Genomic DNA, 192,070 nt, shown 5'->3' with positions numbered 1-192,070 from the left:
ACCAATCAGGGCAGTAATGTTAGTGTTGATTACAGACATGTGAGTGCTCCTCGAAATTTAACTGGCCTTGTGGCCTACTTAGCGGCACTTGCGTCGCCGTTATTATAGTTAACGGCAGCCCCACCGACTTCTTTAGAAAAAATGTTCTTTTTTTATGTAAATTACTGTAACTTTTCAACTACTGTCTCAACGACCATCTCAGCCGCGTTATTAATTACTTTTCTGCATATTACCCAGCATGTCGAACTGCTGTGATAGATAGCTGCTCATAGAGTTCATTTGGGCGATCAAGCCATCCAATTGACCAAACTGCTTACGGTAACGCTCTGTGCTTCGCTCGATACTAGCCTCCATACGAAGCTTACGCTCGTCCAGGCTATCAACCCGCTGCTCAGCACTAGTCACAGAGCTTTGAATGATGCCGTTTTCTGCCGTAATGCCTTCAAGCGTGGCGTTTAAGCGCCCAGCAAAGCCGCCTTCATCTGTTTCGCCCGCAAAGAACGCAGATAGCCCCTCTGGGTTGTTGGCAACTGCATCGTCCAACTTATCCTCATCGACTTTTAATCGCCCTTTCTCATCAATGGCAATACCCAGTTGAGAAAGCCGTGAAATATCACCAGTGCCGAGGTTGTCTGTGATATCCCTGCGTAGGCGGTCTTCAATGGTACGCACGGTGCGGTCGCCCACCAGCTCACCAGATATCTCACCTTCCCCATTGTATGCGGTCATTCGACCAACGGTGGATTTCATTTCATTATAGTTTTTAACGAACTCGTCAATGGCTTCTCTCAGCGACGCATCATCACGCTCAATCACCAGTGTAACGGGGTCTCCAGAGGCCTCTGTGAGGTCAAGCGTTACGCCTTGAATTGCCTCTTCAACACGGTTGGTTTTACTGGTGATAGCAATGCCATTAACGTTTAGCTCAGCGTCCTGACCTGAACGCTGGGTGGCTGCATCCATGGTCAGCGACGCTAAGCCTGAGAAGCCTTCCAGTGAAGCATCTTGGCCCGTCTCTTTTGAGCTCAGCGCTAAGCGGTACCCAGTGCCATCATTAACGATAGAAGCAGTGACACCAGACTCTTTATCTGCATTGATCTGGTCACGAACATCCGCCAGCGTACTGCCCGCTGAAATAGCAACGTCGTAGCTTGTTTGTGTTCCGCCAGCACCAAAGTTAAGCGTAAGCGTCGCATCGGCCGCTGTTAGCTCTTGGTCTAGCGCTACGCTGTTAGAAGCCGCGCTGCCTGAGCGGGCCAGTTGGGTAACGGTCACTTCATAGCGCCCGGCATTAGCGGTTTCGCCTGCGGTCGCCAATACGCCATCGCCCGTCACGGTGCTTTTTTGCTGCTTAAACGTAGAGGCCTCATTCAGCGCAGCAATAGAGGTTTGCACCCTATCCATTGCTGACTCAAGGCGCCCATAGGCAGAAATCTTGGTTTGCTGAGCACTTTTCTGCTCTAGAATAGGCACAAGCTTTTGCTGTTCGGCCGCTTTTAGCTGATCCACCAAACCTGCTAGATCCAGCCCAGAGCCCACACCAAGTGCAGTTATCGAAGCCATGACTCAGTTCCTTATAAGTGGTAGAAAAAGGTATCTAAGTTCTTTATCGGCTGCACAGGAACAAACTTTAGAGATGGCGCCTTTTTTAAGCTGTTTTTAAGCCTTTGCAGACAAAAAAATGCCCAACACATTGTGCTGAGCATCTTGTAAGCTATTAATTTAGCTAGCTTAACTTTGGCTTTGCTGTCCCAACACGGCAAACTGCTGGGTCAGATAAGCACTGGTTGAGTTCATTTGCGCTACCATGCTGTCCATCGCTTGAAACTGTGTGCGATAACGCTCAACGGTTTGCTCGATACGGCTTTCCGTTGTTGCATAACGGTCTTCTAACGAAGCAAAGCGCCTTTCAGACGAATCAACGGCACTTTCAAGGCGGCCACCTGTTCCCACCAAGCTTTCAAGCGATGAGGCAATTTGCCCTGCCATGCCACCCTCTTCGCTATCGCCTGCGAAAAAATTGGCTAGCTGATCCGGCTGAGTAGCAACAATGCTATCTAACTTATCTTCATCAATCTCCAGCTTGCCGTCTACTTGAAGCGAAATACCTATATCCGACAACACGCTAAAGCCATCGCCGCCGACAACACTGCTAATTGTTTGACGAAGCTCTCGTTCAACCGCACGGGTCGCAGCATCGGCGTTCAACCCCGCCGCCTGCCCAGTCTCTTCGTCAAACGCTGTCAAACTGGTGATGGTGTCCTTGAGCGCGTTGAAGTCATCGACAAAGGCCGTGATCTGCTCTCGAATAGCCTCATCATCTTGCTCAACACTGACTGTGCTTGTCGCACCCGCCTCAGATAAGTTCAGGGTAATACCTTGAATAGCGCCTTCCACTTGATTGGATGGGCTAACGATATCGATACCATTGACGTTAAACTCTGCATCCAGGCCCGTTTGAACTACCTGGGCATCAGTCGTTTGTACATCGCCCGCAAGAATGTCTGAAAAGTTTGTGCTTTCAATACTCGCGTCCGCACCCGTTTCCGTCGAATTTACTGCAAGACGATATCCTTCACCGTCGTTGATAATAGAGGCGCTTAAGCGGCCATCACTCTGTTGATTGATAGCATCTCGCATATCTTCAAGGGAACTGCCATCGGCAATGGTAATGGGATCCATAGCTCCGTCAGCAAGAGTAAAGGTTAATGACTGCTCCCCACTCACTATGCTTTCATCTGCTGTTTCCAAACGCTCTGTTACTAGACTACTGGCTGTAGCTAACTGGCCGACCTGTACTTCGTACTGACCTGGCTGGGCCTCATTGCTGCTAACAGCGCCAACAGCACTGCCTTCTACATTGGTTGTCAGGCTCTCGAATGACGACCCGTCATTGAGGGCTTCTGCAGAATCTTGAAACTGCTCAAGCGCGCTTTGCAACTTACCGTAGGCAGATATTTTCGTATCTTCAGATTGGAGCTGTTGCGCAATGGGCTCAAGCTTTGCTTGTTCTGCCGTTTTTAATTGTTCCAGCAAGCCATTCAGATCCAAGCCAGAACCGATGCCTAGTGATGTGATAGCAGCCATAAACCAATGCCTTTTTTGAATACATGTTGCTACGCTTGCTGCTTCCAATAGCCGTTTATCTGCGAAGCCCTGCGTAACACTATTTTTAATGCAGCTTTTTAAAAGTATCGACCAAGTGAATCAGAACTTGAATATTAGCCTCTTTTTTTCGTACTAATACGTATTTTCAAGTAACAAAAGGTAATTCACCCAGCAGTTAATCAGAAAATCATAATAACAGATTCATCCTTAATTGCTCTTTCGCCCTACCCCTATGTACCGCAAACCCGCCTCTTCAACTGCGCTTGGCGTGTACAAATTACGCCCATCAATAACGACTTTTTCTGCCAGTTGATCGGCCAACCAAGCGAAATCAACGCTGCGAAACTCTTTCCATTCGGTGCAGATGACCAGCGCATCGGCGCCTTTGACTGCCTGAATGCGGTCACCGGCGAGCATTAAGTCATCCCGTTCGCCATAGATACGGCGGCATTCCGCCATGGCTTCGGGATCAAAGGCTTGCACCTTAGCACCCGCTTGCCAAAGCGCTTCCATCAACGTGCGGCTTGGGGCTTCACGCATATCGTCGGTGTTGGGCTTGAAGGCCAGACCCCACACGGCAATGCTCTTGCCACTTAGATTGCCTAAGTTATCTTGCAGTTTTGTGAACAGCGTTTGCTTTTGGCGTAAATTAACCGCTTCAACAGCACTGAGCAGTTCTGGCGTATAGCCTAACTGGCGCGCGGCGCGCTCTAGTGCCTGAACGTCTTTGGGAAAGCAGGAGCCGCCGTAGCCACAGCCTGGGTAGATAAAGTGGTAGCCAATGCGTGGGTCGCTGCCAATACCCCGGCGTACGTCTTCAACATCCACTTCGAGCCGCTCGGCGAGATTGGAAATCTCGTTCATAAAGCTGATTTTGGTGGCGAGCATGGCATTGGCGGCGTACTTGGTCAGCTCGGCGGCCCGCACGCTCATAAACATCAGTTTTTCGTGATTGCGATTGTAAGGGGCGTAGCACTCTTGCATATGCGCTTTCACGCGTTCGCTTTCGGTGCCGACGATAATCCGCGCACCGCGGGTAAAGTCATCTATCGCGGCCCCTTCTTTCATAAACTCAGGGTTCGAGCAGACGTCAAACGCGAGTGATGTACCACGCTGTTCGAGAACATCGCTGATAACGGCACGGACTTTTTCGGCGGTGCCCACGGGCACGGTAGATTTATCAATCACCAGCTTGTAGCTATCCATATGCTGACCGATCGTACGCGCCACCTCTAGCACATAGCGTAGGTCGGCACTGCCATCTTCATCCGGCGGCGTTCCCACGGCGATAAACAGCAGCTCGCCATTGGCTACTGCTTGGGCAGCGTCAGTAGTAAAACGTAAACGGCCAGCTGCCACATTGTGGGCAACGATGGTGCTTAGCCCAGGCTCAAAAATCGGCACTTCTCCGCAATTAAGCTGATCAATCCGCTCAGCGTTAACATCCATACAAGTGACTTGATGGCCGACATCGGCTAAACAAGCGCCTGCAACAAGGCCGACATAACCGGTTCCGAATACACTGATATGCATGACTTATTAACTCGCTAAAATACGTGATAGCGAGCGTAGCACATTGGCTTACCGTTGATGAGATCAATGGTAGAAAAGCCGCTCTCATTTATAGACCTTGGTCTAACATAGACTTTGGTTTATAATGCGCTGCAACAAGCCCTATTTGGTGCTGACCGCAGGAGAACATGCTATGACTCCGGGAATTATGACTTCAGAACTCACGAAAGAGCCCTCATCACAAGCATCTAGTGGGCTATCAACGGCCGCGAATGTGCAACGCAGCCTTCGCCAGTGCTTATCGATTGCCGCTGAGCTGCTTTACGATAACGGCCATGTGCTTGAAACCATTACTTTGCCCCAGCGCGGCTTAGCCCGCCGTGAATTGCTCACGCTGAGTGCTGCAGCGCCCACCTGGGCAACCTGCCAGCAAGTAATGGAAGCCAGTGAAGCCGCCACCTTCAATGAGTATGGCCGCTTTGTATTGACTCGCCTTGGCCGCGACATAATGTTTGATATGTTTGGCCAGGGGGCTGCTGATTGCGCCTAACACCTGCTGTTGCCAAGCACTGCGGAACACAATAGCCGATCCAAAAAAGCCCATAAAAAGATGCTCATAAAAAACCGCCCGCAAGCAAACGCTTCGGGCGGTTTTTCTTGGCGTGTTTTATTGAAGCCAGCGCCTAGGTGTCAGCGCAGGCCGAGCATCGAAAGAATGAACAGTACAACCACGATAAGACCAATAATGTAGATAATATTACGCATAGGGCGCTCCTTGCTTATTGCGTTTTAGGGAAATCAAAGGCTTGCTTACCCATGAGTCAGCACTCCCATCCTAGCAGGCTTTTTCAGTTTTTGCGTAATGTCGCGGCACTTCTCAGTGAGAACGTGACAGTGCTTGTATTGTGGAACCTCTTCTACGTCTAAACCTCGAACCTTTGCCACTTATACGGAGGGTGTTGCGATGCGCGCCACTGCTTTACTTGTTTCGTTTGCTGTTACGTCGTTGCTCTCTACCTCTAATGCAGCTGCAAATGCCCCCTCTGCGAGTGCATTAAAGGCATTAGATCAGCAAACCCGCCAGCTAAACCGCGTGCACAGCGTGGTAGTGGCCTACGATGGCGAGATTATCCACGAACTGCACCAGGGTGGGCCGGGGGTGGCCTCACCTGCCAACATTAAATCGCTGTCCAAAACCGTGCTGGCGGCCATTACCGGCGCGGCAATTGAAGCGGGCATCATTGAATCCGCTGAGCAACCTATGGTGGCGCTATTTGGCGATCATCTTCCGAGCGGCACCGACCCGCGTGTTCATGAAATCACCGTCGCGCATCTACTCGCCCAGCAGGCAGGGCTAGAACGAACGTCAGGCGGCAATTACAGCGCCTGGGTCGCCAGCGCTAACTGGGTGAACGATGCCATTACCCGCCCTTTTGTGGATGAACCCGGTGGGCAGATGCTCTACTCCACCGGCACCAGCCACTTGCTTTCCGCTGCGCTCACTCACGCCAGCGGCGAGTCGACCCATGCCCTTGCCCAGCGCCTATTGGGAGACCCGCTTAATATCACCATTCGCCCCTGGCTACGCGACCCACAAGGGATCTACTTCGGCGGTAATGATATGCAGCTCTCGCCGCGAGCAATGATAGAGGTGGGCGAGCTGTATCGGAATGATGGCATCGTGTTTAATGAGGCAGGAGACGAACAGCGCATTCTGCCGGAGGGCTGGGTAGAAGAATCATGGCAGCCGCGCGGCACATCACGCTGGACTGGCGATGGATACGGCTATGGTTGGTTTATTACTCAACTGGCAGGGGAGAATGTTTACTACGGGCGCGGCTACGGTGGCCAGGCGCTGTACGTTATTCCCGAGCGTGAGATGACCGTGGTGATCACTTCAGACCCGACCCCACCCTCGCCCGGTGGGCAGTTTCAGCAGCAGTTAAATAGCTTGGTGGCCGGTTTATTAGCAGAGAATGGTGACTAGTTCCGCGCCTTTACGTGCCTTACTCGCCTTTGTGACCAAGGCTCATCAAGTAGAGGGCCGCCGCCAGCGCCAAGACAGAAAGCGCTAAATAGATGGCTTCCAGGGGCGTGGCAAAGCGAATATCCACCACGGCGCGGAAAAACTCAATAATCACCGCCAAAATCACCACCCGGGCGATTTTATCTTTCAGTTGGTCTAATGAGGCGACGTTAAAAGGGTGGCGCAGATTACTCGCTTCGGCTTGGTCAATGCGGGAAACAAACAGTCGGTAGACACCTAAACCAAAAATCAGCAATACAATAGCAATCAGATAGATATCCACCGCAATAATGATATCGGGCACTAGGCTGTCGTGGATATTCTGGGTGCCGCCCAGTAGGTAGTAACTCATCACGTCGGCGACCACCTTGAAGATATCGACGGTGCCAACGATAAACAGCATTAACGATCCCAGCAGGCTGGGCACGACCGCCAGCATCACCAAAAAGCGCGAGTTCCACAGCGCCGTTTCTATGCGCCGCTCCCAGCTTCCCTGTTGTTCCGGTGGCGTGGGTGGCGAAGTGTCTGTCATGGCGACTTTCCTTTTGTTATATCAAGCTCATCGTGATGAAAGCACAGGTGGCGCCGAACAGCGCAAACCCCAGCAATAGTGCGACCCCATCACGGGCGACCAAGCCTAACCCTAGCAGCGTAAGCGCCAGCCCTGCACCGTTGGCCGAAAAGGGGATAAACTCCATAGGCGGCATGGCTAAGGCAATCATCAGGCAAACGATAGCCGTCACACGGATACCGACATAGCCCGTTAGCCACGGTAAGCGTACCCGCAACAGTCCATCAATCCAGCGGGCTGGCTTTTTCATCAACTGAATGCCTTTATCGAACTTTTGCCGGGAAAGCGAACGCTTAAGCATCCAACGGGGCAACCAGAACGCTTCTCTCCCCGCCAGCAACTGTACAGAAACCAGCAGCACCAGTGCAGCCATTAACGTCGGCATGCCGGGTATATCGCCAATAATGGGGGCAAGCGTAATTAACCCAGCCACCAGCAGCAGCGGCCCAAAAGAGCGGCGCCCCACGGCATGAACGACATCGTCAACGCTAACTCGAGAAGCATCCTGCTCCATGTGCTCTATCGAGCTAATTAGGTCCATTAAATTCGAGTCTTCGTTGCGGTTATGCATCGTGGTTATTGCGCTCCTCTACTTGCAGTTTGGTACGGATAAAATCGCTGTGGCTAACGTAAAGCAAGTCCGCCAAGCGGCGAATTCGATGCTCCTCCAGGGGGTCGACATTGCCATCGGCCCAGGCCAGTTGCCACATCTGCGCGACCAATTCACAGCGCTGGTTGTAATCGTAGTGCTCTTTTATCAGGCTCACGAACTGGTAGTGATCGACGGCTTCATCTACTTCGGCTTGCGCCAGCGTCATCAACTCTTCCACATCGCTCGCACTTAGCCGGTAGCGCTCGGTGAGCATAGTACGCAGGGCGGCAAGCTCTTCTTCGCTGGTGTCGTAGTCGGCGCGGATGATTTCACATAACAATGCGGCGGTGGCTAGCTCCAGGGTCAACGTTTGGTTTTCGCGCTGTTCGGGTTGTGCCAGCATGCGCTGAAAAAAATCACTAATGGCGTTTAGCATGGGTACACTCCATTGATAGTTACCGACTTCTGACCGTACCTAATCCTTGAAGTGCATTTATGAGCACTTTGTAACTATTCAGTACAAGGTGCAGAGGCGTTTGGGCATATCCAAATGAGTATCCCTGAGCGAAGAACCATCATCAGACGAATACACATAGGGCAGCCTATGGGGCTGCCCTATGTGTATTCGGGGAGTGTGGGTGATCAGTTGGTTAGTGTTTATCAAGCAGGGTTTCCAAGCTATCTGCCGTCAGAATCTGTACTACCCACTCGTCTAGCAGTGCATCTGAAGCCGATGTCAGGCGCTGATCTGCCCAATCGGGCATCTCACCAAACTTCAAGGCGATTTGCTTACGCAACGTACCTTCTACTCCTTCATGGCGCCCTTCTTGACGCCCTTCTTGACGCTCTTTCTCTCGTTCAAAGCGCTCAACGGTGTTGACATAAGGCATGTGTTTTTCCTCCTGTATGGCGTAGACCGCCTGGACAAACTCAGACTCCAGAGCTCTCGGCAGTTGGAGCATCCAGTCGATAATATTAAACAACCGCACAATCTGTTCGCGGCTGTAGCCCCGTTCATACAGCAGCCGAATGAGGGCAATTTTGACATCCTTGCGCGTTGCACCGTCCTTCAATCGCTTGGCGTGGATCTGGGCCATCACCACCAGCGCAAAGACGTTTTCGCTGGTTTCAAGATCCGCCCAGCGTGCTTCCCAATCAATTAGTTTAGCGATTGGGAAGGTAAAGGTCAGCTCGCAACCCCAGCGCTGATAGCGGAATGCGATGGGTCGGAAGCTATCCCGGGTATCGGCTAGCACTGCCAGGCTCACCACATCTACCCCGTAGCGGTCACGTAGCCGATACTGATAGGTATACATTCGCTCAGCAAAGGCTTCCTCCGGCTCACCTTGCACCTCAACGTGGATCAGCACCCACGTCTCGCTGCCGTCCCGTGCATAGACCTTGATCAGCTTATCGGCGTAACGCCTGCCACTGTTGGCATCCGCTGTGATCTGCTGTAACTCCTTATCGAGAAAGCTAAAGCCTTTCGACCAATCCACTTTTTCATGAATGGCTGGGAACAACAGATCTAAAAATTCCTGGAAGTACCCTTCCAGCGCCATCTTCCAAGGGCTGTCGTGGTCGGCAGGTCGGGGCGTATCCGCTTCGCTCATGCAAGCTCCTCTTTCACTACCTAAATGCTAGCACAGTGGCGTCTAGCAAGCGCCATTCCCCTTTATACGATCGGCTACGTCAACAGACCCTAGGGGCCCTTACCTCAATCCTTCTTGGTAAGCTGCTCTCTTAACTGCTTGGGCACTTGCTTGATAATCAGGCGATCCTGGGCGGCATCGTACTCAATGCTTGAGCCCAGCAGGTGGGAGTCAAAACTGATGGAGACGCCACCGGCGCGCCCGGTAAAGCGGCGGAACTGGCTTAAAGTGCGTTTATCTGGAGGAATCTCCGGCGAGAGCCCGTAATCGGCGTTGCGAATATGCTCGTAAAACGCTTTCGGCTGCTGCTCGTTAACCAACCCAGAAAGCTCTTCCAGGGTCATCGGCTCGCCACGGCGCAGTTGCTCGTTGGCGTAATCCACCAGCGTATCGGTTTTTTCACGACTCACCTCGTCGTCATAATCCTCTTTCTCGACGTAGTCGCTAAACGCTTTCAGCAGCGTGCGGGTTTCAGCCGGGGCATCGACCCCCTCTTCCATCCCCAGCAGCGCGACCAAGCCCTCAGCGAGTTTTTTACCGCCGCGATCTTTGAGAAACGAAACGTACTGCGCATTCGGGGCATCGCTTTGCCACTGGGTGAGGTTAATCCGCGCCGCCAGGGTAAGCTGGCTGGTATTAAGCTGGGCAGCGGGCACCGCGTGGTGATCATCGTTAATACCGATCCCTTCCCGCTGGTGCACCAAAGCCATCAACAGCGTTTCGGTATCGCCCTGGCGCTGGTGGCTGATCACTAAGTAACCACTTACTGACAGCTGCTCTTGAAGTTGTTTGGCGAGCCGTTCGGCCAAGTCGACTGAAAACTCAGCAAAGCTTTTATTGTCCGCCAGGTAATCACGCAGCCACATCGCCAGCGGCCCGGCCTGCTCGCCCTCTTCGGCAAAGCGCCCCCAGCCTTTGGGCTTTGTATTGTAGGTGTCGTTGAGCGCACCCACCAAGCTCGCCATTACCGAGTCGTCGCTGGTAGTCGCCTGTTCTGACTGGGGGGCGGCGGTTAGGGTCAGGCGCTCACCGTCAATGGTCGGGTCAAGGCGGTGCACAATACTTTGCAGTAGCGGCATAAGGGTTTACTAGCGCTCCATGGTGAAGAGTGAAGGGTGAGGGATGAATAGCGAGCCGGATGGCAATCAGGGTTTAAGGCGATAGCCGGTGCGGAAAATCCAGCCAATCGTGGCCAGGCAAGCGACGAGAAATAGCGCAATCATGCCCACGCTTGCGGCCAGGCTAACGTCGCTGATGCCGTAAAAGCTCCAGCGAAAGCCGCTCACCAGATACACCACGGGGTTTGCCAGGGTAATGGTTTGCCAAAACGGCGGCAGCATATCAATGGAGTAGAAGCTGCCACCCAAAAAGGTCAGCGGGGTGATCACTAACAGCGGCACCAGCTGCAGGCGGTCAAAGCCATCGGCCCAAATCCCGATAATAAAGCCGAGTAAGCTAAAGGTGACGGCCGTTAACACCAAGAAAAACAGCATCCAGAACGGGTGGGCGATCTCCAGTGGTACAAACAAGCCCGAGGTCGCCAAAATAATCAGCCCGAGCAGAATCGATTTCGAGGCTGCCGCGCCTACGTAGCCAATGACAATCTCTAAATGCGAGATAGGCGCCGACAGCAGCTCGTAAATGCTGCCGGAAAACTTGGGAAAGAAGATGCCGAAAGAGGCGTTTGAGACGCTCTGAGTCAACAGCATCAACATAATCAGCCCCGGAACAATAAAGGCGCCGTAGCTGACGCCGTTGACCTCGCTGATGCGTGAGCCGATCGCGGCACCAAACACCACAAAGTAGAGCGATGTAGAGATCACCGGCGAGACAATGCTTTGCAACAACGTGCGGCGCGTGCGGGCCATTTCCGCCATGTAGATAGCGCGAACAGGGTGAAGGTTCATGCACGCTCCTTTGGGTTAACCAGGTCGACAAAAATATCTTCAAGCGAACTCTGCCGGGTATTCAGGTCTTTAAAAGTGATGCCTTCCCGCTCCAAGGCAGTTAACAGTTCTGAAATCGCGTGGCCGTCCTCTTCCTGGCTGCCGTCGTAGGTATAAATCAACTCATACCCCTCCGCCGCAAGACTAAGCTCGAAGCGCTGCAGTGTGGCGGGCATCTCGGTTAACGGGCTGTGCAAATTAAGCGTCAGCTGTTTGCTGCCCAGCTTACTCATCAGGGCGGCCTTCTCTTCCACCAGCACCAGCTCACCACGATTGATAACGCCGATGCGATCAGCCATCTCTTCGGCTTCTTCGATGTAGTGGGTGGTCAAGATAATGGTGACGCCGTTATCGCGCAGTTGACGCACTACCTCCCACATCTCGCGGCGCAGTTCTACATCAACCCCAGCGGTGGGCTCATCAAGAAACAGAATGCGCGGTTCGTGGGAGAGCGCTTTGGCGATCAGCACGCGCCGCTTCATACCGCCCGAGAGCGTCATTAAGCGGTTGTTGCGCTTATCCCAAAGCGTTAACGACTTGAGCACTTTTTCGATATGCGCTGGGTTAGGGGCTTTGCCAAACAAGCCACGGCTGAAACTAACGGTGTTCCAGACAGTTTCAAACGCTTCGTTGGTGAGTTCCTGGGGTACTAAACCAATAAGCTCCCGGGCCTGGCGGTAATGGGTAATATTATCGAACCCGTCTACCAGCACATGGCCAGCGGTGGGGTTGACCAAACCGCATACCACACTAATGAGCGTGGTTTTGCCCGCCCCGTTGGGGCCAAGCAGGGCAAAGATCTCGCCGCGCTGAATCGTTAAATCAACATGGGTTAACGCCTGAAAGCCACCTTCGTAGGTTTTATTCAGGCCGTTAATGGTAATAATCGGGTCGTTCAAGGCGTACTCCTCACGCCGCAGTCTAACAACCGCGACGCTTGACGGCCTTCTTAGGCAGAATTAAGAGCGTTTTATTAGGAAAAGTTAAGAGCGTTCGGTCACTTCCAGCAGGTGGTAACCAAACTGGGTTTTTACCGGGCCGTGGACCTGGCCTACTTCGTCATTGAAGACGACTTTGTCGAACTCGGGCACCATTTGACCGGGGCCAAAGCTGCCTAGGTCGCCACCCTGACGGCTGGAGGGGCAGCTTGAATGCTCTTTAGCGACGTCGGCAAAGTCGCGGCCATTTTGAATTTCTTCTTTCAGTGCTAAGCACTGCTCTTCACTGCTGACCAAAATGTGGCGGGCGCTGGCGCGTGTCATAATTTTCTCCTGACGAGTGTGATGTTCTTTCTGGGGTGTCACTTTTAAAAGGGCGGTAGTTTATCACGGCTTGCCGAGAGCACCGCTATAGCGCAACGCTTCACCCACGCTAGCCAAGGCTCGCTCGTGGGTACTTACCGCCAAAGGCCCGCGAGTACAGCTGACAATTACCCACGGCCCTTGTGTTGCAGTATTAACGTTGTCGCTATCGGCAATGCCCGCATCGCAACTGCGGCGCTGCTGGGTGCCGGTTTTATGGGCGAAGCTTATGTCGCTTCCCAGACCCGCTTTAAGACGCTGTTTGCCGGAACTGGTTCGCTGCATAATTTCCAAAAGTGCCTGCCGCTGCTCGGCGTCTAACTCCTCCATGGCACGTCCTCGTTGGAGAGAGCGCAAGCTAGCCAACAGATCACCGTAAGCTCTAAGTGTTCCTACATTCTCACCGGTGGCTTCGTAAGCATCGAAAGCGTGGTCGTAATCCGGCTGCATGAAAGACGCTGTACTGACTCCCAACGCCCGAGCTAACGCTCGCCCACGCTGGCTGACCGGATGCTGGCGAAGGGCGATAAAATCCATGCCCCCAAGCGCGCGTGCATCCGGGTGCAGCTCGCCGTACACCCCCTGGCGTACTCCCACTAATTTAGAGATAGGGCCAATCTCATCGGGGTTGCCGCCGCTGGCCGCGATCATCAAATGAGCACGCTCGTTAACCGCCGCCAGGCCCACGCGATCAATCAGCATATCGGTGGCGGTGTTGTCGCTGACAGTAATCATCTGCTCCATTAAATAACCGATAGAGAGAGGCGTACCGGGGTCGTGCCAGTTGGTAGGCCCAGCGCCATCGACAAAGTCACTCCGCTCAAGCGTTAACCGCTCATCTAGCGTCAGCGTGCCCGCCTGTCGCTCTGCTAGCACCTGTGCTGCCACCGGTATTTTAATCAGCGAGGCTAAATACCAAGGATCGTCAGCGCGCCAGGAGTAGGCCTCGCCACTGGCGAGGTTTTGCACATAAACGCCCAATTCGCCCTCGAATACTCCTTCAATCGCTTGCAGGCGCGCGGTTAAGTCGCCCTGCCAGGTGCTCTGTTTATCTACCTCATAGTACCAATGTGTATCGTAGCCATCGGCGTGAGCAGGCAACGCAATCAGTAGCGCTAAAGCAACTAGCCCACATTGTATCCAGTGTCGCAAATCGTCAGCTCCAGAAATATAAGTGGTGATTAGCGGTGTCTAGCCATCCAGCGAGTCAACCAGATCCACCCCGCGGCGCCAAGTATCAACAACCCGCCCACACCCAGCGCCTGTGGATAGGTATACATTCCCTCGCCTTCCCACAGAAAGCGCAGCACTAAGAAGATCATCACAATGTGGAAGATAAACGCTTTCAGGGCATCTGAACCGACCACTGTCAGCGGTAAAAGTGCCTTGGCGGCTTTGGCGCCACCGGCTAATGCGAGAGCTAACAGCACCAGCGCACCGCCTAAGCTAAACAACATGAACTCAAGCCCTGGCGGATGCTTACCGACGTTGTTGGCCACCGCCAGCATTGCCGCGTGCACATCGCCACTGGCAAAAGCGATGGCATAGAACCCTGCGACCATCAGCGCGCCCAGGCCCAATAGCGTAAGCACTAAGCGCCGCCGCGTGACCGGCTCAAAATAGCAGCGCAGCAGCGCTTCACCGATCAGCAACCCGATTAAAATCATCGGTGCGCGGCTAATTTGCCCCCAGGTGTAGTGGTCTTCGTGATCCACCAGCAGCGCCTTCAGGATATCGTTGCCGCCGAAAGAAAGACTTTGCAGCCAAATAGAGAGCGCTATTAATGCGCCAATGATAGCGATTCGACTCCACAGCGGTGCCCGTGCCCATAGCGGCAGAATTAACGGCACCCATAATAGCGCAATGGCGTAGAAACCTAAGATTTCGACCCAAATGGCAAAGCGCCCATAGAGCAGGGCATCGACGATTTCGCTGGGCGGATAGAACGGCAGCATTTCAATAACGAGCAGCGCTTTGTACCAGAACCAAACTTCTACAGCGCGTAGCCACAGCTTTAATCGGCGTTTAGGCCAGTCATCGCTTTGGGTATGGGAGAGAAACGCCACGGCCAGCGCGATGCCAAACACCATGATAAACAGCGAAGAGGAGAATTTGGTCAGAAAATGGATCGGCACCATCCCCCAATCGGGCACATTGCGAATACCCACTAAACCACTGACCGTGTGGCTCATAATCATTAAACCAATGGCCAGGCCACGGGCTAAATCTATCGCCTCTATGCGGCCCTCGGCCTTGGGCAGTTGGGGAACTTCCTTCCAGTTCAGAGGCATCGAGACATCCTTGTGGGCACCGAAGGCAATGGTTAAGCGTAAAGGTGCTTAACACTTTAGCGTGAAATGATATCGTCCGCTTTGGTTGATAGTGTTAACGGCCACACACAAAGATGCCCCACAGTTGGCGGGGCATCCGTTGGCTCATCTTTGAGCCCGAGAAAAGTGAGTCCTTAAAAAATTGCAATTACCACCCAGAGTCATCCTCCTCTTCATCAGTGGCGGGGACTTCTTGCTCCTCTTCCTCTTCTTCGTAAGTGAATTCTTGCTCTTCCTCTTCGTACTCAGTACCTACATCCGAACCTTTATCTTGCTCAGTGTCGTAGCTGTTGTAGGTGCCTTGATCATCCTGCGTCGTTTCTTCCTGCGGGGTCGGTTCGTACTCGTCGCTGCTATCCACTTGAGCAAAAGCAAGCGGGCTGGCCATCAGACCAAACGATACACCTAGGATGCCAAGTTTCTTGAGAGATTCCGTCTTCATCATGATACTGCTCCTATATGGCTTTACTGCTTAAATTAAACGTCGGTGCGAGCATTGCACGTCAGTTTAAAGGGCAAGAACGTCAGGTCGTCCTACCTGTTACGCTCTTACGCACTTCATTGCAGCCTCCGTGCCAGCTTGTGCCAACAGTAAATAAAAACCATTATTAAACAACTTCTTATATGTTTAAAACAGAAACCAACCATTTGATTTTATTAATAAAAACTAGCCTATCACTGTTTAAAATAGGCACATGATCCCTGATTAATCAGGTCATTGGGGCAATGATTAGCTACGATCCAACACACCTATGTCATGAGTTCACTACTGCCATTACTACTCGCGTGAGACCGTACCGCGTCATCAGGCAGACGCTGTCCGCCGACATCGAACGCGTGGAGCTGGGCCTGTTGGGGAGTAATAAACAGCGTGTCGCCATTACTCAGTTCGACATCGCCAGAGAGACGCACGGTGAGCGGGCCGGCCTGTTCGCTGTCCACATAGGCAAAGGCGTCAGCGCCGAGCTTCTCAATGAACCGCACACGGCCTTTCCACTCGCCCTGCTCACGGCTGACCTCTAGATGCTCAGGTCGGATACCTAGAGTGGTGGCGCCATAGGCCGCCGCTAGCGGCCCTTCGATTAAGTTCATTTTCGGCGAGCCAATAAAGCCTGCGACAAACAGTGTTTCAGGGCGCTGGTAAAGCGCCATGGGCTTGCCCATTTGCTCAATCTGCCCGGCGTTCATCACCACGATGCAGTCGGCCAGAGTCATTGCCTCTACCTGATCGTGAGTGACATACACCATGGTGGTTTCGAGTCGTTGATGGAGTTCGGCCAGCTCGACCCGCATACGGTTGCGCAGCGAGGCATCCAGGTTCGACAGCGGCTCGTCGAACAGAAACACGCCTGGGCTGCGCACAATGGCACGCCCTATCGCCACCCGCTGGCGCTGCCCGCCGGAGAGCTCAGCAGGTTTACGCTCCAGCAGATCTTCAAGATTGAGCAGGCGTGCGGCCTCGGCCACTTTGGCTTCTCGCTCTTTGGTGGGTACCTTGGCTAGCCGCATGCCAAAGTCGATATTGCGCGCAACCGTCATGTGCGGATACAGCGCGTAGGACTGAAAGACCATGGCAATATCCCGGTCGCTGGGCTCGGCGGTGGTGACGTCTTCACCGCCAATGGTGATGGTTCCCTGGGTTACGGTTTCAAGGCCTGCGATCATTCGCAGCAGCGTGGATTTGCCGCAGCCGGAAGGCCCAACCAGCACGGTAAAAGAGCCATCTTCGATATGCAGGTTTAAGTCGGGGATAACCGTGGTCTTACCATGAAACGTCTTTTCTATGTCGCGTAGTGTTACTTCAGCCATGAGCTTATCTCGTCTCTGAAAGAGGGGCGCGGCGATAGCAGAACGCCTGGAAGTCGGCGGGGGTGCCGCGGCCGCTAATGTCGTGGGCGGCCATCCCTAAAAAGGTGCCGGTAAAGTAGCCGTGGGCGCGACCGCTGCCTTCGTCGGAGAGCAGGCCAGCGTCTAACGCGGGCCCAATCGGCTGCCACTCCTCGCTACCTTGGGCATAGCGAAAGCGCAACTCCCGGGCGTGAATATCCAGCCCGAGCCGAATCGTGGTGCCAGGGGCAAGGCGCACGCTCGCATCAGCTATCTCCAGATTCCCGTTAGGCCAATCATCCAGGCAACTGATAATGCTCAGCACCTTGTCGCCTGTGTCATTCAGGGTCACCGCCAGGTAATGGAATTTGAAGCGGTTGTAGTAGGCGATCAGCCCGGCAAACTGCTGAATATCGTCAGGTTCAAAATCCAGCGTCGTTTCGGCACTGCAGTAAATGCTGTCCTGGCGCCGGGCGACTAACGCCTGCTCAAACCAAGAACCGACCGACTCACGGCCAAATAGGCGCAAGTAGCCGGGCCGCTCGGTAAGTGAAAAGAGCCGTTCAGGGTAGGGGGTGCGCAGCCACTGAAACGCAGCGGGCAGCGTGTCTGTTTCAAAATCGTAGCGTTCCTCAAGGGCAGGCGACTTCTGCGTTACCCCACTTATCGCCACCTGAAATGCTGGGGTATTGCCTCCCTCGGCGAGCCGTAGCCAGCCATCAGCCCCCCACTCCACCCGCTGAATAGCGGTTTCGCGCCCCAGTGGTGACAACCGGGTATCCGGCAAGGGGCGGCCACATAAATGCACCAGGTAGCTATCGCCTTCAGGGCTATCGACCAAATCCGCATGACCCGCTCGCTGGAGTGGATTATCGGGGTCATGGCTAGCCGTCAAAAGAGGGGTTTGAGGGTGTAGCTGGTAAGAGCCCGTTAGCGTTTTAGAGCGCGCCATGGTGACCGCATGTTGGTAGCCCGTGCCGCCCTCGGCGACTATTAGGTAGTACCAGCCATCGCGTCGGTAGAGATGCGGCCCTTCAGTCAGTTTCAGTTCGGTACCGGTGAAAATAGTGGTAATAGCGCCGACTAAGCGGCGCTGCTCCACATCGTACTCTTGCAGCACAATGCCACCGAAGCGATCCCGCCCTTCGCGCTGGCGATAATCCCACTGCAGGTTGATCAGCCATTTGCGGCCATCGGTATCGTGAAACAGCGAAGGGTCAAAGCCGCTTGAATTGAGATAGACCGGATCGCTCCAGGGGCCCTCAATACGTAGCGCTGTCACCACGTAATTATGTCCATCCTTGAAGTTACCCTCGTAACGCTTCATATCGGTGTAGACCAGCCAAAACAGTCCGTCGGCATAGCTTAAGCAGGGCGCCCAGATGCCGCAGGAGTCTGGGTTGCCGCGCATATCCAGCTGGCTGGCACGAGTTAATGGCCGGGTGACCAACTGCCAGTTAGCCAGGTCGCGGGAGTGGTGAATCTGAACGCCGGGATACCACTCAAAGGTTGAAGTGGCCAGATAGTAGTCGTCGCCTACCCGGCAAATTGAGGGGTCGGGGTTGAACCCGGCCAGAATCGGGTTGTGAATAACATCGTTCATTAGGGATCCTCCTTTATCCTTTAACAGAGCCGCCGGTCAGGCCAGCCACGATGTATTTCTGGGCGGCGAGAAAGAAGATAACTGCCGGAATGATGGTCAAGGTCACGAAAGCCAGAATCATGTTCCACTGGGTCAGGTACTCCCCTTGGAACTGCATCATGCCCAGTGGCCAGGTGTAGATAGAGCGGTCGTTGAGCACCACCAGCGGCAGCAGAAAGTTATTCCAGCTCTGCACAAACACAAACACACCCACAGTGGCCAGAATGGGAGTCGAGAGCGGCAGCGTGAACGACCAGAAGAAGCGCAAATAGCTGCACCCATCCACATAGGCCGCTTCAAAAAGCTCTTTGGGCAGTTGGTCGAAGAAGGCCTTAAACAGCAGGATGGCCAGCGACAAACCAAATGCCGTCTGGGGCAGGATCACCGCCCAATAGGTATCCAGCAGGCCCAAATCGCGCACCTTGATAAACAGCGGCAAAATGGCCGCCGCGAAGGGAAACATCAGCCCCAGCAGCAGATAGGAGAGGATCATCTTGGCGCCGAAGAAGCGGATCTGCGAAAACACATAAGCCGCGGCGGCCCCCACCACCAGGGTTAAGAACACCGTCATTAGCGAGATGAAAAACGAATTCCCCAAGTAGCGCCAGAAATTGCCATCCAGCAGGATGCCGATGTAATTGCCCGCATCCCAACTGTCGGGCAGCCACAGCGGATTGGTACGCAGCTCTGAATTGCCCTTGAAGCCACCGAAAAATGCCGCTAATAGGGGACCGATCACCACGCTCGCTACCACGATCAGGATGATCACGCGCAGAGTGTTACGGGTCGTAATACTTTTCATGCCTTACTCCCCTTGCCGGTGGTGCGTTGGTAGAAGAAAGCAATTCCGATAGCGAGCACAAACAGCACCACCGCAGCGGCGCTACCGAAGCCGATATTGAGCCGTGAAAGACCAAAGCTATACAGATAGGTGACGATGGTATGGGTCGAGTTGGACGGGCCACCGTTGGTCATCGGGATGATAATGTCGAAGATCTGTAGCGAGCCGATAATGGCAAAGAAACCACTGACGACGAGGGCGTGCTTAATCAGCGGGATTTGCACAAAGAGAGCAACCTGCCTGGGTTTCGCCCCTTCCAGCTTGGCGGCCTCGACAAGATCCTTGGGCACGCCCTGGAGGGCGGCAATATAGATCATCATATGGAAGCCAAAGTACTTCCAAACGATCACGGTCATAATCGCCGGAAACGCCCACTGGTGGTCGGCCAGCACATACACCGACTCCTGCCCCATGGCATGCAACAGCGAGCTGGTAATGCCGTAGTCACCGTCGAAGACAAAGCTCCAGATAAGCCCGGCAGCCACTTCCGCCAAGATGTAAGGTAGAAAAAACACCAGTCTAAACAGGGTATTAGTGGGTGTTTTACGGTACACCAGCAGCGCTAACCCCAGCGCCAGGGGCATTTGGATCAGTAGCGACACCAGTATCAGCTTGGCGGTATTCCAAAGCGCAGTATGAAACACCGAGTGATCCAGCAGACGCTGATAATTTTGCGCGCCGACAAAGTCACTGGGCGCGCCGTAGCCATTCCAGGAAAAGCCGCTGTAATAGACGGCATCCGCCAGGGGCAGAATGACGAACAGCGAAAATAGAATTAACGCCGGTGGCAGCAGAATCAGCATCGCGGTGAACTTACCGCTCACCAAGCCTTTCTTCACCCGGTCGGCATTCCCCCTACGCGGCACGGCGGTTCGGTCAAGCGTGGTCATGGCAAACTCCGAGACAAAGCGTGGATGAGCACGGGCGGTAACGCGCGTGCTCTTTTAGCAGGGAGATCATCTAAACTGCCAGGCTTCTTCGACTCGAGCGGCGGCCTCTTCCGGCGTGATCACGCCTTGGGCCAAGTCACCGCTGATATCGTTAATCGTCGCACCAACGGAGGTGCCCAACGCTTGATCCAGGAACACCTGATGGAACTCGGACTCATCAAGGATCTCTGCGACGCGGCGGGCATAGGGGGTTTCAAGCGCTTCGGCGGAGCCCTCGGCGACCGGCACAAAGATCCCCGTGGCCGCCGCTTTACGCTGATTCCCCGCATTGAGTAGAAAGCGCAAGAACTCTACCGCTTCGTCGGGCGCGTCGCGGGTGACCGCAAAACCGTTCATGCCACCAAAACTCTGTGCGTTGCCCTCACCACCTTCGACCTCTGGGAAAGGAATAAACCGCAAGTCATCATCCGGAACACCCTCTCCGCTCACCGAGCGCTGTTTGGAAGGGAGGTAGTCCCAGTCACCCATCACGTGAAAGGCGGCCTCGCCATCGCCAAACATGCCGCTGGCGCGCTCGTAGGAAGTGGCCATAAAGCCGGGCTGAAAAGGATCAAGCTCAACCAACGACTGCAGCATCTCGCCAGCGCGTACAAAGGGCTCACCTTCAAAGCCGCCGTTGTCACCATTTTTTGCCGCTTCGATGCCCTCGCCACCGGCCAGGCGGGTGACTAAAGAGCCCCAATAGAAGTGCAGCGGCCAGCCATCCTGGCCACCGACCACCAGCGGCGTTATGCCCTCTTCCCGCAGCGCCACCACGGCATTCTCAAAATCCGCCCAGGTTTTGATCGCTTCTACATCGACTCCCGCTTGTTCCGTCAGCGCGGTGTTCGCCCAGATACCCACCACTGTGGCGTAGAGCGGTGCGCCATAGACCCGATCATCCAGGGTAAAGGCACGCACCGCTGAAGCAGGGTAGATATCCTGCCAGCCATCGCGCATCGGCTCGGTCAAGTCGCGCACAAACCCCGCATCCACCTGATCGCGCAGCCCTTCGCCGCCCCAGGTATAATAGATATCCGGGCGCTGGCTGGACTGCAGCATGGTAGGCAAGCGCGTTTTGTAGGCCTCGTTGGCAAGGTATTCGAACTCAACGTTAATATCGGGGTTTTGGGCCTCAAACTCGGCAACCACTTCGTTGTAGTAATCCTTTTCAGCGCTGCTGCTCTCAATTCTTAACACTGTCACCGTGGTATCAGCCGCCGCTGCGACTGAACCCAAGGCAGCAGCAACCGCAACGGCGAGTACTAAGTGGCGCGGACGTGAACAGGACACGTTGTCATTGTTAGCTACCTGCATAATGTTCTCCTAATATTATTTCAACGTTAGCGGACTCAGGCCCAGCCGGCATCCACCGCCAACTCCTGGCCGGTGATCGCCTGGCTTTCGGCGCTGGCTAAAAACAGCACCGCGGGGGCGATATGCTCGGCTTCCAGGCGCATTTTTAGGCACTGGCGTTGCTGAATAGCGACTTCATCCTCAGGACTAATCCACTTTTCGAGCTGGCGTTCGGTTATCACCGAACCGGGCACCAAAGTATTAACGCGAATGTTATGCTCACCCAGCTCCCGGGCCAGGCTGCGTGTCAGGCCGTGCGCCGCCGCTTTGGCGGTGACATAAGCGGGTAGTCCCCCCAGTGCCATCTGCACGCTGACCGAGCCAAAATTGATAATCGATCCCCCGCCCGCTTCAATCATCTGTTCAGCCGCCGCCTGGGCGGCAAAAAACATCGGCCGCAGGTTGAGCGACATACGCTCATCCCAATAGGCCACATCTACCTCCCGCCAGTCGTGGCGGTCGTCGCTGGCGGCATTGTTCACCAGGGTATGAATCGGCCCCATCTCCCGGCCGGTCTCGGCGATGACCTGCTGTAGGCTGGCCACATCACGAATGTCGCAGTGGTGATAACGAGGTGCCTCGCCAGTCTCGCCGCTGAGTTCAGCGACCAGCGCCTCGCTGGCGGCGTCGTTGATATCGACAAACACCACCCGCGCGCCCTGATGATGAAAGGCACGGGTGAGCGCGGCGCCAATGCCGCTGCCACCGCCGGTAATAAAGACCACACGCTGATCAAGGCTTACATAGCGCGCTGAGTGCTGATTCATAGGGTTTCCCACCTCTCTCTTTTTCGTGTTTTAGCGTGTGCTAGATATCCACCCACTGCCCGCCAGCAGCGGATGAAGCCAGCGCACGAGTGATAAACCTCAGGCCGTCAACGCCGTCGGCCACACCAGGCGTTGGCGCCGTCAGTGAATTGGCGTTGCCGCCGTTTTGATGGGCACGAATTTGCACCGCAAAATCACCATAAAGCTGGGCAAAGGCTTCGAGATAACCCTCTGGATGCCCCGCCGGAATTCGCGCCGCAGCCATGGCAGCTTCGCCAAGGCCGGGGCCATTACGGGTTAAAATTCGCGATGGCTCGCCCAGCGGTGAGTGTAGTAACTGGTTGGGGGTTTCCTGACGCCAAGCGAGGCCACCTTTGCTGCCATAAACGCGCAGCTGTAGGCCGTTTTCGTTACCCGGCGCGACCTGGCTCGACCACAACATGCCCCGGGCACCGCCTTTGAAGCGCAGCAGCATATGCACGTTGTCATCCAGCGCACGGCCCTCTACAAAGGTATGCATATCAGCAGCGAGTGATTCCAGTTCCAGGCCGGTCACATAGCGCGCCAGGTGGTAGGCGTGAGTGCCGATATCGCCCAAACAACCTGCCGGGCCGCTGCGTTTGGGGTCGGTGCGCCACTCGGCCTGCTTTACGCCGCTCTCTTCCAGGCGGGTGGCGAGCCAATCTTGCGGGTACTCCACTTGGACGACACGAAGATCACCCAGCCCGCCGTTGGCCACCATCTCTCGCGCCTGGCGTATCAGCGAGTAGCCGGAGTAGTTATGGGTTAAGCCGAAGAAGAGTCCCGTCCGTTCCACCAGCTCGGCAAGGGTTTGCGCCTCTTCCAAGGTGATCGTCATCGGCTTATCGCAGATCACATGAAAGCCCGCTTCAAGAAAGGTGCGCGCTACGTCGAAGTGCACATGGTTGGGGGTCACAATGGCGACCACGTCGATACCATCCGAGCGCTTGCGCTCCGCTTCGGCCATGGCTTGGTAGTCGGGGTAGGCGCGGTCATCGGCGACGTGTAATTCCGCCGCGGCGGCCCGGCTTCGCTCGGGGTCAGAAGCAAAGGCCCCGGCCACCAGCTCGTAATGGTCATCCAGTCGGGCGGCAATGCGGTGCACCCCGCCGATAAACGCCCCCTGGCCACCGCCGACCATGCCCAGGCGCAGCCGACGTGGCGTGTCGTGTTGATCACTCATGTCGTATTGCCTCCCCTTTAGTTAATTGAGACCCAAAATGCGGCGATTGGCAGCTTCGTCGGAGCCACCGTCGGCGAAGTCATCAAACGCCCGCTCGGTGACCTCGATGATGTGGTCGCGAATAAAGGTCGCGCCTTCACGGGCACCGACTTCCGGGTGCTTCAGGCAGCACTCCCACTCCAACACCGCCCAGCCGTGGTAGTCGTTGGCCGCCATCCACGAGAAGATCGACTTAAAGTCGATTTGACCATCGCCCAGGGAGCGGAAGCGGCCCGCGCGCTCTGTCCATGACTGATAGCCGGAATAAACGCCCTGCTTGGGGCTGGGGTTAAACTCGGCGTCCTTAACGTGAAACATCTGAATGTGATCGCGGTACACATCCAAAAAGCCGCGGTAATCAAGCTGCTGCAGAATCAGGTGACTGGGGTCGTAAAGAATGTGGCAGCGCGGGTGGTTGCCGACCCGCTCAAGGAACATCTCGAAGGTGATGCCGTCGTGGAGATCCTCGCCGGGATGAATCTCGTAGCACAGGTTCACCCCCGCCTCGTCAAAGGCGTCCAAAATCGGGCGCCAGCGTTTAGCCAGCTCGTCAAAAGCGGTTTCGATCAACCCCGCAGGGCGCTGGGGCCAGGGGTAGACAAACGGCCACGCCAGGGATCCGGAGAAGGTGCCGTGGTCGGTGAGTCCCAGGTTTTGCGACGCCTTGGCCGCCAGCATTAGCTGCTCAACGGCCCAGGCCTGGCGCGCCTTGGGATTACCGCGTACCTCCGGCGCCGCAAAGCCATCGAACATCTCATCATAAGCGGGATGCACCGCCACCAGTTGGCCTTGCAGATGAGTGGAGAGCTCGGTGAGCGCCAAACCGTGCTCGGCCAGGGTGCCTTTGATCTCGTCGCAATAGGTGCGGCTCTCGGCGGCGCGTTTTAAATCGATCATGCGCGCATCCCAGCTGGGAATCTGCACGCCCTTATAGCCTAATCCCGACGCCCAGGCGGCAATGCTCTTCAGGCTATTAAACGGGGCTTCGTCACCGGCAAATTGGGCGAGAAAGAGCGCTGGCCCTTTGATTGTTTTCATAGGACTCTCTCACTATTGTTTTTGATTAAGTGCTTGGGTAGGCGCGGGTGGGAGTAGTGCTTTTTACCCGCGCCTATCTGTCAGTACGCGTTATCAGTACGCGATCAGACCGTGTTTAGAACGGAGAGTCGGGGAAGTAGTACTGCTCGGCATTCTCCTGGGTGATCAGCGGGGAGCCCAGAATATACTCGCCCACCACCGGGCCATTGGAGACAAAGTGCTGCACGGTCAGGTCCATGGCTGTCGCGATCATACCGGGCGGATAGAGCACATCGACGGGCACTAATTCATCGCCGTCCATGACCCGCTTGATAATGTCCTTCATGCCCGCGCCGCCAACAATAAACAGCTCGTCTTCACGATCCGCCTGGCGAACCGCTTCGATGACGCCGAGGGCGATATCGTCATCCTGGGCCCAAACGGCGTCGATATTGTCGAAGCGCGACAGGTAGTCCTGCATCACTTCAAAGCCATCATCGCGGTTCCAGTTGGCGTGCTGCATATCGAGGATATTAACGTCAGAGCCTTCGATCGCCTCTTGGAAGCCTTGCACCCGCTCATCGTCGATAACGGTGGGAATGCCGCGCAGTACCACAATGTCGCCTTCACCATCCAGGCGCTCACGAATGTACTCGCCGGAAACGCGGCCTAGCTCATGGTTGTTGCCCGCCACATAAAGGTCTTCAATACCCTCTTCGGTCAGGCCACGATCCACGACGGTTACGAACACCCCCGAGTCTTTAACACGGCGCACTGGATCGGTCAGCGGCCCAGACTCAAACGGCAGCACGACCAAAGCATCAATATTGCGTAGCGATACCAAGTCTTCCAAATCATTGGCCTGCTCACCTGCCGTACCCGCTGTAGATATGGTGATTTCAATATCGGGATAGAGCGCCTCAAGGCGCTTTTTAGCCTCTTCGGCGTGGTAGTTGACCCCGCCCGTCCAGCCGTGGGTAGCCGCTGGAATCGATACGCCGATGGTGACTTCCTGGGCAACGGCTGCACCGGAAAACCCTATGGCTGTCGAGAGTGCTGCCGTGGTGGCAAACGTCGCCACGGCTGTTTTGATGGTTGGCATATTAATGCTCCTTTCGTGTTTGTAGTTGTTATGTTGCGCACTGCTTGTGGTTGATGTTGCCCTGATGGCTGGTGAGTTTATGGTCCTGTCTTTCTCCACGAGGCACGCTGCAGGTAGACCGCCACGATGATGATGATCCCCTGCACCGTACCGTTGAGATAGTTGGAAATGGCGTCGGTCAAATTGAGAATATTGCCGATCATGGTGAGCATGATGGCGCCCACGACCGTTCCCCAGATGCGCCCATGCCCACCCTTGAGCATGGTGCCGCCGATGATCACCGCAGCAATTGCCTCTAACTCCCAGAGCACCCCGGTCGCCCCTGATGCGGAGCCCAGCCGTGGCACATAGATAATCGTCGCCAATGCCACGCACACGCCTTGCAGCATGTAGGTCATGGTCTTGATACGATCCACATGGATGGCGCTATATTCGGCGACTTTCTCATTGGAGCCGATGGCAAAGCAGTAGCGTCCAAAGCGGGTGTAATTGAGCAAGATGTAGCCGATGACAGCGACAAAGAAAAACACCCATACCGGAATGGTGATGCCAAGAAAGCTGCCGTAATAGACCGGGCGGTAGATATCGCGCACCGCCCAATCCAGCGTTAAGGTGCCGCCATCGGCCAAGTAGGTAACCAGCGAGCGGTAAATCCCCATGGTGCCTAGGGTGACGATAAACGCCTCGATTTTGCCTTTGGTGGTCACCATGCCGTTGATAAAACCAGCGCATAGCCCTAGCAGTAGCGAGGCGACAACGCCGAACAGTACGGTGGTCAACCCAGCGCCGAACTGCTCGACGAGGCTATTCATAAGGATAATCATTACCCCGGCAATAAAGGCGGCCATCGCTCCCACGGAAAGATCCAACCCGCCGGCGGTAATCACGAAGGTGGCGCCGATGGCGATAATGCCGATGAAGGCACTGCGGGTGAGCATATTTGAGAGATTATCCAAGCCCAGAAAGGCTGGATTGATCAGCACACCCAGCAACGCCAAGACCACCAACGCGACAAAGGGCCCCCAGGTTTTCAAGTCAATCGCGAAGCCCTTTTGCCGAGCGGTTGAGTTAGCTGCTTTATTAGTTGTTTTGTTATTAGCCATAACGCTGCTCATCGACCCCTACTCCCTTAATGCCGGATGCGTACTGCATGATTTCTTGTTCATTAATTTGCTCGCCTTCAAGCACCCCGGTGAGCACACCCGCACACATCACCGCTACCCGGTGGGAAAGCCCAATCAGTTCACCCATCTCGGACGAGATTAAGATGACCGAACGGCCCGCCTCGGTAAGCTCATGAATGAAGTGATAGATCTGGTGCTTGGTGCCCACATCGATGCCCCGGGTCGGCTCGTTGATAATCACGATTTCAGGGTCGATGAACATTACTTTGGCGAGTAGCAGCTTCTGCTGATTACCGCCGGAGAGTTCAGCCGCGGTGCGCGCCGCCGTGCGCAGGCGAATATCAAAACGCTGGATAGCCTGCTGGAAGGCCTGCTCTTCACGGCGGCGGTCGATCAGCGGATGGCAGTGAGCGCGTAAATTGAGCAAGGTGACGTTGGAGCGCAGATCCATATTGAGCACTAGGCCTTTGCCTTTTCGGTCCTCAGTCAGATAAGCAATGCGGTGACGAACGGCGTCGCGTAGATGGCGCAGCACGACTGGCTGCCCGTTGCGAAGTACCTGCCCAGCACTTTTCGCGCGTATACCTAACACCGCTTCAAGGAGCGCCGTTCGCCCCGCGCCCACCACCCCACCAAACCCCAAAACTTCACCACGACGCAGGGTAAAGCTGGCCTGCTTAACGGCACCTGCCACTACGAACTCACGTGCTTCCAAAACCACCGGTGCATCGGCTGGAAGGTGCGTAAGCGGGGGGTACATCTCATTAATCTCCCGCCCTACCATCAGCCGCGCCAGCTCCTCTTTGCTGCGCCCGGCCATGGGCCCGCTATCCACTAAGTGGCCGTCACGAAGCACCGTCACACGATCGGCAATCTGCTCAATTTCACGCAGCTTGTGGGAGATATACAGAATCGCCACACCCCGCTGACGCAGGCGGTCAATCAGTGCGAAGAGTACCTTTACTTCGTTCTCCGTCAGGGTAGCGGTGGGTTCGTCCATAATCAGCACACGCACATCGCGGGTGATCGCCTTGGCGATCTCGACCATCTGCTGATCAGAGGTGCTGAGGTCTTTCACTCGAGCGCGCGGGTCGACGTCGGTTTCGAGTTCCGCCAGCGCCTCACGGCTACGCTCCCGCATGGCTCGCCGATCGAGAAAAAGCCCCCGGCGCAGTTCGCGACCCAAGAATATGTTCTCTTCCACGCTGAGCTGTTCCGCCAACGCCAGCTCTTGGTGGATCATCACCACACCGTCGGCCTCGGCTTCGTCGCTTGCACGGTAGTGACGTTGGCTGCCCTCCAGCAACACCTCACCCGAGGAGGGGCGAAGGTAACCCGCCAGAATTTTTACCAGGGTCGATTTACCCGCGCCGTTCTCCCCCAGCAGTGCGTGTACTTCACCCGCCTGTAGGTCGAGATCAACGTCGAACAATACTTGATTATCGCCAAACGAGCGGCAGAGTTTGCGCGCCGATAAGAGCATGGGGCCACCTGTTCATGACTGTTGTTATTGTGTTGGGGGGCTTACCAACATCGATTGCTATCGCGTGATGCTTGATTTACTTTAGGCTCTAAAATAAATAACTGCATATACAACTTAGGTCGCATTTTGGCCATCACGTAAACACTCCACGATGTGGGGCACCGAGTGATCGCTAATATCGGCATTTTTTTCATCACGAAACATAACGGCACCCCCTATGGCCCTCCCGTCGACTGAGACCAGCCGCCATGACAATACCCTGGCGGTGATTCGTACCCTGCGTGACCAAGGGCCTGTTGCACGTGTCGATCTGGGCGCGCTGAACGGTATTAGCTCTGCCACGGTGACCTCCATTAGCGCCGAATTACTTCAGCAGGGCCTTATCAGTGAGCGCCCACCCGAAGCACCCCGCCCCACTGGGCGAGGGCGGCCCAAGACGCTGATTGAACTCAACGCCCAGGCCGCCTGCGTGGTATGCATCAAGCTATCGATCAATGAAATTCAACTGGTGGTAGGCGATTTCACGGGGCAAGTCCGTCACAGTGAACACCATACCGTGTCCACCTTGACGCTAAGCGCTGACGATTTGGCAGTGCTACTGGAAGAGAAGATCGACGCCGCTTGTGATCAACTGTTGGGGGGATTTCAACGCTTGGCGGGAATCTGTCTGGCGGTGCAGGGTGTCGTATCATCGCAAAACGGAACGATTATCTGGTCGCCCGCGTTGAGTTTTCGCAACGCGCCGATCTCGGCGCGTCTTGCCGAGAGGTTTCACTGCAGCGTGCTGCTGGAAAACGATGCTAACTGTATTGCCAGCGTGTTGGCAGCAAAGCCCGATTATGCGGATTGCCCCAATTTGGTGGTCATTATGCTGGGCTACGGCATCGGCATGTCGGTGTTGATTAACGGCGTGCCTTACCTGGGCGCTAATGGCTCAGCGGCGGAGTTTGGACATAGCAAATACCAACCAGATGGCGCCTTGTGCGCCTGCGGCCGACGAGGCTGCATTGAAGCTTATGCCAGCGACTACGCGCTCTACCGCGCCGCCGCCGACCATTTAAACCTTCCCTCTGGCGATAGCGCCCACCCCTCCGAACAGCAGATGCAGGCGCTGACCCAACTGGCGATGAACGGCGACCCGGCGGCGCAACGCATCTATACCGAAGCGGGCCGGGCGCTGGGTATTGGTATCGCCAATATCCTGGCGCTGTTCAACCCCGATCTAGTGTTGATTACCGGTTCCGGCGTGCGCGGCTTTGACGCCATGCAGGCCACCATGCACAGCGCCATTGATGAAGCCCTGGTGGCCGAGCTGAGAGGCGCCACCCGCATCGAAAGCTGCGCCTGGGATCGCGACATGACCTGCATGGGCGGCATCGCCATGGCGCTACACGCTACCGATGGCGAAACGCTGTTAGAAAGCCAAATTAAGCCCGGATCAGCTGCTTGCCTGTAGCCAACAGGTCGATTAACATAAAAGTGCACATAGGAGTGATTTTATGTCTATCTATAAATTGACACAAAAAGTCAAAACCGCTGGTCAGACGCGCACCCATGAGCAAAGAATTAAATTGCTTAAAGACGCGCATATACTTGATTCAAAAGGTTATCTTGATAAGCGTTTTTTCAGCGATTCAAGGCCTAACGACAATCAAACGGCACACGTTAAGACCTAATGTATTCATCAAAGCCGACTATTGTCTACGGTTTCCATGGTTTAGATAAAGATATTGCGTTCAAGATCCTAAACCAAAAATCTGATTTTAAGCACAGCAATAATAAGTATGACTGGCTGGGCAATGGTATTTACTTCTGGGAAAACAATCTTGAAAGGGCTCATCAATACGCCTTTCAAGATAGCCAGCGAACTTATTCTAATGTTAAAACTCCCTTTGCACTGGGCGCGGTAATTGAGCTTGGTAACTGTCTGGATCTGCTTGATCAAAAATATAATGATTTTCTGAGCATCGTTTATCAGCAGCTAAAAGATGATTTAGAAGCAGAAGGTACACCACTGCCAGAGAATAGATCGTTTGGAAAAACAGATTTTGATTTTAAAGCCCGTGAGCTTGATTGTGCTGTGATTCGTTATGCGTGTGCATTGGCCAAGGAACAGGGCGAACCCTTTGATTCTGTTAGGGCCGCTTTTATCGAAGGCGATCCACTGTACGATGGCGCAAGATTTTTCTCTGAAAACCATATTCAACTTGCCATCATTAATCCAGATTGTATAAAGGGTATTTTTTTGCCAAGGAAGTCTACTCAAGAGTTTGAACTGTCTGAAGAAAAACCGAGTACTAACTTTTAAACTTATGAATAGCCTCTAACTCTCTTCTCACCATATCCACTCCCTCCTTGCAAACACTCAACGGGCATAACAATCGTCAGTCGTGATAAACCACGCTGCGCCCACCATCAATCGTTAAGCAGCTTGCGTTGATAAAGGGCGCTTCATCTGAGGCTAGAAAGACCGCCGTCATGGCCACTTCTTCGGGTTTCCCTAACCGCCCTGGAGGCAGCAGTGCTTCGATGCGGGCTTTCGCTGCGGCAGGATTGTCGAAAGTTTGCCAATGCGCTTCTACCGCCGGGGTGGCGATATAGCCCGGCGCGATGGCATTAACCCGCACACCGCGGGAGGCATATTCGATACCGAGTGCTCGGGTCAAACCAATCAAGCCATGCTTAGCGACCGGGTAGGGAAAACAGCCGGGAATAATCGAGAAGCTATGGGTGGAAGCAATATTAATAATGGCGCCTCCGCCCTGCTCCAGCATACCGGGCAGCACCGCCCGGCTGCAGTGCCAAGCGCCTTCTAAATCCACCGATAAGCAGCGCTGCCAGGCCTCATCCGGCATGGCAAGTGGCTCGTGGAAGACATTCATTCCTGCGTTATTGACGAGGGTGGTTAAGGGCCCGGAGAGCTTGCGAGCCTGCGCCTCGGCGGCTTCCACCGCCGTACGTTCGGCAATATCGGCGACCAGCCCCTGCGCGTGGTGACCTTCACCACGCAACTGCGCCGCCAGCTGTTCGACGCTATCCCACTCCCTATCTAGCAAGGTGACCTTGGCACCTTCGCGCACACAGGCTTCGGCAATGGCACGGCCGATGCCGGTGGCTGCCCCGGTTATTAGAATATGCTTGTCGGCCAGTCTGGCGGTCATCGCGCCTCCTTTACAGTTAATCAGTGCGAATGACGCGGCACATCAGCGCCTCGGCAGCCGACCAAGAAGTCAAAATCACAGCCTTCATCGGCTTGTAGTACCCGCTCGATATAGAGCTGCCGGTAGCCGCCCTGACTGGCGATCAGCGTTGAGGCGGCGGTGGGGTCGCTTTCCGCCAGACGCGAGGCCAGTTCTTCATCGCTGATCTCAAGATGCAGCCGCCCACTTTCGCAGTCGAGTTCGATCCAGTCGCCGTTGCGCACTGCGGCCAACGGGCCACCGGCGGCCGCTTCCGGCGCGACGTGCAGTACCACCGTGCCGTAGGCGGTGCCGCTCATGCGCGCATCGGAGATACGCACCATATCGGTGATCCCCTGGGCGAGGATTTTGGGCGGCAGGCCCATATTGCCCACTTCCGCCATACCGTGATAACCCCGCGGGCCGCAGTGTTTCATCACCAGAACATCGTTGGCTTCCACGTCCAGGTCTGGGTCGTTGATGCGTGCCTTGTAGTCGTCGAAGTCCTCGAATACTACCGCTCGACCACGGTGCTGCATCAGCTCGGCCGTGGCCGCCGAGGGTTTGAGCACAGCGCCGTTGGGGGCCAGGTTACCGCGCACCACGCAGATACCGCCGTCAGCCGTGAGCGGGTTATCCAGCTTGCGGATCACTTCGTCGTTATATAGCGGTGCATCCTGAACGTTTTCCCAAATGGTTTTGCCGTTAACGGTTAAGGCGTCCTTGAAAGGCAGCCGGTCAGCCTCACCCAAGCGTCTAAGCACCGCGGGCAGACCACCCGCGTAGTAGAACTCTTCCATCAGAAAGCGCCCGGAAGGCTGTAGATCCACTACCGTTGGAGTACCGCGCCCTACCCGGCTCCAGTCGTCCAGAGTGAGGTCAACCCCGATCCGCCCGGCAATCGCCTTGAGGTGAATCACCGCGTTGGTGGAACCACCGATGGCGGCGTTGGTACGGATGGCGTTATCGAAGGCTTCCTTGGTGAGGATTTTGGAGAGTCGGAGGTCTTCGTTGACCATCTCGACAATCCGGTTGCCGGAGAGGTGCGCCAGCACGTAACGGCGCGAATCCACCGCCGGAATCGCCGCGTTGTGGGGCAGCGAGGTGCCCAGCGATTCGGCCATACAGGCCATGGTGGAGGCGGTGCCCATGGTGTTGCAGGTGCCCGCCGAGCGGGACATGCCGGCTTCGGCGGCCATAAAGTCGTGGAGTGAAATCTCACCGGCTTTGACCTGCTCCGAGAGTTTCCAGACCACGGTACCTGAACCAATATCCTTACCTTTGTGCTTGCCGTTGAGCATTGGCCCGCCGGTAACCACGATGGTGGGAATATCGCAGCTCGCCGCGCCCATCAGCAGCGCCGGGGTGGTCTTGTCGCAGCCCACCAGCAGCACCACCGCATCGATGGGATTGCCGCGAATGGCCTCTTCCACGTCCATGCTGGCCAGGTTACGGGTAAACATGGCGGTGGGACGCAGGTTGGATTCGCCGTTGGAGAACACCGGAAACTCCACCGGGTAGCCGCCTGCCTCCAGCACACCCTGCTTCACGTGCTCCGCCAGCTTGCGGAAATGCGCATTGCAAGGTGTGAGCTCCGACCAGGTATTGCAGATACCGATGATCGGTTTGCCCTGAAACTCATGGTCAGGAATGCCCTGGTTTTTCATCCAACTGCGGTACATAAAGCCATTCTTGTCGGCGGTGCCGAACCACTCGGCAGAGCGCAGGGGCGGCTTGCGATCAGACATGAGGATCTCTCCGTAAAAAATCGGTGAAAAAAAATATGCTAAAAAAGGTAGTGAGAAGTGGTGTTAGGCCCGTTGACGGCGGGTGTGCTTCCAGCGGTCAAACATCACAGCCAACAGCAGAATCGCGCCGCGCACCAGGTACTGGTAGAAGGTCGGCACGTTAAGCAGCCCCATGGCGTTCTGCACACAGCCCATAATCAGTACGCCGACCAATACGCCGGTGATCGTCGCCACGCCGCCCGATAGCGCCACGCCGCCCAGCACGCAGGCAGAGATCACCGCCAGTTCAAGGCCCATGGAGGTATTGGGGTCGCCCAGGCCCATGCGCGATGCCAGCAATACACCGGCCACGCCGGCAACAACGCCCTGCAAACCAAACACAATAATTTTGAGACGGCGAACGTTAACCCCCGCAAGCGCGGCCGCTTCCGAGTTACCGCCAGTGGCCAGCACGTTGCGCCCGAAGGCCGTCATGTTAAGCACCACGCCAAAGATCACGAAGCAGGCCAACATGGTCCACACCGGTAGCGTTAGGCCGAGAAAGGAGGCGCTGCCCAGGTCAAAAAAGCCTGGCACGGTAATCATTACCGCATCACCGCCGGAGGTGATATAGGCCAGCCCGCGGACAAACTCCATGGCCGCTAACGTCGCTATCAGCGAATTAATGCCGAACTTGGCAATCACCAAGCCGTTAAACGCACCCACCGCGCCACCGGCAACCACGCCGCCAATAACGCCGATAAATACGCTGCCCGTGCTGGAGGTCACCACCGCTGCTACCACCCCCGCAAAAGCCACCGTAGAAGCCACCGAGAGATCCACTTCACCCAGCGCCAACACTAGCATCATAGTGGTGGCCAAACTGCCAATCAGAGTGATCGAAAGCAGCAGCCCCACCATATTGCGGCCCGTCAAAAAGTCGGGGATAAGTACGGCGAGGGCCACAAACAGCAGCAAGAAAATCGCGATCAGCCCTGAAGTATCGAGTAGCGTGCGCAGCGGTTTAATCAGCCCCCGGCGACCCGTCGGGCGGGCAGGTGCGTTCTCACCTTGGGTTACATTATCGGTTGTCATGGTCGTTGTCCTGAGCTTGTTCTTTTAACAGCGATGATCCTGAATAAAGGCCAATTTAGGCGGGCAGCGCCAGCCCCAACAGGCGTTCCGGGGTGGCCAACTCGCGTGGCACCACTTCGACTAGCTCGCCATCGCGCATCACGGCGATGCGATCACAAATGGAGCTAACTTCGGCGAGGTCACTGGAGATCACCACCACGGTTTTGCCCTGTTCGGCCAGGTCATAGAGCAGCGAGTAAATCTCCCGCCGTGCGCCTACGTCGATGCCTCGGGTCGGCTCGTCCATCACGAACAGATCAATCTCTTCAGCCAGCCAGCGGGCCAGAATCACCTTCTGCTGATTGCCGCCTGAGAGCTTGCCAATCGGCGTACGCGAGCCCGGCGTTTTGACGCTGAGCTGCTGGATATAGGCTTCGGCATTGCGTCGTTCGCGACCGGGGTGACGGAAAATCCCCCAGCGTTTGAAAAAGCGCCGACAGCTGATATTGAGATTGTCGGCGACGCTTGCTACCGGAAAGATACCCTGGGATTTGCGATCCTCCGGGCACATGGCAATACCGGCACGAATCGCCTCGCCGGGGCTCTTAAAGCATCGCGATTCGCCGTTAAAGGTCACGCTACCGGCTTTAGGGGACTCGACACCGCAGACCAGTCGCAGCAACTCGCTGCGCCCTGCCCCCACCAAACCAAACAGCCCAAAAACCTCACCACGTTTAACCGAGAAACTCACCGGCGCCTTGAGGCCGCGCCCTTCGATGGCGTCCACGCTCAAGACCACGTCACCATGTTCGCGAGTGCGGTAGCCGTAGACATCGTCGATATCGCGGCCGACCATTTCGCTCACCAATAGATCATGGTTAAGCGCCGACATATCCTCGTGGGTGCGAATATGCTTACCATCGCGAAAGATGGTGACCGCATCGCACATCTCGAACACCTCCTCCATGCGATGGGTCACGTAAAGCACCACCCGTCCTTCATCGCGTAGCCTTTTGACGATGCGCTTGAGTTGGCGAATTTCCTGAATAGAGAGACTGCTGGTGGGTTCGTCAAAGGCAATCACCTTGGCGTCCCGCAGAAGTGCACGACCGATTTCAATCATCTGCTGCTGGCCGATGGAGAGATCGCGCACCTTGGTCGAGGGGTGGATCTCCCCCTCGCCAAGATCAGCCAGAATCGCCAGGGCTTTTTGTTTTAACTCGCGGCGGTTAACAAACCCCTGCCGAGTAGGCAGTTGGCCCAGCAACAGGTTTTCGGCCACCGACATATTGGGCGAGAGCGTCAACTCCTGATAGATGATGGCAATCCCTTCGCGCAGCGCCTCCCGAGCGTTGCTGAACACATGGCGCTGACCATTGATCCACAGCGCGCCTTCGGCCACCCGGTTAACGCCGCTAAGCACCTTCAACAGGGTTGACTTGCCCGCGCCGTTCTCGCCCATCAGGGCATGCACCTGGCCGGTGTGAGCCGTGAAGCTCACACCATCCAGCGCCCGCACGCCGGGGAACACGACGCTAATCGCGTCGAAACGTAAATAGGGATCTGACATGCTTGAGCACTCCACCAAACGCTTACCGTTATAGGTCTAACTCTTTACAGACCCAGCTCTTCGCGCACTTCCTGCCAGTTATCGCGGGTCATCAAGACACCTGAGGTTTCGGTATTGGCCGGGGGTTCTTGATCCTCAGTAATCCAGCGGTAGAGGTCTTCGGCTGTCTGGCGACCATGCATGGTGGAGCTCACCGCCACGGTGCCATGAAAGCCGGTGGGGTTATCGCGGGAGAATTCCGCAAAGGCGGCACCCGAGCCGTTAATACCCACCCCGATCACGTCCTCTGCCGCTAGGCCGTACTGCTCGGAGGCCCGAACGCCGCCCAGAACGCTCTCCTCGTTGAGGGCATAAATGACCCAGTGCTCATAATCGCCGCGTTGGGAAAGTACCGGCGACGCGGCGGAAAAGGCGCTGGCGGTATCACTATTTTGCTGGGGCGCATCGAAGATATTGTCTTCGGGAAAGCCGGAGGCGAGCAGCGCCTCAGTCGCGCCATCGGTGCGCTCTACCGCTGTGGGGAGTTCATTGTTGGTAATGCGCAGTGCAGCAACCTCTTCTGGGTCCCAGCCGCGGGCCTCCATTTCGGCGGCAATCGCATCGCCCACCTGCTGACCAATCTTGTAGCCGGACATACCCAGGTGCGGTACGCCTTCCATCGGTTCACCGCTGGAATTAACAAACTGATCGTCCACGGTGACCACTTTCATACCGTACTGGTTGGCGCGGTTCATGATCGCGGGCCCCAGACGTACGTCCGGCGGGCAGATCACAAACCCATCGGCGCCCTGGGCATAGAGGTTATCAATCGCGCTGAGCACTTCCTGGCCGTCTTCACCGCCGAGGCGCACCACATCGAAGCCGAGCTCTTCACCTAGCTCGGTAGCCGCCCGTTGTTCATTAATGAACCACGCCTGCTCGGGTTTTTTAACAATAAAGCCAATTTTCACTTCATCTTCCTGGGCCTGCACCGATCCCAACGAGGCCAGCATAATTGCGCTACCGAGGGTTAAGCGGGCAAACGTCGTCGTTAATTTCATTGTTGTACTCCTGAGATTTTAAGCATTGTTTTTATTGATATTTCAGTCTTTTTTTTTCAAAAAGCTTACGACCCCATATCTTGTTGCGCGGAAAAGCGGTAAACCGTGCGCGAACGATACGTCTCACCGGGTTCTAAAATCGTGCTGGGAAATGCCTCTTGATTCGGGGAATCAGGGTAGTGCTGGGTTTCCAGCGCGAAACCAGAACGATGTCCGTAGGACTGGCCCTGTTTACCGGTCAGGTCACCGTTAAGAAAGTTACCTGAGTAGAATTGGATCGCGGGTTCGGTGGTGGTGATCTCCACCATGCGGCCGCTCTGCGGTTCCCACACCTTGGCAGCCATAACAAGTTCATCAGCGGCTGTGTTATCACGGTCAAGCACAAAGTTGTGGTCATAACCGCCGCCGAAGGCGAGCTGTTCATTCTCCTGCTCAATGCGTTCGCCAATCGGCGTGGCCTGGGTGAAGTCGAACGGCGTGCCGTCTACCGAGCGGAGCTCGCCGGTGGGAATCAGGCTGTCGTTAACCGGGGTAAATTCTGGGGCGTTGATCATTAGTTGATGATCAAGGATGGTGTCGCTGCCCTCGCCCTTTAGATTGAAGTAGCTGTGCTGGGTGAGGTTAACCGGGGTGGCTTTGTCGGTCACCGCCCGATAATCCACCATCAGTTCGTCATTATCGGTCAACGTATAGGTAACTTCGGTCTCCAGCCTGCCAGGATAGCCCTCCTCGCCATCCTCGCTGGTATAGCGCAGCACTAGCCCCGTGCCCTCGTCATTCTCGAACGGCTCGGCCTGCCAAAGCACTTTATCGAAGCCTTGATCGCCGCCGTGTAGATGGTTGCTGCCATCGTTGGTGGCCAACGAATAGCTTTCCCCATCGAGAGAGAACTGGCCACCCGCAATACGGTTGCCGTAGCGCCCAATGATGGCACCAAAATAGGGGTTGGCCTGACGGTATTCATCGGAAAGGTACGCTTCCAGGGAGTCGAAACCCAACGCGATATCGTCAAATTTACCATCCACATTGGGGGTTTTCAGCGACAAGATGATGCCGCCGTAGTTAGTCACCCGCAGCTCGATACCGTTGGCGTTGGTAAATTGATAGACATCGACCTGGCGGCCGTCAGGTAAGTGACCAAACACCGATTTCTCAACGCCATTGTCGGTGCTATTTCCAGCTGTCGCTTCAGTATCGCTTTGTGCTTGAGCCGCGCTAACCATCAGCAGGGCGATGCCGGCGCTGAGCAGCAGCGTGGATCCAACGCTATGTCTCTGAGCGTCTACCTGAGTATTGATGAGTGGCATGATTTTCCTCCTAATGGAAGATCGTTGTTGTTATTGGTACTCCAATTCAATCACTACAGTAGCCACGTCTTGCATAACCAACCAATATACAAACACCTCACAATCGATATACTTCTATGTATCAATAACAATGCAAGGCTTATCCCATGGGCGTTCTCGGCGAGAACTGGTTTCTAGACGTGCGACTAAAGTTGCGCCATTTCCAGCTATTTTTAGCACTGGATGAGCAGCGCAACCTGCACCGCGCGGCGACTCAGCTCAATATGAGCCAGCCCGCTGCCTCCAAGTTACTGAGCGACCTGGAAGCCAACCTGGGCATTCGCTTGTTTGACCGCCACCCACGCGGGCTTACGCCCAACTGGTACGGCGAGATTATGATTCGTCACGCCCACAGCATGCTTTCGGCGTTACGCCACACTGGTGAAGAGTTGAATGCCCTCAGCGCGGGGAGTGCGGGCACCGTGGCGGTGGGCACGGTAATGGCCCCGGCGGTCACGCTGCTTACCAGCGCGATTGAACGGGTGCACCGCGACCGGCCGGGGCTAAAGATCAGCGTAGATGTGGATGTCAGCAAAGTGCTGGTACCGCGCCTATTGGAAGGCGAGCTGGATTTTGCGATTACCCGGATACCAGCAGGCGTTGATACCGAGCGTTTCGTCTTTGAAGAAATTGGCGAAGAGGAGCTCTGCTTTGTGTGCCGTAAGGGCCACCCGTTAGCCGATAAACAAACGCTGAACCTTGCGGATATGGCGGGTTATCCGTGGTCGCTGCAACCCGCCGGCGCGTTGATGCGCCAGCGAGTGGACAGCCTGTTCCTACACCATCAGGTTGCACCACCGCGCCAAATTGTTGATACCGCCGACCTGCTGCTCTCACTTGCCCTCGTCGATAAATCCGACACCATCACGGTGACCACGCGAGAAGCCGCTGACCTGCTCTGCACACCGCAGCGCTTTCACCTACTGCCCTTCAACGAGACGCTGAGCGTTCAACCCTATGGGCTGGTGAGCTTACGCCACCAGCGCCTCTCTCCCGGGGCCGCCGCGTTAATGAGCACCCTGCGCGAAATTATTGCCCAGTCAGATTAATGCGAGTGACGCGGCACATCAGCGCCTCGACAGCCGACCAAGAAGTCAAAATCACAGCCTTCATCGGCTTGTAGTACCCGCTCGATATACAGCTGACGGTAGCCGCCCTGACTGGCGATCAGCGTTGAGGCGGCGGTGGGGTCGCTTTCCGCCAGACGCGTGGCCAGTTCTTCATCGCTGATATCCAGATGCAGTCGGCCACTTTCGCAGTCGAGTTCGATCCAGTCGCCGTTGCGCACTGCGGCCAACGGGCCACCGGCGGCCGCTTCCGGCGCGACGTGCAGTACCACCGTGCCGTAGGCGGTGCCGCTCATGCGCGCATCGGAGATACGCACCATATCGGTGATCCCCTGGGCGAGGATTTTGGGCGGAAGGCCCATATTGCCCACTTCCGCCATGCCGTGATAACCGCGGGGGCCGCAGTGCTTCATAACCAGAACATCGTTGGCTTCCACGTCCAGGTCTGGGTCGTTGATGCGTGCCTTGTAGTCGTCGAAGTCCTCGAATACTACCGCTCGACCACGGTGCTGCATCAGTTCAGCCGTCGCCGCTGAGGGTTTTAGCACCGCACCGTTGGGTGCCAAATTGCCGCGCACCACGCAGATACCACCGTCCGCGGTGAGGGGGTTATCCAGTGGTCGGATCACCTCGTCGTTATACAGCGGGGCGTCCTGGACATTTTCCCAAATGGTTTTGCCGTTGACGGTGAGCGCGTCCTTGAAGGGCAGCCGGTCGGCCTCGCCCAGGCGCCTAAGCACCGCGGGCAGCCCTCCAGCGTAGTAGAACTCCTCCATTAGAAAACGTCCCGAGGGCTGCAGATCAACGACCGTCGGGGTGCCGCGCCCTACCCGGCTCCAGTCGTCCAGGGTGAGATCCACGCCGATACGCCCAGCAATCGCCTTGAGGTGGATCACCGCGTTGGTGGAACCACCGATGGCGGCGTTGGTACGGATGGCGTTATCGAAGGCTTCCTTGGTGAGGATTTTGGAGAGTCGCAGATCTTCGTTGACCATCTCGACAATCCGGTTGCCGGAGAGGTGCGCCAGCACGTAACGGCGCGAGTCCACCGCTGGAATCGCCGCGTTGTGGGGCAGCGAAGTGCCTAGCGATTCGGCCATACAGGCCATGGTGGAGGCGGTGCCCATGGTGTTGCAGGTGCCCGCCGAGCGGGACATGCCGGCTTCGGCGGCCATAAAGTCGTGGAGTGAAATCTCACCGGCTTTAACCTGCTCCGAGAGTTTCCAGACCACGGTGCCGGAGCCAATATCCTTGCCTTTGTGCTTGCCGTTGAGCATCGGCCCGCCGGTGACCACGATGGTGGGAATATCGCAACTCGCCGCGCCCATCAACAGTGCCGGGGTGGTTTTGTCGCAGCCCACCAGCAGCACCACCGCATCAATGGGATTGCCGCGAATCGCCTCTTCCACATCCATGCTGGCCAGGTTACGGGTAAACATCGCCGTGGGGCGCAGGTTGGATTCGCCGTTGGAGAACACCGGAAACTCCACCGGGTAGCCGCCTGCCTCCAGCACACCCTGCTTCACGTGCTCCGCCAACTTACGAAAGTGCGCATTGCAAGGTGTGAGCTCCGACCAGGTATTGCAGATACCGATGATCGGCTTGCCCTGAAACTCATGGTCAGGAATGCCCTGGTTTTTCATCCAACTACGGTACATAAAGCCATTCTTGTCGGCGGTGCCGAACCACTCAGCACTGCGCAGCGAACGTTGACGTTGGCCCATGAGGTTAACTCCTTGTTTTAGGTCGAGGACAGCTGACGATCTGATGGTAGGCGTGATGTCTGCGTCGAATGCGCAAGACACTAAACTACCCCGCCACCCTAGTCGACCATACAAAAGTATATGTTGAACAATTGCTCTTAATGTTCAACATTACCCTCCCATATGGGTCATTGACCCGTTGCATCACAGCGTTAACCACCACGCTCTACATAACGCTTTTCACAACAACAACCTTGAGGAATAGTGCCATGCTCAAATCTAAATACAGCTTGCTACTCACTGGCTCAGCACTGCTGCTAGGCCTGTCAACGGCCCAGGCGGCCGAGTACGAGTGGAAGTTTCAAGCATCAGAAACCTCGGGCGAACCCAGCTTCAAAATCAAGCAGGAGTGGGCCGAGAGAATCACGGCAATGACGGACGGGCGGGTTGAGATCGAAGTAATGCCGATCAACTCAGTGGTTGGCCCAACCGAAACGCTGACCGCTGTTAGCTCCGGCATTCTGCAGGGCCATATGACCGACCCTAGCTACTTCTCCGGCCAGGATCCGGCTTTCGGCATGCTCGGCAACCTTGTCGGCGCTTGGCAGAATCCCTATGACTTCCTGGAGTATATGAAGTACGGCGGCGGAGAAGAGCTCTATAACGAACTGGTCGAGCCCTACGGCACCCATTTAATCAGCGCAGCGACCTTCCCGTTGGAGTCGGTACCATCTACGGTGCCCATTGAGTCAATGGCCGATTTTGAAGGGCTAAAAATTCGTGCCCCTCAAGGCATGGTGTACAACATCTTTGAGCGCATTGGTGCCACGCCGGTTAACCTGCCGGGTTCTGAGGTGTATACCGGGTTGGAAAAAGGCGTGATCGACGCTGCGGACTCTACGGTGCTCTCGAATAACGACGCTATGGGCCTGCACGCTTTTGCCCCTTACCCGCTTTACCCAGGCTTCCACTCCATGCCCATGATCGCCGTATCGATCAATAAGGACATCTGGGATGGCCTGCCCGAAGAGCTGCAGACGACGTTAAATACTGCTTTTGATGGCATGGCCTACGACCTGATTGCCCGTCTCAAGGAGCAGGATATCGAGACCTTGCAACGTCTTCAGGAAGATCCTGACGTTCACCCCTTTAACCTGCCCGAAGAAGAACGCCGCAAGTTCCGCACCGCGGCTGAGCAGGAGTGGCAAGAGTGGGCGGGTGAAAATGAGATGACCCAGAAGATCTATGACTCGGCGACCGCCTTTTTGCGCTCGCGCAATCTGCTCTAACTTTCTGTTCTCAACTCTCAGCTCACAACTCGGCTTCATTAACCTAACCAACGCAGCGCTCGGGAGTCCCCCGAGCGTTGCGCGTAGAGTCGCGCCATGTCTCAAAAAACACCTGACAATCAATACCGCTCTCCTCCCACCCATGATCTTCCCGAGATCCTCGAAACGGTTGAGGAAGTAGCGCCTGAACGTAATGCGTTAGACCGCTTGATTGCACGGGGCGGTCGTGCCGTTTCCTGGTTGGTGCTGGTAGCAATGGGTATCAGCGTCGTTGAGGTCTTTATGCGCTACGGTTTTAATAATCCCACTTCCTGGGTACACGAAACCGTGGTGTTTCTGATCGCGGTTATCTTTGTGTTGGGCGGCCCAGCGGCCATGGCGCGCAATAGCCATATCCGCGTCAAAGTGCTCTACGACAGTGCCGGGCCCAGGCTGAAGTGCTGGATGGACCGCTTCAATGATCTGCTCACCCTGATTTTCTGCCTGACAATGAGCTATGCCGCCTTTCATATGTTCTGGGGAGCGTCACATAACCCGCTCGGCGAGTGGTCGCTGGAGCGCTCCGGCACCTCCTGGAACCCGCCCTTTCCCGCCATGGTGAAAGGCATGATTATGTTTGCCCTGATGTTGATGACCCTGCAAGCCACACTGCATTTATGGCAATCGCTTAAAGCGAAGCCCCGCACCGAGGAGGCGCGCTGATGGATATTTCAACCGCAACAATCCTCATGGTCGGAGCCATTTTCGCGCTACTGGTCACCGGTCTGCCGCTGGCGTTTATCACCGGCTTGGTAGCGATGGCATTCACCTTCGGTTGGTTCGGCGAGGCGGCGCTGCCGCTGGTCACCAGCCGCGTCTATGGGTTTATCACCGAGTATTCGCTGGTGGCGGTGCCCATGTTTGTGTTGATGGCATCGCTACTGGATCGCTCTGGCATTGCCAAAGATCTATTTAACGCCATGCGCGTTTTCGCCGGTCGCCTGCCGGGTGGCGTGGCGGTGCAGACCATCGTGGTGGCGTTTTTCCTGGCCGCCCTTTCGGGCATTATCGGCGGGGAGATCGTGCTACTGGGGATTCTGGCGCTGCCGCAAATGCTGCGCCTGGGCTATGACAAGCGCCTTTCCATCGGCGTGGTGTGTGCCGGGGGCGCCCTGGGCACCATGATGCCGCCCTCGATCGTGCTGATTATCTATGGCCTGATCGCCAGCGTATCAATTGCCGACCTGTTCGCTGCTGCCGTTACGCCAGCCATCATCCTGATGGGCTCCTATATCGCCTATGTGCTGGTACGTTGCCTGAAAAACCCTGCGCTTGGCCCGCCGTTGAATAAAGACACCCAGGACAATCCTTTCGCCAGTAAGCTGGACGCGGTCAAAGCCATTCTGCTTCCAGGGCTAATTGCCTTTCTCGTGCTGGGCACGATCTACGGCGGCATCGCCTCGGTCACCGAGGCGGCGGCCATGGGCGTTTTCGGCGTACTGCTCGCCACCATTGTGCGCGGCGAGTTCACCCCCAGCATGCTGCATCATAGCCTCGGCCAGACCATGAACACCTGCGGCATGATCATCTGGATCGGCATCGGCGCCGCTGCTCTGGTGGGCGTTTATAACCTGATGGGCGGCAACCGCTTTGTGTCGAGCTTGATTCTCGGGCTCGACGTTGCGCCGATTGTGATCATTCTGGTAATGATGGCGATTATGCTAGTACTCGGGTTATTCCTCGACTGGATCGGGATCGCCATGCTGGCCCTGCCGATCTTTCTGCCCATCGTTATTCAGCTCGGTTTCGACCCGATCTGGTTCGGTATTCTGTTCGCCGTCAATATGCAGGTGTCGTTCCTGTCACCGCCCTTCGGGCCCGCCGCCTTCTACCTTAAAAGCGTGGCTCCGCCGGATATCAGTCTGAAGGATATCTACCTGTCTGTACTACCCTTTATGGCCATTCAGCTGTGCATACTCGCGGCGCTATTGATGTGGCCGCAACTGGCCATTTGGCCACTATGATAATCGCCACTAGCATAAGGAGAACGCCATGCGACTGATTCAGTGTGACCACCAGGGCCAGGTTCACGCCGCCCTGGTCGAGAGCGAAGAGCAGGTCAGACTGCTCGACTGCGATACCTACACCTTGGCCAACCGGGCCATCAGCGCCGGTAAGCCACTTAACGAGATGGTGACAGAAGCGCTGACTGATACCCGCCTTGATTACCAAGCGCTGGTCGACGATAAGCGCCTGCTGCCACCGCTAACACATACCGACCCGGCCCACTGCCTGGTGACCGGCACCGGCCTTACCCACCTGGGAAGTGCCGATACCCGCTCAGCGATGCACGCTAAAGCCCAGGCCGCTGAAGAAGATATGACCGACTCCATGCGTATGTTCAAACTGGGCGTGGAGGGCGGCAAACCCGACGAAGGCCAGCCAGGTGCCCAGCCGGAGTGGTTCTACAAGGGCGATGGCCAGTGCGTGGTAGCACCGGAAGCAGCGATCCCCTCCCCCGCCTTTGCTGAAGATGCGGGCGAGGAGCCCGAACTGGCAGGCCTTTATGTGATCGGCAACGATGGCCAACCCTGGCGAGTCGGCTACGCTTTGGGTAACGAGTTCTCTGACCACGTCACCGAGCGCTTCAACTACCTGTGGCTGGCTCACTCCAAGCTACGTGCCTGCAGCTTTGGGCCTGAGCTCTTAGTCGGCGAACTGCCAGCAAACCTTGAAGGCACCAGCCGTATCCAGCGCAGTGGCGAAACGGTGTGGGAGAAGCCCTTTCTCACCGGCGAGGCCAATATGGCTCATAGTCTGGCTAATCTGGAGTACCACCACTTTAAATACCCGGGCTTCCGCCGCCCCGGCGATGTTCATGTGCACTTTTTCGGCACCGCAACGCTGAGCTTCGCCGACGGCATTAAGGTGCGCGAAGGTGATCGCTTTGAGATCAACATCAACGAGTTTGGCCGCGCCCTGCGCAACCCGCTCCGGGTGGAAGCAGACGCACCGGCCATCAGCGTAAAGTCGCTTTAAACCAGCAGGAGGATGTATGACTTTGGAAGGAAAACTACTCATCGGTCAGCAGGCCGTCAGCGGCCAACAGGCCGACATTCATGCGGTGAATCCCGCCACCGGCGAAACACTGGCGCCCGCCTACCCCGGCGGCGGCAAAGCGGAAGTCGAGCAAGCGTGTGAACTTGCCGAAGCGGCCTACGCCACTTACCGCGAAACCTCGCTTGAAGACCGGGCGGTGTTCCTCGAAACCATCGCTAGCGAGATCGAGGCGATCGGCGAAGAGCTGACCGAGCGTGGCGTCGCCGAAACCGGCCTCCCCGAAGCGCGCCTGCAGGGCGAACGTGGCCGCACCTGCGGCCAGCTACGCTTGTTCGCCAACGTGGTACGGGCCGGTGAGTGGCTCGATGTGCGCATCGATCCCGCCCTACCTGATCGTGAACCGATGCCGCGTGTTGACCTGCGCCAGCGGCATATTGCCCTGGGCCCGGTGGCAGTATTTGGCGCCAGCAACTTCCCACTCGCCTTTAGCGTTGCCGGCGGCGATACCGCCTCAGCGCTGGCAGCCGGTTGCCCGGTCGTGGTCAAGGGCCACTCTGCCCACCCCGGCACCTCCGAGCTAGTGGGTCGTGCGATTCAGCGCGCCGTGGCCAAATGCAACCTGCCTGAAGGCGTCTTTTCGCTGCTGTTTGGTTCCGGCAAAGAGATTGGCCAGGCGTTGGTCGCTGATCCGCGCATTCAAGCGGTAGGGTTTACCGGTTCACGCAGCGGCGGTACGGCATTAATGGCCACAGCCCAGGCGCGCCCGCAGCCGATCCCGGTCTACGCCGAGATGAGCTCCATCAACCCGGTGTTCTTGCTACCAGAAGCGCTCAAGTCCCGCGGCAAAGCCATCGCCGAGGGGTTTGTTGGCTCACTGAACATGGGCGCCGGGCAGTTCTGCACCAATCCCGGGCTGGTGATTGCGATTCAGGGCCCAGAGCTGGATGCCTTTGTTGAAGCGGCCGGTGAAGCGGTTAAGGGCAGCGCTGCCCAGACCATGCTGACGCCGGGTATTCACGACGCCTATCAACAGGGTGTTGATAGGCTCGCCCACCACGCCAAGGTCACCGAGGTGGCGCGCGGTCAGGCAGGTGAAACAGCCAACCCCTGCCAAGCAGGGTTGTTCGTTACCCAGGCCGAAGCGTTCCTCAATGAGCCTGCCCTTCAGGAAGAGGTGTTCGGTTCCACCTCACTGGTCATCGCCTGTGCCGATGCCAAAGAAGTGGCGAAAGTGGCTGCCCAGCTCGAAGGCCAGCTCACTATTACCCTGCAAATGGATGACGGCGACTTGGCGACTGCCAAGCAACTGCTGCCCACCCTGGAGCGCAAGGCGGGGCGGATTCTGGCCAACGGCTGGCCGACGGGTGTAGAAGTGTGCCACACCATGGTACACGGCGGCCCTTATCCGGCGACGTCGGACTCCCGCACCACCTCGGTAGGCAGCGCGGCGATTTTCCGCTTCCTGCGCCCGGTGTGCTACCAGGCGTTGCCGGAAGGGTTACTGCCCGAGGCTATTCGTGATGGCAATCCTGCAGGTGTATCACGCTTGATCGATGGCAAGCGTGAATAAGAGAGCGTCTCTTGGGACGTTACTCAACGAAGGCGTCGGTGATCTCACGATGACCGTATAGAAACGCATCGGCGACCTGGCGCAGCGGGGCAACATCCACCTCGCTGCGTTTTTTTGCGATCAGTTCGCCAAAGCGCGCGTAGAGGCCCTGGTACTCCCGCTCTTCGTCTTCAATGATCAGTTCATCGTCGATGACCAATCGGCAGCCACCCTGGGTAAGACTTAAACGGCCTTTATCGGTGTCGATATGCATATCCCAGGTGGGAGGCCCGCTCTGGCGAAAGTCAAACGCGGCCTCAATGGACGCGCCTTCTGGGTCGGTAAAGGTAAGATCCGCGGCAATCGGGGTTTGCGCATTGCTCGGCACTAACAGCTGCGCCTGTTGCAGAAAAAACGGCTGGGGCAAGATGGCGGTCGCAATCGACAGCGCATTGATACCGGGATCAAAAACCCCCATGCCACCGGGCTGCCAGATCCACGCTTGACCGGGATGCCATACCCGCACGTCCTCTTTCCACTCGATCTTAACCCGCTGCACTTGCCGATCAGCTAACCAATGCTGGGCCTGGGCCACGCCGGGAGCAAACCGCGAGTGCCAGGCAGCAAACAAGCTTACGCCCTGCTCTTTGGCACAGGCAATCAAGTCCTCCACTTCGCTCAGCGTCGCCCCCGGTGGCTTCTCTAGCAGCACATGCTTGCCACGCATCAGTGCGGCCCGCGCCTGGGAGTAGCGCAGGTGCGTTGGCGTGCAAATAGAGACGGCGGTGATTTCCGGGTGAGCGTCTAGCATCGCATCAAGATTCTGATGGGCCGACACATCGGGTAGTTCCGCGTAAGGATCTGCCGTGGCAACAAGTTGGCAGTTCGGGGTGGCGGCTATCGCTGGAAGGTGCTGGTCGCGGACAATTTTACCCACGCCTACCAGGCCGAGCTTAAAGCCAGAGCTGAAATCAGACATACGCTTGCCTTAGTATTTGCCATTAAAAATAGGAGTTAGGGCGCGGTATGGGGCAACTCAACACTGCGCCCTAATGAACTAACGCTGTGCTCAAGCCCTAGCGCCGCGGCGGTACCTGCGAGCACCGCTTGGGAGGCTAAAAACGCCTCACGGGGGCGGCGCAGCCGAATGCTCTCCATCAGTTGACGGTGGCGTTCTAAGCTCTCTTCAGGATCCGGGGCGTTCTCGTTGGACATGGAGATCAACATATAGATGGAGGGCCGCAGGATATGTGATAGCTGCGCCCAGACGATATTGTGGGTCGCCTTGAAAATCGCTTCGTGAAAGGCGACATCGCACTCACTGTGCAGGCGCCGCTCCTCTTCGCAGGTGGCGTTGCGCAGATTCTGCCCTAGCCCTTCAAACGCCTCTTCAATGGCGACCAAGTCACGCGCCTTGGCCCTCTTGGCGGCGGTCATCGCCACATAGGGCTCAACGTCCAGGCGGAAGGCGAGGATTTCACGCTGAATATCCGGGTTGGGCGCCGCATAGCGGGTCAGCCAGTCGGTCACCTGGGCATCGAGAATATGCCACTCTGAGTATTCGCGGACCTTGGAACCATGACCGGAAATCCGCTCAATAATCCCGGCATCGACCAGTTGGCGAAGATCGCTACGCACCGCTGAGCGATTGATCGCAAAGCGTTCACATAGATCCATTTCCCGGGGCACTAGGTCACCGGGGTGATAACGGCCACCGAAGATCTCCTCGGCGAGATATTCGGCAATACTGGGGCGAGCTACTGGCTTACTGGGAGATGACGTCACTGCGATAAGGCCCTATTTCAATTCCTGTCAATCATACCGTACTTGACCGGTCGACTGTTACCGACGGGGAAGCTTCGAGCCCCGCCCGCTGCTTCAGTTCCAGCCGCCGTTCATAGAGGCCTTTAGCACCCAGCGTGCCCAGCACCAGAGCGCCGCCAACCATGGCCATTGGCGCGGGCTGTTCGGCCAGAATCCACCAGGCCAACAGCGTGCCTATCACCACTTCCAGCAGTATTAGCAGGCCCACTTCGGCGGAGGGCAGATAGAGCGGCCCACGCTGCAACAGCGTGACCCCGCAGGGCACAATAATCAGGCAGAGCAGGATCACGACGGCAAGCTGGTTGGCTGCAGGCAGGCTCGGTTCGCTCCCTGCCAGCCAAAACAGCCCCGCAGTGCTACCCACGATAAGGCCGTTGAATACCAGCATGGGGCTCATATCCACCCCCGGCCGCGTACGGCAGAGGGTAAAGTTAATCGCCAGGGTCGTTGCCGCCATCAAGGCAAAAGCGTTGCCGACCCAAGAGCCGGCGCCCGCGTCATCAAGGGCGATCAGCGCAACACCTGCCATACACAGCAATATCGCTAACCAGGTGCGCCTGGGCAGTTGCTCCTTGAGGATAATCCAGGAGAGCACTGCAGCGATAAGTGGCGAGCTAGCCAGTATCATCAACACGTTGCCCGCCTTGGTGTACTGGTTGCCCAGCACAAAACCGCAGGTGGTCAGGCTGAACAGCAGCGCCACGGCGATACCTGTCCAGCCGCAGCGACGATAAGCCGCCAGCGTGCCACGACCATAGCGCATCAGGGCGATCAGTAGAAAACCTAACCCAGAAAGAAAGCCACGCCACATCAGGATCTCTGCATCGGGCAGGTCGGCCACTTTAATCAGCAGGGCATCCGGGGCCATGATCAGCGCCCCACCAGCGGTTAACAGCAAGCCTTGCTGGCGATGCGAAAAGGTACTCCAACGACTCATGTGTGGTATCAATTCCTTTAGTGATTGTCCCTGGGCGGATGCCGGCGGGCTACATCGCGATACTTAGTCGCAGGCTCCAATGTCATACCGCGATCCAAAGGTTCGACCATGCTGCGCTGGATCTCCTGCCAAGGCGTCTGATGGCCAGGGTAGCGGTAGCCGCCCTGCTGGGCCAAGCGCTCCCGGCGCGCTTCCAGCTCACTGGTGTCAATCAGCAGCTGTACCTCACCGCGTTTAAGATCGACCCGCAGTCGGTCGCCGCTTTCCAGCAGCGCCAAGCCGCCACCGGTAGCCGCTTCCGGGGAGGCATTGAGAATCGAGGGCGAGCCGGAAGTACCCGACTGGCGGCCATCGCCCAGGCACGGCAGCGATTCGATGCCCTGTTTGATCAGCGCCTCCGGCGGCTGCATATTGACCACTTCGGCACCGCCAGGGTGGCCTACCGGGCCAGCGCCGCGCATTACCAGAATGGTACGAGCGTCGATATTGAGCGCCGGGTCATCAATGCGGGCGTGGTAATCTTCAGAGCCATCGAATACCACCACCTTGCCTTCAAAGGCTTCCGGGTCGTTGGGGTCATTCAGGAAGCGCTCACGGAAATCCCGCGAGATCACGCTGGTTTTCATCAGCGCCGAGTCGAATAGATTGCCCTTGAGATTGAGGAAGCCCGCGTGCTCCACCAACGGGTCGCTATAGCGACAAATCACATCAGTGTCTTGGGTTTCACGGCCCTGCAAATTATCGCCGATGGAGCGGCCATTGACCGTTAGCGCCTCGCCGTGCAGCTTACCGGCAGTGTGTAGCTCATGGAGGATCGCGGGCACCCCCCCGGCGCGGTAGAACTCTTCGCACAGGAAAGCACCGGCGGGCATCACGTTGGCAAGCAAAGGGATTTCATGGCCCAGCCGCTGCCAGTCGTCGTTATCCAATTCAATGCCCGAATGGCGGGCGATGGCATTGATATGCACCGGCGCGTTAGAGGAACCGCCCAGGGCCGAACATGCCACGATGGCATTTTCAAAGGCATCACGGGTCAGGATATCCAGCGGGCGCAGGTCTTCCCAGACCATATCAACGATCCGTGTGCCGGTATCGTAGGCCACCATCGCGCGCTCTTTATAGGGCGCGGGAATCACCGCCGAGCCAGGCAGGCTCATACCCAGCACTTCCGCCATAGAGTTCATGGTGGAAGCGGTGCCCATGGTGTTGCAGTGGCCAATCGAGGGTGCCGAGTCGCTAGCGCGAGAGAGGAACTCCGCGTAGTCGATATCTCCCGCGGCCAAGCGCTTGCGAAGCTCCCAGATAATCGTCCCCGAGCCTACCCGCTCGGCACCGCGCCAGCCGTTGAGCATCGGCCCACCGGAGAGCACGATAGCGGGGATATTCACGGTTGCCGCCGCCATCAGCGCCGCAGGGGTGGTTTTATCACAGCCAGTGGTCAATACCACGCCGTCCAGCGGGTAACCGTGGAGTACTTCCACGATGCCCAAATAGGCAAGATTACGATCTAACGCAGCGGTAGGCCTACGCACATTTTCATGAATAGGGTGCATGGGAAATTCAAACGGCACGCCACCTGCGGCGCGAATGCCGTCTTTCACCCGTTTAACCAGGTCAATATGGTGGCGGTTACATGGCGTTAGATCAGAACCTGACTGACAGATACCAATAATCGGCTTACCGCTAGTCAGCTCATCCAGCGTGATACCGTAATTAAGATAACGCTCGATGCACAGCGCCGTGGTGCCGGGGTGATCGGGGTTATCGAACCAGTAGCGTGAACGCAACTGCTCAGGCGTTATTCGTTGAAAATTGGCCATGGTGTCTCTCCACGCCTAAAGTAAATAGAACAAGCCAGTAGGCGCGCTTTAGGCACTCATACTGCCCCACCAACATAAACGATTAAGTAAGCTCCCTTAAATGTAGGGGAGAGTCGCCACGAAGGTACGCTTTCTTCTCTGCGGCGTCGACACATACAAAAGTATATGTTGAACATATATGAAAAACGTTACACATTCACATCTAAGGGTGGCGGCACTTACACCGTTAATAGGTGAGTACCGCTGACATACAACAACAATTAACCACGCTGCAGCTCGCTTAGAAGCCCCCTTAGCGAAGCGGTCTGCAGCACGCCAGGAGAGTGACGACTATGCACCATCTTTGGAAACGCACCCTACTATTGACCGGCGCCACACTGCTCAGCTCAGGCATCGCTTACGCGCAAACGCCCGACCTTTCCGACCCGCCTGAAATCGAAGGCGAGACGGTGGGCGATCATGGCAGTGTCACCCTGCGCATGGGCCTTGGCTTAGCGGAAAGCTCGCCTCAGTACATCTCTAGCCAATACTTCGCGGATATTCTTGACCAGCGCAGTGAAGGCCGTATCACCGTCAATATCTTCCCCAACAGCCAGCTTGGCGACGATGTGCAGATGATGGAGATGTTGCAGACCGGGACGCTGGATATGACTTACCCGTCGTCTTCTCCCGCCACCGGCTATGTTGAAGAGTTAGCGGTTTTCGACCTCCCCTTTCTGCTACCTACCCGAGAGGCGGCTGTCGAGGCCATGCGGAGCGATGCTGCCCAGGAGATGCTCGACGCCTTCGATGGCACCGGTCTGAAAGCGCTGGCATTCTCTGAAAACGGCTTCCGCCAGCTCTCCAATAGCGCTCGGGAAGTCTCTTCTCCAGAAGATGTGGCAGGGCTGGATGTTCGTGGCCTGTCGATTCGCACCATGGAGAACCCGGTGCACCTGGCGATTTGGGAAGCCCTGGGCGCCAACCCAACCCCGATGGCGTTTGGTGAACTCTTCTCCGCCATGGAACAGGGCGTGGTCGATGGCCAGGAAAACCCCTGGAGCACCATTCTAACCTCTAATTTCCATGAGGTTCAGGACTACGGCTCCGAAACCCGCCACGTCTACACGCCCTTTATCAAGATGATCTCTCAGCGTACCTGGGATCGCCTCGACCCTGAGTATCAGGAGCTAGTCCAGGAAGCAGCGCTGCAGGCTGCTGATTATGAAATCCAGCTTTCCAGCGAGTACGACGATTGGGCGCGGGATCAGCTTGAAGAGCGCGGCATGCAAATTACCCGTCTTGATGACGAGCAGATTGCCGCTTTCCAGGAAGCCGTGCAGCCGGTATACGAAGAGTGGGCGCCGCGCATTGGTGAAGACCTAGTGGCTGAGTTTCAGCGCATTGCTGAATCATCAATGACCGAGTAAGCACCTATCTACTTTTTGGGTTGAAAAACATGCCTCACCCCGTACCTCTCCTGCCGTGATTACTTGGCTGCAGAGGTAACGGGGTGATCCACCTTTAATGCCTCCTCGCTGGCTGACGGCAATCGGGAGAGCTAACGATATGAAGACACTTATGCAACCACTGTCCTTGAATGACGCTCTTCCCAATGACTTGGATAACGCGCTGCTGGTTGGCCGTGTATGGCTGGATGGCACTCATCCAGGCCCCGCGCTGGTAACCGTGAAAAACGGCCAGGTGATCGACATCACCGAGTTCGGCCCCACCATGGCGGATCTGCTGGAACGCGATGATTTACAAGCGTTAGTGCAGCGGGCGGAAGGCCCCAACCTAGGTAGTATCGAGGCACTGCTGAAAAACTCTCAGTTACCCCAACCACAAGCGCCCTACCTGCTCGCTCCTTGCGATGTTCAGGCCGTTAAAGCCTGTGGCGTCACCTTTGCCGTTAGCCTGCTGGAGCGAGTCATCGAGGAGCAAGCGGGCGGCGACCCGGCGCGGGCAGTGGAACTGCGCGATGACTTGCAGGCACTGATCGGCAAAGATCTTTCTAAAATTAAGCCGGGCTCTGACGAGGCGATGTCGCTTAAAAAAGCGCTTCAGGCACGCGGTGGGTGGTCGCAATATATGGAAGTTGGGATCGGCCCGGATGCAGAGGTATTTACCAAATCCCAACCGCTCTCATCGGTAGGCTTTGGCACCTCGGTGGGTTTGCACCCGTCTTCAAAGTGGAATAACCCCGAGCCGGAAATTGTCCTGGCAGTAGACAGCCGCGGCCAGGTGCGTGGTGCGACTCTCGGCAACGACGTCAACCTGCGCGATGTGGAAGGGCGCAGCGCCCTGCTACTCGGCAAAGCAAAAGATAACAACGCCTCCTGCTCCATTGGCCCCTTCATTCGCCTGTTCGATGACCACTTCGATATCGACAGCGTGCGCAATTGCCAGGTATCTCTGCGCATTGAGGGTGAAAACGATGACTTTCTGCTCCAGGGCGAAAGCGATATGCGCGAAATCAGCCGCGACCCGCTGGATCTGGTCAGTCAAACCATCGGCGAACACCACCAATACCCGGACGGCTTTATGCTGTTCCTGGGCACCATGTTCTCGCCCATTCAGGATCGCGACGGCGAGGGTCAGGGCTTTACCCATCATCTGAATGATCGTGTCACCATCGCCACGCCTGCTCTGGGCGCCTTGGTCAACCGAGTAGGCAGAAGCGATCAACTGCCGCCCTGGACTTATGGCATTCGTGAACTGATGAGCCACTTGGCGCGCCGCTGATTCTGTCAATCAATAAGCCACTCATATCGCAGCCCAGGAGCGCACCATGACAACCATCACTCGCGTCGAGATCCAGGATATTCGTTTTCCCACCTCGCGCTCACTGGACGGCTCGGATGCCATGAATGCCGCGCCGGACTACTCTGCCGCCTACGTCATCCTGCACACCGATGACGGCAGCCCCGAGGGGCACGGTTTAACCTTTACCATTGGCCGCGGCAACGAGATTGTGGTCACTGCTTTACAGTCGTTGGCACCGCTGATTGAAGGTCGCTCGCTGGCCTCTATTACTGACAATATGGGCACTTTCTGGCGGGAAATTACCGGCGATAGTCAGCTGCGCTGGATTGGCCCCGATAAAGGCGCGATTCACCTCGCCACCGCCGCCATCGTTAACGCCGTGTGGGATATGTGGGCGAAAAACGAAGGTAAGCCGGTGTGGAAGCTGCTGGTGGATATGACCCCGGAACAGCTGGTGCGCTGCCTTGATTTCCGCTTCGTCACCGATGCATTAACGCCGGAAGAAGCGATCTGTTTACTGCGCCGCCAGGCCTCCGGAAAAGCAGCCCGCGAAGCCGAAATGCGCCGCGATGGCTACCCCGCCTACACCACGTCAGCGGGCTGGTTGGGCTACAGCGACGAGAAAGTGCGCCGCCTGGCTCGGGAAGCATTGGCCGAAGGCTGGACTCATTTCAAACAGAAGATTGGCGGCGACATCGAAGAAGATGCCCGCCGTGCGGCGCTGCTGCGCGAAGAGATCGGCTGGGACAACGTGCTGATGATGGACGCCAACCAGGTATGGGAAGTCGACGAGACGATCACCAAGATGCGTCGACTGGCCGAATTTGATCCGCTATGGATTGAGGAACCCACCAGCCCTGACGATATTCTTGGCCACGCCGAAATTCGCCACCGGGTTGCGCCTATCGGCGTCGCCACTGGCGAGCACTGTCACAACAAAGTGATGTTCAAGCAGTTCTTCCAGGCCGATGCCATCGACTACTGCCAGCTGGATGCGGCGCGTTTGGGCGGGCTTAACGAAGTGATTTTAGTAACGCTGATGGCCGCCAAGTTCGGCGTGCCGATTTGCCCTCACGGCGGCGGGGTTGGGCTTTGCGAGTACACCCAACATATCTCACTGTTCGACTACATCGCGGTATCCGGCAGCCTTGAGGGCCGTGTGCTTGAGTATGTGGATCACCTGCACGAGCACTTTATCGACCCAGTGGTCATCAACCGTGGTCGCTATCAGGTACCTGAGGCGCCGGGTTACAGTATCGCCATGCATGCGGAATCCCAAGCAAAGCACCGCTTTCCGGAAGGCGCGGCCTGGCAGGAAGAGAGTTAATGATCGACACCACCACCTTTTTAGATGAGCTCACCAGCCTGCTCGGCGAGCGCGGTCTGCTGCGCGAGCCGGAGGCCATGGCCCGCTACGTCAGCGACTGGGCGGGCGACACATTAGGCATGCCGTTGGCCGTGGCCCGCCCGGCCAGTACCTTGGACGTCGCCGAAGTCGTTAAGCGCTGCTATGAGCAAGGCGTCGCCATGACGCCCCAAGGTGGCCATAGCGGTTTGGTGGCAGGTGCCTTGCCCGCCGCTAATGGTCAGGAACTGGTGATCAGCTTAGAGCGCTTAAATAGCGTACGCGCGATTGACCCGGTTAACTTCACCATCACGGTAGACGCAGGCTGTATTCTTGAGAACGTTAAGCTAGCGGCAGCTGAGCATGATTGCGACTTCCCTCTCTCGCTAGGCGCACAAGGCAGCTGTCAGATTGGCGGCAATATCGCCACCAACGCAGGTGGGCTTAACGTGCTGCGCTACGGCATGATGCGCGAGCTGGTGCTGGGGCTTGAAGTAGTCCTGCCCGACGGGCGCGTTTGGGAAAGCCTGAGCGCGCTGCATAAAGACAACCGCGGTTACGACCTTCAGCAGCTGTTTTTAGGCAGCGAAGGCACCCTGGGCATCGTCACTGGCGCGGTGCTCAAGCTCTCACCGCGCCCGACCCAAAACCGTACCGCACTGCTTGGCCTGCCCTCTGTTCAGGCGGTGATTGATCTTTACGGTTTGGCTCGCCGCAACTGCTGCGACCTATTGACCGCTTTTGAGCTGATCCCCCGCCGCTGCATTGAGCTAGCGATCGAAGCAACGCCTGAGCTGCGCGACCCGATGGAGAGCGCCTACCCCTGGTACGTGCTAATGGAAGTTGCGGCCACGGGGCCAGTGGATCTGGGTTCGATGTTGGAAGCGCTGCTGGAAACCGGCATGGAGCGTGAGCTGGTGCAGGATGGCGCGCTGTCATCCAGCGGCACCCAATCCGCCCAGCTTTGGCAGTTCCGCGAAAGTATGCTGGAAGGCCAGCGGCGGCGCGGCGAGCATCTGCGCACTGATATTTCAGTGCCTATCTCGGCGATACCCGACTTCGTCAGCCAAGCCAGTGACGTGGTCATGGCGGCGTCACCCGAGTGCGAAATTATTGCCTACGGGCATGTGGGCGACGGCAACCTGCACTTCAACATTCTGCCGCCCGCGGCAATGGCGGATAGCGATAAGAAAGCCCATCTGCACGACCTGGAGGAGCGGCTATTTGATGTGCTTGACGACTTCCACGGCAGCATCAGCGCTGAACACGGTATTGGCCGCACCAAGCAAGCGCCTTACCTGGCGCGGCTATCGCCGATTGAGCGAGAACTGATCAGCGGTGTTAAGGCGCTGTTTGATCCCAAAGGACTGATGAACCCAGGAAGGATCTTGCCTGCTGGGGAGTAATCCCCAGCAGTTTAGCCACAGCTTTTGTTCATTGGCATACAACAGGGCATCGATGCCCGCAACGACGAAGGCGCAGCCTGGGAGGACTCTTACAAGGTGGTACGTACCAACGGCCAGCACCCCACGAATAAAGCGATGGCGTAAAGCCAGAATCATTGCTTACCTTCTGTGCGCAACTTAATCACTTCGTCTACTGCCAGACCGGTCACTGCAGCAATCTGCTCATTACTCAGTACCCCAAGCCTGATCAGGTTTCGGGCGGTTTTTTCAATACCCAGCTGTTCGCCTTCTTGACGCCCTTTTTGACGCCCTTGCTCAAGCCCTTCGCGCTTAGCTTGGTTCAAAAGCGACACCTCGTCCCGCAATGCCCGTTCGCGCACAAACGCTAAACGACGAGTCTCTTCGTCGGCACTCAGCTCGCGGATGCGACTCATCGCTCTCTTGACCGGTTCGTGGGCTATATTGGCCATGGTGAGATCCTCCTGCCAGTGCTTAAAAAACGTAATCCAGGCGCGCAGTGGGCCTTCCGGCAGCCCCAGGCGATCCGCCTTTTTCAATTCGATCAGGTTCATCTGCAGGATGTTCCCCAGCGATACGTCAGGCTGCTGTTCATCGCGCATTTCAAACCGCCACACTGCTTGCTGACGCTCCGATTCCTGTGCGGTGAACAAGTCAAAATCAAGCAGATGTAAACCCACTGAGGCGTTCAGCGCTTGGTAATCCTCGCCTGCTTCGAGCTGGTTGCCTAGCATGCGCGCCAGATAAAACAGTCCACGCTTGTGCCACGCATCAAAACGGCGCACCTGAACTTCCACATTATAGCAGTTGCCTTTCCCATCTCGGGCCAAGACATCGAGAATAATATATTTGCCGTATAGCTCGTCCGGCTTAATGGTTGGGTTGAGTATCTCTACCGAGGCAATATCCGGTAAGTCCGGTCGCAGGTCATTGATCAAATCGGCCAGCAGATCAGGCGCTTCAGCAAACAACCGCTTGAAAACGTAGTCGTTGGTCGGGTCGAGTAAGTCGCTCACCACCACTCCTCAGGAAAATGAGAGCTTTAGCATAGCGTGGTGCTCCCGCTGTTGTCATTGCATATAGAGGCTCCAACCCAGTTGCAATCTCCTCGCAATAACGATGATGACACCATAAACAATCTCTATCGCAAGCGATTAGTACCCCATGATATCCGGCAGCCAGGTAGCCAACCCCGGCACAGCGATCAGCAGCAGAATAGTGGCGATAATCGGTAGTAAGAACGGCATGATCGCCGTAACGACCTGGCCGTAGCGCAGCCGGGTAATCCCGACCATCAGGAACAGCACTGTGCCAAAAGGCGGGGTAATCACTCCCACCGAGAGTGTAATCACCATCACGATACCAAAGTGAACGGGGTCTAACCCGGCACTGAGTGCCGCTGGTACCACAATCGGGGTGAAAATCAGGATGCTTTCAATCACCGACATAAAGCAGCCAATCAGCAGAAAGAACAGCGCAAAGCAGAGCAGCAGTGCAAACATGGGCATATCGATGCTGGCGACCTGGCCCGCCAACGCCTGGGGGATGCCCATGCGCACCAGAATCCAGCCGTAAAAACTGGATACCGCAATAATCAGCAGGATCACCGCGCTGAACATCAGCGTGCGGCTGAAGGCGCTATAGAGATCCCGCCAATTCAAATCCCGATAGATCAAGCCACCCAGAATGACCGCATAGAGCGAGGCAATCGCACCGGCTTCCGTCGGTGTAAAAAAGCCGCCCCAAATGCCACCAACGATAATGGCGGGCATCATTAACGGCAGGAGGGCACGCTTACCAGTACGGGCCACTTCACAGGCGTCAAAGGGGGTGGGTTTGGGCATGACCACCCTGCCAGTAGTGCCCAGCAGTACTGTCATACCCATCAGCAGCAGCGCCATCAAAATACCCGGCAGCAGCCCCGCCATAAATAGCCCGCCAATACTTACATTGGCCAGCCAGCCATAGACGACTAGCGCGATGCTTGGCGGGAGAATCGGCCCGATAACGCTGGAGGCAGCGGTAATACCGGTGGAGTAATCCAGTGCATAGCCACGCTCCTTCATGGCTTTGATTTCAATGCTACCAAGGCCTGCTGCGTCGGCCACGGCAGTGCCTGACATGGTGGCAAAGATAGAGCTGGCTACCACGTTAGCGTGGCCAAGGCCGCCCTTGGTAAAGCCCACCAAGGCAGTGGCAAAGTCAAAAATCCGCGTGGTCGTCGAGCCGATATTCATAATATTGGCGGCCAGAATAAACAGCGGAATCGCCAGCAGGGTAAAGTTATTGAGCGTTTGTACCATACGCAGCGGCAAGAGCTCGACAGGCAGGCCGCCCGTCCCGGTAAATACCAAGGCGATAAAGGAGGTCACGCCAATAGCGACGACCACCGGCAAGCCAATGGCCATCAGTACTAATAGGCCGCCGACAAAAATCAGTAGTTCGGTCATGGCTGAGAGGCCTCCTCTTCGTGGGAGGTTTCCAACCACGCCACCGGGCCACGCAGGGTTTGCCACAGGGCAATCAGCGCCATACCCGCAAAGCTGAAAAAAACACCGTAGTAGAGGTAACTAAAACTGATGCTTAACGAGACCGTTTTATTATTGGCGCTCATATCCGACATGATCCATGCGCCCCAGGCGGCGAGCGCAAAAAAAACACAGGAAATCAGCGCGGCGAGCCGATATTGGATGTTTTTACCCAGCCCTGAGAGCTTGTGGCTAAACAGATCTACCACTAGATGCTCGCTGCGCACCCACGCCGATAATGAGCCAAAGCCAATCGCGTAAATCGCCAGCATTGACGCCACTTCTTCGGTCCAGGGCATACCTAGCCCCAGCAGGTCACGGGCAATAACGGCCGCCACGATTAGCAGCAGAATGGCCGCCATTAGCGCTACGCCCGCCCCATCGCATAGGCGTGTGAGGCCCCGCAGCGTATAGAAAGCAATTCGATCTGGCCCGTTACTGGGCGCTATCGCGTCTTCCACAGAAGAACTCCTTACCCTGACGTCTTTTTGGTCGTCTATGAAACTACAACGACGGCCCCATGGGCCGCCGCGATTTCTGGCCAGCACGTTTTACTCGCTGTCGTTACCCAGCGCATCTTCACGAACACCGTCGGCCATGTCAGCCATAACACGATCGATGGCCGGTAACGCCGCTTCGCGGAAAGGCGTCACATCCGGCTCAATGACGGTCATCCCTTCATCCTGAAGCGCTTCCAGATAGAACTCGTCAAGCTCCCGCTCTTGCTCTGAGCCGTATTGACGAGCTACGTCGATCGCCTCTTCAATCAATGCCTGGTCATCGGCTTCTAGGCCATCCCACCAGCGCGAACTGGCCACCCAGCTCCAAGGAAACTGTACGTGGCTGGTCATAATCAGGTAGTCCTGTACTTCCCATAGGCGACGGGTATAGGGGGAGGAGAGCGAGTTCTCGTGGCCATCTACCTGGCCGGTCTGCATGGCGAGATAAATCTCTGGCGCAGGCACGTTCACTACCTGAGCGCCGATCTCCTCCCACACTTCTAGCCATACTGGCAGCGAAGGCAGGCGCAGGCGGAAACCCTCCAGATCAGCCGGCGTGTGTATCTCCTTGTTAGCGGTCATGTGGCGGGGCCCGCGGTGCTGCAAACCAAAATACTTCAGGCCACCCTGGCTTTCTGCTTTCTCAACCAGCGCTTGGCCGGAAGGGCTCTCCATATAGGCGTCTACTTCATCCCAGGTGGTGAACACAAAGGGAACCGTAATGGCGTCGTATTCAGGCGCATACTGCTGGCGCCAGTTACCACCGGTAATGGAGAGCTGGGTTTGGCCCAGATTCAGCAGTTCCAGCACGGCGTTCTCACCGCCCAGAGAACCGGCTAAAAAAGGACGCACTTCAAAGCGGCCTGGTGCCTGTTCCTCTAAATATTCAGCAAAGCGTTCCACGGCGGCGCTTTCCGAGCCGCCCTCACTCATGGTGTTGTTAACTTGGATTTCGATGGGGTTAGCTAAAACGAACGGAGCCGTTGTTAGCATGCCTAGGGTAGCCAGCGTGGCAAACAGTTGTTTCCGCATGGGATGCACTTTCTACGTTGTCGTTATTGGATGTGTTGCTAGTTCGATCTTGAAACAAGCCGTCGAGGGGCTCAAATCGACGTTCAAGAAGGCTGACTTCGTCAAATACGATGGCTAGAAACGCCGCTATAGAAGGCTTTTTAACCTACCCCCTCACCGCTATACGACCAAAGATGAACACCTGACTGCCGTCATTAACCTACTATCTCGCACGTTTTAGGCCAGTGAACGGTTAGGTAGTGGTGCTTAGCTTTCTCAAAGCACGAAGCCATTAAAGAAGCTAAGAGTCATCCTCATTCTGAGTAAGATGATCCACCAAGTGTCTGGCAGTCACGTGTAGCGAGGCGTAGCGGCGCATACCAATCACCAGCTCGCGCTGAGCCCAGGGATCGCTAAGCGGGATGCTTCTGAGCTGCAAATCGCCCAGATCACGATAGATGGTCTGCTCGGGAAGTACCCCCACGCCCATGCCGTGGTGGATCATGCGGCAAATAGCGTCAAAGCTGCGCACCTGAATACGCATTCGCAGCGTTTTGCCTGCCAAAGTGGCCTGTTCATTCAACAATGATTGCAATGAGGCATCATGCTGTAAGCCAATAAAATCGAAGGCTAGCGCTTCGTTAAAAGCGATGCTTTCACGCTCGGCCAGGGGGTGATCAATGGGTGTCATTAACACGAGGCGGTCATGGCGATAAGAGAGCTGCTGTAGATCAGGCGCCGCCACATGACCGGCAAAAATGCCGATATCGGTTAATCCATCACGAACGGCGGCAATGATTTCACTGCTAACGCGCTCTTGAAGGTCAATTTTGATTTCGGGGTAGAGGCGAGAGAAAGCGCTGAGATCCTGGGGCAAAAAGGCAATGATCGCCGATGTATTGGAGTGAATACGCACATGGCCGCGAACGCCTTCGCCGTATTCACTTAGCTCAGCATGCAGCCGCTCGATGTTATCCATAATACGCCGGGCATGGTGCAAAAAGGCCTGCCCGGCAGGCGTTAACTCTACGCCACGGGGGCGACGGTAAAGCAGCGTGGTGCCCACCAGCGCTTCTAGGTCGCTAATACGTTTGCTCACCGCGGCAAGCGCCAAATGTTCGCGCTCGGCAGCCGCCGTCAGACGCCCCTCATCCGCTACGGAGATAAACAGTTTAAGGGTGACGAAATCGAAGCGGCGCATGTAACGGACTCCTTTAAAGCAAGCTCACTATGGTAGCCCACACCTTCGCCAGCCACGAACCCTTTGTTACCGATTGCCTAATTGTCGCCCCTGGTTAGCTCACGCATGCTGACAAGTAGTGATACACCAATGATAAGAGAGAGCCTGAATGAATGCTTCCGAAGCACGCCAGCTTCCGCTACAGGGCTTAAAAGTTCTAGAGCTTGGCCAACTGATTGCGGGGCCATTCGCCACTAAGCTGCTGGGCGAATTCGGTGCCGATGTGATTAAAATTGAGCCGCCCGGCACCGGCGACCCACTTCGCAAATGGCGAATGATAGAGGATGGCACCTCGCTCTGGTGGCATGTGCAGACCCGCAACAAGCGCTCTGTGGCGCTGGATTTACGCAGCGAAGAGGGCCAAGACCTGGTGCGCAAGCTCGCCGCCGAAGCCGACGTGGTGGTGGAGAACTTCCGCCCCGGCACGTTAGACAACTGGGGACTAGGCTGGGAAGCGCTCTCCCAACTCAACCCCCGACTGATCATGGTGCATATCTCCGGCTACGGGCAAACGGGGCCCTACCGCGACAAGCCTGGCTTTGGGGTGATTGGCGAAGCCATGGGCGGGCTGCGTTACCTCACCGGCCAGCCGGGAGAGCCTTCGGTACGCGTAGGGGTGAGCATCGGCGACTCGCTTTCCGCACTTTACGCCGTCATCGGTACACTACTCGCTCTTCAGGAGCGCAACCGCAGCGGCCTGGGCCAAGAGATCGACGTTGCGCTGTACGAGTCGGTATTTGCGATGATGGAGAGCCTGCTGCCGGAGTTCGATGCCAGCGGCCAGGTGCGCGAACCCAGCGGCAGCGCCCTGCCCGGCATAACTCCTTCCAACGCCTATCGCTGCCAAGATGGCGATTACGTGCTAATTGCCGGTAACGGCGACAGCATCTTCAAGCGCTTGATGGGCGTAATTGATCGTGATGACCTCGCCAACGACCCGGCTCTGGCCCATAACGATGGGCGCAGCCAGCAAGCCAAGATGATTGATGCCGCCATTCAGGCCTGGACAGAAGAGCGCCCAAAGGAGGCCATTTTACAAGCGCTAGATGAAGCCCGCGTACCCGCAGGCTACCCCTACACTGCAGAAGATATCGCCCATGACCCCCACTATTTAGCGCGGGAGATGATTCAGACCTTTACCCGCCCCAACGGCAAACCGCTCAAAGTCCCCGGCGTGTTGCCTAAGCTTAGCGCTACCCCTGGGCGACTTGGCGACGGCGGCCCGGCGCTTGGCCAGCATACCGACGATGTTTTGGATGAGCTGGGCATTGACCACGAAACCCGCGCCAAACTGCGCCAAGCGGGCATTATTTGAGGAACACATCATGAGCCAGCCAACGCCCTGTCCCACCAAGGTAGAAATCAACGAAGTGGCTCCCCGGGACGGTCTGCAGATCGAGGCACGCTTCGTGCCCACGGAAGACAAAATCCACTGGATCGACGCGCTCTCCGCCACCGGGCTACGACGTATTGAAGCAACATCGTTTACGTCGCCTAAAGCGATCCCCAACCTGCGTGATGCCGCAGACGTTGTCACCGGTATTCAGCGTCGGGAAGGCGTCGATATCACGGTGCTAGTACCCAACGTAAAGGGCACCGAACGGGCGCTGGCTTGCCAGGTGGATGAGATCAATCTAGTCATGTCAGCTAGCAATAGTCACGGGCTGGCCAATCTGCGCATGACGCCAGAGCAGTCCCTTGAGCAGTTCGCGGCTATTTTGGAAGTGACACAGGGTAGCGGCGTTTTTATCAATGCATCGGTTTCCACGACCTTCGGTTGCCCCTTTGAAGGCGAAGTGCCCGAAACGCGGGTACTTGAGCTCGTTGAGCAACTTATCGGCCTTGGTATACAGGGTGTCACACTCTGCGACACCACCGGCATGGCCAACCCTGCACAGGTCAAACGCCTGTGTGAAGCAGTGCTTGGGCGCTGGCCTGAAACACCGTTTACCCTGCACTTTCACAACACTCGAGGCATGGGCTTAGCCAATGCACTGGCGGCGTGGCAGGCGGGCATCACCCGCTTTGATGCTTCATTAGGTGGGTTAGGCGGCTGCCCCTTCGCCCCCGGCGCCAGCGGCAATGTATGCACCGAAGACTTGGTACATATGTTTGAAGCCATGGGCGTCGATACCGGCGTCGACTTGGACGCGCTACTTGAGGTCGCCGCCACCCTCCCCGACCTTATCGGCCACGATGTGCCGGGGCAGGTGGTCAAAGCTGGGAAATCGTCTCGGCGTTATGAGATGCCTAAAGCTCAAACCTGAGCATCAGGCTGGTCCAATTACATGCTTCACCTCTAGATACGCACTTAGCCCCCAGGGGCCCAGTTCACGGCCAATGCCGCTGCGCTTGAAGCCACCCCAGCCGGTTTCGGGTAGCACTAATTGCTCGCTGTTGTACCAGATGCTTCCGGCTTTGAGCTGGCGGCCTATGCGCTTGGCCCGCTCAGGATCGCCGCTAATCACCGTGCCCGCCAAGCCGTAGGCACTATCGTTAGCAAGTGCGATTGCTTCGGCTTCGCTTGCCACGCTGCGCCCACACAGCACTGGGCCAAAAATTTCTTCCCGCCATAAGCGGCTCTCTAGCGGCACATCACGGTAGAGCGTAGGCGCGAGGAAATAGCCCTTCTCTGGCAGCGTGCGGTGTCGCTTGTCGCGCACTGCTGTTAGCCCTTCCTGCTCGGCGATATCCAAATAGCGCTGCACCGCGTCGCGCTGTTTGGCGCTGGTCAGTGGCCCTAAGTCAGTCCCTTCTGCAAGCGGGTCGCCCAGTGTTAGCGCATCCATACGCTCGGCGAGAGCAGTGTAGAGTGCTTCCGCTACGTCTTCGTGCACTAATAAGCGTGAAGTTGCTGAGCAGATCTGCCCAGCGTTGAAGTAGATACCGGCCATTACCCAGTCGGCGGCCTGGGCGGGGTCGGCGTCTTCCAACACCAAAATCGGGGATTTACCGCCGAGTTCCAATGACACGCTGGCCGTGCGGGCTGCAGCGGCTTGCATGACTGTTTCGCCTACACGATTACTGCCCGTGAATGAGATTTTATCCACGCCGGGGTGATTGGTGAGTGGCGCGCCGATGCCCTCACCGTCGCCATTGAGCAGGTTCAGCACACCTGCGGGCAGCGCAATCTCTAAAGCAATTTCTGCCAGCACTAGTTCAGGCAGCGGCGTCACTTCCGAAGGTTTGAGTACTGCGGCACAACCCGCCGCCAAGGCAGGTGCCAGCTTCCATGCGCTGGTCACCAGCGGGAAGTTCCAGGGCGCAATCAGCCCCACTACCCCAACCGGGTCATGATAAGTACGCGCCTCAACGCCTTCCATTTCCACGCTGACCAGCTCGCCCTGGCGTGCATCCAGCGCTTTAGCCTGTTTCGCGTAGTAGCGGTAGCAGGCAATCGCATCGTCCAGGTCAATCTCCGCCTCTGCAAGTGGCTTACCGTTATTGGTCGCCGAAAGCGTGAGAATAGTATCCCGACGGGCTTCTAGCGCATCGGCAAATCCATCCAGGTATTTTGCACGTGCGGTACCGCCCAACGCCTGCCAAGCGGGCTGCGCCTGCTGGGCGGCTTTAACGGCGGCGTCTACATCTGCAGCATCCCCCGCCGTGACTTGAGCAATACGTTCCTCGCGGTAGGGGTTCATCACATCGAGTAGGCGAGCTCCCGAAGATGCGACCCACTGGTTGTTGATAAACTGTTTATCTAACAGCGAAGCATGTTCTGCACTTGAAGAAGTAGGCACCTTGGTAACTCCTTTAAAGGTCGTGTTGGCGAAGCCAGTCATCGATTAGTCGCTTGAGATGTTGACCGCTAAAACTAGGGAAGTGCCCGCCGTGAACTGTGCGTACCGGCAGCTCTCTAAGCCGTCGCATACTGGCGGCATAATCGATTAAGCTGCTGTGCCAGAGATCTTCGATAAGCGGACCATCGTAAAATTAGGGTAATACCGTCCGCCTTGGGGGCGATACGGTACCACTGCTGTTCATTGATGTGCTGCAGACTCATACGGTTACCCGCTTCGCAACAGCCGCCTTACTGACCACAAAATAGAGCGCGCCTGTGATCACAAAAACCGGTAGCGATGCACCAAAGTCCAGCGGCGCTACCCAATTCCAGTAATAGGCCAACAGCGCGCCTATCGCGTAGCTGCCCAGCGCCAGCCAGTTAAAAGCGGGAAGACTATGGTCAGCCTGGATCAACTGCGCCGAGGTATAGCGCTGGCGACCCAACAGGTAGTAATCGACGATCATCAGAGAAAAGGCCGGAATAAAAACGCTACCGATAATCAAAAGAAAGGTCTGGAACTGGTCAAGAATGCCAGGGATCAAGGCGCCAACCACTGACACCACACCAATGATTAACGCCGGTTTCCAAAACGCCACCTTAGGGCGCACGCTCATAAAGGAAAGCGTTGCGCTATATACGCACATTACGTTGGTGGTCAGTACTGAAAAGAAGATAACCAGGGCGGCAGGTAAACCAAACCCAAAACCGCTAAGCAGTGCTGTTGGGTCATATGTTTGCTCCATGCCAACCGTAATCGAAAGCGCCGATACCGTCGCCCCCAATCCCATAGCAATCAAAGTGGCCGTGACATAACCGCCCCAAGTACCCACAACAGCGGCTTTAAGCGAGCGGCAGTGGCGGTTGTAATCCGCGGCTAATGGAATCCAGGAAAAAGCGGTCGCCACAACGATATCGAAGATCACACCACCACCCAGAACCCCTTCTGGTTCCAGTTGGGTAATGCTCGGCAAATCGTAGTGGCGATTTAGTGCGAAAAGTACCACTGCCGACAGCCCTACCATCAGCACCGCCGCAATTTTTTCTACCTTTTCGATACCTAAATGGCCGCGCAGGGCAATAAGCACTACCAGCGACTCACACAACACTGTAAACAGCGCCATATTGGAGTAACCAGTTAAGCTTTCGACCGCGTAATCGAGGCTCATGCCCGCCAACAGCGCTTGAATCCAACTCCACGCGATTAGCGCCAGCAAATTAACCCATGCGGGGAAATTAGCTCCCTTGCGGCCAAAAGTGCCCCGTGCCAGCACCATGGTGGTCATGCCGGTTTGCTGCCCCATCACGCCGATTAATACCAATGGGATAATACCGATTGCTGAGCCCAACACGATCAGCAGCATGGCATGCTGAAAAGTGAGGTCGGGCACCAAAAACATGCCGGTGAGAATGGTAGTAACCACCACATTGGCACCGAGCCATAGGGCAAAGGTTCCCGGCAGCCCGAGACTGTGCTCAACGCTATCCGCGGAGAGGGTATCCTGACCTAAAATATGATTATTCTTCATTATGCTCTCCTGATTTCAGCAGGCTTTTCTGCCAAGCAGCGGCGTCAATTTCGATCAGTAAAGGCCCGGTGGCTACGCGGTTGGCGAGCGCCTTGGCAAGCTCGGCGGGGCTTTCCACTAGCATGCCGGGGCAGCCGAAACCTTCAGCCAGGGTGAGAAAATTCGGCGCCTGAATATCGACCCCTAAGCGCGCCACGCCGTTGGCATCCATATAGCGTCGAATCTCTTCGTAACCGGCGTTGTGCCAAAGCACGATGACGATTGGCAGACGTTCTTCGACTGCCGTTGCAAGCTCGGAGAGGGTAAACATCACTCCACCATCACCTACCAAGGCGACCACCGGGAGATCAGGACGACCCAACTGAGCGCCCAGTGCCGCCGGAAGCCCGTAACCCAAGGTGCCGTAGCCCGTTGATGCGTTGAAATAACGCCTTGGCGCTGGCTGACTTACCAAGTGGTTCCCGGCATACACCGTCGCGGTGGAGTCGCCTACCAAAATCGCTTCGGGCAGGTAGTCGGCCAGGGTTTTATAAAGTGGCACAAAGTCAGTAAAAGCAGGGTCGTTTACCAAATTAAGCGCGCCCAATGCTGCGGCGGTTCGTTCAACACCTTGACGCTTCAGCGGCTCGGGAAAGTGACCAAGCAGAAGCTCCAAACTGCGCCCTGCATCGCCCACCAGCCCAAGCGTTGTGCGCTGGTTACGCACTAGCTGTTCAGGGTCGAGATCAATACGAATCAGCGTGCCATTAAGATGAAAGCCACCATCAAACACGACGTCGTAATCGGTCTCCCCAAGCTCGGTGCCTACCGCCAGAATCACATCGGCATTGACGGCTAGTTCACGAACGGCGGGCAGCGCAGCATTGGCACCCAAATCCAGCGGATGGTCGCGGCCTAGCAGCCCTTTGGCATTGATGGTGGTCACCGTGGGAGCATCGAGTTTTTCTACCAATGCCCGTGCGGCCTCTGGCGCTGAAACGCAGCCTCCGCCCAATAGCACCAGGGGCTGCTTAGCTGCTTTTAGCAGGCGTGCAGCCTCGGCGATCCCTTCAGGGTCGGGCGCAGCTCGATAAAGCTTAGGTGCTTGCCAACTAGTCGGAACGCGGACTGGCGCATTGAATAGATCGATGGGGATTTCGATATGCACCGGGCCAGGCCGCGCGCCCTTAAAGATAGCAAAAGCGCGTGCCAGCGCCTCGGGCAAGGTGTTGGCGTCCAGCAGCGTGTGGCTAAAACGAGCCACACCGCTGATCATCTGCTGCTGGCTGGGCAGTTCATGCAGCCGCCCTTGGCCCATACCCAGCGTATCGCGGCGATTGACGCTGGAGATCACCAGCATCGGGATAGAGTCCGCCAGGGCTTGGCCCATGGCGGTCGCTATATTGGTCATCCCCGGTCCGGTGATAATCAAGCAGACACCCGGCTGGCCGCTGGCGCGGGCATAGCCGTCGGCCATAAACCCTGCACCCTGCTCATGGCGAGGGGTGACGTGCTGCACTTCGCTGCCTTCCAGCCCGCGATAAAGCTCTACCGTGTGCACACCGGGAATGCCGAACAGGGCCCGTACCCCGTAAGTATCGCGTAGCAGCCGGATCAATAGCTCGGCGCAGGTCATTGTCTGGTTATCCTTCATAAATGGCCCCTTAGAAGAAAAATGTATGGGCCATAAAGGCGATGATCGGCAGCGTAATCGCGGTACGCAGTAAGAACACTACCGCCAGTTCCCAGAACTTGATGGGGATCTTCGACTTGAGCAACAGTGCACCGATTTCCGACATATACACCAGCTGCGTCATGGAGAGGCAGGCGATCACAAAACGAGTCAGCTCGCTTTCGATATTGGTCGCCAGCACCGCAGGCAGAAACATATCAGCAAAGCCGACCAGGGTTGCAGGGGCAGCCGCCTGTGCCTCAGGGATACGCAACAGTTCCAGCACCGGCACCATGGGGTAGGAGAGCCAGGTAAACAGCGGGGTAAACTCGGCCAAAATCAGTGCGACGGTGCCAATGGCAAATACGAGTGGTAACAGCGTCAGGAAAATATCAATGACGTTGAGTAGTGCGATTCGGGCTAACTGGCGGGGCCCAGGTGCACTACCTGCGCGGCGAGTGGCCTGTAGCAGGCTGTAGCGAAATAGGCCGACATTTTCAGTACGCTCTTCACTCAACTGACAGCCCACAGGCTCATAATAGTCATTGGATTTGCGCGACAGCGGCGGAATCCGTGACACGATAACGGCAGCGATTAAACCTGACACCACTACGGTGAAATAGAACTGAACAAACAGATGGTTAATTTCGACAAAGTTCGTCACTAACAGGCTGAAAGCGATAGAAGCGACTGAAAAGTTAGTCGCAATCACCGATGCTTCGCGGCCGTTGTAGTAACCCTGCTCGTACTGTTGAGCGGTAATCAGCACGCCAACGGTACCTGAACCCATCCAAGAAGCGGTGGCATCAATGGCGCTGCGTCCCGGCAGATTAAAGATAAACCGAAACGGCTTGCGCACCATGGTGCCGATAAACTCCATAAAGCCGAACTCAACCAGAAACGGCAGTAGCAGCGCGGCAAAAAAGAAGAACGTCAGCAGCACAGGTGCCAAATCATTGAGCATCACCCCACCGGTAAACGAGGCGGTGACGAACTCAGGGCCGAACTGAAAAAAGGTCATGATGACAAAAATGGCGCCAAGCACGCGCATCGCGACCCAAATCACGCCCACATCGAACATATCGTGGAAGGGGCCGCTTTGTGCCCAGGCGGGTTTCGCTAACTTGACGTATAGCGTCACCACCACCGAGAGGCAGAGAATGACCAACGCAATCGCCGGTAGCGCTGATCCCAGTAGGGTTTGCAAGCCATCAGCCATCATTCCCATGCCGATATTGATAGAGCCCCCGACCTGAAAGGGCACCAAAAACAGCAATACCCCAATGATGGAGGGGATCAGAAATTTTAGTAAATGCGCGGGAGGTATCGGTGCCGAGGGGCTCGGCTGTTCCGATTTAACGTTGCTATACGACATAGGGTTCACCCATTGGAAGTGATTATTGGAGGTGGGCTGGCGGCGTAATTAGGTCAGTACTGTTTTATTTAGTCGCTATTTCTTTGATAGCTATTCGGTCAGCGTCACTTGCTGTGTTTAACGCCCGGCAGTACGCAGAGCATTTCATACAGCAGCGTGGCGCCCATTAACGCGGTATTACCGCTGGGGTCGTAAGGCGGAGATACTTCGACCAGATCACAACCGACAATATTTAAGCCTGCTGCGCCGCGTACAATTTCCAACCCTTGAGTTGAGGTCAGTCCACCCATCTCCACCGTGCCAGTGCCAGGGGCCACGGAAGGATCCAAACCATCGATGTCGAAACTGATGTACACGGGGATATCACCCATCTGTTCGCGAACTTGCTCCATCAGCGGTGCCAGCGAGCGGTACCAGCACTCTTCGGCGGGCACAACGCGGAAGCCCTGACCACGACACCAGTCAAAGTCTTCTGCCGCATAGCCGGTTCCGCGCAGGCCAATTTGCACGACCTTGCCGTGGGCTAATAGGCCCTCCTCCTGGGCACGACGAAACGGCGTACCGTGAGCAATCGGCTCGCCGAACATATGCTCGTTAACATCGGCGTGGGCATCGATATGGATCAGCCCTACCGGGCCATGCTTTTTCGCCATGGCGCGAAGAATCGGCAGCGTTAAGGTATGTTCACCGCCCAGGGTCAGCGGAATGCAGTCATGTTTCAGCACGTCATCGTAAAAAGCAGTGATGATGTCGACGCTTTTCGGCAAGTGGAAAGTATTGATGGGGACATCGCCAATATCGGCTACCTGCAGGCTTTCAAAGGGCGCGGCGCGTGTCGCCATGTTGTAAGGGCGCAGCATGCGCGACTCGTCGCGAATCTGGCGCGGCCCAAGCCGCGTACCGGGACGGTTTGAAGTACCGATATCCATGGGAATACCGATAAATGCCGCATCCAGACCCTCGGCTGTCTCTTGGGTGGGCAGGCGCATCATGGTGGCAGGGCCTGCAAAGCGCGGCATGGTATTACCGCCCAGGGGCTGATTAAACTCCGACATAGTTCTCTCCTAGACGTTATTTGAACCTAGACGTTATTTGAAATTGCTGAATCGCAATGCGAGCAAGGCTTGTCTATCAATAGACATTGCACAGAGCGTGCCAAGTCATCACAGCCGCTAGGAAAGGCACTTCGCTAGCCATTTGATGCAAAAATGCATTAAATTGACGACCTATCAATTCAATGCTGCATCGATAATTCAAAAATGGTTCGATTAGAAGGCTAATGCCGCGGGTGAATCAGATGAGTGAATTCGAATGAGTGAAATAGACAAACGCGTACTGCAAACCATTGTGGCAACCGCCAATGACCACTTCTTTATCGTCAGTGGCGAAGGACGTGTGCTGGATATCAGCCCAGGCGCCGAAGCGGTATACGGCGTATCGCGGGAAGAACTGCTCTCCAGCAGCGTTCAACAACTGCAAGCCGCGGGGGTGCTTAAGCCATCAATCACTCTGGAAGTGATGCGCACGCGCCGACCGGCGCAGCTTATGCAGGTAACCGGAACAGGCCGCCGGGTGATTGCCGAAGCCTACCCCGTGGTTGTGGAAGGCAAACTCGAGCGCATTATCAGCCGCTCGCGGGACTTAACCGACTTGCAGTTATTGCAAGACGAATACGCCCTACTGCAAAAACGCTTTAGCGAACACTTAAAACGCAGCCAGGCAGCCCCCGATGCCGAAGAGCAGGCGCTGGATGACGCCCTGGATCAGTTGCAGGTGCGCAGCAGCGTGATGCGCGAAATCGCGCTGCTGCTTAAGCGCGTCGCCCCTTCGGATGCCAATGTGTTGATGCTGGGTGAGTCTGGCGTTGGTAAAACCGCCTTTGCCAAACAGCTACATCGCTGGAGCCAGCGCTGCGATGGCCCGTTTGTTGACGTGAACTGTGCGGCGATACCTGAAAATCTGTTTGAGTCCGAGATGTTTGGCTACCAGCCCGGTGCCTTTAGCGGTGCCGCGCGGCAGGGAAAAGCTGGCCTGTTAGAGCAGGCCGAGGGCGGTACGCTGTTTCTGGATGAAATAGGCGAGTTGCCGCTGCTAATGCAAACCAAACTGCTCAAGGTGATTCAGGATGGTAGTTTGACCCGGCTGGGTGACACCCGATCACGCAAGGTCAATTTTCGCTTGGTCGTGGCCACCAATCAGGATTTGGGTAAGCAGGTAGAGAGCGGTCTTTTTCGTCTCGATCTTTACTACCGCCTCAATGTGATCCCAGTTACCCTACCTCCGCTGCGCGACCGCCGGGAGGATATCCCCGACCTGGTTGAAGCGTGCTTAAACCGGCTCAACCAGCGCTATGGCCGGCAAAAAATCCTCGATACTCGCGTTTGGTCGACGCTGATGGGCAGCGAATGGCCGGGGAATGTCCGCGAGCTAGAGAATTGGCTAGAGAGAGCCTGGCTTTCCAGTCCTACCGATCAAATCGAAGTGCCCGCCGCACTCCCTCACGCTGAGCAGCACCCAGCCAGTTTGCAGAGCGCCTCGCCAGCAACGTCGGCAGTAGCACTCGAACCCCAGGAAACCCTCAAGCAATACCTAGCGCGGCTGGAGCGTGAAACCCTTGAGGAGCTGTGCAACACACTCCCCAGCACCTACGCCATTGCGGAACGACTGGGCATCAGCCAATCCAGCGTAGTGCGCAGGCTGCAGCGATATGGCATTAAGGTCGCCAGGTGATTTTCTGCTTGACACAACGGCTGTCATCAACCATCCATGTAAGTGTCATGAAACGGCAACACCTTCAACACAAGCTGAACCAATAACAACCAACAGCCGGTGATGTGTGTGCTATGTCAAACCAATCGCGAATACGCTTAGAGGGCGTCACTAAACGTTGGGGCGCCTCTGCGGCTGTCGATGGTATCTCGTTTGATGTGACCCCAGGGCAGTTTGTCATTCTGCTGGGCCCTTCAGGCTGCGGTAAATCCACCACGCTGCGCATGATCGCAGGGTTGGAAGAAGCCAGCGACGGGCGTATTCACATTGGTGAGCGCGACGTCACGCGCCTACCACCAGGGGATCGAGGGCTGAGCATGGTGTTTCAGTCCTACGCGCTGTTTCCACATTTGAGCGTGGCCGACAATATCGTGTTTGGCCTGCGCAGCCGGAAGGTGCCCAAGGCCGAGCAGCGCGAGCGGCTGGCGAAAGTCGCCGAGCTGGTGGATCTCACCGACTACTTACACCGCAAACCTGCCCAGCTTTCCGGCGGTCAGCGCCAGCGAGTGGCGCTGGCCCGTTCGGTGATCTCCGAACACCCTATTTGCTTGATGGACGAGCCGCTCTCCAACCTGGATGCGCGGCTGCGTAGCGATATGCGCCGGGAGATCAAAGCGCTGCAAAGCCGCCTGAATATGACGGTGATCTACGTTACCCACGATCAGGTCGAGGCGATGAGCATGGGCGACCGTGTGATTCTGATGCAGCACGGCAAAATCGTGCAGGATGGCACCCCAGACGAGCTTTATAACCGCCCGGCCAGCGCTTTTTCCGCCAGTTTTATTGGCAGCCCCGCCATGAACCTGCTGCCCCTAGTGGCCGGTGAGAATGGCGCCGTTATCGAAGGCGAACCAAGTACCCCCGTAGCCCCCTTGGATGCCGTTGGTGGCCACTTGGGCATTCGCCCGGAAGATGTCGAGCTGCGAATAGCACCCGGTTCCGGCGTGCCCGCTAACGTATTAAGTGAAGAGTATCTGGGAGCGGACACCATTGCGTATGTCGCGGTGGGGTCGCACACCCTACGCGTGCGGCTTAGCGGCAAGCAGGCACTGACAGGCCAGCCATGCAGCCTCTATTGGACGTCAGAGAATACACACCTTTTCGATGCCGAAGGTCTGCGGCGGGATGACCTGACGCCGACCCCATTACCCAGCTCATCTCGAAGCGTTCCTCGTCCACCGGCGGTGGGCTCTTTCCAACACTGACAGCAGTATTGACACTTGCGGAGTCTCTTATGCGTTTGCGTATCCCTTTTGCAATGACCGCCCTGGCAGCGGGCTTGTTAAGCGCCGCCCAGGTAAACGCGGATAGCGTCGATCTGACCATGTACTATCCGGTCGCGGTGGGCGGTGCACTCACCGACGTCGTTGATAATCTGGTGGAAGAGTTCGAGAGCGAATACCCCGATATCAACGTGGAAGCGATCTACGCTGGCAACTACGACGACACCCGCGTGCGCGCCATGTCGGCGATGGAGGCAGGTGACACCCCCCAACTGTCGGTCATGTTCTCCATCGATCTCTACGAGCTGATTGAGCAGAACGCCATCGTCGCCTTTGACGACCTGGTCGAAACCGATGAAGAGCGCGAATGGCTCGATGGCTTCTACCCAGGGCTGATGGAAAATGGCCAGCTGGATGGCAAAACCTACGGCATCCCCTTCCAGCGCTCCACCATCGTACTGTTCTGGAACAAAGACGCCTTTGAAGCCGCCGGCCTAGACCCCGAAACCCCTCCGGAAAACTGGGAAGAGATGGCCGAGATGGCCGCTACCGTGCGCGAAGCCTCCAACGGCGAGCAGTGGGGCGTAATGGTGCCGTCGACTGGCTACCCCTACTGGATGTTCCAAGCCTTCGCCTTTCAGAACGGCCATCGCCTAATGAGCGAAGATGGCACCGAGGTCTATTTTGATGACCCCGCTGCGGTCGAGGCCCTTGAGTACTGGGTATCGCTGGCCACTGAGCACAACGCGATGCCCGATGGCACCATTGAGTGGGGCACCCTGCGCCAGAACTTCCTTGAGGAGTCCACGGCGATGATGTGGCACACCACGGGCAACCTGACCGCCGTGCGTAGCGAAGCCGATTTTGATTTTGGCGTCGCCATGCTGCCGATGAAAACCCAGCGCGGCAGCCCTACCGGCGGCGGCAACTTCTACATTTTTGAAGATACGACGGAAGAAGAGCAGCGTGCGGCGATGACCTTTATTCGCTGGATGACCGCTCCCGAGCGCGCCGCCGCCTGGTCGATTGAGACAGGCTATATGGGCGTCAGCCCCGCCGCCTACGAAACCGACGCGCTACAACGTTATGTAGAAGATTTCCCACCCGCTGCGGTTGCCCGCGACCAGCTTGAGCACGGTACCGCGGAGCTCTCGACCTACCAAGGTGGCCGCATTCGCCGCGCCTTGGATAACGCCGTGCAAGCGGCGCTTACGGGGCAAATGACACCGCAAGAAGCGCTTAGCCAGGCGCAGCAAGAGGCCGATAGCGTGCTGCGTCGCTACGCCCGCTAAACGCCACACCTCTCTCAGTGAGCCGGGGGAAACCCCGGCTTTTTCTGCCGCGGTACATCTCTATGAATCTAACCTCTTATCGGCGAATGCAGTTATATGGCGCCCTGCTATTGCTGCCCGCAGCGGTTCTGCTAACAATGTTCGCCTACCTGCCAACCATAACAACAGTTATCAATAGCCTGTTTTTACCCGGTTTTCGCGGTGCGCCCACTGAGTTTGTCGGGGTCGAAAACTACCAAGTGCTGTTCGATGACCCCACGTTTTGGCAAGTAGCCCGCAATAACCTGCTCTATGCAGTGGGAACAATCCCTACGTCTATCGCCATGGCGTTAGGCATGGCGCTGTTTGTGAATGGAAAACTTCGCGGGCGTGGTTTTGTGCGTATGGCGTATTTCACGCCGACGATTCTGCCCATGATCGCCGCCGCCAATATCTGGATGTTTTTCTACGCCCCGCAAATTGGCCTATTTAACAGCCTGCTTGGGACGCTCGGGTTACCGGGGGTAAACTGGCTGGGCGATCCAAGCGTCGCACTCGGCTCGGTGATTGTGATGTCGGTGTGGAAAGAAGCCGGCTTTTTTATGATTTTCTACCTGGCGGCACTACAAAGTATGCCTCCCGAGTTAAAAGAGGCTGCAGACCTTGAAGGAACCAGCCGCTGGAGTTTCTTTTGGCGCGTCACCTTTCCGCTGCTGATGCCCACCACACTATTCGTGCTGATCAATGCGCTGATCAACTCGGTGCGGGTCGTAGATCACCTATTTATCTTGACCAAGGGCGGGCCCAATAACGCCACCAACCTGCTGCTCTATTACGTCTACGAGAACGCCTTTTCGTTCTTTGACCGCACCACGGCGGCGACGATTACGGTGGTGATTTTGGTGGTACTCGCGGTAGTGGCCACCCTGAAGTTCACGATTTTAGACCGCAGGACGCACTACCAATGAACCCAACGACGACTTATACGCCCCGCGCTCGTTACGCCTCCATTCCGTCACTTGAAACCGTGGCCGCATGGCTGCTGGCGATTATTTGGATATTCCCGCTGCTGTATGCCTTTTGGGCGGCCTTCCACCCTAGCGAGTTTATGGTGAATTTTTCTCTATTCGCCCCGCTGACGCTAGAAAACTTCACTAACGCCTGGTCACAGGCCCCCTTTGCCCGCTACTACCTGAATACCTTTGCGCTGGTGACTGGGGTGGTGATCGGTCAGTTTATCGTCTGCACCCTGGCGGCATTTGCCTTTGCGCGTTTTCCGATTCCCGGCAAGAACGTGCTGTTTATGCTGGTGCTGATTCAGCTGTTTGTGTTTCCCGAAGTGCTGATTGTGGAGAACTACCGCATTGCCAGCGAGCTGGGGTTGATCAACACTATTACGGGGATTGGCCTGCCCTACGTGGCCAGCGCCCTGGGTATTTTCCTGCTCCGCCAGACCTTTAAAACCATTCCTCGTGAGCTGGAAGACGCCGCCCGTATCGAAGGCTGCAACTGGCTGGAAATTTTATGGAAGGTGTACGTCCCGCTGGCTAAGCCCACCTATTTGGCGTATGGCCTGGTATCGATCAGCCACCACTGGAATAACTTTATCTGGCCGCTAGTGGTCACCAACTCGGTAGAGAGCCGTCCGCTAACGGTGGGCTTAGGCGTTTTCTCCGCGCCCGAAACCGGCGTCAACTGGGCCACCGTTAGCGCCGCAACGCTGCTAAGTATCGCTCCACTGCTAATCGCCTTTTTGCTTTTCCAGCGCCAATTCGTGCAGTCGTTTTTAAGGGCCGGGATTCGCTAGGCTGACGCCCTTCCCGTTTTTCGTGCACAATTCTCTCTTAGGTTACAAGACAAGGGAGAGCATTGATGCACGGCGACACCCACCCGGAAGCCCTCAAGGTGCTGCAGGAGGTATTTGGCTACGACAGCTTTCGCGGCCCGCAGCAGGCGATCATTGAGCATGTAATGGCCGGGGGCGATGCGCTGGTACTGATGCCCACCGGTGGTGGCAAATCGCTGTGCTATCAGATCCCTGCGCTGCTGCGCGAAGGCACCGCGATTGTGGTATCTCCGCTGATCGCGCTGATGCAGGATCAGGTGGCGGCGCTTCAGCAGAACGGGGTCAAGGCGGCCTACCTCAACTCCAGCCTCGATTATCACGAGGCAGTCGATGTGGAAAACCGCCTGCGAGCGGGCGAGTTGGATCTTTTATATGTCGCGCCGGAACGGCTGGCCACAGCGCGTATGCAGATGTTGCTGGAACAGACCCACATTGCCCTGTTCGCCATTGATGAAGCCCACTGTGTTTCCCAGTGGGGACACGATTTTCGGCCCGAGTATCGCCAGCTCTCCCAGTTGCATCAGCGCTTTCCCCAGGTGCCGCGCATAGCGCTTACCGCCACCGCCGATGTGCCCACCCGGGGCGATATCATGGAGCATCTGCAGCTCCAAGAGGCGGCGCTGTATAACAGTGGCTTTGACCGGCCCAACATTCGCTACCATATCGCCGAAAATCAAGGCAAGGCCAAGGAACAGCTGCTGCAGTTTATCCGAGAGCACCACAACGGCGAGGCGGGCATCGTCTACTGCCTCTCCCGGCGCAAGGTGGAGGAGACCGCCGCTTGGCTCGAACGCCAGGGGCTGACCGCACTGCCCTACCACGCAGGGCTGCCCCCCGAGCAGCGCCAGCATCACCAGACCCGCTTTCTGCGTGAAGATGGCGTGGTTATCGTTGCTACCATCGCCTTCGGCATGGGGATCGACAAACCGGACGTGCGCTTTGTAGCGCACCTCAACCTGCCCAAGAGCATCGAAGCCTACTACCAGGAGACCGGCCGTGCCGGGCGCGACGGCCTGCCCGCCAACGCCTGGATGGCCTACGGGCTTCAGGACGTAATTACGCTGCGCCAGATGCAGCAGGACTCCAGCGCCGTCGACCAGCAAAAGCGCATTGAGCAGCAGAAGCTCGACGCCATGCTGGGGCTGTGTGAAATCATCAGTTGCCGCCGCCAGGCGCTGCTTCACTACTTTGGCGATCACCTGGATGCACCTTGCGGCAACTGCGATAACTGCCTAACCCCGCCCGAGACCTGGGAGGCCACCGTGGCGGCGCAAAAGGCGCTCTCCTGTGTCTACCGCACCGAGCAACGCTTCGGCGTGACTTACCTGGTGGATGTGCTGCTAGGAAAAAGCAACGAGCGTATCGCCCGCTTTGGCCACGATCGCCTCAGCACCTTCGGCATTGGTAAAGAGCTCGCCGTCAGCGAATGGAAGGCGCTCTTTCGCCAGCTGATTGCCAGCGGCTTCTTGAGCGTGGATATGGAAGGGCACGGCGGCATTAAGCTCACCGCCAATGCCAGGCCGGTGCTGCGCGGCGAGCAGAGCCTCACTCTGCGCAAGCCAAGCAACAAACCCAGCAAAGCCAAAACCGCGCGACGGGGAAGCAAAGGCGCCTCTGCGCCGCAGGGTCACGGCCCACTGTGGGAAGCCCTGCGCCAGCACCGCAAGGAATTGGCCGAAGCCCAGGGCGTACCTGCCTATGTGATCTTCCACGACGCTACCCTGGCCGAAATGGTCGAACAGAAACCCCAGAGCCTGGCAGCACTGGGCGCAATCTCCGGTATCGGCGCGCGCAAGCTGGCGGATTACGGCGAGGAATTCCTTGCCGTCATCCAAGCGCATCAGTAAACCGAGTAAAACAGCTGAATCAGTTCGTGCAGTGATTCTTACGAGCGGGAATTAGAAAAGATCAAATGGTCGCTATTTTCAAAAATCGCTCACTTGGCGTAAGCTATAGGTAAGTGAGGAGAAAGCTATATGGCCATTCAGCATAAAACAGCCGATAAGCGCCGCGAAATGGGGGCTGCTGCAATGCGCACTTACCCCAATATTTCACACGCATGGGGCTTGAAAGAGAGCGAAGCTGCTGTGTTGTTAGGTGTACCGGACTCCACCTATCGGCGTTGGAAGCAGTCACCTGAGCAGGCGCGGCTTGATGCTAATCATTTGGAGCGGATGTCGTTGATTCTCGGCATTTATAAAGCGCTGCATATACTGTTGCCCAGTAAAGAAGCCGCTAACAGCTGGTTGCAGCGAGCTAACAGCAACCCACTTTTTGCTGGCCATTCGCCAATGGAACGTCTGTTAAATGGGCAAGTCTCCGATCTCTACGTTGTTCGCCAACATTTAGATGCAGCACGTGGTGGGGGCCATGCATGACGTTCCCATTGAGCAACGTCACGTGGTGCCCCAGCTACCGTGTTATCCCCTCGCGTTTCCCTCCCATTGATTTATTTGAAGGTGTCAACAGCAGCGCTAATGACTGGGACTTACTTAATGAGCTGGAGGGGGAAACCTCCGCAAGGCTACGTGAGGAAGCGGGCGCCATTCACTTGGTTCGAGATGAAGACCGTCGCTACGGCCCCGGCTGGACGCCGGTCATGGCGGCCTTTTGTCACTTCCCCGCGACCGGTTCGCGTTTTAGCGATGGCACTTTTGGCGCCTACTATTGCGCACTCACCGAAGCCACCGCCATTGCCGAAACCGTTTACCACGCAGAGCGCTTTATGGGGGAATCAAACGAGCCGCCCATGATGCTTCTGCAGCGTGTTTATCTGTCGGATTTGGCGGGCCAACTAATTGATTTACGCCGTCAGGATGCTGCCCAAACGCTTCTCAGACCGGATAGCTGGGCGGCCGGACAAACCTTGGGTAGAAAAGCTTGGGAGGAACAAACGGACGGCATCGTTTACCCTAGCGTTCGAGATCCGGATGGCGAGTGCGCCGCTGTGCTACGACCACCTGTGCTCTCCGCAACACGGCAAGGGCGTCATCTCGGTTATGACTGGGATGGTCAGCGTATCCGCCATATCTATGAACTTACGTTACTGGGTTAGCTATTAACGTTACTGCTACCACTAGGGCTAATCGCGCCCATTGCAGTGTTCACCTTGTGCTATCGCAGCAGCATCAAACACGCCGGTATCCAATACCCAAGCCGTCACGAGCTTGGCGGGAGTGACGTCAAAGGCGGGGTTCCATACAGGGGCATTTTCAGGTGCCCACACTACCTCGCCAAAGGCACCCGAGACACCGCGTATTTCAGCGCCGTCGCGCTGCTCAATGGGAATATCCGCGCCGGTAGCGCAAGCGGGGTCAACCGTGGTGTATGGGGCTACCACGTAAAATGGCACCTGGTGATAGTGAGCGATTACGGCCAGCATGTAAGTGCCCACTTTATTGGCAAAGTCGCCGTTGGCGCAGATCCGGTCAGCGCCCACCATCACCTTATCCACTTTGCCCGCCGCCATCAGGCTGGCGGCCATGCTGTCGGCAATCAGTTGATAAGGAATACCCAGGTCGGCCATTTCCCAGGCGGTTAAACGGCCACCTTGCAGTAGCGGACGGGTTTCATCGACGTACACATGCAGATCAAGGCCACGCTGCTTAGCAACCGCCAGCGCACCAATGGCGGTGCCTACGCCCGCCGTCGCCAGCGCCCCGGTGTTGCAGTGGGTGAGCACACGGTCACCCGTTTTCAGCAAGTCAGCGCCCCGCTCGGCCATGCGTTGGCAGAGCGCCCGGTCTTCGTCAAACAGCGCGGCAGCGCGCTCGGCAAGTGCGCCAGCACCTTGCTCAAAGCAGGCTTCCATGGCATCCAGGCAGTACATCAGATTCACGGCCGTCGGGCGCGTGGCGCGCAGGCGATCGCTGATCTCCTGCCAACCGCTTGTGGGGTGGCGTGCGGCGTACTGCGCCAGCACAAACGCAGCGCTCAGGCCAATCAGCGGCGCGCCGCGAATCGCTAAGTTTTTAACCGCAGCCTGCCAACCTTCAGGCGAGTCACAGCGCACCCACTGCTCGGTTTGAGGCAGCTGAGTTTGATCCAAATACTCAAAGTAGTCGGCGTAGACCCGCAAACTGCGTGACTGAAGATGAGGCATCGATGGACTCCTTGAGCACTTAACTAGCGGAACAACTGCGCGGCTTATCAGGCGCGAAGCTTATCATATAGAATGGCTGCCATTAGAAGAGGCGATGCAGATCCTATGATGACGCTACAAACTGAACTGCTGGATGCTATTTCATGGGCGGCGCAGCAAGGCTGGACACCCGCTACCGGCGGTAACTTTTCCGCCCGAACCGCGGCTGGCTATATTGTCACCGCTTCTGGGCGGGATAAAACCCGCATTCAGGATGATGACCTGTTGCTGTGCGACCTGGATGGCAAAGTGCTATCCGGCGATGGGAAACCTAGCGCGGAAAGCGATCTGCATGCCGCACTCTATCGTATGGACAGCACCATTCACTGCGTGTTGCATACCCACACGGTCGCCAGCACGGTACTCTCGCGGCGCTTCCCACAGGGCATTGAGCTAAGCGGCTTTGAGATGCAAAAAGCGCTGGCGGGTAACGTGACTCATGACGCTACTATTCGCTTGCCGGTAGTGCCCAACTCCCAGGATATGCAGGAGCTGGCCGAGCATGTGAGCAGCTGCTGGCCCATGCCCTGGGGCTTTTTGGTCGCAGGGCATGGCATTTATGCCGTGGGCGATAGTATTGCCAGCTGTCGCCGCCACCTGGAAGCGATTGAGTTTTTACTTGACTGTGTTCTTGAAGAGAGTCGGTGGTCTTAAATGAGTAATTCAACTGTTCGCGCCATTGTGACCGATATTGAAGGCACCACCACGGACATTAACTTCGTCCATAAGGTGCTTTTTCCCTACGCCCACGCCAAGTTGCCCGACTTTCTACGTGCGAATGCAGACACACCTGCGGTTGGCGAGCAGATTGATGCCGTGCGTAGCGAGATGGACGCCCCTAACGCCCCCCTTGAGGCAGTGATCGACCAGTTGCTGCACTGGATCGAGACCGACCAAAAAGTTACGCCGCTTAAAGCACTGCAAGGCATGGTGTGGGCCGATGGCTACCAGCGCGGCGACTTTAAAGGCCATCTGTATAGCGATGTAGCCCCCGCCCTGCGCCAGTGGAAGGACTCGGGTAAGGCGCTGTACGTCTATTCATCTGGTTCAGTGCAGGCGCAGAAGCTGCTGTTTGGCTATAGCGATGCGGGCGACCTGACCCCGCTGTTTAGCGGCTACTTCGATACCCATATTGGCCATAAGCGCGAGGCCGCTTCCTACCAGCGTATTGTCACTGAGCTTGACCTACCAGCGGAAGCGGTGCTGTTCTTGTCTGACGTGGTGGAAGAACTGGACGCCGCCAAGCAGGCAGGCATGCAAACCCTGCAGTTGGTGCGCGAAGGCACCCAGCCTGGAAACACCCATGCTTGCGTTACTCGCTTTGATGAAATTGCGCTTTAGGAGACCCTACGATGTCGCAACTAAAAGTATTTGCTGATCAGAACCCGAACGATGCCCTGATCGACACCACCGACGGCGAGCAGATTAGCGCTGAGCTAAACAAGGTAGGCGTGCTATTTGAGCGCTGGGCAGCGCCGGGCGAAATTACCGACGACGCCACACAGGAAGACATTTTGGCGCTTTACCAGGAAGATATCGACCGGGTCAAAGCCAAGGGCGGCTATCAAACCGTGGATGTGCTGCATATGGTGCCGACGCACCCAGAAAAAGACGCCATGCGCCAGAAGTTTTTGAATGAGCACCGCCACCATGAAGATGAAGTACGTTTTTTCGTTAAAGGCCAGGGGCTGTTCTGCCTGCACATTGATGACAAGGTCTATCAGGTATTGTGTACCCGCAATGACCTGATCAGCGTACCCGCCAACACACCCCACTGGTTCGATATGGGCCCTGCGCCAGAATTCACCGCGTTACGTTTCTTCGATAACGTGGAAGGTTGGGTACCGCACTGGACAGAGAGCGATATCGCCGGAAAGTTTGATCGTTTGGATCAGTTGTGAGGGGTAATGAGTGAGGGGTGAATCGTAAGTAGTGAATCGTTGAAGGTAGTTGTAGCGCGGCGTAAGCGTCAGCGCACCCGCGAAGCAGCGCGCTAGCGGTGCCGAAGTTAGCACCGAGGCTTGATCAGTCACGGTTGCATCATCCAGGCGGCTGGCGCCGCCGTCGCGGGTGCCTCATACGCTCGTTCCTCGCGAGATTCGTTACGCCGCGCTACGGGATAGTGCCTATCGCGGCGCTTATATACGTCGTCATCGAAAGCGGCGCTTATAAAACCTCCTGCTGGTTATACGCCTTGGCAAGATCCATTAGGGCGGTAAGATCGCTATAAGTCCCCGGCTCCATAATCAGCGTTTGCCCCATCAGCACATTGCGCGCTTCAAGCTTGGCGCGCAGCCCAGTGTCTTTGATCTCTTCGAAGTCGGCGTTGTGGGCCAGGGATAAAACACGACGGTGCATTTCAATACCGCAGTAGGCCAGCGCATCCAGGCGGATCTCTTCCAGCAGCGCGTCGCAGGCGTCGTCGGCGCTATTGCCCTGCTCTTCAAACAGCGACTTGGGAAACAGAATGCCAGTCCGCTCGGTTTGCCACATGTGGCGGAACTCAGCATCAAAGTGGCTAAGGCACGCCTCGATCACATCAAGAACCCACGCCTGATACTCTTCAAGCTCACCTTCTTGACGATGCGCTGGCTGGCTGAAGTAGGCCATCAGGAAGTTAGCCACGGCCATGCCTAGGTCAAACGCCATTGGGCCGTACTGGGAGAACTCTGGGTCAATCACCCGTACTTCCGTATCGGTGGCCATAATCGAGCCGGAGTGCAAGTCGCCGTGGAGCATGGTTTCGGTGTTGGCGGTGAACTTCATCAACAGCCGCTGTACTTTGGCTTTTAACCGCGCATTGCGGCGCAGCTCATCCACCACCGGCGAGAGCTCCGGGGTGTGGTGGTTCATTTCGGCGCCGTAATAGGGGTCGGTAAATACCAGTGATTCAGTGATAGCCGGAATGGCTACGTTGCCGGAGAACAGCCCCACGTCCGCCTTTTTCTCTGGGCTACTCAGCGAAAGCTCCGAACCACGAAACGCCGTGCGGGCGCAAAACTTGCCGATGGTTTCGCCTAGTTGAGTGACTCGCTCACCGTTGATCAACTTACGGCGCAAGATAGTGTGGGGGTACAGATACTCCATCACAAATAGCGCCTGGGGCTTGTCGAAGTAGTAGACCTCGGGGGCAATGCCTGGCGCCCGCTTGGTCTGGCGCACCAAGGCGTAGTACTCAAAGTGGGCGCGATAGATCGGCAGCGGCCAACTCTCTCCCACCATTCTCACGTAGGGAAGTGCCTGTTTTACCACTACGCTTCCGTGGCTGCCGGAGACAATAAACACCAGGTTGAGGTTGCCGTCTCCCACCTCGCGAATCTCCCAGCTGGCGGGCTCACCGCCCACTCGATTAGCCACCGCCTCAACACCACCAAGCCGCTGGGAAAGGGTGTCGACGTTGAGCGCGCAGTAATGTTGATCAATCTCCAAAGGTCACTCCTCACAGAACGTTTAAGGGTATGCTGGGCCCCTACTGGGCTGATATACCTAAGCCATCAACAGCGCCATCGGAGGATGATAAGCCAGTCAAGTTCGCCTCCCTGACGCAGTTACGGCCCTGCCGTTTAGCTTCGTAAAGCGCCACATCCGCTTTTAACAACAAGTCAGCGGGTGTAAGGCCTACTCCGGGACGTAGCACCGCAACACCAACGCTCACGGTAACAGCGCTATGCGCCGAGACACCGTGATTAGGAATATCCAAGGCTTCCACGCCGCGCCGTATTCGCTCTGCCGCGGTTTTTGCCGCCTCAGGTGTTGCATTGGTCATCAGCACTAAAAACTCCTCGCCGCCAAAACGTACGACCAAATCGGAATCGCGGCTATTGGTCTGCATGGCGGCAGCCACTTGGCGCAAACATGCATCACCCTGAGGATGCCCATAGTAGTCGTTGTAGGCTTTGAAATGATCAATATCGATAACCATCATGCCTAAACAGAGGCCTTTATCGGCAGCCTCCTGCCAGCGCGAAGGCAAAACTGCGTCGAACTGGCGTCGATTGGCAAGATTGGTTAAAGGATCGGTCACCGACATGCGCGACAGTTCCTGGTTATCTTTTAAGTAATAGCCCGCGCGGAGCTTTTCTTTCAGTATATGCAAGTAGGAGGTTCGCTCGCTTTGTTCGAAGCGATAGTTGGCCACTAACGTAAACAGCGCCTGAGCGATAATAGTAAATATCGCTAGCCGCTTCGCCTCTGGCGGCATGGGGTCATAAGATAGAACAAAAAGCAGTATTATAAATATACAAATGACAGATGACACACAGGCATAGCTAAACCGTAGTGAGTAAACAATATTACCCACCAGCAAAATAAGACCAAAAGAGAAAACATCCAGGTAAGAGTATGGAACGGTGGATTCCGCAAAGATCAAACATGAAATCACCGTAGCAACGATCACCGTACTCGCCATTAACGTTTCACGCTGGGCTGGAGACACACCACGGTAAACCCACCACAGAATTGGCAGACCAAAAGGCAGCATTACCCCAACCCTTAACGTCAGCGCTGTGGTGAAAGTATCCGGCCGAAAGCTGTGGTCGTTGATCAAAAACAGGCAGTAGATGATCGCCGATATCAATCCAGCCACGACCATGCTACGACTACGTTGGCGCTGAGTATCTTCTTCAAACCTTGCTTCCACTTCATCAGCAAAACGTAACCGCCAAGGCCCTCTACGCAACTCATCTTCCACTGCTGTCAGCAGCGTGTCATTGATCATTGCTCGCCCTCAATGCCCCACCCGGTTACTTGTAGCTTTCATACATCATTAATGAACACCAGAAAACTAATACTACCTTTAAGTACGAAGATAGTGTGCCACAATAGCGTTTAGTTAAAGTGAGTATTGGTACACATATTAAACGAAATTTATCCCAATTTTTATTAATTGAACATTCAACAAGGAGGCTAATGATGCAGCGCCAACAGGATCCGATGACGAACGACTGGACGTTTACCATTGGGCATCGCGAACTCGTTGTGCACCAGCGCTATGAGGTACTTAGCATGATCAACGATTTTATGCTGGGTATTTGGTTTACGATCGGCAGTGTCTGCTTTTTTTATCAGGGTGTGGTCCAAACTGTCGGTGTATGGCTCTTCGTGATAGGCAGCATCCAACTGCTGATTCGTCCGGCGATTCGTCTTCACCGCTTTGTGTATTTTAAGAAGCTACCGGATACCGATCACGACGCTTAGGGAGCTGGGGTCAACGCAACTGGCTGTCTTTGCTACCGCGACGGTTATAGCCGCTGAAGGCCGACTGCTGTTTGTCCCGTTCACTTTGACAGGCCACACAGAGCCGTACCCCCGGAATGGCCTTGCGGCGCGCTTCGGGAATCGGGTCGCCACACTCTTCACAAACGTCAAGACTCTCACCACGGGGCAACTGGCTACGAGCTCGCTGCACCGCATCCTCCAGCGTGCTTTCCATCTGCTCTTGTTCGGCACCATCTTTTGCCCATCCGCCAGCCATGTTTGCTTCCCTCGCTACACCAGTAATAATCTTTCAGCATAGCAGTAACAAGTAAAGCGAACCTTTACCCCAGAAACCGAACGCCTTGGGCAGCCAACGGGCTGCGTAGCTTGTCTGGCAGCGGCACATCGGTCACTACAGCATCATAATCACCCAACTGACCCGCGGCGCAGCGTAGTGGCAGGTCGAACTTGGTTTTATCCAGTACTAACACTCGATAACCGGCATGGGCCAACAGCGCCTCCCGGGCCATCACTTCGTCGTCGTTGTAGTCATAAAGCTGGCCATGGATATCCATCCCCCCCACCGACACAATGCCCACATCGGCACGGTAGCGTTGAAAAAAGCGCCAGGCATCGCCGCCGATCACATCCTGGTCGCGACGACGCACTCGCCCACCGGCTACCACTAACTCACACTTCAACTGGCACAGCTTAATCAGCGCATGCAGGTTATTGGTCATGATATGCAGGCCTTGCTTATCACTCAGCGCATCGGCCAACTGTTCAACCGTGGTGCCCGTGCCTAAAAACAGCGCTTGATGATCCTGGATCAAGCTCGCTGCCCGCGCCGCAATCTGCCGCTTACCCGCCACATTAACGATCTGACGCTGGTCGTAGCCGATATTTTCCTGCTCGGGAAACGGCAGTACCTCACCTTGGCGGCGCAGCACCAAGCCCTTATCAGCCAGGTGGCGAATATCCCCACGCAGGGTTTGCACAGAAACCCCAAACTCGCCTGCCAGGCTGTCTACCGACTGGCGCCCCTGTGAGTGGATTCGCTGTAACAGCTGTTGTCGACGTTCGAACTGGCGCATAGCCCCTCTCAGCACAACGAAAGCAAAAAGTACGGCAAACGAAAGCCAAAAAATGTTGAACGAAAGCATAGTGTCACTTTGTTGTAAGCAGATGACAGTAGCTTAGGTGGGGTTCACTCACTGGAGGTTTACCCATGTTGAAGCGCCCCCTGTTATCTATTCCGACATCTGCCCTTACTACTGCCGTCGCGGTAGCCAGCTTTTCTCTTTCGGCTCAGGTAGCAGCGAACGAAACGCTAACGCTCTACACCAGCCAGCCCAATAGCGATGCACAGCAAACCGTTGACGCCTTTGAAGCAGCCTATCCCGATATTGAAGTGGAGTGGGTACGCGACGGTACCACGCGCTTGATGACACGGCTGCGCTCGGAGCTTTCGGCCGGGGTGAGCAACCCTGACGTGCTGCTGATTGCCGACAGCATGACCATGGAATCACTTAAGCAAGAGGGCCATTTACAGCCTTACCTAAGCGATGAGCGCCAGGACTATGACGCCGATCTCTATGACCCAGAAGGCTACTACTACGGCACCAAGCTGATCACCACCGGGATTGTCTATAACACCGGCGCCGAGCATCAGCCGCAAAGTTGGCAAGACCTGCTGGGGCCTGACTACGAAGGGTTGGTCACCATGCCTAGTCCGCTTTACTCCGGCGCGGCACTGATCCATATGGCGGCGATCACTGCCAACCCTGACCTTGGCATGGCGTATTACGAAGCGCTTCATGAAAACCGCACCGAAGCCCAGGGCGGCAATGGGGGCGTCTTTAATGCCGTGGCCGCGGGCACCAAGCCCTACGGCATCGTGGTGGATTTCCTGCCCATTCGTGAAGCTGCCAAAGGCTCGCCGGTCGAATTCGTGTTCCCCGAAGAGGGCGTAAGTGCGGTGACCGAGCCGGTCGCCATTATGGAAGGTGCGGAGAATGTCGAGGCCGCGCAAAAGTTTGTTGATTTTGTGCTTTCCCAGCAGGGCCAGGAACTGGTCAGCCAACAGGGTTACCTGCCCGCCCATAACGACGTTGCTCCGCCAGAAGGCTTCCCCGAACGCGACAGCATTAAATTGATGCCGGTAGATACCGAGCAGGCACTGGCGCAGGAAGCCGAGCTTAAACAGCGCTTTAGCGATCTATTCGGCGGGTAACCATGACGCCCGCTATCAACTATGACGATAAGTACGGCAGCCAGCACCGCTGGCTGCTTTCCAGCCTGTTGATCGCCATTGTACTGCTCAGCCTGGCCCCCACTCTGCGCCTGCTGGTCGAAGCGTTGAGCGACCTTACCCAGGGCCGCCAATCCCCGCTATGGCAGGTACTCAACAGCGCCAGCACATGGCGAGCTCTCTGGCATAGCCTATACACCTCAGGGCTTGGCATGCTGATCGCCCTGGTGCTGGGCAGCCTGTTCGCCTTTGCGATCACGCTCACCAATATCCGTGGCAAAGCGTGGCTGGTGTTCTGCTTTATGCTGCCGATGATGATTCCCCCCCAGGTCACCGCGTTAAGCTGGCTGCAGCTCTTTGGCCCGGCCAGCCCGCTACTGAAAAGCATTGGCATGGCGCCGCCGCTAGGCAGCCCGCAGCCGCTCTACTCCGCTGAAGGCATCGCCATGTTACTGGGCATCCAGAACGCACCGCTGGTCTTTCTGGCCCTGCGCACCAGCCTGCTTTCACTCCCCCGAGAGCTTATCGAAGCCGCCCGCATTAGCGGCGCCAAACAAACCCAAGTGTGGGGCCATATTATTCTGCCCGTGACCCGTAGCGGCTTGATCGCCGGGGGCGCAATGGCGTTTATCTCCAGCCTGGGTAACTTCGGCATTCCCGCCATGCTGGGCATTCCCGCTGGCTATTACGTGCTGCCCACACTGATCTACCAGCGTATGGCCAACTTCGGCACCGGGGTGTTGGCAGAAATGGCTGCGCTCTCCTTGCTGATTGGGTTACTAGCGCTGGCCGGGGTAGCGCTGCAGCAGCGGTTGATGAACCGCAGCCGCTTTGGGCTGGGCGGCCATAGTGGCCGCTCCCACGACTTTACCCTCGGCCGTTGGCGAGCCCCGGTCACCGCCACGCTAGTCGGGATATTACTGATTATTCTGATCGCACCGCTGCTCGCGCTGGTGATCAGTTCGCTGGTGCCCGCCATGGGCGTGCCGCTAAACGCCGAGACCGCCACCCTGAACGCTTACGCTGAAGTGATGGGTCGCCAAGGCGCCACCTGGCGGGCGGTGAACAACAGCCTGTGGCTGGCGGGTAGCGCGGCCGTGGTGCTGATGCTGCTGAGTCTGCCGTTGGCTTACCGGCTACAGCGCCTGCCGGAACGTTGGCGGGGTGTGGTGCTTAGCGCTATCGAGATCCCCTATGCGCTGCCCGGCGTGGTGTTGGCGATTGCCTGCATTCTGCTATTTGTGCGCCCACTGCCGATTATCAATGTAGCGCTCTACGGCACCCTGGGACTGATTTTCATCGCTTACCTGGCGCGCTTTCTGGTGGTCTGCGTTAAGCCCGTCGCCGCTAGTCTGGCGCAGCTGGATCCTTCGCTTGAAGAGGCGGCCCAGCTCGCGGGGGCAGGCCCCTGGCGGCGCCTCGGCAGCATTATATTACCGTTGGTGGCGCCCGCGCTGTTTGCCGGTGGGCTGCTGGTGTTTCTGCTGGCGGTCAACGAACTGACCGTGTCCGCGCTGCTCTGGAGCGCCGGTAACGAAACCCTCGGCGTGCTGATTTTCAACCTCGACGAAGGCGGCGAAAGCGTGCTGGCCTCTGCAGTGTCAGTGCTGGTGGTGATCATGGTCGCCTCGCTGATGCTGACACTCAGTTTACTGGCGCCGCGTTTACCTAAAGGAGTCATTCCATGGCAGAGTTAGGCATGGCAGTGCCATCTAGTGCAGGGCTATCGATCGATCGCGTGACCAAGCGCTTTGGCGAACAGACGGCCGTGGATGCCTTGTCGCTGGACATTCATCCGGGTGAATTTGTCGCCCTGCTCGGCCCTAGCGGCTGTGGCAAAACCACAATGCTACGCATGTTGGCGGGGTTTGAAACCGTCAACGACGGCACGATCCAATTAGCCAATCGTACTCTGGCAAGTGCCGATACCCATGTGCCCCCGGAGCAGCGCAATATGGCCATGGTGTTCCAGTCCTATGCGCTTTGGCCGCATATGAGCGTGGCGGACAACGTGGGCTACCCGGTCAAACTGCGCGGCCTGCGCGGGGCGGCGTATCAGCAAAAGGTACAGCAGGCGCTGGCCCTGGTGGAGCTCGATGCCTACGCCGAGCGCATGCCTCAGGCCCTCAGCGGTGGTCAGCGCCAGCGCGTCGCTCTCGCGCGCTGCCTGGTCAGCGACCCCTCGGTGGTGCTGCTGGATGAACCGCTGGCCAACCTTGACCGTCACCTGCGCGCCACCATGGAGCACAGCTTCCGCGATTTTCATCGGCGTACCGGCGCTACGCTGGTCTACGTCACCCATGACCAGACCGAAGCCATGGCGCTGGCGGACAAAATCGCCGTGATGAAAGCGGGCAAACTGGTGCAGTGGGGCGCCCCCGAAACGCTTTATCGCCAGCCGCGAACCGCCTGGGTAGCAGGCTTTATCGGCCAGGGTAGCCAATTAAAGGTCGCTGCCGGTCAGCCTGGGAAGCGCCTTGAGGGCGCGGGCCTGATGCGCGGGCTGAACGCCATCGAATCAGAGCGAACCCAAAGCGTGCTGGTGCGCCCGGAACATATTCAGATCAGCGCAGCAACCGCTTCCTCCGCAACTCCCACTCATAACCAGCTTGCCGCACAGGTGGAAAACGTGATTTTCCGCGGCGAGCGCTACGAACTCAGCCTGCGCCTGCCCAGTGGGGAAATCCTGCTGGCCTACCACCATACCGCGCCGGACCTGGGTAGTCAGGTTGCCGTCGACCTTCAGCAGGGCTGGTGCCTGGAGCCCGACCAATGAGTGTCACTATCGAGATTCTCAGTGGTTTAGGCGCCAAAGGGCCTGCCGCGATAGTGGTAGAAGCCCAGGGAAAACGCCTACTGCTGGATGCAGGCGGTGCACTCCACCAGGATGACACCATTACTTGGGCGAACAACCTGTATGTGGATGCCGTACTGATTAGCCACGACCATATTGACCATATCGGCGGGGTGGCCGAGCTAGTAGAGAGCGTGCCACTTTATTGCACGCCACTGGTAGCCAAGGCACTGCCTAACAGCCGCGCTTGGAGCCCCCTGCCCGAACGCGGCTCGCTAGCGGTGGAAGGCATCACCGTTACTACCGGCCAAGCGGGGCACTCGCTAGGCGGTGTGTGGCTGCATTTAGCGGTGGGAGGCGGCATTTTCTATAGCGGCGACGCCTGTTTTGAATCACGCCTTTTTCCGTTTGATACGCCACCACCGGCGCGTATTGCGCTACTGGATGCCTCCTACGGCAGCTACGACCAGCCCCAAGCGTATTGTGTTCAGGCTATTAGTGAACGCCTTGATCAGCCGCTGGCGTTTCCTGTACCGGAGACCGGCCGCGCCCTGGAAATGGCGCTATGGCTGGCGGAAGAGGCGGATCGGCGGCAGTTAACCCTCGCCATCGACCCGCTGATTCGCGACAACCTGGCTGCGCTATTGGCACTACCTGCCACACTGCGTCGGCCTGGGCTCGACCACTCGATTCGCTCGCTTTTAGCGCGGCAAAACGCTGATTTCCCAATCCTTCAGTTGATATGCGATCGCAACGATACGCCTGAACAATGGCCCGATTACCATCTGCTCCACACCGGTTATCTAACCCCTGACCGCCGCGCCCAACTAGCGGCGGGCGAGATAAGCTGGCAGCGCTGGAATGTTCACCTGCGCGCTTCGCATATAGTCACGCTCGCCAACCAGTTGGGCGCCACCCAGGTGGTACCGCTATTTACCCGGTTTGGCGATAGCGAATTCAACGCCTGGCAGGGGCTGCTAGGCGATCGCCTCTGCACCGCCCAGCGTTTCTCTGCTCATTCACGTTTAGTCACCTTTCCTGTTTAGGGAGTTTTGCATGTCCGCAGTTATTGTCGATGTTGACGGCACCTTAGCCGAGTTTCACCCCCACCAGGTCAGTGACTGGGTGCTGGGCAGCCAAAAACAGTGGGAACCCTTCTTTGCCCATATGGCCGAAGCGCCGGTGATCGAAGCAGTGGCCAAGCTGGTTAAGATCCTGAAGGCTCAAGGTCAGCAGATCGTGATTTGCAGCGGCCGCCCGGATAGCCACCGGGCGCATACCCAGCGCTGGCTAGAGCGCCACACCATCCCCTTTGATGCCATGTACCTGCGCCCTGAGGGCGATGATCATGTGGATGATGAAACGGTGAAGGAGGCGCTTCTGGAACGTATGCGCAGCGACGGTTTTTCGCCCTGGCTAGTGTTGGATGATAGAGACGCTGTGGTCGCCCAATGGCGTGCCCTGGGGCTTACTTGCCTACAGTGCGCGCCGGGGGATTTTTAAGCGCTTGCCGACCTCGCTCGCTGCTGCCACACCAGCACTGCCAGGGGCACCAGCGCGACGGGGATCAACACTAGGTTAAGCGTCGCCCACCCCAAGCCACTGACCAAGGGCCCGGCGAGCAATGCCGTGATGGCGGCGGTGCCAAAGACTAAAAACTCGTTGGCGGCCTGGGTGCGCGCTTTATCCACCGGACGGTAGCTCTCGGTGAGCAGCCCGGTGGCGGGCAGAAAGGTAAAGTTCCAGCCCAGGCCCAGCAAAATCAGCGCCACGTTGAAACCGGCTAGCCCGATACCCCACTGGGCGACCAAGGCACTCGCCACCAGTAGCAGGCAACCGGCCACAATGACCTGCTTAGCGCCGAAGCGGGTAGCCAAATGGCCAGTAAAGAACGAGGGTAAAAACATCGCCACCACGTGCCACTGAATGGTCATGGAAACGTGGTTAAAGGGGTGCCCGGCCCCCGCCATGGCGAGCGGCGTAGCGGTCATGGCCAGGTTCATCACGCCATACCCCACCATCGCCGCGCTCACCGCCACAATAAACCCAGGCTGGCGGAGTATCTTACCCAGCGGCAGTGCGCTGCCTTCGCTGTGGGTACGGGATGCAGGCGGTAGCCGTGTCAGCATTAGCACCACTAACGCCAGTGCGTAAATCGCGGCTAAACCAACGAAGCTGCCCAGAAACGGCACCTCGCCCAGCTCACGACTCACCCTAGACAACCACGGCCCGGCGAACGCGGCCAGCACACCGCCCCCCATCACCAAGCCAATCGCCCGGTCACGCAGCTGCGCGGGAGCGGCCTCCACCGCAGCAAAGCGATAGAGCTGGCCAAAGCCAATGCCGATTCCAATCAACCAGGTGGCCAGCAAGAATAGCCCAAAGCGCTCGCTCATCAACGCCTGCACGGCGACCAGCGCGCCCACAAACCCGACGATATTACCCAGTACAAAGCCGCGCTTTCGGCCCAGCTTGGCCATGATTAACGAAGCGGGAATGGTGGCACACATCAACCCCAGCCACTGGGTGGCCACCGGCGCGGTCGACCAGGAGTCACTAGGGGCCAAGGAGGCCCCAATCAGCGGCGAGACGGCAATCAACAACACATTGCCAGTGACCAGCAACGCTTGGCAGAGCGACAACAGGGTGACAGTTAAAGGCATGAGACACTCTCCTGAAGTGAATCGGTGTGGGAAGACGCAAAACGTTGACGATATACCGAGGGCGATACGCCGTAGTAGCGCTGAAACTGGCGGCGCAGCTGCTCCGCGCCGCCCAGCCGCCAGCGTTGTGCCAGACGCTCAAGGGATACGTTTTCGCGCCCATTGAGCAGCGCCAAGCGCGCTTGCTCAAGGCGTAGCTGGGTCAGGTAAGCGCCGGGGGTGGTATTTAAGTAGCGTCTAAATAGCCGGGTTAAATGGCGTGGAGAGACCGCCATCAGGTCGGCCATGCTCTCAAGCCCGTGATCTACGCTGGGGTCGGCGTGGAGTTGATCCAGCAAGCGGCGCAGCGGCCCCGCTTCTTGCTGGTGCCGCAGCACCTCGCTGAACTGCGACTGCCCGCCTGGGCGCTGCAAAAACACCACTAGCTCACGGGCCACCCGCCCAGCCAGCCCGGCTCCGTGATCCGCCTCGACCAGCGAAAGCGCCAAATCAATCCCCGCCGTGACACCGGCGCTGGTGTAGCGACCGTTGCTTTCGATATACAGCGCATTAGGCTCGACGCTTAGCGCAGGGTACTCATCCGCCAGTTGAGGCGCATGGCGCCAGTGAGTGGTAACGCGGCAGCCATTCAGAAGCCCTGCGGCAGCTAACAAAAATGCCCCGGAGCAGATCGACCCAAGCCGTCGTACCTCTGAGGCGATCTCACAAAGCGCGAGTTTCACGGCGGCTGTTTCACGCTGCTGCATGACGCCGCGACCCCCCGCCACCAACAGCGTATCCAGGGGCAGTAACCCCTTCAGTTGATGGTAGGTGTGCGTAGCGTGCACGGCTAAGCCGCCATTGGTGGCAACCGGGCCAACGGCATCGGCGACCAGGGTCAACTGATAGAGCGGCTGGGGGCTTAGTTCATTAGCGCTGGCAAACACCTGCCAGGGGCCGCTGACATCCAGCAGTTGGCAGTCGGGGTAGGCAAATAGAGCAACATGGCGAGTCACAGTCTCTCTCCGCTAAGGGGGAATCGAAGCATTAGAGAGAGTGTCGGCGCTGCGGTTTATGTCGGCAAGGACGATTACCCCACCGATATGGACATGGCGATAAATTCACTAGACCTAGAGCTGGAATCAGGGGCTGGAATCAAGGGCTGCAGTCAGCCCGTCCTCTCTAGCGGCGCCTCCATCCTGCGTACGCTGGAAACGAAATCACTAAAGCGCTCGCCCTGAATCAATACATGGTCGCTCAGCGCTTGCTGTGCCGCGATAGGGTCGCCCTGTTCAATGGCTTCTACGATGGTTTCATGCTCGCGAAGTGAACTATTCACCCGTTGGCGCACCTGCAACTGCAGGCGCCGGTAGGGTTTTAAGCGCTGCTTCAACTGCCGCGCTTCGCTGGCCAGAAAGGCGTTGTGGCTAGCAGTGTAGATACAGTCGTGAAACCCCTCGTTTTCGTAATAGTACTCGTCGCTGTCACCGGCCAGCGCCGCCGCTTCGCAGCGCTGGTGGGCTTCTTTTAATGCGGCCAGTTCCTGCTCGGTGATCCGGCGAGCCGCCAGGCGGCCACACATGCCTTCAAGTTCTGCCATCACCTCAAACATCTCGATCAGTTGATCAATCCCCACTTTCGCAACGAAGGTTCCCTTCTTAGGCGAAACGGTGACCAAGCCACTGGCGACCAGCTGCTGAAAGGCTTCTCGCACTGGAGTACGCGAGACTTCAAACTCACGGCCCAAGGCTTCTGGATCCAGGCGCTCTCCCGGCAAACGGCGGCCATTGATGATGTCATCCTCAAGAGAATCTCTTAATCGCTGAGCGTTAGATCGCTTGGTGCCCGTCATGTTTTACCTCCTTGGATCGTGACAGATCTTAGCCATTTAAGGGTGTCATATAGTTGACATTAGCATACGTAGCGCCTATTGATATATATATCAGCTCGACTGATAGATACAAAAAGCCAATCCAAGACCACAACAACAATCGTTGGAGACGCCACATGCAACGCTACCTGATCTCAACTGCTGCCGCCCTAAGTCTCGCTATAGCGGCATCCCACGCCTCTGCGGATACCGTACTCCGCGCGTCGCACCAATTCCCCGGTGGCCAGGGGGATGTTCGCGATGAAATGGTGCAAATGATGGCCCGCCACGTAGCCGATGCCGACGTAGGCCTGACCATCGAAGTCTATCCTGGCCAATCGCTGTTTAAAGCCCGCGAGCAGTGGGGCGCTATCGCCCGGGGCCGCCTCGATATCACCTCACTGCCGCTGGATTATGCCAGTGGTCGGCATCCAGAGTTCTCTGCCACCCTGATGCCGGGCTTGGTGCGCAACCAAGCCCATGCGCAGCGTTTGAATGACTCCAAATACATGGAAATGATCAAAGCGGTGATTCTGGACGGTGGCGCGCGGGTGCTCTCAGATGCGTGGCTGTCAGGCGGTTTTGCTTCTAGCGAGGGGTGTATTACCGCGCCCGAATCAGTCGAAGGCCAGATATTTCGTGCAGCCGGGCCAGCGTTTGAGGAAATGCTCGCGGCCGCCGGTGCATCTATCGCCTCAATGCCCTCTTCGGAGGTTTACACCGCCATGCAAACCGGCGTATTAGACGCCGCCAACACTTCATCAATGTCGTTTGTCTCTTACCGCCTCTATGAGCAGGTCGAGTGCTTGACCGAGCCCGGCGACTTCGCGCTTTGGTACATGTACGAACCGATTCTGATCTCTGAACAGGTATGGCAAGGGCTTAACGAGGAGCAGCAAGCGGCGCTGATGGAAGCCGGAGAGGCGGCAGAAGCCTTCTTCGCTGAAGAGGCCGCCGCCATTGACCAGGAGATGGTCGACATCTACGAAGAGAATGGCGTGGAGGTGGTCAGCATGAGCGAGGACGATTACAACGCCTGGCTGGAAATCGCCCAGGAGACTTCCTATAAAAACTTTGCCGACAATGTTCCCAACGGCCAAGCCATTATCGATGCGGCGCTGGCCGTCGAGTAAGCAACGCCTAACGGCTCGGCTATTCCTTTAGGAATGGTCGCTTAACACTGATGCTTACTGTGCTGGATGAGGGAACTATGGCAACCACAACCACTCACGAAGCCCCCGTGCGAGGGGGCATCATTGGCGGCTACATTCGCGTTATGGATAAGCTCTCGCGACTTTCCGCCTATTTGGCCTGCGCCATGTTTATTGCTGGCGTGTTAGTGATCTGCCAGATGGTATTTATTCGCTACTTACTCGGCATGAGCACCAGCTGGCAGACCGAATTCACTATCTTCTCGGTAACGGCAGCGATGCTGATGGGCAGCCCCTATGTGCTGATGACCGGTGGCCATGTCGCCATCACCATTGTGCCCGATGCACTGGGCGGCATTACTCGCATCATTATGCGTTTGATCGCTTCGCTGTTTGGGTTGGGTTTTTGTGCCGCCCTGGCGTATGCCAGCTGGGTGTACGTTTTTGAGGCACTCCACGGCGAGTGGACCACCGGCTCAGTCTGGAATCCACCGCTATGGCCCGCCCTGCTACCCATGGCCATCGGCGCCACTCTGCTGTCGCTGCAGTATGTGGCTGAAATTCTGCGTGGGGAGAGCTAAGCATGGATCCCATTACCTTAGGCATTATTGTCGGCATCGCACTGATTGTGCTGATGGCCATCGGCACCCCTATCGCCTTTGCCCTGGGCGGTGTATCGCTGCTAGCGCTGATTTACGACCGTGGCCTTTCCGAGCTCACCTATTTCGGTGAAACCTTTTTTGACCGCATCGCCGAGTTTGGTTTTGTCGCCATTCCGATGTTTATTCTGATGGGCGCTGCGGTAGCCTCCTCCCCCACTGGGCGCGACCTGTATCGCTCGCTGGATCTATGGATGGGCAAGCTGCCCGGAGGTTTAGCGGTTTCCAATATCGGCGCCTGCTCTATCTTTGCCGCACTGTCGGGATCATCCCCCGCCACCTGTGCGGCGATTGGCAAAATGGGCATTCCCGAAATGCGCATGCGCGGCTACCCGGATGGCGTGGCAGCGGGCTGCATTGCCGCGGGCGGCACACTGGGCATTCTGATTCCGCCGTCGGTGACCATGATTATCTACGGCATCTCAACTGAAACCTCTATTGGACGGCTGTTTATTGCCGGGGTGGTGCCCGGCTTTATGCTTGCGGGCCTGTTTATGATCTGGACGATGATCGCCTGCAAAATGGCCGGTGGTTATAACAACCCGATGGCAGAGTCCGTCGAACGGCTAAAACAGAACGTTAAGCAGAATGTTGATACCAACCTGAAAGCGTTAGTCCGTGTACTACCCTTCCTAGGCGTGGTCGCGGGTATCCTGTTTGCGCTCTACGGCGGGGTGGCAACACCTTCGGAAGCAGCAGGCGTAGGGGCATTTCTGTGTTTGGCGCTGGCTATTCTGATCTACCGCATGTGGCAGTTGGGCCCGATCAAACTGATTATGCGCGACTCGCTGCGGGAAAGCGTGATGATCATGCTGGTGATCGCCACCGCCGAAGTGTTCGCCTATGCGCTCTCCTCCATGTTTATTACCCAAACCGTGGCCGCCGCGATTGCTGACCTGGAGATCAACCGCTGGGCGCTGATGGGAGTGATTAACCTCTTCCTGCTGGTGGCGGGTTTCTTCCTGCCGCCCGTGGCCGTGATCGTCATGACCGCGCCAATTCTGTTGCCTATTATTCTGGCGGCTAACTTCGACCCTTACTGGTTTGCGGTGATTTTGACCATCAACCTGGAAATTGGCCTTATTACGCCGCCGGTGGGCCTCAACCTGTTCATTATTAAAGGCATCGCGCCGGATATTTCGCTGCGCGACATTCTGATGGGGAGCTTGCCCTACGCGCTGTGCATGGTGCTGGGTATCTTGCTGCTGTGTCTCTTCCCGGGCATCGCGCTCTGGCTACCTAACTTGATCATGGGTTAAGGAGTTCGACCATGAACATGCTGTTTTTGCAGGAGCTGTTCAACAACATCACCCAGCGTGATGCGCTGTTGCGCCGCCGCCATCCCGAAACGATGACGCCCGACCATGGGCAGTTGGTTAACGCCTGCCACAAGCTGTTGGAGAGCGATGGCGAAGCCTCCAGCATTGCGCTGGCAAGCCGTGCCCTGGCGATTTACCAGCGCCTTTCGGCGGCTGAAAAGAGCCGCTTCTTTGCCCGCCTTACGGCCGACTTTGCGGCCGACCCCGGCCCCATTGACGCGGCCTATCTGGCCTATCAAGAGGTTCGCGACAATCAGTCGTTACAGCGACTTTTTGAAGCCTGCGAGCCCCGGCGCCAAGAGCTTTTTCGGCGCTTAAACCTGGCCAGCGACGGCACCTATGAGCTGGTTAAAATGCGTGAAGACCTGCTGGCATTGCTGCGTGAGCAGCCCGAGCTGGCGGCCATTGACGACGATTTCGCCCATTTGTTCGGCTCCTGGTTCAACCGCGGCTTTTTGATGCTCAAGCGTATTGACTGGAACACCCCCGCGTCGATTCTCGAGAAGATCATCCGCTACGAAGCGGTACACGAAATTCAGGACTGGGACGATCTGCGTCGGCGGCTGGACGCCCGCGACCGCCGCTGCTTCGCCTTCTTCCACCCGGCGATTGGCGACGAGCCGCTGATTTTTGTCGAAGTCGCCCTGCACAAAGGTCTGCCAAGCCGTATCCAACCGATCTTATCGGGCGAGAGTTCTGGAGAGAGTCGCCATACTAAAAAAGCAGTCGATGAGCCAGAGGATGCCGATACAGCCGCATTCTTTGGCATTAGCAACTGCCAGACCGGCCTGCGCGGCATCTCCTTCGGTAATTTTTTGATCAAGCAGGTGGTGCAAGAGCTCTCCCAGGAGCTGCCGCAGCTCAAATACTTCGTCACCCTCTCGCCAGTGCCTGGCTTCGCCCAGTGGTTACAGGAGCAGCGTGATGATGAGCAGCTTCCCGAATCGTTGCGTAAATCACTCAAAGGGCTTGAAACGCCGGAGTGGCATCAAGATAAAACTCGTGAAGAGCAGCTCAAAGCCATTATTCGCCCGCTGGCCGCCCGCTATCTGGTCGAGGAGAAGAACCGCCACGGCCTGCCGCTCAACCCGGTGGCCCGCTTTCACCTCGGTAACGGCGCCGAACTTCACCGCATTAACTGGTTGGGCGATATCTCCGAGAAGGGCTTTAAACAAGCCGCAGGACTGATGGTTAACTACCTGTATGTGCTGGACGATATCGAGCGCAATCACGAAAACTATACCGCCAAGGCGACCGTTGCTTGCTCAAATGAGGTGCGTGACCTCGCCAAACGCGCCCGCAAGCTGGCCAAGGGAGAGACCACCAAATGAGCCACAACCTATTTGAAACCTTTGCTGCCAAAATGCGCGAACGCGCAGAGGCCGATTTTATTACCACCCGCGACGGCCGCCGCTATCGCTATGCCGACGCGCTGACCATCAGTGCTCAGCTTGCCGGTGCACTAACCAAGCTAGGCGTTAAACAAGGCGACCGGGTTGCCGTGCAGGTGGATAAAAGCCCTGAGGCGATACTGCTTTACCTGGCCTGCCTGCGCATTGGTGGCGTCTATCTGCCCTTAAATACCGGCTACACCGGCGATGAGATACGCTACTTTTTAAACGACGCCGAACCGGCGCTGTTTGTCTGCCACCCTAAATTGCTAAACGAGGCCCAGGCGCTTGCTGATGAGACCGGCTGCCCCGCGGTGGCCACCCTGGGCAGCGCTGCCGATGGCAGCCTGATGGAAACCGCCCAAGCGGCAACGCCACGTGAGGATATCGTGGCACTTGGCGAGCGCGACCTGGCCGCCATTCTCTATACCTCTGGCACCACCGGGCGCTCCAAAGGCGCCATGCTGACGCACAAAAACCTCGCCTCTAACGCCGAGACCCTGGCCAAAGCATGGCATTTCAGCGCTGATGATCGGCTGATCCATGCACTGCCGATCTTCCACACCCACGGTTTATTCGTCGCCTGCAACGTCACTTTGGTGGCGGGCGCCAGCATGCTCTTCCTGCCCAAGTTCGATGCCGATGTGATTTTTGATGAGCTACCCCATGGCAGCGTGATGATGGGCGTTCCCACTTTTTATACCCGGCTGGTGCAGGACGAGCGTCTGACCCCAGAAGCGACCGCCCATATGCGGCTGTTCGTTTCCGGCTCTGCCCCACTCACCGCCGAAACCCACGAGGCCTTTGAAGCCAAAACGGGCCATGCGATTCTTGAGCGCTACGGCATGACCGAAACCAATATGAACCTCTCCAACCCCTATGAAGGCGCCCGCCGGGCAGGCACTGTGGGTATGCCGCTGCCCGGTGTGGAGATGCGGATTACCAATCGGGAAACCGGCGATGAGGTGCCGTTTGGCGAAATTGGCATGCTGCAGATCCGCGGCCCCAATGTGTTTATCGGCTACTGGCAGATGCCGGAAAAAACCCGTGAGGAGCTGTTAGACGACGGTTTTTTCATTACCGGCGATCTCGCCATGGTCGACGATCAGGGCTATGTGCATATTGTCGGACGTGACAAAGACCTGGTGATTTCCGGCGGCTACAACGTTTACCCAAAAGAGGTGGAGCAGGTGATCGACGAGCTTGACAAAGTCGCCGAATCCGCCGTGATCGGTCTACCGCACCCAGACTTTGGCGAGGGCGTGACCGCCGTTGTCGTGCGCCAAACAAGCGCTGATCTTGGCGAAAATCAGCTTGAAGAGGATGAGGTAATCCGTCATTTAGATGGTCGCCTGGCCAAGTACAAGCAGCCCAAACGGGTCTTTTTTGTCGATGAACTGCCGCGTAATACCATGGGCAAGGTGCAGAAAAATGAACTGCGCAAGCGGTTCAACGACACCTACCGGTCCCCCTAACCGCCCTGCAAGCACAATCTTCCCAAGCCTTTTGCCCCGTGTTTTAGGCCTACCACCCCCTGCCGCGTTTTGGTAACAATCACGCCTTAATCGGCAGTTGGGTGGTGGGCGACCGCGCCTGTGGCATGGGTATTCGCGAAGACATTGGCCGCATTACCTAAGACTCCTCCTGTTTTGTGCCCCACGCTATCGTCTAACTGCAAGTACCAAAACACGCTAGTATAGGCGGGACAGTCCTCACAAAAAAAGCTGAAATCGTTGCCACTACCCTAAGTAGGGTGGTAAGTATCACTCTACCTTTCACCCTGAGCGCTATTAAGTAAGCAGCGTCGTTAGGGCCACGTTTACTTTGGAGCAACGGCGAACATGATGGCGCGCTGGAAATCCCTACCTCTACGGCTTCGGCTATTTCTCTCCTTTGGGACGGTCTTAGCACTGGCAATGCTCCTGGCGCTCTATCTTCAAGCGCGCTCCCACAGCCAGGCGCGGCTGGATAACCTGCTTAATCAAGAGCTACCGGCACAGGTCGAAGGGCTGGCCGCGCATATAAACCTTAGCCTCAGCCAGGATCTCGCCATTTCCGAAAGCCTGGCCAATAGCTACTTTATTGAGCAGTGGGTTCGCGACGGGATGCCTGAAGAGCGGCAAAACGATATCGCCAGCTACTTAGCGCGCCTTATGGCGCAGTTAGATACCGAGTTGCTGTTTATTGCCGCCCAATACCAGGGGCGGGGCTACTATTTTCAACTCCGCAACGGTGAATTTCTTGAGCGGACAATCCAACCAGCCGGTAGCGAAGATGACTGGTACTACGATTTTACCGACAGCGATAACACCTACGAACTGAATTTAGATAGCGACACCTTCTCCCCCGATGATGCCTTTGTGTACGTCAATTACCGCAGCGCGGTAAATGCCGCCAATGGTCGTCCTCTCGTCGTGGCTGGTGCAGGGCTTGATCTCTCCCAAATGGCCAGCTTGATTGATAACTTTCGCTTAGGCGGTACTGGTCGCGCTTCGCTGTTCAGCGCTGAAGGAGAGCTGCTTGTTCGCAGCGGTGAAGTCAGTCGTAGCGGTGAATCAGCGCCTCTTGGCGGGACAACGGTAGAGGCCTTACCAGAGCAAGCGGCGCAGCGTCTGCTGCGTGACGACCAGCTACAGGTACAAGAGATTGAGCGCGACGGCCACGCCCTGCTGATCAGCACGCGCTGGCTACCCGAGCTGCAGCGCTACCTAATGGTCGAAGTCGATAAAGAAGCTTACCTAGCGTCCACTCGTGAGCGCTTTCTGGCATCCAGCGGGATAGGCCTGCTTATTCTGCTCGTCGGGTTACTGGTGCTCTACCCGCTGACCGGCAGCCTTATCCGCCCCTTGATCGATTTCCAGCGCCAACTAAAAGACATCACCCACAGCCTGGATCTTTCGAGGCGGGTCAGCACCGACGACAAAGCCGAGCTTGGCGATTTAGCCGACCAAACCAATGAGCTCCTTGAGCGCCTCTCCCGCGCTATTGCGGCGGTAGCCAAGAACGCTCAGGCACTAACGCAAGTGGCCGACCGGCTGGCAAAAACGGCCGGACTTTCCGGTGTCCACGGAAGCGATATTGATCATGAAGTGAGCCAAACCATGGCCGCAGCGGTGGAGGAGATGGCCTCTTCGGTGGCTGAAATCACCTCCACCATGGAGGAGCTCTCTACCTCGTCAACCCAAATCGCCGATCACTCCCAATCGGTGGTCGACGTTGCCAATCAGACCCTGGAGCGCAGCCGTAAAGGCAGTTCAGCCATGCAACTGCTACAGTCAAAAATGCAGGATATCCGCAGCGACAGCGAGCAGAGTCTGACCGAGATCATGACGTTAGGGGCAAAATCCAAGCAGATTAACAAGGTGATGGAACTGATCAACACCCTGGCTGCGCAGACCAAGCTGATCGCCTTTAATGCTGCTTTGGAAGCCTCAAGCGCCGGGGAGTCGGGGCGGCGCTTTTCGGTTGTCGCCAGCGAGATACGCCGTTTGGCTGATAGCGTGACCGACTCTACCCAAGAGATTGAGGCGCATACCGATGATATTCAGACGGCGATTAATCGCTTGGTGGTCGCCTCCGAGAAAGGCGCTTCCTCAATCGAGCAGGGCGTTGAAGCAAGTATGAGTACCGCCCAGGATCTTGAGGCGCTACTTAAGGCGGCGAGTCAAACCAGTAGCGCGGCCCAGCAGATATCGCTCTCCACACAGCAGCAAAAAACCGCCAGCAGCCAGGTGGTGATGGCGCTACGCGATATCGACACGGCCAGTTCACGCAACGCACACTCGGTGCGCAGCATTACCGACATCAGCCAGGATATGATCCATATGTCGGCTGAGCTCAACGCGTTGGTGCAGGAGTTCACCCTCACAAATAAAAACCGCTGATAAGGATACCGAATGAGTGTAATTCGGGTAGTCATTGCCGACGACAGCCAAGTAGCCCGCGACGTGCTACGCGATATCCTCAGCCGAGACGGTGATATTGAGATCGTGGGTGAAGCCACTAACGGCCGCGAAGCGGTGGAACTGGCCAAACGCCTTACGCCGCAGCTGATCACCATGGATCTCAACATGCCGGTGATGGACGGCCTGAGCGCCATCGAAGAGATCATGTATAACAAAGGGGTAGCCATCCTGGTGGTCAGCGACCGCTCCGATGCGCAAACGGCCTATCAAGCCCTTGAAGTGGGTGCGCTGGAAGTCATGCCTAAACCCGCATTGGAAGGGGCCGATGCCGAGCGCCTTTTGGAGCGTGTCCGCCTGCTCGCCGGTGTCGCAGTGATTACTCGTCTGCGGCGGCGCGTCACAACACCAGCGCCTATCATCGCCCTACCCACCCTACCCGCCGCCCCACGGGGAGTGCCGCGGGATTTTCAACACGTGGTCGCCATTGCCTGCTCAACCGGTGGCCCGCAAGCCCTAGTGCGAGTACTGAGGAGGCTGCCCGCCGGATTTCCTGCCCCTATTGTGATCGCCCAGCACATCAGTCATGGGTTTATTGATGGCATGGCACAATGGCTAGCATCGCTGTGTGCCATGTCGGTCAGTGTTGGCCAAGAGGGTGAGCAGCTACGCCCTGGAAATATCTATTTATCACCTTCTGAACGTAATTTATGCGTGACCCCCCGCCACCGTTTTCAGCTCCAATCCAGCCCTGAGACATTTCTATACCACCCCAGTTGCGATGTGCTGCTTCAAAGTGTTGCGGAAGTCTATGGCAGTGATGCGATTGGCATCATTTTGACCGGCATGGGCCGCGATGGCGTTAATGGTATGCGGGCTATCTATCAGGCAGGCGGTACCACTTTCGCGCAAGATGAGGCCAGCTCGGTGATTTACGGCATGAATCAGGAAGCCGTTAAAGCCGGGGTCATACAGTATGAATTACCCCTTGATAGCCTTCCGGATCGGCTGCTGCGCGATGTGCGCGGCTACTTGGATAGCCGACCGGAGCCCTTGGCATGAGCACCTTTGCTCCCTTTAAAACCCTGGTGCATCAGCGCTGCGGGTTACACCTAGAAGGCTTGGCCGAAGCGCGGTTATTCCGGGCGGTCGCCAGCTTACAAGCATCAACGGGGCTCACTGACACCACTCAGCTGCTCACAAAATTAACCAGCGACGCTGCGCTATTCGATCAGTTTGTCAGTCAGTTAACGGTTAACGAAACCTATTTTTGCCGCGAGCCGGATGCCCTGAATTGGTTGGTCAGCACCTACTTACCTGAACGTTTAGCGACACAAGAGTCGCCGCTCTCTATCTTTAGTGCAGGCTGCTCCTCCGGCGAAGAGCCCTATAGCGTGGCAATGATGCTGCTTGAGCGCTTCGGCGAACGAGCCAAAACCCTTTTTGCCCTCACCGGTGGCGACCTGGATCATCAAGTCCTCGCCAAGGCACGCCAAGCGGTTTACGGCGGCATGGCATTTCGCGCTCTCTCGCTCGGTTTCAAAGCGCGCTACTTTAGTCCCTACAAGGGGCGCTACAAGCTTCACGAATCATTGCGTCAGTGGGTCACCTTTTGCCCGTTTAACCTATTAAATGCCGAGGAGAGCAGCCCTGGCGGCCCCTTTGATGTGATTCTATTTCGCAATGTGTCGATCTACTTTGACCAGCCGACGCGGCGCCGCATTCATCAACAGCTTAGCCAGTTGCTGGCCCCGAATGGCATTTTACTCTGCGGCGTCACCGAAACCCTGGGTAACGATCTCGGCGTATTTGAACTGGTCGAAGCCCAGGGCGTCTTTTACTTTCGCCGTGCAGAGCCGCCCACGGCAGTGCCAACCGTTTCCCATCACTCACCCTTGCTTGAGCAGGCCAACAAAGCGACTGGCAGCATTGACCCAGGTGAGAGCGCAAATATAAGCAGCGCTGAGCTAGCGCCCACAGCGTCACATGCGCACGAATCGGAAACAACGGACTGCATTGCCCAGCAGTTGCACACCGCCCATCAATTGCTCAATCAAAACGCCTTTGACGACGCCGCTTCGCTGCTAGAAGCGTTGCTTAAGCAACAGCCGTGGTCGATCGACGCGCTGGTGCTAGCCGGGTTAGCCGCCCGTTGGCAGCAGCAGCCCCATCAGGCCTACGACTATTTCAAGCGGGCCATTTACGTGGCGCCGGAGTGTTGGCCGGCACACTTCTATTTAGCGGAGCTTTATCGCCAGGGCGAGCTGCCCGACGAGCCATTACAGCGCAGGCAACGCTATGCTGCGGTGGTGCGATTACTAACCACCGCGCCCACTTCTGATGGCGGGCTAGCGATGATCTCCCCGCCTCTACCGCCTGGCGATGCGCGCTTTCTAGCCGAACGTTACCTAGCCACGGTCAACACCATGCTGGCATCAACCAGTACCACACAGGGAGTGGGTTAATATGGCGCTGGATATTCGCCGCTTTATACAGCGCTTTGTGGAAGAGGCCGCCGACCACCTGCCCCGCTTGCGCGAAGGTATCAGCGCACTGGAGCAGGGCCACGCTGATCGCGAGCAGATCAACGAACTGTTTCGCGCAGCACATACGCTGAAAGGCTCGTCACGGATGCTCAAGCTGGTGCCAATTACCGCGCTGGCACACAGTACTGAGGAACTGCTCAGCGCGCTGCGCGATGGCACTCTGAGCGCAACGCCAGCGGTTACCAGCCTGCTCAGCCAAGCGGTGGACGGGTTGGCGGATCTGGTTAGTCGGCTCGCCGAAGGAGCGACGGGTGACGACTTACCCGTGGTTGATGAGGCACTGTGTAGCGCCCTTGAAAATGCTGCCCACGGCCAGACCTCCCCCCAGCCCAGCACGCCTCCTCTGGGCCCCTCGGCACCCACGCCCCCAACGGCGCTGGCGGCCGAGAGCGAGTTACGCCTTAGCGATACCGTGCGGGTGCGTCTGAACCGGCTGGACGACGTTATTCGTTTGATGGGTGAAGTGCTGTCCGGGCACCACCACTTACACACACTGGTTGATCAAGCCCGAGCGCTAAGCACCACACTGCCTGCCGAGCAGCAGGCGCCCTTTCACGCCTTTCACCGCGAGCTGAAAGATAGCGTGTTAAGCCACGACTCGCTAATGAGCGACCTACACGACCGGGCACTGCAAATGCGTATGCTGCCCCTAAGCGTGGTGTTTGACCCGCTCGCGCATATGTCCCGGGAACTGGCCCAGTCACTTGGCAAGCAGGTCGACTGCCGCGTGCGAGGCAGTGAAATCGAACTTGATCGTCAGATGATTGATCGCCTGTCGGATCCACTTATTCACCTGCTGCGTAACGCCCTGGATCACGGTTTAGAGTCGCCCGCTGAGCGGCAGGCAGCGGGCAAACCTCCCCGTGGGCAGTTGATGATTGAAGCCTGGCAGGACGCTGACTGGGTGGTGGTTGAGATGCGTGATGATGGCGCGGGGATCGCACTGGACGCGGTGCGCCAAAAAGCGCTCGCCAAGCAGTTGATCAGCGAAGAGCAGCTCAATGCGCTGAGCGAACAGGAGACGCTGGAGCTTATTTTTCTGCCCGGCTTCTCTACCAAGAGCATGATTACCGACTTCTCTGGGCGCGGTGTGGGGATGGATGTGGTCAAGCGCACCGTGGTGGATGAGCTTAACGGCGACCTGCAGCTGGCCAGCGAACGCGGCAGCGGCACGCGCTTTACCCTGCGCCTGCCGCTCTCGCTGGCGATGATGCGGGTACTGCTGGTCAACGTCGGCGGTGTCAACCTAGGGGTAACGGCGCCTTATGTATCAGAATTGGTGGAGTGCTCATCACAATCCTTCATTGATGCCGCCGGGCAGCGCACGCTGATCTTACGCAACGAATTTGTGCCAGTGGTATCGCTTGCCCAACTACTTGAGCTGCCCGTGACGACTTCCGTTAGCGATAAAGCCCTACTACTGGTCGTCCATCAGCGGCACCAGAAGCTCGCCCTGATTATCGATTCACTGATTGATGAACGCGATAGGGTGATTAAGCCACTGCCCGTGCATCTACGTTATTTACCCTTGGTATCGGGTATGGTGTCCATGGGCCGCAATGCGCTGGTAAGCCTGCTCCACGTACCCGCGTTACTGGAAGCCACCCGGCACACTGCCCAGCGTCCAAACCATGAGCCCCCGTCATCCACACTAGCGAAACGCATTTTGGTGGTTGACGACTCACTGAATACCCGCGAAATAGAAAAAGACGTACTCGAAGCGTGGGGCTATCACGTCACGCTGGCAGAAAATGGTCGCGATGGTTTAGCCAAAGCGCTGGCGGAAACATTTGATGCAGTACTGACCGACGTTGAGATGCCGGTAATGGATGGCTTTGCGCTGACTGCCCGACTGCGCGAAAATGAGGCTTATCGTTATCGGCCGATTATTATTATCACCTCGCGGGAAAAAGAGGCTGATCGACGACGAGGTATTGAAGTCGGTGCCGACGCCTATATCGTTAAGGGCAGTTTTGATCAGAACAATTTAGTAGAGACGCTCCAGGCCCTGCTGGGTTAACCGTGGGTGATACTGACACAACCGTTAATGACACAGCCGTTAATGACATAAACACCAAGAGGTTATGGAATGCCTATCCTGGTCGTAGACGACGATCCGCTTGCCGGTGAAATGACGGCGGCACTGCTTGAATCTCAAGGTCATGCTACCTTGCTGGCCTTTGATGCCATGGAAGCCGTCGAACAGCTAGATACCCACCCTGATATCAAGCTGATTGTCAGCGATATGCACATGCCCCTTGTCAGCGGGCTGGCGCTATTGGCAATGCTACGCGAGCAAGATAATCACCTACCGTTTATTCTCCTCACCGGGGACACTCCAGATGCAACGCTACAGCAGACACCGGGCCTGGATGCCTGTTTGCGTAAAGATGCCGAGCTGGCTGACAACCTAAAAACCGCCGTAAAACGGGCACTGGCACTCAGCGGCTAAGCAACACATGATGCGATGGAATGGATTAATGATGGAATGGATCGCCGCTTTCGATCACTTACGTAGGTAGTTTGATGTCTAAGCCCGCCCCTTCGCTGCACGATAAGCTAAATCAGCTACGTGAGCGTTTTATTGAGCAGTTGCCGACCCGCTTAGCGCAAACCGCCGAGCTATGGCAGCAGAGCTGCGCGTCGAGTGAAGAACAGACGCGGCTCGCGCCGGAGCTGCACCGCTTTTTTCATAGTTTGAAAGGCACCGGGAGATCGCTGGGCTTTGAGCGGCTTGCCGTGCTTGCTGATCAGGCGGAGGAGGCGCTCACTACCTTCCCCACCCGTGACGATATCGATACGTTTATCAGCCAACTGCTGCTCCAACTGGGTCGCGAACAGCAACACCTACGCTCCCATCACGGCCAGCAGCAGGCGTTGGCGGCCGTCAACAGCTTCGAACTTACCAGCCAATTGGAGCCGCTGCGCAATAAGCGCCAGCGGTTAATTTACCTGTGCGACGATGAGCCCGAACAGGTCGATCAATTGATCCATCACTTGCGCTGCTTCGGCCATGAAGTCGTTCAATTTATCGATACTGAAACATTCTTTAACGCCGTGATTACTCGTCGCCCTGACGCGGTGATCATGGATGTACAGTTCCCCCAGGGCCAAACGGCAGGCACAGAAACCCTAACCAGCTTGAACAAACTGACCGGCCAGGCACTACCCGCTATCGTATTGTCAGCCCACAGTGACTTTCATTCGCGCCTGAGTGCCGTTCGTGCAGGCTGTGGCGGCTACTTTACCAAACCGGTTAAACCGCTGGATCTTATGCTGGCGGTAGATGAACTCACCGCTCCGGCGGTGGAAGAGCCGCTGAAGGTACTGGTGGTGGATGATGAGCCCGAGGTGGCTGCTTATCACGCCTTGCTGATTGAAGAGGGCGGTATGATTGCACACCAGGTGCACCATCCCGCCGATGCTCTCACAGCCATGGAGCGCTTTAGTCCCGATTTACTGCTGGTCGATGTGTATATGCCGGTCTGTTCGGGTGAAGAACTGGCAACGATTATTCGTCAGCAGCCGGAATACCTGGGGCTACCGATTATCTATCTCTCCAGTGAAACCGACAGCAAAAAGCAGATTTCCGCCATGTCCGCGGGGGTTGAAGCCTTTCTTACTAAACCTGTGCAGCCCGAAGAACTGGTCTCTGCCGTAAGACTGCGCGCCGAACGCCTGCGCCTACTGCGCTCATTAATGACCCGCGACAGTATGACCGGGCTATATAACCACAGCACCACTACCGAGCTGATCAATAAAACTCTCGCTCAGGCCCACCGCGATAATAGCCAGCACGCCATGGCGATGATCGATATCGATCACTTCAAACAGGTTAACGACACCCACGGCCACTTGGCGGGGGATCAGGTGATCATTACCTTGGCAAGGCTGCTCAAGAGCCGCCTGCGGCTTTCCGATATTATTGGCCGCTATGGCGGTGAAGAATTTGTCGTGCTGCTGAAAGGTATTAATGCCGAGAAAGCCGCCACGTTGATCGGCAGCTTACGGGAGGACTTTGCACTGGTTGATTTTCACGCGGGCGACGTTCGTTTTCGCTGCACCTTCAGCGTGGGGATAAGCAGTTTCCCCGCGCAGCCCTCTACCGAGTCCCTGCGTTTAAGCGCCGACCAGGCGCTCTACCGCGCCAAACACCAAGGGCGCAACCAAGTAGTGATATCGACGGAGCTAGCCGATGAGCCCTGAACAGCCCCACGACAATCCAGCGAATGACCTACCGTTCGCCACTCAGACCTTGGAAGAGGCATTAGCGACACACGGCGATGCAGAGACGGTGGCCGATATTGATGAGCCTACCCAGCAGCTAGTGCTGTTCCGACTCAACGGTCAACGTTTTGCGCTACCCGGCAGCGCGGTGAGCGAAATTCTACCCAGCGACCAGCCCGTCTATTACGTACCGGGGCTACCCGCCTCCACCGAAGGCGTGCTGCACCTGCGTGGTAAAATTGAGTCCGTCATTAGCCTGCATCAGTTGCTCAGTTTACCCACGCCGGAAGGTGCTCCTAGCGGGATGATGTTGTTAGTCAACGCCGCGGGAATTAGTAGCGGTGTGCGTATTGAGCAGCTTGACGATGTCTGCGAGGTCACCCAGAGCCTGCTGCAAGCTCCCCCCGAAACGCTTCCTGCCGCGTTACGCCCTTATGTCAGCGCGCTGTGGCAGGTAGACGAGCGCCAAGCGCTTGCCCTGCTTGACCCCGAGGCGCTGTTCGACGCCTACCAGCAGGGACTGGGTTAAAATGCCCCAGCGTCGCGGCCTGCATGAACAAGCCCACGTTGCCTTGGTGCTGTTTCGCATTGGTCCTTACCATGCAGCCCTGGAAGCGTGTCACGTACTCGCCATGACCGATCACCCAACAGCTTTGCGCACCGCCGATGCTCACTCGCTGCTCTACGCAGGGGGCGATCATGACTCCCCGCCTAGTCGCTGGCTCACTCTGCGCGTCGCTCAAACGACCACTAATGACAGCCACAGCACTTGGCAACTGGGCGTAAGCGGAGACATTACGCTTCGACAACTGCCCGCCGACACGCTCTACCCGCTGCCTAAACTGCTACTTTCTCGCCGATTTTCAACCGCGCTATGCGGCTGTACCTTTGATCAGCAGCAGCTAGTGCTGCTGCTGGATGCACGCAAGCTTAGCCCTTAGCTTCTAGACTGCAAGCCATAAGCAGCTAATCATATCGCCTTCATCGATTTCACTATTGGCCGGAATCACCGCAAATGCATCGGCGTTAATACAGGATGAGAGCACCCCGGAATTCTGGTCATCAAAAGCCGTCGCCGTTACGCCGCTGGGCGTGAATTCAAGCGTCACACGCATATAGTGCTCACGTGGGCCGGTGGAGGTAGCAAACCCAGCTTTCGCGGTCACAGCGGGCAGTGATGTTAGCGCCGGACAGCCCAGCATGGCACCCAGCAAGGGGCGTAAAAACAGCCAAGCACCCACAAACCCCGAGACCGGATTACCTGGCAACCCCACAAACCGCGCATGACTGCCATCGTCACGGGGTAAGCGGCCGAGTGCTAACGGCTTACCTGGGCGAATCGCCAGCTTCCACATATCCAACTGGCCGATCGCTTCCAGCGCGGCTTTGACGTGGTCCTCTTCACCGACGCTCACGCCACCGGTGGTCACAACTAAATCCGACTCAGCAGCGGCCGACGTTAACAGTGCCACCGTGCGGGGGTAATCATCCGGTACGCTCACGGTACTCACCACCTCGGCGCCAAAATTCTCCAGCAGCCGTTTAAGCATGGGTCGGTTGGAGTTGTAGAGCTGCCCCGGCTTCAGCGGCGTACCTGGGTCGATGATTTCATCGCCGGTTGAGAGCAGCGCAACCCGTGGCCGACGGCGCACGCTGACCTGGGTAATGCCCTGGCCTGCCAAGTGGCCAAGAGCTGCTGCCTCGAGCCGTTCACCGGCATCGAGCAGCACAGAGCCACGCTTGACGTCCCGGCCCTGACGACGAACACTATCCCCCGCAGGGATATCCGCAGGCATCAGCGCACGTTCACCGTCAACCTCTACCCGCTCCTGCATAACGACACAGTCAGCGCCAGGTGGAATCTCACCGCCGGTAAAAATACGCGCGCAGCTATTTGGCTCAAGCGCTTGGGCGGGAGTGCCCGCCGCAATACGCTGACTCACCGGCAGCCACTTTCCAGCATCGGCGGCACGCAGTGCATAGCCATCCATCGCGCTATTATCGAACGGCGGCACGTCCAGCTGCGCGGTGACGGCTTCGGCCAACACAAGCCCGGCAGCGGCTTCCAACGGAACCCTCTCGACGCCGATTACGCTGACGTCTGCCAGTAGCGCTTCAAGCGCGGCTGATATCGGCTGCAAGTCACTCATGCTGACCTCGGCCAGGGATGACTAAGTTGGCGAGCATGAACCGGGTATTATGAAGTGATGGCATAGTCATCTCTAAAACAGAAAAATCGGAGTCGTTAACCCAACGGACTGCTAGTCGATCCGCGGCCATTGTTGCGCAGCATGCAACACACGAAGTATCCGTACCGTCGAGACATCCTCCTTATACACGAGAATGTAGTTCGACAAGACGACTAGCTCTCGAGTGCCTTCCACTCGGCCTGGGCGACCTTTTTTCGGGAAAGACGGCAAGCTTTCAGCTTTCATCTCGATGTCATCTTTCACGTGCTGTGCTGCACCGGGATTGTCATCTGAGATGTAATCTACGATTTCCAGTAGGTCGGTACGAGCCAGTCCCAGCCATTCCAACTCAGGCACGGCGGCGCTTGCTGTCGATCAATGCTTGTGCCTCATCCATTACCTGCCGATGGGGTACCGTTGGTCGGGTATCGGCTAGTGCCTCTTTCACTTTGTCGCGGAACCAGGCGTCATGAGCCTCCATATCAACCGTTAGCCCAACAGGCAACCCGCCCTCTTTCGATACGCGGGTTAGCAGAATGCGAACGGCATCAGACACCGTCAGACCGACGCTAGCGAGTTTTTCCGCTGCATCAACTTTCAGTTCATCGTCCACACGAACGTGGAGCATTGAAGTTTTAGCCATTTTGAACTCTCCGTTCATATATCACCCTATTTTGTATCTCAATTGAGACACAATCAAGCTATTGTCGCTTGCTTTCTTGATTCAGTCTTGACTCTGCTTTCAAAGCAAGTCTAAAACGATCCATGCAAAGATAATGGCAATACACAGCCTGACGAGCAGGCCATGTACCTCTGAAGAGTTAAAACACCCTCCAAGCAAACCACTCATTCAACCATGCTGCCCCCGGCCAGGGATAACCAGATTGGCGAAGTTGCAGGGTTTGTGGCGGCTATCCAACTGCTCGGCCAGAATGCCGTCCCAGCCGGTGCGGCAGGCGCCGGTTGAGCCCGGCAGGCAGAACACTACCGTGGCATTGGCTAAGCCGCCGAGGCAGCGGCTCTGGATGGTGGAGCTGCCGATCTCTTCACCGCTTAGCTGGCGGAAGCGTTCGCCAAAGCCTTCAATACGCTTATCCAGCAGCACCGAGATAGCTTCCGGCGTGGAGTCGCGGCCGGTAAAGCCGGTGCCGCCGGTGGTGATCACCACCTGTACTTCCGTATCGGCGATCCAGTTGGCTACCACCGCGCGAATGCGGTAGACGTCGTCTGGCACGATGCGTTTTTCAACGAGTGTATGCCCGGCGCTGGTTAATCGTTCTACCAGCGCCTGGCCGCTGCGATCCGTCTCTTCTGTGCGGGTATCGGAGACCGTCAAGACGGCGATGTTGAGGGGCACCATTGGCTCACTCATTGACGTCACCCTTGTTTGGCAGCTTTCTTTTTGGCGTGATGCGCTTCCCAAGCGGCCATCTGCTCTGGGGTGGCAGGTGGCTGGTAGAGTTCCTTCCACTCGCTGTAAGGCATCCCATAAACGTACTCACGGGCCTCTTCATAGTTGAGGCTTTCATCCCGCGCTTCGGCGGCGCTTACCAGCCATTTCGATAGGCAGTTGCGGCAAAAGTCCGCCAGGATCATTAGGTCGATATTCTGGACGTCTTTGTTATCATCCAGATGCTGTAGCAAGCGCCGAAACGCAGCGGCTTCGAGCTCGGTGCGCGTGGAGGGGTCAAACTCATTAAACGCTGACATAACCGTTCCTCTCAAAAAAATGCCTTTGGGTTACTCATTAACTTAACAGGCAGCATAACAAAAGACACCGCCAGAAGGCGGTGTCTTAGGCGACTTTGTAAGTACTTTATTACGCACTTATCAGCTGGTCCGCGTTGCCGATGGTTCGCTACTATCACCACCTGACTTGCGAGCCGCCACCTCTTGTTCCGATAGCGTTTGGTCTTTGACCTCTTCGTACCAAAGATTATGGTGCTCTTTGGCCCAGGTCTCATCCACGTAGCCGGTTGTCATACCTTCTAGCGCGCCTTCCGTACCCAGCGTGCCGATATAGATATGTCCTAAGGAGATGGCGGTGAGTCCTAGCGCACCCACTGCGTGGATAATGTTGGCCCACTGCATGGTGTCACGGCCCTGGTCGAAGTTGGGGAAGTCGAGCACAAAGCCACTGGCGATAACGAGAATACCTACCGTAGCCAATATCCAGTACCAAGCCTTCTCCCCACCATTGGCAAAACCTGCATCCACATGCTTTTTGCCAATCATACCGCCGCCTTTCTTGAACCATACCCAGTCGTGCTTTTTGGGAATATTGTCTTTGATCAAACTGACCAGCAGGATCACCAGCAGAATGCCAAAGATCGGTCCCAGGTAGTTATGCAGCACTTTCGTGGCAGCAATCATCCAAGCCCAAATCCCATCGCCAAACAGCGGGCGGAAGACGAACTTGCCAAATAGCAGCGTCATCCCGGTCAGCGCCAGCACAATAAAGAGCGTCGCTACCGTCCAGTGCAGTGCGCGCTTCATTAGCGTCCAGCGCAATAGCAGACGCCCCGTGCGCGGCGCCTCCAGATCCTTGCGGCCGACAATGAAGTAGAACAGCGCAATCAGCGCCGCCATGCCAAATACCGCAATCAAACCAAACGGCGACACCCAGCGGTTACGAATCTGCCGCCAGGTTTCACCGCTTGCATTGATCAAGCTGTAGTCGCTTTCATAACGCGAGTCACGGTAGTTAGGCCCGGTCTCTCCACTACGTACCTGACGCCACTGGTCGGCGGTAATGCCAGGAGCGGCAGTAGTCATTTCGCGGTCAGGATCTGCTTGGGCCACCGCCACTTGCGTGAATCCGAGGCTTAGCACCAAAGCAAGCGCCACCAACATAAAGCGCCAAATGCCCAGGGCGAGCCCTTTACCTGAGCGCGGCACCTCACCGGGTGCCTGTGCAGTCAACAGGTTCATGACACGCCTCCTTACCCTTTATGGGCAGCATCATAGGCTAGGTTGTCGGCACTGGCCTGAGGGTTATTGGACCAGGCACCATCTTTGTGGCCGCGATGGACAACACGCTGGCGGAAGATATCAGCCACGTCTTGAGCATCACCGGCCAGCAGCGCTTTGGTGGAGCACATCTCGGCACATAGCGGCAGCTTGCCTTCGGCAATACGGTTGGAACCGTATTTCTCGTACTCCTCTTCTTTACTCTCGGCAGGGCCGCCCGCGCAGAAGGTGCATTTGTCCATCTTGCCGCGTTCGCCAAAGGCATCCTGCTGGGGAAACTGCGGAGCGCCAAACGGGCAGGCGTAAAGGCAGTAGCCACAGCCGATGCAGAGGTCTTTGTCGTGAAGCACGATGCCGTCATCAGTTTTGTAGAAGCAGTCGGTCGGGCAAACCGCCATACAGGGTGCGTCGTCGCAGTGCATACAGGCCACTGAGATCGACATTTCACTCGCTTCACCGTCGTTGAGCGTGACCACGCGGCGGCGCTGAATGCCCCACTCGACGTCGTTGGCATTTTTACAGGCGGTAACGCAGCCGTTGCATTCGATGCAGCGTTCTGCGTCACACATAAATTTCATTTGAGCCATGGTGTTCTCCTCATGCCGGTGCGGGATGGCTCCCGCACCGTCGTGCTATCAGGTCGGTCGAAGCTTAAGCTCGCTCAATGCGGCAGATGGTGCACTTGGTCTCTTGCATCAGTGTCACCGGGTCGTAGCCGTAGGTGGTGGCGGTATTGGCCGCCTCACCAATGATGTACGGATCAGACCCATCCGGGTAACGGTCACGCAGGCTTTCGCCCTGGAACATGCCGCCAAAGTGGAACGGCATAAACGCTACGTTACGATCGACGCGAGGAGTGACCAGGGCTTTGACCTTCACTCGGCCCCCTTCTGCCCCTTCTACCCAAACATCGTCACCATCTTTGATGCTGAGGTCGTTGGCGTCCGCCGGGTTAATTTCGACAAACATCTCCTGCTGCAGCTCGGCAAGCCACGACATGGAGCGCGTCTCTTCCCCGCCGCCTTCATACTCAACCAGCCGCCCAGAGGTGAGAATCATTGGATACTCGCCAGTGTTGTCGCGATCCTGAATGGTTTTGTACATGGTCGGCAGGCGCATGATGGAGTCAAAATCGTCCCAAGTCGGGAAGCGTTCAACCAAATCGCGCCGCGTGGTGTAGAGCGGCTCGCGGTGCTTCGGCACCTGATCGGGGAAGGTCCACACCACAGCGCGTGCTTTTGCGTTACCGTAAGGCGCACAGCCATGCTCAATAGTGACACGCTGGATACCGCCAGAGAGGTCGGTTTTCCAGTTTTTGCCTTCCGCCGCCTGCTTCTCTTCAGCGGTCAGGTCGTCCCACCAGCCTAGATCTTTGAGCAGTTGGTCGTTGAATTCCGGGTAGCCGTCGTCGATATCGCCGCCCACCGGCGCTGAACCTTCCGCCAGAAGGTTGACGCCGTCACGCTCGATACCGAAACGGGCGCGGAAGCCCATGCCGCCTTCCATCACCGGCACGCTGGTATCGTAAAGATTAGGCGAGCCTGGGTGGCCGAACTCTGGCGTGCCCCAGCAGGGCCACGGCAGGCCGTAGTAATCACCATCTGCCGGGCCACCCTCTGCGCGCAGGTTTTCGAAGCTGAACGTGTGCCAGTTTTTCTGGTGCTCTTTAAGGCGCTCGGGGCTTTGCCCGGTGTAGCCGACCGTCCACATACCGCTGTTGATTTCGCGCAGAATGTCGTCAATGAGCGGCTCATCACCGTTCATCTGGTAGTTCTTGACCAGTTCATTACCGAAGCCCAGCTTACGAGCAAACAGGTACATGATCTCGTGGTCGGGCTTGGACTCAAACAGCGGTTCAATCACCCGGTCACGCCACTGAATCGAACGGTTAGTCGCGGTGACACTGCCCGTGGTTTCGAACTGGGTGGCCGCTGGCAGCAGATAAACGCCGTCGCTGCGGTCGTGCATTACAGCGGCAACGGTGGGATAAGGGTCAACGATGACCATCATCTCAAGCTTCTGCATGGCTTTTTGCATTTCCACGCCGCGGGTCTGGGAGTTAACCGCGTGGCCCCAGTAGAACATCGCTTTCAGCGCGGTACGCTGGGAGATGTTCTCGTCCTCCTCGAGCACGCCATCGACCCAGCGCGACACGGTAATACCGGCGGTGTACATGGGCTTACCATCGGCATATTCGGTATCGTCATAGCGGCCTTTAAGCCACTCATAGTCAAGATCCCACACCTGCGCCCAGTGCTGCCAAGCACCTTCCGCCAAGCCGTAGTAACCCGGCAAGGAATCGCAGCCTAGGCCAAGGTCAGTTGCGCCCTGTACGTTATCGTGGCCGCGCAGGATGTTAGCGCCGCCGCCCGCCACGCCGATATTCCCCAGCGCTAGCTCAAGAATGCAGTAAGCCCGGGTATTGTTGTTGCCGGTAGTGTGCTGAGTGCCGCCCATACACCAGACCACACAGCCAGGCCGGTTGTCGGAGAGACGTTTGGCGACATCAAACATCTCGGCTTCGGGCACGCCGGTGACTTCTTCTACAACGCTGGGCGGGAAGTTGGCGACTTCAGCGCGCACTTCATCCATACCGTAAACGCGCTGATTGATGTACTCGTTGTCTTCCCAGCCATTTTCAAAAATGTGCCACAACAAGCCCCAAATATACGCCACATCCGAACCGGGGCGTAGCCGCACGTATTTGTTGGCCTTGGCGGCAGTACGAGTAAAGCGCGGGTCAGCGACGATAATGTCACAATTGTTGCGCTCTTTGGCGATCAAAATGTGCTGCATTGCCACCGGGTGCGCTTCGCTGGGGTTAGAGCCAATGAACAGAATCGCCTTGCTGTTATGCATGTCATTGAGCGAGTTGGTCATCGCTCCATAACCCCAGGTATTCGCCACGCCAGCTACGGTGGTGGAGTGGCAGATACGCGCCTGGTGGTCGGTATTGTTGGTGCCCCACAGCGAGGCAAGCTTGCGCATTAAGTACGCCTGCTCGTTGTTGAACTTCGCTGAGCCCAGCCAGTAAACGCTATCTGGGCCGTGCTCTTCGCGCAGTTCGAGCAGCTTGTCGCCAATTTCATTAATGGCGTCATCCCAGTTCATGCGTTCCCACTCGCCGGCCACCAGCTTCATCGGATACTTAAGACGCCGCGTGGAGTGGCCGTGCTGGCGCAGCGAAGCGCCCTTCGCGCAGTGCGCACCACGGTTGATGGGGTGATCAAAAGCGGGTTCTTGCTTGGTCCAAATGCCCTCTTGAACTTCGGCATAAACGCCACAACCCACTGAACAGTGGGAGCAGATGGTGCGTTTGGTCTCGACCGGCGAGTCCAGCACGGGGGTTTTGTCGGCTGCTTCTGAGCGCTGCATCATGGGCGCACCCATAAAGCCAACGGCGGCCACACCGCCGGTGGCTGCACCGCTGCGTTTGAGGAACTGGCGACGGGAAATACCCAGCCCGGAGGCCTTGGGGGTGTCTGTTTTGCGAGTTAAGCGCATGGCAAATCTCCTGGCATTCCGCCGTCAGTCACGCAGCGAGGCGTAGTAAGCACGGACGTGATCAGTCTCACGGTAGTTAACCGTTGGTTTTTCGTCTTTCACCGGGGCAGTGTCAGCCTGTGCCAGAGTGACATGACCGACTGCCGCCGCGGCGCCAGCAGCGGCGGTTCCCAACCCAACGGTTTTCATAAACCGGCGGCGCTCAGCGTTGTGTGACGGTTGCATGGGTTTCTCCTCTTGCATGCTTTTTATGCGGGTCTTTTTATGCTGTTTTTGCTGTTTCTTTTATGAAGCCTGCGTTACGGCTCAACAATACGCACTGGCGTATGGCCCGCATCAACCCTCAAGCGAGCCTGCTCACTCTCCATAAAAACGCCGCCCAACTGCCCCAGCGCTGCATAGAAAGCGGTGTCTACCTGCCCCAGGTCGGCAAAACAGCTGGCCGACCAGGGGGCTAAATGTTGGTCAAAGAAATAGCGCTGCTCAGCGCTTTCGGCGTCAATCAGCATCGCCATGACTTCACACAGGGCCGCCAGGTGATCTTCAGGATCCCGAGTATGCTCACTGCGCTCAAAGCCAAGTACTTTTAGGTCCTGGCGAAGCGCCACCAGCGCCGCTTCCATTAATTCGCCGTTGCGGTACCAGGAGGCATAGGGCACCACCTCACCTTGAATCACCCCGACCAAGTGGCGAAAGTGCGATCGCTGCAGTCCCTCAGCATCCGCACCATTGGCGGCGACTGCCAACGACTGCCAGCACTCTGCCAAGCGGCTGCCATCTTGCTCGATGGCCAGCTCAGCCAGCCAGTCGAGTAACTCAGTATCCGGCGGTTGGCGCAGCAGCGTGGCTAACAGCCGGTAGATATCGGCGCGTAGCGCATCGGCTTCTTTGAGCGTGGGCAGTGCATCCGTCATCGGCTCATACCTTCAGTTGCGCGTCAGGATCGCGAATCATGGTTTTCCAAACATCTTTAACCCGGCAGTCTTCGCACATTTCCAGCCGGATCATCGCATCACCGGCGAAGTAAGGGTGGTTAGCCAGTTTCTGTTTAATGGTCGCTACCGTGCTGACGGTGGCAAACGGCTTACCGCAGTTAATGCACTCGAAAGCGGCTTCTTCGTGGCAGATGTGGCGCGTTTCGCGGGCATCGGATGCCAGGAAGCCGGGCATCAGAGTAATCGCATTTTCCGGGCAAGCCTGCTCACACAAACCACACTGCACGCAGTCCGCTTCAAGGAAGCTCAGCGCGGGTGTTTTGCCACCCGACTTCAGTGCCGGGGTCGGGCAATTGCTGACACAGGCGTGGCACAGTGTGCAGGCATCGCTATCGACCTGAATGGCACCGTAGGCAGCGCCAACCGGCACTTCAGCGCGCTCGCCGCTAGGGTTGCCCAGCTCGGCCAGACGCGCCAGCACACGGTTCAAACGTGCACGCTTTTCTGGCTCAGGTAGGTTCAGCGGCACCTCTGTCAATGGCGTGAGCGCCGGTAGCGCATCCCGGGCTACATCATCGGCTATCTCGATCAGCTTTACGCGAGCGCGATCATGACCCAATGCGTCTAACAGGGCGTGCGCTTGGGCGAGCTGGTCGGTCAAAAAGGCGCTTAAGCGGGCGGGCATCTTGGGGTGAAGCTGGATACGCACTTCGGCGGCACCGGCCGCCAGGGCAGTTAGCCACTGGTCATGGCCCGCTGCGCCCAGCTCTTCAAGCGGTGCGTCAATAATATGGCCTGCGGGCACGACACCCGCAGCGCGCTCAGCGTCCTGGGAATCATGGGTAATAAAGCGCAGTACCGGCGCCTGACCACCGGCTTCGCGATAGGCGCCCAGCCAAGCGGAGAGGGTATCCTGCTGGCGGCGGGTTTCAGGTAGGCGGAATTCGATAGCGCCAGTGGGACAGGCGCTGGTGCAACTGCCGACGCCTTGGCAGAGAAAGGGGTCAATTTCGATATGCGACTCAATCCGCCCCTTAATGCTGGAGATGGCATCCGCGGGGCAAACATCCAAACAGCGGGTACAGCCGATATTGCCGCTAGTGGAGTGGGCACATAGGTCACTATTAACTTGAAAGTAGCGCGGCTTGTCGAATTCGCCCACCAGCCCGACAAAATCGTCGAGGGTGTCGCTGCGTTGCTCAACGCTCTGCCACTCCATCACCACATAACCTGGCGGTGGCAGTTCCCAGCGCTGGGTGTGAGTAGCCGCAGCAAGGTCGAGAATGAGGTCAAAGCCGTCGCGTTCTATCAGCGCGCGGGCAAGATTCAGCGCTGAATCGCCGTCATCAAGCTGGACACTAAAGGCTCCCAGATAACCGTTAATACGCAGCTGGCTGAGCTGGTCGCGGGTCAATGTTTGGCTTATCAGCGGCTCGCTAGACCCGGGGGCATCGGCAGCGTCACTCCCTTTATCGGTAACTAGCAGCGTCAACGATGCCAAGCCGCGACCCTGGAGCGCACGAGCGGCTGGATAAACGTCGTCTGCCGACCCTATTAACAGCGCATGACCGCGGCTGTGATAGGTCACATTGGCTGGCGTTAAATTAGCGGGCCAGGAGATACGCTGGCGTACCGATTCCCGAGCCTCAGCATTACGCTGGTCGTCTATCGACGCCAGTTGGATTCGTTGGTTCATGCGTTCTCACGGTCAGTGAATAATTCTTATTATAATTTTGAGTTATATTATTTAACTATTGTGGCATAACAATGCATTGAAGCTAAGTTCAGCGTATGGCGAAATTCGATATTTGCCAACCTGATTACCGTCAACGCTGCCAACGCTGGCGACATATCGCATGCTCAAAATATTGATTTTTAAAAGTTTAACGCCATTCTCATGTTTTCGTCTTAGGGCTAGATAAATAATCAGACTGGTCGTCTAGCGAAGCATTTTTTTCAGTGTTGTCACTATCAGTGAGTGTTGAGGGTTCGGCCCGCTCGTCGGCAGCTACTTCTTTTGGGGGTTCGGATTCGTCTAATGTTTTATCAACCGCCTCTTCCACTTTGTGGGTCCAACGGCGCAGTTTACTGGCGAGCTCGGATCCCATGGGCTTCAACAGTTTATTATAGTCGGCGTCGTAGTCATCCAGGCCGTCGCGGACGTTGTAGTTGCCGGTTGCCCATAGCCGTTTCAATGCTTGCCTGCGTAAAGGGCCACTGACGCCCGGTGCCATAAAGGCGCTGAAGTCGCTGCCCGCGGCCAATGTATCTGGGTCAGGCAAGGTATGATCGAGGCTGCCTGGTTCTGGCGCTCGTTTTGGTTCTTGCGGTGTTTCAGATGCGGGTTGCGGCTGCTCGGCCTCATGATAAGCCGCAGCATCCGACTCCACGGACGCTTCATCACTGGGTGCGCCCGCGGTTGGCTCGTCCTCTTGCGTTGGTACATTACGCTTCAGCCGCGACCAGCGCTCTAAACGACTCATTCTGGCTGCTCCTTAGTGGGCATCTCTTTGGCGCGCCCTGCCCCTTTACGCTTTTTCTTGCGCATCTCCAGCGGCGCCTCGCCATGACGGGCAAGGTAGCTCTCAATCCATACCTGAATAGCCATGGGCATTGGCGATTCCAGCACCTGCTGTTCGCCGTCCATCCAGCCCGCCGCGACGTCCTGGCTGGCGGTGATCGCATCCGGCTTGGGCGTTTGGCCGGTAAAGCCCGCTCGCACAAATAGCCGTGGCGTCTTAGAGGTTAGGTTGAAACGGTAGGCTGCACGCTCTGTCATCGACAGCTGCAGATTAAGTACATTCTCGCCCTGGTCGCCCAGTGTAAGCTCAACAATACGCCACTGGGTCAGCGTAAAACTTTTCACCTGCTTGGGCTCGGCCACCAAGGTAATACTGATTGGGCGTAGGTTATCACTCATATATTTAAAAACCCTGAACCTTGAATGGATGGCATTTGAAAGACCAATACTTGTTAGCATAGTACTTATTTGGATAGTACTTATGAGGATGGTACTTATCAGGATAGCGTTTGAATGGGTAGACAAGTAAGCATCTCCAGCGCCATCATCGTCAACCCTGTCGTTTTGCGAGAACCATTTCGCGAGGATTACCCATGCCTGCCCTTCAGCCCACCCTGCAGATAAGCCGAGCCCGCTTACCGGCCACCACCGAGATTAGTATCGTTGACGAGTATGGCGATGCACGCCAGCAGGCGATCGCCGCTGAAAGAGCGCTGACGGTGTACCTCAATAAACGTGAAATTGTCACGCTAATGACACTGGGCGACGATCCGGAAGCCTTAGTCGTGGGCTATCTGCGCAATCAAGGGCTATTGCGTGCAGCCAACGATTTACAGGCAGTGCAGGTCGACTGGGACGTCGAAGCGGCGGTAGTGATTACTCGTCACCTGCCCGAAGATTTAGAAGCACGCTTAAGCACCCGCACGGTCACCACCGGCTGCGGTCAGGGCACGGTATTTGGTAAACTGCTTGATCAAACCGCGCTGGCGACACTGCCGGATACCCAACTAGCCCAATCCACGCTCTATCAACTGCTGCAAAACCTTAACGCCTACAATGAGACGTATCGCAGCGCCGGGGCCGTTCACGGCTGCGCGCTCTGCCATCAAGCCAACGTGCTTGATTTTGTAGAGGACGTGGGGCGGCATAACGCGGTGGATACTTTAGCGGGACGCCAGTGGTTGCAGCAGGCGGACAGCGCCAGCGCAGATATCTTCTACACCACCGGACGACTGACGTCTGAGATGGTGCTGAAAGTGGCGCAAATGGGTATTAGCGTGCTGGTATCGCGCTCTGGCGTTACTCAAAAAGGCGTTGAACTGGCCGAGCGCTTTGGGGTGATGCTGATCGCCCGCGCCAAAGGCCGCCACTTCCAAGCGATCAATACCCACAGCCGCTTAACGCTGGACGCTATTCCAGCGAAGCCATCGCATGCCCGGTCATCTAGCCAAGCAAGCTTAACAAAAGAGACAAGCCCATGATTCCTACCCACGAACTCACCGGCATGATTCTCGCAGGCGGCGAAGGTCGCCGGATGGGCGGTCGCGACAAAGGGCTTGAGCCGTTCGCGGGTCTGCCGCTCGTCGGCCATGTAGTGAAACGCCTTAAAGACCAGGTAGCCGAGCTGCTGATTAATGCCAACCGAAATGCCGACGCCTACCAGTTTTTTGCTGATCGTGTGATTGCTGATCAAGTAATGGACGATGAGGAAGGCGGCTTTAAAGGCCCGTTGATGGGCATCTATAGTGGCTTAAGGGCGGCAAAAACCCCCTGGTTACTGGTGGCCCCCTGTGATTCTCCCGCCCTACCCGATGATTTAGTGGCGCGCATGGTAGAAGGTATTGCGTCTGAGCACGGCGAGCATGACATCGCCGTAGCCTTTGACGGTGAACGGCTGCACCCCGTCGTTGCGTTAATACGCACCTCGCTCGCCGATGATTTGGCTGCCACCCTTGCCGAAGGTGAGCGTAAAATTGACCGCTGGTACGCACGTCACGACTGGTGCCGGGTAGATATGTCGGACTGTCCTGATGCGTTTGCCAATCTGAATACCGAGGAGGAGAAGCTTCACTTGGAAGCGACGCTGCTGAATACCTCAGCGAAGGAGGTTCGATGACCCTCTCCTGCTTTGACCTGGGCGAACAGATGATTAGCGTGGAAGAAGCACGCCATGCGCTTGCCACCCTGATTGAACACCCGCTGGGCAGCGAAAGTATCCCTTTGGCGCAGGCCCACGGCCGCCGCTTGGCAGCAACCGTTCAAGCCCCCATTAACGTGCCGCAAAACACCAATGCGGCCATGGATGGCGTGGCGCTAGCCTTGCCAAAGAAAGGCGTTGGCGCCAAGCAAGCCCATTGGCCGCTGGCCGGAGAGGTGTTGGCCGGGCAGTACCGCCGCGAGCTAGTGCCTGCCGGGCACTGCGTACGCATCACCACCGGCGCGCCATTACCGCCAGGCACAGACACAGTAGTGATGAGTGAACAGTTGCGCGAATCGCTAGATGAGCAGCCAGCGCATGTAATCATTGAGTCGCCCGAGCTTCTCAAACACGGCCAGCATGTTCGCCAGGCCGGTGAAGATATAGCCATTGGTGACACGGCACTGCCTGAGGGGGCACGGCTTGATGCGGCATCCCTAGGACTTTTAGCCTCCTTGGGCTATGCCGAAATAACGGTGTGCCGACGCCCGAAGGTAGCGATCTTCTCCACCGGCAATGAAGTCACTGCCCCCGGCGATCCGTTACCCAAAGCAGGCATTTATGACGCCAATCGCTTTACGCTGATCGGATTACTTACCGAACAGGGTGCCGACGTCATCGACCTGGGCATTCTGCCGGACGACTTAGCAGCCACCACAGAAGCCCTTGAACAGGCCGCCGCCCAGAGCGATTTGGTGATCACCAGCGGCGGCGTTTCCGTCGGCCAAGCTGATTTTACCCGTGCGGCGCTGGAACAATTGGGCCGCCTGGCCTTCTGGCGCGTGGCGCTGCGCCCTGGCCGCCCTATGGCCTGTGGCTGGCTGGGCGCAAAACGTACGCCGTTTGTTGGCCTGCCCGGCAATCCGGTAGCCGTCATGGTAACCTTTCTACAGTTTGTGGCGCCGCTGCTGGATCAGCTTTGTGGGCAGCCGACAAGGCCGCCCCATCGCCTCAATGCGATAGCCGATGACGTTATAAAAAGCCGCTTGAGGCGTACTGATTTTATTCGCGGCATCTACCATACTGATGAGCAAGGGCAGCTACACGTGCTCAGCACCGGCGCCCAAGGTTCGGGCATTTTAACCTCGATGGTGGCTGCAAATTGCTTGATTGAGCTTGCCGACGACCAAGACGGCGCGCAACCAGGCGAGGTAGTCAGCATACAACCACTAACGGGATGGCTATGACCGAGCAACGATCCTTACAGCAACAGTCTCAACAACCGTCTCAAGCACGCGCTGACCAGCAGTTGATTGATGACTTTGGCCGGCGCATCAGCTATGTGCGCATCTCGGTCACCGATCGCTGCGATTTCCGCTGCGTGTACTGCATGAGCGAGGAGATGACGTTTCTGCCCCGCGCCCAGGTACTGACGCTGGAAGAGATCGCCATGGTTGCCCGCGCCTTTACCGAGCTTGGGGTTGAGAAAATTCGTCTTACCGGAGGCGAGCCACTGGTGCGCCGTGGCATAGAGCAACTGGTGGATGAGATCGGCGCCATGCCAGGGCTTAACGACTTCACCATGACCACCAATGGCGCCAGCCTACGCAAGCACGCCAAGCAGCTCTACGCCAGCGGCCTGCGGCGACTGAACATCAGCCTGGATTCGCTGGATGCGGCGCGCTTTAAGCAGCTTACCCGCACCGGTGATCTGGCCAAAGTGATCGACGGCATTCACGCCGCCCAGGAAGCGGGCTTTAAGCGTATCAAGCTCAATGCGGTGATCTTGAAAGGCCGCAATGACGACGAAGTCATCGACCTGGTCACCTTTGCCCGCCAGCAAGGTCTCGACATCAGCTTTATCGAAGAGATGCCGCTGGGCGATGTTTCCGACCACTCACGGGCGGAAACCTTCTACTCCAGCGATGATGTCCAGGCGCTGATTGAGTCCCGCTATCCGCTGATTCCCACCACCGAAACCACACCGGGCCCCTCGCGCTACTTCAAAATGGCCGATAGCGACAGCCGCGTTGGGTTTATCTCCCCCCATAGCCACAACTTTTGTGACACCTGCAACCGGGTTCGAGTGACCGTGGAAGGCCGTTTGCTGCTTTGCTTAGGCAACGAACACTCGGTGGATTTGCGCGCCGTGCTGCGCCGCCACCCCGGCAATATGCAGGTGCTGAAAGAAGCGATTATCAACGCCCTGCCGCTTAAGCCGGAGCGCCACCACTTCACCACCGATGGCGATGTGCAGGTGGTACGCTTTATGAATATGACAGGGGGCTAGGCGTTGGCTCGGTCAGAAGAAAGCGCCCAACGAAAAGTGCCGGTACATATCATTACCGGCTTTCTGGGTAGCGGCAAAACTACGCTTATCCACAGTCTGATCGAACAGAAGCCTGTGGATGAAAAGTGGGCCATTCTGGTCAACGAGTTTGGCCAAATCGGTATCGACCAAGCCATGTTTGACGCCCGCGATGATGTGGTGGTGAAAGGCCTGCCTGGCGGCTGCCTCTGCTGCCAGCTCGCCTTTGTGCTACAAGCGGCGCTCGTTAACCTGCTGGCACGCAGCAAACCCGACCGGGTCATCATCGAACCCTCTGGTCTTGGCCACCCGGCGGGCCTACTGGATCTACTGCGCGGCGAAGCCTTTCAAGAGGTAGTGGAAGTGCGCGACATTATTGCTACGCTCGACCCACGCCGAATGGACGACACCCGCGCCCTGCAGCACGACACCTTCCGCGATCAGCTCAATATGGCCGATGCCGTGGCATTGACCATGCTCGACCACAGCACCCCCGAACAGCTCAGCGCCGCCCACGCTTTTGTGGCTGACCACTGGCCACCGCGAAAATGGGTGCAGGAAGTCCCGCAAGGCGAACTACCGATAGCGCTGCTGATCCAAAGCGGAAGCGCTGAAGCGCTCGATATCAGCGTTCCCGCCAGTCATCAACAGTTGGCTGCAGCTCCCAGCTTACAAGGGTCATTCTTCGATTTTCCGCCCCCGCCCGGCAAGCCCCAACGAGAAACCGGCACCTCGCTGGGCTACACCAGCACCGGGTTACGCTGGCACCCAAGCGAGCGCTTCGAGCTGGATAGTTTAGCCAAATGTTTGGGCGAACTCCCCAAGGAGGCGCGCATTAAAGGTGTGTTTCATACCGATAGCGGCTGGAAACGCCTTAATCGCGCTGCTGGCACCTTAAGCATCGAAACCAGCGCATGGCGGCAAGACTCCCGGTTGGAAGTCATTCTTCCCGACACCTTGACGGTAAAGAGCCTGGATATCGAACAATGTCGGCTCGCCCGCCACGATGGCTAATGGCCCATTATTAGCCGTTCAATCTCCTCGGCGGTGACCGGGCGTCCAAACAGATAGCCTTGATAAGCGTGGCAGTCATGGGCCAGCAGCCATGCCTGCTGCGCTTTGGTTTCAACCCCTTCCGCGATGACCTCGAGATTGAGGCTCTCTGCCAGGACAATGGTACTCTCAACAATCGCCGCGTTGGCTTGGCTTTCGAGCACCTGCTGAACAAAGGATTGGTCGATCTTTAACTGATCAAGCGGCAACTGAGCCAAGTAGGCCAGTGACGAGTAGCCAGTGCCGAAATCATCCAGCGAGAAGCGCACCCCTTTGGCTTTCAGACTCAGCATTTTATCCCGAGCGTCATCACGCGCTTCCACAAACAGTGACTCGGTCACTTCAAGCTTTAGCCGTTGAAGTGGCGCATGAGTCCGCGCAAATACGCCTTCCACACGCTGCAAAAAATTCTCATCGCGAAACTGCAGCGGGCTGATATTCACGGAGATAGTCAACTTGCTTAGCTGGGGGTGCCGCGCCCAGCGTGCTAGCTGATTGCAGGCATCTTCCAATACCCATTCGCCCACATCGTTGATCAGCCCAGAGCTTTCCAACAGCGGAATAAAATCACCTGGAGAGACCATGCCACGCTCGGGATGATGCCAGCGCAGCAGCGCTTCCACGCCATTGATCGCGCCGTGATGATCCACCTGTGGCTGGTAATAGAGCTGCCACTGCTGGCTAGCTTGGGCTTGGCGCAGATCCGCCTCTAATTTTACATGGGCGAGTAGCGCGGCCTGCATTGAAGGATTAAAAAAACACACGCCATGGCGGCCACCGCTCTTAGCCTGAAAGAGCGCCATATCCACCTGCTGCAGATAGTCATCAACGCCGTACTCATTGCTCGCCATAATCGCGATGCCGATACTACCGGTCACCGTGATGCTCTCTTCGGCAAGGGTGATTGGCGCATTAAGGGTTGCCAGCAATTTATGCGCGATACGCTCCGCAAGCATAGTAGTTTGGGCATAATTGCTATCAACGCCTTCAATCAACACCGCAAACTCATCGCTACCGAGGCGGGCCAAGGTATCGGTATCGCGCAGCATCTGCCCGAGCCGCCGAGCAACGCTCTGTAACACCTGATCTCCCGCATAGTGCCCCAAAGTGTCATTGATTTGCTTGAAATTATCGATGTCGATAAATAACAGCGCACCGCAACGCTGATGGCGCTGAAGCTCCTTGAGGGCGGCCCCCATGCGATCCATAAACAGCCGCCGATTGGCCAAGCCGGTTAAGGTGTCATAAAACGCCAGTTGGTGGATCTCCTGCTCAGCGACTTTACGCTCGCTAATGTCACTCATAGTGGCCACATAGTGAGTCAATGCGCCCTCTACGCTGTACACCGCGCTAATGGTTAGCCACTCGGGGAACAGCTCGCCATTCTTACGCTGGTTCCATATCTCACCTTCCCAATTACCGGTTTTGATAACACGCTTCCATAAACGGCGATAAAAGGCTGGGTTTTGTAAGCCAGAACTAAACATGCGCGGGTTGTTACCGACTATCTCGGCTTCGCTATAACCGGTAATCCGGCTGAAGGTCTCGTTAACCTTGAGAATGATGCCCTGTGGATCGGTAATCAGGATGCCTAAGTGCGTTTGGAAAGCGGCAGCGGCGATTTGCGCCTCGGCACGCGCTTGCTCACGCTCTTCAATACGCTGGCGTAATTGATGCGCTAACGCTAAACGGTTCAGGTAGTGGCGTGCCCCCCAAGCGCCCAGCAGGGCAATGACGACCATCACCAGCGTTAAAATCAAAGCACGCTGACGCCAAGCCGACAGCAGCTCGTGAAGATCGACACCGACCACGGCCAGCATGGGATACTCACCGACCCTGAGCATGCGAAACAGGCGCTTGCGGCCATCGATAGGTGAGTCAAAGTTGATTGACCAAGTAGACTCGCCGCGGGCGAGCCACTCAGCTGTTTCCGGGCTGTCAATTTGACTGCCGGTGGTAAATTGCTCGTCCGGTATCGGGTACCGAGCAATAAATTTCAAACCGGGGTCGACCAGGGCAATGCTTTCGCCGTCGTAGACACTCATCTGTTCAAGGGCATCGGCAAAGACTTCAGGCACAATGCTAGAGATAACCACGCCGGCAAACTCACCGGTGGAGGTCTCTAATCGACGTCCATGATACAAATAGTAGTGTTGGTCGCTGTCAGACCAGTAAAGCGGGGTAATCAGTTCCTCTTGCCCTGCTTGCTTAAAGGCATTAAAAAACGCGGTATCGCTGATATCAGCATCGTCTTTTCGGCTGCTGCGGCCACTCGCCACTACTCGGCCCTGGGCGCTCAAAACAGCGATTTCGTCCACCATAGGTACATACAGGGTCAGGTTTTCTAACGAACGCTGGAGTGCCTGAACATTGTCGCTATCTGGCATGCCTTGAAGCGCTAGCAGCTCCGAAAGCCCGAATAGCGCCTGACCGCTTTGTGCGAACACGCCTTTTGCCCACTCAGTGACCACATTAGCGCGGGCGGTAATACGTGATTCGGCGGCCTCAATTTCCTGCTTATGCTGTTCGCTCAGCAGCCAACCAAAAAGTACCACCATAACAAGCAGTGCTAGTAGATATAGCGCAATCACATGGCGGCGCTGTTGACGGTAACGCTTAGTAGCCTTCAAAACATCATCATTTACATTAAGGGAGGTAGCGGACATCGCGCAGAAGCCTTATCCAGGTAACCCATCGGGACACCTGATAGAGTATAAAAAGTCACCAGAAACGATAAATAACACGCACTGACACGCGGCCTTATACGATAATGCCGCGGTGCTTTTATGATGTATATCAGTTTTTATCGCCGTTAATGCGTTGAAAAGCGTGATGTTACGCATTGATAGCCTACCGACCAGGAAATTGTTATGGCAGCGCTGGGCCAGATGAGCGACTACGAGATACGCCTCATCCGTATTTTTAAGACGGTCGTTGAGTGCGGCGGCTTTACCGCGGCGGAAACCACGCTGGGGATTAGCCGTTCGGCGATTAGCCAGCATATGAACGATTTGGAGGGGAGGCTGGGCTTTTCGCTCTGCCAACGCGGACGTGGCGGGTTTAGTTTAACCGAAGAGGGCAAAGAGATTTATCAAGCGGGACTGACGTTATTGACCGCGCTTGAAACCTTTAAAAGTGACGTTAACGCCCTGCATGAAACGATTAAAGGTGAGCTGAATATCGGCATCACCGACAACCTGGTGACGCTGCCCGCCATGCACGTGACCAATGCGCTGGCTGAGCTTAGCGCGCCAGAGCATGAGGTCACACTGCATATTCATATGGAGCCTTCGGATGCGGTTATTCGCGGCGTGATGGATGGCCACTTGCATGTAGGTGTAGTGCCAGCGGTTAACTTGCCCACCAGTTTAGAAGCGCGCCACCTCTATGATGAGCCATCGTATCTTTACTGCGCGGCAGGCCATCCGCTATTTGCCGAACACGATGATACACTCAGCTTTGCGGATATCACCGAGCAGGCCGCTATTTCGCCTCGCTATCCGCTACCGGTTGAGGCACGCCAAGCGCATGATGCGCTAAGCCTGCGCGCTTCGGCCTCTGACCGCGAGGGCGCCGCTTTTTTGATTCTTACCGGGCGCTTTATCGGCTTTCTGCCTGAGCATGTCGCTGCACAGTGGGTGGCCGCAGGTAAGATGCGGGCACTGCATGCCGCTACCCAGCACTACCGCATTCCGTTTGTACTGATTACCCGCCACGACCGACGCCCCAACCGCGTCGTTGATGCTTTTCTGCGCTTAATCAAGAGCAGCTAAAGCAAAACCCGGCACGAAGCCGGGTTTCGTTGTTTAACTCTGCTCTGTCGCCTCGCTCGCCATTATTGGCGCGGGCCCCGCCTGAGGCGACGATGCCAGCACTTGGCTTGCCACATAGTAAACAATGGCCCCCAGCGCCGAACCGGTAAACCAGCCGTAATCATAGAACCAGTTCATCGTGCCGGTTAACAGCGAAATTAAGGTGAGCAACACCGGGACGCCAAAAGCGATAAAACCCGCGATGTTGACCGCAGGATAGGCATGGCTGTCCATATACAGGCTCGGTATATCCAAACGCTGCTTTTTAATCAGGAAGTAATCCACCGCCATAATCCCCGCGATGGGCCCGAGTAGGCTTGAATAGCCCAGCAGCCAGTTGGAGTACATCTGCTCAAGGGAAACCCCAGGCGGGATAACACCCGCTTTTTGCAGCAGATCGTAGCCCATCAGCAACACGCCTACCGCACCGGTCATGAGTACGCCGCGGGTCTGATTAATCAATTTAGGCGCGATATTCTGAAAATCATTGGTCGGCGAGACGATATTAGAGGCAGTGTTGGTAGAAATCGTGGCGATAATGATCAATAGCATCGCTAATACCACCCAGAAGGGGCTGTCGATATAGCCAATCAAACGTACTGGATCAGCAACCGTCTGGCCCACCAGCGTCTCGGATGCAGCGGTTAACACCACCCCCAGCGCGGCAAAGAAGAACATCGTCAGCGGCAGACCGAGCACCTGGCCGACGATTTGATCTTTTTGGCTTTTGGCAAAGCGACTGAAATCGGGAATATTCAGCGACAGCGTAGCCCAAAAACCCACCATCGCGGTTAAGCCCGCAAAGAAATAACCGTACACCGACGCCCCTTCAGGCCGCGACGGCGGCTGAGCTAATAGCTCGGTCATCGACATGTTAGGCCACGCCCAGATCATCAGCCCGACACCTACCGCTAACAGTAGCGGCGCGGCTAACGTCTCCAACCATTTAATTGATTCTGCCCCGCGAATGACCACATAGAGGTTCATCGCGCCAAAGACAAAAAAGCCGATCACTTCGCCCACACCGCCAAGCGCAGCCCAAGCGGGAATCAACTCGGAGAGCAGCAGATGAATAGCCAGCCCGCCAAACATGGTTTGAATACCAAACCAACCGCAGCCGACTAAGGCGCGTACCAGACAAGGCACGTTGGAACCTAAAATACCGAACGATGAGCGCAGTACCACGGGAAACGGGATCCCAAACTTAGTACCGGGAAAGGCATTTAAGGTGAGAGGAATCAGCACGATCACGTTGGCTAACAGAATGGCGAACAGAGCCTCCCCCACGCTCAACCCAAAGTAAGCGGTTAATACCCCGCCCAAGGTATAGGTGGGCACACAGATCGACATCCCCACCCATAGCGCCGCAATATTCCACTTACTCCAGGTGCGCTCGCTGGCCTGGGTAGGCGCAATATCCTCATTAAAACGTGAACTACTGCGCACGTCGTCCCCTACATCAAGCTCTATCAGTCCGTCTCGATCCACCATCTGAGAGGTTGTTTCGGTCATTTTTTATCTCCTCAGCATTGCGTTGTCCATCACTCCCACGGTCAGTGGAGCTATTCAAAAAGACGCTTAGAAATCATGGCTCTTAGAAGCGAAGCAATAAGTGTGCCTACCCATAAAAGCAGGGCGACTAACTCGTTGATTAAAAAGCTGTCTTTATAGACAACAATATTATTGTTAGCTTGTTACCTTTTCGTCTTTCCCACCTCAAACAAAAACCAATTAAACAAAGCTAGGCCAAAAAAAACATTTGCACCAATATTAAACAAAAAAATACAGCAGCCATCCATTATAAATATATTAACCACATGATTTTAAATAAAAAAACAGATCACTCAAAACGGTGCAAGAGTTCACCAAAAAAGTGAATGCCGCTGCAAAAAATAATAAAAACAAACAAACTCAAAGGGTTAAATGCGATTGTAAAAATCGTCTTTTAAGACTTGCCAAAACCACCAAGCCAGCGATACTTTCAACAAAAGCTGTCATATTAGTCAGCTTTATAATATTAATTCTCAACGCCTGAACACGCTTTAAATCAACAATCAGAATCAAACACCAGAGGGAGTGTCTCATGCAGAAGATGAAAATCGGCTTGATTCAAATGGGTCTGAAAACCAGCACCGATTTGGAACCCGAAGCCATCCGCGATGCGATGAACGAAGCGCACCTGCCGATGATTCAGCAAGCGGCTGATCAAGGCGTACAGGTACTGTGTTTCCAGGAAGTGTTTAACCAACCCTACTTTTGCCCCAGCCAGGACGGCAAATGGTACGCCGCCGCGGAGCGGGTGCCGGAAGGCCCTACCTGTCAGATGATGCAAAAACTCGCCGCTGAGCATCGCATGGTGATTATCGTGCCGGTGTATGAAGAGACCGAAACCGGTGTTTACTACAACACCGCCGCGGTGTTCGACGCTGACGGCAGCTACCTGGGCAAATACCATAAAACCCATATCCCGCAAGTGGCCGGTTTTTGGGAAAAATTCTTCTTTAAACCGGGGCAATCCAACTGGCCGGTATTCGATACCGCCTACGGCAAAATCGGCGTGTATATCTGCTACGACCGCCACTTTCCTGAAGGCTGGCGGGCACTGGCGCTTAACGGTGCCGAGGTGATTTTCAACCCCTCCGCCACCGTGGCAGGGCTTTCCCAATATTTATGGGAACTTGAACAGCCCGCCTCGGCCGCCGCCAACGGCTGTTTTATCGCTGCCATCAACCGCGTGGGCACCGAGGCACCGTGGAATATCGGCGATTTCTACGGCTCCAGTTACATCGTTAACCCCCGCGGAAAAATCGAAGCCCAGGCCAGCGAGACCGAAGACGAGCTACTGGTCCACGAGATCGACTTGGATATGGTCCGCGAGGTACGCAACAACTGGCAGTTCTTCCGCGACCGGCGCCCGGAAACCTACACCCGCCTGACAGACGGCGAATAATTCCATTGACGAAACAAGCTAACAGGAGCGAACCATGAGCCTATTGATCAAGGGCGGCACGGTGGTCACCCACGCAGATACCTATCGCGCCGACGTGCTGTGTATCGACGGTAAAATTCACGCTATTGGCACCGACTTAGATGTCCCCACTGATTGCGAGATCGTCGATGCCAGCGACCAGCTGGTAATGCCCGGCGGCATCGACCCGCATACTCATATGCAGATGCCCTTTATGGGCGCAGTAGCCAGCGAAGATTTCTACACCGGCACTGCCGCCGCCATGGCGGGTGGTACTACCACGATTATCGACTTCGTGATCCCCAGCCCCGGCCAGTCGTTGCTGGAAGCATTTGAAACCTGGCAGGGCTGGGCGGAAAAAGCCGCCACTGACTTCGCCTTCCACGTGGCCATTACCTGGTGGGACGAAAGCGTTAAAGAGGAGATGGGCACCCTGGTACGCGACCACGGTGTTAACAGCTTTAAGCACTTTATGGCCTACAAAGGCGCCATCATGGCCACCGATGACATTCTGGTGGAGAGCTTTTCGCGCTGCCTGGAGCTGGGCGCGGTGCCCACGGTACACGCGGAAAACGGCGAACTGGTCTACCACATGCAGCAGAAACTGCTCGCCCAAGGCATTACCGGACCGGAAGCACACCCGCTCTCGCGTCCGCCCCAGGTGGAAGGCGAAGCGGCCAGCCGTGCCATTCGCATTGCGACGACCCTAGGCGCGCCGGTGTATCTGGTGCATGTTTCCACCAAAGACGCAGTGGATGAGATCGCCTACGCCCGCCAGCAGGGCCACCCGGTGTTTGGCGAGTGCTTGGCTGGGCATTTGGTGATTGACGACAGTGTCTATCAACACCCTGACTGGGCAACGGCAGCAGCCCACGTAATGAGCCCCCCCTTTCGCCCCAAAGGCCATCAGGAAGCACTGTGGCAGGGCCTGCAGTCCGGCAACTTGCAGACCACCGCCACCGACCACTGCTGCTTTTGTGAGGAGCAAAAAGCCGCCGGTAAAGATGACTTTACCAAGATCCCCAACGGCACCGCGGGCGTGGAAGACCGCCTCGCCGTGCTATGGGATGAAGGCGTTAACACCGGCAAGCTCTCGGCCCAGGAATTTGTTGCCATTACATCTACCAATACCGCTAAGATTTTTAACCTCTATCCACGTAAGGGTGCGATTCAGGTCGGTTCCGATGCCGATATCGTGGTCTGGGATCCCAACGGCACCCGCACGATTTCTGCCAAAACCCACCATCAAAACGTTGACTTCAATATCTTCGAGGGCAAAACAGTGCGCGGCATTGCCCGCCATACGATTAGCCAAGGCAAGTGGGTGTGGCGCGACGGCGACCTACGCGCCGAACGCGGCGCAGGGCGCTACTTGGAACGCCCCGCCTACCCTGGTGTGTTCGAGCTGCTCGCCAAGCGTGCCGAGCTGAACGCCCCGGTCGCCGTTAAACGATAGCCGTTAAACATTAGCCGGCGCTTAATAACTGTTGTTTCTATAAGAACAGTGGAGGCTCTACCGTGACTAGCCAACTGAACCATCTACCCAGCGCAAAAGAGGTCGGCACTTACGACCCGCACGCGCTGGCAAACAACTTTAGCGATCTTCATCCACCATTAACCCAGCGCCAGGCAATCATCGAAAGCCAGCGCTGCCTTTACTGCTATGACGCGCCCTGCGTCGAGGCTTGCCCATCGGACATCGATATTCCGAGTTTTATTCGCCAAATCAGCGATAACAATATCAACGGTGCGGCGGAAACCATTCTGGAAGCCAATATCCTCGGCGGCAGCTGCGCCCGGGTGTGCCCAACAGAGATTCTCTGTGAACGTAGCTGCGTGCGTAATCACGATGCTGAGTGCCAGCCGGTGCTCATTGGTTTGCTGCAGCGTCACGCCACCGACAATATGCAGTTCGATAGCCACCCCTTTAAACGCGCCGCCAGCACTGGTCGCCATATAGCCGTGGTAGGCGCCGGGCCAGCGGGGCTCTCCTGTGCCCACCGCCTGGCGATGCTGGGCCATCAGGTAACGATTTTTGAAGCTGAGCAAAAGCCTGGAGGGCTCAATGAGTATGGTATTGCCCGCTACAAGATGACCGATGATTTCGCCCATAAAGAGGTGGAATTTCTACTGGAGATTGGCGGTATCGACATCCAGTACGGCCAGCGCCTTGGCGACAACCTTGAACTCGCTAACCTGCACAAGCAGTACGACAGCGTATTCCTCGGTTTGGGGCTAGGTACCAGCCGCGCTATAGGACTCACCGGAGAACAAGCACCCGGCCTGATGCCTGCGGTGGATTACATCAAAACCCTGCGTCAAACCGATGAACTGGGCAGCCTAGCCGTCGCCAAGCGCTGTATTGTGATCGGCGCGGGCAATACCGCCATTGATATGGCCACCCAAATGGCGCGCTTGGGGGCGAGCGAGGTAACGCTGGTCTACCGCCGTGGCGTTGAGGCGATGTCGGCCACCGACCACGAGCAGGAGATCGCCAAAGCCAACGGCGTGCGTATGATCACCTGGGCGCGGCCCGACGAGATTCTGCTGGATAATCAGGGCCGTGTCGCAGGTATGCGCTTTGCCAAGACCGCCGATCAAGCAGGACGATTAACGCCCACCGGGGAAACCTTCGAGATCGCCGCCGACGCCATTTTCACCGCTATCGGCCAAGGCTTCGAGGGCGAAAGCCTCCGCGATACTACCGCCGCCGAGCTGGCTCGCGACGGCGAACGTATTCACGTCGATGAGATGTTCCAAACGTCACTGCCCAATGTTTACGCTGGCGGCGACTGCGTAAAACCCGGCCAGGATCTCACCGTACAAGCCGTGCAGCACGGCAAGTTAGCGGCCCACGCCATTCATCAAGCGCTCGCCGCCAAGCAGGAGGCCGCATGAATACGACATCTTCCACTCCCCTTTCTTTCCCAGGTAAGAAAAGCAGCGGCGACAGCGTCGTCAACGGCGTTGATCTGTCGGTAAATTTCGCCGGTATCAAAGCCCCCAACCCGTTCTGGCTCGCCTCTGCCCCGCCCACCGACAAAGCCTATAACGTGGTACGCGCCTATGAGGCGGGCTGGGGCGGCGTGGTATGGAAAACCCTTGGCGAAGAACCACCGGCGGTGAACGTCTCTTCGCGTTACTCGGCCCACTACGGCAAAAACCGCGAGGTCATCGGCTTTAACAATATTGAGCTGATTACCGACCGTTCGCTGGAAATCAATCTGAAAGAAATCACTCAGGTAAAAAAGGATTGGCCCGACCGTGCGCTGATCGTCTCCATCATGGTGCCCTGCAACGAGGAGGCCTGGGCGTATATTCTGCCACTGGTGGAAGCCACCGGTGCGGACGGCATCGAGCTCAACCTGGGCTGTCCCCACGGCATGCCAGAGCGCGGCATGGGCGCGGCAGTGGGTCAAAACCCTGACCTGATCGAGAAAGTCACCTACTGGTGTAAGAAGCACTACTCCAAGCCGGTGATTGTAAAACTCACTCCCAATATCACCGATATTCGTGTCGGCGCCCAGGCAGCGCTGCGGGGTGGCGCCGATGCGGTGTCGCTGATTAACACTATCAACTCGATCACCAGCATCGACCTGGACAATATGGTCGCCAAACCCACCGTGGGCCACCAAAGCACCCACGGCGGCTACTGCGGCAGCGCCGTGAAACCCATAGCGATGAATATGGTGGCGGAAATTGCCCGCGACCCGGCGACGCCAACACTGCCGATTTCCGGTATTGGGGGTATTTCTACCTGGCGGGATGCGGCAGAGTTTATCGCCCTCGGTTCAGGCAGCGTTCAGGTATGCACCGCGGCGATGCTCAACGGTTTTCGCATTGTGGAGGAGATGAAGGATGGCCTCTCCCGCTGGATGGCGGAAAAGGGCTACGACTCCATTGAGGCGTTTTCCCGCAAGGCGATACCGCAAACCACCGACTGGAAACACCTGGATATCAACTTCAAGACCATCGCCAAGATCGACCAGGATTTGTGCATCGAATGCGGCCGTTGCTATATCGCCTGCGAGGACACCTCCCACCAGTCGATTGCCAAACTCACCGAGCAGAATGGCGCGCGCCGCTATGAAGTGATCGAAGAGGAGTGCGTGGGCTGCAATCTTTGCCAAATCACCTGCCCGGTGGAGAACTGCATCACCATGGTGCCCCAGGAAACCGGCCAACCCTTCCTGGCCTGGGATAACGACCCGCGTAATCCTTTCCGTGTCGCCTCTTAAGCGTCATTTTAAACAATCACTCACAGTGCTCCGCCCTCAATCAATGAGGGCGGTCGCGTCCTGCGCAACATGTTGTTCCATGATCCAATAGCGACAAAAGGCAACTTCCTTGGCAATATGAGAAGCCATCGCATATAGAATATATTCTCATAAAAGGAAGCCCAATGAAGCACGCTGCTATCACCACAACAGCTCTCACAACCCTCACTGCAACGCTACTTCTGGCCAGCGCCGCCGCGAGCGCCGACCAGCGTATCGCCACCTTTGATTTAGGCAGCCTGGATACATTAGATGCATTAGGTTTAAGCGAGCAGGTGGTGGGTGTGCCCAAATCCAGCTTGCCGGACTATCTGGAACAGTACTTAGAAGAAACATACAGCGATATCGGCGGCCTTCGCTCGCCGGATATGGAGGCCCTAAGCGAAAGCGAGCCTAGCTTGATTCTCTACACCGGCCGCCAGGGCGACTGGGAAGACGAACTCGGCGATATCGCCCCTCTACTAAACACTAGCCTGCAAGGCGACGATTACCTTGCCGCTTTTGACGCTAATGTGCGCGAACTCGCCAGTCAGACTGGCGCAGAAGCTGCAGCAGAAGAAGCCCTTGAAATCCTACACAACAGGATTGAAACCCAGCGAGAAGCTCTGAGCAACGCTCCCAGCACTCTGGTAGTGACTCATAATGGCGGCAACCTGATGTTAAACCAGCACGCGTTGGTTCACGCTGTGCTTGGCGTAGCTGCACTTGAGATGCCTGATAGCGTGACATCAGAAACCCGCGGCACCCGCACCTTTACGCCGCTTTCTGCTGACGCCGTTGCCGAAATTAATCCAGAGATCGTGCTGGTGATCGACCGCAGCGCTGCGATTGGCGATGAACCTGCCGACGCGGATGCCTTAGCGCAAATGCTTTTAGAAGCGGGTGCCGAGAAAGCGCGGGTTGTCATGCTAACACCCGCGTTGTGGTATCTCTCCGGGGGCGGTTTGCAAAGCTTAGCCTTGCAAATCGATGAAGTATCAGCGGCGCTGAGCTCATCAGATAACTAAGACTTCGCGAAACTCCCCCTCTCACAACAGCCGCTAAAGAGGGGGAGCAGTCAGACAAGAAAGAATTGTTGACCTAAAACTCTTCCCACTCGTTATCCGCAGCGCTTTTCGACTGCGCTACCCGGGGTGCTGGCCGAAGCAATGCTTGTTGCGGCTTGGCCGGTGCCAAAGGGGCTGGATGGGCAACCGCGTCCCCTTCCGCTAAACGGAAGGCAGAGACAACGCTTTCAAGCCGCGCGGCCTGATCTTCAAGTGAACTCGCCGCCGAAGAGGCCTCCTGAACCAGGGCCGCGTTCTGCTGGGTCACTTCGTCCATCTGGGCGACCGCTTGATTGACCTGCTCAATGCCCGAGCTCTGCTCCTGAGACGCCGCAGAAATTTCATCCATAATATCGGTCACGCGGCGTACCGAAGAGACCACTTCTCGCATCGTCGCACCGGCGCTTTCGACTAATGCCGAGCCCTCTTTCACCTGGGTTGATGACGCCTCAATCAGTGCTTTGATCTCTTTGGCGGCATCCGCACTCCGGCTCGCCAGATTACGCACTTCGCTGGCCACTACCGCAAAGCCGCGCCCCTGCTCACCCGCCCGCGCCGCTTCCACCGAGGCATTGAGTGCCAGAATATTGGTTTGAAAGGCGATAGAGTCAATAACACTGATAATATCAGCAACTTTCTGCGAGCTTCCTGAAATGCCATGCATAGTGGAAATCACTCGCTCAACCACTTCACCGCCGTTACTGGCCGTGCTCGATGCATCATTAGCTAACTGGCTAGCCTGACGGGCATTATCGGCATTCTGTTTAACGGTAGCGGTTAACTGCTCCATGCTCGCGGCGGTTTCTTGCAGCGAGGCAGCCTGCTGCTCGGTGCGCGACGACAGATCTGCGTTGCCACTGGCAATTTCACGCGCGCCGATATGAATCGATCCGCTGCTATCACGTACTTCAGAAACCGTTTTGGCTAAGCCGCTCTGCATATGCTGCATGGCGATAAACAGTTTACCAATCTCATTACGGCCACGATCACTGACTTTCCCTGAAAGATCATTTTGAGCAATACGTTCAAAGTGCGCTACCGCCTCGTTCAACGGTTTTACAATTGAGCCGACCATGGCGATGCGAACAAATAGAACCATTAATGCAGCAATAATAAGGGCTGCCAACTCAATGTAACCAAAGAGCTGCATCTCACTTTCATAACTGGTAATCAATTGGTCGCCGCGCTCAACCAAGTACTCATTAAAGGCTATGCTCGCCTCCATAAACTGCTGATTCAAATCACTGGTTAGCTCTTGTGCAGTGCGAAAGCGAGACTCATTGCCTGCCTGTAATGCTTCGCCTTGAGGAATTAGACCTTGCTGCATAAGGTTATTAAAGGCAGTGATCACCGCTTCAGCCAACTCTGGCTGAGTCGCTTGAGGATCGTATGATTCAAAAGTTGCAAAGAATTCTTGGGCAGCCGTTTGAAAAGTTACCGCTTGAGTGAGGTAATCACTCGCTACGCCAGTATTACCTTCATGTTCTGCGTCTAAACTATTCAAATAAAATAGCTGCGTATAGGAAACTGATCGTTGGGTACGGTTGAGAGGCAGCATTTGATGCATGGCGACATTATCTAGTTCGTCAAGGGACTCTCCCCCCTGTTTCCCCGATTGGTGACTGAGAAAAGCAATTATTAATATTATTATTGAGAAAATAGCGAGTATGAGCGTCAAACTCATTTTCACTGAAATATTACTAAGTAGTCGATTCATAGGTAGGTAGCCTCGATACCGGTGCGTCAACGCCTCGGCTTGCGTTAAGGTAATAAAGGAGACCGACCTAATCCTATTTAACCAGATAAAATCAGCAGCCTTTTGGGTTGGCTGATATTACAACCCCTACTCAACCTGCAACATAGAGTTCATACTTTTTAACAATTGACATGTTTGCCAGCGAACTACTGTCTAAATAAATTAAGCACTTATAAAGATTCGCGCGAGAGATCTCTCTCCCACGCGTTAGGTTTTGCTTTATGACTGACAGTTTTTCTTGCTCAGAACGGCCGTTGAGCTATTAAAAGCTAAATAAAGCCTGGGGCTTAAAAAGCTTCCCAATCCTGGTCAGCGCTATTCGTTTTTTGGCTACCCAGTGCTGGCCGCATAAGCGCAGGCTGTTGTTGTGAAGAGTGTTGTGAGGAAAGACGCGGCGAGGTTAGTGGAGCATGCTGCGTATGACTCTCCCCTTCAGCTAAACGGAAGGCCGACACAACGCTTTCAAGCCGCGCGGCCTGATCTTCAAGTGAACTCGCCGCCGAAGAGGCCTCTTGAACCAGCGCCGCGTTCTGCTGGGTCACCTCGTCCATCTGAGCGACCGCTTGATTGACCTGCTCAATGCCCGAGCTCTGTTCCTGCGACGCCGCAGAAATTTCATCCATAATATCGGTCACGCGGCGTACCGAGGAGACCACATCACGCATGGTTTCTCCAGCGCTTTCCACTAATACTGAGCCCTCTTTTACCTGAGTGGATGACGCCTCGATCAAGACTTTAATCTCTTTGGCTGCATCGGCACTGCGACCCGCTAAGTTACGCACTTCGCTGGCCACCACGGCAAAACCACGCCCTTGTTCTCCTGCCCGCGCCGCTTCCACCGAGGCATTGAGTGCAAGGATATTGGTTTGAAAGGCAATAGAGTCGATAACGCTAATAATATCGGTGACTTTTTGCGAGCTTTCTGAGATGCCGTGCATGGTGGTAATAACTTTATCAACCACTTCGCCGCCGTTGCTGGCCGTACTAGAGGCGTCATTAGCGAACTGACTGGCTTGGCGGGCATTATCGGCATTCTGTTTAACCGTAGCGGTTAGCTGCTCCATGCTGGCGGCAGTTTCTTGCAGTGAGGACGCCTGCTGCTCGGTACGTGACGATAGATCCGCGTTGCCACTGGCAATTTCACGCGCGCCGATATGAATTGATCCGCTGCTATCACGCACTTCAGAAACCGTTTTAACTAAGCCGCTCTGCATATGCTGCATGGCGATAAACAACTTGCCAATCTCATTACGTCCACGATCACTGACTTTCCCTGAAAGATCATTTTGAGCGATACGTGCAAAGTGCACCACTGCCTCGTTTAGGGGCTTTACGATAGAGCCCACCATGGCGATACGCACAAATAGAACGATTAACGCAGCAATTATAAGTACAGCGATATCAATATAAGTGAGAAGCTGCATGCCGCTCTCATAATCGGCAACCATCGACTTGTTTTGCTCAGCCCGATAATCATTGTAAGCACTAATAGCCTCGATTAGCTGCTGATTTAAGTCACTCACCACTTCCCTTGCGGTATTAAACTGACGGCTGTTACCCGTATTCAATGCCTCATCTAAGGGGATAATCCCCCGTTGGATCAAGCTCTTATAGGTGGCAATCACGGTGTCAGAAAGTGCCGACTCAGGATCGGTGGCTTCAAACTCTGCAAAGTAATCTTGCGCAACTCGCTGAGCATCTTGGGCCCGAGCCAGGTAGTCACGGGCTGAACTGGCATCACCCTTCTCAAACGCATCGAAGCTACTAACGTAGAAAAGCTGAGCGTAGGCAATGGATCGTTGACTGCGGCTAAGCGCTAAAGTGCGATCACCCGATAGGTCAAGCTCTTTCAACGAAGTACTGCCCTCTTCGCCTGCCTGATACCCCAGAAAAGAAATGATTATTATTAATAATGAGAAGATAGCCAAAACAAGGGTTAAACCCAGTTTGACTGATAGGTTATTAAGTATACGGTTCATAGTGCGGGAGGTGCCTCCAGGCCAAATCCATTAGCTTTTGGCAATTTTCATCATCTAGCTAGAGTACTTCTAGCGGCTTTAGATTAACTTAAATCGACCAATATTTTTTACGAGGTACTATTATCGGCCTAGAAGTCGTAGACTTTAGTCTAATTTGAAAATTATTTTCCTCCATGAAAATAACAACAATTTGACAACGGGAGTAAACGGTAGGTCGGGCGTATTGAACATCAGTAAAGATAACACCTTAGCCATGGATTGATTAAGGCCACGGCTAAGGTGAAAGGAGTCTTCTCAAGGTTATTTATCGGGGTGTATACGGATCCGGTAGAGAACACAGTAAACCACCGGTAACACTACCAGGGTTAAAAGAGTGGCGACGCCGAGGCCGCCGATCAACGCAACCGCCATGCTGGCAAAGAAGGCGTCGCTAATCAGTGGGATCATCCCCAGCATGGTGGTTAATGCGGCCATCGACACCGGCCTAACCCGACTAACCGCCGCTCGCACTACCGCGTGGTAGCGGTCTTCGTGCAACGGCAACTGCACGTTGATCTCTTCGACCAACACGATGGCATTTTTGATCACCATACCGATCAAGCTCAGCGTGCCCAGCAGCGCCATAAACGAGAAGGGCAACCCGGTGATCAACAGCGCGCCCACGACGCCAATAATCGTCAGCGGTACCAGCGACCAGATAGCCAACGGCTGGCGGAAGTTATTGAACAGCACCACGGTGAGAATAAACATCATCACGATACCCAGGGGCAGCGAGGCAAATAGCCCACTCTGCGCTTCGCCTGCGGTCTCGTACTCACCGCCCCACTCCAGCCGATAGCCCGCAGGTAGATCTAACGCTTCCACCCTTGGGCGAATCTCGGCCAATACGCTGGCGGCGGTCACCCCGCTTAACGGGTCAGGCTCGCCGTACACCGCCAGCATGCGTTCACGATTGCGGCGCATAATAAGAGGATCCGCTACCTGGGTGGTGATATCGCGGATCACTTGATCGGCCGTAATGTAGCGGCCTTGCTCTTCACTCCATACGTTCAACGAGCCTAAATTGTCTACGTCATGGCGCTGTTCGGGGATCGCCCGAGCCACTATCGGAATCAGGTCGCTGCCATCGCGGTAAACCCCCACCTGGCTGCCGCTGGTGCTGAGAGCAAGGGTGCTGGCCAAATCTTCACGGGAGACACCCAGTCTGCGCGCGGTATCCTCAAGAAAGACAGGCTCAATCGCCTGCACGCGGTTACGCCAACTGGTGCGCACGCTGGTCATATTCGGCGTATCGCGGAACATGGCCTCCACCTGGTCGCCCAACTGGCGTAGCACCGCCGGATCGCTGCCGTAGAAGCGTGCCTCTAGTTTGGCTTTCGGTGCGGGGCCCACTTCCAACGGGGCGATTTTATAGTCAATATCGCTATGGTCGCGCTCAAGCACTTTCTCAACGTCGGCCATGCGGTCATGCTGGGTCGCTTTATCATCAGTTTCGACTATCAACTGCGCATAGCTTGCGTAGCGGTCTTCCGGCGAATAGGTGAGGGTAAAGCGCTGCGCCCCGCCACCCACGGTGGTGGTCAGGTGGCGAACCCCCGGCATCTCCATCACGCGCTCTTCCAACTCGCTAACGCGGCGCTGGGTTTCGAGAATATCGGTACCTTCCGGCGTGCGGTAATCGACAAAAAAGATCGGCGTATTAGAGGCTGGGAAGAAGGCATTTTTAACCGAACCAAAGCCGACCACCGCACCCGCCAACACCACCACCATCAGCGCCAAGGTTAACCAGCGCCAGCGAATACCAGCGACAATCACGCGGCCTACGAAGCGGTAAACCACGCCTTTGTAGGGATCTTCCTGGCCATCGCCGGGGGCAACGTTGCGGAAAAATAGCTTGAAGTAGAACGGCGTTAACGTCAGCGCCGTGATCCAGCTCAGCAGCAGCGAGTAGAGCAGCACGAAAAAGAGTGAGCCGATAAACTCACCGGTGGTGTCTGGCGATAAGCCGATGGGCGCAAAGGCGGCAATCGCGATTAGCGTGGCCGCCAGCAAGGGCCAGGCGTTTTGGCTAACCACTTGATGCGCCGAATCACGGATACTTTGGCCCCGCTTTAGCCCCACCAACATGCCTTCGGTGACCACAATGGCGTTATCCACCAGCATGCCAAGAGCAATAATCAGCGCACCCAGCGAGATTTTTTCCAGCTGCAAACCGTGAAAGCGCATCATCATAAAGGTGCCGATAATGGTGATCAGCAGGATAAAGCCCATTAACAGCCCGCTGCGCCAGCCCATAAACAGCATCAGCACCACGATCACGATGGCCACCGCCTGGATCAAGCTGACCAGGAAACCGGAGACCGCGTCATCGACCACCTGGGGCTGGTTATAAACGACGTTTAGCTCCATGCCCAGTGGCGTGCGGTTTTGCAGTTCATCCAGACGCTGCTCTAGCCGTTCGCCCACCTCAACAACGTTGACGCCGCTCTCAAAGGAGACGCCCAGGGAGATCGCCGGTCGCCCCATATCGCGGTAAAGCTGCTGGGGCTGCTCCGCCAGCTCACGGCTCACATCGGCAATATCGCTCAGCCGCACCAGCTCGCCGTCCCCCTCGCTGACAATCAGCGCACGCAGATCTTCAATATTCGCCGCGCTGCCCGAGGGCGTGATGCGAAAACGACGGCCATCCTGTTTAAGATGCCCTGAGTCTGCCACGGCATTTTGGGTCTCAAGCAACTGCTGCAGGCGAGAAAGCGGGATATTGAGCGCCCGCAGGCGCTCGCGATCAACTTCGATATAGATGCGCTCTTCGTGCTCACCGCTTAATGACACTTTCGCAACGCCCTTCACCAGCGCGAGCTCGCGCTTGAGAAAGTCCGCGTGGTCAGCCAGATCCGGCATGCTATAGCCATCGCCGGTCAGGTTAACCATAAAACCAAATACATCGCCAAAGTCGTCGTTAACGCGAGATTGGCTTGCCCCCGGCGGAAGCGCGGCCTGAGCGTCCTGTACTTTACGGCGCAGCGAATCCCACAGTTGCTGCAACTCTTCGTTTTGTACCGTGCTTTCAAGCTCGACGTTAATCTGCGAGAGGCCATCAGAGCTTACCGAACTAATACGCTTAATCGATGACATCTCCTGGATCGACTCTTCCAGGGTCGAGGTGACTTCCTGTTCGACTTCTTCAGGCGTCGCTCCGGGATACTGCGTGGTGATCAGCGCATTGCGAATGGTAAATTCGGGGAACTCCAGTTGGCCCATGCCTAAAAACGATAGCGCGCCGCCCGCCAGCAGCACCACCGTCATTAAATAGCTGGCCGCTCGGTGGCGTAGAAAGTAGTCGACCATATTAAAGCCCCTGCTCTTTTTCCCACGGTGTCACCTGGGTATCCGCGGTTAAACGGTGGGCGCCAGCGGCCACGATGCGATCCCCCGCCGCCAACTCGCCGCTGACTTCAAGGCCGTTTGAGGTTAATCGACCGACCTCTACCGGCACTGCTTCAACGTTTTCCGGCGCGACGAACCGCCATACCTGGGCCTGGTCGGGATCATCACCGGCATAGCTCACCGCCTCCGCGGGCAGGCGCCACAGCGGGGCGCTATTGTCGGTTTGCAGCGAGCTCAAATCCAAGCGCACGTTGGCACTCATGCCGTCTAAAAGGGTGATATCGTCGGGCTGGGGAAGCGTAAGGGTGACTTCATACGCCAAGCTCTGTGCGCTGGCTTGGGTGGTGTAAGAGGCAAGCTGGGCGAGATAGGGCTTGTCGCTATTACCAAAGCGCACTTCGAACGCCAGCGCATCACCGAAGGGCGTTCCATTGCTTCGCGGTATGCGCTGTACGATCTGCTCGGGCAGATGAAACACCACGTCTAGCTGTCCTGGCTGCTGGATCACCGCGACTGTTTCTTGAACTTGGACTATCTGGCGATTATCCACAGGCACTTGGGCAATCACCCCATCGTAAGGGGCGCGTAGTTTTGTATGCTCGACCTGCTCCTGGGCCTGCTCAAAGGTGGCTCGCGCAGCCCGCCACTCACTCTCCGACTCATCAAACTGGGATTGACTGACCGCCCCGCGCTGCAGGGTATAGCGCATGCGCTCCAGCGTTGCCTCAGCTAGCTGCAATCGCGAGCGGGCGCTGTCCAGTTCGCTTTGCACATTACGATCATCAATCCGTGCGATCACCTCGCCCTCGCTCACTCGCTGGCCGGGGCTCACATTGAGCTCCAGCAGCTCCCCGGCCATACGAAATGACAAATTGCTGCGCGTAGAGGCTTCCACTCGCGCCGGAAACTGCCGCAAGACAGCGGCATTTTCCGACTGCAGTGTCAGTAACTTGACGGGCCGCGTTGGATCAGTTGACTGCGCCTGGGGTTGCTCACAGCCCGTCAGCACGAGCATGGCCAGTATGACGGGCAGTGAACGAAGAAGAGTAACGGGCACGGTTGGCTCCTTGATGGCGGACAGTGCGAATTTTCAAAGCTGCTTTCAGAAAATAAAGTCAGTATTATACACTTCACTGACATTCATGAATGTCAGTGAAGTGTATAATAATCACCAACTGGCGACTTTGCTATCCATCGCTGCCAAAATACTGTGAATTTTATTAATAGGAGCCGCTATGTCCCGTCGTAAGGCTGACGCTGAGCGTACCCGCGAGGCGATACTTGACGCTGCGGAGGCCACGTTTCTGGCTCAAGGCGTTTCACGTACTACATTGGCGCATATTGCCCAAGCGGCCGGAGTGACACGTGGGGCCATTTATTGGCACTTTGAGGATAAAGCAGCGGTCTTCGATGCATTGCTGGAGCGCGTACGCATTCCTTTGGATGAGATTGTGGATGAAGCTATCGAGCGAATCGGCGCAACCCCCACTATCTGTTTGCGCGATATTGCTCAACGCCTATTGGCAGCCATTTGTTATGACTTACCTTTGCAGCGGGCCATCACCATCGTGCTGCACCGCTGCGAAAAATTAGAAGATGAACATCCGCGTATCTGCATGATCACCCAACTCCCTAAACATTCAGAAACCCAGGTCGAAGCGTTATTTGAACAGGTCCAGACAGAAGGCCAATTGCGCGCGGGCCTTACCCCGACCAGTGCACGCCGCCAGTTTCACAGCTTTCTAATTGGCGTTTGCTTTGATTGGCTCCAGGATCCTCAGCAATATTCATTGGTCGATGAATACAACGGCATAGTAGAAACGCTAATGCGTGGTTTATTGGACAATCACAACATATAAGCTTTAAATAAAGCTTAAGCTTTTGATAGTAAATATTTATAAAACACGTATTGGGAAAATCTTGAGGCTATCTTGCCTCTCCAGTGATTGCTCTTTACACACTTAATTTCCAGCCTTTTCGCGGGGGGCGATAAAGTGTTCAGCCAATACGGTGCTCATCGGTACATTAAGCGTAATGTCTTTACCCGGAATAGGTTGCTGAAACCAGCGTTCGTAAAGCAGCGGCATTTCCGGACTGGTATAAATATGCTCAAGAGCCTTGTTCACCTCAGCTGCAAAGGCATCGTCGCCCAATCGCATTAGAAAACCGAGCGGCTCTGTCGACGTAATGGCTTCTTCGGAAAGCGCGTACGCTTCAGGATGCTCGGACTCAGCCATCATTGTGCTCAGTAATATATCATCCATCGCGAAGGCCGCTACGCGCCCATCAGTAACTAAATCAAACGCTTCCTGCAATGTCTCGACTGGCACGACCGACAAGTTCAGTTGCCGTTCTCGATTGACCTGGTTGATCTGGCTGACATTAACGGTGCCCCTAGCAACGCTCACGCTTCGTCCGGCCAAGTCCTCCAAGGTGTTAAACCCATTCTCTTTCAGGGCCACATAATGCACCGAGACAAAGAAATGGCTCAGTGCAAACTGCGCACTCTGCCGTCGCTCTGGGGTATTAGTACTGGCATTACACTCAATATCGATATCACCGCTATTGAGCAGTTGTACCCGATTACTAGGCGTACGATACACATAGTCTATATCCAGGGAAGGCAGACCTAACTGCACTTGCAGCTGTTTCGCTAAACGCTGGCAAATATCAATAGAGTAACCGACGACGTTACCGTGACTATCTAAATAAGAGAATGGCGCTGTATCACCATAGCCAACCCTTAATACGCCGGTTGCTTCTATGCGTTCAAGCGAATCGATAGGCGTCTCTGCATAGGCTGCCTCTCCACCAGCCATCATTACCCACAAACTACACCACCCAAGCAATAAACTCCGGCGCATAACACACCTCCTCTACTCTATGTACTGCTCAGGGTTGGCGAAAATAGCAGCGAGCGCCGGCGCTAGCGGCAAGTTCAATACCCGGTTGTCGGGAGGGAGCGGCTGCAAAAACCATTTTTCATAAAGCGTGTGGATAGTGTCACTCTGATAAATGTTGCGTAGCTCCTTATTGACCAGCTCAACAAAAACAGGGTCATCAGGCGGCATCATTAAGCCATAGGGCTCGGCACTGCTCAGCGTTGCTTGAGAAATATGGAAAGCGGCAGGGTCTGCGGCTGATGAAATCAAACCCGCTAATAAAATATCATCCATCACAAACGCGGACGCCTGCCCTGAGGCGACCATATCAAAGGCTTCTTCATGATTACGACTGAGCATCACCGATATATTGAGCCCCTCGGTGCGATTAAGCTCGTTGAGCTGAGCAATATTGATCGTGCCCGTGGTTGATACCACGCTGCGGCCCGCCAAATCCTGCACACTGTCCATATGCTGCTCGGCAAGCGATACATAACGTGTCGCGGTCAGAAAATGAGGGTATGAAAAAGCGGCTTGGCGCCGGCGTTCAGGGGTGTTGGTGGTCACTCCGCACTCGATATCCACTTCGCCATTACGCACTAATATAAATCGATTGGCAGGCGTTACCGGCACATAGGTGACCTTTAGATCACCCAAGCCCAATGATTCCTCCAGGCCTTTAATCACGTTTAGGCAGAGGTCGATCGCATAGCCTGTAGGTTGATCGTTAACCAGGTAGGAGAAGGGTACTTCGCTGGTGCGATGGCCAATAGCAATCTCACCAGCCGACGCAATACGCGACAACGTCGGCGAGGAGGCGACCTCCTCACTAGCAGCGGCACCTTGCCACATCGCACTAATCATTAATAACGCTACTAGCCACTTCATAGGCTTACCTTTGTTCGATGATCCCGGATTCCATAGTCATCCCTGCGGCATAGAGCATATAGCGGTCGCGCCCTTTCGCCTTGGCCGCATAGAGCGCCAGATCTGCGTGACGTAGCAAATCATGGCTATTACGGCCATCGGCGGGCGCGGTAGCAATGCCAACACTCACTCCAATGTTAATTTCCTGGTTATTAAACTGATACGGTTCACGTAGGGTAGACACAATCGCTTCTGCCAGTACTTTTGCCTCACTGGAGGCACTACGCACAACGCGTTGAATGATGGCAAACTCATCGCCACCAAGGCGCGCCACCAAATCATTGTGGGTCAGCAGCCCCTGTACCCGCTGACTAACTTCAACGAGCAGAGCATCACCCGCCGCGTGCCCCAGGCTATCGTTTACTGCTTTAAAATGGTCAAGATCAAACAGCATGACATTAAATACGTCACCTTGATGCAGTGAGCTCACCGCCGTTTTTAAAGCATTATTGAGTTGCACACGATTGGGCAATTTGGTCAGCTCATCATGATGCGCAAGGTGCTGAAAGCGCAGAGCTTCGTCTTTAACTTCAAGTAAGTGTTCACGCTCAATGACTTTCTTACGAAGCGCGTCTATGGCCTTTGCCATCCGGCCAATCTCATCGTTACGGTCGGTATAAGGCGTGCTGTCAGCGGTCTGGTTTTTAGCGATGTCGGTGAGCGATCTAATTAATACCGGCACAGGTGTAAATAACTGACGCATCAAAATAGTAACGAGCAGGGCTGTCGCGACCAACACCACCAGTAGCGCTATAAATGCTTTACTAATCAGATCATTGCGCATCTGATACAACCCTGCTTTCTGGCCTATGGTGGCCACTAGAGCACCTAATAGTTGACCATCAGACGTCACAATAGGCAGTGAACTAACAAAGTGCTCTTCACCGCCAATGCTGGCAAATCCAACATAAAAATCAGCGGCATCCGATGTTGTATGCCACGTATCGATCTCCAGATTGGCGGGTGAGTCTGATGATGTATTAAGTGCATCGGCGACTACGGTGAAGCCCTCTGAAGACTTCGCGAACAGCCATACATTGTTACGTGTTTGAGCACTTGCCAGCGCCAATACATCAATTGGACTAAACCCAGTTTCCAGAACCGACTCTTCATCGCCAATCGGGCGCTGGGAAATGATATGCGTGACTTGACCGGTATCATCTGTCTTAACCGCCACGGACGTATAAATACGCCTAATAGTCGCACTCACTATCTGAGCGTTCACCTGCGCTTCGCGCAACCACTGCTCCCGGGCGCCACGTTCAACCATCAAAAAACCCGATAGCGCCCCCGTTAAATACGCAAACAGCACACCCATCAGCATAAACATCACCACCTTACCCACCAGGGTATGATGCCAAGGAAGTTTAGCCACAGGCAGTGAAGCACTCCTATATTGGGGTTCTGGCATCTACTCCGGTTCCTTCATGGCTATAGCTGCAGCGGGCCTATCCAAGCGTCATCGCAATGAGCGATCATTTCTTTAACAAACAAGCTTTTTTGACCACTATTTTATTCGACAAATGTATACAAACAATTAGGTTTTATTTACTAAAGTATCATTAAAATGAGCTGGCATGTCTTAAAAAAATGACAAGCGTAATCATTCTTATTGTCCTACCCTTTTGGCATATCTCTTGCTTTATAAATAGCTAACAGGTTCGCTTATTTATGTTAGGAGATCGTGATGCACCAGTCTGATTACCCGCTCAGTGAGGTTCCTATCGGCGCCCGCAAGGGCCTGCTCTCCACCTCCGCAGTGCTGCTTGGTTTTACGTTTTTCACTGCGACCATGTGGGCTGGCGGCACGTTAGGCCAGGCCTTTCCGATTGGCCAACTACTATGGGTCATACTGATTGGCAACCTGCTGCTGGGGGCTTATGCGGCAGCACTTGCTTATATCGCCTGTAAAAGCGGACTCAATTCGGTGCTGATGGGGCGCTTCTGCTTTGGCGAGAAGGGCAGCAGACTCTCCGACTTTATTCTCGGCTTTACCCAGATAGGCTGGTACGCCTGGGGCACCGCGACGATTGCGCTAGTGTTAGTACGCACCACTGGGATGCCTGAATGGCTGGAAATCCCCTTAATGGTGCTCTTTGGGTTTGGTTTCTGCGTGACCGCCATGATTGGCTATAAGGGTATGGACTGGCTGTCGCGCTTTGCCGTCCCCGCCATGATGCTGTTTATCCTGATCAGCCTCTTCACCGGGTTGGTGGATGTGCGCGGCTTCGCGGGACTGAGCCAGCAAACACCCACGGAAAGCATGAGCGTAGCAGCGGCGATTACCGTCATCATCGGCACCTTTATTAGCGGCGGCACCCAAGCCACCAACTGGAGCCGCTTCGCCAAGACCCCGAAAATTGCCGTCATCGCCACCCTGACGGCTTTTTTTGTGGGGAACGGCTTAATGGTACTGACCGGCGCACTCGGCACCATGATTTACCAGCAGGCGGATATCGTGGATGTATTGATCGCTCAGGGCTTTGTCACTATCGCCGTGCTGATGCTGTTTCTGAATATCTGGACAACCCAGGACAACACCATCTACAACTTCGCCGTGGCAGGTTGCAATTTGCTGCGCACCGAAAAGCGCCGACTGGTCACCGTGGGCGGCGCAGCGATTGGCACCGTGCTGGCGGTAGGCGGCATGTATAACCTGTTGATTCCTTTTCTGGTACTTCTGGGTACTTTTATACCGCCCATGGGCGGGGTGATCATGGCGGACTTCTGGCTTAAGCATAAAGGCCGCTACCCCGCATTGGATAACGCCCAATTGCCTAACTTCAATCGCCGAGGGTTAGCTGCGTATGCGCTGGGCGCCGGGGCGGCTTACTTCTCCCCGTTACTACCTCCGTTGGTGGGTGTGATAGTGGCAGCGGGCAGCTACGCCGTGTTACTTCGTTTAAACCACGCTACGCTAAGCGATACGCTTCCCTCTACTGCCGAACAATAAGTGAGCCCCTGTTTTATATGAGCATGCAAATTATCAACGCCCGCCTACGCCAGCGCCCTGAGCTTTACCGACTTGAGATTGAGAACGGCACGTTCACGTCAATTACCGTGCAAGACGCACCGCAAACAGCGAGCGAAGGGCAGATTGATGCGGGGGCAAAGCTCGTTTGCGCGCCCTTTATTGAGCCACACATTCATTTAGACGCCGCCCTCACCGCCGGTGAGCCAAGCTGGAACCAGAGCGGCACGCTTTTTGAAGGCATTGAGCGCTGGGGCGAGCGTAAGCCCATGCTGACCGAAGCGGATATTCGCGAGCGGGCACTGAAGACCCTGAATTTGTTGATCGGCAATGGCGTGCAGTTTGTGCGCACCCACGCCGATACCAGCGACCCTAGCCTGATTGGGCTGAAAACGCTGTGCGCCCTGCGTGATGAGCTAAAGGATAAAATTGATATTCAGGTGGTCGCTTTTCCTCAAGACGGCCTGCTCTCTTACCCTGGCGGCGACAGGCTGATGGAAGAGGCACTAGAGATCGGCGCCGATGTGGTAGGCGGCATACCCCACTTCGAGTACACCCGCGAGCTGGGCGTGGCCTCCATGAAGCGGGTAATCGAGCTGGCGATCAAGTACGACCGTCTGGTGGATGTGCACTGTGACGAGATTGATGACCCCAATTCGCGCTTTCTCGAAGTATTGGCCTGCGAAGCACTGTTTAACGACTTGGGCAGCCGCGTCACCGCCAGCCACACCACGGCGATGCACTCTTACGACAACGCCTACTGCTCCAAGCTGTTTCTGCTGCTCAAGCGTTCGGGCATTAACTTTGTCTCCTGCCCCACGGAAAGCATTCATCTTCAGGGGCGCTTTGACACCTATCCAAAACGCCGCGGCGTGACACGGGTAAAAGAGCTCAACGAAGCGGGTATTAATGTCTGCTTTGCCGAGGACTCCATCTTTGACCCCTGGTACTCCCTGGGGAATGGAAAGCTGCTACGCACATTGGATTTTGGCCTGCATATCTGCCAGATGATGGGCTATCAGGACTTCAGCCAGGCGCTCTCACTGATTACCGATAACAGCGCCCGTACGCTCAATATTGAGGCACGCTACGGCATCGAGGTCGGCAAACCCGCCAGTTTCAACCTATTGGAGGGCGAAGATGACTACAGCGTGCTGCGCGCCCAAGGCGAAGTGCTGCTTTCCGTACGCCACGGCGAGATCATCATGCAGCGTGAGCCGAGCAAGATCACTACGCCACAGTGGCTTGGCTAAAGCACTTTAGGCAGGTTAGATTAATCATTTAATCGACCAAAGTTACCAACTAAGGAAGACTACGATGGGCATTGAGACCGTTCGCCAGTTTTTTGCCGAGCACGCGCCGGATATCAACATCGAAGTGCTAGAAACCAGCACTGCTACCGTTCAGCTCGCCGCTGACGCCCACGGCGTAGCGCCTGGTCAAATCGCCAAAACCCTAGCGTTCAAAGTCGGTGAAAAGCCGCTACTGATCATGGCCAGTGGCGATGCGCGTATCGACAACCGTAAGATTCGCGATACCTTCGGTGGCAAGGCCAAAATGCTCGACGCCGAAACGGTCATGGAACTCACCAGCCACCCGGTGGGCGGCGTTTGCCCCTTTGGCCTCGCCACCGACCTGCCGGTGTACTGCGATGAATCTCTCCACGCTTTTGATGAGGTGCTGCCCGCCGCAGGCTCGCCCAACAGCGCCGTGCGCCTAAGCCCCAAGCGCCTGGCCGAGCTGGTCAATGCCGAATGGGTAGATGTGTGTAAGTTGCCGGAGAGCGATCACTTACTCAGCTCTCAAGCCAACGCCACTCATTTAGAGACATCAATTGAACAGTACCATTCGGGGCAGGCAAAGCCACGCTCGCTATTTGAAAAGTAACGCTAGCGTGCTTTTCTGGAATTAAGTAAATGCCACATAATTAATTTTTATCAACTTAAATCACCTAACAACCACACGCTACAGCCTCTGCGCTCACCAAGCTTCCCATCTGCTTGGATGGGATGCTGGTCACGGCGCCAAGAATCCAACCCTCCCAGCAGCTCTTTTACCCGCAGCCCTGCGCTTGCCAACTTCCACGCGCCTTTGGTTGAGCCATTACAGCCAATTCCTCGCAGTAAGTGATATAAACCCGAGTGTTATCGTTTGACTTCAGCGGATGCTGAAGTCAGTCCACCGTAATGAAGGATTATGCTTTTACTGTCGCTCGACTGTCGCCATTTTTAATCCCGCAAAAATTAACATGCCTCCAGCAGTGCGATTTATGCACTTCATAATGAATGGAGAAACAGTTACTCTATTCGACTTATGACCTAGATATGCATACATTGAGTAGCATAATAAGTCTATGAACATGGTTATAAAACACAAAACTGCGAGTTGGGGAAAGACTGGTCGAGAGATGTCTATGAACTGCGGTAATATTGCTGAAAAATAGAGCAATGCCTTAGGATTTGAGGCTTCCAAGACGAAGCCTCTAAGAAAGACGTTATGATAATTTCCTGTTTCCCGCTTTGACGGAGTAATACTTAGCGGCCCAGCGGAGCCCATAATTGCGCCAAAGCCAAGATAAAGAAGGTAAGCAACGCCAATCCACTTAATTGCCGTAAACAGAACGTTCGATGCAATAATGAGCGCAGCAATACCTGTTGCAGATAGAACAAAGAATGAGATGTTTGCAATGGCAATACCCAAGATGACAAAAAATGATCTTTTGAATCCATTCGATGCGGCTTCGCCAGTGACAACAATGGCGGCAGGCCCTGGTGAAAGCACGACCACGAAAGTGGTAACAAGGAAAAGAAAAAGCGTTTCTATCGGAATCATCAGTGCTCCCTCGAGCATTGAAAAATATTAACCCGCTGATTTAGCCGCTACTCTTGTTAAGCTTGAGGTCTAACACCCGCAAGCAACAGGCTCAAATGCGAAGCTTCCCACCTGTTTGGATGGGATGCTGGTCACGGCGCCAAAAATCCAGTCCTCCCAGCAACTCTTTTACCTGCAAACCTGCGCTTGCCAACTTCCACGCGCCTTTGGTTGAGCCGTTACAGCCGATTCCATCGCAGTATGTGATATAAACCCTGGTGGTATCTAACTCAGCTAAACGCTCTGGCGTCATCTCCTTATGCGGCAAGCTGATTGCCCCAGGAATATGCCCGGCACAGTAGTGCTCAAAACTGCGGGTATCGATCACCACGATGTCGCTAATGCCATTCGCCAAGTCCTGCGCCACATCCCAGGCATCGGTGTGATAACAAAGCTTGTCGACCATCGCGGCGGCCATTGAGGCGGGATTTGCAGGAGGAAAAGCGAGTACGGCGGATTGCTGCTCGTTATTCATGTTGCTCTCCTTTATTTGATATCCAGCAAATACCCGTAAAAAGCCGTATTACGCTGCCAGCCCAATGATTCATAAAGGTGCTGAGCACGCTCGTTCTCTACCTGGGTCATTAATATCAAACGTGCAACGCCGTGATCGTGGGCAAGCTGGGTGGCGGCTTCCATTAACGCTCTGCCCGTGCCCTTATCGCGACACTCTGGTAGCACAAACAGATCATTGAGCGTCCAGCGCGCATTTAAGCCCACTGTGGAAACGCCAGGGTATAGCTGCACAAAACCCGTGAGCGCTCCTTCACTGTTCTCGCTAACCAGAATGAAGGAATCCCCTAGCCCCATGCGCTGATCTAAAAAATCCCTCGCCGCTTGAAGATCACTCGGCTGCTTATAAAACTGACGATAGCCATCAAGTAATGCGCTAAGAGCTTCTAAGTCATTGAGTACCGCCGAACGAATGTTAACCATAACGACTGCTCCATCTGGGTGGTGATTAACCACAGCTTGCCGCTATAGTGGTCTACAATAAAGAACCACTTAACGCTAAATTAAGGGAACCAGTGAAACGACGTGATGCCGCTAGCGACTGGATTGTTGAGGTACCTCGCGATATAACATAATCGGGTGCAATGGATTGAGGCTAAAGCAACTTGTGGTGAATGTTTATACTCTTCTGATCGGCGGGCTTTCTCTTCTGCAGCTTATGAACACAGCTCACATGACGCGACGTCGACTTTCCACGATGTACGCTTCGCGCAGTTGCCGCGATACCTCGCCAGGATAGCCGTCACCAATATTGACATCATCGATTGCAATGACCGGCGTGACAAACGAGGACGCTGACGTCACGAAGCACTCCTTGGCGCTCTGTGCTTCCGCGACGCTGAATGCCCGCTCCTCGACACGCAAGGAGAGCGACGCGGCGACCTCTAGAACGACGGCGCGGGTTATTCCCGGCAGGATAGCGTGAGAAAGTTCGCGCGTTACCAACACCCCCTCGTGAGTCAGCATCCAGGCATTATTCGACGCCCCTTCTGTTACCACACCACTCTCAACCAGCCAAGCGTCATCGGCACCAGCCGCTTTCGCCGCCATTTTGGCCATTGCGGGGTAGAGCAACTGTACCGTCTTAATGTCACGCCGGGCCCAGCGCCAATCAGGCTGCGTCGCGACGCGAATGCCTTCTCGGCCACTACGACTTTCAACCAGCACTTTGGCCTGGGTAAACAGCACCAGCGTGGGCTGCGTTGCAGCCTCTGGATAGCCAAAATCACGATCACCGGCACTGCCTCGAGTCAGTTGTAGATAGACCATGCCCTCTTTGAGCGCGTTGCGCCGGATCAGCTCGCGATGAATATCCAACAGTCTATCGTCACCCCACGGCAAGGCCATCTCGAGCTCTACCGCTGAGCGCTTCAATCTCTGCATATGGCCAGGGAAATCGATTAGCTTGCCGTCCAGCACCGACGAAACCTCGTAGACGCCATCGGCGAGCAGAAAGCCGCGATCAAAAACCGATACTTTGGCGTCCTGCTCCGCGACATAGTCGCCATTCACGTAGACCGTGCGCTGTGTCATCTCATGCCGTCTCTATGTATGTCTTTATGTTCATGCTTATCTCTGCTGAAACCGCGCCGGAGTAGGTGGCTCTGTCCACAATAACGACAGCTCAACCCCACAAGGCCGGCGTTGCCGGATGGATACCTTCAGCGTCGAAACGCATACCGTGCTCACGATCCCGGGCCAACAGCAGCGGCCCGTCGAGATCGACCACCGCCGCACCTTGTGCCACTAGCAACGCTGGCGCCATCGACAGCGATGAGCCCACCATGCAGCCGACCATGATCTCGAAACCTCGCGCCAGAGCTTCCTGTTTGAGTGCCAGCGCCTCGGTCAATCCGCCAGTCTTGTCGAGCTTGATATTGACCATGTCATAGCGGCCAACCAAATTCGGCAGCGATGTGCGGTCATGACACGCTTCATCAGCGCAGACCGGTAGTGGTCGATCGATTTCCGCCAGCGGCGCGTCGTTCTCGGCCGGTAGCGGCTGCTCGACCATGTCGATGCCTAACTCCAGCAACACCGGTGCCAGACGTGCGTAGGTTTCACGGTTCCACCCTTCGTTGGCATCGACGACGATCCGCGCTTCGGGAGCACCTTCACGCACCGCTCGCAGGCGTTCGATATCGTCCTCGCCGCCCAGTTTCAGCTTGAGTAGCGGTCTGGCGGCGTGATGTCTGGCCTTCTCGCGCATGATATTGGGCGTATCCATTGACAACGTAAAAGCCGTGATCTGGGCCTTGGGAGCGTCGATTCCCGCAAGCTCCCAGACCGGCTTACCGGTTCGCTTGGCCTCAAGATCCCAGAACGCGCAGTCGAGCGCATTGCGAGCGGCTCCTGCCGGCAGCCGAGACTGCAGCTCAAGTCGATCCATGTCCGCCATCAATCCATCGCTCATCGACTCGATCTGTGCGATCACGCTGTCGACCGACTCGCCGTAATGCGCATAAGGGACGCATTCGCCGCGTCCGGTGTGGACGTCATCGCTCAATGTCGCCACGACAACTCGCGCGTCAATACGCGAGCCGCGAGAGATGGTGAACACTTCGGCCAGCGGGAAAACCTGTTCCTCGACGGTCAGCTTCAGCATGCCAGCACCGCTTTCGCCAGACGATCGGCGCCTTGCCGATAGGGATCAACACACGGCAATCCCAGTCGTGCCTCCAGCTCCTGTAGATAGCGATCCGCCTCATCGACTGGCATTCCCGAGGTATTGACCGAGACGCCAACAACCTGGCACTCGGGATTCACCACCTGCGCCAATGGCAGCGCGGTATCACGCAATGTCTCGAGCGTCGGCAACTGATAATGCGGCAACCCGCGCATATGCGTCCGGGTCGGCTCATGGCAAAGAATCAACGCATCCGGCTGACCGCCATGAATCAGCGCCATCGTGACCCCTGAATAGGAGGGATGGAACAAACTGCCCTGCCCTTCGATGATATCCCAGTGGTCGTCGTCGTTGTCCGGTGTCAGCCATTCGATCGAACCGGCCATAAAATCGGCGATGACGGCATCCAGAGGCACGCCCTCGCCGGTGATAAGAATGCCGGTCTGGCCGGTGGCGCGAAAACTCGACTTGGCGCCACGCTCGCGCAGGGAAATATCTAGCGCCAGCGTTGTGTACATTTTGCCGATCGAACAGTCGGTGCCGACGGCAAGACAGCGCTTGCCGCGACGCGGCTTGCCATCACCGATCGGATACTGGACTTGCGGTACGCGCACATCGAACAGCTGGCATCCGTATTTTTCGGCAGCCTCGACCAGCTCCGGTTCTTCACGCAGCAGATTGTGCAGGCCGGAGGTGATATCCATGCCAGCGGCCAGCGCCTCCTTGAGCACCGCGATCCAACTGCGGGAAATCACGCCACCTCGATTGGCGGCGCCAATTACCAGCGTCCTGACACCCTGCGCCACAGCGGCTTCGATATCGAGATCCGGCAGCTGCATATCCGCCTGGCAACCCGGCAGCCGGTATTGCCCCAACGCATACTCCGGACGCCAGTCTCGGATTCCCTGAGCAACCTTGGCGGATAGCGGATCGGGCACATCGCCCAGGAACAGCAGATAAGGGGTCTTGAGCATGTTGTATTATCTCTAATGAGTAGATATATCGACGGAGCCCTCTCCGTCATGACGATGCGCCGCGGCACGGCACGGCATAGTAGTCAGTCCGCTACATCATACTCTGCGGCAGCCATAGCGAAATCGCGGGAAATGCCAGTAGTAGTGCAAGTATGAATAGATCGCAGGCCACGAACGGCCAGACACCAGCAAAGACCTCGCTGACCCTAACCTCCTTGCCTGCGGCGCCGGCCAGAGCGAAGGCGTTAAGCCCGACGGGCGGCGTCACCCCTGCAATCTCACACATCTTCATGGCAATGATACAGAACCAGATCGGCTCGTAGCCTAACTCGACCACGATTGGAAACATGATCGGTAACGTCAATGCGAATGCCGCCGCAGGCACCACGACCATTCCCATCAGGAACCAGATAACCAGAATCAGCCCCAGAACCATCCATGCGGGCACGTCCCAGGAGGTCATGAAATTTGTGATCTCGAAGGGAATACGCGTCAGCCCGAGAAAACGACTGAAAAACAGTGCCGCTACGATGATGAAGAACAACGTAGTCGTAATCCCGGCCGACTCCCGAAGTGCCGTGCGCAGCTTATCGAGCGAGCGCAGTGGCCCGGTCGCCACGCCCAGAATGATCGCCCCCAGCGCCCCGACAGCGCCGGCTTCGGTCGCCGTAAACAGGCCGCCGTAAAGACCGCCGATGACCACACCGCCCAGCAGCAGAATCTGCCACAGATCGAGAATACCCCGCACACGATCCCGCAGCATGATCCGCTGCTCCTCCTCTAGCATCGGCGCCAATTCGGGATTGCGCTTGGCGCGCCAGACGATCGAGATAGCGTAGACCAGCGCGGTCAGCACGCCAGGCACGATGCCGGCGATGAAAAGCTGTCCTACCGGTACGCCGGTGAAGATCGAGAACAGAATAAACATGCCGCTGGGCGGGATCATCGCCGCGAACGAGCCCGCACAGGCGATGCTGCCCAGCGCGAAGCGTTTGTCATACTGATAACGGCGCATCTCTGGATAGGCAATGCGTCCAAACACGCTAGCAGTAGCCAGTGAGGAGCCGCATACGGTAGAGAACGCAGCGCTACCGAACGCTGTCGCTACCGCCAGCGATCCAGGTATCTTAGCCGTCGCGCGATGTAGCCCTTTGTAAGCTAGCTCGGCGAATCCGCTGGCCGCCGCTAGCGCGCCCATCAAGACGAATAAAGGCAACACAGTAAAGGTCGGCGAAGCGATCGCCGTGTACATGGTATCCCCCAATAGCGAAGCGGCGCTGAAAGGAGTCAAAAGCGTGGCGATTCCAATAAAAGCGACCAACAGGAAATTGATAGCCAAGGGAACGCCAAGCACGAGTAGTATCAGTAATACAGTGACACCGACGACGCCGACTAGCGTGAAGTCCATGATGACATCCGTAGCAGAAGAAAAATCAGAAACCCAGGAGGCGCAAGCTTCCCGACCTTCACGGCTTCTTGAATCGGAGTTGGGCCACCAGCTGGCGGCACAGCTGTAGTCCGTAAAGCGCCAGCGCGGCGAACATCACGAACTTGATTGGATAAACCAGAATCGGGCGGGGGCCAGCAATCGCTTGGCGACTCTCCCAGGCGCCGACTGCGTTGGCCCATACTGCCCAAGCTACGATGATCACCGTCACGAGCGAGATCAGCGTTATGAATCCCATCAACAGCCGCGCAGCGGTACCCCTCAGCTTGTCTGTCAGGAACTCGACGCGAATATGCGCATCACGCTCTTCGGCATGCGAAAGGCCGAGATACACCACCGCGATCATCGTGAACATAGCCAGTTCGGAGACCCCGTACAGAGGACGCGAAAAGCCCCGCGCCACTAAATCGACGACCATGAACAACACCACCACGATCAACAGCCACCCGCACAATTCCGCCAAGCTCTGATTGAGCCGGGTCAACAGACGCGATCTAAGTTGTCGGCCCCCGTGATGCTCGTGAGCATCGCCTTTCGACTTATCATTCATGAGTCGCTGGCCGACGAGCCTTCATCGATGATCGCCTTCATTTTTTCGATGATCTGCACGGGATTCTCGGCACCCGCATCCTCGGCGCTCTGTATCCAGGTCTGGCGATTGCTTTCTACAGCCGGTAACGAGACGAACTTCTCAATGTCGTCTGCAGAGGTGGCTGTCACCGTATAACCGGCATCTTCCTGCACCTTGACGATGCGATCGAACTCATTTTCATAGTATTCGCCAAAGGTCTTCTCTGCTTGGGTAGCCGCTTGCTCGAACCAGCCTTGCATCTCCGCAGGCATAGCATCCCACTTGCTCTGACTGACCGTCAGGATCATGGGTACCGCCAGCCACAAGCGGCGTGACGTCAGAATATTCGGCGCCACTTCATCCATGCCGGTGCGGTTGAGGCTATCGTAATTGGTGAAGACCCCATCGATAGCCCCCGACTGCAGTGACTGATAAGTATCGCTCCACGGCACCGATACTGGCGTTGCGCCTAGATCGCCGAGCAGATTAAGCATCCATTGGCTGGAGGCACGCACGCGCTTGCCACGGAAATCATCAAACGTCGTCACCGGTTCACGGAAGACCCCGGCATACGGCAGGTAAGGGTAGATATAGATGATGCGTTGCCCCTGGTTAGCAAATTCCTCGCTTAGCTCGGGTACCTGATCATAGACAGCATGATAGACCGACATGATATCCGTGTAACTCTCAGGTCCCTCGGGAAACAGCTGGAAAGCTCCGTTGAGCAGCAATCGGTTGGGGTAATAGTTGATATTGATATAGCCCATGTCGGCGACGCCATTGCTAACACCGCCGAGGATTTCATCGCCCTGCATGACCGATGCCCCCCAGTAAGGCACCACCTCGATCTCTCCGCTGGAAACCTCACCTAAGGCATCCAGAAAGCCTTGCTCGGCGGCGCCACGCAGGCCATTAGGTGCGGTGTTGGTGGCATACGTCAGCGTTTCCGCAGCGGCGGTGTTCATAGCCCCAGCACCTCCCAACGTAAGGGTGATGGCAATTGTGGACATCAGGCGGTGGTATTGCAGGTTCAGTAAAGGCATGGACTAACCTCTTAGTAGTTAAAGCCCGTTATTGAGCATAAGAAAATAGTCGGCGAAACAGTCAGCACCTGTCTCATACCTTTTCGTCGACGAGGCATAACCTGGCGTTAATGAGCGCTACTCGATGATCTCTTTGCGATGCAGTAAACGTCCTGCTCGATTGAGAACCTTTCCTTCGACCCAGGTTGGCTGCCCGTTGACCATCACCCAATCAATACCCATAGCTGGTGTGGTAGGCTCAACGAAGCTGGCACCCTCACGAACCGTGTTGAAATCGAACAGGGTCAGATCAGCAAAGGCCCCTTCGCGGATCACGCCGCGATCGGTGAGGCCGAAGCGCGCCGCCGACATTGAGGTCATCTTGCGAATCGCTTCCGGCAGCGCGAACAAGCCTTCGTCGCGACAATAGTGGCCTAATACTCGTGGGAAGCTCCCCCATAATCGCGGATGCGGGTTGGGATCACTCGGTAGGCCATCGGAACCGATCATGGTAAGCGGGTGCGCCAACACGCGACGCACATCGCTTTCGTCCATATTGTGGTAGATCGCGCCGGCCGGCATTAGCCGTGAGGCAGCATCCGTCAAACCCACGCCCCACTCGGCGGCGATCTCGCTCAGCAGCCGTCGATTTTGATCTGGATGCGGCTTCGACCAGGTAATCAGGATGTCGAACTCGTTGGAGACGCGCCACAGATCAAGAGTGGTCGAGCAAGCAGAGTAGGGATAACAATCACAGTTGCAAGGCTGCTCACGAGCCGCCGCCTCCAGCATCTCGATGGCGTGCTCGCTGTTGCCCCAGTTTTCGACATCGGCGCACTTCAGATGGGAAATGACCAACGGCACGCGGCCATGTCGAGCCGTTTCGAAAGCCTCATCCATCGCCTCGAACAACATCTCGCGTTCGTTGCGCATGTGGGTGGTATAGATCCCCCCCTCTTCACCGACGACCTCTACCAGCGCCTTGACCTCGCTGGTTGGCGCCTGACGCGCATTGGTATAGGCAAGGCCAGTACTCAAGCCGATTGCCCCACCCCGCAAGGCCAGCCGCAGGGCCTCGCGCATGGCCAAGATTTCATCTTTATTGGCGGGCCGATCGAAACGATCCATCACCCCCGCTCGCAGTGTGGTGTGACCAATTAATGCGGCCACGTTGACTGCCGGCGATGCTTCCTCGACCGCGTCGACAAAAGCGTCGAACGTCGGGAAGAAGGCATCTCTTTCGCCGAGCAAATTCATCGGATCCGGCACGTCGCCGATAATGTTGACCGGCGAGGCGCTGATCCCACAGTTACCAACGATTACAGTAGTGATGCCCTGGGTGATCTTGGGCAACATCTCCGGCTGGCGAATGGCACAACTGTCGTCATGAGTGTGAACATCGATGAAGCCGGGAGACAGATAACGCCCCTCCGCTTCGACGACATGTTCCGCCTGGGACGTATCAAGATCGCCGATCGCCACGATTCGTTCGCCAGTGACGCCGATATCGGCAACGAAGGGCTCAGCACCAGTGCCGTCGATAACGTTAGCCCGACGTATGATCACATCGAAAGTCATGAACCATCCTCCTGGAAGTCGCCGCTTTAATGCATGTTTCAGACAAATGCACCGCTCATTGTCTACCGCGTCTAGGCCGAGGCTTGGCTAACCCAATGGTCGTTGAAAGTCATTCGTCATAATGATTCAACGCTCAACGCCAGTCTGCGAAGTAATCCGTCCGTAGTGCTCTATACGGCGATGACGCGCGAAATCGAAGATGGTCTCTTTGCCGAACTGACACAGATCCATGTCACAGTGCGCAGTCACTAACTCGTCGCCCTCGCCTTGTGTCCGGGCCACCACAAAACCATCTGGATCAGCGATAATTGTGCCACCCATCAGCGGGAATCCATCTTCGATACCCGCCTTGGCCACGGCCACCGCCCAGGTAGCGTTCTGATAGGCACCGGCGGTCACAGAAAGCTCGGAGTGATAGAGGCGTTTCTCGGTTCCTTCACCGCGGTTCTGGGAATTGATCGACGGCGTGTTATAGCCAAGCATGACCAGCTCGACGCCCTGCAAACCCATCACGCGCCAGGTCTCCGGCCAGCGACGATCATTACAGATACACATTCCCATCAATGTGCCTTCGTTATCGAATGTCTCGAAACCTAAATCACCAGGTTCAAAGTAACGCTTCTCAAGATGCTGAAAATCTCGCCCGGTGTCATACTCGACATGACCCGGCAGATGAACCTTACGGTACTTGCCTACGATTTCACCCTGGCGATTGGTCAGAATCGAGGTATTAAAATGGCGTCCTTCTGGCGTTAACTCAGCGTAGCCAAACGAGATGGCAATACTATGTTCACGAGCGCGATTAAATAGTGGTTGAGTAGCCGCATTGGGCATTTCCCGCTCGAACCAGGTGTCGACTTCGGCCTGATCTTCCATATACCAGCGCGGGAAGAAGGTGGTCAGCGCCAATTCAGGATAAACCACCAGATTACATCCTTGTTCGGCAGCCTGATCCAGTAGCGCAATCATTCTTGCCACGACCACCTCACGGCTTTCGCTTTTCTGGATAGGGCCCATCTGAGCCGCACCGATTACCCATTCACGCATGTTCGTTTCCTTATCATTAAAGCATTTAAAAAAGCACAACAACGTCGCGTCGTACCCTAGCCACTGGCTCTATAGTTCAGACCTCTCGATCAGCGTTCATGCTTGCGTTCGAAACGACTGATCAGGCGCACCAGCGGCCAGAGCAGCAGCAGGTAAATCAATGCAGCCAGAACGATGGGCGATGAGTTATAGCTCATTGAGCGCGCCATATCTGCGCGATACATAAGCTCTCCAAGTGACACCACGCTGGCCAACGATGTCAGCTTAACCACCTCTACGGTGTTCGAAAGCAAGTCCGGCAGCACCTTACGTATCGCCTGCGGCAGAATCACCCAGAACATAGTCTGAACCTGTGTTAGTCCAGTAGAGCGAGCGCCTTCAAACTGTCCAGGAGAAATGGACTTCAGCCCTGCCCGGAAGACTTCGCTGTAGTAGGCCGAATTATTGAGTACGAACGCGATCACCACCGCTGCATAGGGCGACAATTTAACCCCTGCGAATGGCATTCCCGAGTAGACAAAGATCAACAGCACCAAGGGTGGCATGGCACGAAATAGGTCGACATACGCAATGGTCGGCCAACGTATCCAGCGGCGGGAGCTATCGGCAGCCATGGCCAGCAGCAATCCAGCCATGCCGCCCAAGACAATGACGACCACACAGATCTGCAAGGTGACCACTAGCCCTTTAAGCAGTAGTGGTAATGCCTGCCTCATCAGTTCAAGGTTGAAAAACTGGCTTGCTATAGCATCCATTTCAGCGCCTCCGCCAATTCATTCGGGATTCGAGCCAACGCCCTAAAATGACGAAAGGAAGAAACAGCAAGACATAAGCCAAGGCACCTAAAGACAGTGGCGTTGCGCTGCCAGAAAAGGATTGGGCGCTCGATGCTTGGTAGAGAATCTCCGGGACACCAATGATGGTTCCCAAAGCGGTCATTTTGGTAATGGCAATGGAGCGGTTGGTCAGCGAGGGCATCGCCATACGCATCGCCTGGGGAAGCACGATCCAGACCAGCACGGTAAGGCTGCGCATGCCACTGGCATGAGCCGCCTCCCACTGCCCGATATCCACGGCGCGAATTCCGGCCCAGAAAATCTCTTCGGCGAAGGCCGCCAAAACCAGACTTAGCACCAGAAACAGCACCATCCATGCCGAAAATGTGATCCCGATCCCAGGAAAGCCGAAGTAGAAAATAAGTATGACCACCAGCGGCGGCAATGCACGCCAGATGTCAGCAAAAGCCACGATAAACAGATTGAGAAGACGTATGCCAGCACTGCGCAAACACGCCAGCACTAGTCCGAGCAAAATACCACAGGTCACCACGGCAACGGATAGCCCCAGCGTCACCCACAGTCCGTCTAGGATCGCTGGCCAGTACTTTTTCATGATCACAGGATCGAAAAACACCTGCAGGAAATGCTGCAGTCCATCCATATGCATCCACTCCCGGATTAGGGAAATCCAGCCGGTGCCTGAGCGGGCCAATCACTACTTGCGCCGCTCCGGCATAGAGCCCGGCATTAGCTTAGATTGACTCGCTACGTTTTAGAGAGATGCTATCAATCACAGGAAAGGGCGTGATCGTCTTCGGCATAACCCGAAAATCCAGGCTGTCCGTAACCAGGGATCGGCGTCACCGCAGTAGCATCTTCGGCTGGCTCCACGCCAAACCACTTAGAGGATAACTCCGCCATGGTGCCATTAATTTTCAAGCACTCTAGGGCACGCTCAACTCGACCACGGGTTGCGGTGTCATCCTTGCGGAACGGAATTGCCCACACCAAGCCGGTATGCACCAAATAGGAAAGTTCAATTGCTGGATTCTGGCTCACTGCATAAGCCGAGACTGTATTCCCGGCCACGTTCGCCGCTGCGCGTCCAGCCATCACTGCTTGAATAGCATCGCTATTGGTACCGTAGCTTTCTACTTGCCAACCGTATTGTTCGGCATTCTCGCGTGCCCAGCTGTCGTATGCCGACCCCCTATTGACTGCGATCACCTCGCCTGTCAATTGATTAAGGTCGGTGATTTCCGGCGCCCCTTTCTTGATCACGAACTGAAAGTCTGTGTCCAGATAGCCTTCGCTGAACAGCAAATTATCGGCGCGCTCTTCGGTCACCGTAGTTGGCGCCATCAAGAAATCGTAGGTGCCTGCCTGCAACCCAGGAATCAACCCAGAAAACTGCGCGGCAGTAATCTGCATCTCTACGTCCATCAGCTCACCCAGCGCATTGGCGAGGTCGACGTTGAAACCTTGCACCTCACCGCCCATAGTCGGCATGGCATGTGGCGCGAAGGTGCCATCCAGTGCGACATGATAACTATCCGGCGTATCGGCATATGCTGGGGCTACACCGAGACTCAAAGCGATCAATGACAGTTTCAGACAGTTTTCAATACCGCCAGATAGCGGAGAAGGCAAAAATGAAGACATAAGTATTGCTCCTGGGTTAAAAGTGTCAGGTCGTTTATCTAGTGACGCCGCTCGACAAAAGCCCGTGTACGCTCTTGCAGTGGCGCTGCGAAGATTTGCTCGGGGGGGCCCTGCTCAACGATATGACCATCGGCCATGAACACCACACGGTCAGCCACGGCACGAGCAAACTCCATTTCATGGGTCACAACCAACATCGTCATACCGCTTTCGCCCAGTTCCCGCATGACTTCCAGTACGCTGCCGACCAATTCCGGATCCAGCGAACTCGTCGGTTCATCAAACAACACGATCATCGGGTTCAGGGCGATTGCACGCGCGATACCGACACGCTGCTGCTGGCCGCCGGAGAGCTGGTGCGGATAATGTCCGGCGCGTTCCACAAGCCCTACGCGGGTCAGCGCCTCAAGGGCCAGCGCTTCTGCCTGACGGCGGGGCATTTTCTTGACTAGCCGCAGTGCCAACGCCACATTGCCGAGCGCAGTGTAGTGGGGGTAGAGGTTGAACTGCTGGAAGACCATACCGACCTTCTGGCGCATCCGGTCGATGGATGTATTGCGATCCATCAAGTCAATACCGTCGATGATCACTTGACCGCCGCTAGGCTCCTCCAAGCGATTGCAACAGCGCAGCATGGTGCTTTTCCCTGACCCAGAAGGGCCGATCACACACACCAGTTCCCCAGGGCGCACACTCAGATCGATATTTTCCAGCACCAATTGCTGCCCAAACGATTTGCACAAACCGACTAATTCCAGAATCGGAAAGGGATTATGGATATGAACACCTGCCCCACCCGTTGTATCCAGCGTTATGGCTTCACTCATACTCCCCTCCCGCTCAAAGCGTCGTATCCACTAATTTGCGGATAAACGCCTCTGGATCCCGCGAAGCACGTGCTTTGGCTACCGGCTCAGGAAGGCCACAGGGCAAGAACTCTCCGCTGCCTCGGGCAGCCTTGAGCTCACCGCTGTCGATGACAACACGCCCACGGTTGATCACCGTATCCGGCCAGCCGGTAACCTTCATGCCCTCATAGGGGGTGTAATCGACATTGTCATGCAAAAGGTCGTTAGTGATTGTAATCTCGCGCTCTTCATCCCAAATTACGATATCAGCGTCGGCTCCCACCGCGATGCTCCCCTTACGCGGATATAACCCGTACGTACGTGCATGGTTGGTCGCGGTGAGTGCCACGAACTCATTGATCGTCAGACGCCCTTTCAGGTAGCCCTCACTGAACAATAGAGGCATGCGCACCTCAATACCTGGCAAGCCGTTGGCCATTTCTCGGAACCCCGTCTTCTCACCTTTTGGGAGCTTACCGGTTTCATCCCAGCGATATGGCGCATGATCCGAGGAGTAGAGCGATAGCGTGCCTTCTGTCAGCCCCTGCCACATGGCACGCTGACAACGTTCGTCACGGGGTGGAGGACTGCAACAGAACTTGGCCCCTTCGACGCCTGGTTTGTCGATATCGGCCGCGGTCAGGAAAAGATACTGAGGGCAGGTCTCAGCATAGAGCGCGGCGCCCTTCTGCTGGGCCTGACGGATACAATCCAAGGTTTCGGCTTCCGAGACATGCACGATCATAATCGGCGTTTCCAGGATCCGGGAGAGCGTCACCACCCGGTTGGTAGCCTCCGTCTCGGCGAGCCCGCTGTGTGCCACCGCATGGTATTTGGGCGCATTCAATCCACGTTCGACAAGGCGGTCACCCAGCCAGCGAATCACATCATTATTCTCGGCATGCACCATGACCAAGGCGCCTTCACGATCGGCCAGAGCTAGCACGTCGAGAATCTGATAATCGTCCAGTTTCATGCGCTCGTAGGTCATGAAAACTTTGATTGAGGTCACGCCTTGGCGTATGGCTCGCGGAAGATCTATCTTCAGAGCCTGTTCATCCAGATTGGTAACGATGACATGAAAGCCATAATCAATTACCGCCTTCTCATCGGCTCGCGCACTGTAATCCTCGAGCACCTCGCGTACGCTGTCGCCGCGATGTTGGGCCGCAAACGGCATGATGGTAGTGTTGCCACCAAACGCCGCGGAAACAGTAGCCGAATAGAAGTCATCGGCACACATCAGGCCCATTCCCGATAACTGCTCCACGTGGCAATGACTGTCGATGCCTCCGGGCAGCACCCAGCGTCCACGCGCATCGATATCACGTTTGCCAGTGGGCAGACCGGCAGCAATCGCCGCAATTTTGCCGTCAATGACACCGAGGTCGGCCTCGAAGGTCTCGGTTGCCGTCGCTACCTTGCCATTGCGGACTACCAGGTCGAAGGCTCGATTCAGATGAGTTTGAGTGTTGATTGTTGTCATACTGGCTCCTGAGAGAGAAGTACTGCCTAAATACCCGAGCGGTCTAATTCCATCTCTGAGTTGTGTTCTATCGGGACACCATTTCCGGTGCGTACGACTGTCGGTTCAGACCTCGATTCGCATGACTCAGTACTTCTAGGCCTGTCATCAGGGTCAGTAGCACGACACATCATCCGTAAGATTCATTCTGCGAGCCGGATGTGTTGATGTCGCATGCCTTTTTGTCTCCACCCCTTAACATAAGGTCAAGACCGTTACGGGCCGCACAAAATACCTGACATACCTAAAGCGTTTTATATGACATGAAAAAAGACGGTAGAATCGAGGAAATCACCCGGCGGATGACAGCAGATCCGCTAGTGATGGGAAAGTTGATCAGCATTTGATTGAAGCGGCGGGTGGGGCGGTCTACCCGCCCCCTTACATAGTAGGTCAATGCCTATCTCAGAGCCTCGCAGGCTTCACGAACACGTAGGCACGCTTCCAGTAGCCGTTCGGTATCCGAGGCAAACGACATTCGGAAATGGCCGGACAGGCCGAAGGCGCTGCCAGGCACCACCGCTACCCGAGCGGATTCGAGCAGATAACGGGCCAACGCCTGATCGTCCTTGATCCTTACTCCTCCCGGTGTCTTGCGTCCCAGCAGCGCTTCGCAATTTGGAAACAGATAGAACGCCCCCTCCGGCAGTCGACAGACCAGACCGTCAATCGCACTAATCGCACTGGCGCAGCGTATGCGACGTTCGGCAAAGACCGCATTGCGTGCCTTAATAACGTCAAGAGGCTGGGCCAACGCCGTGACCGCCGCTGCCTGGGAAACAGAGGCAGGGTTGGACGTCGTCTGCGATTGAATTACCGCCATGGCCTGGATCAATTCCGTCGGCCCGGCGCCGAAGCCGATCCGCCAGCCGGTCATGGCATGCCCTTTGGAGACACCATTGATGGTTAATGTGCGCGACTTCATCTGTGGCTCAATCTGGGCCAACGTACAGAACTCGAAGTCGTCGTAGACGAGATATTCGTAGATATCGTCGGTCAGCACGAAGATATCGGGGTGGCCCAGCAACACAGCCGCCAGTGCAGAGAGCTCATCTTGGGTATATCCGGCTCCGGTCGGATTTCCCGGTGAATTGAGGATCAATACGCGGGTGCGCGGCGTGATCGCGCCGACAAGCTGCACGGGGGACAGCTTGAATCCGCTCTCGGCAGGACATACCACCGCTACCGGCGTACCGCCGGTCAGGCGCACCATGTCAGGGTAGGAAACCCAGTGCGGCGCAGCAAAGATAACTTCATCGCCCGGATCAACCAGTGCCATCAGCGCATTGAAGATCACCTGCTTGCCACCAGCCCCGACGCTGATTTCATCGGTTCGGTACTCAAGGTCGTTGTCACGACGGAATTTCTCGACGATCGCTTGCTTGAGCGCTGGCGTGCCGTCGACATGAGTGTAGCGGGTCTCACCAGCATCCAGCGCCGCCTTGGCAGCTTCGCGGATGACGGGCGGCGTATCGAAATCAGGCTCGCCCTGAGAAAGAGAGATCACATCAACCCCTTCAGCCCGCATTTTGGCGGCGCGACCACTGATTTCGATGGAGGCGGAGGGCTGAACTATGGACAAACGTTGGGCCAATCGGGTCATTGCTGAGGGCTTCCTGACGGTTGGCGGGCGGCGACAATATCGGCCATTGGCCGGATAGAGACGCCGGCATTCTCCAGTCGACGACGCAAGGTGGCAGCCATCTCGACAGCACCAGGGGTATCCCCATGGACGCAGACACTGTCGATATCGAGGGCAATACGCTTGCCGGAGATCGTGGTGACAGCCTGTTCTTCAAGCATGAGCAGAACGCGGTCGGCCGCGGCCTCGGGGTCATGAATCACCGCACCGGGCAACTTGCGCGACAGTAGATTGCCGTTGTCGGCATAAGCCCGGTCAGCGAAGACTTCATTGCCGACCCTCAGCCCCAGTTCTTGCGCGGTCAGTGACGTCTGCATGCCCGGCATGGCCAGTTGGATCAGTGCGGGATCGATGGCAACGATCGCCCGCGATACAGCCAGTGCCAGTTCCCGATCCTCGGCCGCCATGTTGCCCAGCGCTCCATGCGTCTTGACATGGCGAATGGGGTGCCCCACTACGGCGGCCATAGTGCGAATGGCACCAATCTGATAGATCAGCTGTTTTTCCAGGTCAGAAGGCGACTCGCCCTCAATGCGGCGACGCCCGAAACCGACCAGATCCATAAAACTCGGATGCGCCCCTACCTGCACGCCACGGTCACGCGCCTGCATCAGCGTCTCGTGCATCACCATCGGGTCCCCGGCGTGAAAGCCGCAGGCGATATTGGCCGTCGTGACGATGTCGAGCATGGCGCAATCATCACCCATGCGCCAAGCGGCAAAGCTTTCCCCCATATCGCAGTTCAAGTCCACATGGATACTCATCTTACTTCTCCCTGGAAGTGTTATTGAAGAGGCGCCACTCAAGCCGTACCCGCAGTATCGAATGACCTCAATCATGGTATACCAATAGTATACATTACACCCAGACTCAGATAACGTCATCGTAAGCCCGAGGTCGGAACGATTGTTATCAATTCGCCTCATATAACTCAAGGAGCTCCATGTGACCGACTTCACCTGCGTTATCGCCCAGCCAATCCATCAAGATGGCATCGAACTACTGCAAGAAGCAGGCATTCGTGTAGTTCATGCACCGGCGTCTGATCCAGCGTCGCTAAGCTCTGTTCTAGGCACTGCCGATGCTCTGATCGTGCGTAGTGCTGAAGTCAATCGCACCATGCTGGACCAGGCTCGACGACTCAAGTTGGTTGGCGTCCATGGTGTCGGCGTCAACGCCATCGATATCGCCGCCGCCACCGAGCATGGCGTGATCGTTGCCAATACGCCCGGCAGCAATGCCCAGGCGGTAGCAGAGCAGGCGATCGCACTGATGTTTGCTGTAGCCAGACGGGTGCCGCTGGCCGATCGCACTGTGCGTGAGGGTGATTTCTTCGCCTTCAAGTACAGCGTGCCAATGATCGAACTGGAGGGGTGCACCTTCGGTGTGGTCGGCTTTGGCAATATTGGTCAACGCACGGCACGAATGGCGAAAGGGCTGGGCATGCGTGTCGTCACCTATTCTCCCAATGCACCGGATAGCGCGCTGGCAGAGATGGGAGTCGAACGCGCCCGGTCACTCGAAGCATTGCTTAGCGATGCCGATATCGTCTCTATACACGTCGGTCTCAACGAGCGGACACATAACCTCATCGGGCGGCAGGAATTGGCGCTAATGAAACCCACGTCGTTATTGATCAATACCGGACGCGGGGGCACGGTGGACGAGATCGCACTGGCCGAGGTGCTGGCAGAGGAGCGCCTAGCAGGCGCCGGGCTGGATGTATTCGCCGTGGAACCGATGCCTTACAATCACCCTCTGCTGTCGCTCGACAATGTCGTGGTCTCGCCGCACAACGGCGGCTCCACCGCCGCCAGCATGTCACGCACGGCGTGTGCAGTCGCTCGACACGTCGTCGCCATAAGTCGCGGCAAGATGCCAACCCAGGTTCTCAATCCCTTGGCCTTAACCGATCGGGAAACCTGATAGCAGCATCGTGCCTGACATGCAGCTGTCCAAACAGCTCTTTCACCATTGCCAAAGGTTGAGCTGACTGCGGCGTTGATTCAGGAATGGGCGAGCATCACTGCGGCGAAATTCGTTTCAGATATACGCCAGACGGTTGATGATGCTCTGACGCACGTTGTCGATGTGCGCTTCCATCGCCTCCCGTGCGCCTTGACTGTTCCGCTCACGCAGCTGTTTCAGAATGGCCAGATGTTCGTGGCAGCCGGGCTCGAAGCGCTCGGGCACCTGCGCCAGATCGAACACTCGCGTCTTAAGGCGCAGATCGGCGACCAGCCGGGCCAATAGCCTATTGTTGCTGGCCAGCGCGATGCCGTTGTGCAGCGCATCATCGACACGGTGCAGTTGATCCGAAGTGCGAGCGTCTTCCGGCGTCTCAAGCAGCGTGGTTACCTGCTGCGTTAGCACGTCGATGGCCTCGATAGCGAGTCGTTGCGCAGCGTGCCCCGCCGATTCGCCCTCCAGCAAGGCTCGCACCCGAAGAATTTCCATGTATTCGTGCACCGAGGGCGCCTTAACCGCCAACTGACCACGAGCCACACGAATCGCGAACCCCTCGTGTTCCAGCCGACTAAGTGCTTCTCGCACGGGTGTGCGAGAAATGTTCAGCGCTTCAGCTAGATTCCGCTCCTGCAAAAGCGTTCCGGCTGGCAGACGGCCCAACTGGATCATTTCAAACAGTTGCTGATATGCCTGCCCCGACAGACTCTGGATGCGCGTTCCCTGAAGTATGCGGTCGATATCCAGCGTTTGCATTGCCGCGGTTCCCTACCAGTGAATGATTAACGTCGTTAATGTTCGAGTATACGTAACTCACATCGTAAGGCGCGCCAGATAGGTTCGAAACGCCCGTTGACGACCACGCCACAAAGTCTCGGCATGCGCGGGATCGGTCACTTCGAAACGCAGTCGATCGCCCGGTTTCATCTGCCCGAGCCGAGCCAAATCCGCCCGGATCACCGTGGCTATCTTGGGATAACCACCCGTTGTACCGCGATCATTCATGGCGATGATCGGCTGACCATCGCCAGGAATCTGCACACTGCCGGTCATCAATGCATCAGAGACGATGTTGTGTCCTACAGCACTGGCCAGCACGGGGCCGGCAAGACGATAGCCCATGCGATCAGCGAGCGTCAAGATCGCCCATTCGGCCGACAGGAAACGAGCGATTTTGGCGCGGGTAAAGAAAATCGACTGCGGACCCAGCACAACGCGGATGGGCCGCTTCTCACGCTGCGGCAGATGCTGCTCGCCCACTTGTCCGGCGTGGCTGGCACCAGCCGTGGGATCGTTTAACGCCAGCCGATCGCCGACCACCAAGGCACGCCCTTCGACCCCCCCAATGCCTGCGCGCACCAGCGTCGACACGCTACCGAGAAACGGTGTTGCGGCGAAACCACCGCCTACCGCCAGATAAGCTCTGGCACCGGAAAGCACGCGCCGGATATGCAACTCGTCACCGTCACGCAGCACCAGCGCGCGGAACGCTTCAGCACGCCGATCATTAACCAGAACCTCCGCATCTCCCGTGATCGCGACCACGCAATCGCCCCCCACGAGTCGCAGCCGTGGGCCCATCAGCGTCACCTCTAGCGCGCCGAACTCCTGGAGGAGACCCGTCTGTGATTCGCTCGTTGGTGCGTTCCCGACCAAGGCGTTGGCCAATCCCAGACTCATGGTGTCGAGCGCCCCCGATGGTGGCAACCCCAAATGTCCCTGCCCGAAGCGTCCTGAATCCTGCAGCGTGGTCATCATGCCCGGTGAGACGACCACAAAAGCGACATCAAGATTATCGCGATAGGTGCTCATACACTTGACCTATCATTGTCAATCCACTCCCACTCAGGGCGCCAATCTGGCTGCTGCTGAAGCGCGTTAAAGTGCTCGGCATTGATCGCCTCGAAACGCACGCTATCGCCCGTTTCGATCAGTATCGGTGGGGTTCGCCCAACGGCGAAGTTATGTACCGGCGTGCGTCCGAGCAGGTGCCAGCCGCTGGGCGCTTCCACAGATGAAACCGCGGTCTGCTGACCACCGATACTAATGCTGCCCGCTGGCGTTCGCGTCCTTGGCGAATGGCGACGTGGCGCATGCAACCTTGTGTCGAGCCCCCCAAGATAGACGAAGCCGGGCATAAAACCGATCATGAAGACGCGATAGTCCGGTGCCGTATGGCGCGAGATAAACTCGTCACGCCGCATGCCGAGTTGGCCGCAAAAATCGTCGAAGTCAATGCCAAATTCGCCACCGTAGACCACGGGGATGCGCCAACGTCGGCTCGGTTTCGAACTTACGTTCAGCATACCCAGTAAGCGTTCGAGCCGCACGATAAGCTCGCGCTGAGTAATTGCCATGCTGTCGTATTCCACCGCCAGCGAGCGGTAGGTCGGCACGATACCAATCACTCCAACGATCTGCGCAGCCCGCACCGCTTGCGCAGCCCCCTCAATCCAGCGATTAACCTCAATATCGATCATCTCTCCGCAGTCAATCAGCACCCCTTGATCCGCCAGCGGCGCGATTTGGTAGTTTGGCGTCATGGTAAGAAACCTCGATCTTTTATCATCGATGCCGCGACAAATGGTTCGGCAACCAGGTCACGATCTCCGGCACCACCGCCAACAGCAGCGTGAAAGCGACCATAATCAGAAAGAAAGGCATCACGGCGCGCGCGATCTGGCTAACTTTCATCCCAGTGATACCGTTGATCACGAACAGGTTGAAGCCGACCGGTGGCGTAATCTGCGCCATCTCTACCACCAGCACCAGGAACACCCCGAACCAGATCGGATCGAAGCCTGCCTGGGTGATCAACGGCAGCGTGATCGGAAGGGTCATGACAATGATCGACATACCTTCGAGCAGCATACCCAGTACCACGTAGAAGACCAGCAGCATGACGATCAGCGCCAAGGGGGACAGTTCCAACGAGCCGATAGTGTCGGCAATCGTACGCGGCACGTTGAGAAAGCCCATCGCCACCGAGAGGAACATAGCACCGACGATGATCAGCCCGATCATCGACGTGATCTGTGCCGCCCCCATCAGCGAGCGCCACAGACTCTTCAAGCTAAGACAACGCTGAAGCACGCAGACGATCAGCGCCCCCAGCACGCCAACGGCACCCGCCTCGGTCGGCGTCGCCATGCCTGTGAGCATGCTGCCAATGACGAAGGCGATCAATAGCGCTACCGGGCCGAGTTGAGCCAGCGCGCGCATATAATCCTGCCACTTGAGCCCGCGCTGTCGGGGCGGTAATTGACCAGGGTGCGTCAGTGCGTAGAAGCCCAGATAGGTCATGAACGCCAGCGCCAGCAGTAGGCCCGGCACGATCCCCGCTATAAACATCTTGAGAATCGACACCTGCGCCAGCACGCCATAGATAATCATGATGGTGCTAGGCGGAATTAGAAAACCGAGCGTACCTGCCCCTGCCAGTGATCCAGCGGCAATGCGCGCATCATAGCCACGCCGCACCAACTCGTTCGAGGTTATACGCCCGACCGTTGCCGTAGTTGCCGCCGAAGAGCCGGAGATCGCCGCGAACAGCGTGCAGCCCAGCACATTGGTATGCAGGAGTCTTCCCGGCACATGATCGACCCACGGCGCCAGGCCATCGAACAACAGCTGGGTGAGCCTGCTTCGAAACAACAGCTCGCCCATCAGGATGAACAGCGGCAGCGCCACCAGTTCCGCACTGGTGGTCGAATTCCATACCGTTTGCGCAAGCAGTTTTTCCACCGGCATGAAGCCCCGGAACGTCTCCAGCGAGACGATACCAACGCCGGCCAGCCCCAGTCCGACCCAGACGCCGCTGGCGAGTAGCGCCATCAACAACGCGAACGTCGTCAACATAATCGCGGTCATGACTTCCCCTCCATTGGCACCGGCGATTCCTCTGGCGTGGAGTCAAGCATTCCGGGCGCGGCGACAAGCACCAGCGCGCGCACCACGAGCGTCAGCGTGAAGACGAGTAGACCCAGCGCCATCAGCGCGCGGGGATAGATTAGCGGAATTTCCTGCGGCGTACTCGACACCGTGCCACCGTGCCAGGTCTGCAGACAGAACCCAATGAAAGCCGAACAGAAAAACCCGGCAATGATGACACCGATCAGCGTCGCCAACAGATCCAACCAGCGCACGCCACCCGCCGGCAGGTATTCGCGCACTAGCGTGATGCGGATGTGCTTGTCATTACGCAGCGACCAACTGCTTGCCATGAAAATGATCAGTCCCAACAGATAGCCGCTCACCTCCCAACTGAATCCGAGGCTTCTTTCAAGCAGATTACGGGAAACGATTTCCGACAGCATTAGAACGAACAGCAGTGCCAAGGCGAGCGCGGCAAGCGCGGCGGTCGCCCAGGACAAACGGTCGCTCAGTCGTAGCAAGCAAGAGATCATGGGAAGCCCCTGAAGATAACGGACGGCTCCAGCGGGCAACAGAGATCAACCCGCTGGTCTTGGCTAAAAGCCACGCGGTTACTGTGCGTCGCGTACCTCAAGGTAGCGTGTCATCAGCTCGTCGGCCTTGGGGCCGGCCGATTCACGAAACTGCTGCCACTGCGGCTGAGCGGCGTCGGTAAGCTGCTTCGACAACTCGGCACTGGGGGCGGACATATGGATACCATGATCGGCGAGCACCTGCGCGTTACGTTTGTCCTCGTCTTGGGAGAGCTGTTGAAACTGAGGTTCCAGTTCCTGGGCCAGAACTTCGATCGTCTGTTGCTGCTCCGCCGTCAACGAGTTCCAGGCGTCGAGGTTGATCGAGACGACATCCGGCGCCAGTTGCCAATCGAGTTTGTTGAAGTAAGCGGTGAATTCCCAGAAGCTGCCATCTACGCCGGAGGGCGTCGATGTGGTCACCCCATCGATCACCCCAGAAGCCAGCGCCGGCACAACCTCCCCCCAAGGCATCTGTATTGGAGAAGCCCCCAGCGCCTCGAAGAATTCAGTGCCGTTCTTATCGACGGTTCGCAATTTTATCCCCTGAAGGTCGTCCACGGTTGCCACCGGCTGCTGGGTGAATATGCCTTGCCCCGGCCAAGGTACCGTGTAGAGAAACTTCTGGTTGTACTCGGCGGCGACGGCTTCGTAGTAGGGCCAGGCGGTGTCGCGTAGCAGCGCCGCGTCGTCGGTATTGCGGGTGAGATACGGTACCGATTCGATACCCAACAGCGGCGCTTCACCCACCTGCTGGGTCAGTAACATATCGGCGCCCTGAACAATGCCATCGCGCACCGCCGAGAGCAGCTCCGGGCCCTTGAGGCCAAGATCGCCTCCAGAGTGAATATCCAGCTCGACCTCGCCGCTGGTCGCTTCTTGCACAGCGCCAGCAAATTGATTAAGTGCCTCGACCTGGAAATTACCTTCCGGCCAGGGAGTCACGATTATCAGTTGTGTCGCCGCATGGGCGCCGGATGCTGTCATAGAGAGAACCGCTGCCGTACAAAACACGGCCAGGGGGGAGAGGGTCGCTTTCATATTCTACTCCTAAGAGTTGTTATCGAGTGCTGCCGAGTGGCAGCTTTCCCAGATCAAGCGGCTGTATTGCCTACAGAGTCGCCTTGGCATATCTTTGGCATACCACAAAGATCAAGTCAATCAACTGAACGCAATTAGTCTTTGGTCTATTATTTTGAGTTTGGCGAGAGAGGCCTATCAAACGACTTGATTACGCTGACTCATGCGACAAAGTCCTCCCGAAAAGCGTCTTTCAAATGCTCAGTAAAATTCTGCGCCAACTGGGAGAGAGGTTCGCTGCGTGGATGCACCAAATTGACCACGAGTGATTGAGTATGTGATAGCGGCAATGCACACAGCGAATCAGATATGCCGCTATGCACCGAGAAGTCGTCGACTAGCGCGATACCCGCCCGATTACGCACCAGCCCACACGCATAGTGCGGAGAGTCGACTTCGATAGCGGGCTGGTAGGCGAGCCCATGGGCTTCGTACACTTGCTGTACAAGCTGACCAAAGGGTGTCTCGACGCTATAACCAATCAGAGGATAGCGCGGAAGCGTCTCGACCTCGACCCTACTCTGGGCGGCCAGCGGATGTTCGCGGTGGCAGACACATACCAGCCGGGTTTCGAAAAGTGGCGATATCTCGAGATTGGGATGATCGACTGGAAACAGGGATATCCCCATATCAGCCCGATGCTCAAGCAAGAGGTCTCTCAGCATGATATTACGGGTACATTCCAGGCTGACTCGCACCTGCTGGTGGTGATCCCGAAACGAAGCCACGGCCTTAGGAATGAGCTGATGGCCGAGACTCGGACTACAAACTAGACGCACCACCCCATGGCGCTGCTGAACTAGGTCATTAACAGTAGCGTTGACCCGCTGCACATCGCGATAGACATGTTCCACATCGCGAAAAAGTCGACGAGCTTCCGGCGAAGGATGGAGCCGCCCCTTGACTCGCTCGAACAACCGAAAGCCAATTCGCTGCTCGCTGTAAGAGAGCATCCGGCTAACCGCCGGCTGAGAGACCAGCAACAGCTGAGAAGCACCGCTAATTGATCCAGTGATCATGACCGCGCGAAAGACTTCTATCTGGCGAAGATTGAGCGACATTTCAACAAGCTCCCATAGCGGCCTATAACAAAAAGTTAACCACCAAATAAACAAGCAATAATCAAGCCATATACACATATAACATCAGGTTAACCTCATGCCATATCTCGCTAATCACGCAGGCGGCTACTGTCGTCATAAACTGGAGGATCATCTACAACAACATTGGAGCTACCCATGAGCCGTAGTCTTTTTGTTATTAACCCCAACTCTTCAACCAGCGTGACTGCAGGCATTGATGATGCCTTAGCCCCCCTCAGGCTAACGGACGGGCCCAAAATCGAGTGCCACACCCTCATTGAAGCTCCCCCAGGCATCCAGAGCGAGGCCGATATCATGCACGTTATGCCCCTGCTCTCGACATTCATTCACTCTCACGAAGCGCAGGCGGCCGGATTCGTAATCGCCTGTTTCAGTGATCCAGGCCTAGCCATGGCTAGAGAAGCGACCAGGCTACCAGTGTTCGGTATTGGTGAAAGCGCGATGTTGATTGCACTAACTCAGGGCCAGCGGGTTGGCGTCATAGCGATCCAACCGGCTTCCATCTCTCGCCATATGCGAGCCTGGGGTGCTATGGGAATACTTTCACGTCTTGCAGGCGAAAGAGCGCTGGAGCTGAACGTGGTTGAGTTAATTGATGAAAGAAAGACTTGGATACGGTTATTAGAAACAGGGCAAAAGCTGCGTGACGAAGATGGCGCTAATGTTGTGGTGCTAGGCTGCGCAGGCTTGGCGCACCATCGCCGCCAACTGGAGCAGGCACTCGGCCTACCCGTTGTAGATCCGTGTACTGCGGCAGGAGGCATGGCTCTGGCAGCCGCTCACCTTGCCGCCTCGGACGAGTAATGCGTGCGAACCGTATCAATCGACGTAAACTGATCTGCATCTTTTCACTTACCCACAAATCATCAAAATATAAGTATTAACTTTATTAGTTAATATCCCTAAGCGCTTCGTTATCAAGTATTTTCAGCAAAGAAGGAGGAGGTTTGATCGGGAAGGCCGTGCTAGGTGGACGGAGAAATCACTGGCGGCGATCTGAGTGGTGGCAAACGCTATAGTGGTCTACGATAAAGAGCCACTTAACGCTAAATTAAGGGAACCAGTGAAACGACGTGATGCCGCTAGCGACTGGATTACGGAGGCGCTAGCGCTAAGGCTAACTGCAAATGAAGCCACCACGCTGGTTCAGCAGCTTTACTGCTCGCTTAAGGAGTGGATTCAGCACGGTGAGCTGACGGCTGGCGATGCGCTTCCCTCTTCCCGCTACTTGGCCCGCGCTTTGGGCATTAGCCGTAATACGGTGCTGGCCGCCATGGATCGGCTTCTGGCGGAAGGGTTGCTGATTTCCCGCCAGGGAGCAGGGCTCTATGTGGCGAATCTCCCCGCGTTGTTAACCCGAGCTGAGCTTCCACCACCGTTGCCTGTCCGCTACTCAAGCCGGGGTAACAAGCTATTAACACTCAGCGGAACGTTGAGCCACGGACATCGCGCCTTTGCCCCAGGCGTCCCGGCGCTCGACCTATTCCCCCGCGAGCAGTGGCAGCGCCTTTTACGGCGTCACTATTATCACGCGGAAATGGCATGGATGGATTATCAAACCAGCGGTGGTCTACCTGTACTCAAAGCGGCTCTTTGTGACTATCTAAGACTCTCCCGCGCGGTGCGCTGCCAGCCAGAACAGATTGTGATTACCCAAGGCGCCCAGCAGGCGTTTGAACTGATTACTCAACTACTCACCGATCATGGGGATTCGGTTTGGATGGAGGAGCCGGGTTACGGCGGCGCCCAGGCCTGTTTTCTGGCGTCGGGATTGACGGTAACGCCCATACCTGTCGATAAAGAAGGCTTAAACCCATTACTGGCTCCCGAGAATGCGCCAACACCTCGGCTGATTTACGTGACACCCTCCCACCAGTATCCCAGCGGCGTTACCATGCCAGTACCCAGGCGACTGGCGTTACTTGAGCATGCTTATCGCGCTAGCAGTTGGATCATTGAAGACGATTACGACAGCGAATTTCGTTACGACACGCCACCTACGCCTTCCTTACAAGGCCTTGCCGAACAGGCATCGGTTATTTATGTAGGTACCTTTAGTAAAGTGCTCTATCCCGGCTTACGCTTAGGCTATTTGGTACTGCCTGATACACTTGCGGAAAACTTCAGACGAGCCCATGCGCGACTGCACCGTGAGGGTCACTATCCCGTGCAATCGGCGCTTGCTGAATTTATTACCAGCGGGCACTTTACTCGTCACATCGCGCGTATGCGGGTCGCTTATCGCCAGCGCCAAGCGTGTTTACGCACGGCATTAGCGCCTGCAGTGGCCGCTGGGCTTCGGCTTTCTGACGGCCATGCGGGTATGCATCTATTAGCTGAACTCGATACTATTGAGGAAGAGGGGATGCTCGTTAAGCACGCCAGTGAAGCGGGCATTACGCTCTCTCCACTTTCCCGCTATTACCTTTCCGAGAACAAGCGCCCTGGGTTAGTGCTCGGCTATGCGGGCTCGACTGAAAGCGAGCTTCTAGCGGCAGGCGCGTGGCTTAGCGATACACATGGTTAAGCTTAAGCCACTCACATCTTGGACTAAACAATTAGGAGCGCCCAATGCCCGATTTTATCGCCCCCGATGGACACCCTCGCTGCCAATGGTGTGGCGGCGCGCCGGAGTTTCTGCCCTACCACGATAACGAGTGGGGCTTCCCGGTAGACAATGATCAGCGGCTATTTGAGAAGCTTTGCTTAGAGAGTTTTCAGTCGGGCTTGAGCTGGCGCACTATTCTTAATAAACGTGAGAACTTCCGTACCGCTTTTCAACATTTCGATTTTCATCAGGTTGCCCACTTTAGCGAAGATGATGTGCAACGCTTGCTGCAAGAGGCGGGTATTATTCGCCACCGGGGTAAAATTGAAGCCGTTATTAATAATGCCCAGCGGGCACAAGCAATGGTGGAACAGGAAGGTTCTCTGGCTGCCTTCTTCTGGCGTTACGAGCCAGACGCTGATTCACTCGCCGCTCCGCAAACCCAGACCACCTCGCCTGAATCCATCGCACTCTCCAAAGAGCTGAAAAAGCGCGGCTGGAAATTCGTTGGCCCAACCACCGCTTTTGCCTTTATGCAGGCGATGGGGCTGCTCAATGATCACTCGCCAAGCTGCATCACCCGCGAACGGGTCGAACAGGCAAGGCAGCAGTTTCAGCGACCGGCGTAACAAAAAAGGTGGAAGACACTATACTTTTAGCATGGCGGGCAAACGGTAGTGTCATGGACAGAGGGCCTACCTGCGTATTCTCCAGGTATCTTGTTGTAGTAGGGTATGGTTCTTTCAGCTCTTATCTATAAACCAAATAGCACGGGGACACCACGTTCCCATTGGGGTTAATGTGGCTCAACCGCTCTCTTCGCAGGCAGAATCTCGCGCATCAATATGCAAGGCATGGAGCGTTCACGTATTTACTGCCAGCGGAGTGCTGCTCGGCACGATGGCGCTGCTCGCACTGGTCGATGATAATCCCGTTGCTTGCCTGCTCTGGCTAGGTGCCGCCATGATGATAGATGGTATTGATGGCACTCTAGCACGTAAATATGAAGTGAAGGCCATACTGCCCCATTTCGATGGCTCAACGCTTGATATGGTCATTGATTACCTAACCTGGGCCTTTATTCCTGCCCTATTCATCTACTACTTCATTGAATTGCCGCCCTATTTAGGGCTGCTATCCGTATTTATCATTCTGCTGTCATCAATGTTCTGTTTCTGCAATGTCGATATGAAAAGCCAGGACAACTACTTCGTTGGCTTTCCTGCCGCCTGGAACATTGCCGCCGCCTATTTCTATATTCTCGATTTCCCGCCGTTCATCACCTTTGCCGCTATTGTCTTTCTGGCCATCCTTACCGTCACTAAGATGAAGTTCCTTCACCCTTTCCGGGTGCGCTTGTTCATGCCGTTCAATATCGCCATCACGCTGGTGTGGTGCGCATGTACAACGTCGTTGGTACTCTCAAGCCCTGAGCACGCCACCTGGGCGCTATGGGGATGGGGCATTGCATCTGTTTACTTTGCCGGTATGTGCCTCTGGCGTACGGCGCAAGAGTATTTTTATTGAACAGCTGCCCAACTGCACCAAGGAGCATGGAAGATGTCACTGACCCCGCGTCAACAGGAGAAATTCAGAGCGCTGGCGGGCAACTGGTTCGAAAGGCGCTCTACGCACACCTGTATGACGAGGAGATGCCGAACTTCGAGGCCTCTCGTGCCGTAGGAGAACACTTCTTCTGGATCAACACCGTCCTCTATAAGCCCGTTGGCAATAAGGCGTGGCCCATGAAGGTCAAGCGCCACTTTCACGGCCTGATGAACGAGGTTCTGATCTCGCGCTGGGAGGGGCGGACGCTGATCACGCTGGGACGCGAGGCGTTCCTGTGGTTTGGCATTGGTCGCTCAAAGGAGGAGCGTGCGCGCCTGGAGAGCTTCTGGAAGAGTGAGAATCGCTTTGAGAGCAGTATCGAAGTGACGCTGGAGGATGATCGGGGTGAGGCACAAACCTTTCAACTTTATCCGCTGCCTCACCCCTCCCCGCTCAATCAGACCTGGTATGCCCGCTTCCCGGGCCTCTTGAAGCAGCGTCTGGATCAGCTGGATGTGCGTCCAGGCAATCTCACACTGTAAAGGCGTGCCCCCCGGTTAACTGGAAATGGCTCTCCTTACACTGCTGTAATCCCATGCCGCCACTGTTGCAGACGTCTCTGTCTTTATAGTGGTGCTCAGAAGCCCGCTCTTAGGGTTGAAAGGAGGGTCGTAAAGCGCGTCGGTACCGATCCAATTTATCCAAGTGTGGAGAGGTTCAGAAGCACCTTCCGACCACTCGGGCTAAGCGCCATCTTGACAGCTTGCCGCCAATCTTGGCCTGAAAACACTTGATAATCAGGCATCGCTGACTGGCCTAAAAGTCTCCAAATAGCCAAGAATTTGGACTGCCACGTTTGTTCAGACATGCTGGCCAAACTATCGCGTAGGTGAAACCTTCTATAGTGAGCGCCAGGCGCGGACTCCAACTGAATCGCCTGTCCCGTCAATAACCCATAAGCAATAAACCTCGTTCCTGGTGCCATTAGTTGCAAGATTTTTGCCGCCATTGCCCCGCCTAAAGCGTCAAACACTATGTCCGACTCACGGGCCGCATACGAGATCTGGGACATATTGTGGATAGGTACCGGTTTGATACCCAGTTTTTCCAAGCGGGCAACTCTACTCTCGGAGCGGTATATGCCAACAACTTCCTTGGCGCCGTGCTGATAGGCCCATTCCCCAAGGTATTCAGCGCAGTTCGAACCGGCGCCAGTTAGAAGCACACGCCTCCCCTCTACGGGCCACGTCTCAAGCATGGTCAGGGCAGCTAAGGGGTTAATATAAGCGCGTGCTGCGATAGCGTCAGAAATGGTATCGGGGACGGGCACTGCGAGAGCTGGGTCACAATCTAAAATCGTCTGCCAGGTGCCATCGCCTCGCAATGGCAGCACTCGCTTCCCGACCAAGTAGGAGTACTCTCGCGGAGCATCCATAACACGACCAACACCTTCGTAACCGGCGACAGCGGGCAGCTTGATACGATGCGAATAGGCACCGGTGATGGGGATCAGATCAGAGGGATTAACTGGGGCACACAGCATCCGAACCCTGAGTTTGCCTTCACTGAGGCCTGGAACATCCGATGCTTCCATTTTCAATGTTTCCAGCGGCGCTCCGAAAGAGCGATAGGTGAGAGCATGGCGCCGCATGGGTACCTCGAAAATAGGGATTTGCGTAGGGAACCGCTGACGTCGAAGTTGCAGATCACAAAAAGCGGGCTATAGTGTTACATGTAACATCATAGCAAAGAGCTTTCACCATGACTGCTTCAAACATCAATGACCGTGTGCAGAAACACCGAGCAACGCTTAGAGCGTCAGGGTTGCGCCCTATTCAAATTTGGGTGCCGGATACTCGCCGCCCCGGCTTTAGCGATGAGATTAAGCGACAATGCGAAATAGTGGCCGCGGCGGACAATGCCGATCACGATTTACAGGAGTTGATGGATACTGCCTTGTTAGATGTGGATGACGAGTGGGAATCATAAGGTGGGAAGTATAAGACGCGGCGATCTGGTGACGGTTGCTCCTCCAGGGGAGTTTGGCAAACCACGCCCAGCACTGATCATACAATCCGATCAATTCATTTCCACCGCGACGGTCACGGTGTTATTGCTTTCAAGCACCCTGATTGATGCACCACTGATCCGCATTGAGGTGACGCCTACATTGGAAAATGGCTTACGCAAGCGCTCCCAAATCATGGTGGACAAACCCATAACGGTAAAACGTGACAAGCTAGGCGGGCCCTTTGGTCATCTCGACGACAGCACTATGCTAATGGTTAACCGCTCGCTGGCCCTATTCCTCGGCTTTGCTTAGCACATCAATACCCATTACTCCTACTCGCTACTCATAAAGGCAGCGCATATCCCGCTTTGACCGTGTCCATGGACACCAAGGTGGTGAAGGAGCGTACGTTGGGGTGTTCCATCAGCGCCTCGCGGGTGAAATCTTCATACTCCTGCAGCGTACGGGTTACCACCACCAAAACGAAGTCCAAATTCCCTGTCACGTAATAGCACTGCTGCACATTGGGGTGCTCCCGCATCCGCTGCTTAAACTCATCGACATGCTGGTTACGCTCATATTCGAGATCAACACCGACGATGCAGGTAGTCGGCAAGCCGAGTGCTTTAGCATCTAGCCGTGCCTCTTCCTGGACAATAACGCCCCGCGCCCTTAACCGCTTGAGCCGACGCTGAACTGCCGCCGCCGACAAGCCAACCGCTTGCCCAATACTCTCCCCCGTCACACGCGTATCGTGCTGGTAAATAGCCAAAATCCGCCGATCAAAATCATCCAATTGATCCGCGGGGCGCTCGCCCGCAGTTTGGTCACTCATTATGCAGTCTCCCCGCAATGGCCCACCAGGATATGCGGCCAGTAAAAAGGTATTGCCCGTTAAGCTAACGCAACTCAAGCAAAGACTTAACCATACAGGCGGAGACAACACCATGAGCCAAGTACGCACGATCCTGACCGAGGGCGCCCCACGGTTAAGAGCCGCTTCCCAGCCAATAGAAGAAATCACGTCTGATATAGCAAAGGTGATTTCCGAACTGCATGCCACGCTTGCCGACTTTCGGACACGTACCGGCTTTGGCCGCGCCATCTCTGCCCCTCAAATAGGCGACCCCTTGCGCATCGTGGCGGTTCAATTGGGTGGCCGCCCGTTTACATTGATCAATCCAGTCATTGTCTGGCGAAGCGAAGAGACGCAGCCGGTATGGGACGACTGTATGAGCGTGCCCGACCATATTGCCAATGTTAGGCGCCACACCAGCATCAGCCTGACGTACCAAAACGAAAGCGGCAAAACCTGCCACTGGAACTACCTATCTGCCTCACTGGCTGAACTGATCCAGCACGAGGTTGACCACCTTGATGGCGTGCTAATGGTGGATCGGATAGAGCGTCAGGAGGATTTGCAGCCGATCGCTCGCCACACCGAGCTAATTGCCCCCCAACGCAGCGAGCAACGCATCAAATTGGAGCATATTGCCTCTGCCTCCCGTCGTATCAGTCCCGCTTTCTTAGCAACTCCCCAGTATCGCTCTCCCTCTCTCGATACCGCGTTAGGGGTCGCCATGACACTGAAGGTCGAAACGCTCAACCCCCTGCGCAACTTCAAAGGGCGCGGTGCCGACCATTTTGTCTCCCACCATATTCAGCAAGAGAAGCCTGCACCGCTGGTTTGCGCCAGCGCCGGGAATTGGGGGTTAGCGCTGGCTCATGCCTGCAAGCAGCACGGGCTGCCCCTCAGCGTCTTTGTCGCTGAAAACGCTAACCCACTCAAAATCGCAGGCATCCGCGCACTAGGCGCAGAGGTAATGTTCGCAGGAGAGGACTTTGATCAAGCCAAGCAGGCAGCGAACTACTTTGCTAAACAAAACGGTGGCCTATTTGTAGAAGATGGCCGACAGGTGGAGATTACCGAAGGTGCGGGCACTATCGCGGTTGAAATGCTCGCTAACGGTGACACATTCGATACGCTGCTGGTGCCCCTTGGTAATGGCGCGCTTATAAACGGCGTAGGCCGCTGGTTCAAAGCCTCTTCCCCCGCCACCCGGGTGATCGGCATCTGCCCACAAGGCGCGGATGCCACCTGGCAAAGCTGGAGGCGCGGTATGCTTGTCACTAATGATCGGGTGGATACCATGGCAGATGGTGTGGCGGTTCGCGCTCCCATTATTGAGGCTCTGGAGGATATGCGCGATATAGTCGATGATATTTGGCTGGTGGACGAAGCCAGTATCGAAAACGGTATGCGCCTTGGCCTGGAACACCTGGGGCTGCTACTGGAACCCGCAGGGGCACTCGGTTTAGCAGCCGCCTATGCTAGGCGTGATCAGTGGACTCAGGATGCTTCCATCGCGACTATTCTGACCGGCGCCAATCCTTCTCCAACACTCACCGACTCGTTACTGGCGGCCTTCTCGGCTAATTGAAAGGAGCACTACTTACCCGACACCTACCGCATGCGCCTGCGCGTCTGCCACCATCTCGGCGGCAAGCCCGCCCACGGTGCGCACGGCGTCTTCGATGGCAGGCGTTAACGTAAACGCATAGTTCAGGCGCAGGCACTGGCGGAACTTGCCTGAGGCGGAAAACAGCGACCCCCATCGAGGGCTGGGCTCACCCGTATGGCCCAGTCCCCGACCAATTCGAGTTGTTTCGCCACCCGGACTGCAGGATGCAGGACAATCACCAGGGAAGGTCTCCCTGCGCATCGGCAAAGGATCCCGACCGACCACCTTCGGCAAGTGCTGCGCGTGCCGGGGCCGTGG

General features: G+C 56.2%; 177 protein-coding genes (1 of these 177 only partly in view). 72 read left to right on the top strand and 105 right to left on the bottom strand.

Annotation, left to right across the window (positions count from 1 at the left end; translation table 11 throughout):
* Positions 1-210: 210 nt before the first annotated feature.
* The 3 genes from fliD (ACT3UM_RS01945) to ACT3UM_RS01935 all read right to left on the bottom strand — a co-directional run bounded on the left by fliD (ACT3UM_RS01945) (position 211) and on the right by ACT3UM_RS01935 (position 4,641).
* A complete protein-coding gene (gene fliD, locus ACT3UM_RS01945) occupies positions 211-1,563 on the bottom strand; it encodes a flagellar filament capping protein FliD (RefSeq protein WP_498895650.1) in 1,353 nt (450 codons plus the stop codon).
* A 168-nt stretch (positions 1,564-1,731) separates the two neighbouring features.
* The gene (gene fliD, locus ACT3UM_RS01940) at positions 1,732-3,135 is read right to left on the bottom strand and encodes a flagellar filament capping protein FliD (RefSeq protein ID WP_498895648.1); all 1,404 of its coding nucleotides are present in this window, start codon (positions 3,133-3,135) and stop codon (positions 1,732-1,734) included.
* 180 nt (positions 3,136-3,315) lie between these two features.
* Positions 3,316-4,641 (bottom strand): UDP-glucose dehydrogenase family protein, encoded by a 1,326-nt coding sequence (locus ACT3UM_RS01935; RefSeq protein ID WP_498895646.1) that lies wholly within the window; start codon positions 4,639-4,641, stop codon positions 3,316-3,318.
* 187 nt (positions 4,642-4,828) lie between these two features.
* Here ACT3UM_RS01935 and ACT3UM_RS01930 point away from each other — a divergent pair, with 187 nt between their 5' ends.
* Together ACT3UM_RS01930 and ACT3UM_RS01925 are read left to right on the top strand one after the other, a co-directional pair.
* Positions 4,829-5,170 carry a hypothetical protein gene (locus tag ACT3UM_RS01930; protein ID WP_498895665.1) on the top strand — a complete coding sequence of 114 codons (342 nt, stop codon included), beginning with the start codon at positions 4,829-4,831 and terminating at the stop codon, positions 5,168-5,170.
* 414 nt (positions 5,171-5,584) lie between these two features.
* Complete coding sequence (locus tag ACT3UM_RS01925) at positions 5,585-6,607, top strand: serine hydrolase domain-containing protein (RefSeq protein ID WP_498895644.1); 1,023 nt, start codon at positions 5,585-5,587, stop codon at positions 6,605-6,607.
* Between the two features lie 19 nt (positions 6,608-6,626).
* Here ACT3UM_RS01925 and ACT3UM_RS01920 read toward each other — a convergent pair whose 3' ends face one another.
* The 22 genes from ACT3UM_RS01920 to ACT3UM_RS01815 form a co-directional block, all read right to left on the bottom strand.
* Positions 6,627-7,178: a YqhA family protein gene (locus ACT3UM_RS01920; protein ID WP_498895642.1), complete on the bottom strand. Its 552-nt coding sequence runs from the start codon at positions 7,176-7,178 to the stop codon at positions 6,627-6,629.
* Positions 7,179-7,194: 16 nt separating this feature from the next.
* Positions 7,195-7,788 carry an exopolysaccharide biosynthesis protein gene (locus ACT3UM_RS01915; protein WP_498895640.1) on the bottom strand — a complete coding sequence of 198 codons (594 nt, stop codon included), beginning with the start codon at positions 7,786-7,788 and terminating at the stop codon, positions 7,195-7,197.
* Positions 7,781-8,245, bottom strand: a complete 465-nt coding sequence (locus ACT3UM_RS01910) for a tellurite resistance TerB family protein (RefSeq protein WP_498895638.1) — start codon at positions 8,243-8,245, stop codon at positions 7,781-7,783. Before ACT3UM_RS01910 ends, ACT3UM_RS01915 begins: the two co-directional genes overlap by 8 nt.
* Positions 8,246-8,459: 214 nt before the next feature.
* Positions 8,460-9,422 carry an RpnC/YadD family protein gene (locus tag ACT3UM_RS01905; RefSeq protein ID WP_498895636.1) on the bottom strand — a complete coding sequence of 321 codons (963 nt, stop codon included), beginning with the start codon at positions 9,420-9,422 and terminating at the stop codon, positions 8,460-8,462.
* Between the two features lie 104 nt (positions 9,423-9,526).
* Positions 9,527-10,540 carry a nucleoid-associated protein gene (locus ACT3UM_RS01900; RefSeq protein WP_498895634.1) on the bottom strand — a complete coding sequence of 338 codons (1,014 nt, stop codon included), beginning with the start codon at positions 10,538-10,540 and terminating at the stop codon, positions 9,527-9,529.
* A gap of 66 nt (positions 10,541-10,606) precedes the next feature.
* Positions 10,607-11,368 (bottom strand): ABC transporter permease, encoded by a 762-nt coding sequence (locus ACT3UM_RS01895; RefSeq protein ID WP_498895632.1) that lies wholly within the window; start codon positions 11,366-11,368, stop codon positions 10,607-10,609.
* Positions 11,365-12,306, bottom strand: coding sequence for an ABC transporter ATP-binding protein (locus tag ACT3UM_RS01890; RefSeq protein WP_498895630.1), 942 nt, complete (start codon positions 12,304-12,306; stop codon positions 11,365-11,367). The genes ACT3UM_RS01895 and ACT3UM_RS01890 overlap by 4 nt, the downstream gene beginning before the upstream one ends.
* A gap of 84 nt (positions 12,307-12,390) precedes the next feature.
* A complete protein-coding gene (locus tag ACT3UM_RS01885) occupies positions 12,391-12,669 on the bottom strand; it encodes a peptidylprolyl isomerase (protein ID WP_498895628.1) in 279 nt (92 codons plus the stop codon).
* Positions 12,670-12,732: 63 nt separating this feature from the next.
* On the bottom strand, positions 12,733-13,860 hold the full coding sequence (locus ACT3UM_RS01880) for a serine hydrolase (RefSeq protein ID WP_498895626.1): 1,128 nt from the start codon (positions 13,858-13,860) through the stop codon (positions 12,733-12,735).
* Positions 13,861-13,889: 29 nt separating this feature from the next.
* Positions 13,890-14,999: a heparan-alpha-glucosaminide N-acetyltransferase domain-containing protein gene (locus ACT3UM_RS01875; protein ID WP_498895624.1), complete on the bottom strand. Its 1,110-nt coding sequence runs from the start codon at positions 14,997-14,999 to the stop codon at positions 13,890-13,892.
* A gap of 187 nt (positions 15,000-15,186) precedes the next feature.
* Entirely contained in the window at positions 15,187-15,483 is a 297-nt protein-coding gene (locus ACT3UM_RS01870) for a hypothetical protein (RefSeq protein WP_374694456.1), read from the bottom strand.
* A gap of 305 nt (positions 15,484-15,788) precedes the next feature.
* Entirely contained in the window at positions 15,789-16,847 is a 1,059-nt protein-coding gene (locus tag ACT3UM_RS01865) for an ABC transporter ATP-binding protein (RefSeq protein ID WP_498895622.1), read from the bottom strand.
* Positions 16,848-16,851: 4 nt separating this feature from the next.
* Positions 16,852-18,468: a glycoside hydrolase family 43 protein gene (locus tag ACT3UM_RS01860; protein WP_498895620.1), complete on the bottom strand. Its 1,617-nt coding sequence runs from the start codon at positions 18,466-18,468 to the stop codon at positions 16,852-16,854.
* Between the two features lie 13 nt (positions 18,469-18,481).
* Positions 18,482-19,309, bottom strand: a complete 828-nt coding sequence (locus ACT3UM_RS01855) for a carbohydrate ABC transporter permease (RefSeq protein ID WP_008959441.1) — start codon at positions 19,307-19,309, stop codon at positions 18,482-18,484.
* Positions 19,306-20,238, bottom strand: a complete 933-nt coding sequence (locus tag ACT3UM_RS01850; protein WP_498895617.1) for a carbohydrate ABC transporter permease — start codon at positions 20,236-20,238, stop codon at positions 19,306-19,308. Before ACT3UM_RS01850 ends, ACT3UM_RS01855 begins: the two co-directional genes overlap by 4 nt.
* A gap of 66 nt (positions 20,239-20,304) precedes the next feature.
* The gene (locus tag ACT3UM_RS01845) at positions 20,305-21,594 is read right to left on the bottom strand and encodes an ABC transporter substrate-binding protein (protein WP_498895615.1); all 1,290 of its coding nucleotides are present in this window, start codon (positions 21,592-21,594) and stop codon (positions 20,305-20,307) included.
* A 35-nt stretch (positions 21,595-21,629) separates the two neighbouring features.
* The gene (locus tag ACT3UM_RS01840; RefSeq protein ID WP_498895613.1) at positions 21,630-22,400 is read right to left on the bottom strand and encodes an SDR family NAD(P)-dependent oxidoreductase; all 771 of its coding nucleotides are present in this window, start codon (positions 22,398-22,400) and stop codon (positions 21,630-21,632) included.
* A 40-nt stretch (positions 22,401-22,440) separates the two neighbouring features.
* Positions 22,441-23,604 carry a Gfo/Idh/MocA family protein gene (locus ACT3UM_RS01835; protein WP_498895611.1) on the bottom strand — a complete coding sequence of 388 codons (1,164 nt, stop codon included), beginning with the start codon at positions 23,602-23,604 and terminating at the stop codon, positions 22,441-22,443.
* 21 nt (positions 23,605-23,625) lie between these two features.
* The gene (locus tag ACT3UM_RS01830) at positions 23,626-24,681 is read right to left on the bottom strand and encodes a sugar phosphate isomerase/epimerase family protein (protein WP_498895609.1); all 1,056 of its coding nucleotides are present in this window, start codon (positions 24,679-24,681) and stop codon (positions 23,626-23,628) included.
* 115 nt (positions 24,682-24,796) lie between these two features.
* Entirely contained in the window at positions 24,797-25,762 is a 966-nt protein-coding gene (locus ACT3UM_RS01825) for an ABC transporter substrate-binding protein (protein ID WP_498895607.1), read from the bottom strand.
* Between the two features lie 77 nt (positions 25,763-25,839).
* The gene (locus ACT3UM_RS01820; RefSeq protein ID WP_498895605.1) at positions 25,840-26,865 is read right to left on the bottom strand and encodes an ABC transporter permease; all 1,026 of its coding nucleotides are present in this window, start codon (positions 26,863-26,865) and stop codon (positions 25,840-25,842) included.
* Positions 26,858-28,369, bottom strand: a complete 1,512-nt coding sequence (locus ACT3UM_RS01815; protein WP_498895603.1) for a sugar ABC transporter ATP-binding protein — start codon at positions 28,367-28,369, stop codon at positions 26,858-26,860. Before ACT3UM_RS01815 ends, ACT3UM_RS01820 begins: the two co-directional genes overlap by 8 nt.
* Before the next feature lie 217 nt (positions 28,370-28,586).
* Here ACT3UM_RS01815 and ACT3UM_RS01810 point away from each other — a divergent pair, with 217 nt between their 5' ends.
* The 3 genes from ACT3UM_RS01810 to ACT3UM_RS01800 are packed head-to-tail and all read left to right on the top strand — an operon-like array spanning position 28,587 to position 30,677.
* On the top strand, positions 28,587-29,825 hold the full coding sequence (locus tag ACT3UM_RS01810) for an ROK family protein (RefSeq protein ID WP_498895601.1): 1,239 nt from the start codon (positions 28,587-28,589) through the stop codon (positions 29,823-29,825).
* Between the two features lie 43 nt (positions 29,826-29,868).
* Entirely contained in the window at positions 29,869-30,045 is a 177-nt protein-coding gene (locus ACT3UM_RS01805) for a hypothetical protein (RefSeq protein ID WP_498895599.1), read from the top strand.
* Positions 30,045-30,677: a hypothetical protein gene (locus tag ACT3UM_RS01800; protein ID WP_498895597.1), complete on the top strand. Its 633-nt coding sequence runs from the start codon at positions 30,045-30,047 to the stop codon at positions 30,675-30,677. Before ACT3UM_RS01805 ends, ACT3UM_RS01800 begins: the two co-directional genes overlap by 1 nt.
* 76 nt (positions 30,678-30,753) lie before the next feature.
* On the opposite strand, the gene ACT3UM_RS01795 is transcribed toward ACT3UM_RS01800, so the two are convergent.
* From ACT3UM_RS01795 to ACT3UM_RS01770, 6 genes are all read right to left on the bottom strand, one after another.
* Complete coding sequence (locus tag ACT3UM_RS01795) at positions 30,754-31,530, bottom strand: SDR family oxidoreductase (RefSeq protein ID WP_498895595.1); 777 nt, start codon at positions 31,528-31,530, stop codon at positions 30,754-30,756.
* 20 nt (positions 31,531-31,550) lie between these two features.
* Positions 31,551-33,296, bottom strand: coding sequence for an IlvD/Edd family dehydratase (locus ACT3UM_RS01790; protein ID WP_498895593.1), 1,746 nt, complete (start codon positions 33,294-33,296; stop codon positions 31,551-31,553).
* A gap of 63 nt (positions 33,297-33,359) precedes the next feature.
* The gene (gene araH, locus ACT3UM_RS01785) at positions 33,360-34,370 is read right to left on the bottom strand and encodes an L-arabinose ABC transporter permease AraH (RefSeq protein ID WP_498895591.1); all 1,011 of its coding nucleotides are present in this window, start codon (positions 34,368-34,370) and stop codon (positions 33,360-33,362) included.
* Between the two features lie 55 nt (positions 34,371-34,425).
* The gene (gene araG / locus ACT3UM_RS01780) at positions 34,426-35,919 is read right to left on the bottom strand and encodes an L-arabinose ABC transporter ATP-binding protein AraG (protein ID WP_498895589.1); all 1,494 of its coding nucleotides are present in this window, start codon (positions 35,917-35,919) and stop codon (positions 34,426-34,428) included.
* A gap of 44 nt (positions 35,920-35,963) precedes the next feature.
* Positions 35,964-36,959, bottom strand: coding sequence for an arabinose ABC transporter substrate-binding protein (locus ACT3UM_RS01775; RefSeq protein WP_498895587.1), 996 nt, complete (start codon positions 36,957-36,959; stop codon positions 35,964-35,966).
* 65 nt (positions 36,960-37,024) lie between these two features.
* A complete protein-coding gene (locus ACT3UM_RS01770) occupies positions 37,025-38,266 on the bottom strand; it encodes an aldose epimerase family protein (protein ID WP_498895585.1) in 1,242 nt (413 codons plus the stop codon).
* Between the two features lie 146 nt (positions 38,267-38,412).
* Between ACT3UM_RS01770 and ACT3UM_RS01765 the strand changes: the two genes are divergently transcribed.
* A complete protein-coding gene (locus ACT3UM_RS01765) occupies positions 38,413-39,354 on the top strand; it encodes a LysR substrate-binding domain-containing protein (protein WP_498895583.1) in 942 nt (313 codons plus the stop codon).
* On the opposite strand, the gene ACT3UM_RS01760 is transcribed toward ACT3UM_RS01765, so the two are convergent.
* Positions 39,351-41,096, bottom strand: a complete 1,746-nt coding sequence (locus ACT3UM_RS01760; protein WP_498895581.1) for an IlvD/Edd family dehydratase — start codon at positions 41,094-41,096, stop codon at positions 39,351-39,353. The two genes, ACT3UM_RS01765 and ACT3UM_RS01760, sit on opposite strands and share 4 nt — an antisense overlap.
* 248 nt (positions 41,097-41,344) lie before the next feature.
* Here ACT3UM_RS01760 and ACT3UM_RS01755 point away from each other — a divergent pair, with 248 nt between their 5' ends.
* The 5 genes from ACT3UM_RS01755 to ACT3UM_RS01735 all read left to right on the top strand — a co-directional run bounded on the left by ACT3UM_RS01755 (position 41,345) and on the right by ACT3UM_RS01735 (position 46,973).
* On the top strand, positions 41,345-42,364 hold the full coding sequence (locus tag ACT3UM_RS01755) for a TRAP transporter substrate-binding protein (protein WP_498895579.1): 1,020 nt from the start codon (positions 41,345-41,347) through the stop codon (positions 42,362-42,364).
* Positions 42,365-42,460: 96 nt separating this feature from the next.
* Positions 42,461-43,066, top strand: coding sequence for a TRAP transporter small permease subunit (locus ACT3UM_RS01750; RefSeq protein ID WP_498895577.1), 606 nt, complete (start codon positions 42,461-42,463; stop codon positions 43,064-43,066).
* A complete protein-coding gene (locus tag ACT3UM_RS01745; protein WP_498895575.1) occupies positions 43,066-44,367 on the top strand; it encodes a TRAP transporter large permease in 1,302 nt (433 codons plus the stop codon). The genes ACT3UM_RS01750 and ACT3UM_RS01745 overlap by 1 nt, the downstream gene beginning before the upstream one ends.
* Before the next feature lie 28 nt (positions 44,368-44,395).
* Complete coding sequence (gene araD1, locus ACT3UM_RS01740; protein WP_498895573.1) at positions 44,396-45,382, top strand: AraD1 family protein; 987 nt, start codon at positions 44,396-44,398, stop codon at positions 45,380-45,382.
* Between the two features lie 16 nt (positions 45,383-45,398).
* Complete coding sequence (locus ACT3UM_RS01735; RefSeq protein WP_498895572.1) at positions 45,399-46,973, top strand: aldehyde dehydrogenase (NADP(+)); 1,575 nt, start codon at positions 45,399-45,401, stop codon at positions 46,971-46,973.
* Positions 46,974-46,992: 19 nt separating this feature from the next.
* Here the strand turns inward: ACT3UM_RS01735 and ACT3UM_RS01730 are convergent, their stop codons facing one another.
* From ACT3UM_RS01730 to ACT3UM_RS01715, 4 genes are read right to left on the bottom strand one after another with little or no spacing between them, the layout of a single operon-like run.
* Positions 46,993-47,931 (bottom strand): Gfo/Idh/MocA family protein, encoded by a 939-nt coding sequence (locus ACT3UM_RS01730; protein WP_498895570.1) that lies wholly within the window; start codon positions 47,929-47,931, stop codon positions 46,993-46,995.
* A 35-nt stretch (positions 47,932-47,966) separates the two neighbouring features.
* A complete protein-coding gene (locus ACT3UM_RS01725; RefSeq protein WP_498895568.1) occupies positions 47,967-48,737 on the bottom strand; it encodes a FadR/GntR family transcriptional regulator in 771 nt (256 codons plus the stop codon).
* A 31-nt stretch (positions 48,738-48,768) separates the two neighbouring features.
* The gene (locus ACT3UM_RS01720) at positions 48,769-49,713 is read right to left on the bottom strand and encodes a DMT family transporter (protein WP_498895566.1); all 945 of its coding nucleotides are present in this window, start codon (positions 49,711-49,713) and stop codon (positions 48,769-48,771) included.
* Positions 49,714-49,730: 17 nt separating this feature from the next.
* Complete coding sequence (locus tag ACT3UM_RS01715) at positions 49,731-51,533, bottom strand: IlvD/Edd family dehydratase (RefSeq protein ID WP_498895564.1); 1,803 nt, start codon at positions 51,531-51,533, stop codon at positions 49,731-49,733.
* Between the two features lie 332 nt (positions 51,534-51,865).
* Between ACT3UM_RS01715 and ACT3UM_RS01710 the strand changes: the two genes are divergently transcribed.
* The 4 genes from ACT3UM_RS01710 to ACT3UM_RS01695 all read left to right on the top strand — a co-directional run bounded on the left by ACT3UM_RS01710 (position 51,866) and on the right by ACT3UM_RS01695 (position 57,029).
* Positions 51,866-52,942 (top strand): TRAP transporter substrate-binding protein, encoded by a 1,077-nt coding sequence (locus ACT3UM_RS01710; protein WP_498895562.1) that lies wholly within the window; start codon positions 51,866-51,868, stop codon positions 52,940-52,942.
* A gap of 151 nt (positions 52,943-53,093) precedes the next feature.
* Positions 53,094-54,257, top strand: a complete 1,164-nt coding sequence (locus ACT3UM_RS01705; protein WP_498895663.1) for a fumarylacetoacetate hydrolase family protein — start codon at positions 53,094-53,096, stop codon at positions 54,255-54,257.
* Between the two features lie 46 nt (positions 54,258-54,303).
* Complete coding sequence (locus tag ACT3UM_RS01700; protein WP_498895560.1) at positions 54,304-55,605, top strand: L-fuconate dehydratase; 1,302 nt, start codon at positions 54,304-54,306, stop codon at positions 55,603-55,605.
* The gene (locus ACT3UM_RS01695) at positions 55,605-57,029 is read left to right on the top strand and encodes an FAD-binding oxidoreductase (protein WP_498895558.1); all 1,425 of its coding nucleotides are present in this window, start codon (positions 55,605-55,607) and stop codon (positions 57,027-57,029) included. Before ACT3UM_RS01700 ends, ACT3UM_RS01695 begins: the two co-directional genes overlap by 1 nt.
* 152 nt (positions 57,030-57,181) lie before the next feature.
* Here the strand turns inward: ACT3UM_RS01695 and ACT3UM_RS01690 are convergent, their stop codons facing one another.
* The 5 genes from ACT3UM_RS01690 to ACT3UM_RS01670 all read right to left on the bottom strand — a co-directional run bounded on the left by ACT3UM_RS01690 (position 57,182) and on the right by ACT3UM_RS01670 (position 62,287).
* On the bottom strand, positions 57,182-58,063 hold the full coding sequence (locus ACT3UM_RS01690) for an Rpn family recombination-promoting nuclease/putative transposase (RefSeq protein ID WP_498895556.1): 882 nt from the start codon (positions 58,061-58,063) through the stop codon (positions 57,182-57,184).
* Between the two features lie 138 nt (positions 58,064-58,201).
* Complete coding sequence (locus ACT3UM_RS01685; RefSeq protein WP_498895554.1) at positions 58,202-59,497, bottom strand: TRAP transporter large permease; 1,296 nt, start codon at positions 59,495-59,497, stop codon at positions 58,202-58,204.
* Positions 59,494-60,036: a TRAP transporter small permease gene (locus ACT3UM_RS01680; RefSeq protein WP_498895552.1), complete on the bottom strand. Its 543-nt coding sequence runs from the start codon at positions 60,034-60,036 to the stop codon at positions 59,494-59,496. Before ACT3UM_RS01680 ends, ACT3UM_RS01685 begins: the two co-directional genes overlap by 4 nt.
* A 90-nt stretch (positions 60,037-60,126) precedes the next feature.
* A complete protein-coding gene (locus ACT3UM_RS01675; RefSeq protein ID WP_498895550.1) occupies positions 60,127-61,107 on the bottom strand; it encodes a TRAP transporter substrate-binding protein in 981 nt (326 codons plus the stop codon).
* Positions 61,108-61,387: 280 nt separating this feature from the next.
* Positions 61,388-62,287, bottom strand: coding sequence for a LysR family transcriptional regulator (locus tag ACT3UM_RS01670; protein WP_498895548.1), 900 nt, complete (start codon positions 62,285-62,287; stop codon positions 61,388-61,390).
* A gap of 148 nt (positions 62,288-62,435) precedes the next feature.
* On the opposite strand from ACT3UM_RS01670, the gene ACT3UM_RS01665 reads away from it, so the two are divergent.
* A complete protein-coding gene (locus ACT3UM_RS01665; RefSeq protein WP_498895546.1) occupies positions 62,436-63,641 on the top strand; it encodes a CaiB/BaiF CoA transferase family protein in 1,206 nt (401 codons plus the stop codon).
* A 10-nt stretch (positions 63,642-63,651) separates the two neighbouring features.
* The gene (locus ACT3UM_RS01660; protein ID WP_498895544.1) at positions 63,652-64,593 is read left to right on the top strand and encodes a hydroxymethylglutaryl-CoA lyase; all 942 of its coding nucleotides are present in this window, start codon (positions 63,652-63,654) and stop codon (positions 64,591-64,593) included.
* Between the two features lie 3 nt (positions 64,594-64,596).
* Here ACT3UM_RS01660 and ACT3UM_RS01655 read toward each other — a convergent pair whose 3' ends face one another.
* The 5 genes from ACT3UM_RS01655 to speB all read right to left on the bottom strand — a co-directional run bounded on the left by ACT3UM_RS01655 (position 64,597) and on the right by speB (position 71,720).
* Positions 64,597-66,069 carry an aldehyde dehydrogenase family protein gene (locus ACT3UM_RS01655; RefSeq protein WP_498895542.1) on the bottom strand — a complete coding sequence of 491 codons (1,473 nt, stop codon included), beginning with the start codon at positions 66,067-66,069 and terminating at the stop codon, positions 64,597-64,599.
* Positions 66,070-66,328: 259 nt separating this feature from the next.
* A complete protein-coding gene (locus tag ACT3UM_RS01650) occupies positions 66,329-67,639 on the bottom strand; it encodes a purine-cytosine permease family protein (RefSeq protein ID WP_498895540.1) in 1,311 nt (436 codons plus the stop codon).
* Positions 67,629-69,272 carry a 5-guanidino-2-oxopentanoate decarboxylase gene (locus tag ACT3UM_RS01645; protein ID WP_498895538.1) on the bottom strand — a complete coding sequence of 548 codons (1,644 nt, stop codon included), beginning with the start codon at positions 69,270-69,272 and terminating at the stop codon, positions 67,629-67,631. The genes ACT3UM_RS01650 and ACT3UM_RS01645 overlap by 11 nt, the downstream gene beginning before the upstream one ends.
* A gap of 10 nt (positions 69,273-69,282) precedes the next feature.
* Complete coding sequence (locus tag ACT3UM_RS01640; protein WP_498895536.1) at positions 69,283-70,665, bottom strand: YjiH family protein; 1,383 nt, start codon at positions 70,663-70,665, stop codon at positions 69,283-69,285.
* A gap of 104 nt (positions 70,666-70,769) precedes the next feature.
* Positions 70,770-71,720, bottom strand: a complete 951-nt coding sequence (gene speB / locus ACT3UM_RS01635; protein WP_498895534.1) for an agmatinase — start codon at positions 71,718-71,720, stop codon at positions 70,770-70,772.
* 256 nt (positions 71,721-71,976) lie between these two features.
* Here speB and ACT3UM_RS01630 point away from each other — a divergent pair, with 256 nt between their 5' ends.
* The 8 genes from ACT3UM_RS01630 to ACT3UM_RS01595 all read left to right on the top strand — a co-directional run bounded on the left by ACT3UM_RS01630 (position 71,977) and on the right by ACT3UM_RS01595 (position 80,829).
* Positions 71,977-73,395 carry a sigma-54 interaction domain-containing protein gene (locus tag ACT3UM_RS01630; RefSeq protein ID WP_498895532.1) on the top strand — a complete coding sequence of 473 codons (1,419 nt, stop codon included), beginning with the start codon at positions 71,977-71,979 and terminating at the stop codon, positions 73,393-73,395.
* A 113-nt stretch (positions 73,396-73,508) separates the two neighbouring features.
* Positions 73,509-74,639, top strand: a complete 1,131-nt coding sequence (locus ACT3UM_RS01625; protein ID WP_498895530.1) for an ABC transporter ATP-binding protein — start codon at positions 73,509-73,511, stop codon at positions 74,637-74,639.
* A 29-nt stretch (positions 74,640-74,668) separates the two neighbouring features.
* Positions 74,669-75,949, top strand: coding sequence for an ABC transporter substrate-binding protein (locus ACT3UM_RS01620; RefSeq protein ID WP_498895528.1), 1,281 nt, complete (start codon positions 74,669-74,671; stop codon positions 75,947-75,949).
* Positions 75,950-76,011: 62 nt separating this feature from the next.
* Entirely contained in the window at positions 76,012-76,896 is an 885-nt protein-coding gene (locus tag ACT3UM_RS01615; RefSeq protein ID WP_498895526.1) for a carbohydrate ABC transporter permease, read from the top strand.
* Entirely contained in the window at positions 76,893-77,735 is an 843-nt protein-coding gene (locus ACT3UM_RS01610) for a carbohydrate ABC transporter permease (protein WP_498895524.1), read from the top strand. The genes ACT3UM_RS01615 and ACT3UM_RS01610 overlap by 4 nt, the downstream gene beginning before the upstream one ends.
* 65 nt (positions 77,736-77,800) lie before the next feature.
* Complete coding sequence (recQ, locus tag ACT3UM_RS01605) at positions 77,801-79,621, top strand: DNA helicase RecQ (protein ID WP_498895522.1); 1,821 nt, start codon at positions 77,801-77,803, stop codon at positions 79,619-79,621.
* Positions 79,622-79,750: 129 nt separating this feature from the next.
* Positions 79,751-80,152 (top strand): MbcA/ParS/Xre antitoxin family protein, encoded by a 402-nt coding sequence (locus ACT3UM_RS01600; protein ID WP_498895520.1) that lies wholly within the window; start codon positions 79,751-79,753, stop codon positions 80,150-80,152.
* Entirely contained in the window at positions 80,149-80,829 is a 681-nt protein-coding gene (locus ACT3UM_RS01595) for an RES family NAD+ phosphorylase (protein ID WP_498895518.1), read from the top strand. The genes ACT3UM_RS01600 and ACT3UM_RS01595 overlap by 4 nt, the downstream gene beginning before the upstream one ends.
* A 27-nt stretch (positions 80,830-80,856) precedes the next feature.
* Here the strand turns inward: ACT3UM_RS01595 and mtnA are convergent, their stop codons facing one another.
* Positions 80,857-81,876 (bottom strand): S-methyl-5-thioribose-1-phosphate isomerase, encoded by a 1,020-nt coding sequence (gene mtnA, locus ACT3UM_RS01590; RefSeq protein WP_498895516.1) that lies wholly within the window; start codon positions 81,874-81,876, stop codon positions 80,857-80,859.
* A 105-nt stretch (positions 81,877-81,981) separates the two neighbouring features.
* On the opposite strand from mtnA, the gene mtnB reads away from it, so the two are divergent.
* From mtnB to ACT3UM_RS01575, 3 genes are read left to right on the top strand one after another with little or no spacing between them, the layout of a single operon-like run.
* A complete protein-coding gene (gene mtnB / locus ACT3UM_RS01585) occupies positions 81,982-82,569 on the top strand; it encodes a methylthioribulose 1-phosphate dehydratase (protein WP_498895515.1) in 588 nt (195 codons plus the stop codon).
* On the top strand, positions 82,570-83,256 hold the full coding sequence (mtnC, locus tag ACT3UM_RS01580; RefSeq protein WP_498895511.1) for an acireductone synthase: 687 nt from the start codon (positions 82,570-82,572) through the stop codon (positions 83,254-83,256).
* 11 nt (positions 83,257-83,267) lie between these two features.
* Complete coding sequence (locus ACT3UM_RS01575; protein WP_498895509.1) at positions 83,268-83,816, top strand: 1,2-dihydroxy-3-keto-5-methylthiopentene dioxygenase; 549 nt, start codon at positions 83,268-83,270, stop codon at positions 83,814-83,816.
* Between the two features lie 265 nt (positions 83,817-84,081).
* Here the strand turns inward: ACT3UM_RS01575 and mtnK are convergent, their stop codons facing one another.
* Together mtnK and ACT3UM_RS01565 are read right to left on the bottom strand one after the other, a co-directional pair.
* Entirely contained in the window at positions 84,082-85,344 is a 1,263-nt protein-coding gene (gene mtnK, locus ACT3UM_RS01570) for an S-methyl-5-thioribose kinase (RefSeq protein WP_498895507.1), read from the bottom strand.
* Positions 85,345-85,384: 40 nt separating this feature from the next.
* Positions 85,385-86,632, bottom strand: a complete 1,248-nt coding sequence (locus ACT3UM_RS01565) for a GGDEF domain-containing protein (RefSeq protein WP_498895505.1) — start codon at positions 86,630-86,632, stop codon at positions 85,385-85,387.
* Between the two features lie 194 nt (positions 86,633-86,826).
* On the opposite strand from ACT3UM_RS01565, the gene ACT3UM_RS01560 reads away from it, so the two are divergent.
* Positions 86,827-87,111, top strand: a complete 285-nt coding sequence (locus ACT3UM_RS01560) for a YrhK family protein (protein ID WP_498895503.1) — start codon at positions 86,827-86,829, stop codon at positions 87,109-87,111.
* A gap of 10 nt (positions 87,112-87,121) precedes the next feature.
* Here the strand turns inward: ACT3UM_RS01560 and ACT3UM_RS01555 are convergent, their stop codons facing one another.
* Entirely contained in the window at positions 87,122-87,388 is a 267-nt protein-coding gene (locus ACT3UM_RS01555) for a DksA/TraR family C4-type zinc finger protein (protein ID WP_088701846.1), read from the bottom strand.
* 64 nt (positions 87,389-87,452) lie between these two features.
* Positions 87,453-88,205, bottom strand: coding sequence for a DeoR/GlpR family DNA-binding transcription regulator (locus ACT3UM_RS01550; RefSeq protein ID WP_498895500.1), 753 nt, complete (start codon positions 88,203-88,205; stop codon positions 87,453-87,455).
* A gap of 134 nt (positions 88,206-88,339) precedes the next feature.
* Here ACT3UM_RS01550 and ACT3UM_RS01545 point away from each other — a divergent pair, with 134 nt between their 5' ends.
* The 5 genes from ACT3UM_RS01545 to ACT3UM_RS01525 are packed head-to-tail and all read left to right on the top strand — an operon-like array spanning position 88,340 to position 93,659.
* Positions 88,340-89,344, top strand: coding sequence for an ABC transporter substrate-binding protein (locus ACT3UM_RS01545; RefSeq protein ID WP_498895498.1), 1,005 nt, complete (start codon positions 88,340-88,342; stop codon positions 89,342-89,344).
* A gap of 2 nt (positions 89,345-89,346) precedes the next feature.
* A complete protein-coding gene (locus ACT3UM_RS01540) occupies positions 89,347-91,059 on the top strand; it encodes an ABC transporter permease (protein ID WP_498895496.1) in 1,713 nt (570 codons plus the stop codon).
* The gene (locus ACT3UM_RS01535) at positions 91,047-92,138 is read left to right on the top strand and encodes an ABC transporter ATP-binding protein (protein WP_498895494.1); all 1,092 of its coding nucleotides are present in this window, start codon (positions 91,047-91,049) and stop codon (positions 92,136-92,138) included. Before ACT3UM_RS01540 ends, ACT3UM_RS01535 begins: the two co-directional genes overlap by 13 nt.
* Positions 92,135-93,202, top strand: a complete 1,068-nt coding sequence (locus tag ACT3UM_RS01530) for an MBL fold metallo-hydrolase (protein ID WP_498895492.1) — start codon at positions 92,135-92,137, stop codon at positions 93,200-93,202. Before ACT3UM_RS01535 ends, ACT3UM_RS01530 begins: the two co-directional genes overlap by 4 nt.
* 10 nt (positions 93,203-93,212) lie before the next feature.
* Positions 93,213-93,659 (top strand): phosphatase domain-containing protein, encoded by a 447-nt coding sequence (locus ACT3UM_RS01525; protein ID WP_498895490.1) that lies wholly within the window; start codon positions 93,213-93,215, stop codon positions 93,657-93,659.
* Here the strand turns inward: ACT3UM_RS01525 and ACT3UM_RS01520 are convergent.
* The 3 genes from ACT3UM_RS01520 to ACT3UM_RS01510 form a co-directional block, all read right to left on the bottom strand.
* Positions 93,656-94,819 carry an MFS transporter gene (locus ACT3UM_RS01520; RefSeq protein ID WP_498895488.1) on the bottom strand — a complete coding sequence of 388 codons (1,164 nt, stop codon included), beginning with the start codon at positions 94,817-94,819 and terminating at the stop codon, positions 93,656-93,658. The genes ACT3UM_RS01525 and ACT3UM_RS01520 overlap by 4 nt on opposite strands.
* Positions 94,810-95,814, bottom strand: coding sequence for a GlxA family transcriptional regulator (locus ACT3UM_RS01515; RefSeq protein WP_498895486.1), 1,005 nt, complete (start codon positions 95,812-95,814; stop codon positions 94,810-94,812). Before ACT3UM_RS01515 ends, ACT3UM_RS01520 begins: the two co-directional genes overlap by 10 nt.
* A gap of 152 nt (positions 95,815-95,966) precedes the next feature.
* Positions 95,967-96,650, bottom strand: a complete 684-nt coding sequence (locus ACT3UM_RS01510; protein WP_498895484.1) for a GntR family transcriptional regulator — start codon at positions 96,648-96,650, stop codon at positions 95,967-95,969.
* A 155-nt stretch (positions 96,651-96,805) separates the two neighbouring features.
* Between ACT3UM_RS01510 and dctP the strand changes: the two genes are divergently transcribed.
* The 14 genes from dctP (at position 96,806) to ACT3UM_RS01440 (ending at position 112,804) form a co-directional block, all read left to right on the top strand.
* Positions 96,806-97,801 (top strand): TRAP transporter substrate-binding protein DctP, encoded by a 996-nt coding sequence (gene dctP / locus ACT3UM_RS01505; RefSeq protein ID WP_498895482.1) that lies wholly within the window; start codon positions 96,806-96,808, stop codon positions 97,799-97,801.
* Positions 97,802-97,878: 77 nt separating this feature from the next.
* A complete protein-coding gene (locus ACT3UM_RS01500) occupies positions 97,879-98,400 on the top strand; it encodes a TRAP transporter small permease subunit (protein ID WP_498895480.1) in 522 nt (173 codons plus the stop codon).
* A gap of 2 nt (positions 98,401-98,402) precedes the next feature.
* Positions 98,403-99,737 (top strand): TRAP transporter large permease, encoded by a 1,335-nt coding sequence (locus tag ACT3UM_RS01495; RefSeq protein WP_498895478.1) that lies wholly within the window; start codon positions 98,403-98,405, stop codon positions 99,735-99,737.
* An 11-nt stretch (positions 99,738-99,748) separates the two neighbouring features.
* Positions 99,749-101,128, top strand: coding sequence for a malonyl-CoA decarboxylase (locus ACT3UM_RS01490; protein ID WP_498895476.1), 1,380 nt, complete (start codon positions 99,749-99,751; stop codon positions 101,126-101,128).
* The gene (locus tag ACT3UM_RS01485) at positions 101,125-102,663 is read left to right on the top strand and encodes a malonate--CoA ligase (RefSeq protein WP_498895474.1); all 1,539 of its coding nucleotides are present in this window, start codon (positions 101,125-101,127) and stop codon (positions 102,661-102,663) included. The genes ACT3UM_RS01490 and ACT3UM_RS01485 overlap by 4 nt, the downstream gene beginning before the upstream one ends.
* Positions 102,664-102,722: 59 nt before the next feature.
* Entirely contained in the window at positions 102,723-102,824 is a 102-nt protein-coding gene (locus tag ACT3UM_RS01480; protein WP_498895661.1) for a glutathionylspermidine synthase family protein, read from the top strand.
* 205 nt (positions 102,825-103,029) lie between these two features.
* Positions 103,030-105,072 (top strand): methyl-accepting chemotaxis protein, encoded by a 2,043-nt coding sequence (locus ACT3UM_RS01475; protein WP_498895472.1) that lies wholly within the window; start codon positions 103,030-103,032, stop codon positions 105,070-105,072.
* 12 nt (positions 105,073-105,084) lie between these two features.
* On the top strand, positions 105,085-106,152 hold the full coding sequence (gene cheB / locus ACT3UM_RS01470; RefSeq protein ID WP_498895470.1) for a chemotaxis-specific protein-glutamate methyltransferase CheB: 1,068 nt from the start codon (positions 105,085-105,087) through the stop codon (positions 106,150-106,152).
* Complete coding sequence (locus ACT3UM_RS01465) at positions 106,149-107,555, top strand: CheR family methyltransferase (protein WP_498895468.1); 1,407 nt, start codon at positions 106,149-106,151, stop codon at positions 107,553-107,555. Before cheB ends, ACT3UM_RS01465 begins: the two co-directional genes overlap by 4 nt.
* Before the next feature lies 1 nt (position 107,556).
* The gene (locus ACT3UM_RS01460; RefSeq protein WP_498895466.1) at positions 107,557-109,656 is read left to right on the top strand and encodes a hybrid sensor histidine kinase/response regulator; all 2,100 of its coding nucleotides are present in this window, start codon (positions 107,557-107,559) and stop codon (positions 109,654-109,656) included.
* A gap of 69 nt (positions 109,657-109,725) precedes the next feature.
* Complete coding sequence (locus tag ACT3UM_RS01455; RefSeq protein ID WP_498895464.1) at positions 109,726-110,088, top strand: response regulator; 363 nt, start codon at positions 109,726-109,728, stop codon at positions 110,086-110,088.
* 74 nt (positions 110,089-110,162) lie between these two features.
* The gene (locus tag ACT3UM_RS01450) at positions 110,163-111,842 is read left to right on the top strand and encodes a diguanylate cyclase (RefSeq protein ID WP_498895462.1); all 1,680 of its coding nucleotides are present in this window, start codon (positions 110,163-110,165) and stop codon (positions 111,840-111,842) included.
* A complete protein-coding gene (locus tag ACT3UM_RS01445) occupies positions 111,832-112,392 on the top strand; it encodes a chemotaxis protein CheW (RefSeq protein WP_498895460.1) in 561 nt (186 codons plus the stop codon). The genes ACT3UM_RS01450 and ACT3UM_RS01445 overlap by 11 nt, the downstream gene beginning before the upstream one ends.
* A 1-nt stretch (position 112,393) precedes the next feature.
* Positions 112,394-112,804, top strand: a complete 411-nt coding sequence (locus ACT3UM_RS01440) for a hypothetical protein (protein WP_498895458.1) — start codon at positions 112,394-112,396, stop codon at positions 112,802-112,804.
* A 3-nt stretch (positions 112,805-112,807) separates the two neighbouring features.
* On the opposite strand, the gene ACT3UM_RS01435 is transcribed toward ACT3UM_RS01440, so the two are convergent.
* The 13 genes from ACT3UM_RS01435 to ACT3UM_RS01375 form a co-directional block, all read right to left on the bottom strand.
* On the bottom strand, positions 112,808-114,013 hold the full coding sequence (locus ACT3UM_RS01435) for a molybdopterin molybdotransferase MoeA (RefSeq protein ID WP_498895456.1): 1,206 nt from the start codon (positions 114,011-114,013) through the stop codon (positions 112,808-112,810).
* Positions 114,014-114,124: 111 nt separating this feature from the next.
* Positions 114,125-114,409: a type II toxin-antitoxin system RelE/ParE family toxin gene (locus ACT3UM_RS01430; protein WP_498895454.1), complete on the bottom strand. Its 285-nt coding sequence runs from the start codon at positions 114,407-114,409 to the stop codon at positions 114,125-114,127.
* Positions 114,402-114,695 (bottom strand): type II toxin-antitoxin system RelB/DinJ family antitoxin, encoded by a 294-nt coding sequence (locus ACT3UM_RS01425; RefSeq protein WP_498895452.1) that lies wholly within the window; start codon positions 114,693-114,695, stop codon positions 114,402-114,404. Before ACT3UM_RS01425 ends, ACT3UM_RS01430 begins: the two co-directional genes overlap by 8 nt.
* A gap of 207 nt (positions 114,696-114,902) precedes the next feature.
* Positions 114,903-115,424 carry a molybdenum cofactor biosynthesis protein B gene (gene moaB / locus ACT3UM_RS01420; RefSeq protein ID WP_035580813.1) on the bottom strand — a complete coding sequence of 174 codons (522 nt, stop codon included), beginning with the start codon at positions 115,422-115,424 and terminating at the stop codon, positions 114,903-114,905.
* A gap of 5 nt (positions 115,425-115,429) precedes the next feature.
* On the bottom strand, positions 115,430-115,762 hold the full coding sequence (locus ACT3UM_RS01415; RefSeq protein ID WP_144809259.1) for a DUF1244 domain-containing protein: 333 nt from the start codon (positions 115,760-115,762) through the stop codon (positions 115,430-115,432).
* A gap of 120 nt (positions 115,763-115,882) precedes the next feature.
* Positions 115,883-116,983 carry a formate dehydrogenase subunit gamma gene (locus ACT3UM_RS01410; protein WP_498895449.1) on the bottom strand — a complete coding sequence of 367 codons (1,101 nt, stop codon included), beginning with the start codon at positions 116,981-116,983 and terminating at the stop codon, positions 115,883-115,885.
* 11 nt (positions 116,984-116,994) lie between these two features.
* Entirely contained in the window at positions 116,995-117,609 is a 615-nt protein-coding gene (fdh3B, locus tag ACT3UM_RS01405; protein WP_035580821.1) for a formate dehydrogenase FDH3 subunit beta, read from the bottom strand.
* A 64-nt stretch (positions 117,610-117,673) separates the two neighbouring features.
* Positions 117,674-120,526 (bottom strand): molybdopterin-dependent oxidoreductase, encoded by a 2,853-nt coding sequence (locus tag ACT3UM_RS01400; RefSeq protein ID WP_498895447.1) that lies wholly within the window; start codon positions 120,524-120,526, stop codon positions 117,674-117,676.
* Between the two features lie 24 nt (positions 120,527-120,550).
* A complete protein-coding gene (locus ACT3UM_RS01395) occupies positions 120,551-120,751 on the bottom strand; it encodes a twin-arginine translocation signal domain-containing protein (protein WP_050713060.1) in 201 nt (66 codons plus the stop codon).
* Positions 120,752-120,825: 74 nt separating this feature from the next.
* On the bottom strand, positions 120,826-121,440 hold the full coding sequence (locus ACT3UM_RS01390; protein ID WP_498895444.1) for a TorD/DmsD family molecular chaperone: 615 nt from the start codon (positions 121,438-121,440) through the stop codon (positions 120,826-120,828).
* A gap of 4 nt (positions 121,441-121,444) precedes the next feature.
* Positions 121,445-123,157: a 4Fe-4S dicluster domain-containing protein gene (locus tag ACT3UM_RS01385; protein WP_498895442.1), complete on the bottom strand. Its 1,713-nt coding sequence runs from the start codon at positions 123,155-123,157 to the stop codon at positions 121,445-121,447.
* 199 nt (positions 123,158-123,356) lie between these two features.
* Positions 123,357-123,944, bottom strand: a complete 588-nt coding sequence (locus ACT3UM_RS01380; protein ID WP_498895440.1) for a DUF3306 domain-containing protein — start codon at positions 123,942-123,944, stop codon at positions 123,357-123,359.
* Entirely contained in the window at positions 123,941-124,381 is a 441-nt protein-coding gene (locus ACT3UM_RS01375) for a DUF3305 domain-containing protein (protein WP_050713058.1), read from the bottom strand. The genes ACT3UM_RS01380 and ACT3UM_RS01375 overlap by 4 nt, the downstream gene beginning before the upstream one ends.
* A gap of 194 nt (positions 124,382-124,575) precedes the next feature.
* Between ACT3UM_RS01375 and ACT3UM_RS01370 the strand changes: the two genes are divergently transcribed.
* The 5 genes from ACT3UM_RS01370 to ACT3UM_RS01350 are packed head-to-tail and all read left to right on the top strand — an operon-like array spanning position 124,576 to position 129,441.
* Positions 124,576-125,463, top strand: coding sequence for a formate dehydrogenase accessory sulfurtransferase FdhD (locus ACT3UM_RS01370; protein WP_498895438.1), 888 nt, complete (start codon positions 124,576-124,578; stop codon positions 125,461-125,463).
* Entirely contained in the window at positions 125,460-126,098 is a 639-nt protein-coding gene (mobA, locus tag ACT3UM_RS01365) for a molybdenum cofactor guanylyltransferase MobA (protein WP_498895436.1), read from the top strand. Before ACT3UM_RS01370 ends, mobA begins: the two co-directional genes overlap by 4 nt.
* The gene (moeA, locus tag ACT3UM_RS01360; protein ID WP_498895434.1) at positions 126,095-127,366 is read left to right on the top strand and encodes a molybdopterin molybdotransferase MoeA; all 1,272 of its coding nucleotides are present in this window, start codon (positions 126,095-126,097) and stop codon (positions 127,364-127,366) included. The genes mobA and moeA overlap by 4 nt, the downstream gene beginning before the upstream one ends.
* Entirely contained in the window at positions 127,363-128,409 is a 1,047-nt protein-coding gene (gene moaA, locus ACT3UM_RS01355; protein WP_498895432.1) for a GTP 3',8-cyclase MoaA, read from the top strand. Before moeA ends, moaA begins: the two co-directional genes overlap by 4 nt.
* A 3-nt stretch (positions 128,410-128,412) precedes the next feature.
* A complete protein-coding gene (locus ACT3UM_RS01350; protein WP_498895430.1) occupies positions 128,413-129,441 on the top strand; it encodes a CobW family GTP-binding protein in 1,029 nt (342 codons plus the stop codon).
* On the opposite strand, the gene ACT3UM_RS01345 is transcribed toward ACT3UM_RS01350, so the two are convergent.
* Positions 129,438-132,146 carry a bifunctional diguanylate cyclase/phosphodiesterase gene (locus ACT3UM_RS01345; RefSeq protein WP_498895428.1) on the bottom strand — a complete coding sequence of 903 codons (2,709 nt, stop codon included), beginning with the start codon at positions 132,144-132,146 and terminating at the stop codon, positions 129,438-129,440. The genes ACT3UM_RS01350 and ACT3UM_RS01345 overlap by 4 nt on opposite strands.
* A 204-nt stretch (positions 132,147-132,350) precedes the next feature.
* On the opposite strand from ACT3UM_RS01345, the gene ACT3UM_RS01340 reads away from it, so the two are divergent.
* Positions 132,351-133,253 carry a LysR family transcriptional regulator gene (locus ACT3UM_RS01340; protein WP_498895426.1) on the top strand — a complete coding sequence of 301 codons (903 nt, stop codon included), beginning with the start codon at positions 132,351-132,353 and terminating at the stop codon, positions 133,251-133,253.
* 33 nt (positions 133,254-133,286) lie between these two features.
* Here ACT3UM_RS01340 and ACT3UM_RS01335 read toward each other — a convergent pair whose 3' ends face one another.
* Positions 133,287-134,804 (bottom strand): NCS1 family nucleobase:cation symporter-1, encoded by a 1,518-nt coding sequence (locus ACT3UM_RS01335; RefSeq protein ID WP_498895424.1) that lies wholly within the window; start codon positions 134,802-134,804, stop codon positions 133,287-133,289.
* A gap of 571 nt (positions 134,805-135,375) precedes the next feature.
* Here ACT3UM_RS01335 and ACT3UM_RS01330 point away from each other — a divergent pair.
* The 5 genes from ACT3UM_RS01330 (at position 135,376) to ACT3UM_RS01310 (ending at position 141,544) form a co-directional block, all read left to right on the top strand.
* Entirely contained in the window at positions 135,376-136,242 is an 867-nt protein-coding gene (locus ACT3UM_RS01330; protein ID WP_035580851.1) for a nitrilase-related carbon-nitrogen hydrolase, read from the top strand.
* Positions 136,243-136,276: 34 nt separating this feature from the next.
* Complete coding sequence (gene hydA, locus ACT3UM_RS01325) at positions 136,277-137,716, top strand: dihydropyrimidinase (RefSeq protein ID WP_498895422.1); 1,440 nt, start codon at positions 136,277-136,279, stop codon at positions 137,714-137,716.
* Positions 137,717-137,778: 62 nt separating this feature from the next.
* Positions 137,779-139,158, top strand: a complete 1,380-nt coding sequence (locus ACT3UM_RS01320) for an NAD(P)-dependent oxidoreductase (RefSeq protein ID WP_498895420.1) — start codon at positions 137,779-137,781, stop codon at positions 139,156-139,158.
* Positions 139,155-140,498, top strand: a complete 1,344-nt coding sequence (gene preA, locus ACT3UM_RS01315) for an NAD-dependent dihydropyrimidine dehydrogenase subunit PreA (protein ID WP_498895418.1) — start codon at positions 139,155-139,157, stop codon at positions 140,496-140,498. The genes ACT3UM_RS01320 and preA overlap by 4 nt, the downstream gene beginning before the upstream one ends.
* A gap of 164 nt (positions 140,499-140,662) precedes the next feature.
* The gene (locus tag ACT3UM_RS01310; RefSeq protein WP_498895416.1) at positions 140,663-141,544 is read left to right on the top strand and encodes an ABC transporter substrate-binding protein; all 882 of its coding nucleotides are present in this window, start codon (positions 140,663-140,665) and stop codon (positions 141,542-141,544) included.
* A gap of 73 nt (positions 141,545-141,617) precedes the next feature.
* Here the strand turns inward: ACT3UM_RS01310 and ACT3UM_RS01305 are convergent, their stop codons facing one another.
* From ACT3UM_RS01305 to ACT3UM_RS01290, 4 genes are all read right to left on the bottom strand, one after another.
* Positions 141,618-143,300 carry a methyl-accepting chemotaxis protein gene (locus tag ACT3UM_RS01305; RefSeq protein ID WP_498895414.1) on the bottom strand — a complete coding sequence of 561 codons (1,683 nt, stop codon included), beginning with the start codon at positions 143,298-143,300 and terminating at the stop codon, positions 141,618-141,620.
* Between the two features lie 326 nt (positions 143,301-143,626).
* Positions 143,627-145,318, bottom strand: coding sequence for a methyl-accepting chemotaxis protein (locus tag ACT3UM_RS01300; RefSeq protein ID WP_498895412.1), 1,692 nt, complete (start codon positions 145,316-145,318; stop codon positions 143,627-143,629).
* Positions 145,319-145,618: 300 nt separating this feature from the next.
* Positions 145,619-148,666, bottom strand: coding sequence for an efflux RND transporter permease subunit (locus tag ACT3UM_RS01295; protein WP_498895410.1), 3,048 nt, complete (start codon positions 148,664-148,666; stop codon positions 145,619-145,621).
* Position 148,667: 1 nt separating this feature from the next.
* A complete protein-coding gene (locus ACT3UM_RS01290) occupies positions 148,668-149,762 on the bottom strand; it encodes an efflux RND transporter periplasmic adaptor subunit (protein ID WP_498895408.1) in 1,095 nt (364 codons plus the stop codon).
* A 178-nt stretch (positions 149,763-149,940) separates the two neighbouring features.
* Here ACT3UM_RS01290 and ACT3UM_RS01285 point away from each other — a divergent pair, with 178 nt between their 5' ends.
* Positions 149,941-150,564: a TetR family transcriptional regulator gene (locus ACT3UM_RS01285; protein ID WP_498895406.1), complete on the top strand. Its 624-nt coding sequence runs from the start codon at positions 149,941-149,943 to the stop codon at positions 150,562-150,564.
* Positions 150,565-150,666: 102 nt separating this feature from the next.
* Here the strand turns inward: ACT3UM_RS01285 and ACT3UM_RS01280 are convergent, their stop codons facing one another.
* From ACT3UM_RS01280 to ACT3UM_RS01270, 3 genes are read right to left on the bottom strand one after another with little or no spacing between them, the layout of a single operon-like run.
* The gene (locus ACT3UM_RS01280; RefSeq protein ID WP_498895404.1) at positions 150,667-151,569 is read right to left on the bottom strand and encodes an amino acid ABC transporter substrate-binding protein; all 903 of its coding nucleotides are present in this window, start codon (positions 151,567-151,569) and stop codon (positions 150,667-150,669) included.
* A 12-nt stretch (positions 151,570-151,581) separates the two neighbouring features.
* Entirely contained in the window at positions 151,582-152,475 is an 894-nt protein-coding gene (locus tag ACT3UM_RS01275; RefSeq protein WP_498895402.1) for an amino acid ABC transporter substrate-binding protein, read from the bottom strand.
* A 4-nt stretch (positions 152,476-152,479) separates the two neighbouring features.
* Positions 152,480-153,889: a diguanylate cyclase domain-containing protein gene (locus tag ACT3UM_RS01270; protein WP_498895400.1), complete on the bottom strand. Its 1,410-nt coding sequence runs from the start codon at positions 153,887-153,889 to the stop codon at positions 152,480-152,482.
* A 312-nt stretch (positions 153,890-154,201) separates the two neighbouring features.
* Between ACT3UM_RS01270 and codB the strand changes: the two genes are divergently transcribed.
* From codB to ACT3UM_RS01255, 3 genes are all read left to right on the top strand, one after another.
* Positions 154,202-155,467, top strand: coding sequence for a cytosine permease (gene codB / locus ACT3UM_RS01265; protein ID WP_498895398.1), 1,266 nt, complete (start codon positions 154,202-154,204; stop codon positions 155,465-155,467).
* Between the two features lie 17 nt (positions 155,468-155,484).
* The gene (gene codA / locus ACT3UM_RS01260; protein ID WP_498895396.1) at positions 155,485-156,738 is read left to right on the top strand and encodes a cytosine deaminase; all 1,254 of its coding nucleotides are present in this window, start codon (positions 155,485-155,487) and stop codon (positions 156,736-156,738) included.
* A gap of 64 nt (positions 156,739-156,802) precedes the next feature.
* Positions 156,803-157,372, top strand: coding sequence for a YbaK/EbsC family protein (locus ACT3UM_RS01255; protein ID WP_498895394.1), 570 nt, complete (start codon positions 156,803-156,805; stop codon positions 157,370-157,372).
* Positions 157,373-157,687: 315 nt separating this feature from the next.
* Here ACT3UM_RS01255 and ACT3UM_RS01250 read toward each other — a convergent pair whose 3' ends face one another.
* From ACT3UM_RS01250 to ACT3UM_RS01165, 18 genes are all read right to left on the bottom strand, one after another.
* Entirely contained in the window at positions 157,688-158,317 is a 630-nt protein-coding gene (locus ACT3UM_RS01250) for a LysE family translocator (RefSeq protein WP_498895392.1), read from the bottom strand.
* Positions 158,318-158,408: 91 nt separating this feature from the next.
* The gene (locus ACT3UM_RS01245) at positions 158,409-158,831 is read right to left on the bottom strand and encodes a rhodanese-like domain-containing protein (protein ID WP_498895390.1); all 423 of its coding nucleotides are present in this window, start codon (positions 158,829-158,831) and stop codon (positions 158,409-158,411) included.
* A gap of 11 nt (positions 158,832-158,842) precedes the next feature.
* Complete coding sequence (locus tag ACT3UM_RS01240; protein WP_498895388.1) at positions 158,843-159,292, bottom strand: GNAT family N-acetyltransferase; 450 nt, start codon at positions 159,290-159,292, stop codon at positions 158,843-158,845.
* A 246-nt stretch (positions 159,293-159,538) separates the two neighbouring features.
* On the bottom strand, positions 159,539-160,402 hold the full coding sequence (locus tag ACT3UM_RS01235; RefSeq protein ID WP_498895386.1) for a D-amino-acid transaminase: 864 nt from the start codon (positions 160,400-160,402) through the stop codon (positions 159,539-159,541).
* Between the two features lie 91 nt (positions 160,403-160,493).
* Positions 160,494-161,474, bottom strand: coding sequence for an N-acetyl-D-Glu racemase DgcA (dgcA, locus tag ACT3UM_RS01230; protein ID WP_498895384.1), 981 nt, complete (start codon positions 161,472-161,474; stop codon positions 160,494-160,496).
* Entirely contained in the window at positions 161,468-162,469 is a 1,002-nt protein-coding gene (gene dgcN / locus ACT3UM_RS01225; RefSeq protein ID WP_498895382.1) for an N-acetyltransferase DgcN, read from the bottom strand. The genes dgcA and dgcN overlap by 7 nt, the downstream gene beginning before the upstream one ends.
* 91 nt (positions 162,470-162,560) lie before the next feature.
* Positions 162,561-163,877 (bottom strand): TRAP transporter large permease, encoded by a 1,317-nt coding sequence (locus ACT3UM_RS01220; protein WP_498895379.1) that lies wholly within the window; start codon positions 163,875-163,877, stop codon positions 162,561-162,563.
* 58 nt (positions 163,878-163,935) lie between these two features.
* The gene (locus ACT3UM_RS01215; RefSeq protein WP_498895377.1) at positions 163,936-164,400 is read right to left on the bottom strand and encodes a TRAP transporter small permease subunit; all 465 of its coding nucleotides are present in this window, start codon (positions 164,398-164,400) and stop codon (positions 163,936-163,938) included.
* A 62-nt stretch (positions 164,401-164,462) separates the two neighbouring features.
* On the bottom strand, positions 164,463-165,530 hold the full coding sequence (locus tag ACT3UM_RS01210) for a TRAP transporter substrate-binding protein (protein WP_498895375.1): 1,068 nt from the start codon (positions 165,528-165,530) through the stop codon (positions 164,463-164,465).
* A gap of 117 nt (positions 165,531-165,647) precedes the next feature.
* Entirely contained in the window at positions 165,648-167,087 is a 1,440-nt protein-coding gene (locus tag ACT3UM_RS01205; RefSeq protein WP_498895373.1) for an N-acyl-D-amino-acid deacylase family protein, read from the bottom strand.
* A 126-nt stretch (positions 167,088-167,213) separates the two neighbouring features.
* The gene (locus ACT3UM_RS01200; protein ID WP_498895371.1) at positions 167,214-168,134 is read right to left on the bottom strand and encodes an N-carbamoyl-D-amino-acid hydrolase; all 921 of its coding nucleotides are present in this window, start codon (positions 168,132-168,134) and stop codon (positions 167,214-167,216) included.
* Positions 168,135-168,223: 89 nt separating this feature from the next.
* Positions 168,224-168,889, bottom strand: coding sequence for an amino acid ABC transporter permease (locus tag ACT3UM_RS01195; protein WP_498895369.1), 666 nt, complete (start codon positions 168,887-168,889; stop codon positions 168,224-168,226).
* 1 nt (position 168,890) lies between these two features.
* Complete coding sequence (locus ACT3UM_RS01190; RefSeq protein WP_498895367.1) at positions 168,891-169,574, bottom strand: amino acid ABC transporter permease; 684 nt, start codon at positions 169,572-169,574, stop codon at positions 168,891-168,893.
* 125 nt (positions 169,575-169,699) lie between these two features.
* On the bottom strand, positions 169,700-170,575 hold the full coding sequence (locus ACT3UM_RS01185; protein WP_498895365.1) for a transporter substrate-binding domain-containing protein: 876 nt from the start codon (positions 170,573-170,575) through the stop codon (positions 169,700-169,702).
* Between the two features lie 38 nt (positions 170,576-170,613).
* Positions 170,614-171,402 (bottom strand): amino acid ABC transporter ATP-binding protein, encoded by a 789-nt coding sequence (locus tag ACT3UM_RS01180; protein ID WP_498895363.1) that lies wholly within the window; start codon positions 171,400-171,402, stop codon positions 170,614-170,616.
* 13 nt (positions 171,403-171,415) lie between these two features.
* Complete coding sequence (gene hydA, locus ACT3UM_RS01175) at positions 171,416-172,909, bottom strand: dihydropyrimidinase (RefSeq protein WP_498895361.1); 1,494 nt, start codon at positions 172,907-172,909, stop codon at positions 171,416-171,418.
* 439 nt (positions 172,910-173,348) lie between these two features.
* On the bottom strand, positions 173,349-174,530 hold the full coding sequence (locus ACT3UM_RS01170; protein ID WP_498895359.1) for a pyridoxal phosphate-dependent aminotransferase: 1,182 nt from the start codon (positions 174,528-174,530) through the stop codon (positions 173,349-173,351).
* Positions 174,531-174,547: 17 nt separating this feature from the next.
* Positions 174,548-175,354, bottom strand: coding sequence for a LamB/YcsF family protein (locus tag ACT3UM_RS01165; RefSeq protein ID WP_498895357.1), 807 nt, complete (start codon positions 175,352-175,354; stop codon positions 174,548-174,550).
* Positions 175,355-175,535: 181 nt separating this feature from the next.
* Between ACT3UM_RS01165 and ACT3UM_RS01160 the strand changes: the two genes are divergently transcribed.
* Positions 175,536-176,516, top strand: coding sequence for a hydroxyacid dehydrogenase (locus ACT3UM_RS01160; RefSeq protein WP_498895356.1), 981 nt, complete (start codon positions 175,536-175,538; stop codon positions 176,514-176,516).
* Positions 176,517-176,633: 117 nt separating this feature from the next.
* On the opposite strand, the gene ACT3UM_RS01155 is transcribed toward ACT3UM_RS01160, so the two are convergent.
* The 7 genes from ACT3UM_RS01155 to ACT3UM_RS01125 all read right to left on the bottom strand — a co-directional run bounded on the left by ACT3UM_RS01155 (position 176,634) and on the right by ACT3UM_RS01125 (position 183,141).
* On the bottom strand, positions 176,634-177,311 hold the full coding sequence (locus ACT3UM_RS01155; RefSeq protein WP_498895354.1) for a GntR family transcriptional regulator: 678 nt from the start codon (positions 177,309-177,311) through the stop codon (positions 176,634-176,636).
* A gap of 57 nt (positions 177,312-177,368) precedes the next feature.
* Positions 177,369-178,367, bottom strand: coding sequence for a 5-oxoprolinase subunit C family protein (locus ACT3UM_RS01150; protein WP_498895352.1), 999 nt, complete (start codon positions 178,365-178,367; stop codon positions 177,369-177,371).
* Positions 178,364-179,098, bottom strand: a complete 735-nt coding sequence (gene pxpB / locus ACT3UM_RS01145; RefSeq protein ID WP_498895350.1) for a 5-oxoprolinase subunit PxpB — start codon at positions 179,096-179,098, stop codon at positions 178,364-178,366. Before pxpB ends, ACT3UM_RS01150 begins: the two co-directional genes overlap by 4 nt.
* A gap of 22 nt (positions 179,099-179,120) precedes the next feature.
* Positions 179,121-180,425 (bottom strand): TRAP transporter large permease, encoded by a 1,305-nt coding sequence (locus ACT3UM_RS01140; RefSeq protein WP_498895348.1) that lies wholly within the window; start codon positions 180,423-180,425, stop codon positions 179,121-179,123.
* Positions 180,422-180,961, bottom strand: a complete 540-nt coding sequence (locus tag ACT3UM_RS01135) for a TRAP transporter small permease subunit (RefSeq protein WP_498895346.1) — start codon at positions 180,959-180,961, stop codon at positions 180,422-180,424. Before ACT3UM_RS01135 ends, ACT3UM_RS01140 begins: the two co-directional genes overlap by 4 nt.
* Positions 180,962-181,039: 78 nt before the next feature.
* Positions 181,040-181,987 (bottom strand): TRAP transporter substrate-binding protein, encoded by a 948-nt coding sequence (locus tag ACT3UM_RS01130; RefSeq protein ID WP_498895344.1) that lies wholly within the window; start codon positions 181,985-181,987, stop codon positions 181,040-181,042.
* A 254-nt stretch (positions 181,988-182,241) separates the two neighbouring features.
* Positions 182,242-183,141, bottom strand: a complete 900-nt coding sequence (locus tag ACT3UM_RS01125) for a LysR substrate-binding domain-containing protein (protein WP_498895342.1) — start codon at positions 183,139-183,141, stop codon at positions 182,242-182,244.
* A gap of 177 nt (positions 183,142-183,318) precedes the next feature.
* On the opposite strand from ACT3UM_RS01125, the gene ACT3UM_RS01120 reads away from it, so the two are divergent.
* The 5 genes from ACT3UM_RS01120 to ACT3UM_RS01100 all read left to right on the top strand — a co-directional run bounded on the left by ACT3UM_RS01120 (position 183,319) and on the right by ACT3UM_RS01100 (position 187,821).
* Positions 183,319-183,987, top strand: a complete 669-nt coding sequence (locus tag ACT3UM_RS01120) for an aspartate/glutamate racemase family protein (protein WP_498895340.1) — start codon at positions 183,319-183,321, stop codon at positions 183,985-183,987.
* A gap of 259 nt (positions 183,988-184,246) precedes the next feature.
* Entirely contained in the window at positions 184,247-185,710 is a 1,464-nt protein-coding gene (gene pdxR / locus ACT3UM_RS01115) for a MocR-like pyridoxine biosynthesis transcription factor PdxR (RefSeq protein ID WP_498895338.1), read from the top strand.
* A 44-nt stretch (positions 185,711-185,754) separates the two neighbouring features.
* On the top strand, positions 185,755-186,360 hold the full coding sequence (locus tag ACT3UM_RS01110) for a DNA-3-methyladenine glycosylase I (RefSeq protein WP_498895336.1): 606 nt from the start codon (positions 185,755-185,757) through the stop codon (positions 186,358-186,360).
* A gap of 172 nt (positions 186,361-186,532) precedes the next feature.
* Positions 186,533-187,258, top strand: coding sequence for a phosphatidylcholine synthase (gene pcsA, locus ACT3UM_RS01105; RefSeq protein ID WP_498895334.1), 726 nt, complete (start codon positions 186,533-186,535; stop codon positions 187,256-187,258).
* Positions 187,255-187,821: a uracil-DNA glycosylase family protein gene (locus ACT3UM_RS01100; RefSeq protein WP_498895332.1), complete on the top strand. Its 567-nt coding sequence runs from the start codon at positions 187,255-187,257 to the stop codon at positions 187,819-187,821. The genes pcsA and ACT3UM_RS01100 overlap by 4 nt, the downstream gene beginning before the upstream one ends.
* A 155-nt stretch (positions 187,822-187,976) precedes the next feature.
* Here the strand turns inward: ACT3UM_RS01100 and ACT3UM_RS01095 are convergent, their stop codons facing one another.
* On the bottom strand, positions 187,977-188,930 hold the full coding sequence (locus ACT3UM_RS01095) for a zinc-dependent alcohol dehydrogenase family protein (protein ID WP_498895330.1): 954 nt from the start codon (positions 188,928-188,930) through the stop codon (positions 187,977-187,979).
* Between the two features lie 110 nt (positions 188,931-189,040).
* Here ACT3UM_RS01095 and ACT3UM_RS01090 point away from each other — a divergent pair, with 110 nt between their 5' ends.
* Positions 189,041-189,268 (top strand): antitoxin MazE family protein, encoded by a 228-nt coding sequence (locus tag ACT3UM_RS01090; RefSeq protein WP_498895328.1) that lies wholly within the window; start codon positions 189,041-189,043, stop codon positions 189,266-189,268.
* A 1-nt stretch (position 189,269) separates the two neighbouring features.
* The gene (locus ACT3UM_RS01085; protein WP_498895326.1) at positions 189,270-189,602 is read left to right on the top strand and encodes a type II toxin-antitoxin system PemK/MazF family toxin; all 333 of its coding nucleotides are present in this window, start codon (positions 189,270-189,272) and stop codon (positions 189,600-189,602) included.
* A gap of 31 nt (positions 189,603-189,633) precedes the next feature.
* Here the strand turns inward: ACT3UM_RS01085 and ACT3UM_RS01080 are convergent, their stop codons facing one another.
* Positions 189,634-190,125, bottom strand: a complete 492-nt coding sequence (locus tag ACT3UM_RS01080) for an Lrp/AsnC family transcriptional regulator (RefSeq protein WP_498895324.1) — start codon at positions 190,123-190,125, stop codon at positions 189,634-189,636.
* Positions 190,126-190,237: 112 nt separating this feature from the next.
* On the opposite strand from ACT3UM_RS01080, the gene ACT3UM_RS01075 reads away from it, so the two are divergent.
* On the top strand, positions 190,238-191,731 hold the full coding sequence (locus ACT3UM_RS01075; protein ID WP_498895322.1) for a pyridoxal-phosphate dependent enzyme: 1,494 nt from the start codon (positions 190,238-190,240) through the stop codon (positions 191,729-191,731).
* A gap of 12 nt (positions 191,732-191,743) precedes the next feature.
* Here ACT3UM_RS01075 and ACT3UM_RS01070 read toward each other — a convergent pair whose 3' ends face one another.
* Both ACT3UM_RS01070 and ACT3UM_RS01065 read right to left on the bottom strand, forming a co-directional pair.
* Positions 191,744-192,013 carry a hypothetical protein gene (locus tag ACT3UM_RS01070; protein WP_498895320.1) on the bottom strand — a complete coding sequence of 90 codons (270 nt, stop codon included), beginning with the start codon at positions 192,011-192,013 and terminating at the stop codon, positions 191,744-191,746.
* Positions 191,988-192,070, bottom strand: partial view of an SDR family NAD(P)-dependent oxidoreductase gene (locus ACT3UM_RS01065; RefSeq protein ID WP_498895318.1) — the final stretch only. It continues 652 nt past the right edge of the window; the window shows 83 of its 735 coding nt (coding positions 653-735); the start codon falls outside the window, past its right edge; the stop codon is at positions 191,988-191,990. Before ACT3UM_RS01065 ends, ACT3UM_RS01070 begins: the two co-directional genes overlap by 26 nt.

This window comes from Halomonas sp. AOP13-D3-9, from assembly GCF_052379125.1.
Taxonomy (GTDB): Bacteria; Pseudomonadota; Gammaproteobacteria; order Pseudomonadales; family Halomonadaceae; genus Vreelandella.
The sequence above is the reverse complement of the archived record's forward strand: the minus strand, read 5'-3'. Positions and strand labels throughout refer to the sequence as shown.

What these genes read in the sequence shown, in the direction of transcription:
- ACT3UM_RS01200 (WP_498895371.1), bottom strand. Translation starts at nt 168,134, where the DNA reads ATGCGTGAATGGGTAATCGGTGCGGCTCAGATGGGCCCTATCCAGAAA.
- fdh3B (WP_035580821.1), bottom strand. Translation starts at nt 117,609, where the DNA reads ATGGCTCAAATGAAATTTATGTGTGACGCAGAACGCTGCATCGAATGC.
- ACT3UM_RS01545 (WP_498895498.1), top strand. Translation starts at nt 88,340, where the DNA reads ATGTTGAAGCGCCCCCTGTTATCTATTCCGACATCTGCCCTTACTACT.
- ACT3UM_RS01755 (WP_498895579.1), top strand. Translation starts at nt 41,345, where the DNA reads ATGCTCAAATCTAAATACAGCTTGCTACTCACTGGCTCAGCACTGCTG.
- codB (WP_498895398.1), top strand. Translation starts at nt 154,202, where the DNA reads ATGCACCAGTCTGATTACCCGCTCAGTGAGGTTCCTATCGGCGCCCGC.
- ACT3UM_RS01575 (WP_498895509.1), top strand. Translation starts at nt 83,268, where the DNA reads ATGTCGCAACTAAAAGTATTTGCTGATCAGAACCCGAACGATGCCCTG.
- ACT3UM_RS01650 (WP_498895540.1), bottom strand. Translation starts at nt 67,639, where the DNA reads ATGAAGAATAATCATATTTTAGGTCAGGATACCCTCTCCGCGGATAGC.
- ACT3UM_RS01525 (WP_498895490.1), top strand. Translation starts at nt 93,213, where the DNA reads ATGTCCGCAGTTATTGTCGATGTTGACGGCACCTTAGCCGAGTTTCAC.
- ACT3UM_RS01380 (WP_498895440.1), bottom strand. Translation starts at nt 123,944, where the DNA reads ATGAGTCGTTTAGAGCGCTGGTCGCGGCTGAAGCGTAATGTACCAACG.
- ACT3UM_RS01190 (WP_498895367.1), bottom strand. Translation starts at nt 169,574, where the DNA reads ATGGATGGACTGCAGCATTTCCTGCAGGTGTTTTTCGATCCTGTGATC.
- ACT3UM_RS01245 (WP_498895390.1), bottom strand. Translation starts at nt 158,831, where the DNA reads ATGAATAACGAGCAGCAATCCGCCGTACTCGCTTTTCCTCCTGCAAAT.
- ACT3UM_RS01195 (WP_498895369.1), bottom strand. Translation starts at nt 168,889, where the DNA reads ATGGATGCTATAGCAAGCCAGTTTTTCAACCTTGAACTGATGAGGCAG.
- ACT3UM_RS01705 (WP_498895663.1), top strand. Translation starts at nt 53,094, where the DNA reads ATGCAACCACTGTCCTTGAATGACGCTCTTCCCAATGACTTGGATAAC.
- ACT3UM_RS01435 (WP_498895456.1), bottom strand. Translation starts at nt 114,013, where the DNA reads ATGAGTGACTTGCAGCCGATATCAGCCGCGCTTGAAGCGCTACTGGCA.
- ACT3UM_RS01255 (WP_498895394.1), top strand. Translation starts at nt 156,803, where the DNA reads ATGGGCATTGAGACCGTTCGCCAGTTTTTTGCCGAGCACGCGCCGGAT.
- ACT3UM_RS01415 (WP_144809259.1), bottom strand. Translation starts at nt 115,762, where the DNA reads ATGTCAGCGTTTAATGAGTTTGACCCCTCCACGCGCACCGAGCTCGAA.
- ACT3UM_RS01425 (WP_498895452.1), bottom strand. Translation starts at nt 114,695, where the DNA reads ATGGCTAAAACTTCAATGCTCCACGTTCGTGTGGACGATGAACTGAAA.
- ACT3UM_RS01220 (WP_498895379.1), bottom strand. Translation starts at nt 163,877, where the DNA reads ATGGACTTCACGCTAGTCGGCGTCGTCGGTGTCACTGTATTACTGATA.
- codA (WP_498895396.1), top strand. Translation starts at nt 155,485, where the DNA reads ATGAGCATGCAAATTATCAACGCCCGCCTACGCCAGCGCCCTGAGCTT.
- ACT3UM_RS01475 (WP_498895472.1), top strand. Translation starts at nt 103,030, where the DNA reads ATGATGGCGCGCTGGAAATCCCTACCTCTACGGCTTCGGCTATTTCTC.
- ACT3UM_RS01895 (WP_498895632.1), bottom strand. Translation starts at nt 11,368, where the DNA reads ATGAACCTTCACCCTGTTCGCGCTATCTACATGGCGGAAATGGCCCGC.
- ACT3UM_RS01310 (WP_498895416.1), top strand. Translation starts at nt 140,663, where the DNA reads ATGAAGCACGCTGCTATCACCACAACAGCTCTCACAACCCTCACTGCA.
- ACT3UM_RS01120 (WP_498895340.1), top strand. Translation starts at nt 183,319, where the DNA reads ATGAGCCGTAGTCTTTTTGTTATTAACCCCAACTCTTCAACCAGCGTG.
- ACT3UM_RS01210 (WP_498895375.1), bottom strand. Translation starts at nt 165,530, where the DNA reads ATGCCTTTACTGAACCTGCAATACCACCGCCTGATGTCCACAATTGCC.
- pxpB (WP_498895350.1), bottom strand. Translation starts at nt 179,098, where the DNA reads ATGACGCCAAACTACCAAATCGCGCCGCTGGCGGATCAAGGGGTGCTG.
- ACT3UM_RS01560 (WP_498895503.1), top strand. Translation starts at nt 86,827, where the DNA reads ATGCAGCGCCAACAGGATCCGATGACGAACGACTGGACGTTTACCATT.
- ACT3UM_RS01640 (WP_498895536.1), bottom strand. Translation starts at nt 70,665, where the DNA reads ATGTCGTATAGCAACGTTAAATCGGAACAGCCGAGCCCCTCGGCACCG.
- ACT3UM_RS01745 (WP_498895575.1), top strand. Translation starts at nt 43,066, where the DNA reads ATGGATATTTCAACCGCAACAATCCTCATGGTCGGAGCCATTTTCGCG.
- ACT3UM_RS01670 (WP_498895548.1), bottom strand. Translation starts at nt 62,287, where the DNA reads ATGCGCCGCTTCGATTTCGTCACCCTTAAACTGTTTATCTCCGTAGCG.
- ACT3UM_RS01620 (WP_498895528.1), top strand. Translation starts at nt 74,669, where the DNA reads ATGCGTTTGCGTATCCCTTTTGCAATGACCGCCCTGGCAGCGGGCTTG.
- ACT3UM_RS01250 (WP_498895392.1), bottom strand. Translation starts at nt 158,317, where the DNA reads ATGATTCCGATAGAAACGCTTTTTCTTTTCCTTGTTACCACTTTCGTG.
- ACT3UM_RS01660 (WP_498895544.1), top strand. Translation starts at nt 63,652, where the DNA reads ATGAGCCAGCCAACGCCCTGTCCCACCAAGGTAGAAATCAACGAAGTG.
- ACT3UM_RS01710 (WP_498895562.1), top strand. Translation starts at nt 51,866, where the DNA reads ATGCACCATCTTTGGAAACGCACCCTACTATTGACCGGCGCCACACTG.
- ACT3UM_RS01395 (WP_050713060.1), bottom strand. Translation starts at nt 120,751, where the DNA reads ATGCAACCGTCACACAACGCTGAGCGCCGCCGGTTTATGAAAACCGTT.
- ACT3UM_RS01875 (WP_498895624.1), bottom strand. Translation starts at nt 14,999, where the DNA reads ATGCCTCTGAACTGGAAGGAAGTTCCCCAACTGCCCAAGGCCGAGGGC.
- ACT3UM_RS01555 (WP_088701846.1), bottom strand. Translation starts at nt 87,388, where the DNA reads ATGGCTGGCGGATGGGCAAAAGATGGTGCCGAACAAGAGCAGATGGAA.
- ACT3UM_RS01790 (WP_498895593.1), bottom strand. Translation starts at nt 33,296, where the DNA reads ATGTCTGATCGCAAGCCGCCCCTGCGCTCTGCCGAGTGGTTCGGCACC.
- ACT3UM_RS01715 (WP_498895564.1), bottom strand. Translation starts at nt 51,533, where the DNA reads ATGGCCAATTTTCAACGAATAACGCCTGAGCAGTTGCGTTCACGCTAC.
- ACT3UM_RS01855 (WP_008959441.1), bottom strand. Translation starts at nt 19,309, where the DNA reads ATGAAAAGTATTACGACCCGTAACACTCTGCGCGTGATCATCCTGATC.
- ACT3UM_RS01595 (WP_498895518.1), top strand. Translation starts at nt 80,149, where the DNA reads ATGACGTTCCCATTGAGCAACGTCACGTGGTGCCCCAGCTACCGTGTT.
- ACT3UM_RS01070 (WP_498895320.1), bottom strand. Translation starts at nt 192,013, where the DNA reads ATGCGCAGGGAGACCTTCCCTGGTGATTGTCCTGCATCCTGCAGTCCG.
- ACT3UM_RS01135 (WP_498895346.1), bottom strand. Translation starts at nt 180,961, where the DNA reads ATGATCTCTTGCTTGCTACGACTGAGCGACCGTTTGTCCTGGGCGACC.
- ACT3UM_RS01610 (WP_498895524.1), top strand. Translation starts at nt 76,893, where the DNA reads ATGAACCCAACGACGACTTATACGCCCCGCGCTCGTTACGCCTCCATT.
- ACT3UM_RS01625 (WP_498895530.1), top strand. Translation starts at nt 73,509, where the DNA reads ATGTCAAACCAATCGCGAATACGCTTAGAGGGCGTCACTAAACGTTGG.
- ACT3UM_RS01440 (WP_498895458.1), top strand. Translation starts at nt 112,394, where the DNA reads ATGCCCCAGCGTCGCGGCCTGCATGAACAAGCCCACGTTGCCTTGGTG.
- ACT3UM_RS01770 (WP_498895585.1), bottom strand. Translation starts at nt 38,266, where the DNA reads ATGCCACTCATCAATACTCAGGTAGACGCTCAGAGACATAGCGTTGGA.
- ACT3UM_RS01735 (WP_498895572.1), top strand. Translation starts at nt 45,399, where the DNA reads ATGACTTTGGAAGGAAAACTACTCATCGGTCAGCAGGCCGTCAGCGGC.
- ACT3UM_RS01920 (WP_498895642.1), bottom strand. Translation starts at nt 7,178, where the DNA reads ATGACAGACACTTCGCCACCCACGCCACCGGAACAACAGGGAAGCTGG.
- ACT3UM_RS01110 (WP_498895336.1), top strand. Translation starts at nt 185,755, where the DNA reads ATGCCCGATTTTATCGCCCCCGATGGACACCCTCGCTGCCAATGGTGT.
- ACT3UM_RS01935 (WP_498895646.1), bottom strand. Translation starts at nt 4,641, where the DNA reads ATGCATATCAGTGTATTCGGAACCGGTTATGTCGGCCTTGTTGCAGGC.
- ACT3UM_RS01830 (WP_498895609.1), bottom strand. Translation starts at nt 24,681, where the DNA reads ATGAAAACAATCAAAGGGCCAGCGCTCTTTCTCGCCCAATTTGCCGGT.
- ACT3UM_RS01185 (WP_498895365.1), bottom strand. Translation starts at nt 170,575, where the DNA reads ATGTCTTCATTTTTGCCTTCTCCGCTATCTGGCGGTATTGAAAACTGT.
- speB (WP_498895534.1), bottom strand. Translation starts at nt 71,720, where the DNA reads ATGTCGGAGTTTAATCAGCCCCTGGGCGGTAATACCATGCCGCGCTTT.
- ACT3UM_RS01165 (WP_498895357.1), bottom strand. Translation starts at nt 175,354, where the DNA reads ATGAGTATCCATGTGGACTTGAACTGCGATATGGGGGAAAGCTTTGCC.
- ACT3UM_RS01275 (WP_498895402.1), bottom strand. Translation starts at nt 152,475, where the DNA reads ATGAAGTGGCTAGTAGCGTTATTAATGATTAGTGCGATGTGGCAAGGT.
- ACT3UM_RS01565 (WP_498895505.1), bottom strand. Translation starts at nt 86,632, where the DNA reads ATGATCAATGACACGCTGCTGACAGCAGTGGAAGATGAGTTGCGTAGA.
- ACT3UM_RS01630 (WP_498895532.1), top strand. Translation starts at nt 71,977, where the DNA reads ATGAGTGAAATAGACAAACGCGTACTGCAAACCATTGTGGCAACCGCC.
- ACT3UM_RS01530 (WP_498895492.1), top strand. Translation starts at nt 92,135, where the DNA reads ATGAGTGTCACTATCGAGATTCTCAGTGGTTTAGGCGCCAAAGGGCCT.
- araG (WP_498895589.1), bottom strand. Translation starts at nt 35,919, where the DNA reads ATGTCAGATCCCTATTTACGTTTCGACGCGATTAGCGTCGTGTTCCCC.
- cheB (WP_498895470.1), top strand. Translation starts at nt 105,085, where the DNA reads ATGAGTGTAATTCGGGTAGTCATTGCCGACGACAGCCAAGTAGCCCGC.
- ACT3UM_RS01500 (WP_498895480.1), top strand. Translation starts at nt 97,879, where the DNA reads ATGGCAACCACAACCACTCACGAAGCCCCCGTGCGAGGGGGCATCATT.
- araD1 (WP_498895573.1), top strand. Translation starts at nt 44,396, where the DNA reads ATGCGACTGATTCAGTGTGACCACCAGGGCCAGGTTCACGCCGCCCTG.
- mobA (WP_498895436.1), top strand. Translation starts at nt 125,460, where the DNA reads ATGATTCCTACCCACGAACTCACCGGCATGATTCTCGCAGGCGGCGAA.
- ACT3UM_RS01550 (WP_498895500.1), bottom strand. Translation starts at nt 88,205, where the DNA reads ATGCGCCAGTTCGAACGTCGACAACAGCTGTTACAGCGAATCCACTCA.
- hydA (WP_498895422.1), top strand. Translation starts at nt 136,277, where the DNA reads ATGAGCCTATTGATCAAGGGCGGCACGGTGGTCACCCACGCAGATACC.
- ACT3UM_RS01615 (WP_498895526.1), top strand. Translation starts at nt 76,012, where the DNA reads ATGAATCTAACCTCTTATCGGCGAATGCAGTTATATGGCGCCCTGCTA.
- ACT3UM_RS01340 (WP_498895426.1), top strand. Translation starts at nt 132,351, where the DNA reads ATGGCAGCGCTGGGCCAGATGAGCGACTACGAGATACGCCTCATCCGT.
- ACT3UM_RS01675 (WP_498895550.1), bottom strand. Translation starts at nt 61,107, where the DNA reads ATGCGGAAACAACTGTTTGCCACGCTGGCTACCCTAGGCATGCTAACA.
- ACT3UM_RS01455 (WP_498895464.1), top strand. Translation starts at nt 109,726, where the DNA reads ATGCCTATCCTGGTCGTAGACGACGATCCGCTTGCCGGTGAAATGACG.
- ACT3UM_RS01445 (WP_498895460.1), top strand. Translation starts at nt 111,832, where the DNA reads ATGAGCCCTGAACAGCCCCACGACAATCCAGCGAATGACCTACCGTTC.
- ACT3UM_RS01140 (WP_498895348.1), bottom strand. Translation starts at nt 180,425, where the DNA reads ATGACCGCGATTATGTTGACGACGTTCGCGTTGTTGATGGCGCTACTC.
- ACT3UM_RS01450 (WP_498895462.1), top strand. Translation starts at nt 110,163, where the DNA reads ATGTCTAAGCCCGCCCCTTCGCTGCACGATAAGCTAAATCAGCTACGT.
- ACT3UM_RS01240 (WP_498895388.1), bottom strand. Translation starts at nt 159,292, where the DNA reads ATGGTTAACATTCGTTCGGCGGTACTCAATGACTTAGAAGCTCTTAGC.
- ACT3UM_RS01600 (WP_498895520.1), top strand. Translation starts at nt 79,751, where the DNA reads ATGGCCATTCAGCATAAAACAGCCGATAAGCGCCGCGAAATGGGGGCT.
- moaA (WP_498895432.1), top strand. Translation starts at nt 127,363, where the DNA reads ATGACCGAGCAACGATCCTTACAGCAACAGTCTCAACAACCGTCTCAA.
- ACT3UM_RS01485 (WP_498895474.1), top strand. Translation starts at nt 101,125, where the DNA reads ATGAGCCACAACCTATTTGAAACCTTTGCTGCCAAAATGCGCGAACGC.
- ACT3UM_RS01125 (WP_498895342.1), bottom strand. Translation starts at nt 183,141, where the DNA reads ATGTCGCTCAATCTTCGCCAGATAGAAGTCTTTCGCGCGGTCATGATC.
- mtnB (WP_498895515.1), top strand. Translation starts at nt 81,982, where the DNA reads ATGATGACGCTACAAACTGAACTGCTGGATGCTATTTCATGGGCGGCG.
- ACT3UM_RS01235 (WP_498895386.1), bottom strand. Translation starts at nt 160,402, where the DNA reads ATGACACAGCGCACGGTCTACGTGAATGGCGACTATGTCGCGGAGCAG.
- mtnC (WP_498895511.1), top strand. Translation starts at nt 82,570, where the DNA reads ATGAGTAATTCAACTGTTCGCGCCATTGTGACCGATATTGAAGGCACC.
- ACT3UM_RS01730 (WP_498895570.1), bottom strand. Translation starts at nt 47,931, where the DNA reads ATGTCTGATTTCAGCTCTGGCTTTAAGCTCGGCCTGGTAGGCGTGGGT.
- moeA (WP_498895434.1), top strand. Translation starts at nt 126,095, where the DNA reads ATGACCCTCTCCTGCTTTGACCTGGGCGAACAGATGATTAGCGTGGAA.
- ACT3UM_RS01800 (WP_498895597.1), top strand. Translation starts at nt 30,045, where the DNA reads ATGTATTCATCAAAGCCGACTATTGTCTACGGTTTCCATGGTTTAGAT.
- ACT3UM_RS01665 (WP_498895546.1), top strand. Translation starts at nt 62,436, where the DNA reads ATGAATGCTTCCGAAGCACGCCAGCTTCCGCTACAGGGCTTAAAAGTT.
- ACT3UM_RS01300 (WP_498895412.1), bottom strand. Translation starts at nt 145,318, where the DNA reads ATGAACCGTATACTTAATAACCTATCAGTCAAACTGGGTTTAACCCTT.
- ACT3UM_RS01885 (WP_498895628.1), bottom strand. Translation starts at nt 12,669, where the DNA reads ATGACACGCGCCAGCGCCCGCCACATTTTGGTCAGCAGTGAAGAGCAG.
- ACT3UM_RS01865 (WP_498895622.1), bottom strand. Translation starts at nt 16,847, where the DNA reads ATGGCTGAAGTAACACTACGCGACATAGAAAAGACGTTTCATGGTAAG.
- ACT3UM_RS01685 (WP_498895554.1), bottom strand. Translation starts at nt 59,497, where the DNA reads ATGACCGAACTACTGATTTTTGTCGGCGGCCTATTAGTACTGATGGCC.
- ACT3UM_RS01520 (WP_498895488.1), bottom strand. Translation starts at nt 94,819, where the DNA reads ATGCCTTTAACTGTCACCCTGTTGTCGCTCTGCCAAGCGTTGCTGGTC.
- araH (WP_498895591.1), bottom strand. Translation starts at nt 34,370, where the DNA reads ATGACAACCGATAATGTAACCCAAGGTGAGAACGCACCTGCCCGCCCG.
- recQ (WP_498895522.1), top strand. Translation starts at nt 77,801, where the DNA reads ATGCACGGCGACACCCACCCGGAAGCCCTCAAGGTGCTGCAGGAGGTA.
- ACT3UM_RS01345 (WP_498895428.1), bottom strand. Translation starts at nt 132,146, where the DNA reads ATGTCCGCTACCTCCCTTAATGTAAATGATGATGTTTTGAAGGCTACT.
- ACT3UM_RS01510 (WP_498895484.1), bottom strand. Translation starts at nt 96,650, where the DNA reads ATGACGGGCACCAAGCGATCTAACGCTCAGCGATTAAGAGATTCTCTT.
- ACT3UM_RS01900 (WP_498895634.1), bottom strand. Translation starts at nt 10,540, where the DNA reads ATGCCGCTACTGCAAAGTATTGTGCACCGCCTTGACCCGACCATTGAC.
- ACT3UM_RS01870 (WP_374694456.1), bottom strand. Translation starts at nt 15,483, where the DNA reads ATGATGAAGACGGAATCTCTCAAGAAACTTGGCATCCTAGGTGTATCG.
- ACT3UM_RS01335 (WP_498895424.1), bottom strand. Translation starts at nt 134,804, where the DNA reads ATGACCGAAACAACCTCTCAGATGGTGGATCGAGACGGACTGATAGAG.
- ACT3UM_RS01695 (WP_498895558.1), top strand. Translation starts at nt 55,605, where the DNA reads ATGATCGACACCACCACCTTTTTAGATGAGCTCACCAGCCTGCTCGGC.
- moaB (WP_035580813.1), bottom strand. Translation starts at nt 115,424, where the DNA reads ATGAGTGAGCCAATGGTGCCCCTCAACATCGCCGTCTTGACGGTCTCC.
- ACT3UM_RS01720 (WP_498895566.1), bottom strand. Translation starts at nt 49,713, where the DNA reads ATGAGTCGTTGGAGTACCTTTTCGCATCGCCAGCAAGGCTTGCTGTTA.
- ACT3UM_RS01205 (WP_498895373.1), bottom strand. Translation starts at nt 167,087, where the DNA reads ATGACTTTCGATGTGATCATACGTCGGGCTAACGTTATCGACGGCACT.
- ACT3UM_RS01905 (WP_498895636.1), bottom strand. Translation starts at nt 9,422, where the DNA reads ATGAGCGAAGCGGATACGCCCCGACCTGCCGACCACGACAGCCCTTGG.
- ACT3UM_RS01810 (WP_498895601.1), top strand. Translation starts at nt 28,587, where the DNA reads ATGGCCCTCCCGTCGACTGAGACCAGCCGCCATGACAATACCCTGGCG.
- ACT3UM_RS01080 (WP_498895324.1), bottom strand. Translation starts at nt 190,125, where the DNA reads ATGAGTGACCAAACTGCGGGCGAGCGCCCCGCGGATCAATTGGATGAT.
- ACT3UM_RS01925 (WP_498895644.1), top strand. Translation starts at nt 5,585, where the DNA reads ATGCGCGCCACTGCTTTACTTGTTTCGTTTGCTGTTACGTCGTTGCTC.
- ACT3UM_RS01180 (WP_498895363.1), bottom strand. Translation starts at nt 171,402, where the DNA reads ATGAGTGAAGCCATAACGCTGGATACAACGGGTGGGGCAGGTGTTCAT.
- ACT3UM_RS01840 (WP_498895613.1), bottom strand. Translation starts at nt 22,400, where the DNA reads ATGAATCAGCACTCAGCGCGCTATGTAAGCCTTGATCAGCGTGTGGTC.
- ACT3UM_RS01795 (WP_498895595.1), bottom strand. Translation starts at nt 31,530, where the DNA reads ATGACCGCCAGACTGGCCGACAAGCATATTCTAATAACCGGGGCAGCC.
- mtnA (WP_498895516.1), bottom strand. Translation starts at nt 81,876, where the DNA reads ATGCCTCATCTTCAGTCACGCAGTTTGCGGGTCTACGCCGACTACTTT.
- ACT3UM_RS01385 (WP_498895442.1), bottom strand. Translation starts at nt 123,157, where the DNA reads ATGAACCAACGAATCCAACTGGCGTCGATAGACGACCAGCGTAATGCT.
- ACT3UM_RS01760 (WP_498895581.1), bottom strand. Translation starts at nt 41,096, where the DNA reads ATGGGCCAACGTCAACGTTCGCTGCGCAGTGCTGAGTGGTTCGGCACC.
- ACT3UM_RS01645 (WP_498895538.1), bottom strand. Translation starts at nt 69,272, where the DNA reads ATGAAGGATAACCAGACAATGACCTGCGCCGAGCTATTGATCCGGCTG.
- ACT3UM_RS01330 (WP_035580851.1), top strand. Translation starts at nt 135,376, where the DNA reads ATGCAGAAGATGAAAATCGGCTTGATTCAAATGGGTCTGAAAACCAGC.
- ACT3UM_RS01465 (WP_498895468.1), top strand. Translation starts at nt 106,149, where the DNA reads ATGAGCACCTTTGCTCCCTTTAAAACCCTGGTGCATCAGCGCTGCGGG.
- ACT3UM_RS01820 (WP_498895605.1), bottom strand. Translation starts at nt 26,865, where the DNA reads ATGGCTAATAACAAAACAACTAATAAAGCAGCTAACTCAACCGCTCGG.
- ACT3UM_RS01805 (WP_498895599.1), top strand. Translation starts at nt 29,869, where the DNA reads ATGTCTATCTATAAATTGACACAAAAAGTCAAAACCGCTGGTCAGACG.
- ACT3UM_RS01280 (WP_498895404.1), bottom strand. Translation starts at nt 151,569, where the DNA reads ATGCGCCGGAGTTTATTGCTTGGGTGGTGTAGTTTGTGGGTAATGATG.
- hydA (WP_498895361.1), bottom strand. Translation starts at nt 172,909, where the DNA reads ATGACAACAATCAACACTCAAACTCATCTGAATCGAGCCTTCGACCTG.
- ACT3UM_RS01910 (WP_498895638.1), bottom strand. Translation starts at nt 8,245, where the DNA reads ATGCTAAACGCCATTAGTGATTTTTTTCAGCGCATGCTGGCACAACCC.
- dgcA (WP_498895384.1), bottom strand. Translation starts at nt 161,474, where the DNA reads ATGCTGAAGCTGACCGTCGAGGAACAGGTTTTCCCGCTGGCCGAAGTG.
- ACT3UM_RS01815 (WP_498895603.1), bottom strand. Translation starts at nt 28,369, where the DNA reads ATGCTCTTATCGGCGCGCAAACTCTGCCGCTCGTTTGGCGATAATCAA.
- dctP (WP_498895482.1), top strand. Translation starts at nt 96,806, where the DNA reads ATGCAACGCTACCTGATCTCAACTGCTGCCGCCCTAAGTCTCGCTATA.
- ACT3UM_RS01750 (WP_498895577.1), top strand. Translation starts at nt 42,461, where the DNA reads ATGTCTCAAAAAACACCTGACAATCAATACCGCTCTCCTCCCACCCAT.
- ACT3UM_RS01850 (WP_498895617.1), bottom strand. Translation starts at nt 20,238, where the DNA reads ATGACCACGCTTGACCGAACCGCCGTGCCGCGTAGGGGGAATGCCGAC.
- ACT3UM_RS01375 (WP_050713058.1), bottom strand. Translation starts at nt 124,381, where the DNA reads ATGAGTGATAACCTACGCCCAATCAGTATTACCTTGGTGGCCGAGCCC.
- ACT3UM_RS01845 (WP_498895615.1), bottom strand. Translation starts at nt 21,594, where the DNA reads ATGCAGGTAGCTAACAATGACAACGTGTCCTGTTCACGTCCGCGCCAC.
- ACT3UM_RS01535 (WP_498895494.1), top strand. Translation starts at nt 91,047, where the DNA reads ATGGCAGAGTTAGGCATGGCAGTGCCATCTAGTGCAGGGCTATCGATC.
- ACT3UM_RS01150 (WP_498895352.1), bottom strand. Translation starts at nt 178,367, where the DNA reads ATGAGCACCTATCGCGATAATCTTGATGTCGCTTTTGTGGTCGTCTCA.
- ACT3UM_RS01825 (WP_498895607.1), bottom strand. Translation starts at nt 25,762, where the DNA reads ATGCCAACCATCAAAACAGCCGTGGCGACGTTTGCCACCACGGCAGCA.
- ACT3UM_RS01130 (WP_498895344.1), bottom strand. Translation starts at nt 181,987, where the DNA reads ATGACAGCATCCGGCGCCCATGCGGCGACACAACTGATAATCGTGACT.
- ACT3UM_RS01460 (WP_498895466.1), top strand. Translation starts at nt 107,557, where the DNA reads ATGGCGCTGGATATTCGCCGCTTTATACAGCGCTTTGTGGAAGAGGCC.
- ACT3UM_RS01305 (WP_498895414.1), bottom strand. Translation starts at nt 143,300, where the DNA reads ATGAATCGACTACTTAGTAATATTTCAGTGAAAATGAGTTTGACGCTC.
- ACT3UM_RS01775 (WP_498895587.1), bottom strand. Translation starts at nt 36,959, where the DNA reads ATGAAATTAACGACGACGTTTGCCCGCTTAACCCTCGGTAGCGCAATT.
- ACT3UM_RS01295 (WP_498895410.1), bottom strand. Translation starts at nt 148,666, where the DNA reads ATGGTCGACTACTTTCTACGCCACCGAGCGGCCAGCTATTTAATGACG.
- ACT3UM_RS01700 (WP_498895560.1), top strand. Translation starts at nt 54,304, where the DNA reads ATGACAACCATCACTCGCGTCGAGATCCAGGATATTCGTTTTCCCACC.
- ACT3UM_RS01540 (WP_498895496.1), top strand. Translation starts at nt 89,347, where the DNA reads ATGACGCCCGCTATCAACTATGACGATAAGTACGGCAGCCAGCACCGC.
- preA (WP_498895418.1), top strand. Translation starts at nt 139,155, where the DNA reads ATGAATACGACATCTTCCACTCCCCTTTCTTTCCCAGGTAAGAAAAGC.
- ACT3UM_RS01390 (WP_498895444.1), bottom strand. Translation starts at nt 121,440, where the DNA reads ATGACGGATGCACTGCCCACGCTCAAAGAAGCCGATGCGCTACGCGCC.
- ACT3UM_RS01400 (WP_498895447.1), bottom strand. Translation starts at nt 120,526, where the DNA reads ATGCGCTTAACTCGCAAAACAGACACCCCCAAGGCCTCCGGGCTGGGT.
- ACT3UM_RS01765 (WP_498895583.1), top strand. Translation starts at nt 38,413, where the DNA reads ATGGGCGTTCTCGGCGAGAACTGGTTTCTAGACGTGCGACTAAAGTTG.
- ACT3UM_RS01490 (WP_498895476.1), top strand. Translation starts at nt 99,749, where the DNA reads ATGAACATGCTGTTTTTGCAGGAGCTGTTCAACAACATCACCCAGCGT.
- ACT3UM_RS01835 (WP_498895611.1), bottom strand. Translation starts at nt 23,604, where the DNA reads ATGAGTGATCAACACGACACGCCACGTCGGCTGCGCCTGGGCATGGTC.
- ACT3UM_RS01860 (WP_498895620.1), bottom strand. Translation starts at nt 18,468, where the DNA reads ATGAACGATGTTATTCACAACCCGATTCTGGCCGGGTTCAACCCCGAC.
- ACT3UM_RS01370 (WP_498895438.1), top strand. Translation starts at nt 124,576, where the DNA reads ATGCCTGCCCTTCAGCCCACCCTGCAGATAAGCCGAGCCCGCTTACCG.
- ACT3UM_RS01095 (WP_498895330.1), bottom strand. Translation starts at nt 188,930, where the DNA reads ATGCGGCGCCATGCTCTCACCTATCGCTCTTTCGGAGCGCCGCTGGAA.
- ACT3UM_RS01915 (WP_498895640.1), bottom strand. Translation starts at nt 7,788, where the DNA reads ATGCATAACCGCAACGAAGACTCGAATTTAATGGACCTAATTAGCTCG.
- ACT3UM_RS01495 (WP_498895478.1), top strand. Translation starts at nt 98,403, where the DNA reads ATGGATCCCATTACCTTAGGCATTATTGTCGGCATCGCACTGATTGTG.
- fliD (WP_498895650.1), bottom strand. Translation starts at nt 1,563, where the DNA reads ATGGCTTCGATAACTGCACTTGGTGTGGGCTCTGGGCTGGATCTAGCA.
- ACT3UM_RS01930 (WP_498895665.1), top strand. Translation starts at nt 4,829, where the DNA reads ATGACTTCAGAACTCACGAAAGAGCCCTCATCACAAGCATCTAGTGGG.
- ACT3UM_RS01075 (WP_498895322.1), top strand. Translation starts at nt 190,238, where the DNA reads ATGAGCCAAGTACGCACGATCCTGACCGAGGGCGCCCCACGGTTAAGA.
- ACT3UM_RS01090 (WP_498895328.1), top strand. Translation starts at nt 189,041, where the DNA reads ATGACTGCTTCAAACATCAATGACCGTGTGCAGAAACACCGAGCAACG.
- ACT3UM_RS01285 (WP_498895406.1), top strand. Translation starts at nt 149,941, where the DNA reads ATGTCCCGTCGTAAGGCTGACGCTGAGCGTACCCGCGAGGCGATACTT.
- ACT3UM_RS01410 (WP_498895449.1), bottom strand. Translation starts at nt 116,983, where the DNA reads ATGAACCTGTTGACTGCACAGGCACCCGGTGAGGTGCCGCGCTCAGGT.
- dgcN (WP_498895382.1), bottom strand. Translation starts at nt 162,469, where the DNA reads ATGCTCAAGACCCCTTATCTGCTGTTCCTGGGCGATGTGCCCGATCCG.
- ACT3UM_RS01155 (WP_498895354.1), bottom strand. Translation starts at nt 177,311, where the DNA reads ATGCAAACGCTGGATATCGACCGCATACTTCAGGGAACGCGCATCCAG.